Raw genomic sequence first — 230,686 nt, forward strand, 5'->3', positions numbered from 1 at the left:
ACGGCTCGCATGCGCTCCGCGAGGCGGGAGGCCGCGTCCGGGACGCGCTGGAATTGGCCACCGCCGTGAGGGACCAGTACGCGCACCTCGCGCACACCATCATCCTCGGCAACGCCAGCCACGTGCGCTTCCACGACGAGGCGCGGGCCCGCGTGGAGGCGCTCACCCGCAAGCTCCGAGAGCAGGCGCGCGACGCGCAGGAGCAGACCTGGGTCGCGGACATCCAGCAGAACGGCGACGCGCTGAACCGGCTCTACCACGACACGCTCCTCCCGGCCGTGCTTGCGAAGGACCAGGCCGCCATCACCGCCGCGCACGGGCGCGCGCTGGAACTGGTGTCCCAAATCCAGGCGAGGGCGGACTCCCTGGCGCAGCGCTTCGACACCTCCATCGGCTCCTTCGAGGCGCACGTGGGCGCGGTGGAGCACGCGAGCTTCCGCTGGGCCCTGCTGTTCCTCGGCGGGGCCACACTGTTCGCCGTGGGCGTGGGCATCTACATCGGTAACTCGGTGGCGCGGCCGGTGGCGCGGCTCTCCGAGGGCGCGGCGCGACTGGCACGCGGCGACCTGCACACCCGCATCCCCGAGGGCGACCCGGGTGAGCTCGGCCAGCTCGCGGCCCAGTTCAACCGGATGACGGAGGCGCTCCGAGCACACCAGGCGCAGCTCGTCCAGCACGAGAAGCTCGCGGGCATCGGTCGGCTGGCGGCGGGCGTGGCGCACGAAATCAACAACCCGCTGGGCGTCATCCTCGGCTATGTGCGGCTGCTCCAGCGCAAGGCAGAAGGGGCGCTCGCGGAGGACCTCGAGGTGGTGGAGCAAGAGGCGGTGCGCTGCCAGGAAATCGTCGAAGGGTTGCTCGACCTCTCCCGCCCGGGGCGCGGCCCGGTGGAGCGCGTGCCCCTGCGCGAGGTCTGCGAGGAAGTGGTGGAGCGGCTCCGTGAATCCTCGCGGCTGGGCGACGTGGAGGTGCGCGTGGAGGGAGACGCGTCCGCATGGGCGTGGCCTCCGCGCCTGCGGCAGGTGTTGCTCAACCTCATCAAGAACGCGGCGGAAGCCGCGGGGCAGGGTGGCACGGTGGCGCTGCACATCGAAGCGGCGCCGGACGGCGGAGCGAGCGTCGCGGTGTCGGACTCCGGGCCCGGGGTGAAGCCGGAGGACCGGCCCCGTCTCTTCGAGCCGTTCTTCTCCACGAAGCCGACGGGGACGGGGCTGGGGCTCGCGGTGAGCCAGGCCATCGCGGAGGCGCATGGCGGGCGGATTGAAGCGGACACGGGGCCGCTGGGAGGCGCGCGCTTCACGCTGCGGCTGCCGCCCGCGTCGCCCGCGCAGGAGGCCATGGCATGAGCACGCCGCAGAAGCCGGCCGTCCTCGTGGTGGACGACAAGGAGAACATGCGCAAGCTGTTCGCGCGCATCCTCGGAGACGCCTACGCGGTGACGGAGGCGGCGGATGGGACGCAGGCGCTCGCACGGTTGGCGGAGCGCGAGTTCGACGTGGTGGTGACGGACATCCAGATGCCGGGAGCGGACGGCTTCGCGGTGCTGCGCGAGGTGAAGCGGCGCGCGCCCGACACGGAGGTGGTGCTCGTCACCGCGTACGCGAGCATTCCCAAGGCGGTGGAGGCCATCAAGGAGGGCGCGTACGACTACCTCTCCAAGCCGTTCGACCCGGACGAAGTGGCCCTCCTCGTCGCCCGGGCGCTGGAGCAGCGGCGGCAGCGGAAGGATGCGGCGGGGCTGAAGGCGCGGCTCGCGACGGCACCGGACCTCCATGGCCTGCTGGGCGCAAGCGCTGCGATGCGAAGCCTGCACGCGCTGCTGTCCCAGGTGGCGGTGAGGGACCTCACCGTGCTGCTCACGGGGGAGACGGGCACGGGCAAGGAACTGGCGGCGCGCGCGGTGCATGCGGAGAGCCCGCGCAAGGCGAAGCCCTTCGTGGCGGTGAACTGCGGCGCACTCCCTGCTGACCTGGTGGAGAGCGAGCTGTTCGGCCATGCGAAGGGCGCCTTCACCGGCGCCACCATGGCGAAGGCCGGCCTCTTCGAGGAGGCGCACGGCGGGACGCTCTTCCTGGACGAGATTGGAGACTTGCCGCTGCCGGTGCAGGTGAAGCTCAACCGCGCGTTGCAGGAGAAGGAGGTGCGACGCGTGGGCACCACCACGCCGGTGAAGGTGGATGCGCGGGTGGTTGCGGCCACGCATCGAGACCTCGCCGCGGAGGTGGCGGCGGGGCGCTTCCGCGAGGACCTCTACTATCGGCTCAACGTGGTGACGGTGCGGCTGCCAGCCCTGCGCGAGCGGCGTGAGGACATTTCGCTGCTGGCGTTGCACTTCCTCTCACGAGCGGGCCGGCCGGAGCTGGAAGGCTTCGCGCCGGAGGCCCTGCGTGCCTTCACTGCGTACGCGTGGCCCGGCAACGTGCGGCAGTTGGAGAACGCGGTGGCCCGTGCGGTGGCGGTGGCGCAGGGGCCGCGCATCGGCGTGGACGACCTGCCACCGGAGCTGGGCGCGGCTCGGGTGGCGGAGGCCGGCGGTGCCTCGGCCGGAGGCGTCCCGGCCGAGGCGCTGGCGAAGCTGCCCTACCGCGAGGCGGTGGACAGCGCGCGGGACGCGGTGTCGCGCGAGTACCTCTCCGCGCTGATGCAGGAGTTCGGCGGCAACGTCACCCACGCCGCCGAGCGTGCGGGGATGGAGCGCGAGAGCCTGCACCGGTTGCTCAAGCGCTATGGCGTGCGCTCGGACGACTTCAAACGTCCGGACTGATCAGAACGCCGCCACCACCGCGCCGCCGTACTGCGCTTCGATGAACTTCCGCACCTCCTCGGAGTGGAGCGCCCGCACCAGCGCCTGGACCTCGGGCCGCCCCTCGTCGCCCTTCCTCACGGCGAGCACGTTGGCGTACGGGTTGTTTCTCGGTGCCTCGCGGGCCAGGACGTTCGCCTTCAGCTCGAGGTGCTTCTGCGCCTCCAGGAAGTAGTTGCCGTTGATGACGGCGGCAGCCACGTCCTCCAGGGTCCGCGGCTGCTGCTCCGCGTCGATTTCCCGCAGCTCCAGTCGGCGCGGGTTGCCCACCACGTCCTGCACGGTGGCGGTGGCACCCGCGCCCTCTCGCAGCCGGACCAGCCCCTGCGCTTCCAGCAGCCGCAGCGCACGGGCCGCGTTGCTGGGGTCGGAGGGAATCGTCACCAGCGAACCCTCGGGCAGCTCCGCGAGCTGTCGATAATTCGTGGAGTAGAGCGCCAGCGGCTCCAGGTGCACCGGACCCACGCTGCTCAGGGACAGCTTCCGGTCGGCGCTGAAGCGCTCCAGGTAGGGCACGTGCTGGAAGTAGTTCGCGTCGAGCTGGCCATCCGACAGCGCGATGTTCGGCTGCACGTAGTCGGTGAACTCCACCACCTCGAGACGCAGGCCCTCGCGCAGGGCCACGGGAGCGGCGGCGCGCAGGATTTCTCCGTGCGGCACCGGGTTGACGCCCACCCTCAGGATGCGGACGACCTCGGTGGACGTATCGGAAGCGGGGGCCTTGCAGCCGGCCAGCAGCACGGCAGCGGAGAGCAGTAAGGGGACGAAGAAGCGTTTCACGGTTGTGGACTCCAGGAAGAGGTTCAGGAAGACGCGCGTTCGAAGCGCGAGGCCAACCCGTCACCGAGCCACTGGACGAGCTGCACCAGCACCAGCAGCACCACCAGGCAGCCCAGCATGACGTCGGTGCGGAAGCGCATGTAGCCGTACTTCACGGCCAGGTCGCCCAGTCCGCCGCCGCCCACCGCGCCCGCCATGGCGCTGTAGCCGAGCAGGCTGATGACCACGAGCGCCGTGCCGCGCACGAGTGAAGGCAGTGCCTCAGGAATCAGCACGCCGAAGACGACGCGACGGCGGGTGGCGCCCATGGCGACGGCGGCCTCCACCAGCCCGGCGTCCACCTCGCGCAGGCCCTGCTCCACCACGCGACCCATGAAGGGAATCGCCGCCACCACCAGCGGAACGATGGCCGCTGTGGTGCCGATGGTGGTGCCCACCAGCACGCGCGTGAGCGGGACGATGGCTACCATGAGGATGATGAAGGGCACGGAGCGGCCCACGTTGACGAGCGTCCCCAGCACGCGGCTCAGCGCCGGCCGCTCCCACAGCCCACCCCGGTCCGTGATGACCAGCAGCACGCCCAGCGGCAGTCCCGCCAGCAGCACCAGCACCGCGGCCACCGACGTCATGTAGAGCGTCTCGCCGGTGGCCACCCACAGGGAGCGCAGCAGCTCGCTAGACATGGGGCACCCGCGGCGTCAGGCCCTGCTCGCGGAGGAAGCCCAGTGCTCCGTCCACCGCCTCCGGCGGACCCGTGAGCTCGAAGAGGAGCCGGCCCACGCGCGTCTCTCCCACGCGCTCCATCGAGCCCTCCAGCAGCCACGCGTCCACGCCGAAGCGCCGCGCCAGCGTGGTGAGGATGGGCCGCGTGGAGTGCTCACCCACCAGGGACAATTCCACCCTCCGGCCTCCGGGAGCCGCGGCTGCGTCCACCGGCACGGAGCGCGGGTAGCACAGGTCGTGCAGCCGGGTGCCGGGGCGCGCGATGAGGTCCACCACCTTGCCCTGCTCCACCACCCGTCCGCGCTCCAACACGGCGACCGAGTCGCAGATGGACTTCACCACCTCCATCTGGTGGGTGATGAGCAGGATGGTCAGCCCGAGCTGACGGTTGATGTCCCGCAGCAGCCCGAGCACCGAGCGCGTCGTCTCCGGGTCCAGCGCCGACGTGGCTTCGTCGGACAACAGGACGCGTGGACGAGGGGCCAGCGCCCGGGCAATGCCCACCCGCTGCTTCTGCCCGCCCGAGAGCTGCGAGGGGTATGCCCCGGCCTTGTCGGACAGCCCCACCAGCGCGAGCAACTCGTCCACACGCTCGCGGATTTGCGCGTGCGAGCAGCCCGCCACCTCCAGCGGGAAGGCGACGTTGCCCGCCACCGTCCGCGAGGAGAAGAGGTTGAAGTGCTGGAAGATCATCCCGATGCCCTGTCGCGCGGCGCGCAGCTCATCGGGACCGAGCGCCAGCATGTCCCGCCCGTCCACCCGCACTTCGCCCGTCGTGGGGCGCTCCAGGAGGTTGAGGCAGCGGATGAGCGTGGACTTGCCGGCGCCGCTCTGGCCGAGCACGCCGAACACCTCTCCGAACTCCACCCGCAGCGACACGTTCCGCAGGGCCGGCACCTCGTGCGCGCCCTGCCCGTACACCTTGCTGACGCCTCGAAGCTCAATCACGGCGCCGCGACCTCATGGGGACTGCGAGACATCCAGGACTCCTGGGTGACGTGTCGTCACCGCGTGGTGGAAGGCCCCGCCTCCGGCCGGAGCACGGAGGAGGGGAAAAGAAACGGCCCGTTCCCGAGAGGCGGGTAACGGGCCGGTCGACACGAGGTGCGTGAGGGAGGCTCAGCGCGCGCGAACGGACGGACCCGTGGGGGCATGGCAACACATGCCTCCGCAACAGGAACCGGACGTGGCGACGGAAATGAGCATCGGCCCTTCAGGTAATGAATCGCCGCGAGCGTGTCAACTCGACGTGCCGCTCACGCCGCCACACGCAGCGCCTGGCCTAATGCGAGCGCGAGGTCCTCCTGAAGGTCCTCCAGGTCCTCCAGCCCCACCGAGAAGCGGATGAGCCCGTCGGTGATGCCGCGCCGCTGCCGCTCGGCGGCGGGAACGGACGCGTGCGAGTGGCGAGCAGGCACGGTGACGATGCTCTCCACCGCGCCCAGCGACACGCCGAGCAGGGGCAACTGGAGCGCCTCCACGAAGGGCGCCGCCCACGCGTCCTGCTCCAGCCGGAAGGACACCACCGCGCCCGCGCCCGGGTAGAAGACCTCTCGCACCTCGGGCCTGTCCGCGAGCCAGCGAGCGAGCGCCGCAGCCGTGCGCACCTGCCGCTCCATGCGGACCCCCAGCGTCTTGATGCCGCGCTGGAGGAGGAAGCAGTCCTGGGGCCCCAGCACCGCGCCCACCGCGTTCTGGAGGAAGTAGACCTCTTGCGCCAGCGCCGGAGTCTTCACCGCCACCGTCCCCGCGACGACGTCGCTGTGGCCTCCGAGGTACTTCGTGGCCGAGTGCACCACGATGTCCGCGCCCTCGGTGAGCGGCCGCGAGACGTATGGCGACAGGAAGGTGTTGTCGACGATGAGGAGCGCACCGCACGTGCGCGCGATGCTGGACATCGCGGTGATGTCCGTGCGGCGGAGGAACGGGTTGCTGACGCTCTCCACCAGCAATGCCTTCGTGTTCGGCCGGATGGCGGCACGCACCGCGTCCGGGTTGCTCGTGTCCACGAAGGTGGCCTTGAGCCCGAAGCGGCTGAACACGCGGGTCAGCACGCGGTAGGTGCCGCCGTAACAGTCGTCCGTCACGACGAGGTGGTCCCCCGCGCTGAAAAGCATCAGCACCGTGGAGATGGCGGCCATTCCGGAGCCGAAGGCGAAGGCGGCGTGCGCCTCGTCCAACTCGGCGAGCACGCCTTCCAGCGCCTTGCGCGTCGGGTTGCCGGAGCGCGCGTAGTCGAACTCGCCGGGCCTGTCCAAGCCCGGCTGGTCGAACATGGACACCTGGTAGATGGGCACCGTCGCCGCGCCGGTGGCGGGGTCGGTCTCATGACCCGTGTGTAGCAAGCGCGTCGCGAAGCGGGTTCGCACGGCGGGCTCCTTCGAGCGCCTGGGCCAGGTCGGTGATGATGTCATGACAGTCCTCGATTCCCACGGAGAGGCGAAGCAGTCGGTCTGAGATTCCCAGTTGCTCCCGGCGCGCGACGGGGATGTCGGCGTGGGTCTGGGTCGTTGGGTACGTGATGAGCGTCTCGACGCCGCCGAGCGACTCGGCGAAGAGGCACACCTGGACGGAGGCGAGCACCCCGGGCACCAGGGCCGCCTCGGTGACGTTGAAGGACAGCATGCCGCCCACGCCCGGGTAGAAGACCCGCTCCACGAGCGGGTGCGCGCCGAGCCACGCGGCCACCTCGCGCGCGTTGGCCTGGTGCTTCTCCATGCGCAGCGCCAGCGTCTTCAGCCCGCGAATCACGAGGTACGCATCCTGCGGGCCCAGAATCGCGCCGATGCCGTTTTGTAGATACGCGAGGCGCTCGCCCAGTGCCGCGTCCTTCGCCACCAGCGCGCCGGCCACCACGTCGTTGTGCCCGGCGAGGTACTTCGTCGCGCTGTGCACGACGATGTCCGCGCCCAGCTCCAGCGGCCGCTGCAGCCACGGCGTGAGGAAGGTGTTGTCGACGATGAGCAGCGCGCCGGCCTCGTGCGCGATGGCGGCAATCGCCGGGAGGTCCGCCGTCTTCATCAGCGGATTGGTGGGTGACTCCACGACGATGGCCCGCGTGTTGGGACGCAGCGCGGCCCGCACCGCCTCCGGGCGCGTGGTGTCCACGAAGGTGAACGGGACATGGAGGATGCGGTCCACCAGCCGGTAGGTGCCGCCGTAGAGGTCCTCGGTGAGGATGACGTGGTCGTCCGGCCCGAAGAGCTGGAGCGCGCAGTGCAGCGCCGCCATGCCGGAGCTGAAGGCGAGGCCTCGGCTGCCGCCCTCCAGCCCCGCCAGTGCGTCCTCGAGCGCGGAGCGGGTGGGGTTCTTCGTCCGCGAGTAGTCATAGCCGGTGGACTGGCCGAGCGCGGGGTGCTGGTAGGTGGCGGACTGGTAGATGGGGACGGCGATGGCGCCGGTGGCGGGGTCTCTGCGTACGCCCGCGTGGACCAGGGCGGTGGCGAGTTTCATGGAAGGGGCTCTTTCTTTCAGTGGAGACAGGGGAGGCGGTCAGCGGCCTCGCAGCGTCTGGGAGATGCGGAGGATGTCGGCCAGCACGCCCGAGGCCGTCACCGCGCCGCCCGCGCCCGCGCCGCGCACGGTGAGCGGGAAGTCGCTGTGGCGCGTGGTGGTGAAGGACACGAAGGACTCGGAGCCGCGCAGGTCCGCCGCGGGCTGGCCGGCCTCCACGGCGACGAGGCCCACGCGGATGACGGGCGAGCCGGTGCCCACCTTCGACGGGTCGATGCGCGCCAGGTAGCGCAGAACCGTGCCGGCGTGGCGGCAGCGGGTGACGCGGTCCGCGTACGCCGCGTCCTGCGACTTCAGCCCCTGGAGGAACGCGTCGACGGAGGTGCCGGACCGCGGCTCGTCGGGGACGAACGGCTCCAGCGCCACGTCGGAGAGGGAGAGGGGCAGCCCCAGCTCCCGGGCGAGGATGAGCGCCTTGCGCGCCACGTCCGTGCCGCGCAGGTCCTCGCGCGGGTCCGGCTCCGTGAAGCCCCGTTCCTTCGCGGTGCGCACGGCCACCGACAGCGGCACGCCGGCCGTCAGCTCGTTGCAGATGAAGCCCACGCTACCGGACAGCGACGCGGTGATGAGGCGCACCGTGTCGCCCGTGCGGACGAGGTTCGCCAGCGTGTCGATGACTGGCAGGCTGGACGCCACCGTCGTCTCGTAGTGGTAGGCGACGTGGTGGCGCCGGGCCTCGGTGAGGAGTGCCTCGCGGTCATTCCACGGCAGCGCCAGCGGCTTCTTGTTGGCCCCCACCACGTGGATGCCGCGCTGGAACGCCTCGGTGTACAGGGCCTCGATGCCACTCGCGGCGGTGCAGTCCACGAGGATGGGCACCGGCAGCCGGCGCAGCTCGTCCAGCAGCGGCACCAGCGTGCGCGTCTCCGGGTCCACCGGCTCCGCGCGCGCGAGCCGCTCCTCCAGTCCCTCCAGCGGCAGGCCCGCCGCGTCGAACAGGGCGCGCTGGCTGTCCGCGAGGCCGACGACTCGCAGCGCGATGCCGTGCTTGTCCTTGAGCAGGGTCTGCTGCGCGCGCAGCTGCGCCAACAGCTGGCCGCCCACGGTGCCCCGGCCGAGGAGGAACAGGCTCACCTGCTGGTGGGCCAGGTTGAAGGCCGCGTGCGTGGTGCGCACGGCGATGGCGGTGTCCGCCGCGTCCACGACGCAGGAGATGGAGCGCGAGCTGGCGCCCTGGGCGCTCGCCCGCACGTTGACGCCCACCGCGCCCAGCGCGCTGAAGAAGCGTCCGGCGACGTTGACGCCGTGGCCCATGGCCTCGGCCACCAGCGTCAGCAGCGTCACCGGCTCGCGGATGGCGAGGGGCTCCACCTCGTGCCGTGACAGCTCCTGGGCCAGCTCGTGCTCCAGCGCGCCCTGCGCGCGCAGCACGTCGGGCCGGGGAATGACGACGGCAAGCGACTGGCCATTCGCCGACTGCGCGGACAGCCACACCGTCACCTCCGCCTCGCGCAGCGCCGCCAGCACCCGCTCGCCGAGCTGGAACTGGTCCGACAGCTTGCGCACCTCGATGCCGAGCAGCGCGAGCTCCTCGCGCGTGGCGATACACGTGGGCCGCTGACCATCCCGCGAGCCGATGGCGTCGATGAGCGTGCCCGGGTGGTCCGGGTGCATCGTGTTGCGGATGCGCAGGGAGCTGCCCGCCTCGATGAGCGGAATCATCGTGCGCGGGTGCAGCATGCGGACGCCCACGGCGGCCAGCTCCAGTCCCTCTGCGTGCGTGAGGTGCGCGACGGGGTAGGCGTCGCTCACCAGGTCCGGGTCGGCGGTGTGCAGGCCCATCACGTCCGTCCACACCGTGACTTCCGTCGCGTCGATGCCCTGGGCCACCAGCGCCGCCGTGTAGTCGGAGCCGTTGCGCCCCAGCGTGGTGGTGCGTCCGTCGGGCGTCGCGGCAATGAAGCCGGGGAGGACGGGCACGGAGGTCCTCCAGCCCGCCACCGACGCCTGGAGCCGCTCGCGCGTCCGGGCCACGTCCACCCGCGCCGCGCCGAAGCGGTCGTCCGTCACCAGCAACTGCCGTGCGTCGCGGAAGGTGGCCTCGGTGCCCGCGGCCGTCAGCAGCTCCGCGAGGAGCGTGGCGGAGACCAGCTCGCCGAAGGAGAGGACCCGGTCGCGCGAAGGCGCCGAGCACTCGCGGGTGAGGGAGATGCCCTGGAGCAACTGCTGCAAGGGGGACAGCAGCGTGTCCACCCGCGCCGCGAGCACGGTGGAGCGCGCGGGGTCCAGCGCGGCGGCGTTCGTCTTGGCGAGGTGGGCGATGCGCGCCACCACCGTCAGCGCGCCCTCCAGGTCTCCCTTCGTGGCGAGCCCCGCCGCTTCAATCAGCCAGTCCGTGGTGTCGCCCATGGCGGAGACGACGACGGCGAGAGGGCCCTGCTTCGCGTGTCGTCCAATCAGCTCGACGACCTGACGGAGCCGCCGGGGAGAGCCCACGGAGGAGCCTCCGAACTTCATCACCTGGAAGGGAGCGCTGCTCATCTGCGAACCTCGAAAGGGCCGCTCGGGCCCCTGAAGACAGTCAAAGGCAGACACGCCTCGCGCTCCGGGCACACGAAGGCCCGTCGCGGCGCACGCGCGCCTACGGCAAGTGAGAGGAATTGGGGGAGGCGGGGCCCTGGCGGACGCGGACTAGCGGTGGCCGCCGGGCCGGCGCATTCGGGCGCAACACCGACACGCGGCCAGGACACGGCACGACTTGAGGCGGTCAGCGGTGGCGTTCAGGGATGCGGCACGGGTGGACGGAACCACGGGGGTCCTCTCTCACCGAAGCTGAGGGGTGGCCTCTGCTTCGGACTCTTGGATTGCCCGTGGAGGTTCTTCTCCCTGAGCCGCATCGTTTGGACACCTTGGAGGTCCGACCCCAGGTTGTCGGGCCACCGCGTGAAGCGGAGGCCGCTCTGGATGCTGAGACAGCAGATAGACGTGTCTCGGGCGTCTGTCAATCCCTTGTGTGTAGCGGATGTGAAACTGGAACAGTCTTCACGGTGTGGCTGCCACGGCGTCCTCCATCATCTCGGAACGCGGGATGACAGACCGCGCGCGGGCCGGCATCTGGAGGGGCTCCTGGGCTGCCTCCACGTCCTGGCCTCTCGGGACATGGGCCAGGCGGATGAGCTTCAGCCGGGCCAGCAGCCGCATCACCTGCCAGGTCGGGTCGAGCTCGAAGCGCCGGGAGGCGAAGTCCGGGTTGGCCGGCCGGGCGTGGTGGTTGTTCTGGAACAGCTCGCCCATGCACAGCACGTCCATGGGCAGTGAGTTGCGGGACTCGTCGCGGGTGCGGAAGTTGCGGTAGCCGTAGCGGTGGCCGCACCAGTTGACGATGGCGCCGTGCACCGGCCCCATGACGAAGTGCAGGGGCAGCAGCAGGTACTGCCAGCGCCGGGTGGCGAAGCGCCGGTAGAAGAGCGTGTAGAGCGCCCCGAAGGCGACGCGGGACGGCCAGTGCCCGAAGGTGCGCTCCAGGGCGGGCCACTCGGGATATCCACCGAGGAAGCGCGACTCCGGCTGCTTGCGCCGGGTGACGAAGGCGGCATAGCGGCGCGCCGTCGCGAGCATCATCCGGGCCGGGTTGCCGTGGTGGGCGGGGGAGTGCGGGTCCTTCTCCGTGTCGGCGAAGGCATGGTGCTCGCGGTGGAGGATGGCGTAGGCACGGGGCTCGAGGTAGCTCGAACCCTGCACCAGCGCGGTGAGCAGGTGCAGCGAGCGCTCGGTCTTCGGTCCCATCGTGTACATCCGGTGGGCCGCGTAGCGGTGCTGGAAGAGGCTCTGCAAGAGGACCGAGAGGCCCCAGTGTCCGGCGAAGAAGAGAGAAATCTTCATGCTCGGAAAACACGCCGGCATGTCACCCGGGTGTCACCCGTCAGCTGGCGTCCTGCCGGTGTCTAGGGCCTCACGTCCGCCCGCCTGTTGACTCTCCCTCCCGTCGTCCGCGTCGTGGTGGTGGTCGTCGTCGATTCCAGCGGCCGGCGCCACGGGAAGGTGAGCGCGAGCGCCGCTCCCGCCAGCCCCACGACGGAATAGATGAGGCGCGCGATGGCGCTGGTCTGCTCGCGTGAGCCGCCGCCGAAGATTGCGTCCACGAGGTTCCAGTTGAAGAAGCCGATGAGGCCCCAGTTGATTGCGCCAATGATGACCAACACGGCCATCACCTTGGCGAGCGCTCCCTTCAAGCGGTCAGCATCTACGCGTTCCATGGCTCGACTCCTTGGATGGCGGTGGCTCCAGGTTGGAAACCCGGGCCGTCCCCCACCTCAAGATGCGCATCGGTGAGGCTACCTTTGGTCCAGGAGATGACCATGGAACGCGTGTCCCGGAGCCTGACCGACAGGGAAGCGGCCGTCGCGGAGACACGCCCCGTGAGGCCCCGGAGGCGCTGGGCCGGAAGAGCGGCGGAGTGGAGGGGCCTCCTGGCGGGATTGAGAGCCGAGTGGCGGCGCAACAAGCTGAGTGACGCGGCGGCCGCCCTCACGTTCTACGGCGTCCTCGCCCTGTTCCCCTTCCTGCTCCTGGTCGTCGCCATGGCGGGCCTCGCCATCCAACCCTCGGAGGTGGAGGCGCGCATCGGTGCGCTGGGGCGCACGCTTCCACCGGCCTTCACCCAGCTCGTCTATGCGCAGCTCGCGCAGCTCACCTCCGGGCCCGGCAGGGGAATGCTCACGTTCAGCGCGCTGGCCGCGGTGTGGTCGGCGACCGTCGGCGTGGTGAGTCTCATGACGGCCCTCAATACCGCGTATGGCGTGACGGAGAGCCGTCCGCGCTGGAAGGTCTTCGGAATCGCGCTCGGCGTGATGCTGGCGGCGGCCGTCCTGGCGCCACTCGCCGGGATTGTCGCGGTGGCCGCACCCGCCTTCGCGACGCGGCTCGGAGAGCCCTGGGCGACGCTGGCCGACTGGCTGCGGTTTCCCCTCGCGGCACTGCTGATGATGCTGCTCTGGGGGACCCTCTACTCGGTGCTGCCGAATACCCGGCGCGGGTTCAGGTTCATCACGCCCGGCTCAGTGGCGGGGGTGCTCATCTGGCTCGCCGCTTCGTTGTGCTTCGCCGGGTATGTCTCCCGCTTCAACACCTTCGGCGTCACCTATGGCGCCCTGGGGGCCATCATCATCCTGCTGCTGTGGCTGTGGATCTCCTCGCTCGCGCTGATGCTGGGGGCGGAGATCAACGCCGTCCTCGCCCGCCGTCCTTCGGCGGGGCGCACGGCTCGGCGGGGCGCTGAAGCCTCCCGGTGAGCCGCACATGAAGTCGGCAGGCCGCGCCCGTCTCATGCTGGAATTCCGGACGACGCCCCCTCCGCGGCCGGGCTATTTGCCGCGTGGGGATGAGCTGGAGTCCAGCCGGAAGGTGCTCCAGTCGACCAGCACTGTCGGCGTGCGCATCGTCGGAAAACGCACAGCACCGGCTCGAGCCCGGAGGTGCGGAGAAATAGCCCGCATTTCTTCTGCATGATTTCGCCGCTCGCCGTCTCTCCCGCTGTGCGCGAGCTGTGGATTTCGAGGCCGAGAGGCCTTCGAGGGGGGAGAGACACATGTCCGGTAGCGTCTGGATGAAGGCCGCGGTGATGGCTGGGGGGCTGCTCCTGGCGTGGGGGTGCATGCCGCTGTCCGCGGAGCCGGATTCGGAGAGCACTTCCCACCGGGCACCGGAGGCAGTGGGGGCGGGCCCGGCCTCACTGCTCAAGGACATCAACCCCGTGGTGAGGGAGGCGGTGGGCTCGGACCCGCGGGAGCTGGTCCAGCTGGGCAACACCGTGTTCTTCGTGGCCTACAATGGCACCACGGGCGAAGAGCTGTGGAAGACAGACGGCACCGCCGCGGGCACTGTCCTCGTCAAGGACATCAATCCCAACCTGGACGCGTACGGTCCCGACAGCCTCTTCGTCGCCAATGGGGCGCTCTTCTTCTTCGCCGATGATGGCGCCACGGGCCGCGAGCTATGGAAGAGCGATGGCACCGCCGCGGGCACCGTTCTCGTCAAGGACATCTGGCCGGGAGCCGGAGACTCCATGTGGTTCGGCCAGCAATCCCGGTTCACCGTCGTCAATGGGACGCTCTTCTTCGTGGCCAATGATGGCCGCGTGGGTTTCGAGCTGTGGAAGAGCGACGGCACTGCCGCGGGTACCGTCCTGGTCAGGGTCATCCCCAACCGCGGCTCCCCGGAGTCCTTGTCCGACGCGGACCCGACCGAGCTCACCGAGCTGAACGGAGTGCTCTACTTCCTGGCGGACTACCAGCTCTGGAGGAGCGACGGCACCCAGGCCGGCACCTACTTCATCACGGGCAGCTTCTGCCTGCGGCTCAGGAAGGTGGGGAGCACCCTCTTCTTCACCGATGGCGACGACCTCTGGAAGAGCGACGGCACATTGTCTGGCACGGGCCGCCTCAAGAGCTTCGCTTCCGGCGGTGGCGCGGAAGAGCTCACCTCGGTGGGCAACACGCTCTTCTTCAGCGCGAACGACGGCACCACCGGACGCGAGCTGTGGAGGAGCGACGGCACGTCCTCTGGCACCACGCTCGTCAAGGACCTCCTTCCGGGTGCCTCCGGCTCGGCGCCCACCGCACTCGTGGACGTGGGGGGCACGCTCTACTTCTCGGCCGATGACGGCACCCACGGGCGCGAACCGTGGAGGAGCAATGGCACCGAGCCCGGCACGCTCCTCGTCAAGGACCTGCTGGCGGGCCCTGGCAGCTCGAGACCCTCGAGCTTCACCGGCATGGATGGCGCCACCTACTTCGTTGCCAGGACCGACAGCACCGGGGTCGAGCTCTGGAAGACGGACGGCACCGCCCCGGGTACCGGGCTCGTCAAGGACCTCTCGCCAGGGCCCGCCAGCGCGTCCCCGAGCGGGCTGCACAACCTCAACGGCGTGCTCGTCTTCTCCGCCGGGGGCGAGCTGGGCCGGGAGCCATGGAGGAGCGATGGCACCGCCCAGGGCACCGTGCTCGTGAAGGACATCCAGCCCCCCGGGTCGGACGCATGGCCCGACTCCTTCGTGCCCTTCAACGGGGGCGCCCTCTTCGTGGCCAACGACGGCACCTCGGGTCGCGAGTTGTGGAAGACGGATGGCACCGCCCAGGGCACCGTGCTCGTGAAGGACATCTGCCCGGGCGCCGCCGGCTCCTCCCCGCTCAACCTCACCCCTGTCGGTGGCTCCGTGTTCTTCATGGCCAATGACGGCAGCTCGGGGTTCGAGCTGTGGAAGACGGATGGCACCGCTCAGGGCACCGCGCTCGTGAAGGACATCAGTCCGGGAGCTTCCAGCTCCTTTCCCTTCGATATGGTCGCCTTCAAGGGGGCCCTGTTCTTCAAGGCCGGCGACGGCACCTCAGGTCGCGAGTTGTGGAAGACGGACGGCACCGCCGAGGGGACCGTGCGCATGAAGGACATCCGCGAGGGAACCCGCTTCGACTCGGTGGGAGGATTCGCGGTCTTCAACGACAGGCTCTTCTTCTCTGCCTACCGCGATATGCAAAGTGAGTTGTGGACGACGGATGGCACCCCCGAAGGCACCGTCGTCTTCAAGGCCTTCGTCGACAGCATCTCGATCCGCGAGGCGAAGGCCGTGGGCAACAGGCTCTTCATGACCATGGACAGCTCCGACGGCGAAGAGCCATGGGTCTCCGATGGAACCCCCGAGGGCACCATCCTCCTCAAGGATCTCTGCCCCACCAGCGCGAGCTCGAGCCCGACGGGCTACACCGCGTTCAACGGACAGGTCTACTTCACCGCCGATGACTGCATCACGGGCAGGGAGCTGTGGAGGACGGATGGCACCGCCCAGGGCACCGTGCTCGTCAAGGACCTCGCCCCCGGGTTCGCCAGCTCGGGCATCACCCAATTGTCCGTGCTCGGCGACCGGCTTCTGTTCTCGGCGGTCACGGGGACCGAGGGCCGTGAGCTGTGGAAGAGCGATGGCACCGCCCAGGGCACCGTGCTCGTCAAGGATGTCCTGCCCGGAGGTGACTCGGGGCTCGCGAACCAGCCCCTCTTGGCGATTCCCTCCGAGAACATGGTGGTGTTCTCCGCGCGGGATGGTGCCTCGGGCATGGAGCTGTGGCGGTCCGACGGCACGGCCGAGGGCACGGTGCGGCTGCTGGACCTGGCGCCCGGTGCCGCGTCCTCCTACCCGAGTCAATTCTTCACCGTCGGAGATTCGCTCCTCTTCCAGGCCGATGACGGCACCACGGGCCGCGAGCTGTGGAAGCTCCGTCTCTCGTTGTCCGGCATGGACACCACGCCACCGCGGCTCACGTGCCCCGCCGCGATGACGGCCACCGCGGCCGATGCCTCGGGCGCTCCTGTGTCCTTCACCGCCACCGCCCAGGACGAGGGAGGAAGCGTGAGCACCGCCTACAGCCACGCCCCGGGCAGCACCTTCTCCGTGGGCACCACCTCCGTCACCGTCACCGCCACCGACGCGGCCGGCAACACCGCGACCTGCACCTTCACCGTGACGGTGGAGCCGCCGGTGCTGGCAGCCCCCGTCATCACCTCGCCTGGCCAGGGGGCCATCCTCGACGACCCCACGCCCGTCTTCTCCGGCTCCGCCCGGCCGGGCAGCACCGTCGCCCTCGTCGTGGATGGCGTGGACGTCGGTACCGTCACCTCAAGCGAGTCCGGCGCCTGGTCCTTCACCGCCACCTCACCCCTGACGGAGGGCATCCACGGCGTGACCGCCACGGCGCGCCACCTGGGGAGCACCAGCCCGGCCAGCGCCGTCGTGAGCTTCACGGTCGACCTCCAGCCGGACCCACCGGACCCGGAGGAGGGCGGCGGATGCTCGGCGGGCCCGGGGGATTCCTCGTGGCTGCTGGCGAGCCTGGCGGTGCTGGCGGCCGCCGTTCCCCGGCGGCGCCAGCTCGCGAGGTAACTCCACCGCAAGGCTTGCGCCAACGCGGGTGGCGCCGAGGCAGCCCCCAGCAGGAGCCGCGGACGCAGGGGACATCGCGAGTGGACTTGCGCGGTGCACCCTGCTCGGTGCGTTACACCGGCGTCAGGGGCGTTGGACCGGGGAGCGCTCGCCCGCGCGGGGCGTGGTAGGAGGGAGGTCGTCCGCTCGAAGGAAGGTGGTCATCGTGCGTCGTCCCTCCGGGTCGGTGGTCTCGTCCCTGGCGCTGCTCGCGCTGCTGGCCTGCGGCACGTCTTGCACCGGCAACCCCGCTGGCGCGGCGTCGCGAGCAGCCCCGGACACGGCCGCCGCGCGCGGCACGGCCGGCTGCCCCACCCACAAGCTCGCCTTCACGCGGGAGACGGGCTGCCAGAACGACGGGGCGGTCGAGTTCTGCGTGCCGAAGGACGCACCCGCCGCGCACGCCGAGGTGAAGCGGATTGCCCCGTCGGTGTCGGCCATGGCGTCACGCGGGCGGGCGGGCTGCGACACGGCCACGGAGACGCTGTTCCTCTACCCGCTCCACGAGGACGCCTGCACCTCGCGCCACGGCGCGCTGACGGACACCGCGTGGAACGAGCTCTGCCAGCTCGCGGCGCTGCCGGAGGTCCGGCGCATCGTGCCAACCTGGTACGAGTAGCCGACGTGCGGCCGTCCGGGTGCATGTCGCCCACCGCGGCCAGGGGCACATTGCTTCGGGAGTCGAGGACCTTGCGCGGAGCCTGACCGGCGCTACAGGGGGGGGCGACACCCCCCTCCGTCCTCTGCGCTACGCCACGTCAGCCGACCTGGGCCAGGACGTAGCTGAACTCCTTCTGAGGGCCGAGCGCGGCCCAGAAGTTGTTGAAGCGGCCCTGGTCCATCGTCTGGCAGCCGGCGGAGTACGTGTCGTTCGTTCCGCCGCGATGGAAGTAGTAGGCCTGTCCGCCCCAGTCGCCGCTGAACACGTCGTCCTTCGAGTTGATCCGGTGGTCGCGGTTCGTGTCGCGGCGCACGGTCGGGTTCCCGTAGCGCAGGTCCGGCGAGAGGATGTTGCCACCGAAGTTGCCGTTGAAGCTCTTCTTGTAGTGGTAGGTCTGGTTGCCGACGAGGCGGCCGACCGGCTTGGTGCTCTGGCTCGGGTCATCGGCCCAGCGGCGGTTGGGCTCGGTGTTGGCCTTGAACTCCTCGACGTGCGGCTTGCCGCTGCTGTCCTTCCACATGACGACGAGCCGATCGTCGTAGGTGCCGCGGGAGGGCTGGTCCTTGGTGAAGGGCGTGTTCACCCTCAGGCCGACGATGACGCGCTTGCCGGCCGCGAGGTCCTGCTTCGCCTTGGCGTCGCCGTGCTTCTCCACGTACTTCGAGTAGAGCGCGTACTCCTTCGCCTCGGACATGCCCTCGGTGTTCGGGATGCCCTTGGGGAGCACGCTGGTGTTCTTGCCGGGCTGGGGCTTCGGCGCTGGCTTCGACTCAGGCGCGGGCGCGTTCACGACCTTCACGTGCAGCTTCTGGCCCGGCTGGATGACGTTGATGTTCGCGACCTGGGGGTTCAGCTTCTTCAATGCGGCCAGCGAGAGGTCGTGTTTCGCCGCGATGCCCGAAAACGTGTCACCGCTCTTCACGGTGTAGTCGACGAACTTCTTGGAGGCCGGCTTCTCCCCGGTGCTGGACCTGGCAGCGATTCCACTCAGCGTGTCTCCGGACCGGACCTTGGACGTGATCATTCGGGGTACTCCTGAAACCGAAGGTGTTTGACGGGATTGTCGGCGGTGCGGGCTCAGAGTTTCTTGGAAATTGGTTTTTCACCGGACCTGGTGCCAGCAGGGCAGACGGCGAGTCACTGGATTTCTACGCTCAGTGAGGCGCTGCCAATGCTCGAGGTGGGGGCGTGGACGCGGCTGCACGCCCGGCGTGTGCTCATCTCTAGCGCAGCGCCGCGAGGGCCGCGCCGACCTTCGCCACCGTCACCGACACGGGCGTCGTCACCTCCGGAGCGAAGATGGCCACGCGGAGCTCCTCGAAGGTCCACCGCAGCTCCTGCGCCGCATCCTGGTCCCTCACGGTGGCGCGCCTGGCGAGGAAGGCCTCCCACAGGGGAGTGAAGGGCTCGGCCTTCCCTGCGTCCTTGCTGGGGTTCACCACCGCACGCGCCAGCCGTGCCTGGGCCGCGCGGAGGTAGCGCGGGTAGTTCAGTAGACGCCCGAAGGGAATCCACTCGATGAGGTTCGCGGGGAACAGGTGCCCGAGCTGCGAGCGGATGTCCCGCACGGCCGCCGAGCCGCTCGGCCCCTTCTTGAGTGCGGCGAGCGTCGCGGCGAGCTCCGCGGAGGTGACCACGACGGCGTTCGCCCAGTCCCGGGCCGCACCCTCGATGCGCGGTGAGCCCTCATGGACCCGCGCCTCGAAGGCCGCCTTCGTGCGGGGTAGCGGCGCACCCGGTGTGAGCTTGAACGCCTCGTCGACGCCGCGTGCGAGGACGAGCGCTCGGAAGGCGTCGGCCTGGCCCCGCGCGGGCGGCGCGCCGTCCAGGGACGGGAAGGGCGGCGGCATGCGCGCGGCGCTGACGGCCACGTGTCCGCGCGCGGCGAGCATCAGGAGCCGGCGGACCCCCGTGCGCGTGGCCGCGTCGGCGGCGGCGGAGGTCTCGAGCAGCACCAGGTCCACGGCAGCGCCCCGGTCGACGAGCGCGGGGTAGCTGCGGACGTCGAGCCCGCCGATCCGCCGGGTGACCACGGAGGGCAGCTCGCCGAAGGTCCAGGCCGTCAGCCCCTTGCGCTCCCAGTCCGAAGCCGGTGCCGCGCTGCGCAGCGCCGTCCGTGCACGTCCCCCGTACTGCTCGAGCAGCGCGTCGGCGTCGCGGCTCCGCGCGAGCTCCTTTCCCTTCTCGTCGAGCACCCGGAGCGTGATGCGCAGGTACGGCGCCACGGCATCCGCCCGGAGGGATTCCTCGGGCAGGTCCACGCCGCACAGCCGGGACACCGCACGCGCGAGCGCTGGAATCAGCGGCCCGCGGAAGGGCACGAGTTCCTTCTGGAGACGGTCGACCAGGTCCGGCAGCGGCCCCAGCTGCTTGCGCTGTGCGCGGGGGACCTCCTCGAGCAGGGCGGTGAGCTTCTCCCGCTGCCACCCGGGGATGGTCCAGTCGAGCTCACCTGGGACGAGCTGTGCGAGCAGCAGCAGCGGCACGCTCAGGGTGATGCCGTCGTCCTCGGCCGCGGGGTCGAAGGTGTACGTCACCGGCACGGACGCGCCGTGCAGGGTGATGGCGTCCGGGTAGTGCGCCGGGGACAGGCCCGGGTCGTGCGAGAGGGCATCCTCCATCGTGAGGACGAGCACGTCGGGGTCGGCCGCCTCGGCCTTGCGGCGCCAGGCCTCGAAGCCCGCTCCGTCCGTCACGTCCTCCGGGACGCGCTGGTCGAAGAACGTCAGCAGCGCCTCGCTGTCGAGCAGCTCGCTGCGCCGGGCCTTGTCCCGCAAGCGCGCCACGCGCTCGAGCACCTGGCGGTTCTTCTCCTGGAATGCCCCCCGGGTGCGGTACTCGCCGCGCACCAGGGCATGCTCGAGGAACATCAGCCGTGCCCGGGCGGGGTCCATGCTGGCCAGGGCCACGGGGCGCTCCTTGAAGACTTGAAGCCCGAAGAGGGTCGCGTTCTCCTTCACCACGGCGCGCGCGGACTTCTCCGACCAGTGCGGTTCGGAGTAGCTGCGCTTGAGCAGGTGGGGGGCCGCCGCCGCGAGCCACTCCGGGTCGAGCTTCGCCACGGTGCGCGCGAACAGCTGGGACGTCTCCACGAGCTCGAACGCCATCGCCCAGGCAGGGGGCTTCTTCGCGAGCGCCGACGAGGGGTGAACCATGAAGCGCGTCTGCTTCGCGCCCGTAAAGTGGCGCTGCTCCGGATTCCACTGGCCGATGCGGGACAGCAGCCCGGTGAGGAGCGCCTGGTGCAGAGCGTCTCCGCGCGCCGGGACGCCCCGGCCCTTGCTCGGCAGGCGCAGCTCGCGGACGGTCTCCTCGAGCTGGCGCTGGACGTCCCGCCACTCGCGCACCCGCAGGAAGGACAGGAAGTTGTCCCGGCACACGCGCCGCAGATGGGACGTCCCCCGGCCCTCGGCCTCGCGTACGAATGCCCACAGCTTGAGCAGCCCCGTGAAGTCCGAGTGCTCGTCACGGAAGCGCCGGTGCAGCTCGTCCGCCTTCTGCGCCAGCTCCCGTGGCCGCTCGCGCGGGTCCTGCAGGTTGAGCGCCGCGGCGACGATGAGCACCTCGTCCAGGCACCCGTACTCGGCGCCGGCGAGAATCATCCGCGCGATGCGCGGGTCCACCGGGAAGCGCGCGAGCTGGTGCCCGAGCGGCGTCAAGGTGCGCTCCTTGCCCTCGATGGCCCCGAGCTCCTCGAGCACCCGCCAGCCCTCGGCGATGGCCCTCGGCTGAGGCGGGTCGAGGAAGGGGAAGTCCTCGACGTCACCGAGGCCGAGGGACTTCATCCGCAGGATGACCCCCGCGAGCCCGGTGCGCTTGATTTCCGGGTCGGTGAAGGCGGGCCGCGTGGTGAAGCCCGCCTCGTCGTAGAGGCGCACGCAGACCCCGTCGCGCACGCGGCCGCAGCGCCCCTTGCGCTGGTCGGCGCTGGCCTGGGAGACCGGCTCGATGTGCAGGCGCGTGGTGCCAGAGCGCGGGTCGTAGCGCGACAGGCGCGCCACCCCCGTGTCCACGACGTACACGATGCCCGGGATGGTGACCGACGTCTCCGCGACGTTGGTGGCGAGGATGACCCGGCGCTCGGGGATGGTGGCGAAGACGCGCGACTGCTCGGCGGCCGACAGGCGCGCATACAGGGGCTGCACCACCGTGCCGCGGAGCTCGCGTGCGTTCAGGGCACTCTCGGCCTCGCGGATCTCCCGCTCCCCGGGGAGGAACACGAGGACGTCCCCGTCCGGGTCGAGCGAGAGCACGTTGGCCACCGCATCGGCGACGGAGTCGGCGAGCTCGTCGTCCTCGGGGGGCGGCTCGTAGAGCACGTCCACCGGGAAGGTACGGCCTTCCACCTGGATGACCGGCGCCCCCCCGAAGAACTGCGAGAAGCGCTCGGTCTCGATGGTGGCCGAGCTCACCACCACCTTGAGGTCGGGGCGCCTGGGGAGGATGCGCTTGAGCCACCCGAGCAGGAAGTCGATGGTGAGGCTGCGCTCGTGGGCCTCGTCGAGCACGATGGTGTCGTAGCGGCTCAGGAGCGGGTCGCTGTGAATCTGCGCGAGGAGGACGCCGTCGGTCATGAACTTCACGGCCGTCCGCCGGGACGAGCGGTCCTCGAAGCGAATCTGGTAGCCGACGTCCGTGCCCAGCTCCGTGCCGAGCTCGCGTGCCACGCGCGCCGCCACGCTCGTCGCGGCGATACGCCGGGGCTGGGTGACGCCAATCTGGCGCGGGCGGCCGCGCCCCATGGCGAGCAGGACTTTCGGCAGCTGCGTCGTCTTCCCCGAGCCGGTGGCCCCCGCGACGATGACCACCTGATGGGCGGCGATGGCCGCGGTGATGTCCTCCACCCGGGCCGAGATGGGGAGCTCGGGGGGGAAGTGCAGGGTGGGCAAGCCGCCGGGGGTGGGTACGGGGGATTCGCCGGACATGGCAGCATGGCCTAGCACTGAAGCGCGCGCTCCGCCCCTGACGAAGTGTGTGGGCGCCTGCTCGCCCGGCGTTCCTGGAGGGATTCTCCCTGTACGCCCATACGCACCTGCATGCGCACGACAGGCAGGGACTGGAGCGGCGATGCCGCTACGGGGCACGCGGTGCGCTGGCTCTGGAGCGGTTGTCACGAGCGGAGGATGGCCGCATTGCTTGGCGCATGAAGCGCCCGCTGCCGGACGGCACGACGCACCTGCATCAGTGACTTGCAGTTCATCCTCGCGGATCTGGCGACGAAGGCGAACACCGAGGAGTCGTCGCGGCTGGCGAACCAGGAGGGTGCAGAACCCTCACCGCCTCGTACATCAGCGGGCGCGGCAACCTATCACGGAACGCTCCGACCCCTGCGTGAGCCCAAGCCACGTCGAACCGCGCGCTTGCTCGCGAGGCGGCCGCTCACCAGCGGACAGTGCCCGGGCAGGTCGGAGCAGTCACACCGGGAGGGCGCGGTCATGATGAGGGCGTGAACGAGACCGTCGAGAAGCTGGTCGCCGAGGTGAACGCCATCGCGCAGCCGCGCGTTGCACTCGAGCTGCAATGGGAGGTCATCAATGATGAGTCCCGAGAGGGCTACAGCGCGTGGGTGTTGGAGCTGCACGCAATTGTCGAGCAGCCCGGCCTTCATCACAGCCAATACTCGACGCTGCCGCTCCATCGGTTTCCGGTGGAAGCGCTCACGGACCGGCGCGACGCGCAGCGCATCGCGGAGGTCGTTGCTGAGCGAACGCATCTGGCGTTGCATGCGCCGCCGGTCGAAGACAGCGGGGGGACAGGCGGCTCGGGCTGGCTGCGAAGGGCGCCTATCGGTCCGCCGGTTGCGTACGACTGCAGCTGGGAAGCGAGCTGGTGGACCGACGAGGGGCGTAGGGAAGAGGCGCGAGGCCACGAGCCGGTTCACGCCGAGTCGGGCGAGCTCGCGGGTGCGAGGTTGATGAAGCAGCTTGCGAGCAGGTTTCCGCAACGGCCGCTCTCACTCAGCGTCGATGCCGCTGGCGAGAGGCACAATACGAGCCATTCCGTGCCCTACCCGGCCGAGCTTCCCGAGGCCGACGCGATTCGTGCGCTCGCGCTCGCCGAGGCGTGCCGTGCTTCTCGAATCGCGCGCGCGCTTCCTGCAACAAGCGGGCTGTCACTGATGCTCGCGTTCGCGGCGGCCTTCGAAGGTTGGCCAACCGCTATGTCTACATACGCGCCGCTCGCGGCGTGGCGTCGCGGTGAGCTCGATGATGCCGCGCTCGACGACGCGGTCAGCCCGAGAATCGACCGCACCCGGGACGATTGGGACCTTCCGCGCAGGTTGCGCGAGGTCAAGGCGCGCGGCGACAGCGTTGCCGCGTTCATACGCAACGAACAACGCAAGCGCCAGTACAGCAACAACATCCAGCTCGTCCGAGCTCTCTTCCAGACGTTCGGCCTGAGCCTGGGGGAGGCGAAGGTCTTCGTCTCCGACTGTCATGACGCGCGGTTCGACGCCGAGCTCGATCTCCTACTGGAGCAACGGATGAAGCCCTGATGCCAAAGGTGTATCCGGCGAGGCGCTCCCGCCAATAGAAGGGCCTGGAAGTGGGTGCCCACTGAAGTGGAGCAGACCCAGTTGACGGCCTTCTTGTTCACACCGGCCGCGGTGGAGCTGGGGCCCCAGTTGGAGAAGTCGGCGTAGTTGCCGGCCTGCGTTCCACCGGAATTCTTCCCGTGGATCCACAGCGTGTAGTTGGTGGCGAGGGCTTCTGGCGCGGCCAGCAGCGTGAGAGCGAATGAGACGAGGAGCGACGTGCGGATGCGGCGCTGCATGACGGCTCCGGGGGATTGCGAGGGGAACCCCACCTGTGAGGGCGGGGCGCCCTGCGCGCTACCAGAAGGCGCCTACAGGCTGCCCGCGGGGACGCGGCGGATGAACAGCGTCTCGTGGCTGGTGTGAGCCGGACCCTCCCGCGCTTCCACGCGTATGTGATTGAGGCCCTCCTTCAGCGCCACGTCCGTGGAGAACGGGAGCGGCGCGGGCTCGCCCTCGGCGGGGGTGAGGTGCTGGAAGAACACCTTCTGGTCATTCACCCGCACCGACAGGTCCAGCGGGCGGCGGTTCAGTGGGGTGACGGTGCCGGCGAGCGTCATGCGCTCCGTGGCCGTCACGAACCCGCCCCGGGCCGGCTCCGTTCCGCTGAGCGAAATGCGCGGTGGGCTCAGGGCAGGCCGGAGCTCCAGGTCCTTCGCGGGCACCGGGGCCGGCTTGTGCTTCGTCTTCGTGCCTTCCGCGGCCGTGGCCTTCACGAAGGCGAAGCGGTCCGGGGCAAGCTCGACCCGGGCGAACCCGCCCACCTGCGCCACCTGCCGCACCACCGCTCCTGCGCGCAGCCGGCCCAGCAGCCGGGCGCCGTCCTCGGGCGCCACGAAGAGCTCCGTCCCCTTCGCGAGCTGCACCACCGCCTTGCGCGCCTCCACCTCCGGAGCCTCGCGCGATACCGGGAGGGTCAGGTGCTCGAAAGAGGCTTCGTTCAGCGGCTCGTCGACGATGTCCAGCTTCAGCTCGAGGGTTTCCGGTACGAGGTCCTGCTTCACCTCCAGCTCGAAGTACGCCGCCGCCGTCTGGCCCGGGGCCAGCTCCCCCAGCTTTGCCCTGGCCTGGGTGATGACGAGGCCGTCGCCCGAGCGGCTCCGCAGCCGCGCGAGCGTGTCCATCGCCTTCCCGGTGCCGGTGTTGGTGACGTCCACCCGCAGGCCCACCGTCTCACCGCGTTGCATGAGGCCGTCGCCATTGCAGGCCTCGCAGCCGTCCAGCACCTGCCAGTTGAAGGAGAAGGCCGGGCGGGGCCGCGCCAGGAAGGTGAGCCCGGTGGTGATGGGGCCGGGCAGCATCCCCGAGTCGTCCTGCAGCTTCACCGTCACCCCGTCGCGCCGCGAGGCCAGCGCCGCGGGCACGGGGACGGAGACCTTCCAGGACTTCGTCTCGCCCGGCTTCACCATGCCAAACAGGAACTCCCGCCGGTCCAGCACGCCGTTGTCCGGGCAGTCCGTCCACGCGCGCAGCCGGTGCACCGGCTCGTCGCCCTGGTTCTTCACCGTCAGCTCCAGCTCCAGCACGTCCCCGGCCCGCACCGCCGCGTCTCCACCCGGCGCGAGCGTGACGGCCAGGCGGGGCGTCTTCGGCGTGGGGCCCGGGCTCCAGTCGATGCCGAGCGCGGCGATGGCGGCGTGGACGCGCGCCTCCTCCTCGCGGCGGCGCTGCTCCACGAAGTCCCTGCCGAGCTGCAACATCCTGCCGCGCTCGGCGGAAGGGGCCTTCAGCACGAAGTCCCGGGCGAAGCGCACCTCGAAGTCCTCGAGAGGCGCCTCCGGATTCCACTCGGCCGCCTCGGCGCCGGGGGCCCTGCCGCCCTCCAGGAGGTAGCCAATCCGCGCGGCCGGCGCCCGAAGGGCAGGGGACTGCTGGGAGGAGGCCGCTCCGGAGGGGCTCCCCGGGTCCGCGCCGGGCATGGGCTTGCGCGGCGTGAAGAAGCCCACGCCCTCCTTCTGAAGACGGGCGGGTGCCAGCTCGAGGTCCGGAATGATGCCGACCCCCTGGACGGGGACATCGCCCGTGGTCAGGAACCTGGCGATGGTCAACTCCAGCGCCGAGCCGTCCGGGAAGTCGTACAGCACCTGCACCGTGCCCTGGCCGTAGGTCCGCCGGCCGATGATGACGGCCCGGTCCAGGTTCTTGAGCGCGCCAGCGACAATCTCCGCTCCCGAGGCCGTGCTGCCATCGACGAGGACGGCGATGGGCCAGGTGGCGTCGCTGGCCTCGGCCCGGGCCTGCTTCTCCTCGCGCAGCTTGCCGGACTGGCCGACGGTGGTGACGATGGTGCCCTTGGAAAGGAAGAGGTCGGCGGCCTGGATGGCCTGGGTGAGGAGGCCGCCGGTGTTGCCTCGCAGGTCGAGCACCAGGCCCTGGAGGCCGTCCGGCCCGGAGTCCTGGCTCAGTTGCTGGAGGGCGGCCTGCAGATCCCGGAGGGTGATGCCCTGGAAGTTCTCCAGCCGCACATAGCCCACGTTCCCGGCCAGCAGCGCGTGCCGCACGCTTGGAACGGAGACCGTGGCGCGGACGAGTGTCATCACCCGGGGCTTGTCCCAGCCCTTGCGCATCACCGTGAGGGTGGCCTCGCTGTCGACCGGGCCTCGCATCCTGGACACGGCCTCCGCCAGGTCCATGCCTCCGGTGTCCGCCCCGTCGATCTTCTGGATGTGGTCGTCCGCCTGGAGGCCGGCGCGCCGCGCGGGCCCGTTGGGCAGCACGTTGACCACGAGGAGGCGGCCCTCGCGAAACTGGAAGACGGTGCCGAGGCTGCCCAGATCGCCCCTGAAGGACTGCTTCAGCTCCGAGTACAGCTCGGGGCGGATGAGCGCGGACTGCGGGTCCAGCGTGGAGAGCATGCCGTTGACGGCGGCGTACTCCACCTCCCGGGAGTCCTCCAGGGGGCGCGCGTTGGCGTGGATGAACTGGAAGGTATCCTTCAAGGCGAAGGACATCTTCCAGAGTGTGTCGACGTGCGTGATGTCGAATTCCCTCGTCTCGGAGCCGGCCCTGATTTTCACGGTGCCAGCGTCCGCATTGCCTTCGACGATGAGGTCGGGGACCGCCTTCTCCGCCCCATCCAGCGCGGCAATCATCATCTCCCTGGGTTTGACTCGCGTGACGTCGGCGTAGTTCTCCTTCACGTAGAGGATGATCTTGGTGACGATGCGCAGGGAGGTGAGGTCATGGCGGGACTTGTCGTCCAGGGCCGAGGCCGCACCGGGGAGCAGGGGCACAGCGGCGCTGGCGCCCAGCAGCAGGCAGAGGGCGAGGGTCCGGCGAAGCAGGCGCGGCATGGGTGCTCCGAGGGCAGGGGCGGGCGGAAGATGGAGTCCCGCACAAGGATGAGCCCGCCTGGTGGAAAGTCATGCAGGAAATCTGCGATGAGGGGGCGGGGGGCGGACATGCGGCAGGTTTCCAGGTGGATGGCAATCATTGTCCTGTGCGGTGCGCTGGCGGCGGAGGCCGGGGAGGTGCCCCAGGACCCGCGGCTGGCCCAGGCCCAGGCAGCGCATGAGGAGGCAAACACGCTCTTCGTGGCGGGCCGGTATGCCGAGGCCGTCTCACGGCTGGAGCAGGCGCTGGCCCTGCATGAGGCGGCGGCTGGCAAGGGGCATCCTACGCATAGAATCGAGAGAATGGGATGGGTAGGGACGCGCCGGTGGGGGCCAGCGCACCGGAGGGCAGGGCGGCGTCCGCTTCTCCACGTCCGGGCCGGCGATATGTCCTGCGCGCCGCCGCGTTCCCGACCCCGGACGCAGAGACGTGTCCTGCCGTGGGCGCCGGGCCGGGCCTTCTCGTGCCGTGCCCGACATGGCGGACAGGCGGGTGGGGTCCGGCGCCTGGTATGGCGCGGCGCCGCGTCTTCGCCAGTCGGCCCGTGGGGGCGTTCTCTCCAGGGACCCGCTGAGGGGGCACCTCCGACTGGCGTTCCATCGGACGAACGGGGAACCTATGTCCTTACCCCTGGCGGGGCACTCACAGGATGCGTACGTGGCCGTGCGTCGAGGCCGGGCTATTGTGTTGCTGTTGCATTTGCTATTGCCGGAAGTCGGCTGGGCGCGGGAACAGGAAGCTCCCCTGGGCGCGGCTGACGTGGGGCATCACGACATCGTGCAGCGAGAGGGAGCGTTCGTCTCCGTCGGCATGAGGGTAGACGATGTCCGCTGACTACCTGCCGCTGCGGTGGGGGCTGCTGTGGTCATGCGCCGCCATGCTGGTCAACGCATAAGAGGGATGGGGGGCCCTGTTGAGAGGGAGGGAGGGTGCAGAGGGGCCGAGGAGGGCCGCTGACGGGGCCGCCCGAGTGATGCTCCCGTCCGGTGGACAGGCCGCTTGAGCCCCTTGGGGTACACGCCTGCCCGGACCGCGCTCCCATCAGGTGCGTAGCAGGGGCCTGGACCTCTTGGCGCCTCTTGAGCCTCAACACCCCGCGGCCTGGGGTGGCCCTGGTGCCGGGGCCCACCTCGCACATGCCGTGGGCAAGCCCAGGTGCTCCAGAATCGCCCGCACCCCGGGGGCCCCCTTCACGTACGCCAAGACCCTTGAGCCTGCCTCCACACCTCACGCAGGCGAACACGTCGAACGTCGAACGTCCTCCTGAGCAACTCCGCGAAAGTCCACTCGCGGTGTCCTCTCCTTCATCCGCTCCTTCCTGGCCGCTGCCTCAAGCCCCGCGCTCGCCTCCTGCGCACCTGCTTGAGGGAGCCTCCACGTCCGTCCAAAACCAATCTGCCCAGGCGATTACGAGCGCCAGCGGGACTGGGACTCCAACGCCATCGCCCCTGTGCATTCCAGCGCACGCGGGCTGCAATCCCAGACATCGCCCCGGAGGCCGCTTCAGGCGTGCCGGCGGACTGTGATAGGAACGCCGGCATGCAAAGAGCCTGGTGGGGATGCACCCTCGCGGTACTCGTGATGGGCATGGGCTGTGGTGACACGGAGGACCCGGTCGAGGAGCCGCTGCGGGAAACCCACGTGGACCTCTCGGCCATCGACAGGTCCGTCAACCCCTGCGAGGACTTCTATGCCTTCGCCTGTGGAGGATGGGTGAAGAGCCACGCGCTCCCGGACGATGCCTCGTACGACGCGCGCTTCTTCAAGCCCTACCAGGACCAGTACCCCATCCTGCAACGCATCATCGATGACAACCTCGCGGGGAAGCACCAGGCGGATGACCCGGAAGGCGCGCTGGTGGCGGACTACTACCGCAGCTGCATGAATGCGCCGGCGCTCCGGGCATCGCGCGCGGAGCTGCAGACCCTGCTGGGCACCGTGGATACAGTCACGAGCGTCCAGGAGCTGCCTCGGGCGGTGGCGAAGCTGTGGGAGGTGGGCGCGGAGCCGCTCTTCTCCTTCTACGTCGGGGTCGACCCGGCGGATGCGCGCCGCCACCTCGTCACGCTGGACCAGGGCGGGCTGTCGCTGCCGGACCGGCACTACTACCTCGACGCGCAATACGAGCCCGTGCGGACCCGCTACCGGCAGCACGTGTCGCGGCTCGCCGCGCTGCTGGCGCCGGGCCTTCGGGTCGACGCGGACGCGGTGCTGCGCCTGGAGACGGCGCTGGCCCAGGCCTCGCAGGACCGCGCGTCGCAGCGGGACCCGCTGGCCACCTACCACCGCACCCGGCGCGTGGACCTGGTGGCGCGCGTGCCGCGGTTCGGCTGGGACGCCTTCTGGCGGGAGGCGGGGGTGGCCAGCTTCGAGGAGCTGAACGTGCAGGTCCCCTCGTACTTCGACGCGCTGGATTCATTCCTGGCGCAGCAGCCGCTGGAGGACGTGAAGAGCTACCTGCGCTGGAAGCTCCTGGAGGCCGCGGCCAGCGCGCTGGACCAGGAGGTCCTGACGGAGGAGTTCGACTTCCACGGCCGGTTCTTCGCCGGCCAGCAGGAGGCGGCCCCGCGGTGGTGGACCTGCTACAACAGCGCGCTGTCGGACATGGGGCACGCGCTCGCGCGGCCCTACGTGGCGCGCTACTTCAAGGAGGACAGCCGCGCCGAGGCGCGCCGGGTGCTGGAAGCGGTGCGCGCCTCGTTCCGCCAGCGGGTGGAGGCGGCGTCCTGGCTGGATGACGCGACGCGGGCGGAGGCGCTCGCGAAGCTTTCGAAGGTGCGCGACGACGTCGGCTTCCCGGACCGGTGGGTGAGCTACGCGGGGCTGGGCATCGGGCCCACGTCCTACCTGGGCAACCAGCTCGCGCTGACGCGCAAGGCGTACCGGGACAACGCGGCCAGCCTGGATGCGCCGGCGGATGACGGGCTGTGGGCCATGTCGCCCGTCGAGGTGAATGCGTACTACGCGCCCACGCGCAATCAGATGGTGTTCCCGGCGGGCATCCTCCAGCGGCCCTTCTTCGCCGTCAGCGCCTCGCTGGCGTCGAACTTCGGCGCCATCGGGGCGGTGATGGGGCACGAGCTGACGCACGGCTTCGATGACCAGGGGCGGCACTACGACGGCGAGGGCTCGCTGCGCGACTGGTGGGCGGCGCCGGTGGCGGAGCGCTTCGAGGAGCGGGCCCAGTGCCTGGTGGACCAGTATGCCTCCTATGAGGCACTGCCGGGGACGTATGTAAATGGGGAGCTGACGCTCGGGGAGAACATCGCGGACCTCGGGGGCCTGCGGGTGGCGTACGAAGCGCTCCTGGCGCGCGAGGCCGCCGAGGGAACGGTGGCGCCCGGGCTGCGGGAGTACACGCCGCGCCAGGAGCTCTTCCTGAGCTACGTACAACTGTGGTGCGAGGTGTGGCGTCCGGACGTGCAGCGCCAGAACCTGCTGGCGGACCCGCACGCGCCGGGGCGGTTCCGCGCGAATGGCACGCTGAGCAACCTGCCGGCGTTCGCGGAAGCGTTCCAATGCAAGGCGGGCAGCCGCATGGTGCGGCCGAACACCTGCGAGGTCTGGTAGCGGGAGGGGCCCCGCGCTCGCCCCTCCATCGGTTGACGGTGGGGCTGATGGACAACGAGGCCATTCAAAGCCCGGCAATCCTCAGGGGTTGCCGGGCTTTTCCTCAGAAGGGCAAGAGGATGTGATAGCGACACAGAACAACACGAATCATGGGAGCTCGACATGGCCAGGCCTGGACTCTTCTTTTCCGACGGCGTGGCCATCGACGGCGAACAGTTCTTCTTCGGCGCAGGCATGCACGAGCACCGTGACGCGGATTCGTCCGTCATCGGCTGTCTGCTCGACGGCGAATGGGGCTACCACTCGGTCGAAGAGGACTTCATTACTTCAATCACCTATGTGCGAGAGCGGGCTGAGGTGGTGGCGCTCGGCAAGAACGGGCTGGTCAAACATGCAACGCCCCGCAAGGCGCAGCTGGCCGTGGACAACATGGCCGGCCGGTTCCAGGTGAAGCAACTTCAAGGCGCCGAAGAAGCAGGGCCGATGGAGCGCATCCGCGCGATTGGCTCAGCCGTCTTCGCGTGCGGCTGGGCCGGGCAGATCTACCGTCGAAGCAGAGGCGTGTGGGAACAGTTCGACCTCGGCAAGAACCTCAACTTCCTGGCGATTGATGGCTTTTCGGACCATGACGTCTATGCCGTCGGGCTGAAAGGCATCATCTGGCACTTCGATGGCCGGACGTGGCGAGCGATCGCCAGCCCGACCCACCAGAACCTCTACGACGTTCGCTGCTTCGCATCCGGTGACTTGGTGGCTTGCGGCGCGGAAGGTAGCGTCTTCCGGGGCTCGGGACCTCACTTGCAATCCATTGGCGATTCTTCCTTCAAAGGCAATTGCTGGGCCGTGGAGCAATTCAAGGACAAGCTCTACCTGACGCTGTCGGACAACCGCCTGGCGGTCCTTCGCCAAGGCAGCCTACGGGACGTCAAGATTCATTCGAAGGAACCGCGCACCACCTATCGCCTGTCGGCGACGCAGGATGTGCTGTACTCCTTCGGCCCGTCCGACATCGCGATGTTCGACGGCCGCAAGTGGCACGATGTGATCTGCCCGGAGAACACCTGAGGCCCCATTACGATATCACGGCGCGCGGTCTCCTTTTTTCCTGGGCTCGCGCGGGCAACCGGGACACAGTTGCTCATGTCTTCGGACCCGCGCTCCACGTGGACGCCCTCTCCGACCACTCGCGAGAGCAGCGCATCGCCTTCGCCGATGCGCCGAGGCTCCAGGCAATCCCCGATGAAATGGCTCCTTGCGTGCGTCGCGCCGGTCCTGCTCGCAGTATGGATTCTGTTCTTGAGCGCTCACGGGCCGACCTCCTGGCTGGTCGTTGCTGGCGCTCTGATTGGCAGTGCCTGCGTCGCTGGCTTTTCTTTTCTGCGCTCGTTCTCTCGTCCCCTGCGAGCGCTCTCTCTCGCGCTCTATCTGCTGCCACTGGGGCTCTTGTCTACCTATCGTGCGTCGCCGTTCTCCGTATCGAAGACCTTCGAGATCGGCGCGCTCCCGCCGGCTTCCGCGCCTTCCGAGATGTCGATTGCCCGGCTTCCGACCGGCGCCACCTACCGCAGCGCGTCCTTTGGGTATCGCGGTGGCTCTCTCTTCGAGCCGCGAGAGTTCTCAATGACCGCGACCCTGATCAAGCACCCCAAGGGTGACCTCTTGATCGACACCGGGTTCGGCCGGGATATCGAACAGCACCTCGCGAAGCTGCCTCTCTTCTTTCGGCTCCTGACACGCTACTCGCTGAGCAAGACCGTGCGCGAGCAACTCCAAGCGAGCGGGAATGAGCTGACCCGGCTGCGCGCGATCCTTTTGACCCACTCCCACTGGGACCACATCAGCGGCGCTGCGGATTTTCCCGAAGTGCCTGTCTGGATACCTCCCGCGGAACGAAGCTTCGTCCAAGGTGAAGACTTCACCACGGCCTCCGCAAGAAGCATCCAGTCGCTGCATTTCGAAGAGTATCGATTCGAGGCGCACCCCTATCTCGGCTTCTCGGAGAGCCATGATGTCTACGGAGATGGTACGGTGGTGATCGTCCCGGCGCCCGGCCATACGCCGGGCTCTGTGATTGTCTTCGTGACGCTTCCGGACAACAAGCGCTACGCCTTTATCGGAGACCTCGCCTGGCAATTGGAGGGTGTCGCCGAGCAGGAGGAGCGCCCGCTCACGCAGCGCCTCGCGGATGTCGAGCCTCGGCTCGTCCGTGAGAACCTCGCGCATATGGCCGCGATATCAGCGCGATACCCGGAGATGACCATCGTCGTCGCGCATGACCCGCGGAGCTTCGCATCGATTCCGACGCTGGTGCCAAAGCCATGAGATGGGCCGGTGTGTGACCAAAGCCGAGAGGGTGTCAAAGACTTCGTGTGAGGGACTCGGGTCCACCTGCAGAAGTCCTACGAGGCGGTGCTGGCCGAAGTCTTCTCTTCGCCCCTCATCCCAAGGCCCTCAAGTACATGCTGAAGCTGTGGGACGGGCTGACCGTCTTCCTGCGCACCCCCGGGTGCCCCTCGACAACAACCATGTGGAGCGGCAGGTGCGCGGCATGGCGGTGGGCCGGAAGAACCACTACGGCAGCATGGCGTCGGGACGGGGCACGGCGAACACTTACGACCTGCCGAGCGGTGACGACGCATAAGAGGGATGGGGGCCCTGTTGATGGGGAGGGAGGGTGCAGAGCGCCCGAGGAGGGCCGCTGACGGGGCCGCCCGAGTGATGCTCCCGTCCGGTGGACAGGCCGCTTGAGCCCCTTGGGGTACACGCCTGCCCAGACCGCGCTCCCATCAGGTGCGTAGCAGGGGCCTGGAGCTCTTGGCGCCTCTTGAGCCTCAACACCCCGCGGCCTGGGGTGGCCCTCGTGCCGGGGCCCACCTCGCACATGCCGTGGGCAAGCCCAGGTGCTCCAGAATTGCCCGCACCCCGGGGGCCCCCTTCACGTACGCCAAGACCCTTGAGCCTGCCTCCACACCTCACGCAGGCCAACACGTCGAAGTCGAACGTCCTCCTGAGCAACTCTGCGAAAGTCCACTCGCGGTGTCCTCTCCTTCATCCGCTCCTTCCTGGCCGCTGCCTCAAGCCCCGCGCTCGCCTCCTGCGCACCTGCTTGAGGGAGCGCGCGCTCCGCCCCTGACGAAGTGTGTGGGCGCCTGCTGCCCGGCGTTCCTGGAGGGATTCTCCCTGAAGGGGGGAGGTCGCGAGGCGCTTCCGCATCCACACGGCCTTCCTGCACCTGGGGAGCGTGGGGTTCCCCGTCACGGGACCGCTACACGTTCGACACAAGGGAAGCAGTGCGAGCGGCGGAGGCGCTGGGCGCGTGCCGCAGGGTGCCGGCGCACTACGACGGCTGGAGCCACTTCCGGCAGCCGCTCGACGAGGCAAAGCGGGTCTTCAAAGAGGCGGGCCTGGACGCGCGCATGACGTGGCGCGTGCCCGGAGCGCGGACGCCACTCGACGGATGTCGGAGTCTGGAATGAAATGCGCCACACTCGGCGCGACAGGCCGCATGTCTTTTTCCAGTGCTTCTGGCCAGACATGATCAGGACTGCCGAAATCGGCTCAATCAGCCCAATACCTGTTTCAATTCCATGCGCATCCAACGATGATGGCGGCGATTGGCGAAATGCTAATCATTGATGCAAAAGGATAATTATGTCACAGCTTCATAAGTGTCTGCTGACAGCCTCCCTGGCCTTCCTGGGTTTGAGCGCCTGTGGCGACGTGGCCCCTCCGGACGCGGCACAGCCCAGCACCCGCCAGGATGAGATGGTGGCAGAGGCTGTGCCTCTCCCGCTCCCTGTCGGCTGCCTCCTGACCTCACTGGATACAGACCGTGACGGCATCTGTGACATCGTGGAGGTTGTGTTGGGCACCGATCCCAACAAGGCTGACACGGATGGGGACCGCCTCAGCGACTACGTAGAGACGTTCGGCTTCGGCGGCCTGGATCTGAGTGCTCTCGGCGCCAACCCGCGCAAGAAGGACGTCTTCGTGGAGATGGACTACTATCCCACCCTCAGGCCCCCCCAGGCCACGCTGGACAAGGTCGTCACGGCTTTCGCCAGCGCGCCGGTGAGCAACCCGGATGGGTCCACAGGCATCACGCTGCACCTGGTGGTGGATCAGGAGATCGCCGCCGCGGACGCGGACATGGACCTGAACCCCGTGTGGACGGAATTCGACGTCATCAAGGGGAAGTACTTCGCCGCCGCCCGCGCGCCCTACTTTCACTACATGGTGTTCGCGAAACGATACAACGGAGGCTTCTCCAGCGGTATCGCTCGCGGCGTCCCCGCGCATGACTTCCTGGTGACGGTGGCCTCTTTCAATGGCACGGAGCAACAGAATGCCGGCACCCTCATGCACGAACTGGGGCACGACCTGGGCCTGCTCCACGGTGGCAATGACGACGACAACTACAAGCCCAACTACCTGAGCATCATGAACTACGAATACCAGTTCTATGGATTCGAACTTGGCGGCAAGGTCGGCGCGCTCGACTACTCGCGTGTGCGGGTGGCTTCCATCAGCGAGGCGGCCGTCTACGATCTCACCGCGTTCGCGCCCGTCGCCCCGACCACCGAGTCGGACCTGGGCAAGATCTACGGGCTGCGCTTCAACGGCGCCCAGGTGTCTATGTTCTCTGCAACCGACTTCGTCGACTTCAACAACAACCGCCAATACGACTTCAACACCTATGCGCTGGACTTCAACCGCGACGGCGACTTGACGGATGTGTTCCCCACGTCGCAGAACGACTGGGCGGCCCTGTTGTACGACGGCGGCGGCCAGATTGGCTTCGCCACGCCGGGCATCTCCCGGTACCTGGATCGCGAGGAGCCTTTCCTCGTTGCCCCCGAGAAGATGGAGCCCTGCCTCAGCGTGGAGCCGGACCGCGCCCCGTAAGTCCGCCTCCCGTCGCTGAAGAGTCGAATCCCACCGCCGGGGCCGCCTGCACGGGCCCCGGCGGGCGTGTCTGCCCCCTCAAGCAGGTGCGGAGGAGGTGCGCGCGGCCTGGGAAGGCATGTACCCCAAGGGAGCTCAAGCGGCCTGTCCACCGGCCGGGAGCATCGCTCGGGCGAAGAGCCCCGTGGCGCCGCAAGGTGCCACAGGGCCTTGCTTTCACGCGGCGCGGCGATGGACACCTCCGCGCCCTCGTCCGGACGCGCTAGGGCTCGGCGCGCGCCACGTAGACCCCGGCGGTCACCCCGGGCGCGTTGCGGGTGTAGATGAGCAGGCGGCCGTCTGGGCTCGCCAGGAAGTTGGCGTCGACGCCGGTGGCGATGCGCCGCGGCTCCAGGGTCTTCCTGGAGACGTCCACGACCCTCAGGTCGCCCGTGAACGTGCCGAGGTCGAAGTTGTCGAGGTACGAGACCTTGCTCCCCCTGGCCGGCAGGTAGTTCCACGCCTTGTCATCGCTGTATTGCCGCGAGGTCGTGCCGGACTGAGCGAAGAGGGCACCCAGCCCGTTCGCCGCGTCGGTCGAGCGCGCGAACAGGAAATGCTTCGAGTCGGCGGTGAAGCTGGGAACACCGCTCCAGTTGCGAGGCTCGGCGTCGATCACGACCGCCTGGCGCGCACCGCGCACGTCGACCTGGTTCTGATCGAGTCCAGAGCTCGACGCCCGGGTGAAATAAGCGAGCTTCTTGCGGTCCGGCGAGCCCCAGGGCCTGGTGATGAGGTCCGAGCCGGCGAGTGTCGTCAGGAAGCCGCGGATGTTCTCGACCAGCGTGGTCCGCTCGCCGGTGGCCGGGTCGAACCGCTTCAGCGCCGGCCGGGTGCCGACGAGGCCGACATACACGACCCCGTCCCTGGTGATGAAGCCCGTGCGAGTGACATTCTGGTCGACGACGATGGGCGCTCGATGCTCGGAGACCACGACGGCCGTGGACGGAGACGCGAGCGTGGTGAAGAAGGTGGTTCCGCTCTCGTCCGCGGTGAAGAAGGGCGGCGTCGCCACGCCGCTGAGCAGGTCGGCCTTCGTGCTCCCTCTCCAACTGGACAGCGTCGCGGTGCTCTCCCCGGGCCGGCAGTACAGCGCGACCGGGTGCGCGGAGTCGCCGCTGCCCACGAAGCTCGCCCACGGACGGCAATAGCCGAAGGGGAACCCCATCGGGATGCCGGCGGCCATCGTCGTGCGCCACGAGAGGTCGGCCGACGCCAGCTCGAGGTCTCCCGAGGTTCCATCCGCGCTGCCGCGCGTGGGGTACAGGACCGAACGCCCGTCGGGGCTCGCCGCGGTAGAGAAGGTTCCGATCGGCGAACCGTCCGAAGCGAAGTTCGCGCCGGACTCCGCGCTCCAGACCCACAGCGGGCTCACGCCAAACCCGGGTTTCGTACGGTCGGGATTCGTCCAGACGAACGCCACCTTGCCGGAGGCGTAGACGAAGGCGAGGTTTCCCGCCGGGACGGAGGCCACGCGCTGCCGCTGCGCTCCTGGAATGAGGGCCGAGGCGAAGACCTCGGTGCCCTCCTGGTAGAGCACGTAATCGTCGCTCGTCACCGCGAGCAGCTGCTGGGCGCTCCCGGGCTGAACGAGCAGCGGAGCGGAACTGGAGACCTCCTGGGTCTCCTGCAGCGTCTGGAGGTCTTGGGTCGACGGGTCACCACAGCTCGCAAGCGCCAGGACCCACCCGCCAATCAGCAATCGTCTCGTCATCGGTTTCTCCCGTTGGGGTTCGCGGGAAGAAATGACGGGAGGACTTCTGCATATGGGTCCAGTTCCGGAAAACGAAGGGGTCCAGTCGGGCGTGAGCAGCGCGGCGACGCCGTCAGCGCCGACGGGGCGGGAGCGCTGCGCGGCTCATGGCCTCCGCGTACGCCTTGCCGAGACGGCGCGCCGCCTCGACGAGCTGAGCCTCATCGCACGCGGCGAAACCGAGGCGAGCGAAGTCGCGGGGTGCGGCTCCGAGCAAGAAGTGGCTCGCCGCCTGGAACGACACGCCGGCGGCCAGCGCGTGCTGGAGCCAGGCGTCGACGTCCGCGCCCGGCGCCTGTGCCCAGATGGCCAGTCCGCCATTCGGCGCCGTGAAGACGAGGTCGGGGACGTGGCGCGTCAGCGCTTCCGCGAGCGCGTCCCGTCGTGAGCGATAGAGGCGCCGCGCTCGGCGGACGTGTCGCTCGAGCTCTCCGTCCTCGATGAGCTCCGCCACCGCGCGCTCCACGATGTGGTCCCCCTGCTGGTCGACGTACGCGCGATAGCTCGCGATGCGCTCAGCGACCTCGGGGGTGGACGCCACGAAGCCCAACCGGAGGCCGGGAGCGAGAATCTTCGACAGCGTGCCGAAGTAGACGACTACGCCGAAGCGGTCCGAGTGCGCCAGCGGCAACACGGGCGAACCCTCGTACTGGAACTCGTGGTCGTAGTCGTCCTCGAGGATGAGCATGCCTCGCTGGCGTGCCAGCTCCAGCAGCCTCAGTCGCCGGGGCGCGCTCAAGGTCACCGTGGTGGGGAGCTGGTGGTGCGGCGTGAGGTAGACGGCGTTCACCTGCCGGGTGGCGCAGACCGCCTCGAGCGCGGTGACGTCCAGGCCTTCACCGTCCACCGGAATGGGCACCACCTCCACGCCGACGAGCTGGAACACGCCTCGGAAGGCCGGGTGGCTGTACGCCTCGACCGCGACGCAGTCTCCTGGCGCGAGCAGGGTCCGCGCCGCGAGGTACAGCCCCTGCTGGGTGCCGCGGACGATGTTGATGGTGTCGAGCGTCGCGCGCACGCCCCTGCTGCGCGTCAACATCTCGACCACTGCCTCGCGCAGCCGCGGTTCGCCTCGCGGGTCCCCATAGTCGAGCAGCCTTCGGGCGCCGCGGCCGTCGAGAGCGTGGCGGTACGCGCGCGACAACGCGGCGCGGGGGATGAACGAGAGCTCCGGGATTCCGCCCAACAGCAGCAGCTCCGCGCGTCGAGACGCCGCGGACCCGGGGAGCTCGAGCCGTGGCAACCGGAATCCGGCAGCCCTCGCCATCGCCTTCCCCGAGGACTCGGGGGACACCGGCAGCTCGAGCGAGACGTAGGTCCCCTTCGCTCGCTCGCTGGTGATCCAGCCCTCCCGCGCCAGCTCGAAGAACGCAGCGACCACCGTCTTGCGGTGGACGCCCAGCTGCGCCGCCAGCTTGCGCGTGGATGGGAGCCGGTCTCCTGGTGCCAGGCGCCCACGCTGGATCTCCTCGGCGATGGCGCGGGCGATCTGCTGCGCGCGCGGACCTCGCCAGTCCGTACCGACCTTCAGCACAAACTCCCAGCTCATCAGCGCACGTCCTCTCACGCGACATCTTCCCTGATGCTCACCGACTCGCGGAAGTGGCGGCGGTTGCCGAACATCAGGTCGCGGACGACGCTCAGGCTCCAGCGATCCCCCAGCGCCTCGAGCGTCAGATTGATCGGGCAGCCCGAGCGTGGGGCGTTCATGCGCACCCCAAAAACCAGTTGCGATATGAAATCAGTCGACCTGGCTCACAACCACTTGCATAATGCAATCATAACCGTGCGGATGTGTGCGTAAGGAAAGGAAGTGGGTATGGCCAGGCTCGTATTCGGCATGAACCAGTCCCTGGACGGCTACGTCGACCATATGAAGTTTGGGCCAGGCCCCACGCTCTTCCGCCACTTCATCGAGGAGGCTCAGGGGCAGGCGGGCAGTGTGTACGGTCGCAAGATGTATGAGCTCATGCGCTACTGGGACGACGAGCATCCTGAATGGGATGCAGAGAAACGCGCCTTCGCGGCGGCGTGGCGGAAGCAGCCGAAATGGGTCGTCTCGCGCTCGTTGAAGTCGGTCGGCCCCAATGCCACGCTTGTTGGAGATGATCTCGAGGGCGCGATCCGCGAGCTGAAGGCCGAGCGCACCGGGGAGATCGAAGTTGCTGGCCCTGACCTGGCGCGCAGCCTCACCGAACTCGGCCTGATCGATGAGTATCGTATCTACCTGCACCCCGTCGTGCTTGGCCACGGCACACCCTATTTCGCCGGACCCCGGCCGCCGCTCCGCCTCATGACTCATGAGCGGATTGGCGAGGATGTGCTCAGGTTGACCTACGTTCCTGCTCAATCTCGCGACGATGGAGATCGCCGCTGAGGTCTGGTTCTGGGTTGGGCTCGACAGTCCCGTCAATGGTGCTCGCCGCGCCGTTGCGGCAGCACCGGCGAAGGCTGTGACGGCTCCCCATTGATGGTGGTCCCACCGGCGTAGACCCCTGACGCGTGCCGCAGCAACGGGATGGGGAACGGCAACTCCGGCGCGGAGACCGCATCGAGCGCCGCGAGCTGCTCGGCCGTCAGCGTCACCTCGAGCGCCTGCACGTTGTCCTCGAAGTGCTGGAGGGTCCGTCCGCCGATGATGGTCGACCCCACGCCAGGCTGCGAACGCACCCAGGCGAGGGCCACGCGCGGCACGGTGGTGCCCAGCTCCCTGGCGATGCGGGCGAGCACCTCGACGATGTCGTAGTCCTTCTCCTTCACCCGTCCCGCGACCATCGCCGCCCGGCCGCCCGTCACCTTGCCTGCATTCTCGCGCGTGTACTTCCCGCTGAGCCGGCCAGAAGCGAGCGGCGACCACGGCACCACGCCCAGCCCGAGCTCCCGCGCCATGGGAATGAGCTCACCCTCGACGGTGCGCTCGGCGAGCGAGTACTCGATCTGCAACGCGATGAACGGCGCCCACCCGCGGAACTGCGCGAGCAGCTGTGCCTGCGCGACCTTCCAGGCCGGCGCATCCGAGATGCCGAGGTAGCGGACCTTCCCCGACTGCACGAGGTCGTGCATCGCCGCGACAGTCTCTTCGAGGGGCGTGTGCTTGTCCCAGATGTGCAGGTAGTAGAGGTCGATGAAGTCGGTGCGCAGGCGGCGCAGGGACTGCTCGCAGGCCGCGACAATCGCCTTTCGGTTGGAGCCGCCGCCGTTGGGGTCGCCCGGGTAGAGGTTGCCACTGAACTTGGTGGCGATGACCACCCGGTCGCGCTTCTCCCGGTCGTGCGCCAGGTGGTCCCCGATGATCTTCTCGGAGTGCCCGCGCGTGTAGAAGTTGGCGGTGTCGATGAAGTTTCCGCCAAGCTCCAGGTACCGGTCGAGAATCTGCTCGGACTCCTTCACGCTCGAGCCAAAGCCGGGGCCAAGGTCTTCGCCGAAGGTCATCGCGCCCAGGCAGAAGGGGCTCACGCGGAGGCCTGAGCGGCCGAGGGTGACGTAGTGATTCAAGGGCATGGTTCGCTCCCGTGGAGGTGGACACGAAAAGGTATGCCGCGCGCGCGGCACGCCCACCACCTCGCAATCATGCAAGGGCCATGAAACGATGTTTCACAATGGCCAGCCCGCACCAGCTCCAGACCGCACTGCCGCAGCTCTCGGTGTTCCTCGCCGTCGCGCGCCACCGCAGCTTCACGGGCGCCGCACGGGAACTTGGCGTCTCGACCTCGGCGGTGAGCCACTCGGTGCGGCAGCTCGAGGAGCTGCTGCGCGTGGTGCTGCTGCAGCGGACCACGCGCGCGGTGACACCGACCGACGCCGGCGCGCGGCTCCTCGAGAACGCCAGCGCCCCGGTGAAGCTCGCGCTCGAGGCGCTCGCCTCCGCGAACGCGAAGGCGGGAGACATCGTCGGCCGCGTGAAGCTGAGCATCTCGCAGGGGGCCGTGCCGCACGTGCTGGAGCCGGTGGTGCCGGTGTTCCGCCAGCGCTACCCGCAAGTCTCCCTCGAGGTCGTGGTCGAAGAGCGCGCCGCCATCGACTTCGTGGCCGAGGGTTACGACGCCGCCTTCCAGGTCACCGAGGTCATCGCGCGCGACATGGGGCGGGTGCGGCTGACCGAGCCGTTCAAGTTCTTCGTGGTCGGCTCGCCCGCCTACCTCGCGAAGCACGGGACGCCGCGGAAGCCCGAGGACCTGCTCCAGCACGAATGCATCACGTTCCGCTGGCCCACGGGCAATGCCCTCTACGCCTGGGAGCTCGAGCGGGGCCGGCGCAAGTGGCGCGTACCGGTGCGGGGTGGCCTGGTCACCAACCACCTTCAGTCGTACATCTCCATGGCGGAGGCGGGCCTCGGCCTCGCGTACACCGCGGACATGACCATCAAAGACCAGCTCGCGGACGGGCGGCTGGTGGCGGTGCTCCCAGCGTATGCGCCGACCGAGCCGGGCCTCTTCCTCTGCTATCCGAGCCACGCTCAGCGTTCGCCGGCGCTGCGGTTGTTCATCGAGACGACCAAGGAGGTGCTGCGCCTGAAGTAGGCCCGGCGCGGTGCCCTCCGGGCCGCCTTCGCGGGCGCCTCGAACTCCTCAATAAACCTGCCGCAGACAGAAAGAGAGCAACGGGTGCGCACAGCCAATGGGGCCACTGAAAAGATGAACCTTCGTGCACTGCATAAGGAGATATATGCTCCTTCGCACAAGGAATTCAGTGTGGTTGTCGTGCCCAGGATGTCGTTTGTGATGGCTGACGGCGAGGGCAATCCAAATCTCGCTCAAAGCTATAGGGATGCAGTTCAGGCGCTGTACGCGGTTTCATACACCTTGAAGTTTGCCAGCAAGAAGTTGGCAAACAGGGACTATGTGGTCGCGCCGCTCGAGGGATTGTGGAGTGCCGATGATCCCGCTGCATTCGTACAGCGCCGTAAAGACGAGTGGAAGTGGACCATGATGATAATGCAGCCGGAATGGATCACGAAGGAGATGTTTGACGAGGCAGTCGAGGTGGTGCGGACCAAGAAGAATCCGGCGGCTTTGCCTGGCGTGTATTTCGATACCTACGACGAAGGCCTGTCGGTGCAGATCATGCACATTGGCTCATATGACGATGAGGCGCCGACACTGAGGCGTTTGCATGAAGAGTACATGCCGGCGAATGGCTTGGATTTCAATGGGCCTCACCACGAGGTGTACATTGGAGATCCGCGTAAAGCAGAGCCGTCGAAACTCAAAACAATTCTTCGGCAACCGGTCAAGAGAAGGACGTAACAGGCCCAGGCACACCGCCACCGCGCTCCACGAGAAGCACAGCGCGCCGCCCACGGCGTGGACGGGGTCGAGGAAGGCGGGCGCCACGGTCGAGGGAGGACCGTGGCGCCCGCTGGGGACCGCGAGCAGGGGCTAATGCACGACGGGCTGCAGGGTGACGGCCACCCAGGGCGAGGCGCTGGTGTCCACCGCCACCAGCCGGAAGGACGCCTCGTTCTCCCCGTGCGTGGGCGACAGCGCTCCCGCGGCCACCGCGAAGACGCCCCTGCCGATGAAGAGCCCGGTGTCGAGGTCGAAGCGTGCCACCGGCGTGCGGTCGCTCGCGGAGGCGGCGGCCACGCCCACCCGGGCCTGGACCGCAGGCAGCTCCAGGCCCTCGGGCGCGGAGGCCTGCCGGTAGGTCACGTCGTTGAAGGCCGCATGCGTCGGGACGAGCCCGTTCTCCAGCGGCGCCACGTCCACCTCGGGCGCGTCCGGCGAGGCGTGCACCACGCGCAGCCTCATGCTGTCGTTGTCCTGGGCGAAGCTGTCGGCGAAGGCGAGCAGCTCGAAGGTGGACGTCGCCGGGTCCCCCGCGCCGGGCGACAGGAAGCCTGCGGCCACCACGAGATAGCGGCCTCCGGCCTCCAGCGCGGGCGTGCTGTCGGCACCGGCGGGGGGGCCCGCCGGGCGCGAGGCGCCGTGCGCATTCGCGAAGACGTCCAGGGTGTACGTGCCCGGCGGCACCTGGATGGGCTTGGAGAGCTGGCCGAAGGTCAGGTTGTCCACCAGCTCGGTGGTGCCCGCGAAGATGTCCACGGGGGGCGCGTCCGGCGAGGCGTGCAGCGCGTAGACGACGGGGTTCTGCCGGATGAAGCCCACCCCGGCCGCGAGCAGGCCGAAGCCGTTGGTGGCGCCAGGCTTCGCGGAGAGCTGCCCGGTGGCGATGACGAACACCTCGCCGCGAGACGGCAGGGCGGGGAGGGTGAAGGCCGTCACCTTGGTGCCTCCCGCGAGCACGCCCACCTGGAAGGACTGGCCCGCGGGCAGGTCCACCCCGGTGGCGCCGGTGTCCTGGAAGCGCTGCAGGCCCGTCACCTCGGAGGAGCCGTCATCGCCCACGTCCAGCGCCACGGTGGGCGCGTCCGCGCCCGCGTGGACGATGCGCACGCGCGCCCGTCCGTCCGCCGGAGCGCCGAAGCCCTCCGCCAGCGGCAGCACGCGGAAGGCCTGCAGGGTGTTGGTGGAGCCGAGCAGGCCCGAGGCCAGCGCGCTCACGGTGGCGTTGGCACCCAGCGTCAGCGGGCCGGTGGAGTACGCGGGCGCCGAGCTCGCCGCCGCGCCGGCCGCGCGCACCTGCACGTTGTACGTGCCCGCGGGCACGGAGGCGTAGCCCGTCGTGTCGCCGTACTTCACGTTGGTGAACAGCGGCGTCGCCTGGCCCTCGGCATAGATGTCCACCGCTGGGGCGTCGGGCGACCCGTGGATGACGCGCAGCCTCGCGGTCTTGGTGTCCGGCGGGTCGTTCGGGTCCTTGTCGTCGCCTTCACCGCAGCCCGCGGACAGCGTGGACATCGAAGCGGCCAGCGCCGCCACCAGGACGCGGTTCCTCCAGAAGCTCCTCAGCATGTTTCTCTCCCCTGAATGGATGGATTGACTGAAGGCCGCACCTCAGGAGCGAGGTGCGACGCGTCGGCGCCGCCCTGACGGAAAGAACTCACGGAGCGGGTTGATGGGGGCTGCGCCGTCTCTTCAAATTCACGTACGGACGGGCGCAAAAAGCGTTTCCAGGGTTCGGTGCGGGTAGGCTCGCTGCGGGTGGATGGACCGCATTCCTCACGAGACTCTCATGGCACATGGCAACCTGAACCCAGCACGGCTTCGCCCGGGCACACGCGTGGGGCCGTGGCGCGTGCTGGAACGGCGAGGACGCGGCGTCTATGGCGCTGTCTATCGCGCCATCAGGGCGGACGGGCACCCCGGGTTTGTGGCGCTCAAGCTGGCCCTGCGTCCTCGGGATGAACGCTTCACACGAGAAGCGGAGTTGCTCTCACGCATCCGCCATCCCAACGTCCCTCGCCTCGTCGGCCACGGGGAATGGCAGGGCCCGGCTGGCACTGTCTACCCGTACCTCGCCATGGAGTTCTTGGACGGCCTACCTCTCTATGACTGGGCGATGGAGCAACGGCCCACCTCCCGGCAGGTGCTCTCGTGCCTCGCCAGTCTCGCGCGGGCGCTGGAGGCCACGCATGCGGCAGGCGGCGTGCACCGTGATGTGAAGGGCGACAACGTCGTCGTGAGGGATGGAGATGCCCAAGCCTTCCTGACCGACTTCGGCTCCGGCCACTACATTGGCGCCGCGACCATCACCTGGCCGCCATTTCCTCCAGGAACGCCGGCCTACCGTGCGCCGGAGGCGTGGCGCTCCGTCCTGCTTCCCGGTCCCGACCCGTCCGTGCCCTATGCGCCCGGACCGGCGGATGACGTCTTCGCGCTGGGCGTCACCGCCTGGCGGTTGGTGACCGGCGAGTACGCTCGCGAGCTGGGACTGGCGGGTGAGGGGGCTCGCCTGTGGCGACGCGAAGGCCCGCTCCACCTCGCTCCGCGAGTCCTCAATGGGCGCTGCTGCGTGGAGCTGGATGCCCTCGTTTCCCGGATGCTCTCCGTGCATCCGGAGGCGCGCGGCAGCGCAGGCGAGCTGGCCGAAGCGATGGAGGCCGCCGCGCGTGAAGCAGGGCCAGCGGCGGACGTGCCTCTCTTCACACCGGAAGAAGCCTGGCCCGCCCATGTGAACGCATCCGCGCGGCGCATTTCGTCGCGGGAGCGAATCGGGAGCACGAGGCCCTGGAGCGTCGCCGCCGCCGCCGCGGTTTCCGTGGTGGCGGTGGGAATCGCGTGGTTGCTGAGCACGCGGCACGGAGGCGTCCCCACGGAGGCGAGCGTCTCCGTGCGACTGGAGGCAAGGGACGGCGGCTCGGTGGCCGTCGGGGACTCCGCCCTGATGGCGCCTTCGTGCTCCGCCACGCCACCTTCCGCGTGGGCGACCATCACCCAGGACGTTCCCCTCAACCCCTTCCCGGGACAGCGGCGGACAGACTCCAAGGGCCGCTGTCCAAGCCCGGGGCAGGTTCCCATCCAGGGGTACTGCTGGCTGAAGCAGGCCCTGGACCGGAAGGGCTGTGACGACAACGGCTACCTGTACATGGATGGGCAGTGCTACGCGCCCGTGTTCCGGACCGCTCGACCCGCCACGTCGAACCCCCGAGGACGGAAGTGAGTCACCCCTTGTGCGAACCGGTGCGGGTAGCGGCCCTGACTCGACTTTCGCCATTTTGAGCGAGCGCGCCCCACGGGGGAGGTCACGCCCGTGTCCTGGACACCGCTGACCGGGTCGAATCAGGGGGCCCGCGGCGGGTGTGAGGCGTTCCCGACGTTGGCTCGTACCGTGAGCAGCTCGGCAGCGCGGACGGGGGAGGCGGGTTGGCGACGAATGACCCGCTCGGCCACGGCGAGGTTGATGACCCAGCCGGCGCCCAACAGCAGCGCTCTGGCGAGCTCGCCCGGCGTTCCGACGATGAGGAACCAGGGCACGGAGACCAGTACCTGCGTGCCCGCGCCCAGACCGACAGCGTAACCTCGAATCATCCAGGCCCGGTGGCCAACGACGTCCCGCCGCGGGAGCGCGGCCAGCCCCAGGACGAGGGACAGCACCATCACCGAGCCGAAGAGGAGCCGCAGGCCGTCGAGGAGCTCACCGTCGCCTTCGGCGCGGGGATAGAACAGCGTCATCCACAAGCCCGAGAGCCCGGCCACGAGGCCGCACGCGACCAGGAGCCGCCCGGCGACGCGGTGCCAACCGGGCCGCCGACGGCGAAAGTCCGGTGCGAACTGGAAGGCACCCAGGGCGCAGTACACGCTGGCGCAGAGGACGTGCAGCACCACCGGCAGCGGCGATGCGAAGAACCGCGCGTTGTGCGGCGTGAGCTCGGCGCCGCCCGCCAGCTCGGTCAGACGGCCGGCGCCGGCCAGGATGGGCACGAGCGAGAGCGCGACCAGCGCAGCGGACACGCGCCGCTCGGCCTTGGGGGTGGAGGTCATGGTGAGGCTCTTCTCCTGTCGGTGTGGGAACGCCGGGGAACGCGCATGACGACGGCAACGCTTCGTCCCGTGCGAACAGATAGCCCTCCGTGACTCCTGGCGGAATTGACTGAGTTCCTTCTCCTGATATGCGCAAATGCATGGATTGGCGGGCGGTCAAGTTCGACTGGAATCGAGCGCGGGCCTTTCTGGTCACCGCGGAAGAGGGCTCGCTCACGGCGGCGGCGCGTGCGCTCGGCATGGCGCAGCCGACACTCGGGCGTCAGGTGAGCGCGCTCGAGGACGAGCTGGGCGTGGTGCTGTTCGAGCGCGTGGGACGGAGCCTCGCGCTGACGCCGAGCGGGCGCGAGCTGCTCGACCACGTTCGGGCCATGGGCGACGCCGCGGGGCGCGTCTCGCTCGCGGCCGGCGGACAGTCGCAGAGCATCACCGGGCTGGTCCGCATCTCGGCCAATGAGATCTACTCGGCATTCCTGCTGCCGCCCATCGTGGAGAAGCTTCGGCGCGAGGCGCCGGGCATCGAAATCGAGCTCGTCGCAACCAACACCGCGGTCGATCTGCGCCGACGGGAGGCGGATATCGCGATCCGGAACTTCCGCCCCACCCAGCCCGACCTCATCGCCACCAAGGTCCGGGACGACCCGATGCGGCTGTACGCCGCGACCCGCTACCTTGCGAGCATCGGCAACCCACGTACGCCGAAGGCACTGAGCCGCGCCGACTTCATCGGGCTTGGCGGGACGGACGCCATGCTCAACGGGCTGAACGGGCTGGGCTTGAGCCTGACGCAACGGAATTTCCCGGTGCTGACGGGGAACCACCTCGTGCACTGGGAGATGGTCAAGCGGGGCCTCGGCGTGGGCGTCGCTCCCGAGCGCGTGGGAGACGCCGAGCCGCGGGTCCGGCGGGCCCTCCCCAGCCTCACCCCGTTGTTCCTTCCCATCTGGCTGACGACCCACCGCGAGCTGAACACCAGCAAGCGCATCCGGCGGGTGTTCGATCTGCTCGCGACCGAGCTCGGGAGATGAGTGACGGGGCTGCGCCGTCTGGATGCGCACGTCCGAGAACTCCCAACCTGGAAGAAGCGACCGGAAGAGGCCTTCTCGACGCGGGCAGGGCAGGTGCACTTGTGGGGCCTCCCGTCCGCGGCAGCTCCCTATGTCAGCCTCCTGCTCATCCTGCTCCTGCTGGGCTCGCTCTTCGTGCTGGGCGTGGGGGCCTTCTACCTGTTCCTCTCCGGGTTCTCGCTGGGAGGCATTTCGGAGCTGGTGCAAATCGCGATGGTCCTCCTGGTGGGCCTCCTGTGGAAGGCCGCGGGCGCGGACACATCCAATTTCGAGTCACCGGGATACGGGGAGGTGTGGGGGGCCGTGGGGACGGCGCTGGTGCTGACCGGGGTCTCCTGGGTGGGCTTGTCGCGGCTGCGCAAGGGCACGGTCTGGCTCACCCCGGAGCGGCTCGTCTGGCTGCCGCGCTCGGGCGAAGGCACCACCGTGCGCATGGACTCCATCGCCGAGGCGGGCATCCGCCTCAACGGCGGGAAGGGCCCTCTCGTGGTGGTGGGGAATCGGCACCTCGAGCTGCCCCTGAATCGTCCCGACGCGGAGCGGCTGCGGCTCTGGCTGGAGCTGTTCCGTCACGCGGAGCTGCGGGCCCGGACGGCGAAGGTGCAGCGCCCGGTGGAGCGCGTCGTGTTCCCGGCGGTCCTCCAGAAGGGCATGCTGGAGCGGAAAGGGCATGCGGTGCTGTTGCGCCGCAAGCTCTACTTCCTCCCGGATGCGCAGGCCGGCCTCGCGCTGCTGAAGGCCGCGACGGGAAGGACGCTGGACTCCCGGGTCGAGCTGTCGTGGTTGCTGGACATGCTCCGCTGGCAACCCGAGGCCGACCTCGAGGCGTTGCTCGACCGGGCGGTGGAGGCCACGCGAGGCGTCACCTGGCCCACGGGCGAGGGGGGCCTCGCGACGGACATCTCCTGGAGCCATCAGGTCCAGATCCGCCGTGACGCGGAGGTCATCACCGGCCAGCTGCGGGGAGCCCAGGTCCGCGAGGCCGCGCGCATCTTCGCCGCCTGGCGCTGAAGCACCGGGCGCTTCCGCCATCAATAGACGCGATTCCGGACCACGAACGCGGCGAACAGGAACATGGCTCCCATCAGCGTCACGCAGCCAGGCAAGACCCAGAGCTGTCCGAAGTGCCCGTAGCGCGCGGTTCCGGCTGGGTCGAGCTGCTTGTAGAGGACCTTCACCGCTGTCCCCGGCGGATGGCGGCCCGGCTGTCCATAGTAGACGGTGGGGGTGTGCACGATGCCGTTCAGATCCGAGAACTGAACCACCTCCGGGTAGCCCTTGAACAAGCGGTACTGGCCGTCCCCTCGGCTGCTCGCGGTGACCACGACGGCGTTCGCCGGCTCGGCACTCAAGACGAACGACGCGGTGCGGAGCAAACCAACGACCCCAATCACCAGGCATGAAACGGAGACGACGAAGATGATTCGGAAACCAGTCTCGGGAGAGGCCACGGAGACAGCGTAGCAGCCCGTCACTCGCCGAGGAAAGGAAGGAGGACGCCGGGAAAAGGGGGCGTCAGCGGCAGTCGCACTCCTGGCCTCCGGCCGGGTGCGGGGCTCAGGTCACGCCCTTGGAGCAGGTCAGCGGGTTGCGCCCGATGCTGCCGCTCGAAGTCGACGGATAGGCAGGCGCGACGGTGAGCGCGTAGTACCTGAGCCTCGCCGTCGGTGATTGCGAGGGTGCTGGGTTGTTCTCAACCATCGACGACCGCAACCGCATCAACCTCGATAAGATAGTCGGGAGATAGAGTCGCAACTCCCACCAGCGTCCTCGCACCCCTTCTTCTCCCCTGCACCGACAACGGCCCATGTGAGAAGCCGGACGGCTCCACCCTGCGACGCCATCCCGTCCGACGCTTCGAGTAGCATCTTCTCCGCCGTCTGTTCTCCATTCGGTCAACCGCGAAAGGCTCCTATGAAAACAACCCTCCTTGCCGTAGCAGCAGTACTCGTTCTTGCCCTCCCAGGTCGCGCTGTTGCACAAACACGCTGTTACCAAGCCCCAACCAGCCTTCCTCCCCAAGCCGCTACTTTCACCCCGACTCGGACGAGCTGCTCAATCACCCCGCAAGGCGCGTGCTGGCACCAAGTCATCTCAGGGTCGGTTGGCCTGCCTCCCTATGTCTTGTGGCTCGCAGCGCCCTCGTCTTGGAACTTCAAACAGTGCCAGTTCTTTGACTACCGGGGAGCGAACGCGTCGGGCGACCCTATCATTCGGTGGCTCTTTGGCCCCGCTTCTTGCGACCCGATTCCGTGCAATACTCAGCCGCCGACCCCGCCCAACTACACGCTGAGCGTCAATCTTGCTGGCTTTGGTAATGGTGTTATTGTCTCGAGTCCGGCTGGTATTAATTGGGGCGTTAGCGTCCCCACCCCCACCCTCAGCGCATCATTTCCCAGTGGCACGGTTGTTACTCTTACTGCGACACCAAACGCCCTCAATACTTTCGACGGGTGGTCGGGCGCTGGTTGCAGTGGGACGGGTACCTGCACCGTGACGGTGACGGCAAATACCTCCGTTACAGCGACTTTTACGCCTCACTCCGTCTGCGGTGATGGCCTCTGTACCGAACTCGAGACCAGCTATACTTGCCCCTTCGACTGTCGATTCTGCGGTGACGACATCTGCACCGAGGATGAGGCTGGGGGCTCCTGCCCCGAAGACTGCGTAGAGATTTGTGGCGACGGCATCTGCGGCGGCAGGGAAGACCCCTGGTCCTGCTACGAAGACTGCTAAACCGATAATCGGTTGGCGGACTCGTCCTTGTAGGCGCTAGCACGACGGACGGGCGCGCCCTGTGGGGTCGCTGCGGGGCTGCCCGTTGAGGGTAGTCCCTACCGCGCCCGCTTCTTTCCCTCCGCTGTCCTCACCAGTCCTTGCAGCGGCGGCAGGAGGGCCCTCAAGCCCTCTACCTCGCCCTACCGCGCTTGGGCCCTCAGGCGCATGTTGCCCTCGCCTCCCTCAAGCAGGGGCGGAGTCGGGGCCGCAGGAGGAGAGCCCCGCCTTTGCCGCGACGGTGGCGGAGCCGAGGCAGGAGCGCACACCGCGTTTGGACTGGGCCGGGCTGCTCAAGCAGGACGTTCGCCCTGGATGAGAGTCCCCCACCGAAGTGGGTGACGCTCACGCGCGTCAAGTTGTTCAAGGCGGACAAGCCCGCCTTTGACTTCCTCTCTTTCGAGGAAGCCGAGCGCCTGATCACTGGCTGGCGCCTCGGGGGGAGCAGGCCGATGACCTTCCGGGCAGGTCACAGTGTGACGGCGGCGGTCACACCCGGAGGCCGCTTGCGGCGTGCAGGTGCGCGAAATCATTGGGCGCCGGTCAGGTATGCGGCTTGCGTTGTGAAGAGGACATGTTCGCCGTCTCCGCCACGCTGTCCCTCATGCTGGCCGCCGCTCCCACGGAGGCCTGGTCGCTGGAGCGCGTGGTCGCCGAGGCCGTGGAGCGCGCGCCGGAGGTGGCGACGGCGCGGGCCGAGGAGGTAGCTACCGAGGGCGTGCGGGCCGCCGATGGACGGTGGCTCCAGGAGAATCCGCAGCTGGAAGTGGAGGTCACCAGCGACGTGCTCACGGGCGACCAGGGTGAGCAGCGCGTGGAGATGATGCTGAGCCAGTCGGTGGAGGTGGCGGGGCAACGGGGGCTGCGAGTGGCACGGGCGGAAGCGGCGGTGGACGCGGCCCGGGCGCGAAGGCGCGTAGTGGTGCTGGAGGCAGCGGCGGAGGCGGTGAGCGCGGCGACGGAGCTGGAGCGGCGCGAGGCGCGGGCGCGTCTGGCAGAGGAAGCGCTGGAGCTGGCCCGGGCGCTGGAGGAGGCGACAGGGCGCCGCTTCGCGGCCGGAGATGTGCCAGAGCTGGAGCGCAATGGCGCGGCGCTGGAGCGGGCTCGCGCGGAGGCTCGGGCGGCGATGGCTCGCGCGGAGGCGGCGGGCGCGCGCGCGGCGCTGAATCGGAGGCTGGGGCGCCCGGCCGGGGCTCCGCTGAGTGTGTCGGTGCTGGCGGACGCAGGAGCTGAAGCGGAACCGGCGACGGCTGGCTCTGCGCCGACGATGCAGCGGGGAGATGGCAGGGGCGCCAGTGCGACGCAGCCGAAGGGGACGGAGGAGCGGCCGGAGATTCGCGCCACGCGGGCCTCGCTGCCATCACCCCTGCTGAACGAGCGGCCCGAGCTTCAAGCGGCACGCGCGGAGGAAGCCGCGGCGAAGGCGGAGGTGGAGCTGCTGCGCCGAGAGCGCTTCCCGGACCCGACGCTGGGCCTGGGCTACGAGCGGGAGCGGCGCCCCGAGTCCCATGGTGCCGTCACGGACCTGCACACCGAGCACCTGCTGGTCGCTCGGCTGTCCGTGCCGCTCCCGCTGTGGAATCGCAACCAGCGCGAGCTGGCCGAGGCGAGAGCGAGGCGCTCGACGCGCGAGGCGGAGCGGGTGGCCCGCGAGCGACAGGTGGACGCGGAGTCGGCCGTGGCGCGAAGCACGTTCGAAGCCGCGCGAGCCGCATACACCGCGCTGGAAGCGGCCCGGCCCGCCGTGGAGCGCAACCTGGAGCTGATGCGCCGTGCCTACGAGGCGGGAGAGCTGAGCCTGGACGCATTGTTGCTGGCACGAGACAGGGCCTTCTCCGCGAGGGCCGAGGCGGTGGACGCGGCGGCGGAGCTGGCCCGGGCGCGCACCGCGCTGCTGCGCGCAGAGGGACGGCTGCCCACGGGAGGAGTGCTCCGATGAGACGCGCGGCGCGGATGCTGGCGGTGGCGTGCCTGTCCCTGTCGACGCTCGCGGGAGCGCACGAGGGCGAGTCGCACGGCGAGAAGCCTTCAATGCCCACGCCGGGCGAGGGCCTGCACGTGCTGGCGGCGACGGGAGACCTCTTCGAGGTGGTGCTCAAGCACCCGGAGCACGCGGACGGTCCGAAGACTTCGGTCCGCCTGCTGGTGGCGGACAGCGCGACGAACGCGCCTGTGAGCGGGGCACAGGTGGAGCTGACGCTGACCGGAGCGGCCGTGCAGTCGCTGGTGCCGAGGATGGAGTCGCCGGGCATCTACGTGGCGGAAGCGGAGCTGGTGCCCGAGGCGGAGCTGGCCGCCGTCGCGACGGTGACCCGAGGCGACGCCGTGGACGTGCTGGCGCTGGGGACGGTGCATGTGGAAGCGGAGGAGGAGTCCCACGCGGCTGGCAACGGTCTGCGCGGCTGGGGCGTCGCGGGCGGCGTGGCGCTGCTGGTGGCGGCGGGCGCATGGTGGGTGTCGCGTCGCAAGAGGGGGCTGCTGTGAGTGACGCGATGACGCTGTCGAAAGTGCTCTCCGCGCGGCGCGCGCATGACGGCTCGCAGCGGTCCGAGCGCCCCGCGGGGCTACGGATTCAGGGACGCGCGCTCTCCGTGTCCCTGTCCGTGATGTGTCTCGGTCTCCTCGCGAGTTCCCAGGCCCACGCCCACGAGGGCCACGCCCAGGCTCCGTCCGCCCAGCAGCAGCAGCCCATCGTCCCCGGCGTGGGCTTCACCGTGCCCAAGGAGACCCAATTCCTCCTCGAAGTACGCACGCAGCGCGCGGCGGTGCGTCCGCTGGAGTCGCGGCTGGTGGCCCCCGGCAAGGTGGTGCCGCGCACGGACCGCTACGCGCAGGTCTCCGCGCCGGTGCCCGGGCGTGTGCTGGCCTCCGGCGCCTCGGTGCCGCTGGTGGGCCAGCGCGTGAAGCGCGGCGAGGTGCTGGCGCTGGTACAGCAAAGCCTCTCCACCTCGGAGGCCACGGGGCTGTCGACGGGCTACATCCAGGCGGAGGCCGAGGTGTCCCGCGCGCAGGCCGCGCTGGAGCAGGCCCGTAGAGACCTCGCGCGCCTGGAGTCCCTGCAGGGCGTGGTGGCGGAGAAGGAGGTCCAGCAGGCGCGGCTCACCGTGAGCACGGCGGAGCAGGAGTTCGGCCGGGCGAAGGCTTCGCGAGACGTGCTGTCCGGCGCTCGCCAGGGGCAGGGCACGGCGCGCTTCCCGCTGGTGGCTCCCATCGACGGCGTGCTGGTGGAGGCCCGCGCCACCGTGGGCGAGCAGGTGGACCCGGCACGCCCGCTGTTCGCGGTGCTCGACGCCTCCGTCGTCTGGGTGGAGGCGCGCGTCTACGAGGGCGACGTGGCGCGGGTGGAGGGCGCCTCGGGAGCGCTGGTGGACACGCCCGCATACGGGGGCCAGCACTTCGCCGCACGGCTCTACAACGTGGGACAACTTGTGGACGAGTCCACGCGCAGCGTCCGCGTCCTCTTCGAGGTGGACAACCGCGAGGGCCGCCTTCGCCCGGGCATGTTCGTGGACGTGGCCATTGGCGAGGGCGGCAAGCGCGACGCGCTGGCGGTGCCCGTGTCGGCGGTGGTGAAGGAGGAGGGCCGCGCCTTCGTCTTCATCCACACCGCGCCCGAGGCCTTCGAGCTGCGTCCCGTGGTGCTCGGTGGACGCGACGGCGAGTGGCGCGAGGTGCGCCAGGGTCTGAAGGCGGGGGAGCGGGTGGTGGTGGGCGGCGTGCCCGCGCTGCGCATGGCGAGGGGAGGCGGCAGGTGATTGACCGCGTCATCCTCCTCGCGCTGCGGCACCGCCTGTTCGTCGTACTGGCGGCAGTGGCGCTGCTGCTCTACGGCGGCTGGGCCGTCACGCGCCTTCCGGTGGACGTGTTCCCGGACCTCAACCGTCCCACCGTGACGGTGATGACGGAGGCGGGCGGCCTGTCGCCGGAGGAGGTAGAGACGCTCGTCACCACGCCGATCGAGACAGCGATGAACGGCGCGCCGGGCGTGCAGCGCGTGCGCTCGTCGTCGGGCGTGGGCCTGTCCATCGTCTACGTGGAGTTCGACTGGGGCACGGACATCTACCTGGACCGGCAGCTCGTGTCCGAGCGGCTCCAGGTGGCGCGCGAGCGGCTGCCTCGCGACGTGACGCCGCACCTGACGCCGGTGTCCTCCATCATGGGCGAAATCCTCCTGCTCGGCGTGCAGAGCGAGAGTGGGAGCACGTCGCCGCTGGAGCTGCGCTCGCTCGCGGACTGGACGCTCCGCCAGCGGCTGCTGACGATTCCGGGCATCGCCCAGGTGACGGTGCTGGGCGGCGGCGTGAAGCAGTTCCAGGTGCGCGTGGACCCGGAGAAGCTGCTCGCCTTCGGGCTCACCTTCGACGAGGTGGAGCGCGCGGCGGGGCTGTCCCAGGGCAACACCACGGGCGGCTTCGTGGACAAGGGCGGCCGCGAGTACCTGGTCCGCAACCTCGCGCGCAGCGCCTCCGTGGAGGACCTGGCGGGCACGGTGGTGGCGGTGCGGGACGGCGTGCCGGTGCGCCTGTCCCAGGTTGCCGAGGTGGCGGTGGGCCCGGCGGTGAAGCGCGGCGACGGCGGAATGAACGGTCGTTCCGCGGTCATCCTCGCGGTGCAGAAGCAGCCCGGTGCCAGCACGCTGGAGCTCACCGGAAAGGTGGACGATGCGCTGAAGGACCTACGCGCCACGCTGCCCGCGGACGTGCGGGTGGAGATGCTCTTCCGGCAGGCGGACTTCATCCACTCCGCCATCGGCAACGTGGCGGAGGCGCTGCGCGACGGTGCACTGCTCGTGGTGGTGGTGCTGTTCCTCTTCCTCGTCAACCTGCGCACCACGGCGATTACCCTCACCGCGATTCCGCTGTCCCTCGTCATCACCGCGCTGGTGATGAAGGCCTTCGGCCTGTCCATCAACACGCTCACCCTGGGTGGCCTCGCGGTGGCCATCGGCGAGTTGGTGGATGACGCCATCGTCGACGTGGAGAACGTCTACCGCCGCCTCAAGGAGAACCGCGCGAAGGCCGAACCCGAGTCCGCGCTGCGCGTCGTCTTCAAGGCCTCCTCGGAGGTGCGAGGTTCCATCGTCTTCGCCACGCTCATCGTGGTGCTGGTGTTCATCCCGCTGTTCGCGCTGGGCGGAATCGAGGGACGGCTCTTCGCGCCGCTCGGCGTGGCGTACATCGTGTCCATCCTCGCGTCCCTGCTGGTGTCGCTCACGGTGACCCCAGCGCTGTGCGCATACCTGTTGCCGAAGGGGCGCCTGCTGGACCACGGCGACGGCGCGCTGGTGAGCTGGCTGAAGGCGCGGGCCCGGCGGGTGCTGAAGGTAGCGCTGGCGCATCCCCGTCCGGTGATGACGGGCGCGGCGGTGCTGGTGCTCGCCGCGGCGGTGGTGGTGCCCTTCCTGGGCCGCTCCTTCCTCCCGCCCTTCAACGAGGGCACCGCCACGGTGACGCTGATTGCGCCGCCGGGCACGTCGCTGGAGGAGTCCAACCGCTTCGGACTCATCGCCGAGCGCCTCATCGCCGCTGTGCCCGAGGTGAAGACGGTGGGCCGCCGCACCGGCCGCGCCGAGCAGGACGAGCACGCGGAGGGCGTCCACTACTCGGAGCTGGACGTGGACTTCAAGGCAGGGGACGGGCGCGCGCGGGAGGTGGTGCTCGGGGACCTCCGCGAGCGGCTCGCGCAGCTCCCGGGCATGTCCGTCTCCGTAGGGCAGCCCATCTCCCACCGCCTGGACCATCTGCTCTCGGGCATCCGCGCGCAGGTGGCGGTGAAGCTCTTCGGGCAGGACCTGGACGTGCTGCGCGGCAAGGCGGAGGAGGTTCGCGCCGTCATGGCGGGCGTGCCCGGAATCGTCGACCTCCAGGTGGAGCAGCAGACGCTGATTCCGCAGCTCCAGGTGCGGCTCAAGCGCGAGGAGGCGGCGCGGCTGGGCGTGCAGCCCGGCGCCATGGCGGAGCAGCTGGAGAAGGTCTTCAACGGCGTGGTGGTGGGGCAGGTGCTGGAGGGACAGCGCACCTTCGACGTGCTGGTGCGGTACGACGAGCGCTCTCGCGTGGACGCGGAGGCGTTCCGCCGGGCGCTGGTGGACACGCCCTCGGGGGCGCGGGTGCCGGTGGCGGCCATCGCGGAGGTGGTGGAGTCGCAGGGGCCCAACGTCATCTACCATGACCACCTGCAGCGGCGCATCGTGGTGATGGCGAACGTGTCGGGCCGGGACTTGGGCAGCGCGGTGGAGCAGGTCCGCGAGCAGGTGGCCGCGCAGGTGTCGCTGCCTCCCGGGGCCTTCGTCACGTATGAGGGCCAGTTCGAGAGCCAGCAATCCGCCACGAAGCTCATCGCCCTGCTGTCGCTCCTGTCGCTGACGGGCATGTTCCTGGTGCTGTACGCGCACTTCCGCTCGGTGCGGCTGGTGCTCCAGGTGATGCTCAACATCCCGCTGGCGTTGGTGGGCAGCGTGACGGCGGTGGTGCTCACCGGGCAGCCGCTGTCCGTGGCCACGCTGGTGGGCTTCATCACCCTGTGCGGTATCGCCAGCCGCAACACCATCATGCTCATCTCCCACTACCTGCACCTCGTCGAGGTGGAGGGCGAGCACTTCAGCCGGGACCTGGTGCTGCGCGGCTCGCTGGAGCGGCTGGTGCCGGTGCTGATGACGGCGCTGACGGCGGGGCTGGCGCTGGTGCCGTTGGCGCTCGCGTCGGGAGCGCCCGGCAAGGAGATTCTGCACCCGGTGGCGACGGTCATCCTCGGGGGGCTCATCAGCTCCACGCTGTTGGACCTGCTCGTCACGCCGGCCGTGTTCTTCCGCTTCGGGCGTCCGGCCCTGGAGCGCTACCTGGCGCGCAAGGCGGCGGCGCGCGCCGAAGAGGACCCCCAGCTCCCGGAGGCAGCGCCTCCCGAGGAGCGGCTCGCGAGGTCGCTGTGAAGGCGGACCCCGTGAGGAACGTTGGAGGATGTTCGAGATGAGGAAGCAAATCATCGCGGCGTTGATGGCGGTGGGACTGGTGGCCGCATGCAGCAAGAAGGACGCGCCCCCTGAGGCGCAAGCTCCGGCTGCGAAGTCGCACGCTGTCGCGGAGCCCCATGCCCACGCAGCGCCGCATGGCGGAGTCGTTGAGTCCACGTCGCAGGGCCACATGGAGTTGGTGGTCACCCGCGCGGGCGGCTACCGCGTGTTCCTGCTGGACGATGCGCTCGCCGTGCGTCCGGTGGCGGGTGCCAGTGGCACGGTGAAGGTGGCGAAGGGCGGCCATCCGGACGTGAAGCTGGCGCCGGTGGGAGACCATCTGGAAGGGCAGGGGCCGGAGCACTCGGATGACCACCTGACCATGGTGGTGACGGTGGTGCGGGACGGGAAGCCGGAGGTGGCGCGCTTCTCCGCGCACCTGGAGGAGCACGGGCACGACGGCACTTCCGCCGCGCCGATGCAGGCGCACGACCACACGCCCCTGCACGGCGGCATCGTGGCGATGAGCGGGGAGACGCATCTGGAGGTCCTGTCGCTGAAGTCCGGTGAGGTGCGCGTCTGGGTGACGGATGCCTTCCGGCAGCCGGTGCCGCTGGCAGGGAAGAAGGGCACGGTGGAGGCTGCGGGTGCCTCCGTGCCGCTGGTTCCCGGAGCGGCGGGAGAGTTCCTCTCGGGCACGCTGCCTCCCGCCGATGGTGAGCGCGAGGTGACGGTGCGCCTGCCCATGCCGGACGACCCCGAGTACTTCATCGGCTTCCTGCTGACGCCCGTGGACGCGGCGAAGGCGCCCGCAACGAAGGCCGCGGTGGATGGCGCGGTGCAGGAGGTCACCATCACCGTGCAGGGCGGCTACCAGCCGAGCGAGGTGACGCTGAAGCAGGGCGTGCCGGCGCGGCTGCGCTTCGTGCGCAAGGACACCGGCGGGTGCGGGGACGAGCTGCTCATTCCCGACTTCGGCGTGCGCACGCCGCTTCCGGGCCTGAAGGAGACGGTGGTGGACTTCGTGCCGGACAAGGCGGGAACCTTCGCCTTCACCTGTGGCATGCAGATGATGAAGGGCACTCTGGTGGTGAGATGAGCGGCGAACCGCAAGACGCAATCGAGGTGGCCGGTGAGGACGTGCTTCCGGCGCTGGTGGGCAACCACCGCCAGTTCCTCGGCTTCCTGGAGCGGCGCGTGGGGAGCAAGGCGGTGGCGGAGGAAATCCTCCAGGCCGCCTTCGTGAAGACGCTGGAGAAGGGCGGCGCGCTGCGCGATGGCGAAGGCGCGGTGACGTGGTTCTACCGGCTGCTGCGCAACGCGCTGGTGGACCACTACCGCCGTCAGGCCGCGGAGGGGCGCGCGCTGGAGCGCGAGGCCCGCGAGGCCACGGAGGCCTCCGAGGACCCGGAGCTCAAGAGCGCCGTCTGCGCCTGCGTGGGCGAGCTGCTCCCCACCCTCAAGCCCGAGTACGCGGAGCTGGTGCGCAAGGTCGACCTGGAGGAGCGCGGCGTGCCCGACGTGGCGAAGGAGGTGGGCATCACCGCCAACAACGCGGGCGTGCGCCTGCACCGGGCTCGGCAGGCGCTGAAGAAGCAGCTGGAGCGGAGCTGTGGCACCTGCGCCTCGCACGGCTGCCTGGACTGTTCGTGCAAGAAGTCCCGCGTGTGAGTGGAGGGCGCACGCCTTGCCGACGCCCTCGGCCCCTGTTAACTCTCACGCAGGTGCCGAGGGGCGCCTGTGCCCGAAAAAGACGACGTCACCCTCGCTTCTCCCGGCAGTGCGACAGTTCCTGATGAGTTCCTTCCACGGCCCATTCTCGGGTGAGGGCCGGATACGAAGGGCTTGTCCATGGGAACCGCCCCGCCTCTCCCGCTGCACGAGTGCAAGGTCCGCGCATCGCTCCTGCTGAAGGAGCTGTGCTCGCCTGACTCGTCGCGCGCCAGCCGGGCCGCAGAGCGCCTGCGCGCACTTCCCGCCTTCGGCCGTCTGTCATTGGCTGAGCTGCTCGCTCGAAGAGACCAGGTGCAGCGCAAGCACGCGCTGGCGGTCATCGCCCATGAGCAGGGGTATGCCTCCTGGGTGGAGCTGAAGGCCGCGCGGGAGGAGGCACCTCCACCTCCGTCCGCTGTCGACTTCGAGGCGCTGCTCTCGCGCGTCGGTGGTCTCTTCCTCAACCGGTGGTTCACCACCTACGAGGACGCGCTCGCTTCGCTGCGAGCGCAGGGCGGCTACCTCTTTCCCTTCCGACAGCAGTTCTTCGTCTGCGAGGCGAGCCTGCTGACGACGCTCGGCGTGGACCTGACCGACCCCGACTGGGCGCTGGCGGGCCCCGACTGGGTAGCGCCGCGCGACGCGGCCGCCCACGCCCGGCTCGAGCAGCGGCTCGCCCGCCTCGCTGGCTCCACTCCCGTGAAGCGCTCTTCACCTCCAACCCGAAAGAAGGTCCCCATGTCCGCCGATGATGTCTCCCCGCAGCCCGGAAGCCGCATGCAGCGCGCCGAAGTCCGACGCGCGTACAAGGAGAAGCCGCCCGCCATGGGTGTGTTCGCCGTCCGCAACAAGGCGAACGGCAAGGTCCTGGTGGGGTCGAGCCTCAACGTCCAGGGCGCGCTCAACCGCATCCAGTTCGAGCTGAGCACCGGGATGGACCGCATCCCCGGCCTGCTCGCGGACTGGAAGCGCCACGGCGCCGACAGCTTCACCTTCGAGGTGCTCGACGTCCTGCCTCCCGCCGAGGAGCCGGGGGGAGACCCCAAGGAGGAGCTCAAGGTCCTGGAGGCGCTCTGGCTCGACCGGCTCAAGCCCTATGGCGACGCCGGCTACAACGGGCCGGCACCGACGTAGGGACGGGCACCTTCCTTCCGGGGTCACCACCCTCCTGGACGTCTTGGCCTGCGTGAGGTGTGGAGGGCGGCGCCGGGTGCTGGCGTACCTGACGGCACCCGACGGGGTGCGCGCCATTCTGGAGCACCCGGAGTTGCCGACGCGGCCTGCTCAACTGGCTGCAGCGCAGGGGCCACCGCAGAGCGCGTGGTGTTGAGGAGCCGGGCCTGGGTGAGCACCAGGTGCAGCGAGGCGAGGGGCGTGCGCAGCTCGTGCGAGGCGATGTTGGGGAACTCGCTCTTGGTGCGGTCCGCGGCGACGGCGGCGTCCTCGAGCTTCTGCAACTCGGCGGTGCGCTCGCGCACGCGCACCTCCAGCTCCTCGCGCGACTTCTGCAGCGCGGCCTCGGCGCGCTTGCGGTCGGTGATGTCCATGACGATGCCCAACCAGCCCTGCCACCGCCCCGCGCGCGTCGGTGTACGTGGCCTTGTAGAAGATGACGTCGCGCACCTCGCCGGTGCCGAAGCGCACCGAGGACTCGTACGTTCGGATGCCGGGGTGGTCGAGGAGCTCCTGGTCCTTGGCGGCGTAGCGCGCGGCGAGCTCGGGCGGGGACAGCTCCCACACGCTCTTGCCCTCGAGCGCTTCGCGCGGGGTGTTCAGCATCTCCGGGAAGGCGCGGTTGCACCCGCGGTACCGCCCGTCCCGCGTCTTGTGGAAGATGGGGTTGGGGATGCCGTGAACGATGCACCCCTTCGGGTCGAGCACCAGGACGAGCGTCTGGACGGCGTCGAGGAGCGCGGTGGACGCGGCGGCGAGCCCGGTGAGGTGGGTGGTTACATCTGTCTCATGGATGCCCAGCCGCGGCATGCTTCGGGGCCACCCCTGCAGCTCTTTACCTCGTATGCGCACGCGGATGAGGAGCACCTCCAGCGGCTGAAGAAACACCTCGCTCCGCTGGTGAGCCAGGGGGAGCTCGAGCTCTGGCACGACCGGGACACCCCCCTTGGCCAGACGTGGGCGCGGGAGATCGACGAGCACCTGAAGCGCGCGGACCTCGTGCTCCTGCTCATCACCCCCGACTTCCTGCATTCGAGGTACTGCTATGAGGTCGAGCTGCCCGTCGCCCTGAAGCGGCACGAGGCGGGTGAGGCGAGGGTCATTCCCGTCTTCGTCGAGCCGACGTCCTTGCAGGGGGTGCCCTACCAGCACCTCCAAGGCTTCCCCCCGGACATCCAGTCGAGACCCCAGACGATGGCTGGGTGGTCCAGGGACAAGGGGGGACCGGACGCGGCCTGGGCCGCCTTCGTCGAGCAGCTCCGGGGCGTCATCCGCGAGCTGCGGGAGGCCCGCCCCGCGAGCGCCGCTGCGTACTCGCGCAAGGACTACCTCGAGGGCTTCCTGCGGCGGATGGAGACGCTGGACAGGGATGCGGGCTTCGTGCCCGCGAGCTTCATCGAGCCAGAGAAGGACATCGAGGCGCCCTCCTCCCCCGCGGACCTCACCTTCGAGGTGGACCGGGACTGGAGCAAGGCGCCACCCGAGGCCACTGGGAGCCCGGTCCGTCAGACCCACTCCTCCTTGAGCCAGCTCCTGCGCCATCCGCGCACCCACCGGGTGACGGCCCTGCTCGGGGAGCCCGGCTCGGGCAAGAGCGTGGTGCTCCGGCGGCTGGGGCGCGAGCTGGCCCGGGCGGCCCTCGGGGATTCGCGGGCGGCGCTGCCCGCCTGGTTCAGCCTGGGGGCCTATACAGACATCACTGCCGAGGGGAAGCCGGTGTCCCTGGAAGCCTGGCTGTGCGCCAGCCTTGAGCATCGCACGCCCGAGGAGCGGGGGTTGGTCCGCGAATTCAAGGAGATGCTGGCCGAGGGCTCGCTGGTGCTCCTGTTCGACGGGCTCGATGAGATGCCCCGGCACGACTTCGACAAGCGCCTGGAGGCCCTCCGGGCGTTCACTCGCGCCCGCGGCCGGGTCACCATGGTCTTCGCCTGCCGCACCCGGGACTTCCCTTCCCGCTCCCAGTTCGATGTGCAGCAGATCAGGCTCGCCCCCTTCGAAGCGCGGCGGGTGAGGGACTACCTGCGCCAGCGGGGCCTTCCGGAGCCGGCGCGGGTGGCCCGGGAGCTTCTCGCGCCCGGTTCGCCCCTGGCGGAGCTGGCGGGCAATCCCTTCATGCTCGCGCTCGTCTCCCACCACCTGGAGAACTACGGGCGCCTTCCCGAGTCCCAGGCCCAGCTCCTCGAGGCGTTCGTGGAGCGGCAGTTGGGACGGTTGGAGCGGCGTGCGGGCCACCTCGGCAGGTGGAAGTTGGAGTCCGGGCTGGGCCGGTTGAGCTTGGGGCTGCTGGACCATTTCGGAGCGGGGACGGCGGTGCCCGTGGACGCGCTGCTCGGCCTGAGCGGACTGGTTCCGGACGAGGGGGTCCTGCTGGTGGACGCCGCCATCTCCGAGCGCCTGCTCGTGCGCGAGGCGGACACGGGGGCGGTGCGCTTCTTCCACCCGCGCGTGCAGGAAGTGTTCGCGGCCTCCGCTTTGCGCGCCCTGTTCCCCGAGGAGCGCGAGGCGTGGTTGTCGGCCCGGGTGGACCAGGCGTGGCGGCACGAGGTGTTCGTGCTGCTGGCGCGACCGGACGTGGACCTCTCGGGCTTCTTCGCCCGGCAGTTGGAGGGGATTGAAGCGGGGCTGGGCGGGGAGCCCAGGGGCTTCGTCTACGAGGCCCGGCTGATGCTGCTCGGACGGATGATGGAGTCCGCCGCGCTCGCGAGTGACGCACCGGCGGTGAAGCGGATGGGGGAGCTGCTCGCCCGGCGCTACCAGTCGGCAGACGCGAGCGCGATTCCCGTGTTGCAGCGGGTGCGTGCGCTCCGGGCCGCCCGGGGCGCGGTGGTGGAGCAGCCGTCCCTGAAACCGTGTGTGAGGAGCGCGCTCCACTCGCCGAGCCGCTGGGAGCAGGGCGAGGTCTTCCGGGCGATGGCGAGTCTGGCCTCCTCCCGCCCGGCGGTGCGCGACGTGCTGCACAAGCAGGTGTTGCGCGAGGGCCTCTCCTTGGCCTTCGTCTTCGAGTATGGCTACTGGGCGGGGCTCGCGGCGAGTGACGTCCGGCTCCGCTTCCTCGTGAGGAGCCTCCGCCTGGCGCTGGTGCTGTATCTGCTAGCGAGCGCCGCGGTCGCTGGCGTGTGGGGCGCGGCATTCGGGTACGTCTATGGATGGAAGGGCGTGCGGGCGGGCGTCATCCTGAGCGTGGCGCACCAGTTCGTCGTCACCGCGATAGGCCGCCTCCAGCTCGGGCCGGGCACGGGGCTGCTCCAGCAAAGGGTGGCGCTGGGGACAGGGGCCTCGTTCTTCACCGGTTGGCTCCTCTCCGCGGCCGTTGCCGGAATGCCGTACCCGTCCGGTCCGTACGGCCCGCGTCTCGAAGGAGGGCTGTCATTCGCTCTGGCGAGCGCTGTCGGCGCGCTTTGGCTCCAGATGGGGGATCCCAGAGACTTCCCTTGGCTGGGGGTGAGACGCCTGTTCGGCTTGGGGTTGATCCTGGGACTCGTGAGCGGCGCTGGCCTCGCGTGGGTGGGACTCGGCCTGCTGTTGCTGCTGGGCTTGCGCTCCTTGCCGTGGAGACGCCTGCGCAACCCGAAGTGGAAGGACCCGTGGCTCCAGAGGTGGAGGCACCTGCGGAGCCTGGAGTGGAAGGGCCCGTGGCTCCAGAGGTGGAGGCACCTGCGGAGCCTGGAGTGGAAGGACCCGTGGCTCCAGAGGTGGAGGCACCTGCGGAGCCTGGAGTGGAAGGACCCGTGGCTCCAGAGGTGGAGGCACCTGCGGAGCCTGGAGTGGAAGGGCCCGTGGCTCCAGAGGTGGAGGCACCTGCGGAGCCTGGAGTGGACGGGCCCGTGGCTCCAGATGTGGAGGCACCTGCGGCGCCTGAGAATGAAGTGGGGGCTGGTCGTTCTTTCGCTGCTTTCCCTCGCCCTGCTCCTGATCATTGACCGCTTCATAGCTTCGCTCCAGGTGAAGACGTGGCAGGATTACCTTGCCCCCCTCTTCCTCCTCTGCGTCTGTGGTGCCGTCGCCGTACGGCTGTTGCGGAGGGCGCAGCGGTGGACCCTCACGAACTGGTCCGCGCGACGACTGGCCGCTCCACGCGAGCCCCTGTCCATGGAGGACATGCCCGAGGTGCTGAAGTTGGCCCTGGACGAGAGCGTGCCCGAGGTTTCGAGAAGGCGCCTGGTCTTGCGGCTGGGGACGCTCGAGCCCGCGAGTGAGGTGTTGACGCTGGCCTTCCGCGAGATGCTGCGGATGGGTGGCCTGCGCCTGGATGCGGAGGTGTGCGCCCGGGCGGTGGACGAGCTCGAGCAGCGGCTCCTCCGGGAGGAGCCCCGGACACACCAGGAGCGGCTTCTGCGCGAATTGCCCGTGATGCATGCGGTCCTGAAGGCCTTTCCCGTGTGGCGGGCAAGCCAGCTCATCTCGTGGTGGTTGGGGCACGCCAGGGTGTCATCGGGCGAGCTCTCGCGCCTGGAGTCCCATCCCCAGGTGGGGGTGTATGTCCGCGCGCTGTCGTTCCTGTGGGCGACGCCGGAGGAAGCCGCGGACGGGCGGTGAGCCCCCCTGGCCTCACGGGCTTCCCCTGGGGACATCCAGTCGAGGCCCCAGACGATTGCCGGGTGGCTCCCCCAAGTGGGAGCGGAGCCGAAGCCGCAAGAGGCGAGCCCACCGCCTGAGGCAGCGGCGAAGGCGGAAGCGAAGAAGGAGCGGACGCCGCGACTGGATTGGGCCGGGTTGTTGCGCAAGACGTTCGTGCTGAAGAGGTCCCCTGTAAGAGCCGGCCGGGTGCTCCGTTGGCCTGGGTGAAAGGAGCACGGACACACCATGCACCACTCCCATTCGCACCATCACGCCCCCTCGCCGCCTCCCCCCACGAGCGGGGAGGCGCACGCCATCGACCCCGTCTGCGGGATGAAGGTGGACCCGCTCGCCCCCAAGGGGGGCAGCCTGGAGCACGAGGGCCACCACTACTTCTTCTGCAACCCGAAGTGCCGCGAGCGCTTCCGCGCGGACCCGGCGCGCTACCTCGCGCCCTCGTCCACCGAGCCCGAGCCGCCCGCCGCGCCGGGCACGCTGTACATGTGCCCCATGGACCCGGAGGTCCGCCAGGACCACCCGGGCGCGTGCCCCAAGTGCGGCATGGCGCTGGAGCCCGAGTCCCCGCCCGTGCTCGAAGCACGCGTCGAGTACGTGTGCCCCATGCACCCGGAGGTGGTGAGGGATGGGCCGGGAAGCTGCCCCATCTGTGGCATGGCGTTGGAGCCCCGCACCGTGCTGCCCGAGGAGGCGCCGGACCCGGAGCTGCAGTCCATGCGGCGGCGCTTCCGCGTGGGACTGGGGCTCACCGTGCCGCTGCTCGCGCTCGCCATGTCGGACATGATTCCGGGCCAGCCGGTGCAGCACGCGGTGCCCGCGTCGGTGCTGGCGTGGGCGCAGCTCGTCCTGGCCACGCCGGTGGTGCTCTGGGGCGGCTGGCCCTTCTTCGCTCGTGGCTGGACGTCGGTGCGCAACCGGCACCTCAACATGTTCACCCTCATCGCGCTGGGCACGGGTGCGGCGTACCTCTTCAGCGTCTTCGCCACGGTGTTCCCCGGCGCGCTGCCGCACGGGCTGCGCACGGGGCATGGGGGCTCGGCGCCGCTGTACTTCGAGGCCGCCGCCGTCATCGTCACCCTGGTGGCGCTGGGACAGGTGCTGGAGCTGCGCGCGCGTCACGCCACCTCGGGGGCGCTGCGGGCCCTGCTGAGCCTGGCGCCCGCCATCGCCCGGCGCATTCGCGAGGACGGGCACGAGGAGGATGTGCCGCTCGCGCACGTCCACGTGGGCGACAGGCTGCGCGTGCGGCCCGGGGAGAAGGTGCCGGTGGATGGCGCGGTGCTGGAGGGCGCCAGCGCGGTGGACGAGTCCATGGTGACGGGCGAATCCCTCCCGGTGGAGAAGGGGCCGGGCGACAAGGTGACGGGCGGCACGGTGAATGGCACGGGCTCGTTGGTGATGCGCGCGGAGCGGGTGGGAAAGGACACGCTGTTGTCGCGCATCGTCCAGCGCGTGGGCGAGGCACAGCGCACCCGTGCGCCGATTCAGCGACTGGCGGACAAGGTCGCGGCGGTGTTCGTGCCGGTGGTCATCGCGGTGGCGGTGGTGACGGCGGTGGTGTGGGGTGTGTGGGGCCCGGAGCCACGGCTGGCGCATGCGCTCGTGAATGCGGTGGCGGTGCTCATCATCGCCTGCCCGTGCGCGCTGGGCCTGGCCACGCCCATGTCCGTCATGGTGGGCACGGGCCGGGGCGCGCAGGCGGGCGTGCTCATCCGCGACGCGGCGGCGCTGGAGCGACTGGAGGCGGTGGACACGCTGGTGGTGGACAAGACGGGCACGCTCACCGAGGGCAAGCCGCGTCTCGCGTCGGTGGTGCCGGCCCCTGGCTTCGACGAGGCCCGCCTCCTGAAGCTCGCCGCGAGCCTGGAGCGCGGCAGCGAGCACCCGCTGGCCGCCGCCATCGTCGAGGGCGCGAAGGAGCGCGGCGTGTCGCTGTCGGCGGTGGAGGACTTCCGCTCGCACACCGGGCAGGGCGTCACCGGCCGCGTGGACGGGGAGACGGTGGCGCTGGGCAACGCGGCGCTGATGGTGGCGCGGGCCGTGGACGCGGGCGAGCTGAACGCGCGTGCCGAGGCCCTGCGCGGCGAGGGCCAGACGGTGGTGCTCGTCTCCGTGGACGGGCAGCTCGCGGGGCTGCTCGGCGTGGCGGACCCGGTGAAGGCGTCCACGCCGGAGGCGCTGGAGCTGCTGCGCGAAGAAGGGCTGCGCGTGGTGATGCTCACCGGCGACAGCCGCACCACGGCGGAGGCGGTGGCGCGGCGGCTCGGAATCACGGAGGTCATCGCCGGGGTGCTGCCGGACGCCAAGGGGGAGGTCGTGCGCAGGCTCCAGCGGGAGGGACGCGTGGTGGCCATGGCGGGTGACGGCGTCAACGACGCGCCGGCCCTGGCGCAGGCGGACGTGGGCATCGCCATGGGCACGGGCACGGACATCGCGATGGAGAGCGCGGGCGTCACCCTGGTGAAGGGAGACCTGCGGGCCATCGCCCGGGCACGGAAGCTCAGCCAGGGGACGCTGGGCAACATCCGGCAGAACCTCTTCTTCGCCTTCATCTACAACCTGCTGGGTGTGCCGCTGGCGGCGGGAGTGCTGTATCCCTTCTTCGGCCTGCTGCTCAGCCCCATCTTCGCCAGCGCGGCGATGAGCCTCTCGTCGGTGTCGGTCATCGCCAACGCGCTGAGGCTGCGGAAGCTGAAGCTCTAGTCACCGGACGCGGTGGCGCCCGCCGGGACGACTCCCGGTGGGCCGCTTCCTCCCGGCGCGGAGCGGCTCCAGCTTCAGACGCAAAGGGGGGCTGTCCCATGCGCGTTCCACTGCTTGCCGTGTCTCTGTGGCTGCTTGCCGTCCCGCTCGGGGCGGGGGCGCAGGTTCCACCCCAGCCTCCCTTCGGAGAGGACGACACGACACCCGTCACCGGCGACAGTCCCGTGCCCGGAGCGCCCGCGGGCGTCGGAGCGCATGAGCACGCGGGCCACCCCGTCCCGCCCACGGGCGCGGTGGGAATGCCTTCCGGCACGGGGGGCTCGGGAACAACGGCCCAGGCGGCGCCCGACGAGAAGAAGCCGGCCGCCTGTCCGTGCCAGTCCGAGGACGCCACCGGGCCTTGCCCGTGTCCCCACCAACAGGACGCCCAGGCCTGCCCGTGCAAGCCCGAGGGGGCCACTGGCACCTGCCCATGCCCGCACCACGCGGAGCACATGGCCCGGATGCAGCAAGGCCAGATGGGCCCGATGATGTGCCGCCCGGTGGGCAAGTCGAAGGCCCCGACGCCATGATGAAGGCGTGCGCGGACAGATGCCGCCGCCGCCGCGCGGAGTCCTGCCGGAAGAGGAGCGCGGGAATCATCCCGCGGGCGCCCAACCTGGAGGCCGCCAGGCGTGCCGCCGACCTGCCGGCGTGACGCCTGCGTGGACGGGCCCAGTCCTCCCCGGGTGACCCACCTCAGCCGGGAAACGGCGTGGGCAGCGCGTCGGGCGTGCATCGGGCGCCTGTCCCATTAGACTGCCTTCCCATGAGCCCTCGCGAGGAGCCGCGCACCCCCGGCGCGCCCACAGGTCACGTCTCCGTCGTCCACCTGCCGAACGCCTGGTTCATCCTCTGCACTTCGCGCGAGCTGGGGAGCAAGCCGCTGGCCCGCACGCTCCAGGGCACCCCGCTGGTCCTCTTCCGAGGAGAAGGCGGCAAGGCCGCGGCCCTGATGGACCGCTGCCCGCACCGCAACGTGCCGCTGTCCCTGGGCCGCGTGAAGGAAGGCCAGCTCCAGTGCGGCTACCACGGCTGGCGCTTCGACACGGAAGGCCAGTGCCGCGCCATCCCCGGGTTCCTCGGCGAGCCCGGCGCCCGCGCCCGCTGCGCCACCTCCCACGCCACCCGCGAGCAGGACGGCTTCGTCTGGGTCTACTCCACGCCCGGCGTCGTGCCGACGACGGAGCCCTACCGCTTCCCGCTGCTGGACTCGGGCGACTACACCACCGTGCGCCGCACCCTCCGCGCGCCCGGCTCGCTGCACTCCACGCTGGAGAACACGCTGGACGTGCCGCACACCGCGTACCTCCACGGCGGCCTGTTCCGGACCGAGGAGAAGCGCAACGAAATCGACGTGGTGGTGCGGCGCAGCGCCGACAAGGTGGAGGCCGAGTACATCGGCGAGCCGCGCCCCAGCGGTGTCGTCGGCAAGCTGCTGGCCCCCGGCGGCGGCGAGGTGCAGCACTTCGACCGCTTCCTCATGCCGTCCATCGCCCAGGTGGAGTACCGCCTCGGCGCGGGCAGCCACATCATCGTCACCTCGGCGATGACGCCCGTGTCGGACTGGGACACGCTGGTGTACGCGGTGGTGACGTTCCGCCTGCCGCTGCCGCGCTGGCTGACGCGCGCCGTGCTGCCGCTGGCCATGCCGGTGGCGCTCCACATCTTCGGCCAGGACGCGCGCATCCTGAAGCTCCAGACGGACACCATCCGCCGCTTCGGCACGGAGTCGTACGCGTCCACGGAGATTGACGTGCTCGGGCCCGGCATCCTCCGCCTGCTGCGCGCCGCGGAGAAGGAGAAGCCCGGCGCCGTCGGCGACACCGTCCACGAGACGCGGCTGAAGATGCGGACCTGAGCTGCGCGCCTCACCCCCGCCGCGAGCCACCGGGAGCGTCGGGCTCCACGGCGGCGGGTGCCTTCACGTCGATGCCGTCGCGGCGCAGCTCGTCGGTGCTCGCGGCCACCGCCTGCGTGCCGGGCGGGTTCTCGTACCAGCCCGGGTCCTCGTGGCCCTCCAGTCGCTCGCGCACCTTGAGCACGGTGAACATGCCGCCCATGGTGATGTAGTCGTGCGGGCCCCTGCCGCCGACCATGGGGATGGAGTTGTCGGGGACGGGCATGCCCATGTCCCCCATGTCGCCCATGCCCGTCTGGCCCATGGTCATGTAGCCGGGCAGCAGCGTGCGCACCTTCGCGTCCAGCCCGCCCGGCTTCACGCCGACCATGTTCGGGAAGCCGTGCCCCATCTGGTTCATCACGTGATGGGTCATGTGGCAGTGCAGCGCCCAGTCGCCGGGCGCGTCGGCGACGAACTCGATGGTGCGCGTGCTGCCCACCGGCACCAGCACCGTCGTCTCCGGCCACCTCGCGGACTCGGGGATGCGGCCGGCATCCGTCTCGGTGATGTGGAAGTGGTAGCCGTGCAGGTGGATGGGGTGGTGGTCCATCGCGGACAGGTTGCCGAAGCGGATGCGCACCCGCTCGCCCCTGCGCACGACGAGTGGGTCCGTGCCGGGGAATGCCTTCGCGTTCAGGGTGAGCACGTTGAAGTCCGTCATCTCGTTCGGGTCCGGCCGCCGGGTGCCGGCGTCGACGCGCCACTCGTGCAGCATGATGGCGAAGTCGCGGTCGACGCGAGGCCCCACGGGCCGGCGCGGGTGGATGACGAACAGGCCCACCATGCCGAGCGCCATCTGCGTCATCTCGTCATGGTGTGAGTGGTACATGCCCATGCCCGACTGGCGCAGGGTGAACTCGTAGCGGAACGTCTCGCCCGGGGCGATGGCCTTCTGGTTGAGGCCGCCCACGCCGTCCATGCCGTTGGGAAGCAGGATGCCGTGCCAGTGCACCGTGGTGGGCGCGGGCAGCCGGTTGGTGACGTAGAAGCGGACCCGGTCGCCCTCCACCGCTTCGATGGTGGGCCCGTGCACGCGGCCGTTGTAGCCCCAGCAGTGCGCCTTCAGGCCGGGCGCGAACTCGTGCTCCACCTCCTCGGCCACCAGGTGGAAGACCTTCACGCCGTCCACCACCTTCCACGGAAGCTTCGCGCCGTTGGGAACCACCACGGGCTGGTAGTCCCGGCCCGGCATCCCCGGGTTCGCGTACCGCCGGCCCGTGTCCGCGGCGGAGCCCTCGCGCGGCCCCGGAGCGGCCGGTTGCGCTCGGGCCGGAGCACCCCGGAGCAGCAAGGCGCCGCCCGCGAGCGTCGCGCCCGCGGTGGCCAGCATGCTCCGTCGACTCAGGGTCCCCGGGTCGTCGGTGCGCTCCGGGCCGTCAGCCGGCGCGGCACCGGGCGCCTGTCCGGGGTCAGTGTTGTCCGTGCTCATGGGGAGTCTCCGTGCCGCCGTCGCGCGGCTGTCCGTGCTCGGGCTGTGTGGGTTGCGTCGTCTGTCCGGGGGATGGCGGTTGCAGGCTCGCGTCGCCGGTGTCGCCGGGCAGGCGGCCACCGACGAGCCGCTCCAGCTCCGCGCGTGCCATCCAGTAGTCGCGGACGGCTTCGATATAGGAACGGTACGCCTCCACCTGCTCCCGCTTCGCGGTGAGCAGTTGATAGAGGCCCAGCTGCATGCCGTTGTATTGGAGCTGTGACTGCTCGACGACCTTCTCGCGCAGGGGCAGCACGACCTGCCGGTAGCGCTCAGCCACCAGGCGCAGCGACAGCAGCCGTGCGCGCGCGGCGCGGACCTCGGAGCGGGCGTTGACGGACAGCTCCACGAGGCGTTGCTCCCCCTGCCGGTGCTGGGATTCCAGCCGGGCGATGAGGGCCTGACGCTGGTCGAAGATGGGCAGCTCCAGCGACAGGGTGGGCCCGAAGAGCCGGGGCCCGTTCGCGTCGCGGTGCGTGTGGACGCCCACCTCCACGCTCCCGAAGTAGCGCGTGCTCCGTGCCAGCTCCAGCGCATTCCATAGCAGCGACGCCTGCTTCCGTGCCGCGTCGATGTCCAGCCGCTGCCGGATGGCGAGCGACTCCAGCCGCTCCAGGGGCGCTTCCTCGGAAGGCGGCGCCGGGAGCATTTCGGAGACCTTCCACTGCGTGCGGGGCCCCCAGAGTCCGAGCAGGCGGTTGAGGTGCTCCCGGTCCTCCACCAGCGCCAGCTCCTCCTGCGCCAGGACGAGGCGGGCCTCCTCCGCCCCGGCCTGCTCGATGGCTCGCTCCAGCTCGGTGATGTTGCCCGCTTCGCGCTGCCGGGCCGCCAGGTCCGACGCGGACTCCGCCGCCTCCAGCACCCTGCGGCGCAGCTCCACGAGCTGCTGGCGCGCCTGCACCTCGCTGAAGGCCTTGCGCACCTCGGCCGCGGTGCTCAGCGCCTCATGCGCCACGCGCAGCGTGTCGGCGATGAATTGCTCCTGGGCCACGCGCTTGCGAAGCGGCAGCGTGAACAGGTCGACGAACTCCTGCACCAGCGAGAACTCATGCTCGGCGACGCCGATTCCGGAGATGGGGAAGCCGATGCTCCCGCTGAGGGTGGGATTGCTGAGCAGCCCGGCCTGCACCATGTCGGCCTGCGACACGCCGAGGTCCTCGTAGGTGGACTGGAGCGAGGGGTTGTTGAGCAGCGCCACCTCCACCGCGCGGTCCGAGGTGAGGTCTTCCTTCAAGAGTGTGTCGAGGTGCCGCTGCACCTCGGCATCCTCGGGAGTGCCCTGGTTCCAGCGCGTCTTGCGGCCCAGCCGCTCCTCGACGAGCACGGCGACCTCGGCATGGCCGCGCTCCTTCTGGATGGAGGCGCAGCCGCTCGCGAGCAGCGTCAGGCAGATGAGTCCACCTGCTCTCACGGATGGGCTCCGTGGTCATGTCCGGAGGGGGGCTGCCCCGCGTCGGTGGCGCCGCCGGCCCCGGGCTGCTCCGGCACCAGCTTCATGCCGCACTTGGGACAGGTGCCGGGCTTGTCGGAGCGCACCTCCGGGTGCATCACGCACGTGTAGAGGGTAGCGGTGCCCGCATCGCCCCGTGCCGGAGCCGTGGGCTCGGGAGCGACAGGCGCCGCGAGCGCGCTCGGCAGCGAGGCAGGTGGAGCTTCGGGCGCCTCGGGGCTCGACGGGTCCAAGGCAGTGGGGCGCCTGCGCGGCTCGGAAGCACAGGCGGTGAGCGTGAGCAGGCTCGTGAGGACACAGATGAATCGGCGCATGGCAGACCTCGGGAGGGGATGGCGGTCCAGGACCGATGCCCCTTGAGCAAGCCGCGCGCCACGAAGCGCGCCGCCGCAACCGCATGAATCGACGAGCCGTCGAAGCGGCACGACCCGCGACGGACGAGCGCAGTGTGTAACCGGGGTCATCACACTGTGACGGCATGCGTTGCGGCCGGGTGTTCACCCCCTCACGGGACGCGCTTCCGCGGGATGCATGGCCAACAGGGCTCTCGTCGCGACGTGCACGGCCCGCCGCACGAGGGGGGAGGGCGAGTTGGACCCACGGTGGTACGAGGGAAAAGTGGGCCGGCTTCACGACGGCTTCACGGGTGGCTGGTAGCGTTCCCCGCGCCCCGTCCCCCGCCCGGGGTCATCCCTCGCATCCCCCCGGAGTCTCCATGCTGCTCGCTGTCCGCACGGCACTCGCTGCCTCGGTCGCCGTCGTCCTGCTGTCCGCTTCGCAAGCCCACGCCACCAACTACACGCTGTGGATTCACGGGAAGAACTCCGGTGGAACGCAGGCCGGCAACTACGCCGACTTCTCCAACTGGGGCCCCAGCTCCACCGCGGCCGGTGTGAACAAGAAGGCCGTCAACTGGGATGGGCGGCAGAAGATTGGCGGGCAGAACTACCGCGTGCGTGACGCGCTGGACTGCTTCTGCACCGGAACGAACTGGTGCTACATCGCCGTGCACAGCGCGGGTGACCTGCAGATTGGCTACGCGCTGTCGCTGTACGGCGGCTCGGCGCGCTACAAGAAGAACGCGGTCCCCAACTCCAGCGGCGTGTGCGGCAACACGGACGGCACCACGCAGGTGGGCTGGAACATCAAGTGGGTGAACGTGGCGTCCGGCGCGGGCGGCGGCAGCGAGCTGGCGGACAACGGTGAGTGGGCCACCAGCGACGCCATCGTCGGCGACCTGGTCACCACCACGGCGCGCGCCATGTACAACCACAACACCACGCGCAACATCTGGTTCTACATGTTCGCCGGTGCCAAGGGCACGCTGTACTCGGGCATCCTCCCCGGGCAGGACGACGAGGCCGTCTCGTACCACACGACGGGCGGCGTCGCGGGCAGCGCGGGCGGCGCGTACTGCAACCCGTCCGACTGGTTCTGCAATGACTTGACGCTGGGCTCCGGCGCCTGCGAGGGCAGCCACGCCAAGTGGAGCTACCACACCGTGTCGTTCCGCGATGACGCCGAGGCCTTCAGCCACGGCGCCAACGGCAACTGGCAGGGCATCGTCAGCAAGGTGCGCGAGGACGTCGTCACCTACGCGAAGTAACCCGCGTCACTCCGGCACGGGCGTGGAATGAAGCTTCCTTCCACGCCCGTGCGGAAGCCGCATGCCTACGGCGCCGTCCTCCGCGCCGCCAGCCGCTGGCCCAGGCGCTCGCGCAGCCCGTGGACGAAGGCGTAGAAGGTGGGCAGCACCAGCAGGGTGAAGAGCGTGGACGTGACGAGCCCGCCCACCATCACCACCGCGAGGGGCCGCTCCACCTCCGTGCCGTGCAGCGGCAGCACCAGCAGCGGCAGCAGGCCGAGGATGGCGGTGCTCGCCGTCATCAGCTTGGGCCGCACGCGGCTGATGCTCGCCTCGCGAAGAGCGTCCGCGAAGGGCCGGCCTCGCTCCACCAGCAGCTTCGTCTGCGCCACCAGCACCAGCCCGTTCTGCACGGCGATGCCGAACAGGCCGATGAGCCCCACCAGGCTGGACACGTTCCACGTCTCCCCGGCGATGAGCAGCGCGAGGATTCCGCCCACGAAGGCGTCCGGCAGCGTGGCGACGATGACGAGCGCCTCCGACAGCGAGCCCAGCGCAAGGTAGAGCAGGATGAACACCGCCATCAGCGCCACGGCGATGGCCACCGTCAGCGACCGCGCCGCGCGCTCCTGGCTCTCCACCTTGCCGCCCACGTCGACGAAGTAGCCCGTGGGCAGGTTCAGCTCCGCCGCCAGCCGCGCCCGCACCTCTTTCGCGGTGCTGCCCAGATCCCGTCCGGAGACACCTGCCTCCACGGCGATGCGCCGGCTGCCCGCCTCGCGGCGGATGCTGCCCGCGCCGAAGGTCTCTTCAATCTGCGCGAGCTGGCTCAGCGGAATGCGCGTGCCGTCATGCCCGTCCACCAGGAGGCTCCGGATGGCGGTGGCGTCTCCGCGGCGGTGGTCCGCCAATCGCAGCACCAGGTCATAGCGCCGCTGTCCCTTCCAGATTTGGGAGGACTCCTGTCCCACCAGTCCCACGCGCACCGCGCGGATGACGTCTCCGGGCGTGAGGCCCACGCGGGCCACGGCGGCGCGATTCACGGTGATGCGCAGCTGCGGCAGCCCGCTGAGCTGCTCCGCGCGCAGGTCCTCCACGCCGTCCACCTTCGCCATGATGGCGCGGGTGCGCTCGGCCTGCTCGGCGAGCACCTCCAGGTCCGGCCCGAAGATGCGCACGGAGAGGTCGGCGGGACTGCCGCCCAGGCCCTCGTCGATGCGCATGCCCAGCGGCGTGGTGAAGAGGGTGGTGACCCCGGGCACCTTCTCCACTGCCTCGCGCATGTCCGCCTCCAACTTCTCCAGCGAGCGCTCCCGGTCCGGCTTGAGCACCACGAGCACGTCGGAGAGCGTGTGCGGCATCGGGTCCTCCGTGCGCTCGGCGCGGCCGGTGCGGCGCACCACGTCCTCCACCTCGGGGAACTCCAGCAGCACGTCCTCGACCAGGTGGTTGAGCCGGTCCACCTCTTCCAGCGAGGCCTCCGCCGGGAGCACCGTCTGCAACAGCAGCGCGCCCTCGTCGAGCCGGGGCATGAAGTCGCTGCCCACGGCGAAGGCCAGCCCCAGCGCCGGCACGGTGATGGCGAGCGCCACCAGCCGCACCAGCCCCGCCCGGCGCATGCAGCGCTCCAAGAGCGGCGCGTAGAAGGCCTTCACCTTGCGCACCAGCCACACGTCCTCCGGTGTGTCCGGCCGGGGCGCGCGGAGGAACAGGCCCGAGGCCACCGGCACCAGCGTGAGGGCCAGCCCGAGCGACGCCGCGAGGCACGCCACCACGGCCGCCGCGAGCGGCTGGTACATGCGCCCTTCGATGCCCGTCATCGCGAACAGGGGAATGAAGACGGACACGACGATGAGCGTGGCGAAGGCGATGGGCCGGCCCACCTCCAGCGCGGCCGCGAGGGACTCCTCGCGCTGGGACCTCCGCCCCGCGCCCTCGCGTAGGTCGTGGACGATGTTCTCCGTGACGATGATGGCCGCGTCCACCAGCAGGCCCACGGCAATGGCCAGTCCGCCCAGCGTCATGGTGTTGATGCCGACGCCGGCCGCCTTCAGCAGCACGCCCGCGATGCCCAGCGAGAGGGGCAGGGTGAGCGTGACGATGAGCGCCGCGCGCCAGTCTCCCAGCAGCCCGAAGAGGACGAGCACCACCAGGAACGCCCCAAGGAGGATGGCCCGGCTGACGCCGCCCAGCGCGGAGTCCACCAGCACTGACTGGTCATACACGATGCGCAGCTGCACGCCCGGAGGCAGGGCCTTGCTCAGCTCGGTGATGGCGTCGCGCACGCCCGCCGCCACCCGCTCCGTGTCCGCGCCGAACTGCTTGATGACCCGGCAGCTCACCACCTCGCCCTTGAGCCGGTGCGCGATGCCGCGTCGCACGGCGGGGGCCTCGCGGATATCCGCCACGTCGCCGAGCAGCACAGGTGTCCCGTCGCGCAGGGCCACCACGGTGCCGCTCAGGTCCTCCACCGTCTGCGCGCGGCCCACCGCGCGCACCGTCCACTCGATGGGCCCCTGCACCACGAAGCCGCCGGAGGCGTTGAGGTTGGCGCCCTCCAGCGCGTGCTCCACCGCGTCCAGGCTGATGCCTCGCGCCACCATCTGGTCCGGGTCCAGCTGCACCTGGAACTGCCGCAGGTAGCCGCCCAGCCGCTCCACGCCCGCGACGCCGGGCACGGCGAGCAGCCGGTTCTTCACCTCGAACTCGGCCAGGTCGCGCAGCGTCATCAGGTCGGCCGCGCCGGGCTCGGCCTCGAGGGTGAACTCGAAGACCTCGTTGAGCCGGCCGGTGAGGCTGGAGACGAGCGGTGCGTCCGTGCCGGCGGGCAGCTCCGCCTGGGCCTGGGCCACGCGCTCCGCGACGTACTGGCGGCTGCGGAAGTAGTCCGCGTCGGGCTCGAACTCCACCGTCACCTGCGTCACGCCGAGCTGCGAGTTGGAACGGATGCGGCGCACGTCCGGCAGGCCCGCGAGCGCCACCTCCATGGGGATGGCCACGGCCGTCTCCAGCTCCTCGGCGCCCATGGCCGCGTTCTGCACGATGACGTTGAAGATGGGCGCGGACAGGTCCGGGAACACGTCGCGGCGCAGGCCGTGGAGCGCCACGGCCCCGAAGGCGGAGAGCGCCAGCGCCAGCACCACCGTCAGTCCCGGCCGCGAGAAGGACGCGCGCAGCACGCGGTCCACCACCGAGGAGGACACCTGTCCCTCAGTGCGCATGGGGGTCTCCTCCGCCGCTCGACTTCTCCACCTCGGCCTTGAGGAGGAACGCGCCTTCCACCACCACCAGCTCCCCGGCCTTCAGCCCGGAGAGCACCTCCACCTCGCCGCCCAACGTGCGGCCTCGCCCCACCTCGCGCCGCTCGAACACGCCCTTCGTGTCCGTGGGCAGGAAGGCGACCCAGCCGCCCTCCAGTCGCTGGAGCGCCGCCGCCGGGACGGTGGTGATGGTGGCGCCCTCATCGCCCAGGGGAAGGAAGGCGGACGCGGACATGCCCGGACGCAGGAGCCCGTCGCGGTTGTCCAGCTCCAGCCGCACGGGGATGGTGCGCGAGGCCGCGTCCACCCGCTGCCCCACGTGGCCCACCTTCGCCGTGACTTCCTGTCCCGGGAAGGCCGCGAAGGTGACGCGTGCCTGGGCACCGCGCTGGATGCGCACGGCGTCACGCTCGAAGGCGTGGACGATGAGCCACAGCGACGACAGGTCTCCGATGCGGAAGAGGGGCCGCGAGGGGTCCGCCATCTGCCCCATCCGCGCATCCCGCTCGATGACGGTGCCGGACAGCGGCGCGCGCAGCACGAAGCCCGGTGCGCCCTGGGCGCCGCGCAGTTCGTCCTCGCTCGCGCCCAGCGATGTCAGCTCCGCCCGGGCCGAGGCGACCTCCGCTTCGGCGGACGCCGCCTCCGCTTCCGCGGCCTGCACGTCCTTCTGCGCGACGATGCGCTCGGCGGCGAGGGCGCGCTTGCGCTCGGCGGCCTGCCTCGCGGCGGTGGCGCGGGCCTGGGCGGCCTGGAGCGCGGCGCGGGCCTTGCCCAGCTCGGGGCTGCGCAGCTCCGCGAGCTTGTCGCCCTGCTTCACCTCCTGGCCGGTGGTGACGAAGACGGTGCCCACGCGCGCGGCGATGGGAGAGGCCACCTCCGCGTACGCGTCCTCGCTGAACGTCAGCTCGCCCAGGGCGGTGACGCTCTCTCCTCCGGGACGCTCGCCCACGCGGGCGGTGGTGACGCGCAAGTCGCGCATCATCTCGGAGGCGATGTGGACGCTGGACTCGTCATGGCCCTCGCCGTGCGGCTCGGTGCCCTGGGCTTCCTCGTGCCCGTGCTCGTCCTCGTGCTTCGGTGACTCCGACTTGCACGCCGTGAAGAGGAGCAGGGCGGCCAGCAATGGGAAGGTGGGCTTCATGGCAGGGCTCCTGTCTCGACGGCGAGCTGCACGCGCGCGAGCGCGGCCTCGAGGAGGCTGTCGACGTAGGCAACGCGGGTTTCGAGCGTGTCTCGGCGGACGAGGAGGAACTCCGCGAGCCCCATCTCCCCCGCCTCGTAGGACCGGGCGGCGAGCGAGGCGTTGTCGGCCAGCAGCGGCAGGGCCTCGCGCTCCAGCAACTCCACCGCGTCCTGTCGCTTGCGGTGCCGCACGCGCGCGGCCTCCACCTGGACCTCCCGCGCGGAGCGGGCCGCGTCCAGCGCGGTGCGCAGGCGGCGCACGCGGGCCTCGCCCGTCACGCGCGCCTCCTGTCCTCGTGAGAAGAGGGGCAGCGGCACGCCGAGGGTGCCGAGGACGGCGGTCTCATCCACCTCGCGCTGGTAGCGCACGCCCACCTGCACGTCGGGCCAGGCGCCGCTCCTGCCCAGACGAAGCTCCGCCTCGGCCTGCGCGACTTCGGCCTCCAGCGCGACGAGGTCCGGACGCTCTCCGGTGGAGGCCACCGGTGTGGCGGCGGTGGCCAGGGCCCGCAACTCGCCCCGCACGCCCAGGGGCCGCGCGAGCCCCATTCCCAGCAGCGCGCGCAGCAGGTGGAGCAGGGACGCTTCGTCTCCCTCCGCACCGGCCACGTCCGCACGGGCCCGCGCGAGCGCCACGCGCACCACGTTGACGTCCACCACCGGCACGTCTCCTGCCTCGAAGCGCCGCTGCGTGGACCGCGCCATGCTCGCGGCGGCCTCCTCGGCCTCGCGCGCCAGCTTCAGCCGCTCACGCGCATGCAGGACGCGGAGGAAGGTGGAGGCCACCTCGCCCAGTACGAGGCGCTCGGCGTCGCGTTGGTTCGCCGTCTCCCGGTCCAGCCCGGCGCGCGCGGACTCGCGGCGGGCGCCCTGCTTGCCGCCCAGCTCGAAGGGCTGGACGAGCCCCACGCCCACCTCCAACCCCCGGGTGCCGTCGCCCAGGGTGCGCGGCCCGGCTTCCACTTCGACGGTGGGGTTGTCACGCAACAGGGGCGCGGCGCCGGCCACGGGGCCCTGCGCTTCGGCGACACGGCCCGTGGCTTCCAGCAACGCGGGAGCACGCTGGCGGGCCAGGGCCAGGGCTTCCTCCAGGGTGAGCTCGACAGGAGGGGATTCAGGAGACTGCGCCACGCCGGGGCGTGGCAGGAGCAGTGCGACGGCGAGCCCGAGGGCGGCCGTCGCGAGACGATGGGACAACACGGGGAAGACCTCGCGAAGAGTCGGCGAGCGTCAGGCGCGAGCATGCCGCATGGGCACACCCGCCCTGATGGACGCGTGCGAATGGAGACGACGGACTCGGGTTACGCGAGGACGGCTATGGGGACGTGCAGGATGTCGCCCAGGTCGGCGGAGGGCGGCGCGCGCTCTTCGTACGCGAAGCGCGGCGGCCGCTCCACGTGCGGCAGGAGGATGGGCGCGAAGTCGGCCGCGGCCACGGAGCGCACATGGCCACAGCAGGTGCAGTCGGCGCAGTCGGGAGCGCACTGTCCGCGCTCGTCGTCATCCGCGCAGCGCTCCGAGCACACCTCGCCCGCCGCGCCCGACAGGGTGGGCAGCAGCCCTCCCACGCTCGGGGCGAACAGCAGCAGGCTGAGGCAGAGCCAGATGCGCAGCACGAGTCCGTACCTACCACGCTTCCGGACAGAACGCGCGGGGAGGCGTCACGGACGGTGTGGACACCGGGGCCGCCCTCGCCGCACGAAGGGGCGTCATCCCGTGCCGCCGGAGGTGAGGCGGTTCTTGAAGAGCCTGCCGTCCTTCATGATGACCAGCAGGTGCGTGTCCGGGTCCTCGAACAACGTGAGGTCCTTCAGCGGGTCCCCATCGAGGACCAGGAGGTCGGCGAGCGCGCCCTCTTCGATGACGCCCAGTTTGCCTGGGTAGGGATTGCGCGGCCCGGACAGCGCCAGCAGCGCGGCGTTGTCCCCCGTCGCCATCTTCAGCGCCTGCGCGGGCGTGAACCAGCGCGCCAGCTTCGCCAGCTGCGCGCCCTGCCGCTCGGTGAGCCTGGGGGTGAAGAGCACGTCGGTGCCGAAGGCCAGCCGGACGCCGTGCTTCTTCGCCAGCTGGTATGCCCTGTCCGTTCCTTCGATGATTTGCAGCTGCTTCGCCCGCCGGGCCTCGTCCGGCATCGGGATGGCGTCCTCGTCATCGAGGAAGGGCTGCAGGCTCCACCAGACGTCCCGCTCCTTCATCAGCTTCGCCGCGGGCTCGTCCGCCAGTTGCCCGTGGTCGATGCACTTCACTCCAGCCGCGATGGCCTGCTGGATGGCCTTCGACGTGTAGGCGTGCACGGCGACATAGGTGCCCCAGTTCTCCGCGGCCTCGACGGCGGCGCGCAGCTCCGGCTCGGTGTACTGCGTGGCGTCGAGCGGGTCGTACTCCGAGGAGGCGCCTCCCCCCGCCATCAGCTTGAGCTGGCTGGCGCCCTGCATCAGTTGTTCGCGGGCGCGCAGGCGGACCTCGTCCGGGCTGTCGGCGATGGCGGCGGCTCCCACGCGCTCCGTGTAGCTCAGGGGCCCGGAGGCGTTGCGGGGCAGCTCGTTGAGCAGGCGGAAGTCACCGTGTCCCCCCGTCTGCGAGATGAACGCGCCCGACGGGTAGATGCGCGGCCCCATGATGAGGCCCTCGTCGATGGCCCGCTTGAGGCCGAACACCGGGCCGCCCAGGTCCCTCACGCTCGTGAAGCCGCGCAGCAGGGTCCGCTCGGCGCTCCTCCCCGCCACCAGGTTCAGGTAGCCGACGTCCGCGGTGACGGCGACGGCTGCGGGCATCGTCGCGAACATCGAGTGCCAGTGCGCGTCGATGAGCCCCGGCATCAGCACGTGGCCCCCACAGTCGATGACCGTCGTCTTCGCGCCGCTCTCCACGGGAATGGGCGCGGTCGAAATCTTCTCGATGCGCCCGTCCCTCACCAGGACGTTCGAGGACGCGGAGAGTGCGCCACCCCTACCGTCGAAGATGCGGGCGTTCTCGAGCAGAAGCCCCTCCATGAGTCCCATGTGCCGCCTCCCAGTGCGAGGCGACGTTGGAACGGGGACTCCCCGCCTGCCATCCGGCCGGAGGCTCAGCCCGCTGTCAGGTGCTCGAACAGTGTCCGGGCTCCCAGGACGATGAGTACCAGCCCGCCAATGGCGTCCAGCTTGCGCCCGAAGCGGTCTCCAAAGCGCCGGCCGGCCTCCACGCCCGCGAAGGAGAGCACGAAGGTGGTGACGCCGATGAAGGCCGCCGCCAGCAGCGGGCGCACATCGAGCGTCGGCAGGGTGAGGCCCGCCACCAGGGCGTCGATGCTGGTGGCGATTGCGAGCACCAGCAGCACCCGGAGGCTGAACGGATTGGCGCGCGGCGTCCCGGCCCCCTCCTCATGGGTGAAGGCCTCATGCAGCATCTTCGCGCCAATGCCGCCCAGCAGCACGAAGGCGAGCCAGTGGTCCCACGCGGCGATGGCGTCCGCGAAGCGCGCGCCCGCCGCCCAGCCGATGAGGGGCATCAGCGCCTGGAAGCCGCCGAAGAAGAGCGCGAGCAGCAGCGCGTCGCGCACCCGCACGCGGGGCGCCGAGAAGCCGCTCGTCATCGCCACGGCCGTGGCGTCCATGGACAGGCCGAGCGACAGCATCACCAGGGGCAGGGAGAGCATGGGCGCTCCCTATCGCATCTGGTGCCGGCCGCCTACCGCACCGCGGCCGGCCCCTGAGGGAGCCACCAGACTCAGGAGATGCCCTTGCGCAGCCGGTTCCAGTCGAAGTTGGGCGCCGGGTCGTTCTTGCGGCCCTTGGGCACCGCGACGTCGGCGTGGCCGACGATGTTCTTCATCGGCACCTTGTACTCCTGCTTCAGGTAGCCGGTGAGCTGGGTGAGCGACTTGTACTGCGCGTCCGTGAAGGGCGTCTTGCCGTCGCCGAGGTTGACGATTTCGATGCCGATGGAGCGGCCGTTGATGTCGCTGGGCACGCCGTGCAGCTCGCCCTTGCCCGCGTGCCACGCGCGCTTCTGGTCGTTGACGAGCTGGTACACCTTCCCGTCGCGGTCGATCATGTAGTGCGCGGACACCTCGCTCTTCGGGTTGCGCATCCACGCCAGGTCCGCCGCGCCGTTGTTGGAGGCGGTGTGGTGCAGGACGATGGTGTCGATGTCCTTGCCGCCGCGCTCGTTGTAGTTGGGCGAGGGCGCGCTGACGACGGGCGGCTTCTTGAACGTGCCCGGCGTGGACGGAGGGGGCTTGGTCGGCCCGTCCACGGGCGGCTTGCTCCCGGCCAGCGCCTTCTTCAGCGCCGCGTGCGTCAAATCTCCGTAGTAGCCGGTGGTGGGCAGCTTCTTGTCGGCCTGGAACTTCTTCACGGCCGCCTCGGTCTTCATGCCGAAGGTGCCGGGGCCGGTGGCCACCTGGGCCTTGGTCATGTAGCCCAGCTTCACCAGCGCGTCCTGGAGCTGCTTCACCTTGGGGCCTTCATCGCCCTTGCGCAGGCCGGCGGGAGGGGCCGTCACCGTGGCCGCGGCCGCGGCGGTGCGGGTCAGCGCCGCGGGAGCGGTGCGGGACGTCGTGGCGGTGGAGACGGGGGGAAGGCGGACACTCATGGGGGGCACTCTCAAAATGTGGGAAAGCTTGCCCCATTATCGAGCGGTGCCCTGGGAAGTTGCGTCATCAAGGAAAGCCGGAGCTTTCACGGCTCTCCCAAGGACCGCCCTTCAGGCCGCGCCGCGCGGGGCGGGCTTCGGCTGGATGAGCTCGGTGGAGAAGTAGCGCTCCATGCGGTCCGGGAACACCGTCACCACCTGGGCGCCGGGGCCCAGTCGCTTCGCGGCGTCGACGGCGGCGGCGTAGTTGAGTCCGGAGGAGGGGCCCACCGGGAAGCCGCGGCGGATGAGCGCGCGCGCGGTGCGCATGGCCAGCTCGTCCGACACGTCCAGCTCCACACGCCCCGGCATGTCCGCCTCGCGGTACAGCTTGGAGATGCCGTCCACCACGCCGGGCACGCGGGGGCTGAAGCTGCAGCACTCGATGTCGCAGCCCAGCCCGGCGATGGGCCGCGCCACGAAGGCCGTCACCGCACAGCCGGCCTCCGCGAAGGCCTGGTACAGCCCCACCACCGTGCCGCCCGTGCCCACCCCGCTCACCACGCCGTGCACCAGCCCGCCCGGCACCTGCGACAGGATTTCCTGCCCCGTCCACACGCGGTGCGCCTCGGCGTTGTCCGGGTTCTCGAACTGGCGCGGGGCAAAGGCCTTGCGCTCGCGTGCCAGCTCTTCGGCCCGAGCAATCGCGCCGCGCACGCCCGTCTCGCGCGGCACCAGCACCACGTCGCCGCCATAGGCGCGGATGGTGAGGAGGCGCTCGTCGGTGACACCCTCGGGCATCACCGCCGTGAAGCGCAGCCCCATCTGTGCGCAGGCCAGCGCCAGGGCGATGCTCGTCGAGCCGCTGGACGCCTCGATGACCTCGCCGCCCGGGCACAGCTCGCCCAGGCGCCACGCCTTCTCCAGCATGTAGCGGGCGATGCGGTCCTTCGTGGAGCCGCTGGGGTTGAGGAACTCCAGCTTGCACCAGATGGTGGGGCCTTCCTCTTCCAGACGGACGGGGACGAGCGGAGTGGGGCCCACGGCCTGGAGGAAGCGGCCATCCGCGGGGAGCGGGCGACAGGGAGGACGCATATGGCCCTCACTACCCCGAAACCGCCCCCGGCGGGAGCGTCTCGGAACGATTTGCTGGCTGGATGACCGCTGTAAGCACGCCTGCCGGGGAAGCGGACACTCACCGGGCGGTATCTCTTGGCGTGCGGTGGGGAGCACGGATACGAAAGAGTCCCGGCCACCGAATGACTTCCACGCCCGCGGTCATCCTCAACGTCAACGACGACGTCGCCAGCCGGTACGTGACTTCACGCGTGCTGGGGCTGGCTGGCTTCCGCGTGATGGAGGCCGCCTCCGGCCGCGAGGCGCTGGCGCTGGCGGACGAGCACACGGACCTGGCCATCCTCGACGTGCGGCTGCCGGACATCAGCGGGCTGGAGGTGTGCAGGCTGCTGAAGACGGCGCCACGCACCCACAACGTGCTGGTGCTGCACCTGTCCGCGCAGGCCGTGGGGCCGGGCGACCGGGCGCTGGGCCTGGAGCACGGCGCGGACGGCTACCTCGTGGCGCCGGTGGACCCGGAGGAGCTGGTCGCCCAGGTCCACGCGCTGCTGCGGCTGCGCAAGGCGGAGCGCGAGGTCCGCGCGCTGTCCCAGGAGGTGGAGCACCAGCGCCGGCTGCTGGAGATGGCCATCTCCAGCGCCGCGGACCCCATCGTCCTCTATGACGGCGCCGGGCGCATGGTGTTCGCCAACCCGGCCCTCTACACGGCGCGCGGCAGTCACGCCGTGCACGCCCCGGGGCTGACACCGGCGGAGCTGCTCGCGAAGGACGCCTCGCTGGAGCCCTACCTCCGCCTCGTGGAGGACGCGCTGCGCACGGGGCAGGTGCAGCGGGGCTCCGTCTGCCTGTCCTCGGACAGGGGCCCGCGGTACTTCGACTTCGTCATCTCGCCCGCGGCGGGCCCGGACGGCCAGGTGCAGGCGGTGATGACCTCCCTGCGCGACGTCACCGAGCAGCGCAGCGCAGAGGAGTTCCGCGAGCAGTTCATCGGCATGCTCGGGCACGACCTGCGCAACCCGCTCAACGCCCTGTCCATGTCCGCGCAGCAGCTGCAGCGGCGCGGCGGGCTGGACGAGCGCCAGGCCAACCTCACCGGCCGCATCCTCACCAGCGCGGAGCGGATGGACCGGATGATCCGCCAGCTGCTGGACTTCGCCCGCGCGCGGCTGGGCGGCGGCATCCCCGTGACGCGCGCGCCGTGTGACGTGTTCGACGTGGTGCGCCGCAGCGTGGAAGAGCTGCGCGCCAGCCATCCCGGGCGCCTGGTTCAGCTCGAGGTGCTGGGGGATGGCCGGGGAGCCTGGGACGCGGACCGGCTGGAGCAGGCCCTGGGCAACCTGCTGGGCAACGCGCTGAAGTACAGCCCCCCGGACAGCCCGGTGACGGTACACGCCGAGGGCGGCCCGGAGGGCGCGGTGGTGCGCGTGCACAACCTGGGCGCGCCCATCCCCGCCGAGGAATTGCCGCACGTCTTCAGCGCCTGGCGCCGGGGCCGGAAGTCCCGGCCGGATGGCGGCTCCGCCGGGGGACTGGGGCTGGGGCTCTACATCACCTCGCAAATCGTCCGGGGCCATGGCGGCGACCTGGAGGTTGCCTCCAGCGCTCCGGGTGGCACGACCTTCACGGTGCGTCTGCCCCGATGATGACAAGCGGACGGATGCGGTGCGTTGAGCCTCGCCGTCGGATGGAGTTGTTGCCACCTTTCGGTCATGCCGTCCGAGAAGCTCATCTTCGCTCAGTCCGTGGAAGCCCTCTTCGTGCGAGCCCTGGGCCCGCACCTCACCCGTGAAGGCCGCCAGCGCCTGAAGGCGGTGGGCCTGGACCTGTCGGAGTCGCTGCGTCCGCACTACACCGTGGAGCAGTGGCGGGGCTTCCTCCGGGTGGCCGCGAAGGACATCTACCCCGCGTTGCCTCCGCACGAGGCGCTCTTCGAGCTGGGCGCGCGCTACCTCCAGGGCTTCCGGCAGACGTCCGTGGGCCGGGCCAGCATGGCGCTCGTCACCCACCTGGGCCCACGCCGCACGCTGGAGCGGGTGCCCTACAACGTCCGCGCCGGCAACAACTTCAACGAGGTGCGCGTGGAGGAGTCCACGCAGGACTCGGCCACGCTGTGGATGAAGGACGTGACGGCGGACAACCCGTACTTCGCCGCGGGCTTCCTCGCGGAGACGCTGCGGTGCGCGGGCGCGGGGCAGGTGAAGGTGGAGCCCATCGCCTTCGACGGCACCGCCGCCACCTTCCGCCTCACCTGGGCGAAGGGCGTGGCCCGCGCTCCCCTCACCCTGGCCAGCCCGCACGCCTGAGCCTCCGGGAGAGGCGCTTCAGCGAGGATTCTCCTCTTCGCCCTCCGCGAAGGGGTCCCATGCGTGTTGCAGCCCCGTGCGTACGTTGGTGAGGCGGGCCAGGGGCGTCGAAGGACCTGAGAGCCGTTGGGCTATCAGCTCGACCACGATGTCCGCGAAGTCCACGGCATACGGCTCGGGTTGGCTCGTCTCCATGATGCGAGTGCGAGAGAATGCGCTGGCGGTGCTTACGGCTCTACGGACTGACTCTGGTTGCTCCAGTTGCCGGAGTAGGGTCGTCTCGAAGAGCACGACAGGAATGCGGGCCTGCCGCATCAGGGCCGTGATGACCGCGATGGCTCGCCGGAGTCCCTCGGGGTCCCAGAAGCTGCGAAGCGAACGCAGGTCACCTACAAGGACTTTCTCGATAACGATTCCGTCGCGCCTGTGTCTGTCGATGCTATCGCGCACCATGGCGAGCAACCGGTGGCCGCTCAGGTAGGGATTGCCTGCGCTGATGGTCCACGTCCCCTCTTCGTAGTAGGTCTCCTCACTGTGCCTGTTCACCTGGTGCAGGAAGTCGATGAAGAGGGTGACACCGGGATAAGGCTTACCTTCGGAGGTCTCGCTGCCCAATCTCCCCGACACCTGATGGACGATGTGGGCCTCCGGCCCATGAACCGCGATGACGCATTCGCGGATGTGCGGCCAGTTCTGCTGGCCGTCGTCCCCCGCCACCGCCCAGCTTTGCGGCACCAGTTCTTCCTGAAGAGCATCCATCTGCAGGAGTGGCGCTGCCCAGGATGCCAGGTACGCGGTAGGGCGTGGGAAGAGGCGCAACCCCGAGCCAAAAAACTCGAAGCGATGGGGCCCTGCATCGGACGGACCGAAGCGGTTCTTGGTGACGGTCATCCGGCGCTCGAAGGGCGCGGATAAGGCGGGAGAGCGGTCCTCCTCCCCACTCGCCAGCTCCAGCACCACATCCGACGTGAAGCTCCAGGTCGAAGGCCGGGAGTCGATGGTCTCTTCCAGGAGCACGAGTATCAAGCCCAGCTCCGCGGCGAGCTTGGGGAGTGCATCGGCAAGCGGACGCGGCGCCGAACCGCCAAGCCCATATCCCTCCGAGAGCGAGTCGATGACCAGCACACGTGGGCGCCCACCGGCTCGTGAGACCTCATCCAGGAGCGCATGGATGGCGGGCCCGAGCCGTGTCTGCTCCTGCCCGGAAGCGCCCAGGTCCAACAGGCCCGCGAAGATGCGGCATCCCCTGCCTTCAGCCGACTCCTCCTTCTGGAAGGGAGGAATCAGGACCTTCGCGCGGGCACCGGAGGTCTGGAGATTGGCGTACTGGGCCTGGAGTTCGACGGGCAGCAGCTCCACACACCCGTAGGCAACGTCTCCCTTGAGCGCGAGCCCCAGCGCCACCGCGAGCTGCGTTCCGAATGCCGTCTTGCCGGAGCCAGGAGGGCCGCGGATGAGCAACGTCGCGCTGGCGTGCGCCTCCGGCAAGCGGCGGACGGCCCAGATGCCTCCGCCGAGCGCGAGGTCCAGCCCGGGAATGTCGACGGTGATGAGCTGGGAGTTCATCGTGCCTGGATGAGTCCGGCCATATGGCGGACCCTGTCTCGCGTGAGGGTCAGCGCTGCGTAGGGCTGGGGCGGGACGACGCCCTGGCCCACTGTCTCATCCGCACGTGCGGAGAGCCTTGTTTCGGCATCAAGGAACAGAAGTTGCTCCGCCATGCGCTTCTGCAGTTCCTCTGGCGCGGGAGTCGTTTCCAGCATGGCCTGCAACATGGCTTCGGCATGGGGTGAGCCCGCATGCTTCAGGCAGGCTGCGGCAAGGTAGAGGTCATCAGCCGAGAGTGCCGCGCGTGAGAGCCACCACGCCGCTTCTTCCAGCAGTTGCGGATTCCCCCCGAAGGACTGGAGCGCCGCGAGCCTCGCCTCCCGGAGGATGGACAGCCAGAGTGAATGGGCATCCGCATCGGGGCAGTACCACGCCACCAATCCCTCCAGTTGCGCGGTCATCTCCGGCGCAGGCGCGGGTCGGTCCTGGGCCAACCACTGGATGAACCGCGTCGGGCCGGACTCATCCGCGGGGGTGTGAGCCGCGAGCCTCGCCGCGGCGCGAAGCTCGGTCTGGCCGAGCAGCACCACCGTGTAGCCCAGTCGGGCCGGCCACGGGCCGAGCCGTGTACCGACTCCCGGAAGAGGACCCTCGGAACTGACGTGAAGCTGGCCGCGCTCGAGCTGGACCTTCACCGGCCGCTCCGAGCCCGGGGCTCCTTCCGGTGCGTCGCTGGAGGGAAGGAGCCGCACGAGCCAACCTTCCTCGTCCACCAGGATGGCCGCCCGCCGAGCAGGCGTGTCCGCCGCGTCCACCTCGCCATGGAAGCCGATGACCCGCACTCCCGGAATCTCGCCTCTGGGAGACAGTGTCACCTGCCGCAGCTTGTGGGGTGAGGGCTTGCTCATGGTCCTATCAACTCGCGAAGAACGCGGCCGGAGTCCGCGTAGAGAGTATCAGCGGAGGCGTCTTGCCCCCAGGGCAGTGCCTTGATGGCGATGGATGGCCGGGATGAGAACCGCAACCGGCTCACTTCCAGGAGCGCGGCACGGACCCGGTCCCGGGCCAGGTGCAGTGCCTGGATACGGACAAAAGGCACGGGTTGCTCGAAGCGGGCCTCCCACGTCCAGGCGCGCCGGTCTCCGCACTGCCCCTCGCCATGGGTGACGCGCCCGTGAGGGCCGTTGTGCTGGAGGAGCGTGGGAGGGCGCAACCGATCCGGAAGACCGGCCGTGTAGCGGTCCGCAGACGAGTCCAGGTAACGGTCCGGTGTGGTGTAGCAGTGGAGGAGCCACTTCTCGAACCTGGCGCGCCATCCCACGAGGGACAGCGAGTGCTTCTGCAGGAGCTGCCAGCGGACCCGGCGTGTCCGGCCGGCCCAGGGCTGGAGCTTCGGGTGGGGATCTTCGAGAGAGCCCGAGTCGAACGGCGCGACGGCCCCGGACTGCACGGTGTCGAGCGATGGCAGGAAGTAGATAACCGCGTCTCCAATGCTGTCGTTGCTGCGATAACAGCAGGGACCTGCGTACGCGAAGACGTGCCCCCAGCGCAGTTGCTCGAAGTCCCCCGCAGGTTGCGCCTCACCCAAAGCCTTTCGGCTGACGAGCCTCTGCCAGTGCAGGAAGGTGGGGAAGCGGGTCCGCGATGGGAAGTGGACGAACGGAATGGACTCCGCGATGCGCCGGGCGAGCCTGACGGCGTCCGGGGAGACTCCTCGACGCCGGGAAGTCGTCCGCCGCTTGGACGAAGGACGCTTCGCTTTCGAAGCAGGAGGACGGGTTGACCGGGTCGGACGTTTCTTGGCCACGGTCCGGACTCTACCCAGCCGGAAGCCGCAATGCTCAAGAATATGACGTGTCAGGTAGGGTCTCTATCTGGCGACGTGGCCGGCCCGGACGGACGGGCGCCTCACTCCGCTGTCACGAGCCCCAGCCGGGGAGGTGGCGCGCCACCCGGGCGCGCGCGTGAAGCTCAAGCGGCCTGGATGACGCCGTTGGCGCCGGGCTGCCGGTGGGTGATGTCCGCCAGCACGCCGAGCACGCGGCCAATGCGTCCGTCCTCCGCGCGCGAGCGGGCGCGCAGTGCCTGCCGCCGCACCTGTCCGTCCGTCATCATCACGCGGTAGTCCAGCACCACCTCGCCCGGGGCCTCGGCGCAGCGGGCCAGCCGCTCAGCCACGCCCAGTCTGTCTTCGGGGTGGACGCGAGACAGGAAGGTGCCCAGCGCCTCCTCCACGGGAAGCTCCGCCTGTCCGAAGAGGGAGGCCGCGTTGCGCTCCCAGTGCAGCGTGCCCTCCGGCAGCCGCAAGTCGAAGAGCGTCAGCGACGCGGCGGACAGCGCCTGGAGCATCCGCGCCTCGTTGCGCCGCAGCGCTTCCTCCATGGCCTTGCGGTCGGTGATGTCGCGGCTGATGCCGAACAGGCCGAACACCGTGCCCGTGTCGTCCTTGAGCACGCCCTTGGTGGACAGCCACACGCGTGACCTGGAGCCGCGCTGCGCTTCCTCGTAGGTGAAGGTGTGGCGGAAGGCCAGCACCTCGCGGTCATGCGAGGCGGTGGTGCGCGCCTCGTCCGGCCACAGCTCCGCGTCGGTGTGGCCCAGCACCTCGTCCACCGTCTTCCCCATCAGCCGCGCGCCGGCCGGGTTGATGCGCGTGTAGCGGCCCGCCAGGTCCTTCGTGAAGATGGCGTCCGTGCAGCCCTGGAGCACGGCGGTGAAGAGGGCGCTGGTGCGGCGCAGCGAGTCCTCGGTGCGCCGGCGCAGGGTGATGTCCGCCACGTACACCAGCAGCCCGCCCGGCGCGGGCACCGCCGTGACGCGGACGTGGAGCTGCGGCGTGGAGAGGCACTCCTCGAACTCCACCGTGCGCCCGGTGCTCATCGCGCGCTGCAGCTGGCGGCGCAGCGTGGACTCGGGCTCCTCCGCGTACGCGTCCCACAGCACGCGTCCCAGCAACTCGTCGCGGCTCTGGCCGAAGAGCTTCTCCGCGGCGCGGTTGGCGTGGCGCACCCGGAAGCTGCCGTCCAGCGCGAGGAAGGCGTCCGGCATGCACTCCACGTAGGCGCTCATCCGCTCCTCGAAGGACTCCGCGTCCATGACGAAGCGGGCCTCCTCGGTGATGTCCGCCAGCCACACGGCCAGGCGGCCGTCCTCCATGCGCACCGCGCGGGCCCGCACCTGTCGCGTCGCCTCGCCCTCGCCCCAGCCGAAGGCGTGCTCGGTGCGCTCGCCGGTGGCGAGGGTGGCCGTCCACGGTGCGAGCATGCCGCTCAGCGCGGGCCGGCTCGCGAGCAGCGGCGGGCCCACCAGGCCGGGGCCCAGCAGCGCCTCCGCGGCGGGGTTGGCGTAGTCACAGAGGAAGTCCTCGGGCGCCTCGGCGACGCCTCCGTGGGGACGGAGGGCGAGGAAGCCATCCGGGTTGAGCGCTTCGAGCGCGTAGCGACTGGGAGAGGCCATGGGGGTGGGAAAAGAGGTAGCACGCAAGGTGCAAGGACTCCCTCGTACCGCCGCGCCGCGTCGCCGCTCATGGAGAGTAGGTGACACCGCCGCTCGCGCACCCGTCCACGAGGAGACTCGCGTTCAGGGTTTGCTCAATGCATGTCGGAGGCCACTGCGCGGGAATGCGGCGAGTACGTAGCCCTGGAGTGCGGCAAGCACGTCTCCCAGGTGCGTGAAGCACTACGGCATGACGGTCAGCCCGTAGGGCCCCGGGACACTGGCGGCGCGTTGACGCCGGGCTGCACCTGTGTTCAGGCTGTTTCCAGAGAGGTGCGCATGGCCCCGCAGATCAGCCTCGACTTCGCCGCCGAGTGCGCGGCGCATCCCGCGCTGGCGTCGTTCCATCCCGTGGTACGCCGCTGGTTCGCCGAGCGGCTGGGCGAGCCCACCCGCCCCCAGGTGGAGGGCTGGCCGCTCATCCAGGCCGGCCAGGACGTGCTCATCGCCGCGCCCACGGGCAGCGGCAAGACGCTCACCGCCTTCCTCGCCGCGCTGGACTCCCTCTTCCGCCTCGCGCTGGAGGGCACGCTGCCGGACGCCACGCAGGTGCTCTACGTGTCGCCGCTCAAGGCGCTGGGCAACGACGTGCAGAAGAACCTCCTCCAGCCGCTGGAGGAGCTGCTCGCCCGCGCGCGTGGAGAGGGCTTCACGCCCCAGGACCTCCGCGTGCAGGTGAGGAGCGGGGACACCCCGGCCTCCGAGCGCGCGCAGATGGTGCGCCGCCCGCCGCACATCCTCATCACCACGCCGGAGTCGCTCTACCTCTACCTCACCGCCGAGCGCGCCCGCGCCACGCTGCGCAAGGTGCGCACCGTCATCGTGGACGAAATCCACGCCCTGGCGCGCGACAAGCGGGGCAGTCACTTCGCCCTCTCCATGGAGCGGCTCAAGGCGCTCACGGAGGTGCGCCCGCAGCTCATCGGTCTGTCCGCGACGCAGAAGCCGCTGGACGCCATCTCCGGCTTCCTCACCGGCGCCTCCCACCGCGAGTGCCGGCGCGTGGAGGTGGGCCACCTGCGCCCGTGGGACTTGACGCTGGAGATTCCGGACGCGGAGCTGTCCTCGCTCGCCACGCACGAGATGTGGGGCCAGGTCTATGACCGGCTGGTGGAGCTGACGGGGCAGCACCGCACCACGCTCATCTTCGTCAACACGCGGAAGATGGCGGAGCGCGTGGCGCATGACCTGGGCGAGCGGCTGGGTGAGGGCACCGTCGCGGCCCACCACGGCAGCATGTCGCGCGAAATCCGGCTGGCGGCGGAGGAGAAGCTGAAGGCCGGGCAGCTGCGCGCCATGGTGGCCACCGCGTCGCTGGAACTGGGCATCGACGTGGGCAACGTGGACCTGGTGGTGCAGCTGGGCAGCACGCGCGCCATCTCCGTGCTCCTCCAGCGCGTGGGACGCGCGGGCCACCACAAGGCCGCCATCTCCAAGGGCATCGTCTTCGCGATGACGCGCGACGAATTGATGGAGTGCGCCGCGCTCCTCAACGCCGTGCACGAGGGCGACCTGGACGCGGTGCGCATTCCGCAGAAGCCGCTGGACGTGCTGGCGCAGCAGATTGTCGCCGCATGCGCCTGCGAGGAGTGGGACGAGCGCGCTCTCTTCAGCCTCTTCCAGCGCGCGTACCCCTACCGCGACCTCACCTGGGAGGAGTACCAGGGCGTGCTGGAGGTGCTCTCGGAGGGCATCGCCGCCGCGCGGGGCCGGGCCGGCATCCACCTGCACAGGGACCGCGTCAACCAGCGCCTCAAGGGCCGGAGGGGCGTGCGGATTACGGCGCTCACCAACGGCGGCGCCATCCCGGACACCTTCACCTTCAGCGTCACCGCCGAGCCCGAGGGCAAGGTGGTGGGCACGCTGGACGAGGACTTCGCGGTGGAGTCCTCGCCCGGAGACATCTTCCTGCTGGGCAGCACCGCGTGGCGGATTCAGCGGGTCATGGGCAGCACGGTGGTGGTGGAGGACGCGCGAGGCGCGCCGCCCAACGTGCCCTTCTGGCGCGGCGAGGCGCCGGGCCGCACGGACGAGCTGTCCTCCCAGGTGGGCCGGCTGCGCAAGGAGTTGCTCGAGCGCGAGGACGCGCAGTCCTTCCTGGAGAAGCAGTTGCGCATGCCGCCGCCCGCGGTGGACGCGCTCATGGGCTACCTGCGGCTGGGCAAGAAGATGCTCGACGCGGTGCCCAGCCACACCACGATTGTGGCCGAGCGCTTCTTCGACGAAGCGGGCGGCATGCAGCTCATCATCCACGCGCCCTTCGGCAGTCGCATCAACCGCGCGTGGGGCCTGGCGCTGCGCAAGCGCTTCTGCCGCTCGTTCGACTTCGAGTTGCAGGCGGCGGCCACCGAGGACGGCATCCTCCTGTCGCTGGGTGAGCAGCACTCCTTCCCGCTGGCGGACATCTTCGACTTCCTCCACCCGGACCACGTGGAGGAGGTGCTGGTGCAGGCGGTGTTGCAGGCGCCGATTTTTGGCACGCGCTTCCGCTGGGTGGCCACGCGCGCGCTGGCGCTGCACCGGATGATGGGTGGCAAGCGCGTGGCGCCCAACCTCCAGCGCGCGCGCAGCGAGGATTTGCTCGCCGCCGTCTTCCCCGCGCAGGTGGGCTGCCAGGACAACCACGGGGGCGGCGACATCGAGCTGCCGGACCACCCGCTGGTGAAGCAGACGATGGACGACTGCCTGCGCGAGGCGATGGACATCGACGGCTTGCGCGAGGTGCTGCGGCGCATGCGCGACGGCAGCATCAAGCTGGAGGCGCGCGACGTGCCGGAGCCGAGCGTCTTCGCGCACGCGATGATTCACAGCCAGCCGTACACCTTCCTCGACGACGCACCGGCCGAGGAGCGCCGCGTGCGCAACGTGGCCCTGCGCCGCGCCATGCCCGCCGAGGACGCGGCGGCCTTCGGCGCGCTGGACGCCGCGGCCATCGCCACGGTGGTGGAGGACGCCGCGCCGCCCATGCGCGACGAGGACGAGCTGCACGACGCGCTGTTGCAACTGATTCTCGTCCACGCGCACGAGGTGCCGCGCGGGCTGGAGGTGCCCCTGTTCAAGCAGGGGCGGGTGGCGTGGCTGGAGCTGCCGGCGGGGCGCTTCCTCGTGTCGGCGGAGCGGGGCAACGCGGTGCGCGCGCTCTTCCCGGACGCAGTGACACAGCCGCCGCTGCCGGTGCTGGAGTACGACCGGCCCGTGGAGCGAGACGCCGCCATCTTCCAGGTGGTGCGCGGACGCATGGAGATGCTGGGGCCCACCACCGTCGCGGAGCTGGCCCGGCTCACCGTGCTCTCCGAGGACGAGGTGAATGTGGCCCTGCACGCACTGGAGGCCCAGGGCTCCGTGCTGCGCGGCCGCTTCCGCGCACTGGAGTCCCCGCTCGCTCCGGGCGAGACGCCGCCGCTGGAGTGGTGCGACAGGCGTCTGCTCCAGCGCATCCACCGGATGACGGTGGGACGGCTGCGGAAGGAAATCGAGCCGCTGAGCGCGCAGGACTTCATGCGCTTCCTCTTCCGGTGGCACCACCTGGAGGACGTGGACGCGCTGCGCGGCTCCACCGGCCTGCTCAAGGCGGTGCGCCTGCTGCAAGGGTATGAGGCACCGGCCTCCGCGTGGGAGCGCTTCCTCTTGCCCGCGCGCATGCGCGGGTACACGCCGGACATGCTGGAGCGGGCCTGCTACGCGGGCGAGGTGGCCTGGGGCCGGCTGACGATGAAGGACGCGAAGCCGCCGCCGGGCCCGCGCCGGGGCGCTCCGGTGGACCCCGAGCCCGCGCCGCCGCCGCGCTCTCGGGCCTCGCCCACGCGCAACGCGCCGCTGACCTTCACCCTGCGCGAGGACCTGGAGTGGATGCTCACCGCCGCGCGCCCGCATGCCGTGCTGGCCGACGGCGACGTGTGGACGCCGCCCGACTTGAGCGTGCCCGCGAAGGACGTGGTGTCGGTGCTGGAGCGCCGGGGCGCGTGCTTCTTCCAGGACCTGGTGTCGCGCGCGCGGCGGCTGCCCGCGGAAATCGAAGACGCGCTGTGGGAGCTGGTGGCGCGCGGGCTGGTGACGGCGGACGCCGTGCAGAACCTGCGCATCCTCCAGAGCCCGGCGCACCGCAAGCGGCAGAAGCTGTTGCAGCGCGGCGGCCCGGGGCGCTGGAGCCTGCTGGCCCCGGCCGAGCCGAAGCCCCAGGACGAGGTGATGGACCAGCTCGCGCGGCTGTTCCTCCAGCGCTACGGCATCGTCTGGAGGGACCTGGTGATGCGCGAGGCGCTGGCGCCCACGTGGCGCGAGCTGCTCTTCGTCTACCGGCGCATGGAGGCGCGCGGCGAGGTGCGCGGCGGCCGCTTCGTGGCGGGCTTCGTGGGTGAGCAGTTCGCATTGCCGGAGGCGGTGGACGCGGCGCGCGCGGTGCGCCGTCAGGCTCCGTCGGGCGTGCGGGTGCAGCTGTCCGGTGTGGACCCGCTCAACCTCACTGGCGTGGTGACGCCGGGTCCTCGCGTGCCCGCGATGCCGGGCAATGTCGTCACGTATGTGGACGGCGTGCCTCGCGGCGTTGACGAACTGGAAGACGAGGCCGAGGGCAACGTTGGGGAGGACACGGAGGGCGGAAGCGGCGAGGCCATGGCGAGCTGAGAAGCGGTTTTCGCTCGCACAGGCGATGTTAGGGTGCCCCCACTGACCGTGTTCCGAGGGGGTCTGTCCGTATGCGCCGCCTGCTGTTGCTGGGTCTCCTGTTGCTCACCGCCACCGCCTGCCCGGGCGAGGACGACGATGACGATGATGACGACCGTCCGGATGCAGGCAATCCGAACGCGACGGCCACCATCCAGGGTGAGCTGACGCCGTTCCGCAGCAATGACGAGTCCTCCGAGGGTGGCGTCTCCCGCGTCGTCCACTCGCCGCTGAGCAAGGCCGAGCTGACGAAGCTGAAGGCGAAGCTGCGCGGCATGCACCTGCGCAAGGACGGCCCGGTGGTGACGGACCCGGACCTGCCCATCGTTCCGCCGCCGACGGGGGCGCCGCCGCTGGCGCGCATTCCGCAGACGGACCCCACCATTCCCGGGGACGTCATCCTGCGCTTCGAGGAGGCGGGGCTGTCTCCCGAGCACGTGCTGGAGGCCGCGAAGCTCCCCGGCTACCGCGCGGTGCACAAGGGCTACGCCAGCGAGTACCTGCACCTGGTGGGCTTCGAGGCGGTGGACGGCCACGCGGTGACGGCGGACGAGACGCGCGGGCTGGTGGCGCAGCTCGCGAAGCTGCCGGGCGTTCGCTACTCGGACCGGAACATCCGCATGTACAAGCTGAAGGTTCCGAACGACAAGGGCTACAGCGTCCAGTGGCACTACCCCACCATCAACCTGCCGGCCGCGTGGGACATCGAGTCGGACGCGACGGGCGTCGTGGTGGCGGTCCTCGACACGGGCATCGTCCCGCACCCGGACCTGGATAACCGCAGGGTCCCCGGCTACGACATGATTCAGGACTCGGCCAACGCGGGCGATGCCAACGGCCGTGACGCCAACCCGCTGGACGAGGGCGGCGACGAGCCGAGCGGTGGCTCCTCGTGGCACGGCTCGCACGTGGCGGGCACCGTGGCCGCGCAGACCGACAACACCAGCGGCGTGGCGGGCGTGGCGTGGAATGCCCGCATCCTCCCGGTGCGCGTGCTGGGCAAGAAGGGCGGCACCAGCTTCGACATCGCCGCGGCGATGACGTGGGCCACGGGCGGCGACGTGACAGGCGTGCCGCCCAACGCCAACCCCGCGAAGGTGGTCAACCTGAGCCTGGGCGGCAGCGCACCGCCGCAGCAGGTCTACCAGGAGGCCATCAACGGCGGCGTCGGGCGCGGCTCCATCTTCGTCATCGCCGCGGGCAACGAGAATGTGGACGCCACCAACAGCACGCCGTGCAACCAGGAGAACATCATCTGCGTGGGCTCCACCGGCTTCTCGGGCCGGCGCAGCAGCTTCTCCAACTTCGGGGCGAGGGTGGATGTCATGGCCTCGGGCGGAGAGATGACCGAGGACCTCAACGGCGACGACTACCCGGACGGCGTGCTGTCCACCGCGCGGGACGAGAGCAACCAGCCCGCGTACATCTTCCTGCAAGGAACCAGCATGGCCGCGCCGCACGTGGCGGGCGTGGTGGCGCTGATGGCGGCGGCCGCGCAGAAGGCGGGCAATACCCTCACGCCCGCGCAGGCGGAGCTCACGCTGAAGGCCACGGCCACCGCCATTCCCGCATCGCAGTGCTCAGGTGGGTGTGGCTCGGGCCTCATCAACGCGCGCTCCGCGCTCGCCCGCGTCGCCGACCTGAAGCCGGGTGATTTTCCGCCGCAGCTCAGCGTCACCACCAGCTCGCTCTTCTTCCGGGGCAGCGGCGTACAGCAGCTCACGGTGAGCAACGTGGGCGGTAACCAGGGCGGGGATTTGTCGGTGACGGCCACCGTCACGGGGACGCAGGCCGGAGCGGTGACGTTCCCCGGCGGCGCGACGGTGCCGGTGCCGGCGTTCGGCTCGTCCACGCTGACCGTGGCGGTGAACACGGCGGGCCTGGCGGACGGGGACTACACGGTGACGCTGAACCTCACGGGCTCCACGCTGGGGGGCCCGGCGGGCTCGGCCACGGTGGCGGTGAAGATCAGCGTCGGTTCCACGCAGGACCTGGACGCCATCGTCGCCTTCGTCTGGCTGGACGCGTCGGGTGAGTGGCAGGCGGCGGAGGAGGCCATCACCTTCGCGCGCGCCGCGAACAACTACGCGTACTCCATCAAGCTGGTGCCACGTACGTACTACTCGCTGGCCACCATCGACGACGACCAGGACGGCGAAATCTTCGAGGAAGGAGAGCGCACCGGCTTCTGGCGCAACCTGGACTCCTTCGAGCCGCTGAAGCTGGAGGACGACGAGACGCTCAGCGACGTGAGCTACGACCTGGTGCCGCTGGCGCCTGTGGAGGACGACCCGGCGCTGAGCGTGGGCGACGCGTGCACGAGCAACGCCGCCTGCCCGGGTGGGGCCTGCCTGACGACCTACCCTGGCGGGTACTGCACGCGGGACTGCTCCAACACGGCGTGCCCGGCGGGCTCCAAGTGCTACACGGTGAACGCCTCGGGCACGAAGGCGTGTCTGGCCACGTGCACGCAGGAGGTGGGCACGGGGCAGGGTGACTGCCGCGCTGAGTACCGCTGCTACAGCGACGGGACGGGCGTGGGCGCGTGTCAGCCGAGCTGCCTCGCCGCGGGCCTGGGCTGTGCCTCGGGCCTGACGTGCAGGGCGGACGGCTTCTGCCGCTGAGACGTTGCTTCATGGGGCTCCCGGTCCTCAGGGGCCGGGGCCCACTTCTCGGGAGTGCAGGCAGCTCAGCTCGCGCGCTGGAGCAGCACCGCGCGGCTGTCCACGTTGAGCACCTGCGTGCCGCCGTGCAGCGTGGCGAGCGGCTCCTCCCAGTGCGCGTGGCCGCACACCACCAGCGGCCCCTCGCGTTGCTCCAGCACCTCGCGGATGGGAGCACTGCCGCGCACGCGCAAGCCAGGGACATCCGGCCCCGCGTGCAGCACGAGCAGGTCCGGCTCCGCTCGCAGCACCTCGCGCAGCAGGCGCAGGTGGTCCTCCTCCTCGCGCCGTCCTGGCTTGTCGGGCCGGCCGATGATGCCGCCCACTCCGCTCACGCGCAGGCCGTCCAGCTCCACCGTCTCCGCATCCAGCAGGTGTACGCCGGGCTGCTGTTTGAAGCGCGCCTCGTCGCGGGGACTCCCGAAGGAGTCGTGGTTGCCCGCGACTCCGGCCACCCAGCGGTAGTGCGCGGCGAAGGCGTTCCACACCTCGCGCACGTCGCCGGAGGCTCCGCGGATGGTGGCACTGTCGTCCGAGTACAGGTCACCCGCGAGCACCACGCCGGTGTGCGCCGGGAGCGGCAGTTCCCCCAGGTCGCCGAGCGACGCCAGCGTGTCGGCCAGTACTTCGCCCAGCAGTGCCACGGCGCCGTCATGCAGCGCGTGCGGCGCCACGCCTTGCAGGTCCGACAGCACCAGCAGGGCCTCCACGCCTTCGGGCAGCGTGTCCACCGTGCCGCGCAGCAGTGGGAAGTGGCGTATCTCGGCCCCGCCGCGCGGTGCCGCGGACTGATAGGGCCAGGTCTGTGACGGCACCGTGTCGAGTGTCAGGATTCGCATGCGCCCGAGGGTCGGATGGCCGCCTGCATTCCTGACGGGCGCACTCTGGGCTGACATTCGTGCCGTCAGTTGTGGGGAAGCGACTCAGACCCCTGGAGTGCCAACTTCCACCGCCACACGGTGAACCCGAGGCCCCCCGTCACGCAGCGTCCGTCCACCCACTGTCGTGAGGTGCATACAGGGGTAACAAGGTGGACATTCGGCGGAAGAACCCGGTTCCCACCGCGCGGCGTTGAAGCCATCTTCCGGGCACTTTGTCATTGCTGCTGCGATTGAAGACGGAGACGCGCCCGCACCACGAGCGCACCGAGGCCGCGGTCCGACTGATGGACCCGGGCCTCACGCCTGGCGATTACCGCCGCCACCTGGAAGCCCTGTACGGCTTCTATGTCCCGCTGGAGGCACAGCTCGCCGCCCGGCTGGAGGACGCCGTGCCCGCCCTGCGCCCGCACGAGCGCTGGAAGGTGCCGCTGCTGGAAGAGGACCTGCGCACGCTCGGCCATGACGACGACTCCCTGGCAAAACTTCCGCGCTGCGCCCTGCTGCCAGCACTGCCCGGCGTGCCGGAGGCGCTCGGCTGCTTCTACGTGCTGGAGGGCTCCACCCTGGGAGGCCAGCTCATCCTCCGTCACCTGAAGCGCCACTTCACGAACGTCCCCGTGGGCGACTTCGCCTTCTTCCAGGCCTACGGCGACGAGGTGGGCCCCATGTGGCGCGCCTTCGGCCAGTCCGTCACGGAGGCTGCCGCCCAGGCGTCGTCGAGCGACTTTGACGCACGAGTGGTGAAGGGCGCTCAGGACACCTTTGACGCCTTCGGGGCGTGGCTGCTGCGGGAGACGGCCCATGCCCCCTCCCGCGCCTGAGCTGGACCTCACCCACTGCGACCGGGAGCCCATCCACCTGCTCGGTGGAGTGCAGCCGCACGGCGTGCTGCTGGCCTTCCGGGAGCCCGACCTCTCCGTCGCGGTGGTGAGCGCCAACGTGGAGGCGCTGCTCGGCCTTTCACCCGCCGCGCTGCGGGGCCAGCCCGTCACGCGCGTGCTGGACGCGGACTCGCTGCGGCGCGTGCGGGCCGGCACCGCCGCCGGGCCCGTGCGCGTGACGGCGGGAGGCCGCGCCTGCTCCGCGCTGCTGCACGACAGTGACGGCTTCACGGTGCTGGAATTGGAGCCCCTCACGGCCGAGGACGCGAGGGCGGAGGAGGACGCGCTCGACGCCGTGCACCGGCTGGTGTCGCCCCTGGCGCTCGCGCGGGGCACGTCCTCGCTCCTCCAGTCCACCGCGGACGCGGTGCGCGCGCTCATCGGCTTCGACCGCGTCATGGTGTACCGCTTCCACTCCGACTGGCACGGCGAGGTGGTGGCCGAGAGCCGCGGCGAGGGCGTGGACAGCTTCATGGGGTTGCACTTCCCCGCGAGCGACATCCCCGTCCAGGCCCGCGCCCTCTACACGCGCAACCCGCTGCGCCTCATCGCGGACGTGGACGCGCGCCCGGTGCCGATGGTGCCGCCCATGCTGCCGGACACGCAGCGCCCGCTGGACTTGTCCGGCGCCGCCCTGCGCAGCGTGTCCGAGGTGCACCTGGAGTACCTGCGCAACATGGGCGTGCACGCGTCTTTCTCCGTGTCGCTGCTGAAGGACGGCGCGCTGTGGGGCCTCATCGCCTGCCATCACCTCTCGCCGCGCCTCGTGTCCGCCGCCCGGCGACAGGCGTGCGAGGTGCTCGCGCGACTGCTGGCCCTCCAGCTCGGCGCCGAGGAGCGTGGCGCGGAGGCCGCCTCGCGCGCCCGCCGCGCGGGCCTCCTGGGCCAGCTCGTCACCCGCCTGGGCGAGGGCCCGTCGCTGCCCGTCGCGCTGGAGGCGAACGGCGCGCTGCTGCTGGAGCTCACCGGCGCCACCGGCGCGGCGCTGCTGCTCGGCGACGTCCTCGAGTCGGGGCCGCACGCGGACAGGGACGCGGGCGAGGCGCCCCTCCTCTTCGGGAAGACGCCCGGCGAGGCCGAGGTGCGGGCCCTGGCCGCGTGGCTCGCGAAGGACTCCGGCATGGGCGCCACCTTCCACACCGAGCGGCTGGGGGCCCACTACGCGCCGCTGGCCGCGAGCGCGGACGTGGCCGCGGGCCTGCTCGCGGTGCGGCTGGACCCCGAGGCCCCGCGCTTCGTCCTCTGGTTCCGCCCGGAAGTGGCGCGCACCGTCACCTGGGCGGGCAACCCGCGCAAGCCCGCGGAGCCCGAGCCCGGCCATGCGCGACTGCACCCGCGCGGCTCCTTCGCCGCGTGGCGCGAGGAGGTGCGCGGCGCGAGCACTCCGTGGACGGCCGCGGACGTGGAGGCGGCGGAGTCCTTCCGCGGCGCGCTCGCGGGCGTGGTGCTGCGCTACGCGGCGGAGCTGTCCCGCCTGTCGCGCGCCCTGGCCCGCTCCAACGAGGAGCTGGAGTCCTTCAGCGGCACAGTGGGGCACGACCTCAAGGAGCCGTTGCGCGGCATCCAGCAGTACACCGCCTTCTTCCTGGAGGACCACGAGGCCACGCTGGACGCGGAGGGCCGCGAGCACCTCCAGGCGGTGGGGTGGCTCGCCCGCCGCGCCCAGGTGATGCTGGACGACCTCTTCGAGTTCAGCCGCCTCGGTCGCCTGGAGCTGGCCTGGGGCGACACGGACATGCAGGAGCTGGTGGACGAGGTGCTCATCACCCTCACCGCGCGCCTGCGGGAGGGGCGTGTGGAGGTGCGCCTGCCGCGCCGCCTGCCTGGCGTGGCCTGCGACGCCGTGCGCATCCGCCAGGTGTGGGCCAACCTCGTGTCCAACGCGGCCAAGTACCAGGCAGCCGAGCCGCACTGGGTAGAGCTGGGCTTCTTCGGGCCAGGGGAATCCATGCCCGGCCCGGCCGACCGCCCGGGTGCGCCCTACGTTTTCTATGTGAGAGACCCGGGCATCGGCATCGCACCGCAGTTCCACGAGGCCATCTTCGAGATGTTCCGGCGGCTGCACCCCGCGCAGGCGTATGGCGGGGGCTCCGGCGCGGGGCTCGCGATTGCGCGCCGCCTGGTGCGCCTGCACGGCGGCGAGCTGTGGGTGGACTCCGCGCCGGGGCAGGGCTCCACCTTCTACTTCACGCTGGGCCGGGGGGCGGAATGATGGACCGCAGGCCCCTCCTCCTCGTGGAGGACAGCGACGCGGACGCGGTGGCGCTCGAGCGCATCGCCCGGCGGCTCCCCCTGCCGCTGCCCCTGGTGCGCGTGCGGGACGGTGAGAGCGCGCTGGAGTTCCTCTACCAACGCGGTGACTACGCGGGGGCCGCGCGGCCGGCGCTGGTCCTGCTGGACCTGCACATGCCGGGCATGGGCGGCCGCGAGGTGCTGTCCCGCCTCAAGGCGGACCCGGTGCTGCGCTGCATTCCCGTCATCATCTTCTCCAGCTCGACGGAGAAGCAGGACGTGGAGGGCGCCTACGCGGACGGCGCCAACAGCTACCTCTTCAAGCCGGAGCCCGGCGAGCAGCTGGAAGCCGCCGCGCGTGCGCTCCAGGCCTTCTGGCTCGCCGCGGCGCGGCTGCCCGGCTCGGAGGGCTCACCGGCATGAACCTCCGCGTGCTGCTGGTGGATGACAGCCCCGCGGACCGGCTGGCCGTGCGCCGCGCCCTGGAGCGAGACGTGGACTCGGTCTGGGTGATGGAGTCCGTCACGTCCGCGGAGGAGGCCCTGGGGCGCATCGCCGCCGCGCCGCCGGACGTGATGCTGGTGGACTACCACCTGCCGGGCATGACGGGCCTGGGCCTGCTGCGCGAGCTGCACGCGCGCCACCCGGGCTCCGCCCCCGCGGTGGTGATGCTCACCGGCAGCGGCAGCGAGCGCGTCGCGGTGGACGCGATGAAGGCGGGCGCCCAGGACTACCTCATCAAGGATGCCTACAGCGCGGAGCGCCTGCGCCGCAGCCTCCGAGGCGCGGTGGACACGGTGCGCATGACGCGCGAGCTGGAGGACCGCCGCGTACGCGCCGAGCGCGCGGAGCGGGCCGCCCAGGAGGCGCTGGCCGTGCGCGACGAGCTGTTCGCCCTGGCCACGCACGACCTCAAGGGGCCGATTCAAATCATCGCCCTCAATGCCCAGGTGCTGCGTCGCCAGTTCCCCGAGGGCGCCCTCAAGCCCTCACAGGAGTCCCGATTGGAGCACATCGTCCGCGCCGCGTACCGCATGGGCGAGCTCATCGACCACTTCCTGGAGGCGACGCGCGGCCAGGAGCAGCCGCTGCGCCGCGAGCGCCTGGACCTGCGCGCGCTGGTGGGCACCAAGGTGCACGCGCTGGAGGCCTCCGCCAGGCACCGCTTCATCCTGCACGAGGAAGGCGAGGACCTCACCGGCCACTGGGACGCCCGCGCCCTGGAGCGCGTGCTGGAGAACCTGCTGGGCAACGCGGTGAAGTACAGCGCCCCCGGCACCACCGTCACGGTGATGCTGGCCGAGGAGCGGAGCAGCCCGTCGGACGGGGTGCGGCTGGAGGTGTCCGACGAGGGCATCGGCATTCCCGCCGAGGACCTGCCCCACGTCTTCGAGCGCTTCCGGCGTGGGCGCAACGTGTCCCGGGACGTCTCCGGCAGCGGCGTGGGGCTGGCCAGCGCGCGCCGCATGGTGGAGCTGCACGGGGGCACCATCCAGGTGGAGAGCCAGGAGGGCCGCGGCACCACCTTCACCGTGCGCCTGCCGCGCGGCGCGCCCGACAGCGCGGATCCGGCGCGAGCGCAGGGGACGGACTCCGAAGCCGGTGAGGCCTCCTCGTCCGCGAGCTCCCAGTGAGCGCGCGTCCTACGGCACCGCGGGCACGCTGCCGCGAAGCATGAAGAAGACGACGACGCCCGTTACCGACACGTACACCCAGATGGGCGCCAGCCACCGCGTCACCTTTCGGTGCCGGGTGAACTCCTTGCGCCACGCGAAGTAGAAGGACACCAGCGCCATGGGCACCACCGGCATGGACAGCAGCACGTGGCTCGCCAGGATGGCCAGGTACAGCCCGCGCCAGTCCCCCACGTAGCGCGTGTCGCCGTGCACGTAGTGGTAGGCCAGGTAGCACACCAGGAACAGTGACGACGCCACGAAGGCGGACACCATCAGGTACTGGTGCACCCGCTTCGCCCCGCGCTTCACCGCCACCCACCCGGCGATGAGCAGCGCCGCCGCCGTCGCGTTGAGGCCCGCGTTGACCGCCGGCAGGAAGCGCAGATCCACGCCCCCCGCGCCCCCGCGGCGCACCAGCAGCAGCCAGGCGAGGAACGACAGCGCGGCCACGGACACCACCGCCGTGAAGGCGAAGAAGTTCCTGTCACTGACGCGCGAGGAGAGGGCGGCGGGGGCGGCGTTCGACATGAATCCCCTATCTCTCGCGGCACCCACTCCGTTGCAACCGCCACCGCCTTGCAGAAACGACCTGCTCATACATGTCGCATGAGGAATTGTTGCACCGTCGTTTGATCTTCAACAGGGAAAGCCAGCATACTCGGAAGTGGTCACCCCCGACCCCCCCTCTCGGAGGTCCCTCTTGGACCGTGTGCGTTGCCTCGCCGCCCTGGCCGGCGCCGCCTTCCTTCTGGCCCTGCCGGCTTCTGCTGAAGAAGCGGTCTGCGCGCCAGTCGCGAAGGTGCCCCTGGAGCGGCACCTCCGTCAGCTGTCGCTGGACCTGCTCGGCCGCCCCCCCACCTACGACGAGTACAAGGCCGCCCAGACCAAGGGCTCCGTCGACGTGGAGGACATCCGCGCGATGATGGGCAAGGACGAGTTCTACGCCCGCATCCGCAACTACCACCGGGCGCTGCTCCGCTCGAACCTCTCCGGGAGCGTCTTCGACAACGGCAACTCGCGCCTGAGCGGCTCGGGCGCCGCCGACAGCATCCTCGTCTTCAGCAACAACAGCTCCGCCGGGCTGCGCGGCACCAACGGCGCCGGGTGTGACTCCGCGATTGAACAGGACGCCTGCCTCACCGCGACGCAGCCGGACGCGCACGCGGCGCCCCTGCGCGAGAAGGTGCTCAAGTGCCGGGACGACATGGGCGTGCCCATGCCCGTGTCCTTCGACTACGACACCAACTTCTACAAGTGCACCGCGCTGGCCACCGCGACGAACAACGCGGTGAGCACGTGCGCTGACCTGGCCGCCAACGCCACCTGGAAGAAGTACACGTACTTCTGTGACAGGCGCGGGGCCACCATGGACTCGTTCCTCTGCCTGCCGGACCCGGGCAAGAGCACCACCGCCGCGCTGACGGTGGAGGTGACGGACGCCAACGGACGCATCACCGCCTTCGAGCATCCGAACATCCCCTCCAAGCCCACGCTGACGGACCTCAAGCGCTGCACGTTGGATTTGGACCTGAAGGACAACGTGAAGGGCAACTACGCCCCACGCCGCGGCTGCATCCAGCGCGAGGGCTATGTGATGACCGCCAAGGCGCCGTACTGGGCCACGGCCACCACGCCCGCGTCCGTCAAGGTGTGTGCGATTGAAGCGCAGGACCGTGCGCAGAACCCGTGGACCATGGCCTCGTGCGAGGCGGCGCGCTTCACCAGCGACCGCAGCTGCGGCTGTGGTGACCGCCTGCGCCGCTGCGAGGTGAACGCGATTACGGCCCAGAACGTCCGCGCCGTGCACGACATGCGCGTGGCCGCCTTCAACGAGGAGCCGCTGCGCATCGCCGAGTCGGTGGTGAAGCGCGACGAGCCCTACTTCAACATCCTCACCACCCGCCGCTCCTTCGTGAACGGCACCCTGGCCGAGTACTACCGGCAGAAGCAGGGCGTGGGCGTCTTCAGCGTGACGTCCCCCGCGGATGCGCAGACCATCCCCGCCATCCCCTACGAGGAGAACGGCGCCTGGGTGGAGTACACGCGCGACGCGCAGCACGCGGGCGTCCTCACCACCCCCGCCTTCCTCTACCGCTTCCCCACCCAGCGCGCCCGCGTGAACGAGTTCTACGAGGCCTTCCTCTGCAAGACCTTCTCCCCGCCGGCGGACGCCTCGCTGCCGCCCCCCGAGGACTCCTGCAACCGGCAGAACAACCTCGCGGTGCGCTGCGGCTGCAACTACTGCCACGCCACCATTGAGCCCACCGGCGCGCACTGGGGCCGCTACGCCGAGCGCGGCGCCCAGTTCCTCACGGCGGACCAGTTCCCCCGCTTCGACCCCAAGTGCCGCGACTGCGCCCTCAACGGCGACACCAACTGCGGCGGCGAGTGCAGCCAGTACGTCATGCAGGCCTACGACGGCGACGGCGCCAACAGCCTGGGCATGCTCAAGACGTACCTGTACCGCACGGCCGACGAGGAGCAGAACATCGAGGCCGGCCCCCAGTTGCTCGTCCAGCGCATGCTGCAGACGGGCGACCTGGAGCGCTGCACGGTGAAGCGCATCTGGAACGAGTTCCTCGGCCGGCCGATGACCACCGAGGAGCAGCGCATGTACCTGACGCCGCTGTCGCAGGACTTCGCGAAGAGCGGCCACAAGCTCAAGTCGCTCATCGAGCGGGTGGTGACGACGGACGCCTACCGGAGGATTGATTAAATGCGCCGCCTTGTCCTGACCGCCGCGCTGCTCGCGCTGGCCTCCGGCTGCCAGAAGTCGGAGGAGAAGGCCACGCCTCCGCCCCTGGATGGCCAGCTCGAGCCCGTTCCCAATCCCCACACCAACGACAACTATGAGCCGCTGCCGGACCCCGAGGCCCAGGGCGGCAGCGTGGGCCGTGCCCCGCGCCGGCTCACCGTGTCCCAGTTGGACGCAGCCATCCTCAACGCGGTGGGCCGCCGCTGGGTGACGCCGGATGGCCGTGACGGCATCGACGTGCGCGCCTCGTCGCTGGGCCGCGCGGACTTCGCGCTCGTCTCCAGTGAGAACACCGAGCCCAACCTCGTCTTCGCCAAGTTCCTCGAGGACGGCGCGCGCTACGTCTGCCTGGAGCAGTCCAAGGCGGAAATCGCGCAGGCGGACCCCGCGCTGCGCACGCTCAGCCGCACGCTGCCCGGCAAGTGGGACGACCTGCGCAAGCTCACCGACGCGCAGGTGCGCGAGTTCCTCGTCTACAACTCCACGCGCTTCTGGGGTTCGCCGCTGACGGGTGACGAGCTGACGAAGTGGGTGGGCCTCTTCACCCAGGCGGCGACGCGGGTGGAGACGCTGGCGGGAACCACCAAGAAGCGGGACCAGGTGCTGGCGTTGGTGTGTATCGCCATGCTGACCGACCCGCGCTTCATCACCTACTGAGCTTGGGAGAGCCTGCGATGAAGAAGAACAACCGCGACGAGAACTTCCTCCCCGAGCGCCGCACCTTCCTCAAGGCCGCCGCCGGTTTCATGGGCTCCACGCTGCTGGGCGGGATTCCCTTCCGTGCCTTCGCCCAGGCCGCGGAGCTGGCTCCGGCGGACCGGTGCTTCGTCTTCGTGTACTTCAGCGGCGGCTGGGACCAGCTCCTCGCCTTCGACCCGAGAGACCCGGACGAGTTCACCGCCGACCGCGCGTCGGAGACGAAAATCCTCCCCGGCTACAACCTCATCAACGACTCGCGCTTCTCCTCGCGCCCCATCCTCCCGGATGAGCGCTCCGGCGCGGGCCGGCCCAACATCGACTTCGGGCCCGCGGTGGGTGAGCGGCTGGCGTCGCACTACGATTTGATGACGGTGGTGCGCGGCATCAACATGAACACGCTGGGCCACGAGGTGGGCTACCGGTACTTCCTCACCGGCAAGCTCCCCATCGGCAGCGCCGCGCGCGGCTCCTCCACGGCCACGGAAATCGTGGGCCAGATGAAGCCGCGGGTGCCCATCGCCTCCATCTCCTACAACGTGGAGTCGTACAACGACCGCTACGGGGGCTACGCCAACGCGTTGCGCGTCAGCCGCCGCGACGATTTGCTCCTCACGCTGCGGCCCAGCGCGGCCAGCCAGCAACTGGACAGCGAAATCGAGAAGCAGCTCGTGGACTTTCGCGGCCAGCCCATCAACTGCGAGCAGGCGGCGTACGGCACGCGCGGCGTGGGCACCACCTACTCCAACAGCCGGGACCAGATGCAGCAGGTGCTGTCACAGGGGCTGGAGAAGTCCTTCCAGTTCCAGGACACCACCAACCCGGAGATGGAGGCGGTGCGCACGCGCTACGGCCTGGCCACCACGGGCTCCATCGACAACGAGGCGGGCCGCGCTGCGACGGTGGCCACCGCGCTGAAGAAGGGCATCGCCCAGTGCGTCACCATCAACCTCACGGGCGGCCTGGACACGCACTTCGGCACCCAGCTCACCCACGCCAGCAACCAGCGCCGTGGCTTCGACGCGCTCGCCAGCCTGGTGGACGACCTGCGCGCCAGCCCGCACCCGTCGGGTGGTAACTTCATGGACCACACCACCATCATGGTGTTCTCCGAGTTCGCCCGCACGCCGCTCATCAACGCCTCCGGCGGCAGAGACCACCACCTGTGCAGCTCCGCCCTCCTCATGGGCGCGGGCATCAAGCACAACTACGTCTTCGGGAAGAGCGGCGACATCGGCATGTCGCCGGGCACGTTCGACCTGCGCACCGGCGCCGCGGACCCGAACGGCTCCAACATCTTCCCCGAGCACGTCATCGCCACGGTGCTCGCCTCGGCGGGCCTCGACTACAGCATCACCCGCGTGGACCCGTTGCGTCCCATCCTCGCCTGAGCCGTCATCCGCATGAGTCCACATCCGAGGGCTTCCTCCTCCGTCGTCTCCCTCCTCCTCGCCGCCGCGCTGCTGAGTGCGTGCGGGGAGGACTCCCTCCCGCTGGACAGGCCGAAGCCCACACCCTTCCGTCCGGCGGAAGTCCCGGCGAAGGCGGAGCTGGCCTCCACGCCGGGCTTCGCCGACCAGGCGGGCGGAGGCGTCTTCGCCAGTGCTTCGGGCTCGCTCGTGCGGCTGCGGCTGGACGGCTCGCTCGGGGCGCTGGAGCCGCACCCGGGCAACACGGTGTCCGCGGGCGCCGTGAGCGGCGTCTTCCGGATGGGCCCGCACAGCGCGGTGGTGGAGGCGCAGAACGGCCTCTTCGTCGCGGAGTCCGGCTGGCTCATCGCCCCGTCGTGGCGCGACGCGCTGGGCGCGGGTGTCACCGCCACCGCGCAGTCCGCGGACGGTGCGGGCTGGCTGGCGCACACCAGCGGCCTGTACCGCCTGCAGGAAGGCACGCTGGCCGCGCTGAAGGTGGGCGGTAGCTCCATCACCGGCATCACCGCGCTGGCGGCGGCACCGACGACGGACGGCTCGCCCGGCGTCTGGTTCCTGAAGGACGGCACGCTGCACGTGGCGGTGGCCACCGGCGCCACCACGTACCAGGTGCGCGAGGCCAGCGCGCCGCTCGACGAGGGTGAGGTGGTGGAGTCGCTCGTGGGCCTCGGCCCGGCGGTGGGCTCTTCCGGTGAGTTGTGGCTGCTCACCAACCAGGGCCTGCTGCGCCGGGCGAGTTCGGGCTGGCGCCGCGTGGACCTGGGTGAGCGACCGGTGCAGCTGCTCGCCTCGGGCCGCTTCCTCTGGGTGAAGTCCAGCGACGCGCTGCTCGTCTACGACGCGGATGCGAACACCTGGGGCGTGGCCACGGACCTGGACACGCGCGAGTTCCGCTTCCTCGCCGCGGACGAGGCCGGCACCGCGTGGGTGCAGCTGGGCGGCCAGTCAGTGGCGGTGAGCCGCGCGCCGGTGCCGCGCGTGTCCGGTCTGTACCAGGGCATGCAGGTGGTGGAGGACGGGTTGGTGGCGCACGCGGTGCTCCCGCCGGGCCCGCCGCCGGAGAGCCTCCTCTTCCAGCTCGACGGCAATGACGTGCCGACGTCGGGCCCGCAGTACAGCCTGGGTGGCTCGGAGTCGGACGGCACGCCCAAGGCGTACTCGCTGGCGGGGCTGGAGGCCGGGCGTCACGCGCTGGCCGTCGTCGCGCGCTTCGCGGACGGCACGGAGTCGAAGCGCACCGTGCCCTTCGAGTACCAGCCCGTCGCCACGGCGGCGCTGGGCTGGGAGGCGGACATCCGCCCCATCCACGAGTCGCGCTGCGCGAAGTGCCACACCACCAGCCCGGGCCGGCCGCTCAACACCTACCAACTGTGGAAGGCGAACGCGGCCCTCATCACCGCCGCCGTGCGCGACAAGCGCATGCCCGCCGACGGGCCCCTGGACCCGCAGCTCATCACCCGCATCCAGCGCTGGGCCGCGTCCGGCGCGCTGCCCTGAAGTACCGGCCGCATCCCCCTCCGAGGCACCTGAACATGATTCGATTGACCCGCGCGGCCCCCCTCCTCGCGCTCCTCGCCTCCGCGTGCTCGGATGACCTGGACCCCGCGCGCGTGATTCCGCTGCCGCCCACGGTGGACCTGTGCACGGGCCTGCCGGCGCTCACCCTCACCGCGGAGCCGGCGCGCGTGCGCGTGTCCGGCCCGGTGTCGCTGGTGGCCTCCGGCGGCAGCGGCCACTACCGCTACCTGCTGGAGCCGGGCGGCTCGTCCGGAGCGCTCATCGGCAACCGCTTCGTCGCGGGGCGCACGCCCGCCACCGACACGCTGGTGGTGGAGGACGCGAAGTGCCCCGGCGACGCGCGCACCCGGGTGTCGGTGGTGGCCGCCTTCGACGTGGCCCCCGCGCGCGCCGAGCTGCCGCCGGCCACCTCGTTCCAGATTGCCGTGGCCGGGGCGCTGGGCGCGCCCACGTACACGCTGACGCGCAGCGACTCCGGCGCCACCCTCACGCCCGAGGGCGTCTACACGGCCGGCCCGCGCGACGGGAGCGACCTGCTCACCGTGCGCGACTCGCAGACGGGGGACGAGGCGCTGCTCCAGTACCAGGTCCGCGCGGGCGCGAAGCTCTCCGGAGACCCGGCGTTCCTCGCGGTGCCCGCTGGTGCCTCCGTGCCGCTGGCCACGCGCGGCGGCACGGACCGGGTGACCTGGGCGAAGGTGTCCGGTCCGGGCACACTCGCGAATGGACGGCTCGCCGTGGAGGCGGGTGCCACCGGCGCGACGCTGCTCACGGCGACGGACCCCTTCACGAAGCAGACGGCGCAGGTGTCCGTGCGCGTGCTGGATGAGCTGACGCGCCCGGGTGTGGCGCACGGCCGCCTGTCGGACGTGGCCAGCATGGTGACGGCGGACTTCGACGGGGACGGGACGCAGGACCTCGCGGTGGGCCAGCGTGAGAGCGACCTGGCCCGGCCCGCCGGTGGCGCCGTCTTCATCTTCAAGGGTGCGACGGGAGGGCTGCCGTCGGCGCCCACGTGGGTGCTCACCGGCAGCTCGGACACCGCGGCCTTCGGTGATGCGCTCGCCGCGGGCGACCTGGATGGGGACGGGCTCGCGGAATTGGTGGTGTCCTCGCCGGGCGCGGATGTCGCCGTGAGCAACGCGGGCGCGGTGTACTTCTATACCTTCAAGGGCGGCACGCCGGCCCCGCTGCGCGAGGGGCTCACCGGCCTGCTCAAGGATGCCGCGTTCGGCGCGGGCATGTCCGTCGCGGACATGGATGGGGATGGAGACCTGGACCTGGTGGCGGGCGCGCCGCTGGGAGACCTGGCGCCCACGCAGGCCATCAACCGGCGCGGCACGGTGGACCTGTACCTCTCCGACAGCAAGAGCCCGGTGCCGGACCTGCCGGCGATTCGGCTGGGCGGCGCGGACCTGACGCGCGAGGGCGCGCTGGTGGCGCGCAGCAACTCGGACCTGGGGCGCGCGGTGGTGGCGGCGGACCTCAACGGGGACGGCCGCGTGGACCTGGCGGCGCTCGGCAGGGTGTCGCGCTACTCGGCCACGGATGGCTCCGTGTCGGGCTCGCAGGTGGCCATCTCCGTCTTCTTCGCGCGGCCGGAGGGCAATCGCTTCCGGGCCTCGCCGGACGTGTACCTGCTGCCCGCCAATACGGCGGACAGCAACGAGGGCACGTGGCGGCTGAGCGTCATTCCCGGAACGGGCTCGGCAGATGGCTCGCGGCCGACGCTGCTGATGGCGGTGGCGGACCTGCTGGACTCGCCGGACCTGAGCACGAGCGGCGGCGTGAAGTCCGGCGGCGACTCGGGCGGCGCGCTGCTGTTCGACTTGAGCGACCGGAGGCCCGCGGGCGACCCGCCGGCCACGCCCCCGCAGGTGAAGCGCGAGGAGGCCTTCGCCCGCATCTACGGCGACGCGGGCGGCATCAACGCGGGCCGCAGCCAGGCGGTGCTGGACGTGGACGGCGTGGCCGGGCCGGAGCTGCTGCTGGGCGCGCCGAAGTCGTCGGGGCCGGCGGCCAACAACGCGCAGCGCTGGATTGGCAAGGTCCTGGTGTATCCGCTGGCCACGCTCGCGAAGGGCAGCGTCATCAACAAGCCGCTGGCCACGCTCAACGGCACGGCGAAGTCGGACACGCTGGGCTCGGGGCTCGCGGCGTGGACGCTGCCGGACGGCCCGGTGCTGGTGGCCTTCTCGGGCCGCGCCTCGTCGGACCAGGGCGCCTTCACCGGCCGCGTGGAACTGTACCGGCCCTCGGGCGCGTCGCTCGCCGAGTGGCCGCGCACCGGCGTCATGGTGCCCTCGAAGCCGAGCGTGGAGCGCTACGGCGAGGGAGTGGCCGTGGCGCGGGGGCCGCAGAACCGCGCCCTGACGGTGGTGGGTGCACCGGGCTGGTCGGGCGCCGGCTCCAACACGGACGGTGATGCGCTGTCCATTGGCCGCGCCTACGTGCACGACGCGGCGCAGCCGGCCACGGCCCGCGTGGCGGAAGAGGGCGCGCCCTCGCCGCACAAGGCGGGCCGCGCCGTGGGCACCGACGTGGCCTTCACCGACTTCAACGGCGACGGGCGGCCGGACCTGGTGGTGGGCGCGCCGAGCTTCTTCGTCCCGGGCACGGGCACGACGGCCGGCAACACGGAGCTGACCAGCACCTACGCCACCGTCAACGCCGCGTGCGTCACCAGCGGCACTCTGTCCGTCGGCGGCGTGCTGGTGTCGCTGGGCCAGGCGGACGGCACCTTCAAGCCGGCCTACCGGCTGTGGGCGCCTTCGCTGATTGCGGGCTGCACGCCGGACACGGATGCGAAGTGCAAGCGCACCGTCATCGGCCGCGGGCTGGTGGGCGGCTTCGACTTCAACGGCGACGGCAGGGAGGACCTCGGCGTGCTGCGCGACAAGGGCATGGAGGTATTCCTGGGCCGCGCGCCGGAGGACGCGTCGCTGGCGAAGCTGACCATGGGGTGTGACCCCGTCTACTCGTGGCCGTCGATGAACATCCAGACGTCCGCGCCCGCCACGCTGGAAGACCTCAACGGCGACGGCTGCGACGAGCTGGCCTGGCGCTACGCGGAGGGCACCCGCTCCGGCGTGGCCATCCTCTTCGGCTACGACACGGGTGGCACGCGCTGCGGCGCCCGCACCACGGCCACCGTGCTGCGGCTGGCCGGCGACAATGAATTGCAGCTCAACAACCTGGGCCTGGGCGTGGCCATCACCCGCGCGGGGAAGTTCCTCAACGACGCGCGCGACTTCGTGGCCGTCAGCGCCTCCAGCATCCCCTTCGACGGCGTGACGCAGCCGGTGGTGCTCCTCTACGACAAGGCGGTGCTGCTGTCGGAGATGAGTGCCCGCCAGTCCGCCGGACAGCCGCTGGTGATTGGCGCGCTGGGCGACGGCGTGGAGCCGGTGACGCTGGTGCACCGCACGCGCGCGGTGAGCTTCGGCACCTCGCTGGCGGGCGGCCGTGACTTGACGGGCGACGGCGTGCCGGACCTGCTGGTGGGCGCGCCGGGCGCGTCGGATGCCTCGGACGGCGGCGGCGCCGTGTTCCTCTACGCGGGCGGAAAGACGCAGGTCGGCGCGCTTTCCCCGTTCCTCATGGTGGTGGGAGATGGAGCGGAGCGCAGTGCTCTCGGACAAGACGTGGGACTGATTCCGGGTTCCACCGGAGTTTCGCCCCTGCTCGTCATCGGCGCGCCTCGCAGCTACCGCACCGGCACGCAGAACGGCACGGCCTTCGCCCTTCCGCTCGCCTTCTGACGGGGCGGCCGCGACACCGTTGGTCTCCGCGTCGGAACGGGCCTATCATTGTTCCGTTCCAATCGTAGGAGTTCCATGTCACGGCAATCTGAGTGGGCGTTTGGGGAACAGCGGGCGTGGGTCGAGGCTCCGGACATCCTCTGGGCGAAGTTCCGTGGCGCCATCACCCTGGAGACGTCGCAGTGGTCCTGCGCCGTGTACCGGGAGATGGCCACGTCGGGGCGCTTCTACCTCGCCGCGGACATCACCGGCTCGCACCTGAGCCCGGAGTCGCGCGGCTACCTCGTGGACCACGCGAAGCCGGACTGGTTCCGCGGCATCGTCTACGTCGGCGCGGGGCTGGACCAGAAGGCCACCACGAAGAGCCTCATGGTGCGCTCCATGCTGAGCGGCGGCGAGCCGCTGGATGTGCAGTACGTGGACACGCTGGAGCAGGCGCGCGCGTGGATTGAGCAGCACCGCGCGGCGAAGGCGCGGCACGCGGGCTGAGCCCGGGGCCGCTCCGGCCTCAGGCGACCGGCCGCTCGGGGAAGTCGCTCTGCTCCCCAGGTGGCCGGTCATGATGGCGCGCTGCTCGTCGGCCGCGAGCAGTGTGAGGGACCGCCCTTCAATCCCTACCGCCCAGCATGACATGCCGATGCTGCCGGTCTATTCCTGAGATCGATTGTCTTCGGACTGCTCCATCCCAGACATGCAGGGGAGCAGCCGGGCCGCATGTCTGTGTAAGCGTCTTTACGTGCAGTTCATAGCTTGTCGGCCATGAAACAGCCATCACGCCGTCTGCTTTGGATTGTGCTGCTCTTTTCCGCCACCGCCGTTGCGGAACCCGCCCCACGGGTCTGGGGCGAGACCGCGATGACAAAGATAAGGCCCGACGCCGAGCCAGGCCCCCAAGCAGCACTGCAATTGATTGCGGCGCGCAATGAGTTTGTCTCCTTCCAGGTGGGGCTCCACGGAGGACGGGCGGGGCTGACAGGGGTGCGCGCAAGCCTGGACGCCCTGGAGGGGCCCGGCCGCATCGAGGGCCACGCCATCACGCTCTATCAGGAGACCTTTCTCGATATCTCCACGTGCTCCACCCCGGACTCCGAGGTGGGGCGCTGGCCGGACGGGCTGATTCCGGACAGGGACGAGAGCGTGGGAGAGAAGCGCCAGGCCTTCCCCTTCGACGTCCCCGCGGGCGAGGCCCGCGCCATCTGGGTGGATGTCCTCGTCCCGAAGGATGCCCCTCCGGGCCACTACAAGGGCACCGTCCGGGTGACGGCGGACAATGGCCTTCAGGCGAAGGTGCAGGTCCACCTCACCGTCGTTGACGCGCTCATGCCGAGCACGGCCTCGTTGAGGACCGCCTTCCTCCTGTGGCCGCCGCATGTGTGTCGCGCCTATACCGGCACCCCGGAATGCAGCGAGGAAACGCTGGTGCCGCTGCTCCAGATGTTCCACCGGATTGCCCTCGAGCATCGCATCTCCCTGGCCAGTGCCTTCCCTCGGCTGCCGGGCGAGGCGACCTGGAACCTGCCGGACTGGGAGACCTTCGAGCAGAACTGGGGCCCGTTCCTGGACGGCACCGCGCCCTCGCGGCTGGAGGGGGCGCGGATGACGAGCTGGCAGTACCTGGGCCCGGCTACGGCCGAGGGCCTCGCGCAGTTCCAGGAGGAAGCCCGCAGGCGCGACTGGCTGTCGCGGGCCTTCGACTACGTCGGTGACGAGCCGCCCTACGGCATTTCCTTCGACGCCGTGAAGAAGCGCGCCACCCTCTCACGGCAGGCGGCGCCCGAGGTCCGCACGCTCCTCACCTCCACGGTGCAGGACCTGGAGAAGTACCAGCTGGTCGACCTCATCGACACCATCGTTGTCCTCGTCAACTACCTGGACGGGACGAAGCCGCCCTACGTGGGAAACCAGGTGGAGCACTACCAGGACTTCCTGTCGCTGCCCCACCGGGAGCTTTGGACCTATCAGAGCTGCATGTCCCATGGCTGCGCGGCCGACGACGCCCCGCCCGAGAACCAACCGGGACAGGGGTGGCCCTCGTATATGGTGGACCGGCCGGCCACGAAGGCGCGCGCCCAGGAGTGGGTGTCCTTCCTGGCGGGTGCCACGGGCGAGCTCTACTACCAGACGGTGGGGATGCTCTCCACGGCCTGGACGAACCAGTACCGGTTCCGTGGCAACGGGGATGGCACGCTCTTCTATCCGGGGACACCTGCGCGCATCGGAGGGACCACGAACGTGCCGGTGCCCTCCATCCGGCTCAAGCTCATCCGGCTCGGCATCCAGGACTTCGAGTGGCTCAAGGCCGTGAGCGACGCGGGAGACCCCGCTTTCGCCCGGGGCGTGGCCCAGAGGCTCATCCCCACGGCCTGGCACGTGCCTGATGATGGAGCCGCGTTCGACGAGGCTCGCCTGTGCCTCATCCGGCGCTACCTCGAACTCGAGGGCAAGCGGGACGTCGACCCGGAGCTCTCCGCCCGGTGTCTGGGCTCCGCCGATTCCGCGTCCCAGCCCGGGCCGTGACTCCCGCGCCCCTCAGGCCGGCGGTGTGTCTCCGGGACGCGCGGGCTCTTCGGCGGGGATGAGGTTGGCGAGCGCGGCCCCGCCGAGGATGAGCGCGCCGCCGACGAGCAGTGACAGGGTGAGCGGCTCGTCGAGGAACACCACGCCGAGCACCACGGCCACCAGCGTGTCCAGCAATGCCATGGCTCCGAGCGCCGCGAGGGAGATGCGCGGCAACAGCCAGTAGAGGCACTGGTACGTGAGCACCGTGCCGCACAGCGCGAGGTACAGCACCGCGAGCACCGAGCGTGGGCTCCAGTTCGAGGGCTGACCCGCCTCCAGCAGGAACGACAGCACGATCAGCGGGAGCGCGCTGCTGAACGTCTGGCCGAACACCAGCACGTGCGCGGGCACGTGGCCCATGTGCTTCTTGGCCAGCACGTTGGCCACGGAGATGGCGGCCACCGAGCCCAGGCACAGCAGGCACCCGAGCAGCATGTGTCCCGACACCTCCAGCGTCCCCAGTCCGGAGTGCTGGAGCACCACGACGCCCGCCACGCCGAGTCCCGCGGCCAGCAGCTTGCGGCCCGTGAGGTGCTGGTCCGGCAGCATCACCCGGCCCACCAGCAGCAGCCACATGGGGAAGGTGGAGAAGAGGAGCGCCGCCCAGCTCGAGGGAATCCACTGCTGCCCGACGAAGAGCAGGCCGAAGGGAATGCCAATCTGCAACAGCCCCAGTCCCGCGATGCGCCACCCCATGCCCGGCCCGAGCGGTGCGCCGCGCGAGCGGGCGAAGGGCAGCAGCGCCAGCCCCGCCACCAGCATGCGGATGCCCACGAAGCGCAGCGGCGGCAAGTCCTGGAGGCCCACCTTCACCACCGACCACGTGGAGCCCCACAGCAGGAAGCAGGTGCAGTAGGCGAGGGCGACCTTCAGCGGGCCACCCGGCTTCACCGGACCTGTGACGGAGGCGGAGGACATGGGCGCGACGCAGTAGCACGGCCGGATGCGGCCGTGTCACTTCGGGAGCGTTTGCTTGTCCTTCATGGCCTCGGCGAAGAGGTCACCCACGGCATCGAGGCGCTTGCGCAGCGTCTTCAGGTTGAAGCGCGAGGGGTCCAGCTTCTTCGTCACCTCGCTCCACTTCACCGGTGCGGAGAAGGGGGCGCGGTCCTTCGCGCGGAGCGAGTAGGGCGCCACCACCGTCTTGCCGCGCGCGTTCTGCCCCGCGTCCAGGTAGAGCCGCCCGCCGCGCTTGCCGATGGAGCGCTGCGTGGTGGCGATGTCGCCCAGGTCGGCCTCCAGCTCGGAGACGAGCCGGTTCGCGAAGGCCTGCGTCCGCGCGTACGTGTGCCCCGGCGCCAGCGGCACCACCACGTGCAGGCCGCGCTTGCCGGACGTCTTCGGGTAGCCCCTCAGCCCGTACGCCTCCAGCTTCTCGCGCAGCGACATGGCCACCGTCACCACGTCAGCCCAGCCGCCCTTGCCCGGGTCCAGGTCGAGCACCAGCATGTCCGGCTGCGCCAGCTTCGGTGCTCGGCTCAGCCACATGTGGAGCGTCAGCGCGGACTGGTTCGCCAGCCACAGCAGCGCCTCCTCGTTCTTCACGTTGACGTGGCGGAGCGTCTTCTCCTCGTGGCGCACGCGCAGCGTGGGCAGCCACGCGGGCATGCCGGACATCTCGTGCCGGAAGAAGCCCGGCGCTTGGATTCCCGCCGGCCACTGCTGCACGGAGATGGGGCGGTCCGCGAGCACGGGCACCAGCAGCGGCGCCACCTCGCGGTAGTACGCGAAGACGTCCTCCTTCGTGAGGCCGCTGTCCGGGAAGAGGACGCGGTCGCCGTGCGTCAGCTTCGCGTGCTCCACGCCCGTCTCCGGCTCCACGTTCTTCTCGCGTACCGCCGCGGTGCGCGCCGCCAGTGCGGTCGGCGCGCGCCGGGTGCCGGTAGTGGCGCGCTTCTGTTCGGCCCGCCGTGCCTTGCGCGCGACGGGCGCGGGCTGCTCACGCACCACCTCCACCGGCTGCTTGTCGGTGCGCAGGCCCTGGTACACGGGGTGGCGCAGCCGCCCATCCTCCGTCCACTCGGTGAACTTCACCTGCGCCACGTGCTTCGGCTTCACCCACACCGCGTCCCTGCGAGGCTCCGCGTCCGCCGCCATCGGCTGTCTCACGCAGTCCTTGTCGAGCAGCTTGCGCAGCGCGCGCCGGTCCTTCGTCGAGAAGCCCGTGCCCACCTTGCCCACGTCGTGGAAGCCCTCCTCGTCGTGGACGCCCACCAGCAGCGCGCCAATCTCCGTCTTCGCGCGCTCGTTCTGGATGGGCAGGTAGCCCAGGATGACCACCTCCTGGCCCGCCAGCACCTTCAGCTTCAGCCAGTTGTCGGAGCGGGTGCCCACGTACGCGGAGCCCTTCCGCTTCGCGATGAGTCCCTCCCACCCGCGCCGCTGCGCCGTGGCCAGCGCGCGCGTCAGCGACACGTCCACCTGCTCCGAGAGCTGGAGCGGCAGCTTCACCTTCTTCAGCAGCCGCTCCAGCCGCGCGCGCCGCTCCTCCAGCGGAAGCGCGCGCAGGTCCTCACCGTCCAGCCAGAGCAGGTCGAAGATGACGTAGCGCTGCTCCACCCCGGACTGGTTCTGCAGGAGCTGGAAGCGCGAGCGGCCCTTCGCGTCCAGCGCGACGATTTCCCCGTCCACCACCGCGTCCTGCACGTCCAGCCCGCGCAGGGCCTCCGCGAGCACGGGGAAGCGCGCCGACAGGTCATTGCCCCGCCGGCTGTGGAAGGCCAGCTTGCCGCCCACCAGCGCGGCCACCGCGCGGAAGCCGTCGTACTTCACCTCGTACAGGTGCGTGGCGTCGCTGGCCTCCTCCGGCACGGAGAGCCTCGCGAGCATGGGAGGCCAGACGCGCTCCAGCAGCTCCTCTGGAGTCCGCACCGCCGCCCGCTTACGGCCCTTCGCGGCGGGCTGCTTCTTCGCGCTCGGGCTCACGGCGGGAGCGACCTTCCTCGCGCCGCGCTTCACCGGCCCGCGCGTCTCCACCTGGCCGCTCTTCACCGACTCCGGGCGCGCCTCGGTGACGTCGTAGTCCGGGTCCGCCGTCTCGTCCTTCGCCTTGAAGCACAGCCACTGCGTCTTCTTCCCGGTGCCGCGCAGGTGCGTGCGGATGAGGTGCCAGCGCCCCTTCAGCTTCTCGCCCTGGAACTCCACGTGGAGCCGGCCCTGTTCGCGCTGCGCCTCGGCCTGTCCCGGCGGCACCGTGTCGAAGGTGCCGCGGTCCCACAGCAGCGAGTCCCCGCCGCCATACGCGTCATCCGGGATGTGTCCCTCGAAGCCGGCGTAGGAGAGCGGATGGTCCTCGGTCTCCACCGCGAGTCGCTTCTCGCCCGGGTCATAGCTGGGGCCCTTGGGAATCGCCCAGCTCGCGAGTACCCCGTCGATTTCGAGCCGCAAGTCGTAGTGCAGCCGGGTGGCGTCGTGCTTGTGCACCACGAAGATGCGAGCTCCATCCTTACGGGCCTGGGCGTCGATGTCGGGGGCCGGCTCGGGCGTGAGGGCGAAGTCGCGCTTGCTCCGGTAGGTCTTGAGGCGTGCGTTTGGGCGGCTCACGCCTCAACGTTTGGCATCCAGCCTGCCAGCGGCAAATCACGCGACGGAAGGAAAGGAGGAGTGGCACGCGCCCCGGGCCCCCACCCACTGTCCGGAGAGCCGCCAGCCGACCGGGCCCCACTGAGACCGGGCTCGGAGCGCGTGTCCGTGCGTACTGCACACCCCTCACTTCTCAGGGTAGGGGCTCCAGCGCGAGTTGCACGCGGCGCCTCGCGGCATGCCCGGAGGGGAAGCGGCCCCGGAGGATGCCCTCGTGGGAGGGCGTGCGCATCCTCTGTGCCCGGAGGGTGCATGGGGCCCGAAGCCATTGGCTGGTTCAGCTCGTTCGTCCTGGTGCTGACCATCGGCAAGCAGGTCTACAAGCAGTGGAAGTCCGGCTCCAGCGAAGGTGTCTCCAAGTGGCTCTTCGTGGGGCAGATCACCGCCTCCACGGGCTTCACCCTCTACAGCCTCATGGTGCGCAACTGGGTGTTCGTGGTGACCAACGCCCTGCTGCTGTTGAGCGCCATCGTGGGTGTCATCATCGTCTTCAAGCACCGCCGCGCGGAGCGCCGACGCGGAGCGACGCGGACTGGCGCGGAGGGCCGGGAGCCCACCCGGCCCGTCCATGCCTGACGGCGCTCAGCGCAGGGGGTGGAGCGGCTCCTGCCGGCGCAGCTCCTCCGCCGACTTGATGAGCGACGCGTTGTCGCCGTGCTTCAGGCGCTGGTCCTCGTCGTAGGGGGCGGAGAAGGTCTTCACAATCTTGTTGTAGACGGCGAAGGCGAGCACCGTCGGTGCCCACTGGCCGACGAAGAGCGCCGCCTGCTTGCGGCCCAGCGCCATCAGCGTCGCGCTGGCGACAACGGAGCCCACCGCGAAGCCCAGCAGGCCGATGGACGGAATGTGCCTGGTCGCCTCCTCGACGCGGGTGGTGGCGAGGTCCTCGTTCTTCATGGCTTCCTCCGGCGGAAGGGTGTGCGGGACAAAGTGCGCATGCCCCGTCCATGCACCCTCGCGTGCCTGCCCGCCTGCCCTCGGGCCGGGCGGAGGCCGGGCCCTGGGGACGGGTTGGCCGTCGGGAAGAGCCATCTCACATTGCCCGAGGTCCCCGTTCGAGGAGGTCGACATGGCCGAGAATTCCGCAGTCGCGAAGCTTCGCAGCCTGGCCCAGCTCGACGCGGACGCGGTGGGGGCGTACGACGCCGCGCTGTCCCGCATCCCGGAGACCCTGGTGCGCGAGCGACTCAACGCGTACCGCATCGACCACATGCGGCACGTGCAGGACCTCAACGCCCTCATCACCCAGCACGGCGGCCAGCCCGTGGACCTGCGCCCGGACCTCAAGGGCGCCGCCATGAAGAGCCTGACGGCGATGACCAGCATGATGGGCACCGAGGCCGCGCTGGTGGCGATGATGGGCAACGAGGAGTTCACCAACCGCGCCTACGAAGTCGCCCTGCGGTTCGAGTGGACCCCGGAGGTCCGCGCCCTCATCGAGAAGCACCGCGAGGACGAGCGGCGCCACGTCATCTGGATTCGCGAGGCCGTCCGCAGCCGCCCCTGGGAGAAGGACCGCGCGGTCATCACCCACGGCTCCGAAGCCCAGGCCTGAGGCCACCTCCAAGGTCCGGGCTCTGAGCTCGGGGCTCCGATATGCCAGGGCCATGCCTGCGTTCCCTCACGAAAGCCTGCTCTCGTGAGGGATGGAATGCGCTTTGCGGCACACGCGGTGGTGGCACTGGCGTTGATGATGGTGGGCTGCGCGGCACACCGGAGTGAGCTGGACATCCCGGACCGGGAGGCCATCTATGACCGGCCCCTGGAGGAGATGTGGCCAGAGGTGCGCACCTTCTTCACGGAGAACAAGCTGCCCTACCGTGAGGACAAGGGCAGCATGGTGCTCCAGACGGATTGGCGGCAGGAGTTCGGTGGCTCGAAGATCGTGGGCTACTGGCACCGCTACATGGTGCTGGGCAAGCGCGAGTCGCCCACCCAGAGCAAGCTCTGGGTCATCCGCATCACCAAGAGCGCGAACAAGGCACTGTCCAAGCCCGGCAAGGAAATCGACTGGGGCGTCAGCCGGGCCCTTGGGGGCGCTGGTGAACATGGCTACCTGAGTCCCGAGGACCTGGAGGCCTACTTCGACGCGCCGGTGGGGGATAACTCCTTCTTCGCGGAGTCGGGCCAGGGCACCCGAGACCTGGCGATGGAGTGGAAGGTGTTCCGCGGCATCTCCCCCAAGCTGGCGAAGGAGGAGAACGTCCCGAAGCCGGTGCGCGTGGCCAAGGCGCCGAATGCGAAGGAAGCGCCCAATGCCATGGACGTTGAATGCGGGCTGCCCATCATCGGCCTGGCGAAGCAGGTGAAGAAGGGTGGGGTGTTGCTGCTCGGAGAGATGCACGGCACGCAGGAGGTGCCGCGCTTCCTGGCGCAGACGGTGTGTCAGGCGACGGTGGCGGGCACTCCGGTGACGGTGGGCCTGGAGCTGCCGCTGGAGAACCAGACGCGCGTGGATGCGTTCCTGGAGAGCGCCGGCACCGAGGACGACTGGCTGAAGCTGATGGAGGCTCCGTTCTGGCGCAGCCCGTACCCGGATGGCCGCAGCAGCGAGGCGGTGGCCAACATGCTGGAGCAGCTCCGCCAGCTGCGCTCGAGCGGGCTGGACGTGGAGGCCTTCGTCTTCGACCACCCGAAGGGGCAGGGGCAGGAGCGTGAGAAGGCCATGGCCGCCACGGTGAAGCAGCAGGTGGAGTCGTCCAATGACCGCTTCTACGTGGTGCTGTCCGGCAACATCCACGCGCGCACGAAGGCGGGACTGCCGTGGGACAAGCAGTACCGCCCCATGGGCCTGCTGCTGAAGGACGAGCTGGACGAAGTCGCGGCGCTGGACATGGCGTACGACAGCGGCTCGGCGTGGATCTGCGCCGTGGACAGCAAGGGCGTGAAGGACAAGCTGGACTGCGGCATCCGCAACGCGAAGGGCAAGGACAACGGGGACCGCTTCTTCATGCACCGGTGGGATGGCACGAGCGACGCGGGCTACGACGGCGTCTTCTACGTGGGCCCGGTGAGTGCGTCCGCCCCCGCCGTGCACAAGGGGCTGGGCCGTCCCGGCGCGGATGACAACTCGGCGCATCCGCTGAAGGACGAGGGCGCGTCGTTCGCCTCTGTCCACTGAGGACCTCTCCCTGGGCCACGCGGGCGGGTGTTCCCGCGTGGCCGATATACCGTTGGTACGCTCCCGGTACCTCCCAGGTCGGGAATTGGAAGGAGATGAATCGATGCGCCTCTCGGCATACGCGGCTGTGGCACTGGCATGGATGATGGTGGGCTGCGCGGCCCACCGCAGTGGCAGTGAGCTGGAAATCCCGGACCGGGAGGCCATCTATGAGCGGCCCCTGGAGGAGATGTGGCCGGAGGTCCGCACCTTCTTCACGGAGAACAACCTGCCCTTCCGCGAGGACAAGGGCAGCATGGTGCTCCAGACCGAGTGGCGGCAGGAGTTCGGCGGCTCGAAGATTGCCGGCTACTGGCATCGCTACCTGGTGCTGGGCAAGCGCGAGTCGCCCACCCAGAGCAAGCTCTGGGTCATCCGCATCACCAAGAGCGCGAACAAGGCGCTGTCCAGGCCCGGGAAGGAGATCGACTGGGGCGTCAGCCGGGCCCTTGGGGGACCCGATGGTGACGGCGGCTTCCTGAGCCCCGAGGACATGGAGGCCTACTTCGACGCGCCGCAGGGGGATAACTCCTACTTCGCGGAGTCGGGCCAGGGCACGCGAGACCTGGTGATGGAGTGGAAGGTGTTCCGCGGCATCAGCCCCAAGCTGGCGAAGAGTGAGAACGTCCCGAAGCCGGTGCGCGTGGCCAAGGCACCGAATGCGAAGGAAGCGCCCAATGCCATGGACGTTGAATGCGGGCTGCCCATCATCGGCCTGGCGAAGCAGGTGAAGAAGGGCGGGGTGCTGCTGCTCGGAGAGATGCACGGCACGCAGGAGGTGCCGCGCTTCCTGGCGCAGACGGTGTGCCAGACGACGGTGGCGGGCACGCCGGTGACGGTGGGGCTGGAGCTGCCGCTGGAGAACCAGACGCGCGTGGACACGTTCCTGGAGAGCGCTGGCACCGAGGACGACTGGCTGAAGCTGATGGAGGCCCCCTTCTGGCGCAGCCCGTATCCGGACGGCCGCAGCAGCGAGGCGGTGGCCAACATGCTGGAGCAGCTGCGCCAGCTGCGCTCGCGCGGGCTGGACGTGGAGGTCTTCGTCTTCGACCATCCGAAGGGGCAGGGGCAGGAGCGTGAGAAGGCGATGGCCGCCACGGTGAAGCAGCAGGTGGAGTCGTCCAATGACCGCTTCTACGTGGTGCTCTCGGGCAACATCCACGCACGCACGAAGGCGGGACTGCCGTGGGACAAGAAGTACCGCCCCATGGGCCTGCTGCTGAAGGATGAGCTGGATGAAGTCGCGGCGCTGGACATGGCGTACGACAGCGGCTCGGCGTGGATTTGCGCGGTGGACAGCAAGGGCGTGAAGGACAGGCTGGACTGCGGCATCCGCAACGCGAAGGGCAAGGACAACGGGGACCGCTTCTTCATGCACCAGTGGGATGGCACGAGCGACGCGGGCTACGACGGCGTCTTCTACGTGGGCCCGGTGAATGCGTCCGCACCCGCGGTGCAGAAGGGGATGGGGCGCCCGGGGAGCAATGACAACTCGGCGCATCCGCTGAAGGACGAGGGCTCCTCGTTCGCGTCCACGCGTTGACGGTGGCATGCGGCGGGTGGCCTCGCCGCTGCTGCGGCTCCCGGTCGGCTGGCATACGCTGACCGGGTGAGCGAAACCATCGTCTACCAGCCGGACCTCCTCTACACCGGAGGCCGGTTCCACGAAGGGCGCGCCCTGGGCGTGAGCGCGGACGGCCTCGTCCTTCATGAGGGCCCCGTGCCCGCCGGGGCGCGCACCGTCCGGCTGCCGGGGCGCGCGCTGCTGCCGGGGCTCGTCAACGGCCACTCGCACGCCTTCCAGCGCCTCATCCGCGGCCGCACGGAGTACGTGGCCTCCGGCCGCGAGGCGGACGACTTCTGGAGCTGGCGCGAGGCCATGTACCGCGCCGCCGAGTCACTGGGCCCGGAGGACGTGTACACCGCCTCGCGGCAGGCCTTCGTGGAGATGGCCCTGGCCGGCATCACCACCGTGGGCGAGTTCCACTACCTCCACCACCAGGCGGACGGCACTCCGTACGCGGACCGCAACACGCTGGCGCACGCCGTCATCCGCGCCGCGAGGGACGTGGGCCTGCGCATCTGCCTGCTGCGCGTGGGCTACGCGCGCGCCGGCTTCAACGTCCCGGCCAACCCCCGCCAGCGGCGCTTCATCGACAGGGACGTGGACGGCTTCCTCGCCTCGGCGGAGTCGCTCGCGCACGAGACGCGGGACGACGCGGCGGTCAGCGTGGGCCTCGCCCCGCACAGCGTGCGCGCGGTGACGCGCGAATGGCTGGCCTCGGTCGCCAGCGCGTCCTCCCGGAGTTTCCCCGTGCACATGCACGTGGCGGAGCAGCCGAAGGAAATCGAGGCGTGTCTCGCCGAGCATGGCCGGCGTCCGGTGGAGTTGCTGGCGGACCTGGGGCTGCTCGGCCCGCGCTTCACCGCCGTGCACGGCGTGCACCTGACGGACGCGGAGGTGGCGCTGCTGGGCGGGGCGAAGGCGACGGTGTGCGCGTGTCCCTCCACCGAGCGCAACCTGGGCGACGGCATCGTCCCCGCGGACGCACTGGTGCGGGCGGGGGCGCGCATCAGCCTCGGCTCGGACAGCCAGGCCACGGTGGACCTGCTGGACGAGGCAAGGCAGCTGGAGGGCCACCTGCGGCTGGCACGGCTGCGGCGCGCGGTGCTGGACCCGGGCCGTGGCGCGATGGACGGGCTGGCGGCGCGGCTGCTGGACATGGCCACCGCCCAGGGCGCGCACAGCCTGGGCCTGTCCACGGGCACCCTGGAGCCGGGGAAGCCCGCTGACTTCTTCACGGTGGACCTGCACCACCCGTCCCTCACCGGCGCGAGCCTGGAGTCGCTGCTCGCCGCCATCGTCTTCGGCGCGGACAAGGCGGCGGTACGCGAGGTGGCGGTGGCTGGGCGCGTGGTGGTGAGCGATGGCCGTCACCCGCTCGCGGAGGAGAGCGGCCGCGCCTTCCACGCGCTGTCCCGCTCGCTGTACCCGTAGGCTCCCGCCGCCCCCGATATGTCCCGTGGAGCGCTGCGTTTGTTGCGCGGGGTCGTCAGAAGCGGAGGGGCGAATGCGCTCGACGGTGTATGCGGCGGTGACGCTGTTGTGTGTCCTGGCGGGGTGTGCGGCCCGCCAGGGAGACCTGGACCTGCCGGACCGGGAGGCCATCTATGACAGGCCCCTGGAAGAGGTCTGGCCGGAGGTCCGCCAGTTCTTCACCGACAACAACCTCCCCTTCCGTGAGGACAAGGGCAGCAACGTGCTCCAGACGGAGTGGCGCGAGGAGTTCGGCGGCTCGAAGGTGTCGGGCTACTGGCACCGCTACCTCGTGCTGGGCAAGCGCGAGTCGCCCACGAAGAGCAAGCTGTGGGTCATCCGCATCACCAAGAGCGCGAACAAAGCGCTGTCCCAGGCGGGCAAGGAGCTGGACTGGGGGCCCAGCCGCACCCTGGGGCTGGGCGGCGGGGGCACGCCGGGGGATGGGGCCAGCAGCGACTCGAGCGGTGAGCCCCTCCTGAGCGTCGAGGACTTCGAGGAACGCTTCGACGCGCCGAAAGGAGAGAACTCCCACTTCGCGGAGTCCGGCCAGGGCACGCGAGACCTGACCATGGAGTGGAAGGTGTTCCGCGTCGTGGCGCCGAAGCTGGCGAAGGCGGAGAACGCACCCAAGCCGGTGCAGGTGGTGGCGAAGGCGCCGGAGGCGAAGCAGGCGCCCGATGCCATGGCCATGGAGTGCGGGCTGCCCATCATCGGCCTGGGCAAGCAGGTGAAGAAGGGCGGGGTGCTGCTGCTGGGAGAGCTGCACGGCACGCAGGAGGTGCCGCGCTTCCTGGCGCAGGCGTCCTGCCAATCGGTGGTGGCGGGCACGCCGGTGACGGTGGGGCTGGAGCTGCCGGTGGAGAGCCAGGAGCGCGTGGCGGACTTCCTCACCAGCGAGGGCACGGACGCGGACTGGCTGAAGCTGATGGACGCGCCCTTCTGGCGCAGCCCGTACCCGGACGGGCGCAACAGCGAGGCGATGGCGAACATGCTGGAGCAGCTCCGCCAGCTCCGCGCCCGCGGTCTGGATGTGGAGGTCTTCGTCTTCGACCACCCACAGCTGCGGGCGCAGGTGCGCGAGGAGGCCATGGCGGCCACGGTGCTGGCGCGCGTGCAGCACGCGCCGGACCGCTTCTTCCTCGTGGTCAGCGGCAACATCCACCCGCGCACGAAGCCCGGGCTGCCGTGGGACGGGAAGTACCAGCCCATGGGCCTGCTGCTGTCCAAGCACGTGAAGGACGTGGTGGCGCTGGACATGGCGTACGACAGCGGCTCGGCGTGGATTTGCGCCGTGGACGGCAAGGGCACGAAGAGCCAGCTGGACTGCGGCGTGCGCGAGGCGAAGGGCAAGGACAACGGCGACCGCTTCTTCGTCCACGTGTGGGGCGGGGCGAACGACGCGGGCTACCACGGCGTCTTCTACGTGGGGCCGGTGAGCGCGTCGGCGCCCGCGGTCTTCAAGGGCCTGGGCCGTCCGGGGGCGGACGAGGACTCCCTGCACCCGATGCCGGCGCCCATGAATCCGGTGGCATCCGTCCGCTGAAGGGCAGGGGGCCTCCAGGGGCTGGCGCGCGGTGCCGGGCGGTGGCATGACGCGGCTCCTGGAGGTCGTCCCCATGAGCGACACGCTGCCCGCGCTGCGAGCCACCCTGACGGAGCTGGTGGCCATGGACACCACGTCCGCCCGCCCCAACGCCCCGCTGGTGGACTACGCGCAGGCGAAGCTGGAGGCCGCGGGCTTCACCGCCGAGCGCCAGCGCTACACCGACGACGCGGGCGTGGAGAAGGTGAACCTCGTCGCGGTGAAGGGCGGCTCTGGCTCCGGCCGCGCCGAGCTGGCGCTGGTGGGGCACACCGACTGCGTTCCGTTCGACCCGGCGTGGACGGACGCGCTGCGGCTGACGGAGAAGGAGGGCAAGCTCTACGCGCGCGGCGCATGTGACACCAAGGGCTTCATCGCCTGCGCGCTGCACGCGGCCCTCGAGGCCGAGCGCGTGCGGGCCCCGCTGATGGTGGTGCTCACCGCTGACGAGGAGGTGGGCCTCGTCGGTGCGAAGAAGCTGGTGGAGGCCGGACTGGGCCGCGCGCGCCACGCGATTGTCGGCGAGCCCACGCGGCTCACCCCGGTGCGCGCCAACAAGGGCTACTGCCTGGCGGAGGTGGAGGTGCTGGGCAAGGAGGGCCACAGCGCGTACCCGGAGTCGGGCGCGTCGGCCATCTTCCGCGCCGGGCGCTTCCTCCAGCGGCTGGAGCACCTGGCCACCACGGTGCTGCGCGACGACCGCGACGAGGGCTTCCAGCCCCCCTTCACCACGGTGAATGTCGGCGTCATCCAGGGCGGCAAGGCGAAGAACATCATCCCCGGCGCGTGCCGCTTCATCGTCGAGTGGCGCCCCATCCCCGGCCAGTCGACGGACCGGGTGCCGCAAATGCTGGAGTCCATCCGCCAGGAATTGGTTCGGGACGAGCCCGCCTTCGAGGCCCACATCCGCGTGGTGCGCACGGACCGGGGCGTGAATACGCGGGCGGACGCGGAGGTGGTGCGCTTCCTGGCCGAGGCCAGCGGCAACGCGCCCACCACGGTGTCCTTCGGCACGGAGGCCCCGCAGATGACGGAGCTGGGCGCCGAGGCCGTGGTGTTCGGCCCCGGCGACATCCGCGTGGCGCACCAGACGGGGGAGTACGTCCCCATGGAAGACCTGGTGCGCTGCGAGGCCGCGCTGTCACGCGCCGTGGCGCACTTCTGCGGCGGGCGCTGAGCCCGCGTGCTCAGGGCTCCTGGCCGGGACGGTCGTCGAAGAGCTGCACCCAGCGACCGTCGAAGCCGCCGTACGCCGGCAGGTACCATGGCCCCGGCAGCCAGAAGCCGGCCTCCACGCCGTCCGTCGAGTCGACGGTGCCGGCGTGGACGAAGTAGTCGTGCTGCCACCAGAAGGAGTTGGGTGACGTGGGGTAGCCGCTGGCGCTCGCGCGCGTCTGGCCGCGCGAGTCCACCGCCGTGCTGGCATACGAGTTGTCCTTGAAGGCACCCGAGCCGCCGCCGCCCGTGTCCGACGCATTGGCGTTCAGCTCGTAGGTGCCGAAGAACCAGCTCTTGGCGGGGTAGCCCTCGCGGTCATCCTCGTTCTCGATGTCGCGCGTCTTCGCGAAGAAGCGATTCATCCCGCTGCTGACTTCCGACACGCCGGACTCGTTGGAGATGGGGCTCTCCATCCAGACATCCACCACCGGGTCGGTGTTCAGCCAGTGCGTCGCGTAGCCGCCGTACTGCCAATGCGTGGGGAGGATGTCCGCGAGGTCCTGCAGCTCGTAGGTGATGCGCTTCACGTTGGGCCACGTCACCGAGCTGCCGTTGTCGGAGCGGCTCGCGAGCGAGTCCGCCGTCGCGTAGGTGATGCCGCGCGCGCCGAAGGCGGAGACCGCCGCGGGCGAGCCCTGCGGCACGAAGGCGTAGTGGACCTTCTTCCGGCCGTCGTCGTTGTTCACGTCGACCTCCGCCTTCGCGGTGGACGAGGCCATCTGCGTGGCAATCCACGCATACGTGTCGCCGACGAAGCGCAGCTCCTGCCCATGCGGGGCCAGCAGCTTGTCGGACCACTCGGCCTGCCAGATGAGCAGGTGCTTGCCCGTGGACGCATGCATGAAGTTGAGCTCCGCGCTGCCCTGCGCGCGGATGACGTTGCGCTTGTGCTGCGTCACCACGGCGTACGCGACGGACTCGCCGCTGCCCGGCGCGCCGACCACGTTCTTCACCAGTATCTCCACGCGCTCCCAGTCGTGGAGCTGCCAGTCGCCGGCCGCGTTCTTGTCGAGCGCATGGTAGATGTGGAACGTGAGGACGAGGTTCTTCGCTCCGCCGTCCATGAACTCGATGAGCGACGTGTAGAGCGTGGGGCGGATGCGCCAACGGTCATACGTGCTCGGCCCGGTGCGCGAGGCATCCACGTACTGGTTGATGCTCTTCCAGTGCAGCTTGTTGTTGGAGAAGTCCCCGTCCTGGTCGAAGTCGAAGTTCGTAATCCAGTCGTAGCCATGCCGGCTGTCGTTGCCGTTGGCGCGCTTGAAGACGATGGGCGCGTAGTACTGGAGGAACGCCTGCCGCTGCGCGGTGCTCAGCGTCCACGCCTGCGCGTGCGCGGGAGATGCGGACCCCACCAGACAGGCGAGGGTGACGGCGAGGGTGCCAAGGACTCCAAGTCTTCTGGGTGTTCTGGTCTGTCGTGTATTCAGGGTCATGGCCCGGGTAAACGATGGAGGGCTCGTCCGTGTCAACGGGTGTCTGCGCCCGGGAGTGGGCCCTGTTAAGAGAGCGGCCACCTTCGCTTCGGGCCCGCCATGAGCACGACCTCTCGCAACGTCCTCTTCCTTCTCTCCAGCTCCCGCGAGGGCGGCAACGCCGAGCAGCTCGCGCGCCAGGCCGCGCTGTCGCTTCCGCCCGGCACGGTGGTGGACTGGCTGCGGCTGGAGGAGCACCTGCGCCAGCCCTTCAGGGATTTGCGCCACGCACCGGGCGGCTATCCGAAGCCGGGGCCGGAGCTGCTCGCGCTGGCGGAGCGCACGCTGGCGGCGGACGAGCTGGTCATCGTGTCGCCGGTGTACTGGTACAACCTGTCCTCCACGGCGCAGCACTACCTGGAGCACTGGTCCTGGTGGCTGCGCGTGCCGGAGCTGCGCTTCCGCGAGCGGATGCGCGGCAGGGTGCTGTCCTTCGTCACCGCGCACTCCTCCGAGGAGGATGACGCCGTCGCGCAGCCGCCCATCCAGAGCCTGCGCCTGTCCGCGGACTACCTGGGCCTGCGCTGGCGCGGCGCGCTCATCGGTCATGGCTCCGCGCCGGGGCAGGTGCTCACGGACAGCCGCGCGCTCGACGCGGCCCGCGAGTTCCTGGTGCGTCCGCTGGAGGCGGCGGACACCCGGGCGGCGTGAGTCGACCTCACACGTCCCGTGCGATTTGACGCACGCGGACGGCCCCCACTACGGTCCGCCGAATCCGGCCCAGGAGAGGGATTGAGGCACGCCGCCGTCAGGCGCGAGGTGCTCCCACGTCCCCTCGGGCGGTCCGGTTTCAACGCTCCTGAGGGGGAGTCACATGCAGCGTCGTTGGTGGATGTCCGTGGTGATGTCGTTGGTGGCGGTGACCACGTGGGCCCAGGCGCCCGCGCCCGAGGCGGCCCCGGCCGCCGAGCAGGAAGCCGCGGAGGACGCGGCGCCGCCCCTGCCCGAGCTCCACCCCCGCAAGGGCGAGGTGCTGCTGGGTGACGGGCTGGCGAAGATGAACGTCCCGGAGAACTTCGAGTACCTCTCGCCCGAGGACGCGCAGAAGGTGCTCGTGGAGGTGTGGGGCAACCCTCCGGGCACGAAGACGCTGGGCATGCTGGTGCCCGCGGGCGTGCCCGTGGACGCGGACGACGGCTGGGGCGTGGTCATCGAGTACAGCGATGACGGCCACGTCGAGGACGAGGACGCGGCGGACATCGACTACGCGGACCTGCTGAAGGACATGAAGGAGGGCACCGAGGAGGAGAATGCCGAGCGCACCAAGGCCGGCTACCCCGCCGTGCATCTCGTGGGCTGGGCCGCCACGCCCCACTATGACCAGGCCTCGCGCAAGCTCTATTGGGCGCAGGAGCTGGCCTTCGGCGAGTCGCCGGAGCACACGCTCAACTACAAGATTCGCCTGCTGGGCAAGGAGGGCGTGCTGGTGCTCAACGCCGTCTCCGGCATGAGCGCGCTGCCCCAGGTGGAGAAGGACATGAAGCAGGTGCTGGCCTTCACCGACTTCCAGCCCGGCCACCGCTACGCGGACTTCAACCCGTCCACCGGCCGCGTCGCCACCTACGGCATCGCGGGCCTCGTGGCCGGAAAGGTCGCCGCCAAGGCGGGCCTCTTCAAGGGGCTGATTGCCGTGCTCCTGGCCGGGAAGAAGGCCATCTTCGCCGGCATCGCGGTGCTCGTCGCCGCCCTGGGCAAGCTCTTCAAGCGCGGCGGCAACGAGGGCGGCACGCCCTGAGTTGAACGCGCATTCGAGATGACAGAGGCCCGGGGCCATGAGGTCCCGGGCCTCTGCGCGTTTCACGGCCGCGCTACGCCCCGTGGCTCAGGGCGTGGGCGTGTAGAGCTCGCAGGTCCCGTCGGGGGAGCCGTAGCCGTTGCTCCCGGCGACCAGCACCCGGCCGTCGGCAAGCAGCGTCGCCGTGTGTCCCCTGCGGGTCTCGAACATCGGTGACGTCGTCGTCCAGGTGTTGGTGACCGGGTCGAACAGCTCGGCGTCGCGGAGCAGCCCGTTCGGCCCCTCCCCTCCCGTGAGCAACACCCGGCCGTCGAGCAGGAGTGTCGCCGTGTGGTAGCCGTTGGTCGTCCACTGACCCGCGACGAAGGTCCAGCTCCCGCTGTCGGGCGAGTAGAGCCAGGAGTGTCCCGAGCCTCCGCCCACCAACACCCGTCCCTCCAGGTCGTCGAGGCGCGTCGCCGTATGGAGCATGAGCGGCTCCCCCGGAGGGGTAATCGAGCTCAGGGTGTTCGTCGTGGGGTCGAAGAGGAAGGCCAACGCGGTATTCGTGTTGCCGCCCACCAACAGCACCTTGCCGTTCTTCAGCAGCGTCGCCGTGTGGTCCGCCTGCGGCTGGCGACCCGCCAGGATGGACCACGCGTTGGTGGCCGGGTCGTACACCTCCACCTTGCCATACCCGTTGGTGCCATAGCCGCCGACCAGGAGCACCCGCCCATCCTGCAGGAGCGTCGCCGTATGGCCATGGCGGCCTTCGTCCAGTGAGCCGTTCACGGTCCACGTGCCGGTGGCCGGGTCATACAGCTCCGTCTCGACGGGCTTGACCGTCCCCACCGCGCCTCCCGCGACCAGCACCTTGCCGTTCATCAGCCGCGTCGCCGTGTACCAGGTGCGGTAATGCTTCGCGGCGCCGGTGGTGTAGCTCCACTGCCCCGTGGTCGGGTCGTACAGCTCCGTCTTGGAGGCACCCCAGGTGGGGCCCATCAACACCTTCCCACTGCCCAGCAGGACGGCGCAGTGGTTCATGCGGCCCTCCTTCAGCGAGCCCGTCCTCGCCCAGTGGCCGTCCACCTGGATGCGGAGGAAGAGGGGGACGCCGCCCAGGCCGCTTCCGTCGCTGCCGCTGTAGGGCGTGGCCATCAGCGTGTGCGAGCCGGGCGTCAGGGCGGCCGGGTCCACCGTGTAGGGCGCGCTGTTGTCGTGCCACGTGCCGCCGTCGATGACGGTCCTCACGCTGCCCACGGTGGCCGGGAAGGTGTTTACCCGGAGCTTCCAGCCCGCGGGCAGCTCGCCCAGCCGGAGCACCATGCCGTTCTTCAGCTCCTCGTAGCCGGGCACCGGCTGGCCGTTGGCGTCCACGATGCAGAAGCCGGTGACGGAGCTGACGTGGTTGGGCAGCTCGGGCGTGGTGGCGCCAATCGTGAGGACGTTGCCGCCGAAGGTCCGCACCTGGAAGCCGGCGAAGTCCTCGTTGTACGTGCGCGCCAGGTCCTGGAGCACGCGCAGCGAGATGAGCTCGCCCAGTCGCACCGCGTGTTCGTGGTCGCTGCGCCAGTGGACGCCGCCGAACAGCCGCCCGACGCCGACGTTCATGGCCAGCTTGTCCAGCTCGTTCTCAATCGTCAGCGCCGCCCCGGAGTAGGGCACGAGCGACAGCCCGTCCGCGCTCGGCACCACCGGGTTCTTCACCGGCAGGTCGGTCTTGAAGAATGCCTTGAGCATCGTCACGCCCGCGCCCATGTAGGTGGAGTGGCCGGAGCCGTACGCGGGATGGACGGGTGAGCCCTCGGGGAAGGCCTGCGCCAGCAGGTACGTGCCTCCCGTGCCGCCGTTGAGCGCCTGGTTGCGGTCGAACATCTTCTGGAGCACGGGCGAGCCGAGCAGCTCCGCGTTGACGGGGTAGGCGCGCGTCCCGGCCTTCGTGTTGTGGACGCGGCCGCCGAACTCCTCCGGGCGCTGACGCCGGTGCACCGACCACTTCTGGAACCAGATGCCCTGCAGGGCCAGCTTCATGATGCGGCCGATGAGGTCCTGCCCGTCGGCGTTGCCGAAGGTCGCGAAGGCGTCCTGCTTCAGATACTGGCGGTAGGGATTGTTCTCGTCGTGGACCGGCGGTGAGGACTTGCCGTCCGTGTCATTGTCGTTCTGCGAGGCGATGAGGAGCGCGGCGTTGAGGCTCGACTGCAGCGGGAAGTCGTGGTGGACGAACTCGGCGAGGTCGCGCCCGTTGCGGATGTACCGGGGCGTCGAGTCGTTCGTCTCCGGCTGCGACGGGAGCTGGCCGTTCTGGATGCGCAGCCACTCGGCGAAGGTGGAGACGCGGTCATCCCCGGCCACCCGCGTGCGGATGCGCTGGGAGACGGTCTGCGCGCCGTAGGGGACGTCCAGGAGCAGGAACTGTGAGATGAAGGGGCCCACCGTGCTGCCGGGCAGGGTGTCCCGGAAGAGCGTGGCCGCCGTCACCTGGCCACTGGCCCGAGCGCCCCGGTAGACGCCGAGCTGGTTGAGGCGCTGGAGCGCCTCGGTGATGACCGGAGGCAGCGAGGCCGCGGTGTAGTCCTGGAAGGCCACGTCGCGGGCCAGCGCCATCCAGTACAGTTCATCCATCTCCCCGGAGACCTCCAGGCTCGCGAAGGCCGGCGCGGGAGCGATGGCGAGCGACTGCGGGTCCGCGCCCTCGAGCTGATAGGCATACCCCGACTGCGGGTCGACGAGCTTGCGCGTCCCGCCCAGGGTGATGGCCTCGAAGTCGGCGGGATTGCCGCTCGCGACGGCGGCCAGCAGCTTGTCGTACTCCGCCGTGTCGACGTCCCCGGCGGCGTCGTGCGGCAGCCCCTTGGAGTTGTTGGCGAAGCGGCTGGGGTAGCGCGCCTCGTCGCCGTTGTCGGGGTGCGCGGGCAGGGGCGTGCCCCGCTGGAAGGTGGCGGCGTCCACGCGGACCTGCAGGGCGGCGTCCGCGCGGGCGGTGCCGGGCGAGGGGACGGCGCGCGCGTCTTCGGGTGCCTCCCGCGTGTCTGGGTTTTGCAGCGGTGCGGCGGAATCTCGGAATGACATGCACGGCTCCGTGTCAGGGTTGCGCGTGCACTCTGTGGGGATGGTCTGACGTCTGATGTATATGTTTGCTGGCCGACTCCGGCTCCGTGTCACGGAGCCGGGCGCGGGTTCCGGGCGGCCTGAGAGGGATTGGGGCCGCCCGGTGCAACCCGTTGCATTGTTTTCGCGGACGAAGCGCCCCTATCAGGCCGCGCTACGCCTGTGGCAGGGCACAGTGGCCGAGGTCACGCAGGACCTTCTTCGCCTCGGCGATGAGGTCATGTCCGCTGGCGCCCTGGGGCATGCGGACGATGAGCTTCATGTCCGGGGTGAGCCGGTAGACGCCCTTCGAGCGCTGCACCAGCCCGGCCACCTTCGCGCCGTCCAGCAGCGCGTCCGCGCCCAGCGTCACCACCAGCCGCCCGGTGCCCACCTCGAGCGCGCGCAGCCGCAAATCCCGCATGTCGATTTTGAGCAGCGTCAGCTCGGACAGCGAGTCCACCTCGTCCGGCGCCTCGCCGTAGCGGTCCACCAGCTCGGCGCGCAGGTCCGTCACCTCGTCCGGGTGGCTGGCCTGGCTGAAGCGCTTGTAGAAGAGCAGCCGCTGGTGCACGTCGCTCACGTAGTCGTCCGGGATGAGCGCCGGCATGGGCAGCGTCACGTCCGGCTCCACCTGGGCGCGCGGCGGCTGGCCCTGCATCTCCGCCACCGCCTCCTCCAGCAGCTGCGCGTACATGTCGAAGCCAATCTCGGCGATGGCGCCCGACTGCTTGTCGCCCAGCAGGTTGCCCGCGCCGCGAATCTCCAAGTCATGCGAGGCAATGGAGAAGCCCGCGCCCAGCTCGGTGAAGTTCTGGAGCACTTCCAGGCGGCGCTGCGCGTCCTTCGTCACCGCGCGCCGCGACGGCACCAGCAGGTACGCGTACGCGCGCTCCTTGCTGCGGCCCACGCGCCCGCGGAGCTGGTAGAGCTGCGCCAGGCCGAACTGGTCCGCGCGGTTCACAATCATCGTGTTGGCGCTCGAGATGTCGATGCCGCTCTCGATGATGGAGGTGCACAGGAGCACGTGGTGCTTGCGCTCGGTGAAGGCCAGCATGACCTGCTCGAGCTGGCCCTCGCCCATCTGCCCGTGCGCCACGCCGATGCTCAGCTGGGGCACCAGCGTCTTCAACTGCTGCTCGATGGACGGGAGCGACTCCACGCGGTTGTGGACGAAGAACACCTGACCGCCGCGGCCCACCTCGCGCTCGATGGCCTCCTTGATGACCGCGTCGTCATGCTTCATCACGAAGGTGCGGATGGCGCGGCGGTCCTCCGGCGGGGTGGCGATGATGCTCATGTCGCGCACGCCCGACATGCTCATGTGCAGCGTGCGGGGGATGGGCGTCGCCGTCAGCGTCAGCACGTCAATCTGGGAGCGCCACTTCTTGAGCGACTCCTTCTGCTTCACGCCGAAGCGCTGCTCTTCGTCGACAATCATCAGGCCCAGTTCCTTGAAGGCCACGTCGCCGCCCAGCAGCTTGTGCGTGCCGATGAGGATGTCGACCTTGCCCTCCTTGGCCCGCTTGAGGATTTCCCGCACCTCCGGCGCCTTCTTCATGCCGGAGATGACCTCCACCGTGACGGGGTAGTCCTTGAAGCGCTTCTTGAAGGACAGGTAGTGCTGCTGCGCGAGCACCGTGGTGGGTACCAGCACCGCCACCTGCTTGCGGTCCAGCGCCGCCTTGAAGGCGGCGCGCATGGCCACCTCCGTCTTGCCATAGCCCACGTCGCCGCAGACGAGCCGGTCCATGGGCTGCGGCTTCTGCATGTCCGCCAGCACGTCCTCAATCGCCTTGGCCTGGTCCGGCGTCTCCTCGAACTCGAAGTCCGCCTCGAACTGGGCGAAGTACCGGTCCGGCGCGCTGAAGGCATGGCCCGGGTGCGCCTTGCGCGCGGCTGCGATTTGCAGCAGCTCCGCCGCCATCTTGAGCAGCTGCTCCTTGACGCGCTTCTTCGTCTTCTCCCAGCTCGTGGTGCCCAGCTTGTCCAGCTGCACCTTGTCCGGGTCACCGCCGGAGAACTTCTGGATGAGCCGCATGCGGCCCACCGGCAGGTAGATCTTGTCCCGCCCCGCGTACTCCAGGACGAGGAAGTCCCCGGGCACGCCGTTCACCTCCATCTTCGTCAGGCCCGCGTAGCGGCCGATGCCGAAGTCGGTGTGGACGATGAGGTCCCCTTCCTTCAGGTCCCCGAAGCCGGAGGCGAACGCGTCCAGCTTCTTGCTGCGCTTGGGGCGCCTGCGCGCGCGGACGCCGAAGATTTCCTCGTCCGCCAGCACGGCCAGCCCGCCCGCGCCGTCCACGAAGCCGTGGCTCACCTCGCCGGTGAAGAGGTGCACCCAGATGGACGGCTCGTACAGCTTCGACGCGTCCTCCAGGGCTTCCGTGTGCAGCTTCACCATGACGTTGCGGTCCAGCAACAGCCGCTTGAGCCGGTCTGCCTGGCTCAGCGTGCCGCACGCCACCGCGCACGCCACGCCCATGTCGCGCCAGCGCTGCAGCCGCTCCACCAGCGGGCTGAGCGCGCCCTCCTCGCCGTGGTGCGCCAGAATCGCCTCGCGCAAATCCTGGGTGCCTCCGAAGTTGAAGAGGACCGGAGGCCGCTCCGTCTGCGCCAGCGACAGGCCGCCGCCCTCCACCACACGGAAGGCGCCCAGCCGCTCCGCCACCGCGTCGCGCGTGAGGAAGTGCTCGCCGGGCGGGCACACCAGGTCCTGCCGCTCCTCCGCCGCCGTGAAGGAGCGCTCCAGCTCCGACCACAGCTCGTCCACCGCGCGGTCCACGCCCAGCGGGTCGTCCACGTAGAAGACGGGGGACTCCTTGCTCCACGTGCGCAGGAAGTCGAACACCGTGGACAGGCCGCCCTCGAAGAGGCCGGGCAACAGCCCCTCCAGGCCGAAGCCGGGCAGCCCCTCGCGCAGCGCCTCCAGCCGCTCTCGCAACTGGATGGTGGGAAGGTTGATGCGGTCCGCCACCGCGCGGGCGGCGGCCTCGGCGCGCGGGCGCGTCTCGTCCGTGAGGATGACCTCACGCGCCGGCACCAGCGACACTTCCTTCAGCGAGTCCACCGTGCGCTGCGACTGCGGGTCGAAGGCGCGGATGGACTCAATCGTGTCCCCGAAGAACTCCAGGCGCACCGGCTTGTCGTAGAGCGGGCTGAAGACGTCCAGCAGGCCGCCGCGCACGGAGAACGTCCCCACGTCCTCCACCAGCGGGCTGTTCTGGTAGCCCATGCGCGCCAGCTTCAGCGCCAGCGAGTCGCGGTCGAAGTCCTGCCCCACCACCACGCGCTCCGACAGCGACGTCATCACCTCCAGCGGCAGCACGCGGCGCGACAGCGCGCGCACCGACAGCACCAGCGCGGGGAAGCGCGTGCCCTGGCCCAGGTGGAACAGCGCGCCCAGCCGCTCGGTGACGGTGCGCGTGTCGGGGGACAATTCATCGAAAGGCAGCAGCTCGTCCGCGGGCAGCCGCAGCACGCGCGGCTCCAGCAGGCTGCCATTGCCGCCCAGGAAGAAGGCCAGGTCGGCGGCCAGGGCATCGGCCGCCTCCTCGTCTACAGCCAGGCAGACGAGCGGCGCCTTCGTCGCCTGGTGAAGGCGGGCGAGCACGTGGCCGCGCGCGGCGCCCTTCAGCCCCTGCGTCCGCACGCGGCGGCCGGGTTGGAGTGCATCCAGGAGTTGGGCGAGCGGGTCGCCTGCCACCGGAGGCACACGCGCCGCCTCGGCATTGAGCATCTGAGAGAAGGGAGGAGTGTCCATGAGTGGACCCCAGAGGGCCCCGGGGTAATTAGGGGCCAGCCTGAACCAAAGCAACGACAGAGCGCGGCGCCTGTCGTATCCGCGGGGGGTACACCGCCCGCCAGGTTCGGTCCGGCACGCTTCAGCCACCCCGGGGGCCGGTTGGCCGCCCGCCCTCGGGAGGGGCTAGGCTTTCCCTCCAACGGGCATCACTGGGGGGTGCCGTTCCATCCATGCAATCCGTTCGTGGCAGCAACAAGCGCCCGGTAGGCGTGGCGGAGATATCTCCGTCCGAGGCCGTCGTCGTGCTGCGCAGCGTCCGCTCCGCGGTGGGGGGCATCCTCGACTTCGAGTGTGTCTCCGCCAATGGCTACGCGGAGCGCTGGCTGGGCCGCGAGGAGCGCCCGCTGGTGCGCCAGCGCCTCCTGGAGGAGGCCCCGTGGGTGGGCGAGTGCGGCCTGTTCGCCGTGTGCGTCCGCGTGGCGGTGCGCCGCGAGCCCGAGGTGACGCGGCTGTCGCGCCAGTCCCCCGTGGGCACCGTGTGGCTGCAGGCGCGCGTGTCCCCCTGGGAGGACGGCACCGTCGTCTTCCTGGAGGACCTCACCGAGCGCATGGCCGCGGAAGAGGCGCTGCGCAGAGACCATGACCTGCTGCACGCCGTCATCGAGAGCGCCACCGACGCCGTCTACGTGAAGGACCTGGACGGGCGCTACGTGCTCCTCAACCCCGCCACCGCGAGCGCCTTCAACCGCGAGCCGCATGAAATCCTCGGGCGCTCGGACGCGGAGCTGCTGGGGCCGGACGCCGCCGTGGCCACGCTGGCGCATGACCGCGCGGTGGCCGAGTCCGGGCAGACGGCCACCTACGAGGACTCCGAGGGCGGCCCCGGCACGGACTGCATCTGGCAGACGACGAAGGGCGTGCTGCGCCGCGGGGACGGCACCATCTACGCCCTCTTCGGCATCAGCCGGGACGTCACCGCCAGGCACCGCGTGGAGCAGGAGCGCCAGGAGGAGGCGCGCTTCCAGGAGCGCTTCATCGGCGTGCTGGGGCACGATTTGGGCAACCCGCTGGCCGCGGTGCGCCTGTCCTCGGCGGCCCTGCTCGCGCGGGACACGCTGACGCCGGACGTGCGCCGCGTGGTGGAGCGCATCGACGGGAGCGCCGGGCGCATGGCCCGGCTGGTGAAACAGCTCTTGGACTTCACCCGCGCGCGCATGGCCGGCGGCATTCCGCTGCGCCCGCGCGAGGTGTCCCTGGAAGAGGTGTGCCGCCGCATCATCTCCGAGCTGGAGCCCGCCCACCCGCAGCGCGGCGTCTGCCTGGAGGTGCAGGGCGACTCGCAGGGCATCTGGGACGAGGAGCGGCTGGGGCAGGTGCTGTCCAACCTCGTCGGCAACGCGCTCCAGCACAGCCCGGAGGGGACGCAGGTGCGGGTGCGGCTGGCCGCCGCGGACGCGCACTTCCAGCGGCTGGAGGTGCACAACGGGGGGCCGCCGATTCCGGACTCACTGCGCCCGCGCCTCTTCGCGCCCTTCCACCGCGCGGCGCCCGAGCCGGGCCAGCCCAAGCCCCAGCACCACGGGCTGGGCCTGGGGCTCTACATCGTGTCTCAAATCGTCACCGCCCACGGAGGCTGGGTGGACGTGGCGTCGTCGTCGGACGCCGGCACCTGCTTCTCGGTGACGCTGCCCCGCGTCGCCCGGCCTCCAGGCCCGCGCTAGCGGGAGCCGAACTTCAGGCCCGCGCGGACGCGGAGCACGTCTTCCAGTCCGCCCGGGTCCACCATCTCCAGGGCGGCGCGCTGGGACAGGCCGGAGTAGCGGGCGCGGTACTCCTCCTCGTCCTCCTCGTCGTCGTCCTTGCCGCCCTTCTTGTCGTCATCCCCGCCGCCCTTGCCCCCGCCCTTGCCGTCGCCCTTGTGCAGCACGGACAGCGGCTCGGGCCGGGACAGCCCCTGCTCGATGCGCACGGAGGACAGCGCGTCCGCGCGCAGCGAGGTGAAGAGGCTGGCCATGGATGCGCAGAACACGAGGGCAACGGTGAGGTTCTTCATGGGCGGCTCCAATTCTCACCTCCCATGACGCGCGGCCTCACGGGGAAATTCAAGCCAGCTACTTCGCCTTCATTGTGCGGATGTATCCCACCAGGGCGTCAATCTGCTCGGGGGTGAGCTTGTCCTTGAAGGCCTTCATCTTGGCGTTCCGGGACGAGCCCTCGGCGATGACCTGGCGGATTTCGGCGTCCGACTCGGCCTTCTGCCAGGCAGGCGAGGAGAAGTCGTCGATGGACTCCTTCTGGCCCATCTTCGTCTTCGCCTTGCCGTCCTCGCCATGGCAGGACTTGCACTTCGCCTTCCACACGTCGGCGACTTCCTCCGCGTGGGCACTCGTGGCCAGGCTGAGGGCCATCACCAGGGCGAACCGCTTCATCATCGTTGCTGTCTCCTCGAAGGGAACGGCGGGGCTGGGGAGTCAAGGCGGTCCGGGCTCGCGAGGCAAGCCCGGGCGCTCAGGTGCAGCCGGGCGCCGTGGGCGTCTTGCCGCAGTCCACCGAGCGGACGGCGCCCGTGAGCCCGTCGACCACCATCACCGTGTCCTTGTGCCACTGGGGAGACTGGATGGAGCCCCGGTTGCGCTTCAGCACGAGCTGTCCCTCGGTGGGACGGGGGCTGGTGGTCAGGCAGGCCCGCCCGCCCGTGCGGACGACGGCGGGCGGCGTGGTGCCGCCGGGCTCCTGGGTGCCCAGCCAGCACAGGCCGTCCAGGGGGGTGACGTCCAGGCCCCGGGGGACGACCACGGGTGTCCCCGTCTCCGTGCAGGTGCACCCGCTCGCGCCGCAGGCGTTGCTCTCGCAGGCCGCCATGGGACACTGCTCGCCCCACGCGTTCGAGCAGGCCAGCGCCTCCCAGCGCAGGCGCGTCACGCTCCCGCCCGTCTCGAGGGTGGTGGTCACGGACAGCCGCACCGGCTGGAGCGTGGAGCGCGCCTTCTGGCGTGCCTCCTGCGCCACCAGGAGCAGTTCCCGCTGCGCGCTGCTGACGCGCTGCCGGTCCATCATCCCCTGCATGCCCGCCACGGCCATGGTGGCGAAGATGCTGATGATGGCCACCACCACCATGATTTCCAGCAGCGTCATGCCCGACTGAATCCGACGCGTTCGCATCTCAGAACCCCGAGTAGCCGAAGTTGCGCGGCGCCAGGCGGATGACGGTGTGCCGCCGCTTGTAGCCGTCCATCAGGTTGCCGTCCGAATCCACGCCGCCGTCCGCCGACGTCTGTCCGGCCACGTCCATGCGCTGGGAGCGCGCGGTGATATCCACCTCCACCATCCGGACGCGCTTCATCAGCTCGTCGCGCGCGCTGCCCGGCCCGTCGTTGCCGGCCAGGGCGACGCCGGCGTCCCAGGTGACGAGGGGCGCGCAGAGCGCGTGCGTGCACTGGTCCAGCGCCGGGCGGGCGGCCGCGGGGTCGGGGAAGTAGAGCACGCCCCCGTCCGTCGACTCGGGGTTCATCACGCCCATGCGGACCTTGAGCTGCTCGATTTCCCGCGACACGGTGGCGTAGCCCTGGTTGCCGGTGAAGCCGTCCGGGTCCAGCTCCAGCGCCGGCTGGCCGCCCGTCCAATTCACCCGGAAGGAGCGGGCCGTCAGCGGCATGAGGTAGATGTCCGCGGCCCCCCAGACGGTGCCGTTGGTGCTCGCGGGATAGCTGGAGCAGGGGTGGCCACCGGGAAGGGCGTTGCCCGGCAGGCCCGGCGTCCACAAGAGGCCGTAGTCGCGGTCACCGGGCGGATTGACGGCCTGGTCCAGCGTGCCGATGACGCCCAGGCAGACCGCGGTGCGCGACGACGGCTCCGGAGCCACCACCGCCGCCACCCGTCCCAGCATCGAGTTGGGGGGCGCCACCGAGGTGCACAGCTTGTTTCCCACCCAGGGCGAAGAGGTGCCATCACACGTCTTCAGGGGAATCAGCACCCCGGGGTCCGTCTCCCAGAGCTCCAGCGCGTCCGAGGTGAGCCCCGCGTACTGGCCCGTCGGCTGCGCGAAGCCTCCGTCGGTGAACTGCGCGTTGGTGACGGGCCACACGGCATAGCGCAGGTCCGTCGAGCCCGCCCCGTTGGTGCCCACCGCCAGCGGCAGGCTGCCCGCGCCCGCGCCCGCGCGCTGGACGCTGGACGCAATCAGGTCGCGCGCGGCCCGCGCCGCGTTCTGCGTCTCCACCGTGCGCTCTTCCATGTAGCCACGGCGCTGCAGCTGCACGCCCACCACCACGGCCATGCTGAGGACTATCAGCGAGATGGTCGCGGCGATGAGCACTTCGATGAGGGTGAAGCCGCGCGGGGCGGACTGGCGTTTCTTCGTCATCGGGACATCCGGGTCTGCAGGGCCACGGCGCGGCGCGGGACCGAGGGTTCCTTCCAGCTCACCGTGACGCGCACGTTGACAATCATGCCCGTCGGCAGGCTCTGGCCGGCGACCAGGCGGGTGAGGCTCGGCGAGCCCTCCTCGCCGCCCTCGACGGGCGGGTCCACGTCCACCGCGACGGTGTACTGCATCCGCGGCGTCGAGCCGGCCGCGGGCGCCACCTCGGCCATCTCGCTGTTGGCGGACCACCACACCTGGCGCACGCTGTCATCCAGGGCCTGGATGTTGGAGCAGGGCGCCGCGTCGCTGCCCATGCAGCGCAGCGCGACGATGCGCTCCAGCTCCTGCTCTGCGATGAGCGTGGCCTGCGTCTGGTTGTTGTTCCGGCGGTTCTGCCGGGAGGTCGCCACCAGCACGGTGAGGACCCCGAGGATTCCCACCATGAGCACCGCGGCGGTCGCGATGGTCTCCAGCAGGGTGATGCCGCGCGCGTGCCGGCGGGAGCGGGGAGCAGCGTGCATTACGGCACCGCCTCCTGGATGCGCGTGCCGGAGCGCACGTCCCAGATGAGGATGTTGGATTTGCGCCCGGCGCCGCCGTTGCCCGTGCTGCCGTAGTTCTCGCTGCCCTTCGACACCACCCTGCCGTCCGCCGTGAGGAAGACGAGGTGGCGGTCGTGCACCACCGGCGCGTGCGTGCCGTGGCCCCCCAGGTCCGTGCCGTTGCCGGCGGAGGCCTGGCCCCCGGTGGTGAAGGCGTAGGCCTTGCCGCTCTCGGTGCTGCTCAGGCCGCAGACGTTGGCGGACTTGCCCACCGCCGTGGTGGTGAAGACGCCCGAGTCGGTCGCCGCCACGCCGCCCCACACCACCTGGCCGTCACCCAGCTCCTTGCTCCAGGCGTGGGTGGCGAGGCAGTTGCCGCCCGCGGGGCGGGCGGTGGGCGTCGGGTCGCGGTCGTCGTAGGCCATCACGTAGTAGTGCGGGCGCGGCGACGCCGTGTCGGCCGGCTCGTTGGCGATGTCCGGGTTGTTGCCGGTGCCGAAGTACAGCCGCACCGAGTTGCCGCCCGAGCCCGTCACCACCTGCGCGGAGATGCTGGAGAAGATGCGCTGGTGGGCGACGGAGTTCGCGAGGACGCCGGGCGCCGTCTGGGCATCGGCGACGACGCACGAGGAGAGCACCTTGCCCAGCTTGTTCACGTTGCCGGTGTCGGTGAGCGTGGGGTTGATGCGGTAGATCTTCCCGGACGTGGACGGGACGTAGATGACGTCATCGATGCCGTCCTGGTTGATGTCCACCGCCACCGGCTCGCCGCCGATGCCCTGGTTGAGGTCCGCCGCCACGTTCTTGCCCAGCGTCACCACGCCCGCCATCTTCGCCTCCGCGCCGGAGCCCGGCACCTGCGCCGGCAGGCCCGTCTTCATGTCCATGATGTAGACGGTGCCCACCGTGCCGGCTGCCGGCACGTAGTCCGTGGCGAAGATGGACACCCACTTCTTCCCGCCGGGACCGAAGTCCATGCGGGTGATGGCCGGGGCGTGCCGCGCACCCTGGGTGTCCGGCTTCACGGTGGCGCCGGCGGTCGCGAAGCCGGACGGCAGCGTCACGCAGCCGATGTCCGTGGGGCCGCAGGGGTCGCCGTTGGTCTTGAAGGTGTCGTTCTTCATGTCGAACTCCCACAGCGCCCGTGGGTAGTTGTTGTCGTTGGGGTCGGTGACGTCGAGGGCGAAGAAGACGCTCTCGTTGGGGCCGGTGGCGCTGGCCAGCGCCGTCTTCGCGCCGCGGTTCCACACGGAGGAGTTCATCACCCAGGCGTTGCCGTTGGTCGGCGTGTAGCCCGTCGTGGCGCTGTATTCGGAGCCCTGGCCCAGGTCGATGTCCGCCACGTTGGGCGTGGCATCCATGCTGGCGCGCAGCTTCGCCCGTGCGTCGGCGGTGGGGTTGCCGGGCACGCCGCTGGTGCGGCGGTAGTTCTCCACGTAGTAGGGCAGCAGCTTGTAGGGCAGGTACGCGAACAGCTCCGTCCCGTCACCGTAGTCGCGGGTGGTACCGCACGCACCCGCGCGGGCGAAGTAGCCCTGGCCTTCGGGGCGGGGGGTGCACGCGTCGTCCGCGGGCTTGTAGGAGCCGGTCTTCACCGCGTGCAGGTAGCCCTGCGTGGTCCCCACGTACGTCACCGTGGGCCGGTTGGCCACGGTGTTCTGGCGCATGAAGCGGTTGAGGTACTGGTCCTGCTCGGTCCGGTTCTGAGTCCGCAGCACCCAGCCGGGGACGCCCGCGGGGCCGATGACGGCCGGCGTGGAGAGCATGATGCCGCCCATGGGCCAGGTGCGCAGCCGGTCGTTGACGCTCGCCGCGTTCCGGTTCTCCCAGCCGTAGAGCCAGTCGCGCAGGAAGACGCGGTCGGCCGAGTTGCACGTGCCGTTCTGGTCCAGGTCGTACAGGTACGTCGTCCCGCTCCGGTACGTGGAGCCGCAGAGCGTGCTCGGGAAGGCGGGGCTGCTGTTGTCGGAGGACAGGAGGTAGTTCGACACCTCGCGAGTCTGCCCGTTCGGGTCCCGGGTGAGCAGCTTGCGCCGGGTGGCCGGGTCCGTCACCGTGCTCGGCCCCTCCAGGGTGTCCATCAGGTTGCGCAGCCACTCGCCGGAGTCCCACACCGGGGCGGCGGGGTCATACGGCTGCAGGTTGGTGGTGTCCGGGTTGTAGAGCTTCTTGAGGTGCAGGTGGCCGCGGTCCACGGTGTCCGCGAAGCCGTCGAAGACACGCGTGGACACCTCATCCACGCCGCCATCGAACCAGGTGCGGCCCGGCGTCTCGCGCACGCCGTAGACGACGACGTTGGCCATGGGGATGACGGAGGCCCGGCCGTACTGGCCGCTGCGCTGCGCCTTGTAGGACACGTTGACGTTGTGGATGGTGGGCTGGCAGGCCTCACCCGGGCTCTCCAGGATGGCGCGCCAGCACAGCTGCGTTCCCACGCGGCCGCGCTCCATCAGGTCCGTCACCACCGTCCCCGAGTCGCGGATGCCGCCGTCATTGCCGTTCAGGTTGACCTCCAGCCAGTTCGGCTCCGGGTTGGGCACGAGCCCGCCGTCGGCGCCGTGAACCTGGCAGTCCAGTGCCACCTCGTAGCGGATCTCCGGCCTGAGCGTGCCGGTGCCGCCGTCCGACAGGGGCACCGACTTCGAGCAGTTGGTGGCGATGCTGCCGCCGTCCGGCACGAAGTAGGGCTGGTCCACCACGTCGAACGCAATCTCGGTGATGGTGAAGTCGTCGGCCACGTTGATGGGGATGTCGGAGACGACGTCCGAGCGGAACGAGCCGTTGTTCTGCTTGTTGATGAGGGCGACGATGTCAGCGTACGTGCGGTCACCGCCGCCGACCTGGTCCTCCCAGCCGAGCAGCCACACCAGCGGGTTGTTGGTGGGCGCTCCCACCAGCGTGTGCGCCGCGCGGCGGTTGTACGAGTTCACGGTCTGGGTCTGTCCCACGGGGAACGTGATGCCGCCGTAGGCCGGGTCGGTCTGGAGCCGGCCGTAGCCCAGGGGCCCCAGCCAGCCCGGCGAGCGCAGCGTCTTCGTGACCACCGCCGAGGTGGTGCTCTGGTGGAGGTCCATGTTGAGCAGCGTCTTGGAGAAGAAGGTGTTGATGTCGCCGTGCAGCCACAGGTCGCACTGGAGCAGGCGCGTGTCGCCGACGGCGGTGGGCCGCGTGATGAGGCACGAGTCGGTGCCGCCGTAGATCTGCTCCACGTAGGTGTTGAGGAAGAAGACGATTTCGCGGTTGCCCTGAATCTTGCCGAGCTGCACGCGCTGGTCATCCGACTTGGTGACGCCCGCCGTCACGTCCTCGTCACCGATGACCTGGCCGGACGGGTCGATGGCGCTCGCCTTGTAGTCGGGGATGCCGTCGGCGTTGCCGGAGGTGTCCCAGATGGGGCCCACGAAGGCCGTGCCACCGTCATCCAGCCGCTTCCAGGCCATGCGCGGCGAGAGGCACTCGGAGGTGTTGGACTCGCGGCAGTAGTTGTCGTCGTCGTCCGTGGACATGAAGACGAAGTGACCGATGCCGCGGTTGGCGTTCAGCTCGTGCTTGGGCTCCAGCAGGTTGGGAACGTGGGGGAACAGGCCCTGGTCGCTGAAGTACGAGTCGACGGTCGTGGGGATGGCGCTCGACTTCAGGTCATCGTTGCCGTCGAGCAGGTCGCCGACGAAGTCGCGGACGCGCTGGCCCACCACGCCACCCTTGCCGGTAGGCTGGGCCGGATACGTGGGACCGGTGCTCCAGCGCTTGGGGCCGTAGTTGGCGACGTAGCTGGTGGTGCCGTTGCCGCTGCAGGGGCCGGTGAGCAGGTCCGGGTCCCTCAAGGTGACGGTACCGCCGCCGTCCCACAGGTTGTGGGTGAACGTGCGGCTGGGGCAGCGCGGCCCCACGCCGACGTACGGGCGCGCGCCGGCGCCCGCGGAGACGTTGTACAGGTCCTCGTGGAAGTCGGGGACGCGGTTGTTGTTCGTGTCCTTGAGGATGTCGTCGTTCGGGTCACCCGCGTCGCGGAGGTCGATGTACCCGGCGTCGATGAGCTCGTCGTAATAGAACCAGCCCAACGTGTGGGACGCGCCGTTGCCGGCCCGGTCGTCCACGATGAGGGCGTCCAGGTTCTGGTCGAACGGCAGGATGATGCGCTCGGGGTCCAACCGGTTGAGGTTGGTGTTCAACCGCAGCTTGGGCGGGTTGTCCGTCGTGACGATGATGGCGGCGGGGATGCCGGCATCCGCGCTGAAGTTGGGCTGCTTGTCCTCACCCGTGGTGTCGATGCAGAGGCTCTGGAGGCTGCCTCCGTCGGCCGTGGCGGGAGGCGTCCCTCCATCGGTCTGTGCCTGGGCGATTACGCCGCCGGCCGAAGCCAGGGCCACCGCGACCATCATGATTCGCTTCAAGCGCATGGTGTCTCCCCTTTCGGGGCAAGGAGATGAAGAGAGTTCAGTTCAGGGGGTCCAGGTGGGCATGGTGCCCGCGTAGGTGGACCCGTTGCTGCCGCCGCCGAGCTTGGTGCCGTACCCGCCGCCACCACCGACGCCGTTCTCGTTGGTGACGAGCGAGCGGACGATGGTGCGGTAGGGCTGGCCACCGCTCGAGCTCACCTCACCGACGGACACAATCCAGACCTGGTTGTTGGTGTCGGCCGTGCGGCTGACGTCTCCGTCCGCGTCATCCACGATGAAGACGCGGTAGCGGACGTTGTTGGGGGCCGGGTAGTCGGCGATGGCCACGCCGTCCGGACCGATGAGCTCCTGGTTCGCGCCGGAGACGCCCGGGTCGATTCCGGCGCCCACGGTGCCCCGGGTCATCTTGTAGTCGGTCCAGGGGATGACCTGGAACCACGGCGTGGCCGGCCGCGAAGGCAGGCCATCTTCCGTGACGTACCCGGCGAGGCCCGTGCCGTTGAACTGGTTGCCCAGCTCCGTGAAGACCCCATTGTACTGCTGGTTGTCTCCCACGATGGCTTGGACGATGACCCGGGCCTCGGCCATGCCCGCCTCGGCGGCGAAGAAGGCCTCGCGGGCGCGGCGCTCGTGGGCCTGCAGGTTGCTCTCCGTGGTCACCGCACGCAGCGCCACCAGCACCGCGACGGTGGTCATGGCGATGAGCCCCATGGCCAGCAGCAGCGTGAAGCCACGCCGGGAGCGCTGGCGCGTGGGCACACACGAAGGGGACGGGAGACGGTTCACCTGAGGCTCCTTGCCGGACAGGCAACGGGGAAGAGCGGTGTCACACGCTCAGCAATCCCCGGGCCCACCGAGAAGGCGCGCGGACTCCAATTTTTTCAGCCCTTTGGCACGCACCCTGGGTGGAAGGTGACACGTGTTGGACTGACAACCTTTTGCATGGTCCGCAAAAGTTGCGAGGCAGGATGGACGGAGTGCGACCCTTGCAACTGAGTTTCTCTTGAAGTGTGAGATACCGGAATCTCTGCAAGAGGCGGAATCCCGGTGCCCTTCAGGCGCCGGGGCGGGGCCAGAAGGGGACGTGGCGCCCGGGCGGGGAGAGCCACACGGACTGGAGGAAGCGCACGGCGTTGCGGTCCGCGTCGTCGTGCTCGGTGGTGAGGGCGTGGAGGGTGGCCACGAGCGCCAGCGTGGCGAGGCCCGCGCCGAGGGCCGCCGGGAGGGGCCACCGCCGCGAGGGGCCCCGCGCCACCTCGCGGTACACCCACACGGCCACGGCCAGCAGCGCGGCGAGCAGCACCAGGCCCGCGGCGGGCTGGGGCAGCCCGAGGAAGGACAGCACCCCCGCGGGGAAGTAGCCCGCGTCCATGAGCGGCAGCGCCAGCCCACCCACGGCGTTGGAGACGTCGTCGGGGATGTAGTTGACGAAGGTGGCCGCTCCGGTGGTGAGGATGGACGCCGCGCACAGCATGGCGGCGGCGCCGAGCACCCACGTCCGTCCGGAGGAGCGCAGCCGCTCCAGCCAGAGGCCGGCGGGCAGCAGGAGGAAGGGGACCAGGCCGGTGAGGTGGCGCGGCCCCGTCGTCCAACCCCATGAGTCATACGAGAAGGACGAGGTGAAGTACGTGTAGCCCACCAGCAGCGCCACGCCCATCCACGCCACCGCGCGCTGCTCGGGTGCGGCCGGGGGGCGCCGCTGCATCCGCGCGAGCCCGGGCAGCGCCAGCAGGAGGAAGGGGGACAGGGTGAACAGGCCGCGCAGCGGTGAGAAGAAGGACAGGGCGAAGGCGCGCGGGTCTGGCGTGCGGATGCCGAGGAAGCCGCCCAGGTGCCACGGCTGGTAGGCCGCGTCGTTGAGGTACTTGTAGCCCGTCGTCAGCGGGTGGCCGAAGGCGGCCTGGTGGTAGAGCGCCAGCGCCACCACGAAGGGCAGCGCGCCCAGCGTGGCGAGCCCCGCGGCACGGCCCAGGCGCACGAGGCGCTCGCGCAGGGGGGCCGGCTGGAAGAGGACGGTGAGCGCCGCGTACAGGACGAGGCCCAGCACGCCGAGCGCGCCGGTGTACTCGGCGGCCACGGTGGCCCCGGCGCAGGCGCCCGCCACCAGGTAGCCGCGCTCGCGCCAGTCTCCGCGCGCGCAGCGCCACAGCGCGTAGAAGCCGGCGAAGAGGAGCACCGCCGTCGTCTGGTGGCTCATGAAGAGCAGCGAGTAGCTGAAGGCCAGCGAGCCCAGCCCGTACGTCACCGTGAGGGCGTCCGCCACGGGCGCCTCCAGGTGCGCGCGCAGGTAGCGCCGCACCAGCCACAGCATGCCCAGCGTGGGCAGCACGGTGAGCCACAGGCGCGAGAAGAAGACGAGCGGCACCTCCGGCACGGCGTGGCGGTGGCCTCCGCCCACGGCGCGCAGGGTGGCGTACAGCGGCACGGCGGCGAACGACAGCAGCGGCGCCTTGCTGGGGTAGTACTTCCCGTCCTTCACGGACAAGTCACCCACGTAGCCGTAGTCGCGCAGCGCGCCGTTGATGTCGAGCGTGCCGTACTCCACCAGCGCGCGCGTCTGCCACAGCCGGCACAGCTCGTTCGGCGAGCGCAGGCCCGGGTGGTAGGGGAACAGCAGCACGTACAGAGCCACCAGGGCGACCCAGACGGCACGTGGTGCGCCCGCCGCCGGGGACACGGGGCGCTCGACGGGGGCGGATGAGGTCTCCGTGGACGAGGGCTCCCCGGGGGACGTGGACTGGGACGCGGCGCTCATGGACGCGACTCCCTCACGCATCGCTCCCGGTGACGCGGGCCACGGCGAAGAGGCTCATGCCCACCGGCAGCTTCACGCGGGACTCCGCCTGGGCGAAGAGGGGCGCCAGCGTGTCGTACAGCTTGAGCTGGAGCTTGGGCACCGAGCGGCGGCGCAACAGGCGGCTGTTGACGAACCAGCCGGGCATGCCGACCAGATTCATCCACTCCAGCTTCTCCACCGCGAAGCCGTTCTCCTCCAGCACCGCGCGCAGCGTGGCGGGCGTGTAGCGGCGGTGGTGGCCCACCGCCTCGTCGATGGCGCCGAACAACTGCGGCAGCGCGGGGACGAGGATGACCACCCGGCCGCCGGGGGACAGAATCTGCCGGAAGCGCCGCACCGCCGAGGCGTCGTCGGGGATGTGCTCCAGCACGTTGGAGAGGACGATGGTGTCCAGGTGCTCGTCCTTGAGGGACTCCCAGTCCGCCAGCGCCACATCGGACAGGTAGGGCCGCACGTGGGGCTTGCCGCGGAAGAGGTTCTTCAGGCGGTCCACGTAGAAGCGGTCCACCTCCAGCGCGATGAGCAGCTCCAGGCCCGACTCCAGCTCGCGCGTAATCGTGCCGATGCCCGAGCCAATCTCCAGCACGCGGCGGCCCAGGTGCTCGCGGAAGCGGCGGGCCAGCCACTGGTTGTAGTGGGTGGCGCCGTCCATGCGCTCCAGCGTGGTGTAGCCCTCGTGCTGGTTGTCCGCGTCGTCGCGCACGGTGGCGTAGCGCAAGAGCGTGCGCAGCCGGGACAGGTGTTGCGTGGCGCGCGGGCGGCGCGGCACCACCGGCGTGGGCGGCAGGTCCACCTCGGTGAGGCGGAAGAGCTGCGCGGCCAGCTTCACCACCAACTCCGCGTCCACCGCGTCGTCGTCGCTGGTGAGGGTGACGGAGCGCAGCGCCTCGGTGCGGAAGGCACGCAGGCCGGTGAGCGGGTCCGCCAGCGCCACGTCGGTGACGAAGCGGGTGACGTGCCCCAGGGCCCGGTCCGCGAGCTGCGCGGGCGCGAGGCCCTGGCCCAGGCTCGGGAAGGTGCGGCGGCCGAACACGGCGTCCGCGGTGTCCGCGCGGATGGGGCCCACCAGCGTGTCGTACACGTCCGGAGACCAGGCGGTGTCCGGGTCCTGCAGCACCGTCACCGCGCCCGTCACGTGGGCCAGCGCGGCGCGGATGGCCGCTCCCTTGCCTCCCTGCACGGCGAGCACATGCAGGCGCGGGTGGGCGTCCACCTCCACGGGGCCCTCGCCCGCCAGCACCACCTCGGCATTGCGTGACAGCTCCCGCGCGAAGCGTGCGGCGGTGTCGGCGTTGCGAGGTGAGTAGGGCAGGACGAAGGAGAGCGAGGAATTCACGCGGCGGTGAGTAGCACAGGGCGCCAGGACGCGCGCGTCTTGGGACGTGCGGGCCTGGAAGATGAATGGATGGAGGGCGTCCAGGCGACGGTGGAACGATGGACAACCCGGCGTGGAAACGGCACGCTCGACGGCGCTTTTTTCGTGTGGGTGAAGGTCGGGCGGAGGTCCCTCGGACCGGGCCGCTGCAGAGGCATTCCAGGAGAGACGAGACGTGGACGGAACCGTGTTCGACCCGGCCGGCGGTGGCGCCGGTGCCCTGACGCCCGCGGGCATGATGCAGCACGTGCGCGCGCTGTGGCGGCGCAAATGGGTCGTGCTCGGCGTGACGGTGGTGGTGGCGGCGCTGGCGGCCGCGTACACGCTGCGTCAGCCCAAGGTCTACTCGGCCAGCACCTCGCTCATCATCGACGTGATGGCGCCGCGCTTCCTCGACGGGGACGTGAAGGAGGTCATGGGCGAGGAGCGCAGCAACTACTGGTTCAACAAGGAGTACTACGCCACGCAGAGCGAAATCATCACCTCGCGCGCGGTGGCGAGCCGGGTGGTGGACAAGCTGGGCCTGGCGATGGACGCGGACTTCCTGGGCCTGGCGAAGGTGCAGGACGAGAAGCTGCGCGTGCAGGCCATGCAGTCCACGGACGCGGTGGCCGCGCTCCAGTCGCGCATCCGCGTGGTGCCGGCGAAGGACTCGCGCGTCATGGACATCGCGGTGGATGACCTGGACCCGAAGCGCGCGGCGCTCCTGGCCAACGAGGTCGCCTCCGCGTACATGGCGGAGAACCTGGCCCTCAAGCTGCGCATCACCGAGGACGCGCGGACCTGGCTGGAAGGCCGGCTGGGCGAGCTGGAGTCCAAGTCCAAGTCCAGCGAGCTGGCCGTCTACGACTTCAAGAAGGACGCGGACATGCTGTCCACGTCGCTCGAGTCGCGGATGAGCATCGTCAGCGAGCGCATCAACTCGTACAACCTCAAGCTGACCGAGGTGCGCATCCAGATTGCCGCGCAGCAGGCGCGCGTGGAGGCCATCAACAAGCTGCGCAAGGCGTCACCCGAGGACGAGACGTGGGCGGAGGCCCTCACGGGGATGAACGAGGGCCCCATCCAGGACCTCCGGCGCAGCTACACCGAGCTGCGCGTCAGCTGCGCGGAGCTGGGCGAGCGCTACCTCCCCGAGCACCCGAAGCTGCTGGAGTGCAACCGCAAGCTGTCGGTGGTGCGCGAGGACTTCCTCAAGAGCCTGAGCAACATCGTGCGCGCGGCGGAGACGTCGCTCACGGAGGCGGTGGCCCAGGAGAAGAACCTGGTGCGCCTGCTGGACACGGCCAAGGTGGAGGCCTTCGCGGTGAACAAGAAGGCCATCGAGTTCGACCGGCTCAAGCGCGACTCGGACAGCAACCAGCGCCTGTACGAGCTGGTCGCCAAGCGCCTCAAGGACATCGAGCTGTCGGGCCTGCTGCGCACCAGCAACGTGCGCGTGCTGGACCCGGCCCGGCCCATCTTCGGGCCGGTGAAGCCCAACGTGCACCGCAACCTGGCCATGGGCCTGGTGATGGGCCTGCTCGCGGGCCTGGGCCTGGCCTTCCTGCTGGAGCTGCTGGAGAACAGCGTGGCCACGCAGGCGGACGTGGAGGAGCGGCTGGGGCTGGCCTTCCTGGGCGTGGTGCCGCGCATCGAGGGCAACAAGGCGCCGCGCGACAGGGATTTGCACGTGCACCGCGAGCCGAAGTCGTCGGTGGCGGAGTGCTGCCGGGCCATCCGGACGAACCTGCTCTTCATGTCGCCGGACAAGCCCTTCAAGACGCTGGTGGTGACGTCCAGCGGCCCTCAGGAGGGCAAGTCCACCACGTGCATCAACCTGGGCGTGGCCATGGCGCAGAGTGGCAACCGGGTGCTGCTGCTGGACACGGACATGCGCCGGCCGCGGCTGCACCGCGCCTTCGGGGTGCCCAATGAGATGGGCATCTCCTCGCTGGTGGTGGGCGAGGGCACGCTGGAGAAGGCGGTGAAGAGCACGGAGGTGCCCGGCCTCTTCGTGCTGCCGTGCGGCCCGCTGCCGCCCAACCCGGCGGAGCTCCTGCACACGAAGGCCTTCGCGGACCTGCTCAAGTCGATGGCCGAGCGCTTCGACCGCGTCATCCTGGACAGCCCGCCCATCAACGCGGTGGCGGACGCGGCGGTGCTGGCCACGCAGGCGGACGGCGTGGTGCTGGTGCTGAAGGCGGGGAAGACGAACCGCGAGTCCGCGCGTCGCGCGCTGCGCTCGCTGGCGGACGTGCAGGCGCGCATGTACGGCGCCGTCCTCAACGACGTGGACCTGAAGGCGCCGCGCTACGGGGACTCGTACCTGGCCTACCAGGGCTACGGGCAGTACGCCGAGGAGTCCAAGGACGGGGTGGCGCAGTCGTGAGCGGGCCGTCAGCCGGCGCGGGGCTCCGGGTGTTGCATCTGGGCAAGTTCTATCCGCCCGCCTCCGGCGGTATGGAGGGCCACGTGCAGACGCTGGCCCGCGCCCAGGCGGAACTGGGCGCGCAGGTGGAGGTGCTGTGCGCCAACCACTCGGCGGACGGCGCGGGCACCAGCCACGAGTTCCACGGGAAGAGCCCTACGCGCGAGGACTGGGACGGACCGGTGCGCGTGGTGCGCCTGGGCCGCGCGGCCTCCGTGGCGCGCATGGACGTGATGCCGGACCTGCCGGGTGTGCTGCGGCGCGCGCTGGCGCGGGGCGTGGACGTGCTGCACCTGCACACGCCCAACCCCAGCATGCTGCTGGCGCTGGACGTGGCGCCCCGACTGCCGCCCCTCTTCATCACCCACCACAGTGACGTCATCCGGCAGCGGGTGGCGGGCGCGCTCTTCCGCCCCTTCGAGGCGCTGCTGTACGCGCGCGCCCGGCGGGTGCTGGCCACCAGCGAGGCGTACGTGCCGGGCTCGCCGCTGCTGCGCGCCTTCCGGAGCCGTGTGCGCGCGCTGCCGCTGGGCATCGACCTGACGCCGTACCTGCAGCCGTCCGCCGAGGCGCTGGCGGCGGAGGCGCGCTGGCGAGCGGAGGCCGCGGGCGGGCCGCTGTGGCTGATGGTGGGGCGGCTCGTCTACTACAAGGGTTTGTTCACCGCGCTGGAGGCACTGGCGCGGGTGCCGGGCCGGCTGGTGGTGGTGGGGCAGGGGCCTCTGCAGGCGGAAGGCCGGGAGCGGGCGCGGGCGCTGGGCGTGGAGGACCGGGTGACGTGGGCGGGCTACCTGCCGCCGGACGCGCTCACCGGCGCCTACCTCGCGGCCACCGCGCTGTGGTTCCCGAGCAACGCGCGCAGCGAGGCGTATGGCCTGTCGCAGGTGGAGGCCATGGCCAGCGGGCTGCCGGTGCTCAACACCGCGATTCCGCACTCGGGCGTGCCGTGGGTGAGCCGTCACGAGGAGACGGGACTGACGGTGCCGGTGGGCGACGCGCCGGCGCTGGCCATCGCCGCGCGGCGGCTGGTGGAGGACCCGGGCTTCGCGAAGCGGCTGGGCCACGCGGCGCGCGAGCGGGCGGTGGCCGAGTTCGGGCATGACGTCATGGCCACGCGCAGCCTGTCGCTGTACGCGGAGGCGCTCGGCCGGCCCGCGCCGGTGGTGGAGGCGGAAGCCCCCGTCACACAGCGCGCCGCCGCGGGCAGGGCGTGAGGCATCCCATGCGCGTGCTGCACGTCTACAGCGGCAACCTCTACGGAGGCGTGGAGACCTTCCTCCACACGGTGGCGCGGGAGCAGGCGCGCCAGCCCGGGCTGACGCACGCCTTCGCGCTCTGCTTCGAGGGCCGGCTGGCCGACGAGCTGCGCGCGACGGGCACCGAGCTGCACCTGCTGGGCGAGGCGCGAGTGGGCCGCCCGTGGACGGTGTGGCGCGCGCGGGTGGCGCTGCGAGAGTTGCTCAAGCGCGAGCGCTACGACGCCGTCCTCTGCCATGCCATCTGGCCGCAGGCGCTGTTCGGTCCGGTGGTGCGTGCGGCCGGTGTGCCGCTCGTCTTCTACCAGCACGACGCGCTGAACGGCCGGCACTGGCTGGAGCGCTGGGCGCGTGTCACCGCGCCGGACCTGGTCATCACCAACAGCCGCTACTCGGCGGGGACGCTGGCAGCCGTCTATCCCCATGCGCGCTCGCGACTGGCCTACTGCCCGGTGCTCGCGCCTGCGCGGGCGGGCGCCGAGGACAGGGCGCGCCTGCGCGCGGAGCTGGGCGCGGGCGACGGTGAAGTCGTCATCGTCCAGACCAGTCGCATGCAGGAGTGGAAGGGACAGCGACTGCTGCTGGAGGCACTCGGGCGGCTGCGCCAGGTGCCGGGCTGGCGGGCCTGGGTGGCCGGTGGCGCGCAGCGGCCGGAGGAGGAGACCTACCTCGCCGGGCTGAAGGCCCAGGCCGAAGGGCTGGGGCTGACCGAGCGGGTGAGCTTCCTCGGGCAGCGCTCGGACGTGCCCCAGCTGCTGCGGGCCGCGGACATCCACTGCCAGCCCAACGTCTCCGCGGAGCCGTTCGGCATCGCCTTCGTGGAGGCCCTGCAGGCCGGGCTGCCCGTCGTCACCACGGCCATGGGCGGGCCCCTGGAAATCGTCGACTACTCGTGTGGCGTGCTCGTGCCGCCCCGGCCGGCGCCCCTGGCCACGGAGCTGCGCAAGCTCATCGAGCATCCGGAGGTGCGTCAGCGGCTGGGCGCGGCGGGGCCGGCTCGCGCGGCGAAGCTGTGTGACCCGTCCGTCTACCTGCGCAACCTGGACGAGGCCCTGCGCGACGTCGTCACGGGAGGGCTGCGCGCATCATGAGGAGCCCGCGTCCGCCGACTGTGCCCGGGGTGGTGAGGCCGCAGCTCCAGGGCCCGGGCGTGCTGCGTCGCCGGTACGTGCGCCGCGCGCCGGGTGCTCCGCTGGAGGCCCTGGCGCCAGGTGCTCGGGTGGAGCCCGTCTCCACGGAGACGGCGGCGGCGCCGGCTCCCACTCGCGGGGGACTGCTCGCGTCGGGGCGGCTGGTGCCGCTCTTCATCGGCCTGCTCATGGCCTGCCAGTTGGCGCTGCTGGTGCCGGCGATTGCTCCGCTGCGCGTGGTGGTGCGCATCCTGGCCTTCGGCGTCAGCCTGTTGCTGCTGGCGCTCGTCCGAGGCCGGAGCCTCAAGCACCCGGCGCGGCCCTTCATCCTGGGCGCCATGGCCGTCACCGCGCTCAACTTCTTCCACCCCGGCACGTCCAGTCCGCTGGCGGGCCTGGTGCAGCTGGGCATCCAGCTCTCCATCATCGCGCCGCTCTTGTGGGTGACGCGGCTGTCCATCGACGGGAAGACGTTCCGCAGCACGCTGGCGCTGCTCTTCCTCTTCAACGTGGCGAGCGCGACGGTGGGCGTGCTCCAGGTGTACTTCCCCGGCCGCTTCCAGCCGCCGGTGTCGCAGGTGGTGCAGGGCCTGGGCGAGGGCTACGTGCGCAGCCTCGAGTTCGAGACGGCGAGCGGCGAGCGCGTGTTCCGTCCCATGGGCCTGACGGACACGCCGGGTGGCGCGGCCACGGGTGGCTTCTATGCGGTGCTGCTGGGCGGCGGCTTCCTGCTGTCGTCCCGGCGCGGGCTGGTGCGCGTGCTGGCCGCGGGCGGCATCCTGATAGGGCTGCTCTGCGTCTACCTCTGTCAGGTGCGCGCCACCTTCGTCACGCTGGGGGTGTGCCTGCTGGCGATGGCGGGCGTGCTCGCGCTCAGCGGCCGGCTGATGCGGATGGTGGCGCTGCTGGCGGTGGTGGGCGGCGCGGCGGTGGGCGCCTTCGGGTGGGCGGTGACGGTGGGCGGGAGCGCGGTGACGGCGCGCTGGAGCACCCTGCTCGAGGGCCGGCCCGAGGACGTCTACCAGCAGAACCGCGGCGGCTTCGTGACGCGGACGTTCGAGCACCTGCTGCCGGAGTTTCCCCTGGGCGCGGGCCTGGGCCGCTACGGCATGGCCAACGCGTACTTCGGTGACAACAGCGACCGGGAGTACCCGGCGCTGTGGGCCGAGGTGCAGTGGACGGCCTGGGTCTACGACGGCGGCTTCCTGGTGGTGGCGCTCTACCCGCTGGCGATGCTGGCCACGCTGTGGTGGGTGTTCCGCGTCGCGCGGCGGAAGGACGACACGGGCGATGAGTTCTGGCTGTGGGGCAGCGTCATCTTCGCGTACAACCTGGGCGCCCTGGCGCTGACCTTCAGCTACGCCTTCTTCCTGAGCCAGACGGGCATGGAGTTCTGGCTGCTCAACGCGGCGCTCTTCGGCGCCATGGCACATGCGAAGACCGTACACGCTCATCGCCGGTGACTTCGTCGCCACCGGAGGCATGGACCGCGCCAACCTGGCGCTGGCGCTCTGGCTTGCGAAGCAGGGCGGCCCGGTGCGGCTGGTGGCGCACCGGGTGGCGGACGAGCTGCTCGGCTATCCCAACGTGCGCTTCGTGCGCGTGCCCAAGCCGGGCAATGCGTACCTCCTGGGCGAGCCGCTGCTGGACGCGGTGGGCCGTGCGTGGGCGCTGCGCACTCGCGCCGAGGGTGGACGCGTGCTGGCCAACGGCGGCAACTGTCCGGTGCCCGGGGCCAACTGGGTGCACTACGTCCACGGGGCCTATGTCTCCGAGCCCGTGGGCGGCGCGCTGCGCCAGCTCAAGGGGCGGGTGAGTCACCGGCTCTACCTGCGTGGTGAGCGCGAGGCGCTGCGGCGCGCGCGGGTCATCATCGCCAACTCGGAGCGCACCCGCGCGGACCTGGTGGCGGCCACGGGCGTGCCGGAGTCGAAGGTGCGCGTCGTCTACTACGGCGGGGACCCGGAGCGCTTCCGGCCCGCCTCGCCCGAGGAGCGGCGCGCGGCACGGGCGGCGCTGGGCTGGCCGGAGTCCCGGCGGGTGGCGCTGTTCGTGGGGGCGCTGGGAGACCGGCGCAAGGGCTTCGACACGCTCTTCCATGCGTGGGCGCGGCTGTGCGCGCGCGGGGACTGGGGCGTGGACCTCAAGGCGGTGGGCGTGGGCGCGCAGCGCGAGGCGTGGGAGCTCGAGGCTCAGGCGAAGGGGCTGGGCGAGCGCATCCAGTTCCTGGGGTTCCGCAAGGACGTGCCAGTGCTGCTGTCCGCGGCGGACCTGCTGGTGGCGCCCACGCGGTACGAGGCCTACGGGCTGGGCGTGCACGAGGCGCTGTGCGCGGGGCTGCCCGCGCTGGTGAGCCGCACCGCGGGCGTGGCGGAGCGCTACCCGGCCGTGCTGCAAGGGCTGCTGCTGGACGACCCGGACGACGTGGACGGGCTGGTGCGGCGGTTGGAGGCGTGGCGGGAGAACGAGGCGACCTGGGCGCCTCACGTGGCCGCGCTGTCCGAGTCGCTGCGCGCGCAGACGTGGGACGGCATGGCCGCGGCGATCGTGGATGTGGTGGACCGCGAGGGCTGAATCGCCGCGTGACTACCGCGCGTCCATCGCCTCCGTGAAGAAGTCGAGGTGCGCGCGCGCCACCACCGGCCAGGCGAAGCGGGTGACGGCGCGCTCCCTTCCTCGTGCGGACCATTCACGGCGGCGCTCCGGGCTCTCCAGCAGCCCGGCCAGCGCATCGGTCCACGCGGGCGGGGCTGCTTCGGGCAGCACGAGGCCGGCGTCGCCCACGGTGCGCGGCACCTCACCGGAGTCACTGCCGAGCACGGGCACGCCGCAGGCGAAGCCCTCCGCGAGCATGCGGCCGAACTGCTCCTTCCACTTGGGCGCCGTCTGGCTGGGCGCGCACAGCACGTCCATGGCGTTGAGCACGCGCGGCACACCGGTATGCGGCACGCCGGTGACGATGCGCACCTTGTCTCCGTGACGCGCGCCCCAGGCCCGCAGCGCTGCTTCCATCGGACCGCCGCCCGCGAAGAGTGCGCGCCACGGCGTGGTCAGCCGCTCCAGCGCCTCCATCAGCAGCGGCACGCCCTTCTCCGGAACGAAGCGCCCCAGGTAACCCACCACGGGCGGCCCCGAGGTCTCCCACCCGAGCTCACGCAGGAGTGTCTCCCCCGAAGCGCGGTCCGGGCGGAACAGCTCGGTGTCCACGCCCATGGGGATGTAGCGCGCGGGCCGCTGCGCATAGCCGGGACGGGAGAGGAGGTTGTCCTTCACCGTCTCGCCCCAGGCCACCCAGCCCGCGGAGCGCTGGACGACGAAGCGCTCCATCTGCGCGAAGGGCGGCGGGTAGCGCTTGGAGAGGTTCTGCGCGGTGCAGAAGACGAGCGGCACCTTGCGCGGCGTGAGCAGTGCCACCTCCAGGCCCGCCAGCACGTAGGGCTCTTCCCACGAGTGCACCAGGTCCACGTCGCCAGACAGCCGCGCCCGCAGCTCCGGCCCGTACACGAAGCCGTGCAGTGAGCGGCTGAAGAGGGCGCGCACGTCCTCCACGCGCGCGGGCTCGCCCGGCTCGCGCTGGAGGGTGAGGGGGCTCAGGTCGCCGTGGAAGAAGCGGGGTGCGACGGCGGTGATGTCCCAGTCGCCTCCGCCCACGCGCGCCATCTCGTTGGCGAGGCGCCGGTTGAGGGTGACGACGTAGGAATGCGAGACGGTGACGAGCCTGCGTGGCCGCTTCACGTGGGAGCCCTCGGGTGCGCGTGTGACCGAACCAGAGCCGTCGGGGCGGGTCAAGGCATGGCATCGGGAGGGGGCCTGCGCCGGACATCCCGCGCGGAAGGGGCCGGATGCTCTCGTCGAGCGCCAGCCCCGAAGCTGAAGAGTGATTCAGTCCCCAGGAACGAGCGAGCGGTACACCGCGAGCACCTCACGCGCGTACCGCTCGCGGGAGAACCGCTCCACCGCCGTGCGCCGCGCCGCCTCGCCCAGCCGCGTCCTCCGCGCGCCGTCCTCCAGCAGCGACTCCAGCGCCGTCACCAGCGCGCCCATATCTCCCGGAGGCACGGTCAGCGCGTCCACGCCATCCGTGAGCCCCTCCGCCGCGCCGCTCGCGCGTGAGACGACCGCCGCCCGCCCGCAGGCCAGCGCCTCCGCGATGGTGAGCCCGAACGGCTCGCGACGGGTGCTGGCGTGCACGAATACATCCAATGCGCGGTACACGCGGGCCGGCTCCGGCTGGAAGGGCACCAACCCCGCGCGGCCCCCAAGCCCGCTCGACGCGATGAGCCCGCGCAACTCCTCTTCGGAGAACTGCGAGCCGGGCGTCCGGTACAGCGGCGCCCCCACCAGGTAGAAGCGCGCGGGCAGGGCGGGGTGCCGCCGCATCAGCTTCGCCGCCGCCTCCAGGAAGACGTCATGCCCCTTCCAGCGCGCGTACGTCGCCACCAGCCCCACGCGCAGCGTGCCCTCGGGCGCCGGAGGCAGGCCGGCCAGCGCGTCCAGCCGCGCGCCATCCCCGGGGCCTGGGGAGAAGCGCTCCACGTCCACGCCGTTGTGCACCACGTGCACGGGCACTCCGCTCAGCACCTCGCGCGTGTCCTCGCCCACCGCGCCCGAGTTGGCGATGGCCGCGTCCGCCAGCGGCGCCAGCGTCCCCATCGCCCGGCGCACCAGCGGCCGCTCGCCCAGGAAGTCGTGGATGTGCCACACCCGCTTCAGCGGCAGGCCCACCGTCACCGGGCTCAGCAGGTGCGTCTTGATGCCATTGGAGTGCAGCAGCTGCGGCCCCACCGCCGCCACCTCACGGCGCAGCGCCCGGCCATAGTCCGCGAGCAGCAACGGCGTCGGCGCCAGTCCCCATGCGAAGCGCAAGACCTCTCGCGGCCCCCGCCCGCGCAGCGCGCTGTCCCCCAGCGCGGACAGCCGCTCCGGCAATGGCAGCGCGCGCGCCTCCACCCCCAGCGCGCGCGCCTCGTCCACCAGCGGCCCCTCCGTGCCCGCGAGCAGGTGGAGCGACAGCCCCGCGTCCAGCCGCTTCAGGCACGCCATCAAGTCCAACAGCGCGCGCTCGGCTCCGCCGAGGATTCCCACCGGGTTGAGGAAGAGGATTCGCACGGCGAGTCGGACCGAATCAGACCCCTCCAGATCGGTCAAGGCATCGCCGCGCGGCTCGGAGCGAAGACCTCCCCGCTCTCCTGTCTGCTCGCACTGAGAAGAGTGACGCTCCGTGAAGCAACCCTGTGATGCATGTGAAACAGGGAATTCATTTGGGCGCTTCCAGAGGGGCGACGTCATTCTGGAGAATTCCGTGCGACTTGCCGCGCCGGCCTTCGTTGCATTGGGAAGGCGTGTGGTTCGCCCAGAGGGGGAAGGGTCTGGTGAGACCCTTCAAGCCGGGATGGCCGCGCGCATCGGGACGGGCGATGATGACCGAGACGATGAGCAATATCCGTAAGTGCCCCCGCTGCGGGTCGGCCCACCCAGCGAGTGTCACGCGCTGCCCTCGGGACACCTCCGATCCCCTGCCCCCCAGTTCCTACGACTTCGACGAAAACGAGGTCACCTTCACGCGCAAGCCGGACTCGGCTCCCGCTTCCGCGCGGCCGCTCGTGGTGGGCGCTCCCGCGGCCTTCACGGAGGACGTCGAGGGCGATGGCACGTGGGAGAAGTCCGTCGCGCGCGACGTGCTCGTGGGCAAGCAGCTCGGCGACTACGTGGTGAAGCGCCGCATCGGCGCGGGCGGCATGGGCATCGTCTACGAGGGCGAGCACCCCGTCATCGGCCGCAAGGTGGCCATCAAGATCCTCCGCCCGGACTTCGCCGAGGGCTCGCGCTCGCGGGACCTGGCCTCGGAGGCGCGCGCGGCGGCGGCCATCCGCCACCGCGGCATCATCGACATCTTCGGCTTCGGCAGCATCCCCGGCCTCGGGCAGTACCTCGTCATGGAGTACCTGGACGGCGCGCCGCTGGACGAAATCATCGCCCAGCGCGCGCCCATGCTGGAGGTGGAGGTCGTCACGGTGCTGGACGACCTGCTGGGCGCGCTGGGCGCGGCCCACGCGGCGGGCGTCATCCACCGCGACCTCAAGCCGGGCAACGTCTTCATCGTGCGCGACGGCAGCGGCAACGAGTACGTGAAGGTGCTGGACTTCGGCCTGGCCAAGCGCGCCGAGGCGCCCAACAGCACCACGCCGCAGACGCGCGCCAGCATGATGGTGGGCACGCCCGAGTACATGGCTCCGGAGCAGGCCTGCGGACAGCAGGTCGGGCCGCACACGGACCTGTACGCGGTGGGCGTCATCGCCTTCGAGATGCTCACGCGGCGGCTGCCCTTCGAGGGCACCACGCCCATGGCCATCGCCGTGCACCACGTGCGCACGCCGCCGCCCCTGCCCTCGCAGTACGTGGACCTGAATCCGGAGCTGGAGTCGCTGGTGATGCGGCTGCTGGCGAAGACGCCGGAGGAGCGCCCGGCGTCCGCGGAGGCCGTGCGCCGCGAGCTGAAGGTCATCCTCAAGCAGCTCTCCGGTGATGCCACGCAATTGTCGCAGCAGCCCCGGGGCGGGGCGCCCTCCACCGTCTCCCAGGAGGCCGTGGCCGTCCCGGCTCCGCGTGTGCGCACCGAGCGCCTCGGGCAGCCGCCGGGCCGCCGCCCGGGGTCGGCCCCGGGGCCCCGGCGCGCCACGCCGGACCCAACGTCCCCCACGGCCCCGGACCTGCTGGCGGTGGATGCGACGGACCTGGACCTGTCGGCCGTCGGCTCGGGCCGCATGCGCGCGGTGATGTTCGGCGCGGGTGGTGCCGCGCTGCTCGCCCTGCTCGCGGTGGGCGGGGTCTGGATGTCCCGCGACACGCAGCCGCCCATGCCCCGCCCGCTCACCGAGGGGGCCGTGGCCGCGACGCCGCCGCTGCGTGGAATGGCGCCCGCCGCGACGCCGGTGGAGGCGCAGCGTGACACGCGCCCCGCGATGCCCGCGTCCGATTCACGGCCGTCCGTGGGCGCTCCGGCCGATGGCACCCTGGGCGACGTCCAGGTGGCGGGCGCGCAGAAGCCGGTGCTGGCCGCCACCCTCCTGGCGAAGGACACGCAGCCGTCGCGCGCTTCCGATGAAGAGGTCGTCCGCCCCACGCGCCGCCCGGCCCGCACGGTGGGAGCGACGCGCGAAGGCCGCGCCCCGGCCCGCACCGGCTCCGGCGCGGAGACCCGTCCCGCGCCCGTGCCCGCCGTCCCCGGCGTGCTGATGCTCAAGGTGAAGGGCTACGTGAAGGAAATCCTCGTGGACGGCCAGAGCCAGGGGCGCACGTACCAGCTGGAGCTGTCCCCGGGCGTCCACAAGCTGGAGGTGCGCGGCAACGCCTTCACCCAGCCCTACAGCAGCCCCGTCACCATCCTGTCCGGTGAGCGGACCGAGCACCACGTGGTGCTCGAGCCCATCACGTGAACCCCGCATCGAGATCCAGATGAGGCCGAGCATCCTGTTGTGCGTCCTGTGGCTGCTGCCGTCGGTGGCCCTTGCGCAATCCCGAGGTGTCGCGCTGTACGAGCGGGGCGAGTACGCCCAGGCCCGCCGCGCGTTGGAGGCGGAGCTGAAGACTCCGGGCCTCGCCGAGCGCGAGCGTGCCACCGCGCGCCTGTACCTCGCGGCGTCCCTGCACGAGCTCGGCGAGCTGGCCGCGACTCGCGCCGAGCTGGAGGAATTGGCGCGCAGCCACCCGGACCAGCCGGTGGACCCCGCCCTCTTCCCGCCCGAGTTCGTGGTGCTGGCCGCCGAGGCCCGCAAGCACGTGGTGGCCGAGCGCCGGCCGCCTCCGGAGCCGAAGGAGCGCCAGGCGGACACCCCGGCGACTCCCGGGGAGCCGCCCGAGGTGGCGGAGGAGCCCGCGCCGTCGTCGGGCCGCTCGCGGCTGCTGCCCGAGGTGTTCGGCTTCATGGACCCCGCGGGCAGGTCGGTGGGCGTGGGTGGCGGGCTGACGTACGGCAGCGGCGCATTCGAGGTGGGCGCGCGCGCGCTGATGGGCACCCAGATGGCGGCGGGGCTCCAGGTGGGGCTCGTGCTGGGGGATGGTGCCTTCCGGCCGCACGTGGCGCTGCGAGCCACGGCCATCCCCGGGCTGTCCGCGTACGGCGGCGGGCCGGTGGTGGGCGCGCGCTTCGGGCTCGGGCCGAGCTTCACCGCGCTGGTGGACGTGGGCGCCGAGCTCTTCAAGGTCTCCGACGAGAACTACCGCACGTTCGCGCTGAGCGCGTCCGCGGGTCTCGGCTTCGATGTGTTGTCTCCGTGAAGGAAGGGATGTCCGTGCACCCGCGCTCGCTCCGTGGCGCCCTCGTGGCCGCCGTGTCCTCTTCATTCGCGCTCGTCCTGCTGCTGCCGGCCCTGGCCCTGGCGCAGGCCTGGCAGCCCTCCGTCACCTGGAACACGTACCTGGGCGGCGGGACGCTTCCGGACGGCGGCGTCGAGTCGAACAGGGACGACCAGATTGAGTCCGTGGCGCTCGCGCTCGACGGCGACGTGGTGGTGACGGGCTGGACGAACGCCCGCACCTTCCCGGCGGACCAGGGGCTGCCGACCGCCTCCGCGAGCAAGAAGGATGTGTTCGTCGCCCGCTACTCGGCGGATGGCCAGACGCTGCGGTGGACCCGCGTCTTCGGCGGCGCCGAGGACGACATCGGCACGCGCGTGGTGGTGGACTCCGACGGCGCGGCGTTCGTCGTGGGCACGACGCGCTCGGACACCATCAACATCGCCCCGGGCACGCCGGCTCCGCTCTCCATGCAGTACAGCTTCGAGGGGCGGGTGGATGCCTTCCTCGCGCGTGTGAACCCGGACGGCACGCTGGAATGGTTCATGTTCCTGGGCAGCATGCTCGATGACGAGGCCCGCGACATCGCTCTGGGGCCGCCGGGGTCGAACCTGGTCTACATCGTCGGGAAGACAGGCAAGGACGATGGCATCGGCAACAGGTCCGACGACACGCCCGTCCCCTTTCCTCCGGACAATGCGCTGAGCAATGAGCGGCTCCGCGCCTTCGAGGCCTTCGTCTCCCAGGTGGATGTCGCCGCTTCCGGGGATCCCACCGTCCGCTGGACCCGCATGATCAAGAGTGACGAGAACGACATCGCGTACTCGGTGACGACCCAGGGGGACGTGGTGTTCGTGGGCGGCATCATCGGGTCGACGTACTCGGGCGGCTCCATCGGCATCCTCAACTCCTTCGGCTCGGGCGACAACGACGGCTTCGCCGCGCGGGTGGAAGTGGATGGCCGCATCTCCTGGTTCCGCTACGTGGGCGGCAGCGGGGATGACGAAGTGCGGTCGGTGCTGGCGCGGCCGGCCGGCGGCGTCACTGTCGTGGGCAATACCGACTCCACCAGCGCCCCGGTGTCCGGCAGCGGCACGGACGTCTTCGTGCGCAACCTGAGCGCGGACGGTGTCCCCGTTGGAGTCGGTCTTCGCGTGGGCGATGGGAGCAGCGGCACCGAGCGGACCGAGGGCCATGCTGCCGTGGACCCGTACGGCAACATCTACGTTGGCGGCAAGACGACCACGCAGTCGGGCTTCGCCTTCAATGCCTTCGACTCCAGCTTCGTCGGAAACGTCAACAACAACTCTGACGGGTTCGCCGCCATGGTGAACCCGGCGGCGGAGGACGTCATCTGGAAGTCCTACGTGGGCGGGCTCGCCACGAGTGACGAGTGGGTGAGGAGCCTCGCCGCGGGCGGGCAGGGCCGGCTGACGTTGGGTGGCCATTCCAACGCGCCCGACGTGCTCATCGCGAATACGGGAGTAGACCGCACGGCCAACGGCGGCACGGACGGCTTCCTCTTCAGCGTGGCAGTGGACTCCACTCCGCCCACTCCGGGCACGGTGTCCGCTCAAGTCTCCCCGCAGGGGACGCTCACCGCGACATGGTCGGGCTTCAATGACCCCGAGCTGTCACTCACCTACGAGTGGGGCATCGACATCTCTCAGGGGACCGACGGGGTGCGGCGCTTCGAGTCCGTGGGCAGCGAGCTCACCGCCATGCTGCCCCTGTTCCAGCCGGCCCAGGCGGGACCCTTCTACGTCACCGTGCGCGCCACCAACGCCGTGGGCCTCTCCGTCACCGCGACCTCGAATTCCTTCACGGCGACGCTCAAGCCGGATGCCGGTTCGGACGCGGGTACGGATGCGGGCACCTCCGATGGGGGCACTGCTTCGGATGGTGGAACGTCCGACGGTGGCACTGGCACGGATGCAGGCGTCGCGGATGGTGGCACCGATGGTGGCGAGGGCGACGGAGACACCCGCTCTCCGCTGGGCTGGTCCTGCGCGTCGGGTGGGAGCTCCGGCACGCTGGCGCTCACCATGCTGGGGGTGGTGGGCGTGCTGCTCGCGATGCGTCGCGAGCGGCCGGCCGTGGCCCGGGAGCGGGCGCGTGGCTCACGGCGTTGAGCGCGTGTTGCGCCTGGGCGGCTTCGGCTCCCGGGGCTCCCTGAACGGAGGCCCGCACCGACGCTGACGGCTCACCCGTGAGTGCCACCGCGCAGCAGTCGCAGGTACGCGTCCAGCACGGTGCGCGCGTGCGCGGCCCAGGTGAAGCGCGCGGCACGGGCGAGGCGGGCCTCGCGCGGCGGGGGAGGGTGGCTTCCGGAGAGGAGCGCGTCCACGGTGTCCACCCACGCCGGCACTTCACCCACGGGGCAGTAGGCGCAGGTCTCCGCGCCCACCTCGCGCAGCACGGGCAGGTCGCTGGCCACCACGGGTGCACCGCACGCGAGCGCTTCGATGACGGGCAGGCCGAAGCCCTCCGCCTCGCTCGTCACCAGCACGGCCCGGGCGCGCCGGTAGAGTCCCGCTAGCGTGGGCCGCTCTTGTCGCGGAGGCTGGAGCAGCGCATCCCCGATGCCGAGCGCCTCCACCTGCGCGCGCTGCGTGGGGTTCAGCGTGCCACCCTGCTGCACCAGCCGCAGCTCCGGGTGGCGGGCGCGGAGCGCGGCGAAGACGGCGAAGAGCACGTCCAGCCGCTTGCGGGGAATCGCGCTGCCCACGTGCAGCAGGTAGGGCCGGCCGCCGAGGGGCGCGAGCACTTCCTCGCTCCGGTCGCCCGGCACGGGCTCGGGGCGGTACTCCGGGGACACGCCGTAGGGCGCCCAGACGAGCCGCGAAGCCTCCACCACGCCACGCGCGAGCAGCTCCGAGCGCACCGCCTGGGTGCTGTGGAAGACGAGCGCGGCGCGCTCCAGCCCCGCGAGCTGGGCGCGGGCCATGAGGCGGAACCAGGCCGGGCGCGGCTCGCGGTGGGGCTCCAGCACGGAGCGGAACGCGTCCAGGTCATGGCAGAAGACACCCGTGCGCGCGGCCGGCAGCGCGTGCACGAGCTGCGCGTAGGTGTGGTCCACCACGTGGAAGGCGTCGAACCGGGTGCGCGAGCGCAGCGCGTGGCCCGGGTACAGGCCGAAGCGGGTGAGGAGGCGGTCCACGTTGAAGGCCGCGTTGCGTGCGCCCAGGCGTGGCACCCGGCGCGCGACGGAGGGCATGGACGGGCGCACGCTGACGGCGGAGACCTCGGTGGGGTGCGCGGAGAGTCCCTCCAGGAGCGCCTCGCCCACCAGGTCCATGCTGGGCCAGCCCTCTTCGCGCGGGTCCATCAGCAGCGCGAGCCGGGGCGGCGAAGTGTGCGCCGGGCCCTGGCTCATGGGGCGTCCTCGCATGAGCCCATCCGCGCGCGTTGGCGCGGCGGGGCTGGCGTGGAGCTCCGGCTCATGGCGTGTCCTCGCACCAGTCCAACAGCAGCGCGAGTCGCGGCGGCATGAATGGCGCTTCGGCTCATTGCGCCTTTCCGCGACAGGGCATCCGTGCCGCGTGCAGAAGAGCCCTGGCGCGTCGCCTGCACTCCTCGCACGTCGCTCTGGCTCACGAGAACGTCCCCTCCGCTCCGGGACGCAGCAGCGCCTCCACCGTGCGCTCCAGCGCGAAGCGCTCGCGGTACACCCGCGCGGCGCGCTCGCCCAGCGCGGTGCGCGCCGCCACGTCGGACAGCAGCCGCTCCGTCGCCGCCACCAGCGGCTCCGGCGCAGTGCCCTCCACCAGCTCCACCGCGCCCAGCCCGCGCCACATCGGCTCCGTGAGGTGCCCCGTGTTGGTGACGAGCGGCTGGCCCAGCGCCAGTCCCGCCATGGTGGTGGTGCGCCGCGCGCTCACGCCATCCGGATACGGCTGCACCAGCACGTCACACGCCGCCAGGTGCGCCACCACGTCCTCCGGCGCGAGCGAATCCCGCGTCACCCACCGTCCCGCCAGCTCCGGGTGGCGCGCGCCCAGTGCTTCACCAAACGCTCGACTTCCGCGCCCCAGGAGCAGCGCCTTCCGCTCCGCGCCCGCGCGCAGCAGCGGCACCAGCACGGCCTCCAGAGGCCCGGCGGTGAGCGCGCCATAGGTGCCGAAGTGTCCCAGCCACGGCCCCGGCCCCAGCGCCGAGCGCACCGTCGCCACCGCGCCCTCGGAGACCTCCGGAGGCAGGGTGCTGGGCACCGGCCGCCACTCCGCGCGGCGTCGCACGCGGGCGGGCAGGTGCTCCGCCCAGGTGGGAATGGAGACGAAGACGCGGTCCGCGGCCCCGGCCACCAGCCGCAGCATCACCCGCGTGGTGCCCGCGAGCACCTGGTGCCGCAGCGGCGCGCGCGGGCTCCACGGGTACACCACCTCGTGGAAGAACACCCAGCGCTCGTCCTTCCTGCGCGCGGCGAACCACGCGCAGAAGGGCACGTTCATCGCCTTCATGCCGAACGCATGCGGCACGTACTGGAGCAGCAGCCGTCGAGGCCCCCCGCACGCATCCAGCCCGCGCGCCAGCTTCGTCAGGCCCAGGGGCGTGAAGAGGCCGGGGACGCGGTGCACGGTGACGCCGTCCTCCACGTGCACGCCCGCGTCACCCGGCGCCCAGACGTGGACCTGTTGCCCGGCGCGGACGAGCGCGGTGGCCACCTGGCGCGTGTAGTCGCTGACGCCGCCCGGCTGGGGCGGGTACTCGCCCGTGAGGACGTGCCACGCGGGGGCGGTGGAGGAGGAGGGCATGGGGCCACGGCTCCAGCCACCGGGCAGGAGCTAGGACGCCTCCATGTCGCGAATGGCGAGCAGCTGGAAGGCGTACTGCGGGAAGCGCGTGGCGAAGGGCTCGGTGAGGATGGACAGCCGGCTGCCCAGCCGGAAGGGACGGATGGTCGGCAGCGCGTAGTCACCGCGCAGCGGCTTCCACCCGCTCATGCCGGTGACGCGGTAGCCGCGCAGCTCGAAGTCGTAGACCTCCCAGCCGGAGCGGTGCACCTGGTGCACGTTGCTGTCCCACTCGTCCTGCGGGAGGAAGCCGTTGGGCGTGAAGATGATGACGCGCTTGCGGGCCATCGACTCCATCATCTCCAGCAGCCGGAAGCCGTCCGGCTTCTCGAAGTGCTCGATGACGTCCAGCGCGACGACGGCGTCGAAGCTCTTGGGGCCGAAGCGCTGGCCCGCTTCCATCAGCTCCATCTGGTGGTACTCGCGGTGGATGCCCGCGGCGCGGCTGCGCTCGATGCTCGTCGCGTGGCCGTCGATGCCCACCGTGTGGGGAATCAGCTTCGAGAAGCTGTGCAGCGGCGAGCGCGAACCACAGCCGATGTCCAGCACGCTGTCGCACGTGCCCACCAACGCCTCCTTCAGCGTACGGTGGAGGACCTCGTGCTCGCCGACGAGCACCTCGCGCTTCAGGAACTGGAAGAGATTGCCGCCAGGGAGCATGCGGCGAGGACCGTAGCCCCGCCGCTCCATCCCTCGCAACAAGCGCGCGAGCATCCAGGCAGGCGTCCGCGTCCCGCCCACGCGACTGTCCGGCGGTGCGTCCACGCAGGGCAGGCGAGCCTCCGGCCACCACATGAGCGCCTCGCGTTGCTTGTAGGGCTGGAGCGCCACCGGTAGCATTTCGCCCCCTGCTCGTGCCGCGCGCTTTCGGAGGCATGTCGATTCGGACAGGCCCTCCTGTATGAAGGACGCCCGGCGCGGGCCGCCCAGGACCATGACAGAGACAGCAGTACCCGAGGTCAGCACTGGAGAGGTGAAGGCGCGTGCCCTGAAGGGCATGTTCGTGCTGGCCGCCCGCACCGCGGCCTCGCAGGGGCTGCGGGTGGTGAGCGCGCTGTTCCTGTCGCGGCTCCTCTTCCCCTCGGACTACGGCCTGTTCGGCATCGTGTCCTACGCGGCGTCGCTGGGCGTGTTCCTCGGGGACCTGGGCCTGAGCGCCGCGCTGGTGCGCCAGCCGCACGAGCCCACCCGCGACGAGACGTTCACCATCTTCTGGTGCCACCAGGCGCTCACCGCCGTCATCGTCGCCGCCGTGTGCGCGCTCGCACCCCAGCTCACGGAGGGCTACGCCCTGGGCGAGGGCGCGGTGCCCATGGTGTGCGCCCTGGCGCTGGGGCTGTTCCTGTCCTCGCTGCGGGTGATTCCGCTGATGGCGCTGGAGCGCAAGCTCGCGTTCCCCGTCATCGCCCGCGCGGAGCTGATTGAAAACGTGGTGCAGGTCATCACCACCATCTCCCTGGCGGCGCTCGGCTTCGGCGCGTGGGCGCTCGCGCTGGGCGGCCTGGTGCGCGGGGCGGTGGGGCTGGTGCTGGTCTGGTGGGCCTCGCCGTGGCGGCCGCACGGCGCCTTCCGGCTGGACGTGCTCAAGCGGCTGCTCAGCTTCGGGCTGGCCTTCCAGCTCCCGCCGCTGGTGGGGGCGATGGTGGCCGGCTGGGTGCCGCTGGTGGTGGGCGGCATCCTCGGCAAGGAGGCGGTGGGCCTGGTGAACTGGGCCTGGGCGCTGGCCTCCACGCCGATGATGCTCAGCATCGTCCTCAACCGCGTGGCCTTCCCCGCCTACTGCCGCCTGCAGGAGGACCCGGCCGGCTTCGCGGAGTACCTGCGCACGTCGCTGCGCCGGCTGTCCGCGGTGCTGCTGGTGGCCATTCCGTGCGTGGTGCTGGTGCTGCCGGTGGCGGTGCCACTCTTCTTCGGCGAGCGCTGGGTGCCGGCCGTGGCGCTGGTGCAGTGGTTCAGCCTGGAGTGCGTGCTCACCACGCTGACGGGCCTGCTGGCCACGGCGCAGAACGCGGGCGGGCGCCCGTGGGAGCGGCTGGCCGTCGTGGTGGGCGTGGGCGCGGTGAAGTGGGGCGTGGGCACGTGGGCCATCCAGCGCTTCGGGCTGGCGGCCATTGGCCCCATGGGCGTGCTGGTGGGACTGGCGGAGCTGTGGGTGACGGCGTGGCTGGTGGCGCGCCTCAACCCGGCCCTGCGCGGACTGGTATCGCAGGTGGTGGAGCCCTTCGTCACGGTGGGGCTGCTGCTGGCGGGCGCGTGCGCGGCGGTGTTGTCGCTGCCGGGCGCTGGCAACGTGGTGCGGGCGCTGGTGGGGGCGGTGCTGTTCGCGGGGCTGGTGCTGGCGCGCGAGCGGTTGCCGGGGACGCTGTCGCTCCTCGGCGAGTTGAAGAGCATCCTGGGCTTCGTCCGGGCACGGCGGGCCGAGCGGTCCGCTGCTCCGGTGAGCCCGGCTTCGTGATGAAGGACGCGAGCGATTCGATGAAGAAGGTCGACCTGGTCATCTCCATCGTCAACCACTCCAATCCGGAGTTGCTGCACGACTGCCTGCGCACGCTCTACGCGACGACGCGCGACATCACCTTCGAGGTGTGGATCGTCGACAACGCCACCGACGGGCGCGGCGTGGAGGCCATGCGGCGCGACTTCCCGCAGGTGCGCTGGCTCTTCAACACCGAGCGCAAGGGCTTCTCCGCCAACCACAACCAGGTGCTGCGCGCCGCGCGGGGCCGCTACATCTGCATCTTCAACGACGACACCATCGTCCACGAAGGGGCCTTCGACGCGCTGGTGCGCTTCATGGACGAGCACCCGCGCGTGGGCATGGCGGGCGCGCGGCTGCTCAACGCCGACGGCACCATCCAGAACTGCACCTTCCGGCCCATGTCACTGTCCGGGCAGCTCTTCGACCTCGTCTTCCTGCCGCGCCCGCTGCACTTCCTGAAGCGGATGGAAATCGACCCGGCGCAGTACGGGCACGAGGAGGCCCGGGTGAATTGGGTGCTCGGCGCGTGCATCGTGGTGCGCGAGGAGACGCTGGCGGAGGTGGGCCTGCTGGACGAGGCGATGTCCCCGCTGGGCAACACCGAGGACACCGACTGGTGCGTGCGGGCGTGGAAGGCGGGCTGGGAGGTGGCCTTCTGCCCGGAGGCGGTGATTACGCACCTGGCGAGCCGCTCGTTCCGGCCGTCCGCGACGGGGCCGGACAAGGTGCGGATTGAACTGTGGCGCACGCGGCTGGCGTACTTCCGCAAGCACCACGGCCGGCTGCACGAGGTGGCGATGCGGGCCATCCTGGTGGGCACGCTGCCGTACAACGCGGCGGTGCTGACGCAGACGCTGCTGCGCGGGCGCACCAACCTGACGGAGTACCGCCGGCAGCTCTCCACCTTCCTGCGCATCTCCGAGATGGGCCTGCGCGCCCGGGTGTGAGGCCGTCCCGGCATGCCGTTCTTCTCCATCGTCATTCCCACGTACAACCGGGCGCGGCTCCTGGAGGACACGCTCGCGTCGGTGTTCGCGCAGGAGGAGACGGACTACGAGGTGCTCGTGGTGGACGACGGGTCCACCGACGACACGTTGGAGACGCTGGCCCGGTACGGCGAGCGGGTGCGCGTGTTCCAGCAGCGCAACGCGGGCCCGGGCGCGGCGCGCAACCTGGGCATCCAGGAGGCTCGGGGCGAGTACGTCGTCTTCCTCGACAGTGACGACTTGTGGTTCCCGTGGACGCTCGCCACGTACCGGCAGGTGCTGCGCGAGCAGGGCGGGCCCTCGGTGGTGATGGGCACGGCGGCGTCCTTCGCGCAGCGAGAGGAATTGGCCGGCGTGACGCGCGAGCCCGCGCGGGTGGTGCGCTTCGCGGACTACCTGGCGAGCGCGGAGGACCGGACGCCGCGCACCGCGTGCGTGGTGGCGGTGCGCACGGAGGCGCTGCGGCGGGTGGGCGGCTTCACCCCGCTGCGCATCAACGGCGAGGACTATGACCTGCTCTACCGGCTGGGCACGGAGCCGGGCTTCGCGTGGGTGCGCGCGCCGGTGACGGTGGGCTACCGCCAGCACGGGGGCTCGTCGTCCAGCGCGCTGGAGCTGAGCTACCAGGGCACGCTGTACCAACTGGAACAGGAGCGGCAGGGGCGCTACCCGGGAGGTGCCGCCCGCAGGCGCGAGCGGCTGGAGATGCTCCTCTACAACCTGCGCCACGTGTCGCAGTGGCTGCTGTCGCTGCGACGGGTGGACCTGGCGCTGGCGCTGTACCGGCGCGGGCTGCCCTTCCACCTGGCCGCGCCGCGCTGGCGCTATGTGCTGGGCTTCCCGCCGTGGGCGGTGGCCACCACCGTGCGCCAGCGCGTATCGAAGCGCTGAAGTGCGCGGGCCGCTTCTGGCGGCCTCAGCCCAGCAGTCCGCCGAGCATTCCGCCCAGGCCACCGCCGCCCGGCGTGTTGCCGCCAGCACCGCCCGCGCCGGCCAGCATGGGCACCACCGCGAGAATCTTCCCGACGAGCCCCGGGTCCAGCCGCGACTTGAGGAAGTTGAGGAGCAGCGGGGCCACGAGCGAGGCCTTGCTCGCGTCGATGTTGAAGCGGCCCAGCAGCGAGACGACGGCGGCCACCTCACCGGCCTGCGTCGCTACGCCGCCGATAGCGCCCAGCATGGCGCCCATGCCGCCGCCACCACCTCCGCCACCGCCACCGTCGTTCCCGGCCACGAGCCCACCGAGGGCGCCCATCAGCCCGCCGCCGCCCTGCGAGGGCGCCGCCGCGCCCGCGGCCTGCTGCCACGAGTCCATCTCCGGAATGGCGCTGCCCAGCTGGTTCGCGGCGTCCGGGCCCAGCTTCTCCTTCACCGTGCCCTGCACCAGCTTCAGCAGCGAGCCCGCCACTCCCTGCGCCTGCGTACCGTTCACTCCGAGCTGCTGCGAGAGCTGTCCGATGAGGTCCATCCCGTGCTCCTTCCGTGTGACGAGGCCTGCGTCCGCCTGGAAGGTGCCTTTTAGCGAGAATCGACCCGGGCCACGCAATGACTGACGCGGAAGCGTTCAGAAAGGGCGGGAGGAGGTCCTGGCTCCCGCGTCCCGGGACGGCTGCCTCCCTGCCTGGCGGGCGCTCCCGTCCGGCCCGGCATGGGACTGCGCATCTTCGTGTGAAGCAGTCAGCCGAAGGCGGAGGCGAGAGATGGACGAGGCAACTTCGGTGGGCGCCGAGGCGGCGAAGGAGCCGTCCCACGCCACGTCGAGCGCCTGGGGAGGCATCGACCTGGGGGGGACGAAGATAGAGGCCGTGGTCACCGACACGGCGGGCGCCGTCCTCGGCCGGGCCCGGCACCCGACGCCGGGGGACGGCAGCGTGGAGGACGTGGTGCAGGCGATGTACGGCGCGCTGGTGGACGCGGCGCGCGCGGCGGGCACCACCCCGCAGCAGCTCGCGGGCATAGGCGTGGGAGCGCCCGGCTCCGTGGACACCAACGAGGGCACGCTGGGGCACGTCGGCAACGTGGGCAAGGGCTGGACGGAGCCGTACCCCGTGGCCGCCGACCTGGGAGAGCTGGTGGAGGGCCGGGTGGTGCTCGGCAATGACGTGCAGGTGGCCGTGGCGGCGGAGTACCGCCTGGGCGCGGGCCGTCCGTACCGCTCGGTGCTGGGCGTGTGGTGGGGCACGGGCGTGGGCGGCGGGCTGGTGCTGGATGGCGTCCCCTGGCGGGGGCGCGGCGCGGCGGGAGAGATTGGCCACATGGTGGTGAAGCCGGGCGGCGCGCGGTGCGGCTGTGGCCGGCGTGGCTGCATGGAGGCCTACGCGGGCCGCGCCTCCATGGAGCGCAGGGCGCGCAAGGCCGAGCGCGGGGGCGAGAAGACGATGCTCTTCGACCTGATGCGCAAGAAGGGACGCCCGCGCCTGACGAGCAGCATCTGGGACAAGGCGCTGGCGGAGGAGGACAAGGTGGCGACGTGGATCATCGACCGGGCCGTGCGGATGCTCGGCGCGGGCCTGGCTTCCGCCATCAACCTGCTGGACGTGGAGGCCGTCATCCTCGGCGGAGGGCTGGGCACGCGGCTGGGGCCCGCCTACGCCGGGCGCATCCACGACGCCATGCGCCCGCACATCTTCGTCCCCGAGCGGCAACCTCCGGTGCTGGTGGCCGAGCTGGGAGAGCTGTCCGGAGCCATTGGCGCCGCGCTGATTTCCCAGCCTGCGATGAAGTGAGGACGTGAAGCGCGCAATCGCTCCCCCGGCCGGACGCCCGTCTGGTCGCTGTTGACCGCGAGAAGCCGTGGACGACAATGGCGCGCCCGCTGCCTGCGGGCCCCCACTCATGTCCTCACCGGCTCAACCGACAGCTCCGCGCAGGGACGGCCTGGATGTGATGCGGGCCCTGGCCATCCTGGCGGTGCTCGCCTTCCATGCGCCGGCCGTCGTCCACGACGCGCTTCCCCTGGGCCTGCGGGCGGCCTTCGCGCACGGGTGGATGGGGGTGGACCTGTTCTTCGTCCTCTCCGGCTACCTCGTGGGACGGCAGGTGTTCAGCCGGCACGCGGAGCAGGGCGGGGTGGCGGAGCTGCGCACCTTCTGGCTCAAGCGCTGGGGCCGCACGCTGCCGCTCTACTACGTGGTGCTCGCGCTCTACGCGCTCAAGCCGTGGACCTTCGGCACGCCCTTCCTCGGCGGGGGCTGGCACTACGCGCTCTTCCTCCAGAACTTCACCGGGCTGAGCGACTTCGTGCAGAGCTGGTCGCTCTGCGTGGAGGAGCACTTCTACCTGGTGCTGCCCCTGCTGGCCTTCGGATTGCGGGGACGGCGGTGGCCCGCCTGGGTGTGGTGCCTTCCCATCGCCGTGAGCTTCACCGCCCGCTGGCTGACCTGGAGGGAACTCCCCCAGGGCCTGCCGCTTCCGCAGCTCCCCGCGCTCCTCTCCTGGCCCACGCTGCACCACCTGGACGGGCTCGCGGTGGGCGTGTTCCTGGCGAAGACCGCGCCCGTCTGGCAGCGGTGGGCGGCTTCCTGGCGCGCGGCCTGCGGCGTCCTGGGCGCCGTCGTGCTCGCCGTCACCGTGGGCGTATGTGGTCCCCTGCTGGCGGGAGTGGGCGCGCTGTGGGTCTTCACCGGACTGTCGGTGGGCTTCGGGCTGCTGCTGGTGGGCACCGAGTCGATACAGCTTCCCGCCGGGCCGCGCTGGGGCATCTACCAGGTGGCGGTGCTCTCCTATGGGGCGTACCTGTGGCACGGCTTCGTGGTGCGAGGCCTCGAGCGCACGCACCTCTCCCTGGGCGCGTGGCCCCTGGACCTGCTCGTCTACCTGGGCGCCACGCTGGCGGTGGCCTGGGTGACGTATGTCGCGGTGGAGCAGCCCGGCCTGAGGTGGAGAGACTGGTTGCTGGCACGCTTCGAGGCCCGCGCTCGGGCTGAAAGACTGTCACCCGTGCCGGCCGGTGAAGGCCGCCAGCCGTGACGGCAGTCAGGCGACGGGGGGCCCGGTGAAAGTCATTGCCGCTGCTTTTGCTTTGTGAAGCAACAGCCATATGAGGATATAGGCTCGCGTTCTGGCGGGATTTCGCCTGATTGTCGCTTGGAGCTGCCGGAGTTGACCCGCCGTCCACACAGTCCTGAAGCGCTCTTCTTCGCGAAGAAGCCGCAGTCCGTCTTCTGGCCCTGCGTCGCCGTCATCCTGTCCGCCGCCGGGCTCGTGGCCGCGACGGAGCTGGCCATCGCGGCGTTCTCCCCCGCGGGCTTTCAGGGCCTCCATGAGCGGAACCCGTGGTCGATGGCCATCAGCGTGGGCGTCATCACCGCCGTGGCGGGCCTGCTGTGGACGGCGACGAACCGGCTCGGCGTCGCGCTGGCCCTGGTGGCCGCGGGACTCCTCTTCACGTCCTCGCTCCACATCCGGAAGCTCCAACTCATCGGCCGGCCGCTGCTGCCGTGGGACTTCCTCGAGTGGCGGCAGGTGACGTCGCTCGCGCCCACGCTCCTGCCCGGAGCCGGGACGTTCCTCGCCATCCTCGCTGGCCTGCTCGTGCTGGCCGCCCTCGTGGCCGGAGTTCGTGCCGTGCGGCGCGGTCGGCCCCGCTTCCCACTGCCCGGGCTCGCGCGTGCGGGTCTCGCCGTGGCATCGCTGGTGTACCTGCTCGCCATCACCTTCTACGCGCACGTGCCGCTGCTGCCGAAGGCGTTCATGCGCTTCGGCGTCATGCACCAGGTGTGGGACCAGCGCTCCAACTTCCAGGTCAACGGGCTGCCGCTCATGCTGCTCTGGAACTGGGAGGGCCTGCGCCTGGAGTCGGGTGGCGCGTACTCGGCGGACGGCGTGCGCACCGCCCTGGGCCGTGACGCGGAGCCCCCCGCCGCCACGCCCCCGGAGCCGGTGGACGTCATCATCTACATGGCCGAGTCGCTCTGGGACCCGACGCAGCTCGGCGTGCCCCTGAGCACGGACCCGCTGCCGTTCCTGCGCGGCCTCATGACCACGCACAGCTCGGGCCACCTCATCAGCCCGACGTTCGGTGGAGGCACGGCCAACGCGGAGTTCGAGCTGCTGACGGGCATGTCGGCGTCATTCGCGCCTGACGGCTCCTTCCCCTACCAGCACTACGTGATGAAGCCCGTGGAGGCGCTGCCCTCGCTGTTCCGCGATGCCGGCTACCACACGGCCGCCATCCATCCCTTCCATGCCTGGTACTGGAGCCGCGACGTGGTGTACCCGCTGCTCGGCTTCGAAGAGTTCCAGTCCCTCACCGACTTCGCGGACGCGAAGCTGGAGGGGCCCTGGGTGTCGGACGAGGCGCTCGTGGACCACATCCTCGCGCAGCTCTCGGACGAGCGCCGGTCGCGGTTCATCATGGCCATCACCATGTCGACGCACGGCCCCTACAGCCTCCCGCTCACCGGCAAGGAAGAGGTGCGGGTGGTGGGGAAGCTGTCGCCCGACAACACGCTGCTGCTGACGAACTACGCGCACAAGCTTCGCCAGACGGACCGCGCCCTGGAGCGGCTGGTGCGGGCGCTGGAGGCGAGGCCGCGCAAGACGCTGCTGGTCGTCTTCGGTGACCACCTGCCCATGCTCGGGCCCAACTACTCCCTCTACCGCGAGACGGGGTTCCTGAAGGAGCCGTGGACGGACGCCCAGCGCGAGCGCATGGCCGAGGTGCCAGTGCTCCTCTGGTCGAACTTCACGCTGCCGAAGCAGGACGTGCACCTGAGCATGGGCCAGCTCGCGCCGCGCATCCTCGAGGCGGCCGGGATGAAGCCCCACGGCTTCTTCGCCTTCCTGGAGGGGCTGTCCCGCGCCGTTCCGGTGGTGCGGGGCGACCTGCTCAAGAGCGCGGCGGGTGAGTACCTGCCGCTGACGGAGCGGGACGCCGAGTCACCGGCACCGGGCTCGTCGGCGGAGTGGCTGCGGCGCTACCGCCTGCTCACGTATGACCGGCTGGTGGGTGAGCGCTTCAGCGTCGCCCCGGCGGCGCATGGGGAGCACGTGGCCGGCGGGAAGTGAGTCTCAGCGCGAGCCCGGCTGAAGCCTTGCGAACCGGAGCCGCTGGAGCAGCGCGGGCGGCCGGTCCTTGAGCTTCAGCGCGGGCTTCTCCACCAGGTGCCAGGACAGCGCGGACAGCGCCACGACCAAGGGGAGGGACACCGCCGCGTTCAGCCACCACGGCATGCTCGCGCCGTACAGCGCGCTCACGGCCTGCTGCACGGGGAAGGCGTAGACGTAGACGCCGTACGAGAAGTCACCCCAGCGGCCGAAGCCCGCCAGCGCGCCCGCTGGCAGGTAGGCGAGGTACAGCACGACGTATGCGCCGAACAGGCCGGTGCCGATGCGGCCGTACCCGAGCCGCGCCAGGACGAGCCATCCCGCCGTGCACGCCAGCGCCAGCCACGGGCTCATCCGCACCTTGTCGCGCCACAGGTACAGCGCCACGCCGCCGCCGAAGTACAGGTAGAGCTCCGGCCAGAAGCCCAGCCGCCCGGTGACGAACGGCGCCACCGCCGCGCCCACCCAGCCGAAGGCCACCATGCCCTTGCGCAGCAGGCCCGCCAGCCCCAGGGCGAGCGTCAGCAGGTAGAAGCCCACCTCGTACTTCAGCGTCCACAGCGAGCCGTTGACGGCGTTCGAGTACACGTTGGTCTCGAAGACGCCGGGCAGGTTCCACTGCGGGAAGGCGAGGGTGAAGTTGCGCAGCCAGTACAGGTGCGTGTCCGCCGCCGTGAAGTAGTCGCGCAGCGGCAGCGTAGTGAAGGCCGGGCCGAGCACCAGGGTGGTCAGCACCAGCATCACGCCCAGGCCCGGGAAGATGCGCAGCACGCGCGCCCAGGTGAAGCGCGCCAGGTCCGGCGTGCGCTCCCAGCTCCGGGTGATGAGCACGCCGCTGATGACCAGGAACACCGCCACGCACAGTCGTCCCAGCGAGAGCTGGCCGCGGCTGAAGGCCTCCAGGGGCTCCTCCGTGCCGCGGCCCTCGCCCAGCGGGAAGGCGTGGCTGAGGATGACGCCCGCCGCCGCCGCGAAGCGGAGGAAGTCGAGGTTGTTGCGGCGGCCCTCGAGGCACGCCTGCAGCGTCGGTCGGGAGGAAGGGGGCATGGAGGGGCGGGCCGCCCATTGTCGTCCGGGGGGCCAGCGCGTCAATAGCGACCAGGGAGGCGGCCGTCCGCAGGGAAGGAGGGAACGAAGAGGTCCCCATTCCCCGGCGCGATGGCCTAGAAGGCACGCCTTCGCATGCGAGTCCTCCTCGGCATCCACCATCCGCTGGACCCGAACCTGGGCGCCCCGGGCGTGACGCTCGCGCTGGGACAGGCGCTCGCGGCGCTGGGCTGCGAGGTGGACTACTACAGCTACCACGAGGCGTTTCCCGGCACGCGCGAGCACGGCTCGCTGCACGGCGTGCGCTTCCCGTGGAAGGTCGCCGCGCACCTGGCGCGCGAGGCCCGCAAGTACGACGTCCTCGACATCACCACCGGGGACGCGTGGGCCTGGGCGCGGCTGGGCCGGCCCGGTGCGCGCGAGAGACATGCGCTGGTGACGCGCAGTCATGGCCTGGAGCACACGTTCTCCGAGCGGTTGCGCGCGTCCGCTCGCGAGGGCCACCTGCGCTTGAGCTGGAAGTACCCGCTCTACCATGGGGGCTTTCGCCTCTGGGAGGTGCGCCAGTCGCTGCTGCTGGCGGACCACGCGGTGCTCCTCAACACGCTCGACGCCGCGTACGCGCGCGAGCACCTGGGCGTGCCCGCGGACCACCTCAGCGTCATCCCGCACGGGCTGGATGCGCCCTTCCACGGGCTGCCGTCGCCTCGGCCTTCCGCTCCCGGCGCGCCGCTGCGCGTGGCCTGCGTGGGCAGCTGGCTGCCGCTGAAGGGCCGCGACGAGATGGTGGCCGTCGCCACGCGGCTGCACGCGGAGGGCGTCGCCTTCTCGCTGTCGCTGTACGGCACGGGCGCGAAGGAGGACGAGGTGCTCGCGGCCTTCCCCGCGCAGGTACGGGAGCGGCTGCGCGTGGTGCCTCGCTATCCGCGCACCGAGCTGCCGCGGTTGCTGGAGTCCGAAGAAGTGCTCCTCTTCCCCAGCCACTCGGAAGGCTTCGGCATGGCGCTGGTGGAGGCCATGGCCTGCGGGCTGGCACCGGTGTCGTCACCGGTGGGCGTGGCCCCGCAGGTGGTGAGGAATGGGCAGACAGGCCTGCTCATTCCCATTGGAGACGTGTCGGGTCTGGTGGGTGCGCTGCGCGCGTTCGCGGAGAACCGTGAACAATTGCAGTCACTGCGTCAGGCGGCGCAGTCCGAGGTGCGAAGTCTCACGTGGCGAGACATCGCCGCTCGCACCCTCTCGCTCTACGAGACGCTTCTCCGCAACCAAAGAAAGCCATGAATTTCGCTCGGTTGGTGGCTGGAGGAGCAACCGCGGGGTCCATTCGTTATCACACACTCGCGTGCATTGACGCGCCAGGCCAGTGGCCGTCACAGTGGTGAGTGGCTCAACCGAATGATCACCTTCTTCGTCGCGTTCCTCGTCTCGCTCATGGTGGCCCTGGTGCTCACGTTGCTCGTGCGCAACCGGGCCGTGGCATGGGGGTGGCTGGACCAGGCCAATTCCAGTCGGAAGGTGCACGTCCGTCCCATTCCTCGGCTGGGAGGCATTGGCATCGTCGGCGGCTTCTTCGCGCCGCTGTGCGCGCTGTTCCTGGTGGACTCGGGCGTGGGGCACAACTTCCGCTCGCACCGCGAGCTGGTGGCGGGCCTCTTCATCGGCGGCGCGGTGATTGCGGCGTTGGGCCTGTATGACGACCTGAAGGGCGCGAATGCTCGCCTGAAGTTCGGGGTGCAGTTCGCGGTGGCGCTGGGCCTGTACGCGCTGGGCTTCCGCATCGACGTCATCGCCAACCCGTTCGGCCCGGAGCTGTCGCTGGGAGCGCTGAGCCTGCCCTTCACGGTGCTGTGGATGGTGGGCGTGGTGAACGCGCTCAACCTCATCGACGGGTTGGATGGGCTGGCGGGCGGGGTGGCCTTCTTCGGCGTGAGCACCAACTTCATCCTCGCGCTGTCGCGAGGGGACATCCTGCTGTGCCTGCTGATGGCGGCGCTGGCGGGCGCCATCCTCGGGTTCCTGGTGTTCAACTTCAACCCGGCCTCCATCTTCATGGGGGACACGGGGAGCATGTTCCTGGGCTTCGTGCTGGCGGCGGTGGCCATCAAGACGAGCACGAAGAGCGGGACGACGGTGGCCATGCTGGTGCCGGTGATGGCGCTGGGGCTGCCCATCATGGACACGCTGCTGGCCATGGTGCGGCGCTCGATGCTGGGCCGGCCGATGTTCAGCGCGGACAGGGAACACATCCACCACCGGGTGATGAGCCGTATGGTGCTCAGCCACCGCTCCACGGTGCTGGTGCTCTACGGGCTGTGCGGCCTGTTCACCCTGACGGCGCTGGGGCTGAACTTCGCCAACAGCGCGCAGAGCGCCATGCTGCTGTGTGGCATGGGCGTGGTCATCTTCGCGTTGATGCGCAAGCTGGGCTACCTGGACCTGCGGCGCGCGTCGGACGTGCAGCAGGTGCGGCAGCGCAACATCCGGCTGCGCACGCTGGTGAAGGGCGTCACCCGCGGGGTACGCCAGGCGCCGTCGCTGCAGGACGTATGGAATGCGCTGCGGCCGCTGGCGGAGGCGATGGACGTGGCGCGGCAGGAGTTGCGCTTCCAGCGCGTGTCTGGCGGGCAGACGGACGGCATCGTCTTCGAGACGCAGCGCCCTTCGGGGACCGCGGTGCCGCTCGAGGTGCGCATCGACGTGAAGGACGACGAGGAGGTGCTCGGGGCGCTGCTGCTGGTGTGGCGTGACGGGCGGTCGGCCATCAACCGAGATGAGGAATTGGCGCTGGAGGTGGTGGCGGACGCGGTGGCGGAGCGCGCCGTGCGGCTGCATGCGCCGGTGGAAGTGGAGCCCGCGCGCGTCATCGCGCTGCGGCGGTGACGGCGGTGGACGCGCGCGCCCTGGGGGCGCTGCTGCGGTCCTGGCCCCAGGCCCCTTCACGTGAGGCCCCGGTAGGAGCGGAGGCCGACGGGCTGGTGCGCGCTGCGGTGCACCATGGGCTGGCGGGCTTCGTGGAGCACGCGGTGGCGCGGGCCGGGTGGGTGCTGCCCACGGAGGCTCATGCGCTGCTGCGGCGCGAGTCGCTGCTGGGTGCGGCGCGGGTGATGCGGGTGAAGGCGCTGCTCACGCGGAGCCTGGAGGCGCTGGCTTCAGTGGGCTGCGTGCCGGTGCTGCTCAAGGGGTACGGCCTGGCGCAGCGGCTGTACCCGGACCCGCTGCAGCGGGCGACGACGGACGTGGACCTGCTGGTTGCTCGCGGCGAGGTGGACGCGGCGGTGCGGGCGCTCACCGGGCTGGGGTTGACGGTGCGGGCGGGGGACGTCGCTCGGCATGGCGAGGAGGACTCGCACCATCTGGAGTTGGTGGGGCCGGCGGGGCTGGTGGAATTGCACTTCCGTGCGCTGGCGGGGTGGGGCGAGGCGCTGGAGGGAGACGCGCTACTGGCGCGGGCGGTGGAGGGCGAGGTGGAGGGCCGGCGCGTGCGGTGGCTGCGGCCGGAGGACGAGGCGGTGTACCTGGCGCTGCACGCGAGCAACCACTTGTTGCAGCGGCTGGCGTGGGTCTTCGATTTGAAGTTGCTCGCGCTGAAGGGGTTGGACTGGCGGAGCGTGGTGGAGGGGGCGCGAGGGACGGCGTTTCCGCACGTGGCCTGGTACGGCTGGGAGGCGGCGCGGAGGCTGCTGGACGCGCCGGTGCCGGTGGAGGTGCTGGAGGAATTGGCGCCGCCCCGCTGGCAGCGGGTGCTGGCGGGGCGGTTCTTCTCGGACGAGCGGTTGTTGGGCTCGGACCTGGCGCGCAGCAAGCCGGCGTGGGTGGCGGCGAAGCTGCTGCTGGCGCCTCGGGCCGGGGCCATGGCGCGGTATGCGCTGCGGCGGGTGGAGAACGCGGTGCGGGCCGCGCGCTGAAGGCTCGGTCGAGGAGGCTGCGCTCGCGCTGAGGGTCGAGCACTCCGGAGGCTCACGGCCGCAGCCGTGAGCCCCCCAGCGTTACCGGCTCACGGACACAGGTAGCTGCCACCCGTGCCGTACGGGCACCCTTGTCCCACGCAGTACTGCGGCCCGCTGTTCTGCGGCGGCTGCTGTCCATACGTGTCACGCGGCACGCCCACGGTGCAGCTGCCTTCCGCCTTGTTGCCGGACGGGTCCTCCACCACGTAGTGCACCGTGTACACACGACCATCGCCCGTGTCGTCGCGCTCGGCGCGCAGCTGCACCGACGTCGTGTTCACGCGCACCGCCATGTCGTCGCACGTGTCGCCGTCACACGTCCCTCCTGCGTCCTCCGACTCATCCGACGTCACGCGGACAATCCGGCCGTACTGCTCCAGTGGCAGGTCGCCCATGCACGCGTCCTTCGCCGGGCCCGCGCACTCGGCCAGCGTCACCGTGCGGTACTGGTGGTCCACCGGCCACAGCTTCATCCCCAGCGAGCCCCCCAGCACCGGAGGCCGCGTGTCCCGCACCGACACCGTGAAGCCACACCCGCACGCGTTGCCCGCGCCATCCACCGCGTTGCAGTCCACCACCGTCCGTCCCAGCGGGAAGGTGGCGCCCGTCGGCGGCGTGCACGTCACCGACACCGGGCCGCAGTTGTCCTCCGCATGCGCTGCATACGTGGCCTTCGCTCCGCCCGACACACACTCCAGCACCTGCGGCGACGGACACACGATGCTCGGCAGCGTCGTGTCCACCACCGTCACCGTGCCCGTACACACCGCGTTCTCCTCACCGTCCGACGCCGTCAGCGTCACCTCGTGGCTCCCCAACCCGAAGGGCCCCGGCGCCACCTGCGTCACCGTGAAGGGGCCCGGCTGCCCATCCGGGTCATGGCTCCCATCGTCCACACTGGCCGAGGCCCGGCACATGGCATCCGCGCTCACCGTCACGTCGCGGCACACCGCCACCGGAGGCACGTTCGCCCCCCCGCCGCACTCCAGCCCCACCAGCGCCGAGCCGGTGTTGTTGTCCTCGCGGCACTCCAGCTCGCGCCCCGTCCCGGTGCCGTCGTCATCCACCACCGCGAACACCTCGCCCCGCCCTCCAGGCGCGGTGCCCAGCTCCAGCTCCGCCCACGCCTCGCCGCCCGCGTCCACCTTGTCCGTCAGCGTGGCCACGCCCAGCAGCGTGCCGCTCCCGCTGGCCGGCCCCCGGAAGAAGGCCACCCGCACTCCCGTCGAGGCCGGCGCATCTCCCGCGTTCTTCACCCGCGCGCCCAGCTTCACGACGCCCTCGCTGTCACACGTGGCGCTCACCGCCTCCACCACCAGGTCCGGCGCGGCGAAGGGCTCCACCGAGCCCGCCCCCTGACTGTTCGTCTGGAACGTGTTGAGTCCCGGCGTGAGCCAGTTGGGCACCGGGTGCGCGGGGATGGAGCCGTCGTCCCCCACGTTGGTGACGGAGTACGCATGCTGGTTCCAGATGCGCCGCGTGTTCACCCAGCCATCCTTCTTGTCCCTGTACACGCGGATGCCGTGGAACGGGCCGAAGTCACACGCGGTGTTCTGCGCCACCACGATTTCGGCGTTGCCGTCGCCATCCACGTCCGCGACCACCGGGTTCTCATACGCGGTGCACGAGCTGTGCGGCGCCTCGAAGCGCACCGTGCCGGTGGCGCCGTCGTAGATGCGCAGGGCCGTCTCGTCCGCGTAGACCACTTCCGTGTGGCCGTCCCCCTCGAAGTCGAAGGTGGTCGAGCCCGTGCGGTTGGAGCTGGTGTCCTGAATCGGCATCAGCCACTTCACCGTCCCGTCCGCCTCGAAGAGGGAGTACCAGGCCATGCCGGCCACGCCGATTTCCGGCTGCCCGTCCGCGTCGAAGTCCGCGATGTTGGGCGGCCCGCCCGTGCCGAGTCCCAGGTGCTCCACCGTCCAGCGCACCGTGCAGTCGGCCTCCATCAGCGACACGTGGGTGCTCCACACCACCACCACCTCGCCCGCGGCGTCGGCGTCGAAGTTGCCCACGCCCGCGAAGCCGTGGCCCAGCGATTCGGCCCGGCACTTCAGCGTGCCGTCGTGCCGGTAGATGCTGCGGCCGTTCACCACCTCCTGCTTCCCGTCCCCGTCCAGGTCCACCGCGAAGGCCACCGGGCCCGTGTCGTTCGGCGGGCCTCCCACGCCGTCGCTGCCCACCCACTTCAGCACTCCCGTGCTGTCATAGACGTGGTTGCCGGCGATGATTTCCACCGTCCCGTCCCCCTCCAAATCCGCCAGCGACACACCGCCCCAGTCCAGCCGGGGCCCGGCCGCACGGAACTTGAAGGCGCCGGTGTTCTCGAAGCAGATGATGCCCTCCGCACTCTCCGGCACGGTGCACAGCTCCACCGTCCCGTCGCCGTCGATGTCGCCCGCCGCGACGCTCGCCGCGCCCCGTGTCCGGAGCGCCGGGTCCGTCACCGCCCACAAGTCCGAGCCGTCCGCCCCGCTGATGGCGCGCAGCACGCCATTCGTCTTGAAGTTCCAGCCCTCGAAGCTGTTGAACACCACGTCCGGCACGCCGTCGCCGCTGACGTCCACCACCACGGGCGTGCTCTCCACGTTGGTGTGCGTGGGCATCACCGGACTGTCCGTCCAGGCCCATTCGACCTCCGGCTCGAAGTGCGGGTCGAACGGGGGGCGCACCTCGCATCGGCCCTCGGTCTCCACCTCCACCACCGCCGTGGAGCCCTGCGCCGCGGGCGCCTCCGAGGACGTGCCGCTGCACGCCACCAGTCCGAGCGCTCCCAGCACACACCACCGGCCCGCCCGTCTGTCCGTCCAGCCCTGCTGCCTCATGTAACGACCTCCCTCGGCTGCCTGCCCGGCCCGCGACGTACCGAGGGGCCCAGGTATTCATTCAGTCCGGCTCCCGGACCCACCCCGGAGGGCCGCGCCCTGTCTCCCGGGCACCACTCGCGCCGGTTTGTGTCCGGCCACCAACAGAAGGCGGGCGTTGCGGCCCACGCGTCCGGCCCGTTAAAGGGGGACCCCCATGCCGCCCAGCCTCCTCGACACCTTCCGCGTCCTTGCTTCCTTCGACCCGCCGCGCGTCTCGCTGCGGGGGGCGCCGTGGGAGGCGTACGTGGACTGGGCCATCTCCCAGGGCCTGGCGCCACTGGCCGCGTACAACCTCCAGTACCGGCTGGGAGGCGCGGCCGTGCCGGAGTGGGTGCGCGACAGGCTGCTGGCCATCTACCAGGGCTCGGCCAACGACAACGTGATGAAGCTCGTCAACTTCAAGCAGATGGTGGACGACCTTCAGGGCCGCAAGCTGGTGCTGTTCGGCGGCGCCGCCTTCGCCGACTCGCTCTACCCCCACGTCGCCTTCCGCCCGGTGACGGAATTGCAGCTGCTGATGCGGCGGCTGGACGTGGACGGCTTCGCGGGCTTCCTCTCCAACCACGAGTTCAAGCCCGAGGACGCCGCCGGCTCCGGCGCCACCAAGGTGGTGTCCGACGGGCGCACCCTCATCCTCCTCTACTCGGACATCCTGGGCTCGCAGCGCAAGGAGCAGGCCGCGGGCATCCTCGAGCGGGCGAAGCCCATGAAGATGTACGGCCCGTCCGTGTTCCGCGCCGACCTGGAGGACGCGCTGCTCCTGGCCGTCCTGGAGCAGGCGCGTCAGGGCTACGAGGTACCCTGGCTGTCCTTCCTGGACGTGCGCGAGCTCATCACCGGCGCGAAGGCCATGGGCGGCCCGTACTCGCGCCCGGTGGACGTGCCCGCGCTGCTGGCCCGGGCCGCGGAGTGGCGCCTGGAGCGCGCCCTGTACACGTCCCTGGCCCTCGTCGCGCGCCTCTTCCCGGAGGCCGCCGCGGACGCCACCGCCGCCTTCCCCCCGCTGCGCCGGGCCACGCGCGAATTGCTGGACCGGACGGTGGTGGGTCCTGTGAGCACCCCCGGCCGGGCCACGGCCCTCAAGGGGCTGGAGCGGGTGCGCCGGCTTCTCACAGGCCAGTAAGTCCGCTCGCCTGCCCTCCTGCCCTGGGGGACGGGCTTTCTTTCGGTGCGCCTCCCGGCGTATGAGTCCTGCTCCGGACATTCCCCAACTGGGACTCTTTCAATGCGTATTGCCATCATCGGAACGGGCTACGTCGGCCTCGTCGCGGGCACCTGCTTCGCGGACTCGGGAAACGACGTCACGTGCGTGGACATCGACGAGCGGAAGATCCGCATGCTCCAGGCGGGCGAGGTGCCCATCTACGAGCCGGGTCTCGAGGAGCTCATCAAGAAGAACGTGCGTGAGAAGCGCCTGTTCTTCACGCGCGACCTGGCCGAGGCCGTGGCCCCCGCGCAGGTGGTCTTCATCGCCGTGGGCACGCCCGAGGGCGAGAGCGGCGACGCCGACCTCCAGTACGTGCTGGCCGCCGCCGAGCAGGTCGGCAAGGCGATGAAGCAGTACACGGTGGTGGTGGACAAGAGCACCGTGCCGGTGGGCACGGCGGACAAGGTGCGCGACGCCATCCGCAAGGTGACGAGCATCGAGTTCGACGTCGTCTCCAACCCCGAGTTCCTCAAGGAAGGCGCCGCGCTGGACGACTTCCTCAAGCCGGACCGCGTCGTCATCGGCGTGGACTCCGAGCGCGGCCGCAAGGTGATGGGCGAGCTGTACGCCCCCTTCGTGCGCACCGAGAACCCCATCATCTACATGGACACGCGCTCGGCGGAGCTGACGAAGTACGCCGCCAACGCGATGCTGGCCACGCGCATCTCGTTCATGAACGACATCTCCGCGCTCTGCGAGAAGGTCGGCGCGGACGTGGACTTCGTGCGCAAGGGCCTGGGCTCGGACAAGCGCATCGGCTACCCGTTCCTCTTCCCGGGCGTGGGCTACGGCGGCTCCTGCTTCCCCAAGGACGTGAAGGCGCTGGTGGCCACCGCGCGTGACTACGGCCTGGAGCTGGATTTGCTCCGCGCCGTGGAGCGCACCAACGAGCGCCAGAAGAAGCTGCTGGTGAACAAGGCCGTGAAGCACTACGGCACGCTCGAGGGGAAGAAGTTCGGCGTGTGGGGCCTGGCCTTCAAGCCGAAGACGGACGACATGCGCGAGGCGCCCTCCATCGAGGTCATCGAGGGGCTCATCGGCAAGGGCGCGCAGGTGGTGGCGCACGACCCCGTGTCCGCGCACACCGCGAAGCGCGTCTTCGGTGACCGCATCCGCTACGCCACGGTGCCCTACGAGGCGCTGGAGGGCGTGGACGGCCTCTTCGTCGTGACGGAGTGGAACGAGTTCCGCCACCCGGACTTCGAGCGCATGAAGGGCCTGATGAAGTCGCCCGTCGTGTTCGACGGCCGCAACGTGTACGACCCGGTGCGCATGCGCGAGCTGGGCTTCACGTACTACGGCATCGGCCGCCGATGAGCCGGGGCGGGGCGCTCGACTCCCTCACGGGGCTGCGCTTCTTCGCGGCCCTCCACGTGGTGCTGTTCCACTTCTCGTGGCCGTACCTGGGTACGGCGCCGGAGGGGTTTCGCAACTGGGTGGCGGCGGGCTACTCCGCCGTGGGCGTCTTCTTCGTGCTGTCGGGCTTCGTCCTCGCCTGGAACTACCTGGACCGGGACGGCCACATGGAGACGAGGCCGCGCGCCTTCCTCGCCGCGCGCGTGGCCCGGGTGTACCCCGTCTATCTGCTGACGTTCCTCCTGTCGGCGCCCCCCACCATCGCCATGTCCGTGGCCGCCAACGGGTGGGTGGTGGCCGCCGGGAAGCTGACGGTGGGTGGCCTGAGCACGCTGGCGCTGGTGCAGGCGTGGGTGCCCCGGCTGGCGCTGTACTGGAATCCGCCGGCCTGGTCCGTGGCGGTGGAGGCCGTCTTCTACGTCCTCTTCCCCGGGCTCGCGCTCGGGGTGCTGCCGCGCCTGCGCCCCTCGCGGCTGCCGGTGGTGATGGGCGTGGTGTGGGTGCTCGGGCTGCTGCCGCCGCTGCTGTTCCTGGCGCTGCGCCCGGACGGGGCCGGCCCGGTCACCGCGGCCACCGGGTCGACGGTGCTGATGGTCATCAAGTTCAACCCGCTGATGCGCCTGCCGGAGTTCCTCTTCGGCGTGCTGCTCGGTTGGGGCTTCGTGCGCGAGCGCGCGGACGGGGCGAAGAAGGGCAGCGGCGCGGTGCTGGCCTTCACCGGCGCGGCGTTGCTGGTGGCGGCGGGCGTGGCGGGCCCGCTGATTCCATACCCGCTGATGCACAACGCGCTGCTGGCGCCCGCGTCGGGGCTGCTGGTGTACGGGCTGGCGCGCGGAGGCGGGCCCCTGGGCTGGCTGTTGTCGCGCCCGCTGCTGGTGCACCTGGGTGGGGCCAGCTACGCGCTCTACCTCCTCCAGTACCCGCTGTCGGAGGGCTTCAAGGCGCTGAGGCAGTGGGTGGACCTGCAGTCGCCCGTGCTGGTGCTGGCGCTGAGCGTGCTGGCCTCGGTGGCGGTGCACCGCTACGTGGAGACGCCCTTCCGCTCGCGGGTGCGCAAGGCGCTGCAGCCGTGGGTGGACGGGGAGTCGCGCGTGTCAGCGCGGCCGGTGGTGCCGGGGGCCTGAGCCTCGGGCTCGCGGGCCCCGGCCTCGCGGAGGAACGTCAGCGCGACAGGCCGCAGGCGCGCTTGCCGGCCTCGGTCTCGATTTCGCGGCAGTTGCAGCCGTCGACGAGCTCCTCGCAGACGGCCTCGTCCTCCTCGGTGGGCTCTACGCGGCTCTCTTCCTGGGCGGCGCGCTGGAGGCACAGCTCCTTCTCCACGGAGTTGGTGGAGCAGTCGCAGAGCTTCTCCGACAGCTCGCGGCAGGCGCCCTTGCAGCCGGCGAGGCCGGTCAGGGTGGAGCACAGGAGGGCGGCGGTGATGAGGAGGCGGCGCATGTGTGCGGCGAAGATGCCAGAAGAACCTCCGGATGCAAGCAGCCCGCGAGGTCAGGCGTGCCGGGGCGGATGCTAGGGTTGCCCGCCTGCTCCACACCCCGGGGGGACCCGCCTCATGTTGTCACTCGTCGCCACCGTCCTGCTGGCCGCTTCGCCTGCTTCTCAACGGCCGTCCCTGCTGGCCCCGGAGGCCCCGGCTTCCGGCCGGCACCTGTCCGCGCGGCTGCTGGTGGCCCAGGCCCCCCAGGATGCCGCTTCCCAGGATGCGGCTCCTCCGGACGTCGCGCCCGCGCGGCCTTCCGCGCCGCCCGTCTCGCTGCCCGGGGACGCGGAGCTGGACGCGCGCATCCGCGAGCTGACCACCCAGGTGGGCCTGCTCCAGAGCGAGATTCGCTCCATCGACGTGAACTTCCCCATCGGCTCGCTGGTGATGGCGTACTTCGGCTACGTGCTGACGCCGCTGGCGCTGATTGGCATCCCGCTCATCATCATCGGCGCGGACGCGGACAACGTCGATGACCGGGACACGCTGGTGCATCTGGGCACGGGGCTGACCGTGGCGGGCGCGGTGGGCGTGGGGCTGCTCATCGTGGGCCTCGTCACCGGCTACCAGGAGTCCAACGTCAACCGGGCCCGGCGCGAGGAGCTCGTCCGCGAGCGCATCCGCCTGGAGGACGACCTGCGCGACTTGAAGGCCCGCCGCGACGCGCGCAGCGCGCTGCAGGCACGCCGGTGGCAGCCCCGGCCCACGCTGCCCCTGGTGGCCCTGAGCTTCTGACGCGCCGTCCCACGCACGCCCGTCCCCTTTGCGGCCGGGGGTGGGGGCTGGAAGCGGGCGGGGGTGAAGGGCCGTGACATACTCCGCCGGCCCCCCGCCCCTGCATGTCCTCCTCCCACCGCGGCACGTCCCGATTCACCCTGCTCGCCGAAGCGGCGCTGGCGTCGCTCGTGGTGCTCGGCCCCGTGGCGCTCGGTGGCGCGGCGCGCTGGGTGCTGTGGCCGCTGGTGGCGCTCTCTGGCGCGGCGGCGGTGCTGGCGGCCGTGGGCGCGAGGCGGCAGGGCCAGTCCCTGCGCTTCCCGCTGCTGGCGGTGCCCCTGGCCGCGGGCGCGGTGCTGTGCGCGGTGCAGCTGCTGCCGCTGCCGGCGGCCGTGCTCGACGTGCTGAGCCCGGAGGCCGCGGCGCTGCGTGACTTCGCCCTGGCTCCCATGGGGCTGGACGGCGCGCGGCCCGTGTCGCTGGACCCGCCGGCCACCTGGCGCGAGCTGGCGAAGCACGTGGCGTACCTCCTCTGCTTCCTCGCGGCGGTGCAGGTGTGCCGCGCGCGCCCCAGCCGCGAGCGGCTGCTGGCGGTGCTGGCCTTCACCGGCGCGGCGCTGGTGGTGGTGGGGCTGGGGCACGCGCTGCTGGGCGTGCAGTCCCTCTTCGGCGTGCTGCCGTGGGTCGACGCGCGGCCCACGCTGGTGACGCCCTTCGGCAACCCCAACCACCTCGCGGGCTTCCTCGGGCTGGCCTCCACGGTGGCGCTGGGGTTGGCGCTCACCACGCGGCCCCGCTCGCGCGCGCTGCCGTACGCGCTGGCGGCGGGGGCGGGCGGCCTGGGTGTGGTGCTGACGCTGTCGCGCGGCGGCATCGCCTTCTTCGTCTTCGGCCAGGCGCTGCTGGCGGTGCTGCTGCTGCGCCGGCGTCGCGAGACGACGGGGCGCGCGCCTCCGGTGTGGGCCCGCAGCGCCGCCGCGCTGTTGGGGCTGCTCGCCGTGCTGGCGGTGGGCGCGTACACCGCGGCGGACCGGCTGTGGGCGGAGGCGCGCAGCGCGGACAGCGTGGAGGAGCTGCGCCACTCCAAGGTGGGCCTGTGGCCGATGATGGCCCGCACGGCGCGCGCCTTCCCGGTGCTGGGCATGGGGCGCGGCGCCTTCGAGGCGGCCTTCCCGCGCTACCAGTCCGAGCCCAACCCCAACACCTTCACGCACCCGGAGAACGCGGTGCTGCAAGGCGCGGTGGAGCTGGGCGTGCCGGGCCTGCTGCTGCTGGCGGTGGCCGCGTGGGGCTTCGCGCGCCTGCTGCGCCGCCAGGGGCTGGACGCGCTGGAGCTGGCCGCGCTGTCGGGCGTGGCGGCGCTGGCGCTGCATGACCTCTTCGACTTCAGCCTGGAGCTGCCGGCGTGCGCGGTGGCGGCGCTGGTGGTGCTGGGCGCGGTGGCCCGGCCTCGCGAGCGCGGGCGCGCCGGTGCCGCGAAGCCGGGGTGCGTGAAGCCCTCCGCCTGGGTGCTGGGCACGGGCGTGGCGCTGACGGGGCTGGCCCTGGTGGCGCTGGTGCCCGGCCGGCACCACCTGTCCGACGCGGAGGCGGAATTGGCGGGGCTCGTCACCGCGCGAGCGCCGGAGTCCGACGTGCGCGCGCGCGGGCTGACGCTCATCGACCGGCACCCCTCGGACTACCTGCTCTACCGGTTGGTGGCCTCGGCCTACGCGGCCAGGGGCCCCGAGGTCGCGGGCGAGGCGCTGGCCTTCATCAACCGCGCGCTGTACCTGTCGCCCCATGACGCCGTCGCGCACCGGGTGGCCGCGCGGGCGCTGCTGGAGCTGGGACGCCGCTCGCAGGGCTTCCTGGAGTACCGGCTGGCGTACGAAGCCGGAGACCTGTCCGTGCTCCAGGGCGAGGCCCTGCGCCGGGTGCGCTCGCTGGAGGACCTGGCCGCGCTGACGCCGGACGCGCCGGAAGTCGCGGTGCGGCTGCTGGACTCGCTGGGCAACACGCCGGGGCGGCTGGGCGCGGCGCTGGCCTACTCGGGCTGGGCGCGCGAGCACTTCGAGGGCCGCGCGGGCCAGGCGGCGCTGTGGGCGCGCGAGGCGCGGCTGCGGCTGCGCAAGAGCGAGCTCCCGGCCGCGGAGGCGGCGTGCGCCGAGGTGGAGCGCCTGGAGCCGGAGGCCCTGGACACGCACCTGCTGCGCGCGGAGGTGCTGCGGGCCCAGGGCAGGCGCGACGATGCACTCCAAACGCTGGAGCGACTGCTGGCGCGCTTCCCGGGCCACGTGGAGCTGTCCTTCACGCTGGCCTCGCAGCAGCTGGACGCGGGGCTGACGCGGCGGGCGAAGGACACGCTGCAGGCGGTGTCTCCGTTCCTCACCGACTACGCGCAGCGCGCGCGGCTCTTGTCCATGGAGGCATCGTGCCTGGAGCGCGAGGGCCTGCTGTCCCGCGCCGTGGAGCTGCGGCAGACCGCCGCGCGGCTCGTACCCGGACCGGACGCCTGGTTCGCCGTGGCCCGCACGCAGGAGGCGCTGCGCCGGTATGACGCCGCGGCCCGCTCGGTCCACGAGGGCCTGCGCCTGTTGCCCGCCGGCTCACGCAAGGAGGCCGAGGCCTGGGCGGCCCGGCTGGAGGCCGAGGAGCGCACCCGGGTGGACACGCGCCGCAAGGAGCTCGCGGACGACCCGCATGCCCAGGAACTGCAGCACCTGCTGGGCAACACCGGCGGCGCGAGCGAAGCGGCCGAGACTCCGTAGCCGCTTCGGCCAGGGGGGCGTTCACGCGGGAGCGTGGGACTCAGCGCCGGACTCCAGGATGACCGCTTCGCGGATGCCCACCGCCTGCCGCTGCTGGCGCTGGATGAACGACGCCACCAGGGGCCACTCCAGCGTGGCGAAGTCCTGGAAGCGCATCTCCAGGGCCTCCTCGTGCGAGCCCGCCCGGAAGAGCAGGCGCTCCGTCAGGCTGAGCGACTCGTCCACCGCCACCGGCAGGCCGTACAGCTCGCCGAAGGGGGGCTCCGCGCCCACCTCGCAGTCGGGGAAGTGGTTGGAGAACTCCGCCTCCGTGGCCAACCGCACGCTGCGCGCGCCGATGACGTCGCGGACCTGCTGCAGGTCCACCGTGCCCGCCGCGGGCACGACGACAATCCACGGCTGGCGGTCCGCCAGCACGATGACGGACTTGGCGACGCGCCAGCCTGACACATGCAGTGCTTCCGCCAGCTCCTGGGCGCTGACCGCGTGCGGATGCCAGTAGCGCTCGAAGCGCACGCGGTTGCGCCGGAGGTAATGCTGGATGGATTCCGGAATCATGGGGAATGTCACCTCCTTGTCAGAGGAAGGTGGGGACCCCGGCCGGGTAAGACCATCGCCCACCGCCGCCGTCTGGCTCCACCGTGAGCATTCCCGCCCTCCGAGGGCCTGGAGGCCCGCCGGTAGGGCAGGGGAGCGGGGGAGCCAGATTTCAGCGCTGGAAGTCGTAGACGTTGCCGAGCTTGAGCAGGCGCGTCAGGTCGTCCAGCGCGTTCATCGTCTCGCGCACCAGCTGCGGGTCCTGGAGGTCCTTGGGCCGCAGCACCTCGCGGTAGTGGCGCCGCACCCAGGCGGCCAGCGAGTCGTGCAGCGCGGGCGTGTAGAAGACGTCCGCGGTAATCGCCTTGCGCTCCGCGTCCGTCAGCCACACCCGCTGGCGCAGGCAGGCCGGGCCGCCGCCGTTGTTCATCGACTGGCGCACGTCCAGGTAGTGCACCGCCTTCACCGGGGTGTCCTCGGCCACCACGCGCTCCAGGAACTGGCGCGCCGCGGGCGTCTCGCGGCTCTCCATGGGCGCGACAATCGCCATGGTGCCGTCCGGCAGCGTCAGCACCTGCGAGTTGAACGGGTAGGACTTCACCGCGTCCTTCGGCGGCAGCTCCGCGCTGCTCGCCACCACCGCGCGGAAGTCCGGGCCCAGCTTCTCGCGCAGCACCTGGAGCAGCCCCGGGTGGTCCACGAAGGCCAGCTCGTGCAGCATCAGGAAGCGCTCATTGCCCACCGCGAGCACGTCCGTGTGGAACGCGCCCGCGTCGATGCCGGCCGGGTGCTGCTGCGGGAAGAGCACCGACTTCGGGTCCAGCTTGTGGAGCCGCGCCAGCGCCTGGCTCGCCTCCAGCGTCTGCCGCGCGGGGAAGCGCTTGGGCCCCGTCACGTCCTGCCACGCGCTGCGGCCCCAGGCGAGCAGATGGACGCCGGGGTGCCCCGGGGTGGCCAGCCGCGTGTGGTTGGCCGCGCCCTCGTCCGCGAAGTGGCCGCTGCCCGGCAGGGGCGGGTGCACCGTGAAGTAGCGCTCGTCCGAGAAGATGGAGCTCAGCACCGCGTGCGTCGTCTCCGCCTCGATTGCGCGGTGGTACATCTGCGACAGGTTGGCGGGCGTCAGGTGGACGCGGCCGTCCGCCGTGTCCGCGCTCGGCGCAATCGTGGCCGCGTTGGCCGTCCACATGGCGGACGCGCTGGAGGTCAGCCGCAGCAGGTGCTCGGCTTCGCGCGCGGCGCGGGTGATGATTTCCTCGTCGGTGCCGGTGAAGCCCAGCGCCCTCAGGGCGCGCAGGGACGGGCGCGGCTGGGGCGGCAGCACGGCCTGCCCCACGCCCAGGCCGGACACGAAGCGCATCTTCTCCAGGCCCTGGAGCGCCGCCTCCCGGGGGTGGCTCGGCTCCCCGACGTGGCTCTGCGACGCCAGGTTGCCGGGCGAGAGGCCGCCGTAATTGTGGGTGGGGCCGACGAGCCCGTCGAAGTTGTATTCGCGCATGGGATATTGAACGCCTCGTGGAGCGTCCACCCTTAGCAAAGCGCCTCAAACGTTTCCTCCGCTACCTGCTCATCCGCGGAGTGCTGTTGCTCCTTCAACCCCTGCCCCTGGGCGTCGCCCGGGCCCTGGGCGCACGTCTGGGGGCACTGGCCTACACGCTCGTCGGCGGCGAGCGGCGCAAGGCCCTGAAGTCCCTGGCCGTGGCCTTCCCGGAGAAGTCCGACGCGGAGCGGCAGGCCGTGGCCCGCGACGCCTTCCGCCACCTGGGCGCCGCCGCCCTGGAGGTGGCCTGCACCGGCGCGCTGGACCGGGGGCTGGAGCGCCTCGTCGCCTGGCCGGAGGAGGACCGTCGCGTGCTGGAGACGGCCCTGGCGCGCGGGCGCGGCGTCGTCTTCGTCTCCGGGCATGTGGGCAACTGGGAACTGCTCGCCCGCCGCGTGGCGCGCGCGGGCTACCCCAGCCAGAGCATCGCCAAGGAGACCACCGACCCACGCCTGACGGAATTGGTGGGGCGCTTCCGCGAGCGCGGCGGCGTGCGGAGCATCTGGCGCGGCCAGGAGGGCGCGGCGCGGGCCATGCTGCGCGCGCTGCGCAGCGGAGAAATCCTCGGCATCCTCATCGACCAGGACACGCGGGTGCAGTCGCTCTTCGTTCCCTTCTTCGGGCAATTGGCGGCCACGCCCCGCGCCGCGGCGGACCTCGCCATCCGCACCGGTGCCGCGGTGGTGACGGGCTTCTGCCACCGCGTGGAGGGTGGGTACCACCTGTCCATGGAAGAGGTGCCGGTGCCCCAGACTGACGACCGCGAGGCCGCGGCCCTCGAGCTGACCGCGGCGCTGTCCGCGCGAATCGAGGCGGCCATCCGCCGCACGCCCGAACAGTGGGTGTGGATGCACCAGCGCTGGAAGACGCGTCCGTCCCCCGCCGCACCTTCGCCGCTTCCCGAGGCGGCGCCGGCCCCGGCCCGGTGATAAGGAGGGGCCCGTGCCGCGTCTGCCCGCCGCCAGCCTCGCCGTCCTGATGCTCGCCGCCTGCACGCCCCGTCCCCGCGAGGAAGGGCCCCAGGAGCAGCCTCCGCCCCAGGTGGTGCTCCTCGGCGCGCGCCTGGAGTCCTACCAGGGCGAGCAGCTCACCCTGTCCGGCACCGCAGAGCGCCTCACGTACCAGCGCTCCGGGGGCGACGTGCAGGGGACGAACGCGGTGCTGAAGGTGCCTCCGGGTCAGGGGGCGGTGAAGGGCCCGGCCGGCACCTCGGGGGGCATGGTGGTGCGCGCCCCGAATATGGAAGGCAACCTCACGTCCAAGCAGTTGGTGGCCTCCGGCGGCGTCGTCATCCGCACGGGGGAGGGCATGGTGGTGGAGACGCCCCGGTTGACGTACGACGCCACCACCGGGCAGGCGCGAGGAAACGAGGGCGTGACGGTGAAGGGGCCGGACTACCGCCTGCGCTCGGACCGCTTCGAGCTGTCCACGCAGGACGAGACGTTCATCTTCGATGGCTCGGTGGAAACCGTGCTGGGAGCGGCAGAGTGATTGAGTTCCTCGTGATGGCCTTCTTCGTCGCCCAACCGGTGCCCGCCGCCGCGGCGGCCTCCGCCGACGGGGGCGTGCCGCCCGCCGCCGACGCGGGCTCGCGCCCGGGCAGCTCGCTGGCGCCGACGAACCTGAAGGAGCCGGTGCAGATTTCGGCCGACCGCATCGAGGGCGAGCGCACCCAGGCGACCTTGACGGGCAACGTGAAGGCGACGCACCGGACGATGAACCTGCGCTGCGACCGGATGATTGCCTACTACACCCAGCCCCGCGTGGTGACGCGCGTGGTGTGCACCGGCGGCGTGCAGGCCGAGGACGGCGACCGCATGGCCCGCGGCGAGCGCGCCGAGTACGACGTGGCCAGCGGCGCGCTCGTCGTGACGGGCTCCCCGGAGGCCCGGCAGGGGACCACGTACATGCGGGGGACGAAGGTTCGCCTCACCCTGGGTAGTGAGCGGCTCGAAGTGGAGAACGCCGTCATCATCTTCGAGCCCCCGCCCTCGACGGCCCCCACGCCGCCCCGGCGCAAGGGCGCTGGCACTCCCGCCCGCCCGTCCCCGGCGGCACCGGCACCGGCTACGCCGCCCGCGGCGCAGGGAGGCACGGCGAAGTGAGCGCGAAGCTTTCCGCGGAAGGGCTGGAGAAGACCTACCGGAAGCGCAAGGTGGTGGGGGGCGTGTCCTTCACCGTCGCGCCCGGGGAAGTCGTGGGCCTCTTGGGCCCCAACGGCGCCGGCAAGACGACGAGCTTCAACATGGTGGTGGGCCTGGTGACGCCCGACGCCGGCCGCGTCCGCGTGGGCGACGAGGACCTCACCCACCTGCCCATGCACCGCCGCGCGCGCAGGGGCGTGGGCTACCTGCCCCAGGAAGCCTCCGTGTTCCGCAAGCTCACCGTGCGCGACAACTTCCTGTCCGTGCTGGAGCTCCAGAAGGGCCTGGACAAGCGCACCCGCGAGCAGCGCGCCGACGCCCTCATGGAGGAGTTCGGCCTCGCGCACGTCGCCGAGTCCCTGGGCGAGACGCTCTCCGGGGGCGAGCGCCGCCGCGCGGAGATTGCCCGCAGCCTGATTCCCCAGCCCCGCTTCATCCTCTTCGACGAGCCCTTCGCCGGCGTGGACCCCATCAACGTGGGCGACCTCCAGCGGCAGATCTTCCTCCTGCGCGAGCGCGGGCTCGGTGTCCTCATCACCGACCACAACGTCCAGGACACCCTCGGCATCTGCGACCGCGCGTACATCATCGCACAGGGGCAGATTCTCGAAGAGGGCACGCCCGCCCAGATTGCCGCCTCCCCCAAGGCGCGCGCCGTCTACCTGGGGGAGCGGTTCCGCCTGCAACAGGCGCTCTGAACACGACTCCCCACCAGCCAACCGAGTGACTAAGATGGGTTGGCCCCGCTTTTGCGTCGGCCGGTGAACACCCGCGCCTCACGCGGAGTGTGTGTAACATGTTGGTTTCCTTGCAGAATTTGAACTATGCAAGCAAGGGACCAGCTTTTGGCCACTAGACGAACCCGGGGCATCTTGTTACGTTGGCACGGTCTTTGATTGTGGTCCCAGATTGTAAGGGACTGAGTCAACTCGGGAGCCCCGTCTCATGGCGATGGAACTGAAACAAAGCCTGAAGCTTGCGCAGCAGCTGGTGATGACACCGCAGCTGCAGCAGGCCATCAAGCTCCTCCAGCTTTCGCGCATGGAGCTGCTCGAGCAGGTGCGCGAGGAGATGGAGCAGAACCCCCTGCTCGAGCAGCCGGACGAGCAGGCGGTGGGCGACGTGGGGGACAAGGAGCCGGGCGAGGCCTCGCTGGAGGCGGACAACGCCGAGGTGCCCCGCGACATGGAGATGCCGGCCGCCACGGCCGACACCGCCCCCGAGTTCAAGGCCGACGGCGAGGGCCCGCCGGAAATCGACTGGGAGCAGTACCTCAACAGCTACCAGTTCAACGAGCCGACCACCGCCTCCAACAAGGGCAACGTGGCCACGGACGACCTGCCGTCGTTCGAGGCCAACCTGGTGAAGAAGGAGGACCTGGTCGACCACCTCCAGGAGCAGCTGGGCACGCTGCGCCTGAACGAGGCCGAGCGCCGCGTCGCCATGCTCATCCTCGGCAACCTGGATGACGACGGCTACCTCAAGCTGCCGGACGTGGATGGCGACCCGCTCATCCGCCTGACGAACGAGGCGGACGTGCCCATGCACGTGGCGGAGCGCACGCTGCGCCGCATCCAGACGCTGGAGCCCCGCGGCTGCGGCGCCCGTGACTTGCAGGAGTGCCTGCTCATCCAGCTCCAGGGGATGAAGGAGAAGGGCGCGGCGCTGCTGGGCCTCATCGTCAAGCGCCACATGAAGTACCTGGAGTCGAAGAACCTGCCCGCCATCGCCAAGGACCTGAAGGTCCCCATGGAGGAGGTGGTGGAGGCGGTGAAGTTGCTGCCCAAGCTGGACCCGAAGCCGGGCCGCAACTTCAGCGGCGACGACGCGCAGTACATCACCCCCGATGTCTTCGTCTACAAGATGGGGGAAGACTACACGGTGGTGCTCAACGACGACGGCCTGTCCAAGCTGCGCATCTCCGGCACCTACCGGAACGCGCTGAAGACGGGCGCAGTGGGCCCCGGCCAGACGAAGGACTTCATCCAGGACAAGCTGCGCAGCGCGATGTGGCTCATCCGCTCCATCCACCAGCGCCAGCGGACCATCTACAAAGTCACCGAGAGCATCATCAAGTTCCAGCGGGACTTCCTGGACAAGGGCATCGCCCACCTGAAGCCGCTCATCCTGCGCGACGTGGCCGAGGACATCGGCATGCACGAGTCCACGGTGAGCCGCGTCACCACCAGCAAGTACGTGCACACGCCGCAGGGCATCTTCGAGCTGAAGTACTTCTTCAACTCGTCCATCGCCCGCGTCTCCGGTGAGGACACCGCGAGCGAGGCGGTGAAGCACCACATCAAGCAGCTGGTGTCGCAGGAAGACCCGCGCAATCCGTACTCGGACCAGAAGATTGTCGAGCTGCTGCGCGCCCAGGGCACCGAGATTGCCCGCCGCACGGTGGCCAAGTACCGCGAGGTGCTGGGCATCCTCCCCAGCAGCAAGCGCAAGCGGTACTACTGAGTCTCTCGCAGCATGGCCCGGTGACTGTGATGGTCTCCCCCTCGGGAGACTGTCCCTGGCCACCGGGCCCGCGCGGGGGCACAGTGCCGTGCCATGAGCGCTTCCCCGTCTGATACCGCTGATGCGCCCCGCCGCGAGCCCGTGCCGCTCGTCGTCCCGCCCGTCGTCCTGGAGGGGCAGGCCGTCCGCCTGGAGCCGCTGCGGCTGGAGCATGCGCCGGCGCTGGCGGCGCTGTGCGAGCCCGAAATCTTCACCTGGTTCTCGCGCGTGCTGAGCACCCGGGCGGACGTGGAGGCCTTCATCTCCGGCGCGCTCGAAGGGGCGGAGCGCGGCACGGACCGGGCCTTCGTCATCCTCGAGCGCGAGACGGGCCAGCCGGTGGGCAGCACGCGCTACCTGGACATCCAGCGGGACAACCGGACGCTGGAGATTGGCTACACGTGGCTGGCCCGGCGCGTCTGGCGCACGCGCATCAACACCGAGTGCAAGTACCTGCTCCTGCGCCACGCCTTCGAGACGCTCGGGTGCATGCGTGTCCAGCTCAAGACGGACCGGCGCAACGCGCGCTCCCGCGCGGCCATTGAACGCATGGGCGCGAAGTTCGAGGGAATCCTTCGCAACCACATGCTGGTGCGGGGCGGCTTCGTGCGCGACAGCGCGTACTACAGCGTCATCGACACGGAGTGGCCCGAGGTGAAGTCCCGACTGGAGGGCTTCCTCGCCCGCTGAAACCCGACACCTGCCCCGCCGTTCGCTCCCGGTTCCGGGGCCCGGTGGGTATAGGTTGCGGCACGTATGCACCTCCTCTCCTTTCTTCGCAGTGCGGCCGTCACGGGCGCGCTCATGACGGCCGGCCTGCTGGCGGGCTGCGGTGACGACACCGAGTCCGAGACGCTCTCCCTCGCCGCGCTCTCGGACCGCACGCTCACCTGGGCCATCAGCGACGTGGACGTCTTCGAGGGCGTGGAGCCGCCCGGCGCCCACCGCGTCACCATCGACTTCTCCCTGGCGGACGGCGGGCGCTGCACCCGCTTGAACGACGGCGCCACGGCCACCTTCAACGGCCAGCCGATGAAGCTGGAGCTCGGGGGCATCAACGGCACCGCGGGCCGCGACGTGTGCGAGCCCACCCGTGCCTTCCTCGACGTGGACCCCAACGTCTGGGCGCAGCAGCCCGTCGAGGACGCCCGCTTCGTCGTCCAGGACGGCAGCGGCACCGTGTCCCTCGTCCTCCAGCGCGGCAAGGCCAAGCGCAGCTTCTCTTTCGAGGGCGCCGGCGCCCCGGACCGGCTGTCGCGCGGGCAGGCCTACTCGTACCGCTGGCAGCCGAGCGACGAAGTCCCGGGCCCCATCACCGTCACCCTGCTGCGCGAGGGTGGCACGGCCACCGCCACCGTGCCCTCCACGCAGGACGCGGGGCTCGTCACCTTCACCGTGCCCGCCAACACGCCGGTGGCCAACCACCTGCTGACGCTCAGCGGGAGCGCGGGCGCCACGGTGCTGGAGTGTGCGGGCGTGGCCTCGTGCAACGGAGCGGTCTTCCACTCGGAAGAGCTGCTCGTCACCATCCAGTAGCTGGAGCTGACGCGGCGCGTGATTCTAGCAGGCTCGCGGGCCCGGGTCTCAATGCGGGCCGAGGCCAGCGACGCCGGGTGGCTGCCGGATGTCCGGCCTCGGACGGGTGGTGCGCTCGGGAAGAGGGAACCTGGGGGGGCGGGTTGCTTTCGCGGGGGCAGACCGTTTCTGATCGGTCACGGAGCTCCCCTCTCTCCCTAGGAGGCAGCCGCGCATGCAGTTCAACATCACCTTCCGTCAATTCGGCACGTCGGATTCCCTCAAGGAGTACGCCCGAGAGAAGGTCGAACGGGTGAACCGACTGCTGGACAGGGCCGGGGAAGCCCACGTGGTGCTCTCGCTGGAGCGGCACCTCCACCACGCGGACATCACCATCCATTCGGGCGCGTGGGTCTTGAGAGGGCGTGAGAAGAGCGACGACATGTACGCGTCCATCGACCTGGCGATGGACAAGATCGAGCGGCAGCTGCGGCGCTACCGCGACAAGCTGAAGACGCATCACGGCAAGGAGCGCGTCCACCACCGGCAGGACCTGGTGAATCACCTCAAGGTCCGCCACGCGGTGTTCGAGATGCCTCCGGACTCCGACGAGGTGGCCACGTACGCCGAGGAGGCTCAGGGCGGCGCGGCCTCCGAGCCGAGGCCGGTCTCCGTGGCGCCCATGGCGACGAACTCGGTGCCGCCCTCCGCGCGCGTCGTCCGGGCCACCCACCTGGCCGTCAAGCCGCTGTCGGTGGACGACGCGGTGATGCAGATGAACCTGATGAACAACGACTTCTACGTCTTCCACAACGTGGAGTCGGATGCGCTGTGCATCGTCTACCGGCGCAAGGATGGCCAGTACGGCCTCATCGAGCCCCACGAGCCCGCGACGCCCGCCGCCGCCACGGGCACCTGAGCCGCAGGGCAAAAAAAGCGCGCCCCGTCACCCCCCTCAAGGTGACGGAGCGCGCGAGCCCTGGCCCGGTGTGTGGCCAGGGCATGTCTCAAAACCTTCCTCCAGCAGAACGCCCGCCCGCCGGGCGCATATCTGCCGGACTGCCGCGGCGCCCCTTCAGAAGCTGGCGTAGCGGCAGTCGCTGAACTTGTTGTCGCGCTCGACGCCGCCCCTGGGCATCATGCCCAGCCGGGGCGCCACCGGCTTCGCCTTGGTGTTCACCAGCATCAGCGTCATCAGCGCGGCCCGCTCGCCCACCGGCCGGGTCGCGAGCGCCTGGGGGAAGGACACGGCGATGTCCTTCTCCAGCACCTGGCCGCACTCCCGCATGCCCTTGAACCCGTCCCCCTCTCGTTTGAGGGCGTAGGCGCACTGGCCCACGCGGCCGTGCAGCCACGTCCCATCCTCGGTGAGGTCCACCGCCAGGCCGCCGAAGACGCCCCAGACGCGGGTGTCATCGCCTTCCGCCAGCTGCAGGTTGGTGGCGAGGTCTCCTACCGAGCCGGTCATCTGCTGGTAGTCCCACTTGAGGGAGACGTTCCGGGTCCGGAAGCGGCCGCGCATGCCGTCCTCCTCGATGACGAGGGAGGAGCTGGGGCCGGTGATGGCCGGGCCTTCGATGCGCAGGGGCTCGCCGGACGCGTCACCCAGGGCGACGCTGCCAGAGGAGGCATGGGCGCCCGAGGTGGCGGCGCAGCCCGTGCCGAGCAGGGAGAGGGCAGTGGCGGTCGACAGCAGCAGGCGCTTCATGGCGGCTCCTTCGCGTCCGGTGGTGCGTGGTGGACTCGCTCCGGAAAACGCCGCGCCGTGAATCGCATATCGCCCCTCAGTACGGGGAGGGCTGCCGCGTCGTGTGGCGCTCCCTTGGCCCGTCCGCCATGATGCGCAGTGAGCGCAGAGTGTCCCGGGAAGACAGGCGACCCTTGCGCTATGGAAGGGTGAGGAGTAATTGCGGCCATCAGGAGCGCCAGCGCGGGAGCGTCAGTGAGAATCGCCGAGTTCCTCAGCCCCCAAGCCGTCATCGCCGACATGCAGTCGCGGACGAAGCCGGAGGTGTTGCGCGAGCTGAGCGCCACGCTGGTGCGCGCCCACCCGGCGCTCCCCGCGGACCGCCTGGTGGAGGTGCTGCGCGAGCGGGAGAAGCTGGGCAGCACCGGCATCGGCGAGGGGGTGGCCATCCCGCACGGCAAGCTGCCGGGCATGGCGCAGCTGCAGGCGGCCTTCGGCGTGTCCCGCGCGGGGGTGGACTTCGAGGCCATCGACGGCCGGCCCACCCACCTGTTCTTCGCGCTGGTGGCACCGGAGAACAGCGCGGGCGTGCACCTCAAGGCGCTGGCCCGCATCTCCCGGCTCTTCAAGAACCCGCGCTTCCGGACCGCCATCCTCGAGGCGCCCACGGCCGCGGACATCCACGCCCTCATCATCCAGGAAGACGCACGGCCCTGAGGCTGTCTCCGGGGGGAGCAACATGGACGTCGTCCTGAGGCCGATCAACGATCGGTTCTTCCACGAGCAGGTGCTGCCGTTCCTCACCCGCGCCATGGCGGATGCCTCGGGTGCGCTGGAGTCCCTGCTCGACGGGCTGGGGGACGCCCAGGCCCGCGTGCTCTGCGAGCGCATGCTGGCCACGGCGGTGCCCGGAGGCCTGGGCTCGGTGGACGCGGAGCCCTGGGCGGAGCTGATGGACCGGCTCATCTTCCTGCTCTGGCAGGAGGGCCCCGCCGGCTGGGAGGTGGGCGGCGTGCAGGCCGGCTACGCGGACGCCTGGGACGAGGCGCTGCACCTGGCGCTGATGCTGGAGGAGCCGGGCTATCCGTACTGGGACGCGCGCGGGGCGCGCGAGGTGCGGGACGGCTTCCGCTTCCGGCCCATGGCCGACATGGGGCTGGCCTCGCTGCTGGCGGGACAGTGGGAGCCCTTCCCGGAGTTCCCCCCGGACCGCGTCTTCAGCACCCAGGGGCGCGGGGAGTACTTCCCGGGCGGGCGCTTCGCCTTCGCGGACTGGGCGTGGCGCCCGTCGCGGATGGTGGCGCACTGGCAGGTGAACCTGCCGCGCAAGCTGGAGCGGTTGCTCGCGCGCGAGCAGGAGCGGATGCGGCTGCCCTCGCTGCCGGAGAAGGACGAGGTGCTGGGCTACTGGCTGGGGAAGGTGGCGGTGCCGCCGCCCCTGACGGTGGCCTTCTCCGGGCTGGGGCCACGCGCGGCCAACTGGATTCTCGAATTGGGCGCGCTCACGGCGCACGTGCGGAACGCCGCGCTGGCGAAGCAGGGCCTGGCCGCGATGGTGACGAAGGGCTCCGGCGTCCGCATCTAGGCGGACTTCGGCGGGGTGGGGCCGGGGCTCTCCAGGAGGATGGTGACGGGCCCGTCGTTGACGAGCGCCACCTTCATGTCGGCGGCGAAGATGCCGGTGCCCACGGTGAGGCCGCGCTGGCGGAGCAACTCACAGGCGCGCTCGTAGAGGGCCTTCGCGACAGCGGGCTCCATGGCGTCGATGAAGCTGGGGCGCCGGCCCTTCTGGGCGTTGCCGTAGAGGGTGAACTGGCTGACGACGATGAGCTGCTTGGAGGTGTCTTCGAGGGAGAGGTTCATCTTCCCGGCGGCGTCCTCGAAGATGCGCAGGGTGGCGAGCTTCTCCGCCATCCACGTCACGTCCGCCTCGGTATCGCCCTTGCCCACGCCCAGCAGCACGAGCAGGCCCGGGCCGATTTCACTGACGCGCTGGCCCTCCACCGTGACTGACGCCTCCAGCACCCGCTGCACCACGGCTCGCATCGACGTGTCCTCCCGGGCCGGGCGACATGACCGGCCGTTGCGCTCCTTCCGTTATCGCTCCAGGTGGCGCGGGTCCAGCGCATCCCTCAGCGCGTCCCCGAGCAGGTTGAAGCCCAGCACGGTGAGGGCCAGGGCCGCGCCGGGGAAGAGGGCCACGTGCGGGGCGACGAGGAGGTACTGCGTGCCCTGGTCCACCAGCGCGCCCCAGGACGGAGTGCCGGGTGGGACGCCGAGGCCGAGGAAGCTCAGCGAGGCCTCGGCCAGAATCGCGCCCGGCAGCGCGAAGGTGGCCTGCACCAGGAGCGGCCCCGCGGCGTTGGGCAGCAGGTGGTGGAAGAGGATGCGTCCGGGCCCGCTGCCGAGGGCGCGCGCGGCCTGCACATACTCGCGCTCGCGCAGGGTGAGGACCTGTCCGCGTGCCAGCCGCGCGTAGCCCGTCCACCCGGTGAAGGAGAGGGCGAAGACGACGTTGGCGAGGCTGGGGCCGAGCACCGCGGTGATGAACAGCGCCAGCAGCATGCCGGGGAAGGCGAGGAGCACGTCGACGATGCGCATCAGCACCTCGTCCACCCAGCCGCCCGCGTAGCCGGCGATGCCTCCCAGCGTGATGCCCACGAGTCCGGACAGCGCCACCGCGAACACGGAGACGAGCAGCGACACGCGGGCGCCGTAGAGCACGTGGGTGAGCACGTCGATGCCGTTCTCCCCCGCGCCCAGCACGTGCGCGGCGCCGGGAGATGCGAGCTCGGAGGGCAGGTCCACCCGGTCCGGTGGGTACGGCGCGAGCAGGGGTGCGAAGAGCGCGGTGAGCACCCACAGCGCGGCCACGGCGAGCCCGAAGCGTCCGCCCCAGGAGGACAGGCGGAAGCGGCTCACGAGCGCCTCCGCACGCGAGGGTCCACCCGGGCATAGGCCGCGTCCGTGAGCGTGTTGACGGCCACGTAGCAGAGCGTGAACACGAGCACCGTGGCGCGCACGGTGTTGTAGTCGCGCTTCTCAATCGCGGTGAGCAGCAGGGTGCCCATGCCCGGCCACGCGAAGACCTTCTCGGTGACGATGGCGCCGCCCAGCAGCGTGCCGAACTCCAGGCCCAGCACGGTGAGCAGGGGCAGCAGTGCGTTGCGGAAGGCGTGCTTCCACAGCACCACGCGTGGGGACAGACCCTTCGCACGGGCCACGGTGACGTAGTCCTCGCGCAGCGCTTCGAGCATGGAGGCGCGAGTCATCCGCGCGAGGAACGCGGCCAGCGCGGTGCCCAGCGTGAGGGCGGGAAGCACCAGGTGCCGCCACGACTCCGCGCCCGAGACGGGCAGCCAGTCCAGCTTCAGCGCGAAGACGATGATGAGCACGGGGCCGAGCCAGAACCGAGGCAGCGCCACCCCCGCCACCGAGGTGCCCATGGCGACCGCATCCACCGCCGTGCCCCGTCGTGCCGCTGCCGCCACGCCCAGCGGAAGGGCCAGTGCCAGCGCGATGAGCATGGACGCGACGGTGAGCACCAGCGTGTACGGCAGCGCCGTGCCAATCGCTGGCAGCACCTTGCGCTGGAAGGGAGGCAGCGACGTGCGCAGCTCCCCGGTGACGAGCTGCCGCGAGAAGACACCGAGCTGCGAGTACCACGGCAAATCCAGACCCACGGCGCGTCGCAGGGCCTCGCGGTCTACCTCCGTGGCCTGCTCGCCGAGCATGACGTCCACCGGGTCTCCTGGAACGAGGTGCAGGAAGAGCGACACGAGGAGCAGCGCGCCCACCAGCGCCACCGCCGCGGACCCGATGCGCCGCCTCACTGTGCGCGCTCCTTCGCGCCCGATGCCATCCGCGCACGGGCCAGCGGAGTGAGCAGGCCATGCGCACTGGGCTCGAAGCCCTCCAGCCGCGTGGACACCACGGCCACGCTGTCCTCATGCCACAGTGGAAGAATCGGCATCAGCGCGTCCAGGCGCTGCTGAGCTTCCGCATAGAGCGCCGTGCGCTCCTCACGAGGCGCGCGAGCCGCCGCCTCCAGCACCGAGTCCAGCGCCGCATCGCGCAGGCCACCCCGATTGAACCCGCCCCAGTTGTTCTCCGCCGTGGGGATGTTCATCGAATGGAACGCACCCCGCAGCAGGTCCGGCTCCATCACGGATGCCCACTTGAGGGTGAACAGCTCGAACCGTCCCCGGCGCACGTCGTCGAAGAACGTGCCGAACTCCAGCGCCCGCACCTCCACCTGCACGCCACCTCGCGCGAGCTGCTCCTTCAGCACCAGCCCTACCGCGCGGCGCAGGCGGTCCGTGCTCGTCTTCAGTGACAGCGTGAGCCGTGGCCTGCCGCCTGGCCCATCCGGGTCCGGATACCCGGCTTCATCGAGCAGCCGCGCGGCCTCCTCGGGCGAGTACGGGCATCCGGCCGACGGTGCCCACGCCCAGTTCGCGCGAGGCAGCAGTCCCTGTGACGGCCGCGCCAGCCCGTGCAGCTTGTGCTCCACCACCGGCCCCACCTCCACCAGGTGGCACAGCGCCCGTCGCACCCGCACGTCCGCCAGCGGCCCCTCGCGCAGGTTGAGGCCCACGTACGCGAAGCCCGTCCCCGGACGCGACAGTACGCGCAGGTGGGGCTCGCGCCGCAGCACCGGCAGCACCGCCGGAGACACCACGTTGACCGCCAGATCCGCCCGCCCCTTGAGCAGCTCCAGCACCCGCGTCGTCTCGTCGCGCACCACGCGGAAGCGCAGCCGGGGCAGGGCGGGCGCTCCCGCGTACCAGCCCTCGAAGGGCACCAGCGTCAGGTGCTCCTCGTCCGGATGCGACTCGAAACGGAAAGGGCCCGCGCCCACCGGGTGCTCGCCCTGCGCCGCCACATCGTCCGCGCCCGTCCGCTCCGAGGGGATGATTCCAGCGGACAGCTCCGCCAGCAGCGGCGCGTAGGGACGCTCGAGGTGGAAGCGCACGGTGCGCGCGTCCACCGCCTCCACCCACTTCAGTGCCGCGTACCGCTCCGCCCTCGGGCTGCGCACCCGCGCGTCCCTCAGCCCGTCGAAGGTGGCCTTCACGTCCTCCGCCGTCAGCGCGGTGCCGTCGTGGAAGGTGAGTCCCGGGCGGAGGGTGAACTCCATGAGGGTGGGGGACACCTCGCGGAAGGACTCGGCCAGCACCGGCACCGGCTGGCTCGCGTCGTCGAAGGCCAGCAGCCCCGGGGTGATGAGCGCCGCCAGCCGCTGACCATTGGCCGTCAAAGCGAAGCGGTCGTCCAGGCTGTCCGGTGGCGACTCCAGCAGCACCGTGATGCCCTCCGCCGGAGGCTCCGCCCTGCAGCCCACCATCCCGAAGAGGCCAGGCAGGCACAGCACGAAGCGACCGCGGAGGCCCCGCATGAGGGCCCGGGTGGGGAGAGGGGGCATCCTTCGGAACCTGTCCGTCACACGGTTACAGGTCGGTTGTCAGGGGGAAAGGGCATTCTACGCCCGTGCAGTCTCGGACTCTCAGATAGAGGCAGTGAAAAGAAGTCCACATGCCAGGCACTCGCTTGCCGTCTGGTGGTAGGGCGAGCGCCCAACCGTGGACTCCCGCTGCCTCTCTCCCTTGCCGGGCTTTCACCCCCTTCCGCATAATGGCCAGCGACTTCCCCGGAGAGAGTGTGCAGGTCCATCGAGCCAGCCCCTACTTGGCCGCAGCAGCCATCATTTTCCTGACACTCCCGAGCGCCGCGTGGTCGGCGCCTCCATCCGCAGAGAAGCGCGCGGACCGTGAGGCGTTGAAGCAGGCGTTGATGGAGGTGCTCCAGCGCTCGCCACTCAAGGCGAGTCGCGTGGGCGTCCAGATGCAGAGCCTGGACGACGGCGCCATCGTGTTCAGCCACAACGCCGACGAATTGCTCAACCCGGCGTCCAACGTGAAGCTCGTCACGTCCGCGGCGGCGCTCGCGTCGCTCGGGCCCGAGTTCCGCTACGACACCGAGTTCCTCGTGGACCCGGAGCTGGGCGCGGACGGCAAGGTGAAGACGCTCTACGTGCGCGGCAAGGGCGATCCCTCCATGACGTCCGAGCGCCTCTGGGGCATCGTCGCCGAGCTGTGGCACGCCGGCGTGCGCGAGGTGGGCGAGATTATCGTGGACGACTCCTGGTTCGACGCCGAGCGCACGCCGCCCGGCTATGACCAGGAGGACTCGGACCGCGCGTACATGGCGCCGACCGGCGCGCTGAGCCTCAACTGGAACGCGGCCGCCATCTACCTGCGCCCTGGCAATGCCCCCGGCGCCAAGGGCACGGTGGAGATGGAGCCGCCCAGCGACTACTTCGTCGTGGAGAACCAGCTCAGCACGGGCTCGGCGCGCGCGCGCCGCGTGTCCGTGACGTCCGACCCGGCCGGCCCGGTGCAGAAGATTGTCGTGCGCGGCCAGCTGCCCAGCGAGCGCGGCGGCGCCGTCAGCGTGTGGAAGAAGATCGACAACCCGCCCATGTACTACGGGCAGACGCTCAAGCAGATGCTGACCACCCGGGGCGTGAAGATGAAGGGCAGGGTCAAGGTCGGCCTGACGCCCTCCAAGGCGAAGATGCTGCACGTGTCCCAGTCGGACACGTTCGACGTCATCCTCAAGCGCCTCAACAAGCTCTCCAGCAACTTCGTCGCCGAGCAGCTTCTCAAGACGATGGGCGCGGAGGTCAAGGGCACGCCGGGCTCCTTCACCAAGGGCGTGGAGGTGGTGGAGCAGTTCCTCGAGCGTGAGGTGGGCATCCCCCGCGGCACCTACGTGATGAAGAACGGCAGCGGCCTCAACGACGCCAACCGCTTCTCCACGGCGCAGCTCAACCGGCTGCTTCGCTACATGTACGAGCGCTTCCCCTTCGCGCCCGAGTACATGTCCTCCGTGCCCATTGCCGGCAAGGACGGCACGCTGAAGTACCGCTTCGAGGGCAGCGACGCGGTGGGCAAGCTGCGCGCGAAGACGGGCACGCTGGAGAGCGTCTCCGCGCTCAGCGGCTACGTGACGAGCGCGGGCGGTGAGCGCTTCACCTTCTCCATCATCGCCAACGACTTCGCGGGCCGCGCCGGTCCGATTGTCGCCGGCCTGGACGCGCTGGGCGCGGCGGTGGCCGCCACCGGCTCCAGCCTGGGGCCGTCCAACGCGGTGGCCGCGCTGGCCGACAACGGTCGTCCGGCCGGGGCCATCAACGACGTGGCCGCCCGCATCAAGACGTACCTGGACCTGGGCAAGCAGCGCGATCAGCGCAACATCGGCTTCCTGCGCACCGCATGGCGCAGCGAGAGGGACCCGGCGGTGCGCGCGGTGCTGGCGGAGAGCCTCTACCAGTCCAACCCGCATGACTACCTGGGCGCGCGCACGCTGCTGGACAGCTACGCCGCCACCGGCGAGGTGTACGGCCGCCTGAGGGAGGTGGCTCGCGTCCTCTCCGTCGACGTGCCGGGCGTCAGCAGCATGGTGGAGCTGGCCGCCGGCGGTAACACCGAGGCGCTGGCCCGTGTGCTGGAGCTGGCGGGCGCCACCGGGACGGACGTGCAGTCGCAGCAGGAGATGTCCGAGGCGCTGGGTGAGGTGGCCCGCACCGCTCCCGAGGAGCTGGTGGTGGCCCTGCGCGGCGCCGACGCCGGGGACCGCGAGGCCTCCACCACGCTGCTGGCCCGAGCGCTGGTGCAGGCCGGCCAGGCGGACCATCCCTTCTGGAAGTCCCTGCGCCGCACGCTGGGCGCCTCGGACCCGCAGCTCGCCTCCTTCGCAAAGGGGCTGGACTCCGCCCTGTCGCAGAAGGTGGCCGAGGCCAAGGCCCCGCCGAAGGACGGCCTGGTCCCCGTGAATGTGGTGGCCCCGGCCGGCAACGCGCCGCGCCCCGGCAACCCGCCCGAGTCGCGCACCGCCGAGACGCGTCCCGGCGGGTAGACCCGCGTTCCCTGGCTCCTCCTACCCCGGGCGTGGGCCTCCCCGCCCGGGGAGCAAGCAGGCTGACAGGCCCCCCGGAACATTTCTGGCGCGGAGCCGAATGTCGGTGTGCACTGCTATAGGTGGAAGCCAACCTGCCAGGAGCTGTCCTGGTGGTGTGCAACCGGCCCGTGGTGGGTCGGTTCTCGTGAAAGGAACGCAGTCATGGCTGGAGGCGTGAACAAGGTCATTCTCATCGGCAACCTGGGGGCGGACCCCGAGGTTCGCTTCACTCCGGGCGGTCAGGCGGTGGCGAACTTCCGTATCGCCACCAGCGAGAGCTGGACGGACAAGAATGGCCAGAAGCAGGAGCGGACCGAGTGGCACCGCATCGTCGTCTGGGGAAAGCTCGCGGAGCTCTGCGGCGAGTACCTGAAGAAGGGACGGCAGTGCTACGTCGAGGGCCGCCTGCAGACGCGCGAGTGGACCGACAAGGAGAACCGGAAGAACTACACCACGGAGGTCGTCGCCAACGCGGTGACGTTCCTCGGCGGTCGTGACGCCGGAGAGGGCATGAGCGCCGGCGGTGGGAGTGGCGGCGGACGTCGGTCGTCCGGTGGCCCCCAGCGCGGCAACGGCATGGACTCCGACTTCGGCCAGCCGCCCCCCCCGGATGACAACAACATGGGCGGCGGCCACGCCGGTGGTGACGACGACATCCCGTTCTGAAGCCGTTTCGGGGAGCCCGCTCCCCGCTTCGAGCCCTGGAAATGAAACCGGCCGCTCCCCGAAACTGGGGGGCGGCCGGTTGTTTTTCGCGGCACGGGAGGGCCCGTGTGCTCGGGCCCGGGCCTACGTCACCGAATGAGGGAGGCGTGCTCGGGGCTCATGCCCGCGCCCGCGGTGTAGAGCGCGTAGATGACGCCCCAGCTCATCGCCGTCAGGAGCAGGAACAGGCCGATGGCGACCGGCTCGAAGCGGCGCATGGAGCGCTCGCTGGCGAAGATGCCCCACGACATGGCGAAGCCCTGGAGGCCGTTGGCCAGGTGGTACGCGGTGCCCAGCGTGCCCAGCAGGTACACGAGGAGCGTGGGCAGGTGGTGGTGCATCTCCCGGGAGATGTCGGAGAACGGCTCCGCGTGCCCTTCCACCAGGCGCGGGTGCAGGAAGGCCAGCCAGATGTGGGCGCCGAGGAAGAAGAGCACGCCCACCGCGCTGATGCGCTGCACGAGGTACTTCAGGTTGCCGTAGTTGTTGTAGCTCGCGTTGTTGGGCTTGAAGCTGAACAGCCGCGCGATGCCCCACACGGTGTGGATGAGCAGCGGCAGCATGACGATGACGAAGGTGAAGGCCTGGCCGAACGGGTTGGAGTACGTCGTCACCGACGCCTCCCATGCCGTCGCGCCGTTGAAGGCGGAGAGGTTGTCCCAGAGGTGGTTGATGACCCAGATGGACAGGGGCACCACTGCCAGGAACGAGCCCAGGCGGGACTTGAGGAGCGGTGTCTTCGTCGGAACGGCTACGGCGGCTTGGCTGCTCATCGGGTCTCCAGCGACGGCGCGCGGGCGGGTACCGCGTCCAAGTCAAAGTCGGGTGACAGTCGGTCGGCGGTTTATAACCGTTCCCGCCAGGGGGCTGGATTTCTTCCACATCCCCGGATGCCAGCCGCCCCACACGGAGGCATAAGGCTGACCTTATGCGTCACCCCGGGGATGGCTGCTGCTCCCCCGGCGGGCGGAGGGGCGCCCGCCTTCTGTCGTTGGCGGGCAATGCGGGCTCGGGCACGCTAGTCGCTTGCCTATGTCCGATGAGCTCGTCAGTGGATTGCTGAAGAAGACGGACCTGCGCGTGGTGCTGGCCACCACCCCGGAGCTGTCCCGCCAGGCGCGCGCCACCCATGGCACCGCGCCCGCCGCCGCGGCCCTCCTGTCGCAGGCCCTCACCGCCGCGGCCCTCCTGGGCGCCCTCCAGAAACACGATGCGCGCATCAACCTCCAGGTGGAGTGTGACGGCCCCCTGCGCGGCCTCTTCGTGGACGGCGACGCCTCCGGGCTCGTGCGCGGCTACGTGAAGAACCCGCAGGTGGAGTATGTGGGCGGCGAGGGCCAGTACCACTGGCGTCCCGTGTTCGGAAACAAGGGCTTCTTGTCCGTGCTGCGCGATCAGGGCGGCGGCGAGTTCTACCGCTCCTCGGTGGACCTGGTGCACTTCGACCTGGCGGCCGACCTGGAGCGCTACCTCCACCAGTCCGACCAGCTCCCCTCGCACCTGCTGCTCGCCCAGCTGCCCACCGGTGGCGACGGCGCGGCGGAGTCGCTGGGCATCGTCGCGGGCCTGCTCGTCCAGCCGCTCCCCAGCGGGGACATGGACGCCTTCAAGGAACTGGGCCTGCGCCTGCGCCGCGACTTCGTGCCCGTGCTCCAGGCGCATGGGGCGGCCGGCGCGTCGGCGGTGCTGCGCGCGCTGCTGCCCGAGTCGGACTTCGAGGTGATGTCGCGTTATCCGCTGCGCTTTGGCTGTTCGTGCAGCAAGGACCGCGTGATGCGCGCGCTGCTGGCCATGGGGCGCGAGGAACTGACGGACCTGCTGGAGAAGGAAGGGCAGGCGGAGGCAACGTGCCAGTTCTGCACGACGCGCTACGTCATTCCAGGAGAGGAAATTCGGGCCATGTTGGAGACCGGCTCGATTTGACTTGAGAGGGGCTCAACGGTACTTGCCGCCGCGCCATGAGCTACTTCACTCAACTGCTCGAGGGCGGCTACGAGGCCGTCCACCTTCTCAGTGATTCCAAGACGGGGCTGCGCGCCATCGTCGGCATGCACAACACGCGGCTGGGGCCGGGCCTGGGCGGCACGCGCGCGTTGTCGACGTACACGAGCGAGGAGGAAGCCGTCGCCGACGCGCTCCGGCTCGCGCGGGGCATGACGTACAAGGCGGCGCTGGCCGGGCTGCCGCACGGCGGTGGCAAGGCCGTCATCATGCTGCCCCGCGGCAACTTCGACCGGGCGAAGCTCTTCGAGTCCTTCGGCCGCGCGGTGGAGTCGCTCGGCGGCCGCTACATCACCACCGAGGACAGCGGCACCAGCCCGGACGACATGGAGTACGTGCGCAAGCACACGAAGTACGTCGTGGGCCTGAAGGAGCGCAGCGGAGACCCGTCGCCGGTGACGGCGTACGGCGTGGCGCGCGCCATGGAGGCCACGGCGAAGCACCTCTTCGGCCGGCCGGACCTCAAGGGGCTGCGCGTCACGGTGCTGGGCGTGGGCCACGTGGGCATGTACCTCGTGAAGGAGCTGCACGAGCGCGGCGCCAGGGTGTGGGTGAGCGACATCAACACCGCGAGCGTGGAGCACGCCGTGAAGCAGTACGGCGCCACCTCGGTGAGCGCGGACGAGCTGCACCGCATGGAGGCGGACATCTACGCCCCCTGCGCGCTGGGCGGCGCCATCAACGACACCACCCTGCCGATGCTGCGCGTGAAGGCGGTGTGTGGCGCGGCCAACAACCAGCTCCTCACCACGCGCCACGGCGAGCAGCTGGCGAAGCGCGGCATCCTGTACGTGCCGGACTACGCGGCCAATGCCGGTGGCCTCATCAACGTGGCCCAGGAGTGGGCGGGGTACAACCGGGAGAAGGCCTATGCCCGCGCCGCGCTCATCTTCGAGACCATCGACACGGTGCTGGCCCGCGCGAAGGACTCCGGCCTTCGCCCCGAGCAGGTGGCCGACCGCATGGTGGAAGAGAAGCTGACCGCCTGAGGGCGCCGGGCCGCGCGCCGCCTCTTCGGCATCTGACGACGAAGAGGCGGTGGAATGCGGCCGGATGTGGCCAGGGCGTGGGCCCCGGGGTATGACGGGGCCCGCACGCACCGCACCCCATCCGGAGTCAACGCCGTGGCCACCAAGCGGGCAGCGCCCGGGCCCAAGGCCCAGGGCAAGCGCAAGCCCACCGCGAAGTCCTCTCCGAAGAAGTCCTCCACTCCGTCCCCTGCCGCGTCGAAGGCGGACCGGCGGCAGGCGGAGAAGCTCGTCTCCATTCCCGCGGACATGGTGTTGGCGCCGCAGGTGGAGGCCCCCCGCCAGCCCACGGGCAAGGACCAGTCGCGCAAGAAGTCCAAGGGCGTGCGCGAGCTGACCTGGGCGGAGTTCGACCGGGCCGTGCAGGAGCTGGCCGGCGCCATCCGCGAGTCCTTCGCGCCGCAGGCGGTGGTGGGAGTGGCCCACGGCGGCGTCTTCGTGGGCGGGGCGCTGTCGTCGGCGCTCGGCTGCGAGTTCTTCCCGGTGCGCATCAGCCGCCGCAGCCGCGACCGGGGCGAGGGCGCGCGCGCCCGGGGCAAGCCGAAGGTCGCCGGGGAGATGCCGCGCGAGCTGAAGGGGCGCCGCGTGCTGATTGTGGATGACGTGGCCTCCAGCGGCGACACGCTGGAGCTGGCGTCCCAGCTGGCGCGCGAGGTGGGCGCGAAGAAGGTGGAGACGGCGTGCCTGGTGGCGCGGCCGGAGGGCTTCGCGCCGGACTACTGCGCGCTGGCCACCGCCTCGCTGGTGGTCTTCCCGTGGGACTACGAGCCGTCCACCGGCGACGCACGCTTCGACGAGGACCCGGACAAGGCGGGGGCGTGAACCCCGGCGCGGTGGGGCGATGATTGTCGGGACGGCGGGGCACATCGACCACGGCAAGACGTCCCTGGTGAAGGCGCTCACCGGTATCGACACCGACCGGCTCAAGGAAGAGAAGCGGCGCGGCATCACCCTGGAGCTGGGCTTCGCACACCTGACGCTGGACGACGGCACGGTGGCCGGCGTGGTGGACGTGCCCGGCCACGAGCGCTTCGTGAAGGCCATGGCCGCGGGCGCCGGCGGCGTGGACCTGGCGGTGCTGGTGGTGGCCGCGGACGAGGGCGTCATGCCCCAGACACGCGAGCACCTGGACATCTGCCGGCTGCTCGGCGTGAGGTCCGGCGTCATCGCGCTCACCAAGTCGGACCTGCTGGCGGAGCTGGGCCCGGAGTGGCGCGCGCTGGTGGAGGCGGACCTGGTTGCGCTCACCGCGGGCACCTTCCTGGAGGGCGCGCCCGTGGTGCCCTGCTCGTCGAAGACGGGCGAGGGACTGGACGCGCTGAAGTCCGCGCTCACCCGCGCCGCGAGCGCCCTGCCGAAGCGCCCGGCGGAGGGGCCCGCCTTCCTGCCGGTGGACCGGGTCTTCACCATCAAAGGCTTCGGCACGGTGGTGACGGGCACGCTGCTGTCGGGCGCGGTGGCGGTGGAGGACGCGGTGGCGCTGCTGCCCGGGCTGCCCGGGCCTTTTCGCGTGCGCGGCGTGCAGGTGCACGGGCAGGCGGTGCCGAAGGTGGAGGCGGGCCAGCGCGCGGCGGTGAATGTCACCGGCGTGGAGCCGGAGGCGCTGCACCGGGGCATGGTGCTGGTGCGCTCGGGGGAGCTGCCGGAGACGCGCATGCTGGACGTGGAGCTGTCGCTGCTGCCCGCGGCGGAAGTGGCGCTGCCACGCCGCCGGAAGCTGCTGCTGCACCTGGGCACCGCGCAGGTAGAGGCCACGGTGGCGCTGCTGGACGTGGAGCGGCTGGAGCCCGGCGAGACGGCGCTCGCGCAGCTGCGCCTGGACGGGCCCGTGGGGGCGCTGGTGGGTCAGCGCTTCATCCTGCGTGGCTCGCGCGCGCTGCCCGGCCGCGGGGCCACGGTGGCGGGTGGCCGCATCCTGTCGATTACGCCGCCCCGGCGCCGCAAGGGGGGCTCGGCGGTGGTGGCGCCGCTCTTGGAGGCGGACCCGTCGGGGCAGGTCGCGTGGCTGCTGCGCCAGGCCGGCTACCGGGGGCTGACGCAGCCGGAGCTGTTCGGCCGCTCCGGGCTGGGGCCGAAAGTCCTGACGCGCGCGCTGGAGTTGCTGGGCGCGCGGGGCGGGGCGCTGCTGGTGGACCGCGAGCGGCGGCTGTACCTCTCCGGCGAGGTCTTCGAGGGACTGCAGGGGCGGGCGCTGGCCCTGCTGGCCGCCTTCCATGAGCGCGAGCCCCTGCGTGAGGGCCTGCCGCGCGAGGAGCTGCGCCAGCGCCTGTCCGCCGAGTTGGACCCACGCACCTTCCAGCGGGTGACGCAGGCGCTGGTGGACGCGGGGAAGGTGGAGCTGGACAAGGAGGTGGTGCGCCTCAAGGGGCGGGGCCGCACGCTGTCGCTGGGGGACGAGGCGGCCCGCACGAAGCTGGCCGCGGAGCTGTCCGCGGCGGGGCTGGCGCCTCCCACCCTCAATGAGCTGGCGCAGAAGCTCCAGCTGCCAATGCCCCGGCTCCAGGAGTTGTTGAAGGTGATGGTGGCGGGGGGCATGGCGGTGCGCGTCAGCGACGAGCTGTGCTTCGACGCGGGGGCGCTCACGGGCCTGCGGGAGCGCCTGGTTGCCCACCTTCGCGAGAAGAAGGAGATTACCACCCAGGCCTTCAAGGAAATGGTCGGTCAGAGCCGCAAGTTCGTCATCCCGCTGTCGGAGTACTTCGACCGGGAGAAGGTCACACTCAGGGTGGGCGAGAAGCGGGTGCTGCGTCGCGGATGAGCACGAAGCGTTACAGCGAGGCCGACCTGCGCGCCCTCATCGAACCCTTCGGCAACCCCATGGTGGCGGTCGTCGACGGACGCGTGTCCGCCGTCAACGTGGCCTACCTCGCCATGCTGGGGTTTCCCCGCGAGCAGGTGGAGGGCCGCTCCGTCATGGACTTCGTCCAGCCGGAGGAGCGCAGCCGCCTGTCCGAGCGCTACCGCCTGCTGGAGTCCGGCGACGCGCCGATGGTCCCCCAGACGCAGATCTACCAGGTGCCCTGCGCGGGCGGCGTCACCCGCGAGGTGGCCCTCTTCTCCACGCGCGTGCAACTGGAGGGCGGGGGCAGCGCGCTGCTGCTCAACTGCCTGCTCTTGCAGGACCGGCCGCCGGAGATGACCGTCGCCGAGCGCCTGGTGGACACGTCCGCGAGCCTGGTGTCCGCGCACTCCGAGGACGCGGTGCGCCGCGTGGCGCTGAAGGGGCTGCAGGACGCGGGCTTCCGCGTCCGCCTGCTGCGCTGGGACGGTGAGCGACTGCTGGCGCGCGACGGCGAGCCCCTGCCGGAGGACGTGCGCCTGGGCCTGGAGTCGCTGTCCGACGCGCGCCCCGTGTTCGGCGGCGCGGACCGCGCCTCGCCCACGCACGTGTACATTCCGGTGGGCGGCCCGCAGGCCGAGGTGCTGTGGGTGCAGGGTGCGTGGGTGGCGCCCCGCCATGGCTCGGTGCTGACGCTCTTCGCGAAGGTGGTGGGCGCCGCGCTGACGGACGCGCGTGTGCAGGCGGACGGCGCGCGCAGCCGCTGGGAGATGGAGGCCGTGGCCCAGGTGGCGCGCTTCGTCGCGCAGCCCGTCCCGCCCTCGCTGGAGGACTTCCTGGCGCGCGTCGCGGACCTGCTGCAGGGGAGCGCCGCGGCGCTGCACCTGACGCCCCCGCCGGGCGGCGCGCTGGCGCTGGCCACCCACGTGGGGCTGGCGGATCTGGTGCGCGACGGCGAGCACGCCGCGCGGCTCACCGGTCTGCTGGCGGTGGCGGCCTCGGGGGAGGGTGGGCTGTCCACCGAGGCCCAGGGCGCGAAGCTGGGAGACTTGTCCGGCGGGCGGCTGGGGTGTGGCGCGGTGGCGCGGCTCACCCGCGGCGGTGAGGTGTGCGGCACCCTCCAGGTGCTGCGCGCGGCCGGCCACGCCTTCGACTCGCGGGACGTGCGGCTCTTGGGGACGCTGGCGGAGTTGCTGGTGACGCTGCTGGAGCAGCGCCGGCTGCGCGCGGAGTCCTCGCGCCAGCTCGCGGAGACGCGGCTGCTCCTGGACCTGGCGCGCACCACCTCGGGCGTGCTGGAGACCTCCAGCATCCTCGACGTGGCGTCCGACTTCCTCGTCCACCTGCTGGACGTGTCCAACTGCTACATCATGCTGTACGACGAGGGGGCGAAGCTGCTGCGCGGCGCCGCCGCCTCCACGGCCCACCGCGACTTCTTCCGCACGGTGGTGCTGCCGCTGCACGGGGACAGCCTAGCCACGCGGGTGGCCCGTGAGCGTCGGCCCATCGCCCTCGAGGATGTAGCTGCCTCGGGCGGCGGCTTCGACTCGCACCTGGCCCAGCGCTTCGGAGAGAAGGCGCTGCTCGCCCTGCCGCTCACCTCGCGCGAGGAGCTCATCGGCGTGGTGGTGGTGGACGACACGCGCCGGCCGCGCGCCTTCGGGCCGGAGCTCATCGAGCTGGCCGAGGCCACCTGCGGCCAGCTGGCGCTCTCCATCGCCAACGCGCGCCTGTACGAGTCGCTGTGGGCCAGCTACGCGGAGCTGGCCGCCACCCGCGCGGAGATGGTGAAGCGCGAGCGGCTGGCCGCGCTGGGCGAGCTGTCCGCGATTGTCGCCCACGAGGTGCGCAACCCCCTGGGCGTCATCTTCAACGCGGTGGCCTCGCTGCGCCGGCTGCTGGACCCGGGCGGCGACGCGGCCATGCTGCTGGACATCCTGGGCGAGGAGAGCGACCGGCTCAACCGCATCGTCGGGGACCTGCTGGACTACACGCGCCCGAGAGACCCGGTGCTCCAGCACGAGGACCTGGGGCGCGTGCTGCAGGACTCGCTGGAGGCCGCGCGGGTGCAGGGTGGGGGAGCGGACCGGCCCGTCCACATCCACTCGGACGTGGAGCCGGGGCTGCCGCCGGTGCCCATGGACCGGCGGCTCATCCGCCAGGCGCTGGTCAACGTGGCCGTCAACGCGATTCAGTCCATGCCACAGGGAGGCATGGTGCAGGTGCGCGCCCGCCGCGAGGCCTACGCGGGCAAGGACCAGCTGCGCATCGACGTGGCGGACCAGGGGCCGGGCATTCCCGCGGAGCTGCTCCACCGCGTCTTCGAGCCCTTCTTCACCACCAAGGCCCAGGGCACCGGACTGGGGCTGGCCGTCGTCAAGCGCATCCTCGAGGAGCATCGGGGAGAAATCGCCGTGGAGAGCACGCCCGGCCGCGGTACCACCTTCACCTTCCGGCTGCCCCTGTCGCAGCCCCCGTCCTTCCCATGACCGACGCGAACACCCCGCCCTTCCGTGGACGCATCCTCGTCGTGGACGACCAGCGCAACATGCGCGCCACCACGGCGCTGCTCCTGCGCGCGGAGCACTACACCGTCTTCGAGGCCGCCACCGGCGAGGAGGCCCTGGCCCAGCTGGCCGGCGGCAGCATCGACCTCCTCCTGACCGACTTGAAGATGGAGCCAATGGACGGGCTCACGCTGCTCCGGCGCGCGCTGGAGGTGGCCCCGCGCCTCCAGGTCATCATGATGACGGCCTTCGGCTCCATCGAGAGCGCGGTGGAGGCCATGCGCCTGGGCGCCTACGACTACGTCACCAAGCCCTTCAAGGAGAGCGAGCTGCGCTACCGCGTCGAGCGCGCCCTGGAGCGCGCCCGCCTGCTGCGCGACGTGGACAACCTCGCCACCGACTTCAACCAGCGCCACGGCCTGTCCGCGCTGGTGGGCCGCAGCGCCGCCATGAGGGACCTCACCTCGCGCCTCATGCGCGTGGCCCAGAGCGACGCCACCGTCCTCATCCAGGGCGAGAGCGGCACCGGCAAGGAGCTGGTGGCCCGCGCGCTCCACGCGCACAGCCGCCGCAAGGTGCGCTCGTTCGTTCCCGTCAACTGCGCCGCCATCAGCGAGTCGCTGCTGGAGAGCGAGCTGTTCGGCCACGCCAAGGGCGCCTTCACCGGCGCGGTGAAGGCCCGCCGCGGCCTCTTCGAGGAGGCGGACGGCGGCACGCTCTTCATCGACGAGGTGACGGAGACCAGCCCCACCTTCCAGTCCAAGCTGCTGCGCGCGCTGCAGGAGGGCGAGGTGCGCCGGGTGGGCGAGTCCACCGCGCTGCGCGTGGACGTGCGCACCGTGGCCGCCACCAACCGCGACATCGAGCTGGAGGTGCGCGAGAAGCGCTTCCGCCAGGACCTCTTCTACCGCCTCAACGTGGTGGCCCTGCGCGTGCCGCCCTTGCGTGAGCGCCTGGAGGACGTGCCCTCCCTGGCCGAGCACTTCCTGGAGCGCGCCAACGCCCGCAGCCCCAAGCCCAAGCGCCTGTCCGCCTCCGCCGTGGCCCACCTGATGGGCTACAACTTCCCCGGCAACGTGCGCGAACTGGAGAACCTGGTGGAGCAGGCCGCCGCCCTCGCGGAGGGCGACGAGCTGCTGCCCGAGGACTTCCCCCTGCGCCAGGGCCGCCTCACGCCGTCCCACGGCACCCCCAGCGTGGCCTTCCTGGACGGGCAGGGCGGCAGCCGCCCCGCCGGCACCGGGCCCACCCTGGCCCAGGTGGTGGAGGAGGCCGAGCGCCACGCGATTACCCAGGCCCTGGAGCGGCACGGCGTGGACCTCGCCCGCGTCGCGGATGAGCTGGGCGTCTCTTCCACCACCCTCTGGAGGAAGATGAAGCGGCTCAATCTCCGCCCGCCCGCAGATCTGGCCCGCGAATAGCGACGGGGTGGGGCCTGGGCATACCGGTGTAACTTTTCCGCACTCATGGATTCAGATCCGAAATGGGCGGGGTTCATCGGTGAAAAGCCCAAAGGCTTGAAATTGCTCGGACTTTTCACATCTGCAACTCCATTTCAGGGCTGAAATGCAAAGGGCCGGTGCCAGCAACGTCAGGTGATGGGCTAAGCCCTTGAGAAAATTAGACTTTGCTCCCAAAAGGGCGCTGGCACGAGGGCTGCTAAAGGAATGCGCGGGACACATCGAAGCGAGGCTGAAGGCGGTTCCCCCCCACCCCTTCAGCACTTCCGGTGAGTCACCTTGAGAAGACCCGCGGCCTGGCACCCTTCTGGGGTGCCGGGCCGCCTTCTTTTCTACGTCCAGAAAGTTTTCGGGTATCCGTCGGTGCTCTTCCAATGCGCAGGGAGGGGTGACTGATGGCAGTGCAAGTGGGACAAGAGGCGCCGCCGTGGGTGTTGAGACCCGGGCGGCCCGAGGACCATGCGGTCTTCACCCGGCTGTTTCGGGAGCTGGGGGTGGATGACCCGCCGCCTCCTCCGCCGCTGTGGGCGGCCGAGCTCATGCCGCTCACCGTCTTCGCAGAAGGCCCGGGTGGGGTGGTGGCCTACGGGGTGACGGAGGCGCTGGGCGAGGTGGGCTACGTGGGGCAGCTGGTGGTGGACGCGTCCGCCCGCGGGCAGGGGCTGGGACGGTGGATGATGGCGCGGCTGGCGGAGCGCCTCCGGGCGCAGGGCTGTCAGCGGTGGGCGCTGTACGTGAAGCGAGACAACACGCCCGCGCTGCGCCTCTACGCCTCGGTGGGGCTGCGGCCCGCGCGCCAGGCGGCCAACCTCAAGCTGACGCGGGCCCACGTGGCGGCGCTGCCCGCCGCGCCGCCGGGACTGCGGGTGGTGCCGGTGGCGCCGACGGAGGAGGACGCGCTGACGGCCGCCTTCGGGCTGATGCCGGGCAAGCTGTCGCGCTTCGCCACGAAGGAGTCGCACCGGTTGCTGCGGCTGGAGGAACCGGGCCGGGCCACGGAAGGCCCGCCGGGGCTGATGGACGTGCGCGCCTCCTCCGGGCTCCTCTTCCCCTTCTTCGCGGCATCGCCCGGCCATGCGCGGGCGCTGCTGGAGGACGCCTTCGCCGGGTGCGGGGACGCGGTGGAGTCGCTCAACGTGGTGGTGACGGACGACGCGCCGCTGGACGCGCTGCTGCGCGCGGCGGGCGCCGACGTGCGCAACGAGACGCTGGAGCTGCGCGGCCCGCTGCCCTGAAACGACGACGCCCGCCCGGGCACGAGGCCGGGGCGGGCGTTGGACGGGCAGGGGACAGGCCCTGCGCGAGGCTACTGGCCGAAGATGGTGCTGGCCTGCACGAGCCAGCCCATGACGGGGCCGGGGATGATGCCCAGCACCACCACCGCCGCGGTGGACAGCACCAGCGCCAGCTCGGTGGACCAGCTGCGCTCGAGGACTTGCGCGCCCTCGGGCACCGGCCGCATGAACATGTAGACCACCACGCGCAGGTAGTAATAGACGCCCGCGGCGCTGGAGAGCACGCCGACGATGGTGAGGCCGATGAGGCCCGCGTCCACCGCCGCCTGGAAGATGAGCAGCTTGCTCATGAAGCCGATGGTGGGAGGAATGCCGCCCAGCGACAGCATGAAGGCCGCCATGGCGAAGGCCCAGCCCGGCCGGCGCTGCGCCAGCCCGCTGAAGCGCTCCAAATCCCACGCGGTGCCCTTCTCCTCGTCCTCGCGGCGCTCCAGGGCGGAGACCATGGCGAAGGCGCCCACCGCGCTGAAGGTGTAGGCCAGCAGGTAGTAGAGGATGCCGCGCAGTGCCTCGGCGCGGGCCACGTCCAGCGCGGTGCCGCCCGTCAGCGCGGAGGCGCCCAGCAGGCGGAAGCTCTCACCCGGCGCGGTGACGAAGAGGGCCGCCACGCCCACCAGGAGATAGCCGGCGTGGGCGATGGACGAGTACGCCAGCATGCGCTTCACGTTGCGCTGCGGAATGGCCAGCAGGTTGCCCGCCACCATGGTGAGGAAGGCCAGGGTGGAGAACAGCGCCAGCAGCATCTGCGGGTCGATGCCCTTGCCCACGGTGATGAACACGCGAACCATGGAGGCGAAGGCCGCCGCCTTCACGCCCGCGCTCATCAGCGCGGTGACGGGAGTGGGGGCGCCCTCGTAGACGTCCGGCGTCCACATGTGGAAGGGCACCGCGGCCACCTTGAAGGCGAAGCCCGCGCCCACCAGCACGACGCCCGTGTACACCAGCCCAGGCTGGCTCTGCATCGCCGCGCCCAGCGGACCCACCATGGCCGTCAGCTGGGTGGTGCCAGTGGCGCCGTACAGGAGCGCCGCGCCGTACAGCAGCACCGCCGAGGAGAAGGCGCCGAGGATGAAGTACTTGAAGCCCGCCTCGCTGGGCCGCGTGCCGCGGCGCAGGTACGCCGTCAGCGCGTAGGTGGCGATGGAGAGCACCTCCACGTTGACGAAGACGGTGATGAGCTCGTTGGACATGGCCAGCAGGCTCATGCCCGCGGATGCGAAGAGCATCAGCGCGTAGAACTCACCGCGCTCCGCGCCGCGCTTGCGCAGGAAGCTCACCGCGCTGAGCGCCGCCAGGCCCAGGCCCACGCACACCACGAGGGTGAGGAAGCTGGAGAACGGGTCCAGCACGCCGAAGCCGAGCAGCACCTCCTGCGGCGGCTCGAACATCAGCGCCACGGCCACCGCGCCGGCCGCTACCGCCGTCACCACCGTCAGCACGGCCTGGTAGGCGCGCGACGAGGTGGCGGAGAGGAAGACCTCGGACAAGAGCAGGATGGAGGCGCCCGCGACCATGATGATGGCGGGCAGCAGCGGGAGGAAGTCTGCCAGGACGAGATTGGGCAGGTTCATGGTGGAAGCTCTTTCGGCCTATTGCCGCTGCGAGGGGACGGCGGCCAGCGGAACGGGCGCGGACGGCGCGGCGGCGGTGATGCTCGAAGGCAGCGACATCACCTCCACGCGGACCTGGTCGTCCTGCACCGGGGCCCCGGGGGTGCCCACGCGGGCGCGGGCGAGGAAGCGGTCCGTGGACGGGGCGAGCCGGTCCAGGAAGGGCTGCGGCATCAGGCCCATCACCCCGACGAGGATGATGAAGGGCAGCACGGTGAGCCCCTCGCGCAGGTTCATGTCGCGCAGGTGCTGGTTCTCCCGGTGGGTGAGCCCGCCGAAGAACACCTTCTGCACCATCCACAGCATGTACGCCGCGCCCAGGATGACGCCCAGCGTGGCGAAGGCGCCGAACACCACCGTCAGGTGCGGGTTGCCGGCGGCCACGCCCAAATCACTCTTGAAGGTACCCAGCAGCACCAGGAACTCACCGATGAAGCCGTTGGTGCCCGGCACCGCCACCGACGAGAAGGTGATGATGAGGAAGGCCGCGGTGAACACCGGCATCACCTTCGCGATGCCGCCGAAGTCCGCCATGAGCCGCGAGTGGCGCCGCTCGTAGAGGAAGCCGAAGAGGAGGAACAGCGCGCCCGTGGACACGCCGTGGTTGAGCATCTGGTACGCGCTGCCGGTGGCGCCCTCGGCCGTCACGGCCAGGATGCCCAGCATGCAGTAGCCCAGGTGGCTCACCGACGAGTACGCAATCAGCTTCTTGATGTCCCGCTGCGCCAGGCACATCAGCGCGCCGTAGACGATGCCGATGACGGACAGCACCGCCAGGAACGGCCGCGCGTTCTGCGCGGCCGCGGGGAAGAGGGGAATCGCGAAGCGCCAGAAGCCGAAGGTGCCCATCTTCAGCATCACGCCGGCCAGAATCATGGAGCCGGCCACCGGCGCCTGCACGTGCGCGTCCGGCAACCACGTGTGCACCGGCCACATCGGCACCTTGATGGCGAACGCCAGCGCGAAGGCGGCGAACAGCCACGGGCCCCAGGTGTGCATCGTCCTGGCGAGCCCGCTCAGCGAGTCACACGCGCCCTGAGGCCCGCCCATGCACGCCGTCACCTGGCGGTTGGCGTCCAGCAGGCCGTTGTAGAGGGCGGCGTAGTCGAACGAGCGGCTGCCCGCGGGCGCGCTGATGAAGTACACGGCGATGATGGCCACCAGCATCAGCAGCGAGCCGGCCAGCGTGTAGAGGAAGAACTTCACCGCCGCCATCTGCCGGTCCTCGGCACCCCACACACCCACCATCAGGTACATGGGGATGAGCATGGCCTCGAAGAAGACGTAGAAGAGCAGCACGTCCAGCGACACCAGCGCGCCCAGCATCGTCGTCTGGAGCACCAGCAGCGCCAGGTGGAACTCCTTGATGCGGTGGCTGATGTACGTGGTGGAGGCCAGCACTACCAGGGGGCCCAGGAACACGGTGAGCAGCAGCAGGCTCACCGCCAGGCCGTCCACGCCGATGTGGTAGCTGGTGCCGAACATCTCGAACCAGGGCACCCGGTACTCAAGCTGGAACTCCGGCCCGCCCGGCACGTAGCGCAGGTAGGCCCAGACCCCGAAGACGGCGTCCACCAGCATGGCGATGAAGGTGACGGTGCGAATCTGCCCGGGCTCGCTTCCGGGCAGCACCAGCACCAGCGCCGCGAAGACGAGCGGCAGGAAGACGACGAGGTTGAGCAGGTGGGTGTCGAAGAAGCTCATTGCATCACCTGGATGAGGGCGTAGGCCACGCCGCCCAGCAGGGCGAGGGCCATCACTGCGGCGTAGGCCTGGGCGTCGCCCGTCTGCACGTAGCGCAGCGCGCTGCCCACGCGGGCCGTCACCCACGCCGTGCCGCGCACCGCGACGGTGTCGATGAGGAGCGCGTCCACCACGCGGAAGAGGATGAAGCTCATGAACTTCACGGGCCGGATGACGATGAACTCGTACAGCTCATCCACGTAGAACTTGTTCTGCGCCGTGCGGCGCACCGCCCGGGCGAAGGCCGGAGCCGGCTGGCCCGCCCGCGCCGGGAAGAAGCGCAGGTACAGGAAGGCCGCCGCACCGCCGCCCGACAGCGCCACCAGCCAGGCGAAGACGTAGTCGGCCAGGTGGGGAACGCTGGTGTCCAGCTCCACCGTCTTCGCCCCGTTGGCGATGCGGTTCATGGCGCTGAACACCGGGCTGAGGAAGTTCTCGAACACCGCCTGCGGCTGGCCGGAGGACGAGCGCATCAGCGGGAAGGCGTACACCGCGGCCACCACGCTGAGCACCGCCAGCACCACCAGCGGCAGCGTCATCTGCCAGGCGCTCTCGTGCGCGTGCGCCACCCGGGCCTCCTTCGAGCGGGGACCCTCGAAGGTGAGCAGGTACAGGCGCGTCATGTAGAAGGCCGTGCTCGCGGCGATGACCAGGCCCAGGTAGTAGACGGCGCTGGAGACCCAGTGCAGGCCCTCCAGGTGGTTGTGGTGCACGCCGTGGAGGATGGCATCCTTCGAGAAGAAGCCGGACAGCGGGATGATGCCGGTGATGGCGAGCGTGGCCACCAGGAAGGTGCCCCACGTCCACTTCATCTCGTGGCGCAGGCCGCCCAGCTTCTTGATGTCCGTCTCGTCGCCGTTGCCGTGCATCACGCTGCCGGCGCCGAGGAAGAGGCAGGCCTTGAAGAACGCGTGCGTCACCAGGTGCAGCACCGCCGCCCAGAAGATGCCCATGCCCACGCCCATGAACATGATGCCCAGCTGGGACACGGTGGAGTAGGCGAGCACCTTCTTGATGTCGTCCTGCGCGAAGGCGATGAGCGCCGCCAGCAGCGAGGTGAGCGCGCCGATGATGGCCACCGTGGCCATGGCGGTGGGGCTCAGCACCAGCAGCGCGGCCATGCGGCTGAAGAGGTAGACGCCCGCGGTCACCATCGTCGCCGCGTGGATGAGGGCGGAGACCGGCGTCGGGCCGGCCATGGCGTCCGGCAGCCAGACGTAGAGCGGCAGCTGCGCGCTCTTGCCCGCCGCGCCCAACAGGAACAGCAGCAACGCGGCCGTCATCACCCCGCCGAAGGTGTAGCCCTCCAGCGGGCCCGCCTCGATGGGGGTGGTGAGGTCCACCTTGTCGCTGTTGGAGTCCATCAGGCCCTCGGCCATCTTCTCCAGGCCCTTGAAGGTGAGGGGGCCCTTCTCCTGCAGCGCGGCCTGGTAGCGCTGGCTGTTGC

At 70.6% G+C, this 230,686-nt stretch carries 166 protein-coding genes, 2 pseudogenes and 1 riboswitch (2 of these 169 cut by a window edge); of the genes and pseudogenes, 96 read left to right on the forward strand and 72 right to left on the reverse strand.

What is annotated here, in order from left to right:
* Together G4D86_RS05655 and G4D86_RS05660 are read left to right on the forward strand one after the other, a co-directional pair.
* A protein-coding gene (locus G4D86_RS05655; RefSeq protein ID WP_163990263.1) for a sensor histidine kinase crosses the window boundary here: on the forward strand, positions 1 to 1,346 show its 3' portion. 115 nt of this gene lie to the left of the window's left edge; 1,346 of the gene's 1,461 nt are visible here — the last part of the coding sequence; its start codon lies off the left edge, out of view; it ends in the stop codon at positions 1,344 to 1,346.
* Positions 1,343 to 2,764: a sigma-54-dependent transcriptional regulator gene (locus G4D86_RS05660; RefSeq protein WP_163990265.1), complete on the forward strand. Its 1,422-nt coding sequence runs from the start codon at positions 1,343 to 1,345 to the stop codon at positions 2,762 to 2,764. Before G4D86_RS05655 ends, G4D86_RS05660 begins: the two co-directional genes overlap by 4 nt.
* Here the strand turns inward: G4D86_RS05660 and G4D86_RS05665 are convergent, their stop codons facing one another.
* From G4D86_RS05665 to G4D86_RS05700, 8 genes are all read right to left on the reverse strand, one after another.
* Positions 2,765 to 3,583, reverse strand: coding sequence for a MetQ/NlpA family ABC transporter substrate-binding protein (locus G4D86_RS05665; RefSeq protein WP_163990267.1), 819 nt, complete (start codon positions 3,581 to 3,583; stop codon positions 2,765 to 2,767).
* 23 nt (positions 3,584 to 3,606) lie between these two features.
* Positions 3,607 to 4,266, reverse strand: a complete 660-nt coding sequence (locus G4D86_RS05670; RefSeq protein WP_163990269.1) for a methionine ABC transporter permease — start codon at positions 4,264 to 4,266, stop codon at positions 3,607 to 3,609.
* The gene (locus G4D86_RS05675) at positions 4,259 to 5,254 is read right to left on the reverse strand and encodes a methionine ABC transporter ATP-binding protein (protein WP_163990271.1); all 996 of its coding nucleotides are present in this window, start codon (positions 5,252 to 5,254) and stop codon (positions 4,259 to 4,261) included. Before G4D86_RS05675 ends, G4D86_RS05670 begins: the two co-directional genes overlap by 8 nt.
* Positions 5,255 to 5,562: 308 nt before the next feature.
* Complete coding sequence (locus G4D86_RS05680; protein WP_163990273.1) at positions 5,563 to 6,720, reverse strand: trans-sulfuration enzyme family protein; 1,158 nt, start codon at positions 6,718 to 6,720, stop codon at positions 5,563 to 5,565.
* Positions 6,632 to 7,759: an aminotransferase class I/II-fold pyridoxal phosphate-dependent enzyme gene (locus G4D86_RS05685; RefSeq protein ID WP_163990275.1), complete on the reverse strand. Its 1,128-nt coding sequence runs from the start codon at positions 7,757 to 7,759 to the stop codon at positions 6,632 to 6,634. Before G4D86_RS05685 ends, G4D86_RS05680 begins: the two co-directional genes overlap by 89 nt.
* Before the next feature lie 39 nt (positions 7,760 to 7,798).
* Complete coding sequence (thrA, locus tag G4D86_RS05690) at positions 7,799 to 10,300, reverse strand: bifunctional aspartate kinase/homoserine dehydrogenase I (protein ID WP_163990277.1); 2,502 nt, start codon at positions 10,298 to 10,300, stop codon at positions 7,799 to 7,801.
* A gap of 309 nt (positions 10,301 to 10,609) precedes the next feature.
* Positions 10,610 to 10,732, reverse strand: a riboswitch (SAM-I-IV-variant riboswitch).
* A gap of 69 nt (positions 10,733 to 10,801) precedes the next feature.
* Positions 10,802 to 11,641, reverse strand: coding sequence for an acyl-CoA desaturase (locus G4D86_RS05695; RefSeq protein WP_240360059.1), 840 nt, complete (start codon positions 11,639 to 11,641; stop codon positions 10,802 to 10,804).
* A gap of 62 nt (positions 11,642 to 11,703) precedes the next feature.
* On the reverse strand, positions 11,704 to 12,015 hold the full coding sequence (locus tag G4D86_RS05700; RefSeq protein WP_163990279.1) for a DUF378 domain-containing protein: 312 nt from the start codon (positions 12,013 to 12,015) through the stop codon (positions 11,704 to 11,706).
* A 102-nt stretch (positions 12,016 to 12,117) separates the two neighbouring features.
* Between G4D86_RS05700 and G4D86_RS05705 the strand changes: the two genes are divergently transcribed.
* The 3 genes from G4D86_RS05705 (at position 12,118) to G4D86_RS05715 (ending at position 17,346) form a co-directional block, all read left to right on the forward strand.
* Positions 12,118 to 13,050 carry a YihY/virulence factor BrkB family protein gene (locus tag G4D86_RS05705; protein ID WP_163990281.1) on the forward strand — a complete coding sequence of 311 codons (933 nt, stop codon included), beginning with the start codon at positions 12,118 to 12,120 and terminating at the stop codon, positions 13,048 to 13,050.
* A gap of 296 nt (positions 13,051 to 13,346) precedes the next feature.
* Complete coding sequence (locus tag G4D86_RS05710) at positions 13,347 to 16,688, forward strand: ELWxxDGT repeat protein (protein WP_163990283.1); 3,342 nt, start codon at positions 13,347 to 13,349, stop codon at positions 16,686 to 16,688.
* A gap of 205 nt (positions 16,689 to 16,893) precedes the next feature.
* Positions 16,894 to 17,346, forward strand: a complete 453-nt coding sequence (locus G4D86_RS05715) for a hypothetical protein (RefSeq protein ID WP_240360060.1) — start codon at positions 16,894 to 16,896, stop codon at positions 17,344 to 17,346.
* A gap of 139 nt (positions 17,347 to 17,485) precedes the next feature.
* On the opposite strand, the gene G4D86_RS05720 is transcribed toward G4D86_RS05715, so the two are convergent.
* Both G4D86_RS05720 and hrpA read right to left on the reverse strand, forming a co-directional pair.
* Positions 17,486 to 18,412 (reverse strand): LysM peptidoglycan-binding domain-containing protein, encoded by a 927-nt coding sequence (locus G4D86_RS05720; RefSeq protein WP_163990285.1) that lies wholly within the window; start codon positions 18,410 to 18,412, stop codon positions 17,486 to 17,488.
* A 199-nt stretch (positions 18,413 to 18,611) separates the two neighbouring features.
* Positions 18,612 to 22,313 carry an ATP-dependent RNA helicase HrpA gene (hrpA, locus tag G4D86_RS05725; protein WP_163990287.1) on the reverse strand — a complete coding sequence of 1,234 codons (3,702 nt, stop codon included), beginning with the start codon at positions 22,311 to 22,313 and terminating at the stop codon, positions 18,612 to 18,614.
* Positions 22,314 to 22,360: 47 nt separating this feature from the next.
* Between hrpA and G4D86_RS05730 the strand changes: the two genes are divergently transcribed.
* Positions 22,361 to 22,576, forward strand: a complete 216-nt coding sequence (locus tag G4D86_RS05730) for a transposase (RefSeq protein WP_240360061.1) — start codon at positions 22,361 to 22,363, stop codon at positions 22,574 to 22,576.
* 258 nt (positions 22,577 to 22,834) lie between these two features.
* A complete protein-coding gene (locus G4D86_RS05735) occupies positions 22,835 to 23,884 on the forward strand; it encodes a hypothetical protein (protein WP_163990289.1) in 1,050 nt (349 codons plus the stop codon).
* A gap of 53 nt (positions 23,885 to 23,937) precedes the next feature.
* Here G4D86_RS05735 and G4D86_RS52585 read toward each other — a convergent pair.
* Together G4D86_RS52585 and G4D86_RS05745 are read right to left on the reverse strand one after the other, a co-directional pair.
* Positions 23,938 to 24,162, reverse strand: a pseudogene (locus G4D86_RS52585) (hypothetical protein); the annotation flags it as partial.
* A 72-nt stretch (positions 24,163 to 24,234) separates the two neighbouring features.
* Complete coding sequence (locus G4D86_RS05745) at positions 24,235 to 27,216, reverse strand: MXAN_5808 family serine peptidase (protein WP_163990291.1); 2,982 nt, start codon at positions 27,214 to 27,216, stop codon at positions 24,235 to 24,237.
* A 1,579-nt stretch (positions 27,217 to 28,795) separates the two neighbouring features.
* Here G4D86_RS05745 and G4D86_RS05755 point away from each other — a divergent pair.
* From G4D86_RS05755 to G4D86_RS05780, 5 genes are all read left to right on the forward strand, one after another.
* Complete coding sequence (locus G4D86_RS05755) at positions 28,796 to 30,826, forward strand: M13 family metallopeptidase (protein ID WP_163990295.1); 2,031 nt, start codon at positions 28,796 to 28,798, stop codon at positions 30,824 to 30,826.
* A gap of 162 nt (positions 30,827 to 30,988) precedes the next feature.
* A complete protein-coding gene (locus G4D86_RS05760) occupies positions 30,989 to 31,891 on the forward strand; it encodes a beta propeller repeat protein (RefSeq protein ID WP_163990296.1) in 903 nt (300 codons plus the stop codon).
* Between the two features lie 174 nt (positions 31,892 to 32,065).
* The gene (locus tag G4D86_RS52590) at positions 32,066 to 33,148 is read left to right on the forward strand and encodes an MBL fold metallo-hydrolase (protein ID WP_240360062.1); all 1,083 of its coding nucleotides are present in this window, start codon (positions 32,066 to 32,068) and stop codon (positions 33,146 to 33,148) included.
* Positions 33,149 to 33,332: 184 nt separating this feature from the next.
* Complete coding sequence (locus tag G4D86_RS05770; RefSeq protein WP_163990298.1) at positions 33,333 to 33,467, forward strand: IS66 family transposase; 135 nt, start codon at positions 33,333 to 33,335, stop codon at positions 33,465 to 33,467.
* A gap of 1,124 nt (positions 33,468 to 34,591) precedes the next feature.
* On the forward strand, positions 34,592 to 35,731 hold the full coding sequence (locus G4D86_RS05780) for a hypothetical protein (RefSeq protein WP_240360085.1): 1,140 nt from the start codon (positions 34,592 to 34,594) through the stop codon (positions 35,729 to 35,731).
* 262 nt (positions 35,732 to 35,993) lie between these two features.
* Here G4D86_RS05780 and G4D86_RS05785 read toward each other — a convergent pair whose 3' ends face one another.
* The 3 genes from G4D86_RS05785 to G4D86_RS05795 all read right to left on the reverse strand — a co-directional run bounded on the left by G4D86_RS05785 (position 35,994) and on the right by G4D86_RS05795 (position 39,233).
* Positions 35,994 to 37,310, reverse strand: coding sequence for a TolB-like translocation protein (locus G4D86_RS05785; RefSeq protein WP_163990305.1), 1,317 nt, complete (start codon positions 37,308 to 37,310; stop codon positions 35,994 to 35,996).
* A 286-nt stretch (positions 37,311 to 37,596) separates the two neighbouring features.
* Positions 37,597 to 39,072 (reverse strand): MocR-like pyridoxine biosynthesis transcription factor PdxR, encoded by a 1,476-nt coding sequence (pdxR, locus tag G4D86_RS05790; protein WP_163990306.1) that lies wholly within the window; start codon positions 39,070 to 39,072, stop codon positions 37,597 to 37,599.
* A 14-nt stretch (positions 39,073 to 39,086) separates the two neighbouring features.
* Complete coding sequence (locus G4D86_RS05795; protein WP_205519488.1) at positions 39,087 to 39,233, reverse strand: winged helix-turn-helix transcriptional regulator; 147 nt, start codon at positions 39,231 to 39,233, stop codon at positions 39,087 to 39,089.
* 109 nt (positions 39,234 to 39,342) lie between these two features.
* On the opposite strand from G4D86_RS05795, the gene G4D86_RS05800 reads away from it, so the two are divergent.
* Positions 39,343 to 39,900: a dihydrofolate reductase family protein gene (locus G4D86_RS05800; RefSeq protein WP_163990308.1), complete on the forward strand. Its 558-nt coding sequence runs from the start codon at positions 39,343 to 39,345 to the stop codon at positions 39,898 to 39,900.
* Between the two features lie 32 nt (positions 39,901 to 39,932).
* On the opposite strand, the gene G4D86_RS05805 is transcribed toward G4D86_RS05800, so the two are convergent.
* Positions 39,933 to 41,024 (reverse strand): aldo/keto reductase, encoded by a 1,092-nt coding sequence (locus G4D86_RS05805; protein WP_163990310.1) that lies wholly within the window; start codon positions 41,022 to 41,024, stop codon positions 39,933 to 39,935.
* 98 nt (positions 41,025 to 41,122) lie between these two features.
* Between G4D86_RS05805 and G4D86_RS05810 the strand changes: the two genes are divergently transcribed.
* On the forward strand, positions 41,123 to 42,043 hold the full coding sequence (locus tag G4D86_RS05810) for a LysR family transcriptional regulator (protein WP_163990313.1): 921 nt from the start codon (positions 41,123 to 41,125) through the stop codon (positions 42,041 to 42,043).
* A gap of 84 nt (positions 42,044 to 42,127) precedes the next feature.
* Positions 42,128 to 42,769: a GyrI-like domain-containing protein gene (locus tag G4D86_RS05815; protein WP_205519473.1), complete on the forward strand. Its 642-nt coding sequence runs from the start codon at positions 42,128 to 42,130 to the stop codon at positions 42,767 to 42,769.
* A 132-nt stretch (positions 42,770 to 42,901) separates the two neighbouring features.
* Here G4D86_RS05815 and G4D86_RS05820 read toward each other — a convergent pair whose 3' ends face one another.
* Positions 42,902 to 44,377 carry a DUF4397 domain-containing protein gene (locus G4D86_RS05820; RefSeq protein WP_163990315.1) on the reverse strand — a complete coding sequence of 492 codons (1,476 nt, stop codon included), beginning with the start codon at positions 44,375 to 44,377 and terminating at the stop codon, positions 42,902 to 42,904.
* 220 nt (positions 44,378 to 44,597) lie between these two features.
* Here G4D86_RS05820 and G4D86_RS05825 point away from each other — a divergent pair, with 220 nt between their 5' ends.
* Entirely contained in the window at positions 44,598 to 46,025 is a 1,428-nt protein-coding gene (locus tag G4D86_RS05825) for a serine/threonine-protein kinase (RefSeq protein WP_240360063.1), read from the forward strand.
* A gap of 119 nt (positions 46,026 to 46,144) precedes the next feature.
* Here the strand turns inward: G4D86_RS05825 and G4D86_RS05830 are convergent, their stop codons facing one another.
* Positions 46,145 to 46,846: a DUF2306 domain-containing protein gene (locus tag G4D86_RS05830; protein WP_163990317.1), complete on the reverse strand. Its 702-nt coding sequence runs from the start codon at positions 46,844 to 46,846 to the stop codon at positions 46,145 to 46,147.
* A 140-nt stretch (positions 46,847 to 46,986) separates the two neighbouring features.
* Between G4D86_RS05830 and G4D86_RS05835 the strand changes: the two genes are divergently transcribed.
* The gene (locus tag G4D86_RS05835; protein WP_163990319.1) at positions 46,987 to 47,874 is read left to right on the forward strand and encodes a LysR family transcriptional regulator; all 888 of its coding nucleotides are present in this window, start codon (positions 46,987 to 46,989) and stop codon (positions 47,872 to 47,874) included.
* 99 nt (positions 47,875 to 47,973) lie between these two features.
* The gene (locus G4D86_RS05840) at positions 47,974 to 48,924 is read left to right on the forward strand and encodes a hypothetical protein (protein WP_163990322.1); all 951 of its coding nucleotides are present in this window, start codon (positions 47,974 to 47,976) and stop codon (positions 48,922 to 48,924) included.
* Between the two features lie 20 nt (positions 48,925 to 48,944).
* On the opposite strand, the gene G4D86_RS05845 is transcribed toward G4D86_RS05840, so the two are convergent.
* Positions 48,945 to 49,364, reverse strand: coding sequence for a DUF3592 domain-containing protein (locus tag G4D86_RS05845; protein ID WP_163990324.1), 420 nt, complete (start codon positions 49,362 to 49,364; stop codon positions 48,945 to 48,947).
* A 463-nt stretch (positions 49,365 to 49,827) separates the two neighbouring features.
* Between G4D86_RS05845 and G4D86_RS54260 the strand changes: the two genes are divergently transcribed.
* The 8 genes from G4D86_RS54260 (at position 49,828) to G4D86_RS05880 (ending at position 60,484) form a co-directional block, all read left to right on the forward strand.
* On the forward strand, positions 49,828 to 50,649 hold the full coding sequence (locus G4D86_RS54260) for an InlB B-repeat-containing protein (RefSeq protein WP_420821840.1): 822 nt from the start codon (positions 49,828 to 49,830) through the stop codon (positions 50,647 to 50,649).
* A 613-nt stretch (positions 50,650 to 51,262) separates the two neighbouring features.
* Positions 51,263 to 52,627, forward strand: coding sequence for a TolC family protein (locus tag G4D86_RS05850; protein ID WP_163990326.1), 1,365 nt, complete (start codon positions 51,263 to 51,265; stop codon positions 52,625 to 52,627).
* Entirely contained in the window at positions 52,624 to 53,172 is a 549-nt protein-coding gene (locus G4D86_RS05855) for a hypothetical protein (RefSeq protein WP_163990328.1), read from the forward strand. Before G4D86_RS05850 ends, G4D86_RS05855 begins: the two co-directional genes overlap by 4 nt.
* 8 nt (positions 53,173 to 53,180) lie before the next feature.
* On the forward strand, positions 53,181 to 54,443 hold the full coding sequence (locus tag G4D86_RS05860) for an efflux RND transporter periplasmic adaptor subunit (protein WP_163990329.1): 1,263 nt from the start codon (positions 53,181 to 53,183) through the stop codon (positions 54,441 to 54,443).
* On the forward strand, positions 54,440 to 57,616 hold the full coding sequence (locus G4D86_RS05865) for an efflux RND transporter permease subunit (RefSeq protein ID WP_163990331.1): 3,177 nt from the start codon (positions 54,440 to 54,442) through the stop codon (positions 57,614 to 57,616). Before G4D86_RS05860 ends, G4D86_RS05865 begins: the two co-directional genes overlap by 4 nt.
* Positions 57,617 to 57,653: 37 nt before the next feature.
* A complete protein-coding gene (locus tag G4D86_RS05870) occupies positions 57,654 to 58,736 on the forward strand; it encodes a cupredoxin domain-containing protein (RefSeq protein ID WP_163990333.1) in 1,083 nt (360 codons plus the stop codon).
* Complete coding sequence (locus G4D86_RS05875; RefSeq protein ID WP_163990335.1) at positions 58,733 to 59,308, forward strand: RNA polymerase sigma factor; 576 nt, start codon at positions 58,733 to 58,735, stop codon at positions 59,306 to 59,308. The genes G4D86_RS05870 and G4D86_RS05875 overlap by 4 nt, the downstream gene beginning before the upstream one ends.
* Positions 59,309 to 59,488: 180 nt before the next feature.
* On the forward strand, positions 59,489 to 60,484 hold the full coding sequence (locus G4D86_RS05880) for a GIY-YIG nuclease family protein (protein ID WP_163990337.1): 996 nt from the start codon (positions 59,489 to 59,491) through the stop codon (positions 60,482 to 60,484).
* Between the two features lie 23 nt (positions 60,485 to 60,507).
* Here G4D86_RS05880 and G4D86_RS52595 read toward each other — a convergent pair whose 3' ends face one another.
* Together G4D86_RS52595 and G4D86_RS54265 are read right to left on the reverse strand one after the other, a co-directional pair.
* Positions 60,508 to 60,897, reverse strand: coding sequence for a hypothetical protein (locus tag G4D86_RS52595; RefSeq protein ID WP_240360064.1), 390 nt, complete (start codon positions 60,895 to 60,897; stop codon positions 60,508 to 60,510).
* 16 nt (positions 60,898 to 60,913) lie between these two features.
* A pseudogene (locus G4D86_RS54265) lies at positions 60,914 to 61,231 on the reverse strand (PAS domain-containing protein); the annotation flags it as partial.
* On the opposite strand from G4D86_RS54265, the gene G4D86_RS05895 reads away from it, so the two are divergent.
* The 3 genes from G4D86_RS05895 to G4D86_RS05905 all read left to right on the forward strand — a co-directional run bounded on the left by G4D86_RS05895 (position 61,202) and on the right by G4D86_RS05905 (position 69,701).
* On the forward strand, positions 61,202 to 65,059 hold the full coding sequence (locus G4D86_RS05895; RefSeq protein WP_240360065.1) for a TIR domain-containing protein: 3,858 nt from the start codon (positions 61,202 to 61,204) through the stop codon (positions 65,057 to 65,059). The pseudogene G4D86_RS54265 and the gene G4D86_RS05895 overlap by 30 nt on opposite strands.
* A gap of 267 nt (positions 65,060 to 65,326) precedes the next feature.
* A complete protein-coding gene (locus G4D86_RS05900; protein WP_163990343.1) occupies positions 65,327 to 67,801 on the forward strand; it encodes a heavy metal translocating P-type ATPase in 2,475 nt (824 codons plus the stop codon).
* 808 nt (positions 67,802 to 68,609) lie between these two features.
* Complete coding sequence (locus G4D86_RS05905; RefSeq protein WP_163990345.1) at positions 68,610 to 69,701, forward strand: aromatic ring-hydroxylating oxygenase subunit alpha; 1,092 nt, start codon at positions 68,610 to 68,612, stop codon at positions 69,699 to 69,701.
* A gap of 10 nt (positions 69,702 to 69,711) precedes the next feature.
* On the opposite strand, the gene G4D86_RS05910 is transcribed toward G4D86_RS05905, so the two are convergent.
* The 3 genes from G4D86_RS05910 to G4D86_RS54130 form a co-directional block, all read right to left on the reverse strand.
* Complete coding sequence (locus G4D86_RS05910; RefSeq protein WP_420821844.1) at positions 69,712 to 71,088, reverse strand: multicopper oxidase family protein; 1,377 nt, start codon at positions 71,086 to 71,088, stop codon at positions 69,712 to 69,714.
* A 64-nt stretch (positions 71,089 to 71,152) separates the two neighbouring features.
* Positions 71,153 to 72,622 (reverse strand): TolC family protein, encoded by a 1,470-nt coding sequence (locus G4D86_RS05915; protein ID WP_163990347.1) that lies wholly within the window; start codon positions 72,620 to 72,622, stop codon positions 71,153 to 71,155.
* Positions 72,619 to 72,975 carry a heavy metal-binding domain-containing protein gene (locus tag G4D86_RS54130; protein WP_163989414.1) on the reverse strand — a complete coding sequence of 119 codons (357 nt, stop codon included), beginning with the start codon at positions 72,973 to 72,975 and terminating at the stop codon, positions 72,619 to 72,621. The genes G4D86_RS05915 and G4D86_RS54130 overlap by 4 nt, the downstream gene beginning before the upstream one ends.
* Before the next feature lie 401 nt (positions 72,976 to 73,376).
* On the opposite strand from G4D86_RS54130, the gene G4D86_RS05925 reads away from it, so the two are divergent.
* Positions 73,377 to 74,267: a hypothetical protein gene (locus tag G4D86_RS05925; protein WP_163990349.1), complete on the forward strand. Its 891-nt coding sequence runs from the start codon at positions 73,377 to 73,379 to the stop codon at positions 74,265 to 74,267.
* 65 nt (positions 74,268 to 74,332) lie between these two features.
* Here the strand turns inward: G4D86_RS05925 and G4D86_RS05930 are convergent, their stop codons facing one another.
* The 8 genes from G4D86_RS05930 to G4D86_RS05965 form a co-directional block, all read right to left on the reverse strand.
* Complete coding sequence (locus tag G4D86_RS05930; RefSeq protein ID WP_163990351.1) at positions 74,333 to 77,467, reverse strand: efflux RND transporter permease subunit; 3,135 nt, start codon at positions 77,465 to 77,467, stop codon at positions 74,333 to 74,335.
* Positions 77,457 to 78,650, reverse strand: coding sequence for an efflux RND transporter periplasmic adaptor subunit (locus G4D86_RS05935; protein ID WP_163990353.1), 1,194 nt, complete (start codon positions 78,648 to 78,650; stop codon positions 77,457 to 77,459). Before G4D86_RS05935 ends, G4D86_RS05930 begins: the two co-directional genes overlap by 11 nt.
* Positions 78,647 to 79,891, reverse strand: a complete 1,245-nt coding sequence (locus G4D86_RS05940) for a TolC family protein (protein WP_240360066.1) — start codon at positions 79,889 to 79,891, stop codon at positions 78,647 to 78,649. Before G4D86_RS05940 ends, G4D86_RS05935 begins: the two co-directional genes overlap by 4 nt.
* 101 nt (positions 79,892 to 79,992) lie before the next feature.
* Complete coding sequence (locus tag G4D86_RS05945; protein WP_163990355.1) at positions 79,993 to 80,307, reverse strand: hypothetical protein; 315 nt, start codon at positions 80,305 to 80,307, stop codon at positions 79,993 to 79,995.
* A gap of 93 nt (positions 80,308 to 80,400) precedes the next feature.
* Complete coding sequence (locus G4D86_RS05950) at positions 80,401 to 81,693, reverse strand: metal-dependent hydrolase family protein (RefSeq protein ID WP_163990357.1); 1,293 nt, start codon at positions 81,691 to 81,693, stop codon at positions 80,401 to 80,403.
* Between the two features lie 65 nt (positions 81,694 to 81,758).
* Positions 81,759 to 82,328, reverse strand: a complete 570-nt coding sequence (locus G4D86_RS05955; RefSeq protein WP_163990359.1) for a manganese efflux pump MntP — start codon at positions 82,326 to 82,328, stop codon at positions 81,759 to 81,761.
* 71 nt (positions 82,329 to 82,399) lie between these two features.
* Positions 82,400 to 83,266, reverse strand: coding sequence for a peptidoglycan recognition protein family protein (locus G4D86_RS05960; RefSeq protein WP_163990361.1), 867 nt, complete (start codon positions 83,264 to 83,266; stop codon positions 82,400 to 82,402).
* Between the two features lie 111 nt (positions 83,267 to 83,377).
* Positions 83,378 to 84,340, reverse strand: coding sequence for a PLP-dependent cysteine synthase family protein (locus G4D86_RS05965; protein ID WP_163990363.1), 963 nt, complete (start codon positions 84,338 to 84,340; stop codon positions 83,378 to 83,380).
* A 164-nt stretch (positions 84,341 to 84,504) separates the two neighbouring features.
* Between G4D86_RS05965 and G4D86_RS05970 the strand changes: the two genes are divergently transcribed.
* Both G4D86_RS05970 and G4D86_RS05975 read left to right on the forward strand, forming a co-directional pair.
* Positions 84,505 to 85,965 carry a hybrid sensor histidine kinase/response regulator gene (locus G4D86_RS05970; protein ID WP_163990365.1) on the forward strand — a complete coding sequence of 487 codons (1,461 nt, stop codon included), beginning with the start codon at positions 84,505 to 84,507 and terminating at the stop codon, positions 85,963 to 85,965.
* Positions 85,966 to 86,031: 66 nt separating this feature from the next.
* Positions 86,032 to 86,625: a DUF2378 family protein gene (locus G4D86_RS05975; protein WP_163990366.1), complete on the forward strand. Its 594-nt coding sequence runs from the start codon at positions 86,032 to 86,034 to the stop codon at positions 86,623 to 86,625.
* 18 nt (positions 86,626 to 86,643) lie between these two features.
* Here G4D86_RS05975 and G4D86_RS05980 read toward each other — a convergent pair whose 3' ends face one another.
* The 3 genes from G4D86_RS05980 to G4D86_RS05990 form a co-directional block, all read right to left on the reverse strand.
* Complete coding sequence (locus G4D86_RS05980; RefSeq protein ID WP_163990368.1) at positions 86,644 to 88,191, reverse strand: RAD55 family ATPase; 1,548 nt, start codon at positions 88,189 to 88,191, stop codon at positions 86,644 to 86,646.
* Positions 88,188 to 89,081 carry a hypothetical protein gene (locus tag G4D86_RS05985; protein ID WP_163990371.1) on the reverse strand — a complete coding sequence of 298 codons (894 nt, stop codon included), beginning with the start codon at positions 89,079 to 89,081 and terminating at the stop codon, positions 88,188 to 88,190. Before G4D86_RS05985 ends, G4D86_RS05980 begins: the two co-directional genes overlap by 4 nt.
* Positions 89,082 to 90,144: 1,063 nt before the next feature.
* Positions 90,145 to 91,629, reverse strand: a complete 1,485-nt coding sequence (locus G4D86_RS05990; RefSeq protein WP_163990373.1) for a PAS domain-containing protein — start codon at positions 91,627 to 91,629, stop codon at positions 90,145 to 90,147.
* 318 nt (positions 91,630 to 91,947) lie between these two features.
* Here G4D86_RS05990 and G4D86_RS05995 point away from each other — a divergent pair, with 318 nt between their 5' ends.
* Positions 91,948 to 96,291, forward strand: a complete 4,344-nt coding sequence (locus G4D86_RS05995) for a DEAD/DEAH box helicase (protein WP_163990375.1) — start codon at positions 91,948 to 91,950, stop codon at positions 96,289 to 96,291.
* Between the two features lie 71 nt (positions 96,292 to 96,362).
* Positions 96,363 to 98,954 carry a S8 family peptidase gene (locus G4D86_RS06000; protein ID WP_163990377.1) on the forward strand — a complete coding sequence of 864 codons (2,592 nt, stop codon included), beginning with the start codon at positions 96,363 to 96,365 and terminating at the stop codon, positions 98,952 to 98,954.
* Between the two features lie 65 nt (positions 98,955 to 99,019).
* On the opposite strand, the gene G4D86_RS06005 is transcribed toward G4D86_RS06000, so the two are convergent.
* Complete coding sequence (locus G4D86_RS06005; RefSeq protein ID WP_163990379.1) at positions 99,020 to 99,832, reverse strand: metallophosphoesterase family protein; 813 nt, start codon at positions 99,830 to 99,832, stop codon at positions 99,020 to 99,022.
* Positions 99,833 to 100,104: 272 nt separating this feature from the next.
* On the opposite strand from G4D86_RS06005, the gene G4D86_RS06010 reads away from it, so the two are divergent.
* Genes G4D86_RS06010 through G4D86_RS06025 form a run of 4 tightly spaced genes read left to right on the forward strand, consistent with a single transcriptional unit; the run spans position 100,105 to position 104,621 of the window.
* Positions 100,105 to 100,695, forward strand: coding sequence for a biliverdin-producing heme oxygenase (locus tag G4D86_RS06010; protein WP_240360067.1), 591 nt, complete (start codon positions 100,105 to 100,107; stop codon positions 100,693 to 100,695).
* Positions 100,676 to 102,967, forward strand: coding sequence for an ATP-binding protein (locus tag G4D86_RS06015; protein ID WP_163990380.1), 2,292 nt, complete (start codon positions 100,676 to 100,678; stop codon positions 102,965 to 102,967). Before G4D86_RS06010 ends, G4D86_RS06015 begins: the two co-directional genes overlap by 20 nt.
* Positions 102,964 to 103,410: a response regulator gene (locus G4D86_RS06020; protein ID WP_240360068.1), complete on the forward strand. Its 447-nt coding sequence runs from the start codon at positions 102,964 to 102,966 to the stop codon at positions 103,408 to 103,410. The genes G4D86_RS06015 and G4D86_RS06020 overlap by 4 nt, the downstream gene beginning before the upstream one ends.
* Positions 103,407 to 104,621, forward strand: a complete 1,215-nt coding sequence (locus G4D86_RS06025) for a hybrid sensor histidine kinase/response regulator (RefSeq protein WP_163990381.1) — start codon at positions 103,407 to 103,409, stop codon at positions 104,619 to 104,621. The genes G4D86_RS06020 and G4D86_RS06025 overlap by 4 nt, the downstream gene beginning before the upstream one ends.
* A gap of 9 nt (positions 104,622 to 104,630) precedes the next feature.
* Here G4D86_RS06025 and G4D86_RS06030 read toward each other — a convergent pair whose 3' ends face one another.
* Positions 104,631 to 105,191: a DUF420 domain-containing protein gene (locus tag G4D86_RS06030; RefSeq protein ID WP_163990382.1), complete on the reverse strand. Its 561-nt coding sequence runs from the start codon at positions 105,189 to 105,191 to the stop codon at positions 104,631 to 104,633.
* A 172-nt stretch (positions 105,192 to 105,363) separates the two neighbouring features.
* On the opposite strand from G4D86_RS06030, the gene G4D86_RS06035 reads away from it, so the two are divergent.
* The 7 genes from G4D86_RS06035 to G4D86_RS06065 all read left to right on the forward strand — a co-directional run bounded on the left by G4D86_RS06035 (position 105,364) and on the right by G4D86_RS06065 (position 117,340).
* On the forward strand, positions 105,364 to 107,379 hold the full coding sequence (locus G4D86_RS06035) for a DUF1585 domain-containing protein (RefSeq protein ID WP_163990383.1): 2,016 nt from the start codon (positions 105,364 to 105,366) through the stop codon (positions 107,377 to 107,379).
* On the forward strand, positions 107,380 to 108,075 hold the full coding sequence (locus tag G4D86_RS06040) for a hypothetical protein (protein ID WP_163990384.1): 696 nt from the start codon (positions 107,380 to 107,382) through the stop codon (positions 108,073 to 108,075).
* Between the two features lie 17 nt (positions 108,076 to 108,092).
* Positions 108,093 to 109,505 (forward strand): DUF1501 domain-containing protein, encoded by a 1,413-nt coding sequence (locus tag G4D86_RS06045; RefSeq protein WP_163990385.1) that lies wholly within the window; start codon positions 108,093 to 108,095, stop codon positions 109,503 to 109,505.
* A gap of 12 nt (positions 109,506 to 109,517) precedes the next feature.
* On the forward strand, positions 109,518 to 111,041 hold the full coding sequence (locus G4D86_RS06050; protein WP_163990387.1) for a hypothetical protein: 1,524 nt from the start codon (positions 109,518 to 109,520) through the stop codon (positions 111,039 to 111,041).
* Between the two features lie 35 nt (positions 111,042 to 111,076).
* A complete protein-coding gene (locus G4D86_RS06055; RefSeq protein ID WP_163990388.1) occupies positions 111,077 to 114,823 on the forward strand; it encodes an FG-GAP-like repeat-containing protein in 3,747 nt (1,248 codons plus the stop codon).
* A gap of 75 nt (positions 114,824 to 114,898) precedes the next feature.
* Complete coding sequence (locus G4D86_RS06060; RefSeq protein ID WP_163990391.1) at positions 114,899 to 115,312, forward strand: hypothetical protein; 414 nt, start codon at positions 114,899 to 114,901, stop codon at positions 115,310 to 115,312.
* Between the two features lie 270 nt (positions 115,313 to 115,582).
* Positions 115,583 to 117,340 carry a DUF4091 domain-containing protein gene (locus G4D86_RS06065; RefSeq protein ID WP_163990393.1) on the forward strand — a complete coding sequence of 586 codons (1,758 nt, stop codon included), beginning with the start codon at positions 115,583 to 115,585 and terminating at the stop codon, positions 117,338 to 117,340.
* 12 nt (positions 117,341 to 117,352) lie between these two features.
* Here the strand turns inward: G4D86_RS06065 and G4D86_RS06070 are convergent, their stop codons facing one another.
* Both G4D86_RS06070 and ligD read right to left on the reverse strand, forming a co-directional pair.
* Positions 117,353 to 118,300: a DMT family transporter gene (locus G4D86_RS06070; protein ID WP_163990395.1), complete on the reverse strand. Its 948-nt coding sequence runs from the start codon at positions 118,298 to 118,300 to the stop codon at positions 117,353 to 117,355.
* A gap of 36 nt (positions 118,301 to 118,336) precedes the next feature.
* Positions 118,337 to 120,925 (reverse strand): DNA ligase D, encoded by a 2,589-nt coding sequence (ligD, locus tag G4D86_RS06075; protein WP_163990397.1) that lies wholly within the window; start codon positions 120,923 to 120,925, stop codon positions 118,337 to 118,339.
* A gap of 291 nt (positions 120,926 to 121,216) precedes the next feature.
* Here ligD and G4D86_RS06080 point away from each other — a divergent pair, with 291 nt between their 5' ends.
* Complete coding sequence (locus tag G4D86_RS06080) at positions 121,217 to 121,540, forward strand: PQ-loop repeat-containing protein (protein ID WP_163990399.1); 324 nt, start codon at positions 121,217 to 121,219, stop codon at positions 121,538 to 121,540.
* Positions 121,541 to 121,546: 6 nt separating this feature from the next.
* Here G4D86_RS06080 and G4D86_RS06085 read toward each other — a convergent pair whose 3' ends face one another.
* Entirely contained in the window at positions 121,547 to 121,861 is a 315-nt protein-coding gene (locus G4D86_RS06085) for a hypothetical protein (RefSeq protein ID WP_163990401.1), read from the reverse strand.
* Between the two features lie 172 nt (positions 121,862 to 122,033).
* On the opposite strand from G4D86_RS06085, the gene G4D86_RS06090 reads away from it, so the two are divergent.
* The 6 genes from G4D86_RS06090 to argE all read left to right on the forward strand — a co-directional run bounded on the left by G4D86_RS06090 (position 122,034) and on the right by argE (position 129,923).
* Complete coding sequence (locus tag G4D86_RS06090) at positions 122,034 to 122,519, forward strand: demethoxyubiquinone hydroxylase family protein (protein WP_163990403.1); 486 nt, start codon at positions 122,034 to 122,036, stop codon at positions 122,517 to 122,519.
* Positions 122,520 to 122,615: 96 nt separating this feature from the next.
* Positions 122,616 to 124,085: a hypothetical protein gene (locus G4D86_RS06095; RefSeq protein ID WP_163990406.1), complete on the forward strand. Its 1,470-nt coding sequence runs from the start codon at positions 122,616 to 122,618 to the stop codon at positions 124,083 to 124,085.
* Between the two features lie 103 nt (positions 124,086 to 124,188).
* Complete coding sequence (locus G4D86_RS06100; RefSeq protein ID WP_163990408.1) at positions 124,189 to 125,667, forward strand: TraB/GumN family protein; 1,479 nt, start codon at positions 124,189 to 124,191, stop codon at positions 125,665 to 125,667.
* Positions 125,668 to 125,733: 66 nt separating this feature from the next.
* Positions 125,734 to 127,122, forward strand: a complete 1,389-nt coding sequence (hutF, locus tag G4D86_RS06105) for a formimidoylglutamate deiminase (protein ID WP_163990410.1) — start codon at positions 125,734 to 125,736, stop codon at positions 127,120 to 127,122.
* A gap of 73 nt (positions 127,123 to 127,195) precedes the next feature.
* Positions 127,196 to 128,707: a hypothetical protein gene (locus G4D86_RS06110; protein ID WP_163990412.1), complete on the forward strand. Its 1,512-nt coding sequence runs from the start codon at positions 127,196 to 127,198 to the stop codon at positions 128,705 to 128,707.
* A gap of 73 nt (positions 128,708 to 128,780) precedes the next feature.
* Complete coding sequence (argE, locus tag G4D86_RS06115) at positions 128,781 to 129,923, forward strand: acetylornithine deacetylase (protein ID WP_163990414.1); 1,143 nt, start codon at positions 128,781 to 128,783, stop codon at positions 129,921 to 129,923.
* Positions 129,924 to 129,933: 10 nt separating this feature from the next.
* On the opposite strand, the gene G4D86_RS06120 is transcribed toward argE, so the two are convergent.
* Positions 129,934 to 131,319 (reverse strand): hypothetical protein, encoded by a 1,386-nt coding sequence (locus G4D86_RS06120; RefSeq protein ID WP_240360070.1) that lies wholly within the window; start codon positions 131,317 to 131,319, stop codon positions 129,934 to 129,936.
* A gap of 180 nt (positions 131,320 to 131,499) precedes the next feature.
* Here G4D86_RS06120 and G4D86_RS06125 point away from each other — a divergent pair, with 180 nt between their 5' ends.
* Together G4D86_RS06125 and G4D86_RS06130 are read left to right on the forward strand one after the other, a co-directional pair.
* The gene (locus G4D86_RS06125; protein WP_163990418.1) at positions 131,500 to 132,090 is read left to right on the forward strand and encodes a flavodoxin family protein; all 591 of its coding nucleotides are present in this window, start codon (positions 131,500 to 131,502) and stop codon (positions 132,088 to 132,090) included.
* A 163-nt stretch (positions 132,091 to 132,253) separates the two neighbouring features.
* Entirely contained in the window at positions 132,254 to 133,174 is a 921-nt protein-coding gene (locus G4D86_RS06130) for a DUF2167 domain-containing protein (protein WP_163990420.1), read from the forward strand.
* 87 nt (positions 133,175 to 133,261) lie between these two features.
* Here the strand turns inward: G4D86_RS06130 and G4D86_RS06135 are convergent, their stop codons facing one another.
* Together G4D86_RS06135 and mfd are read right to left on the reverse strand one after the other, a co-directional pair.
* Positions 133,262 to 136,225 carry a tRNA wybutosine-synthesizing protein 4 beta-propeller domain-containing protein gene (locus tag G4D86_RS06135; protein ID WP_163990423.1) on the reverse strand — a complete coding sequence of 988 codons (2,964 nt, stop codon included), beginning with the start codon at positions 136,223 to 136,225 and terminating at the stop codon, positions 133,262 to 133,264.
* A 193-nt stretch (positions 136,226 to 136,418) separates the two neighbouring features.
* A complete protein-coding gene (mfd, locus tag G4D86_RS06140) occupies positions 136,419 to 140,006 on the reverse strand; it encodes a transcription-repair coupling factor (RefSeq protein ID WP_205519474.1) in 3,588 nt (1,195 codons plus the stop codon).
* A 212-nt stretch (positions 140,007 to 140,218) separates the two neighbouring features.
* On the opposite strand from mfd, the gene G4D86_RS06145 reads away from it, so the two are divergent.
* Positions 140,219 to 141,709: a PAS domain-containing sensor histidine kinase gene (locus tag G4D86_RS06145; protein WP_163990425.1), complete on the forward strand. Its 1,491-nt coding sequence runs from the start codon at positions 140,219 to 140,221 to the stop codon at positions 141,707 to 141,709.
* Here the strand turns inward: G4D86_RS06145 and G4D86_RS06150 are convergent.
* From G4D86_RS06150 to G4D86_RS06190, 9 genes are all read right to left on the reverse strand, one after another.
* Positions 141,706 to 142,041, reverse strand: coding sequence for a hypothetical protein (locus G4D86_RS06150; protein ID WP_163990428.1), 336 nt, complete (start codon positions 142,039 to 142,041; stop codon positions 141,706 to 141,708). The genes G4D86_RS06145 and G4D86_RS06150 overlap by 4 nt on opposite strands.
* A gap of 58 nt (positions 142,042 to 142,099) precedes the next feature.
* Positions 142,100 to 142,420 (reverse strand): c-type cytochrome, encoded by a 321-nt coding sequence (locus G4D86_RS06155; RefSeq protein WP_163990430.1) that lies wholly within the window; start codon positions 142,418 to 142,420, stop codon positions 142,100 to 142,102.
* Positions 142,421 to 142,496: 76 nt separating this feature from the next.
* Complete coding sequence (locus G4D86_RS06160; RefSeq protein ID WP_163990433.1) at positions 142,497 to 143,150, reverse strand: pilus assembly FimT family protein; 654 nt, start codon at positions 143,148 to 143,150, stop codon at positions 142,497 to 142,499.
* Position 143,151: 1 nt separating this feature from the next.
* The gene (locus tag G4D86_RS06165) at positions 143,152 to 144,351 is read right to left on the reverse strand and encodes a PilW family protein (RefSeq protein ID WP_163990435.1); all 1,200 of its coding nucleotides are present in this window, start codon (positions 144,349 to 144,351) and stop codon (positions 143,152 to 143,154) included.
* Positions 144,348 to 144,872, reverse strand: coding sequence for a type IV pilus modification PilV family protein (locus G4D86_RS06170; RefSeq protein ID WP_163990437.1), 525 nt, complete (start codon positions 144,870 to 144,872; stop codon positions 144,348 to 144,350). Before G4D86_RS06170 ends, G4D86_RS06165 begins: the two co-directional genes overlap by 4 nt.
* Complete coding sequence (locus tag G4D86_RS06175; RefSeq protein ID WP_163990439.1) at positions 144,872 to 149,293, reverse strand: pilus assembly protein; 4,422 nt, start codon at positions 149,291 to 149,293, stop codon at positions 144,872 to 144,874. Before G4D86_RS06175 ends, G4D86_RS06170 begins: the two co-directional genes overlap by 1 nt.
* A 42-nt stretch (positions 149,294 to 149,335) precedes the next feature.
* On the reverse strand, positions 149,336 to 150,079 hold the full coding sequence (locus G4D86_RS06180) for a hypothetical protein (RefSeq protein ID WP_240360071.1): 744 nt from the start codon (positions 150,077 to 150,079) through the stop codon (positions 149,336 to 149,338).
* Between the two features lie 268 nt (positions 150,080 to 150,347).
* The gene (locus G4D86_RS06185) at positions 150,348 to 152,048 is read right to left on the reverse strand and encodes a hypothetical protein (protein WP_163990441.1); all 1,701 of its coding nucleotides are present in this window, start codon (positions 152,046 to 152,048) and stop codon (positions 150,348 to 150,350) included.
* A 13-nt stretch (positions 152,049 to 152,061) separates the two neighbouring features.
* Positions 152,062 to 153,426 carry a bifunctional glycosyltransferase/class I SAM-dependent methyltransferase gene (locus tag G4D86_RS06190; protein ID WP_163990443.1) on the reverse strand — a complete coding sequence of 455 codons (1,365 nt, stop codon included), beginning with the start codon at positions 153,424 to 153,426 and terminating at the stop codon, positions 152,062 to 152,064.
* A gap of 214 nt (positions 153,427 to 153,640) precedes the next feature.
* Between G4D86_RS06190 and G4D86_RS06195 the strand changes: the two genes are divergently transcribed.
* The 5 genes from G4D86_RS06195 to G4D86_RS06215 are packed head-to-tail and all read left to right on the forward strand — an operon-like array spanning position 153,641 to position 160,835.
* Positions 153,641 to 155,836, forward strand: coding sequence for a GumC family protein (locus G4D86_RS06195; RefSeq protein ID WP_163990445.1), 2,196 nt, complete (start codon positions 153,641 to 153,643; stop codon positions 155,834 to 155,836).
* Complete coding sequence (locus tag G4D86_RS06200; protein ID WP_163990447.1) at positions 155,833 to 157,089, forward strand: glycosyltransferase; 1,257 nt, start codon at positions 155,833 to 155,835, stop codon at positions 157,087 to 157,089. The genes G4D86_RS06195 and G4D86_RS06200 overlap by 4 nt, the downstream gene beginning before the upstream one ends.
* An 8-nt stretch (positions 157,090 to 157,097) precedes the next feature.
* A complete protein-coding gene (locus G4D86_RS06205) occupies positions 157,098 to 158,222 on the forward strand; it encodes a glycosyltransferase (RefSeq protein ID WP_205519475.1) in 1,125 nt (374 codons plus the stop codon).
* Positions 158,219 to 159,724, forward strand: a complete 1,506-nt coding sequence (locus G4D86_RS06210; RefSeq protein WP_163990450.1) for a hypothetical protein — start codon at positions 158,219 to 158,221, stop codon at positions 159,722 to 159,724. The genes G4D86_RS06205 and G4D86_RS06210 overlap by 4 nt, the downstream gene beginning before the upstream one ends.
* Positions 159,693 to 160,835, forward strand: coding sequence for a glycosyltransferase family 4 protein (locus G4D86_RS06215; protein ID WP_163990452.1), 1,143 nt, complete (start codon positions 159,693 to 159,695; stop codon positions 160,833 to 160,835). The genes G4D86_RS06210 and G4D86_RS06215 overlap by 32 nt, the downstream gene beginning before the upstream one ends.
* Before the next feature lie 12 nt (positions 160,836 to 160,847).
* On the opposite strand, the gene G4D86_RS06220 is transcribed toward G4D86_RS06215, so the two are convergent.
* Together G4D86_RS06220 and G4D86_RS06225 are read right to left on the reverse strand one after the other, a co-directional pair.
* Positions 160,848 to 161,996 (reverse strand): glycosyltransferase family 4 protein, encoded by a 1,149-nt coding sequence (locus G4D86_RS06220; RefSeq protein WP_163990454.1) that lies wholly within the window; start codon positions 161,994 to 161,996, stop codon positions 160,848 to 160,850.
* Positions 161,997 to 162,143: 147 nt separating this feature from the next.
* Positions 162,144 to 163,370 carry a glycosyltransferase family 4 protein gene (locus tag G4D86_RS06225; RefSeq protein ID WP_163990455.1) on the reverse strand — a complete coding sequence of 409 codons (1,227 nt, stop codon included), beginning with the start codon at positions 163,368 to 163,370 and terminating at the stop codon, positions 162,144 to 162,146.
* Positions 163,371 to 163,693: 323 nt separating this feature from the next.
* Between G4D86_RS06225 and G4D86_RS06230 the strand changes: the two genes are divergently transcribed.
* Genes G4D86_RS06230 through G4D86_RS06240 form a run of 3 tightly spaced genes read left to right on the forward strand, consistent with a single transcriptional unit; the run spans position 163,694 to position 168,688 of the window.
* Entirely contained in the window at positions 163,694 to 165,697 is a 2,004-nt protein-coding gene (locus G4D86_RS06230) for a serine/threonine protein kinase (RefSeq protein ID WP_163990457.1), read from the forward strand.
* 19 nt (positions 165,698 to 165,716) lie between these two features.
* Positions 165,717 to 166,538 (forward strand): outer membrane protein assembly factor BamD, encoded by an 822-nt coding sequence (locus tag G4D86_RS06235; RefSeq protein ID WP_163990460.1) that lies wholly within the window; start codon positions 165,717 to 165,719, stop codon positions 166,536 to 166,538.
* An 8-nt stretch (positions 166,539 to 166,546) separates the two neighbouring features.
* Complete coding sequence (locus G4D86_RS06240) at positions 166,547 to 168,688, forward strand: hypothetical protein (RefSeq protein ID WP_163990462.1); 2,142 nt, start codon at positions 166,547 to 166,549, stop codon at positions 168,686 to 168,688.
* A gap of 71 nt (positions 168,689 to 168,759) precedes the next feature.
* Here G4D86_RS06240 and G4D86_RS06245 read toward each other — a convergent pair whose 3' ends face one another.
* The 3 genes from G4D86_RS06245 to G4D86_RS06255 form a co-directional block, all read right to left on the reverse strand.
* A complete protein-coding gene (locus tag G4D86_RS06245) occupies positions 168,760 to 169,932 on the reverse strand; it encodes a glycosyltransferase (RefSeq protein WP_163990464.1) in 1,173 nt (390 codons plus the stop codon).
* 217 nt (positions 169,933 to 170,149) lie between these two features.
* Complete coding sequence (locus G4D86_RS06250; RefSeq protein WP_163990466.1) at positions 170,150 to 171,310, reverse strand: glycosyltransferase family 4 protein; 1,161 nt, start codon at positions 171,308 to 171,310, stop codon at positions 170,150 to 170,152.
* Positions 171,311 to 171,340: 30 nt separating this feature from the next.
* The gene (locus G4D86_RS06255) at positions 171,341 to 172,189 is read right to left on the reverse strand and encodes a class I SAM-dependent methyltransferase (RefSeq protein WP_240360072.1); all 849 of its coding nucleotides are present in this window, start codon (positions 172,187 to 172,189) and stop codon (positions 171,341 to 171,343) included.
* A gap of 94 nt (positions 172,190 to 172,283) precedes the next feature.
* Between G4D86_RS06255 and G4D86_RS06260 the strand changes: the two genes are divergently transcribed.
* The 3 genes from G4D86_RS06260 to G4D86_RS06270 are packed head-to-tail and all read left to right on the forward strand — an operon-like array spanning position 172,284 to position 175,705.
* Positions 172,284 to 173,804: an oligosaccharide flippase family protein gene (locus G4D86_RS06260; protein ID WP_163990468.1), complete on the forward strand. Its 1,521-nt coding sequence runs from the start codon at positions 172,284 to 172,286 to the stop codon at positions 173,802 to 173,804.
* A 20-nt stretch (positions 173,805 to 173,824) separates the two neighbouring features.
* On the forward strand, positions 173,825 to 174,775 hold the full coding sequence (locus tag G4D86_RS06265; RefSeq protein WP_163990470.1) for a glycosyltransferase family 2 protein: 951 nt from the start codon (positions 173,825 to 173,827) through the stop codon (positions 174,773 to 174,775).
* Between the two features lie 12 nt (positions 174,776 to 174,787).
* Positions 174,788 to 175,705: a glycosyltransferase family 2 protein gene (locus G4D86_RS06270; RefSeq protein WP_163990472.1), complete on the forward strand. Its 918-nt coding sequence runs from the start codon at positions 174,788 to 174,790 to the stop codon at positions 175,703 to 175,705.
* Between the two features lie 25 nt (positions 175,706 to 175,730).
* Here G4D86_RS06270 and G4D86_RS06275 read toward each other — a convergent pair whose 3' ends face one another.
* Entirely contained in the window at positions 175,731 to 176,360 is a 630-nt protein-coding gene (locus tag G4D86_RS06275) for a DUF2780 domain-containing protein (protein ID WP_275899097.1), read from the reverse strand.
* A 154-nt stretch (positions 176,361 to 176,514) separates the two neighbouring features.
* Between G4D86_RS06275 and G4D86_RS06280 the strand changes: the two genes are divergently transcribed.
* The 3 genes from G4D86_RS06280 (at position 176,515) to G4D86_RS06290 (ending at position 180,823) form a co-directional block, all read left to right on the forward strand.
* A complete protein-coding gene (locus G4D86_RS06280; RefSeq protein WP_163990475.1) occupies positions 176,515 to 177,540 on the forward strand; it encodes an ROK family protein in 1,026 nt (341 codons plus the stop codon).
* 109 nt (positions 177,541 to 177,649) lie between these two features.
* Positions 177,650 to 178,783: an acyltransferase family protein gene (locus G4D86_RS06285; protein ID WP_163990477.1), complete on the forward strand. Its 1,134-nt coding sequence runs from the start codon at positions 177,650 to 177,652 to the stop codon at positions 178,781 to 178,783.
* Positions 178,784 to 178,915: 132 nt separating this feature from the next.
* Positions 178,916 to 180,823 (forward strand): LTA synthase family protein, encoded by a 1,908-nt coding sequence (locus tag G4D86_RS06290; protein ID WP_163990480.1) that lies wholly within the window; start codon positions 178,916 to 178,918, stop codon positions 180,821 to 180,823.
* A 3-nt stretch (positions 180,824 to 180,826) separates the two neighbouring features.
* Here the strand turns inward: G4D86_RS06290 and G4D86_RS06295 are convergent, their stop codons facing one another.
* Entirely contained in the window at positions 180,827 to 181,909 is a 1,083-nt protein-coding gene (locus G4D86_RS06295; protein WP_163990482.1) for an acyltransferase family protein, read from the reverse strand.
* A gap of 135 nt (positions 181,910 to 182,044) precedes the next feature.
* Between G4D86_RS06295 and G4D86_RS06300 the strand changes: the two genes are divergently transcribed.
* From G4D86_RS06300 to G4D86_RS06310, 3 genes are all read left to right on the forward strand, one after another.
* Positions 182,045 to 183,190 carry a glycosyltransferase family 4 protein gene (locus G4D86_RS06300; RefSeq protein ID WP_163990484.1) on the forward strand — a complete coding sequence of 382 codons (1,146 nt, stop codon included), beginning with the start codon at positions 182,045 to 182,047 and terminating at the stop codon, positions 183,188 to 183,190.
* A 114-nt stretch (positions 183,191 to 183,304) separates the two neighbouring features.
* Positions 183,305 to 184,789: an MraY family glycosyltransferase gene (locus tag G4D86_RS06305; protein WP_163990486.1), complete on the forward strand. Its 1,485-nt coding sequence runs from the start codon at positions 183,305 to 183,307 to the stop codon at positions 184,787 to 184,789.
* 5 nt (positions 184,790 to 184,794) lie between these two features.
* Entirely contained in the window at positions 184,795 to 185,814 is a 1,020-nt protein-coding gene (locus G4D86_RS06310; protein ID WP_163990488.1) for a nucleotidyltransferase family protein, read from the forward strand.
* Between the two features lie 89 nt (positions 185,815 to 185,903).
* Here the strand turns inward: G4D86_RS06310 and G4D86_RS06315 are convergent, their stop codons facing one another.
* The gene (locus G4D86_RS06315) at positions 185,904 to 188,678 is read right to left on the reverse strand and encodes an FG-GAP-like repeat-containing protein (RefSeq protein WP_163990490.1); all 2,775 of its coding nucleotides are present in this window, start codon (positions 188,676 to 188,678) and stop codon (positions 185,904 to 185,906) included.
* A gap of 196 nt (positions 188,679 to 188,874) precedes the next feature.
* Here G4D86_RS06315 and G4D86_RS06320 point away from each other — a divergent pair, with 196 nt between their 5' ends.
* The 3 genes from G4D86_RS06320 (at position 188,875) to G4D86_RS06330 (ending at position 192,407) form a co-directional block, all read left to right on the forward strand.
* Complete coding sequence (locus tag G4D86_RS06320) at positions 188,875 to 189,843, forward strand: nucleotidyltransferase family protein (protein WP_163990492.1); 969 nt, start codon at positions 188,875 to 188,877, stop codon at positions 189,841 to 189,843.
* Between the two features lie 102 nt (positions 189,844 to 189,945).
* Positions 189,946 to 191,244, forward strand: a complete 1,299-nt coding sequence (locus G4D86_RS06325; RefSeq protein WP_163990494.1) for a UDP-glucose dehydrogenase family protein — start codon at positions 189,946 to 189,948, stop codon at positions 191,242 to 191,244.
* Positions 191,241 to 192,407, forward strand: coding sequence for an acyltransferase family protein (locus G4D86_RS06330; RefSeq protein WP_163990496.1), 1,167 nt, complete (start codon positions 191,241 to 191,243; stop codon positions 192,405 to 192,407). Before G4D86_RS06325 ends, G4D86_RS06330 begins: the two co-directional genes overlap by 4 nt.
* Positions 192,408 to 192,444: 37 nt before the next feature.
* Here the strand turns inward: G4D86_RS06330 and G4D86_RS06335 are convergent, their stop codons facing one another.
* Complete coding sequence (locus G4D86_RS06335; protein WP_163990871.1) at positions 192,445 to 192,735, reverse strand: hypothetical protein; 291 nt, start codon at positions 192,733 to 192,735, stop codon at positions 192,445 to 192,447.
* Between the two features lie 100 nt (positions 192,736 to 192,835).
* On the opposite strand from G4D86_RS06335, the gene G4D86_RS06340 reads away from it, so the two are divergent.
* Together G4D86_RS06340 and G4D86_RS06345 are read left to right on the forward strand one after the other, a co-directional pair.
* Positions 192,836 to 193,498, forward strand: a complete 663-nt coding sequence (locus tag G4D86_RS06340) for a hypothetical protein (protein ID WP_163990498.1) — start codon at positions 192,836 to 192,838, stop codon at positions 193,496 to 193,498.
* A 104-nt stretch (positions 193,499 to 193,602) separates the two neighbouring features.
* Positions 193,603 to 196,227 carry an O-antigen ligase family protein gene (locus tag G4D86_RS06345; RefSeq protein WP_163990500.1) on the forward strand — a complete coding sequence of 875 codons (2,625 nt, stop codon included), beginning with the start codon at positions 193,603 to 193,605 and terminating at the stop codon, positions 196,225 to 196,227.
* 21 nt (positions 196,228 to 196,248) lie between these two features.
* Here G4D86_RS06345 and G4D86_RS06350 read toward each other — a convergent pair whose 3' ends face one another.
* Together G4D86_RS06350 and astB are read right to left on the reverse strand one after the other, a co-directional pair.
* Positions 196,249 to 196,785, reverse strand: a complete 537-nt coding sequence (locus G4D86_RS06350; protein WP_205519476.1) for an aminoacyl-tRNA deacylase — start codon at positions 196,783 to 196,785, stop codon at positions 196,249 to 196,251.
* 151 nt (positions 196,786 to 196,936) lie between these two features.
* Positions 196,937 to 198,259, reverse strand: a complete 1,323-nt coding sequence (gene astB / locus G4D86_RS06355) for an N-succinylarginine dihydrolase (protein WP_163990504.1) — start codon at positions 198,257 to 198,259, stop codon at positions 196,937 to 196,939.
* A gap of 17 nt (positions 198,260 to 198,276) precedes the next feature.
* Here astB and G4D86_RS06360 point away from each other — a divergent pair, with 17 nt between their 5' ends.
* The 8 genes from G4D86_RS06360 to hpf all read left to right on the forward strand — a co-directional run bounded on the left by G4D86_RS06360 (position 198,277) and on the right by hpf (position 205,381).
* Positions 198,277 to 199,230, forward strand: a complete 954-nt coding sequence (locus G4D86_RS06360) for a lysophospholipid acyltransferase family protein (protein WP_163990505.1) — start codon at positions 198,277 to 198,279, stop codon at positions 199,228 to 199,230.
* A 13-nt stretch (positions 199,231 to 199,243) separates the two neighbouring features.
* Complete coding sequence (locus tag G4D86_RS06365) at positions 199,244 to 199,792, forward strand: LPS-assembly protein LptD (RefSeq protein WP_163990507.1); 549 nt, start codon at positions 199,244 to 199,246, stop codon at positions 199,790 to 199,792.
* Positions 199,789 to 200,406 carry an LptA/OstA family protein gene (locus G4D86_RS06370; protein ID WP_163990509.1) on the forward strand — a complete coding sequence of 206 codons (618 nt, stop codon included), beginning with the start codon at positions 199,789 to 199,791 and terminating at the stop codon, positions 200,404 to 200,406. The genes G4D86_RS06365 and G4D86_RS06370 overlap by 4 nt, the downstream gene beginning before the upstream one ends.
* On the forward strand, positions 200,403 to 201,143 hold the full coding sequence (lptB, locus tag G4D86_RS06375; RefSeq protein ID WP_163990512.1) for an LPS export ABC transporter ATP-binding protein: 741 nt from the start codon (positions 200,403 to 200,405) through the stop codon (positions 201,141 to 201,143). Before G4D86_RS06370 ends, lptB begins: the two co-directional genes overlap by 4 nt.
* Positions 201,144 to 201,390: 247 nt before the next feature.
* Positions 201,391 to 202,908: an RNA polymerase factor sigma-54 gene (rpoN, locus tag G4D86_RS06380; RefSeq protein WP_163990514.1), complete on the forward strand. Its 1,518-nt coding sequence runs from the start codon at positions 201,391 to 201,393 to the stop codon at positions 202,906 to 202,908.
* 93 nt (positions 202,909 to 203,001) lie between these two features.
* The gene (locus G4D86_RS06385; RefSeq protein WP_163990516.1) at positions 203,002 to 203,637 is read left to right on the forward strand and encodes a GNAT family N-acetyltransferase; all 636 of its coding nucleotides are present in this window, start codon (positions 203,002 to 203,004) and stop codon (positions 203,635 to 203,637) included.
* 66 nt (positions 203,638 to 203,703) lie between these two features.
* Positions 203,704 to 204,483 (forward strand): hypothetical protein, encoded by a 780-nt coding sequence (locus tag G4D86_RS06390; RefSeq protein WP_163990518.1) that lies wholly within the window; start codon positions 203,704 to 203,706, stop codon positions 204,481 to 204,483.
* Between the two features lie 214 nt (positions 204,484 to 204,697).
* Complete coding sequence (gene hpf, locus G4D86_RS06395) at positions 204,698 to 205,381, forward strand: ribosome hibernation-promoting factor, HPF/YfiA family (protein ID WP_163990519.1); 684 nt, start codon at positions 204,698 to 204,700, stop codon at positions 205,379 to 205,381.
* Positions 205,382 to 205,537: 156 nt separating this feature from the next.
* On the opposite strand, the gene G4D86_RS06400 is transcribed toward hpf, so the two are convergent.
* On the reverse strand, positions 205,538 to 206,170 hold the full coding sequence (locus tag G4D86_RS06400) for a hypothetical protein (protein ID WP_163990521.1): 633 nt from the start codon (positions 206,168 to 206,170) through the stop codon (positions 205,538 to 205,540).
* Positions 206,171 to 206,404: 234 nt separating this feature from the next.
* Between G4D86_RS06400 and G4D86_RS06405 the strand changes: the two genes are divergently transcribed.
* Together G4D86_RS06405 and G4D86_RS06410 are read left to right on the forward strand one after the other, a co-directional pair.
* Complete coding sequence (locus G4D86_RS06405) at positions 206,405 to 206,866, forward strand: PTS sugar transporter subunit IIA (RefSeq protein ID WP_163990524.1); 462 nt, start codon at positions 206,405 to 206,407, stop codon at positions 206,864 to 206,866.
* A 22-nt stretch (positions 206,867 to 206,888) separates the two neighbouring features.
* Entirely contained in the window at positions 206,889 to 207,734 is an 846-nt protein-coding gene (locus G4D86_RS06410) for a hypothetical protein (RefSeq protein ID WP_163990525.1), read from the forward strand.
* Here the strand turns inward: G4D86_RS06410 and dtd are convergent.
* Genes dtd through G4D86_RS06430 form a run of 4 tightly spaced genes read right to left on the reverse strand, consistent with a single transcriptional unit; the run spans position 207,731 to position 211,574 of the window.
* A complete protein-coding gene (gene dtd / locus G4D86_RS06415) occupies positions 207,731 to 208,195 on the reverse strand; it encodes a D-aminoacyl-tRNA deacylase (protein WP_163990528.1) in 465 nt (154 codons plus the stop codon). The two genes, G4D86_RS06410 and dtd, sit on opposite strands and share 4 nt — an antisense overlap.
* 51 nt (positions 208,196 to 208,246) lie before the next feature.
* Complete coding sequence (locus tag G4D86_RS06420) at positions 208,247 to 209,071, reverse strand: ABC transporter permease (RefSeq protein WP_163990530.1); 825 nt, start codon at positions 209,069 to 209,071, stop codon at positions 208,247 to 208,249.
* A complete protein-coding gene (locus tag G4D86_RS06425; protein ID WP_163990532.1) occupies positions 209,068 to 209,982 on the reverse strand; it encodes an ABC transporter permease in 915 nt (304 codons plus the stop codon). The genes G4D86_RS06420 and G4D86_RS06425 overlap by 4 nt, the downstream gene beginning before the upstream one ends.
* Positions 209,979 to 211,574 carry an ABC transporter substrate-binding protein gene (locus G4D86_RS06430; protein ID WP_163990534.1) on the reverse strand — a complete coding sequence of 532 codons (1,596 nt, stop codon included), beginning with the start codon at positions 211,572 to 211,574 and terminating at the stop codon, positions 209,979 to 209,981. The genes G4D86_RS06425 and G4D86_RS06430 overlap by 4 nt, the downstream gene beginning before the upstream one ends.
* A 236-nt stretch (positions 211,575 to 211,810) precedes the next feature.
* Here G4D86_RS06430 and dacB point away from each other — a divergent pair, with 236 nt between their 5' ends.
* Complete coding sequence (gene dacB, locus G4D86_RS06435) at positions 211,811 to 214,069, forward strand: D-alanyl-D-alanine carboxypeptidase/D-alanyl-D-alanine endopeptidase (RefSeq protein ID WP_163990536.1); 2,259 nt, start codon at positions 211,811 to 211,813, stop codon at positions 214,067 to 214,069.
* Positions 214,070 to 214,273: 204 nt separating this feature from the next.
* The gene (locus G4D86_RS06440; protein WP_163990538.1) at positions 214,274 to 214,777 is read left to right on the forward strand and encodes a single-stranded DNA-binding protein; all 504 of its coding nucleotides are present in this window, start codon (positions 214,274 to 214,276) and stop codon (positions 214,775 to 214,777) included.
* A gap of 128 nt (positions 214,778 to 214,905) precedes the next feature.
* Here the strand turns inward: G4D86_RS06440 and G4D86_RS06445 are convergent, their stop codons facing one another.
* Complete coding sequence (locus G4D86_RS06445; RefSeq protein WP_163990540.1) at positions 214,906 to 215,589, reverse strand: succinate dehydrogenase/fumarate reductase transmembrane subunit; 684 nt, start codon at positions 215,587 to 215,589, stop codon at positions 214,906 to 214,908.
* 259 nt (positions 215,590 to 215,848) lie between these two features.
* On the opposite strand from G4D86_RS06445, the gene hslO reads away from it, so the two are divergent.
* The 7 genes from hslO (at position 215,849) to G4D86_RS06480 (ending at position 225,826) form a co-directional block, all read left to right on the forward strand.
* The gene (gene hslO / locus G4D86_RS06450; protein WP_163990542.1) at positions 215,849 to 216,739 is read left to right on the forward strand and encodes an Hsp33 family molecular chaperone HslO; all 891 of its coding nucleotides are present in this window, start codon (positions 215,849 to 215,851) and stop codon (positions 216,737 to 216,739) included.
* 35 nt (positions 216,740 to 216,774) lie between these two features.
* A complete protein-coding gene (locus G4D86_RS06455; protein WP_163990544.1) occupies positions 216,775 to 217,806 on the forward strand; it encodes a Leu/Phe/Val dehydrogenase in 1,032 nt (343 codons plus the stop codon).
* A 135-nt stretch (positions 217,807 to 217,941) separates the two neighbouring features.
* Entirely contained in the window at positions 217,942 to 218,667 is a 726-nt protein-coding gene (locus G4D86_RS06460) for a phosphoribosyltransferase (protein ID WP_240360076.1), read from the forward strand.
* A gap of 19 nt (positions 218,668 to 218,686) precedes the next feature.
* Positions 218,687 to 220,603 (forward strand): selenocysteine-specific translation elongation factor, encoded by a 1,917-nt coding sequence (gene selB / locus G4D86_RS06465; RefSeq protein WP_163990548.1) that lies wholly within the window; start codon positions 218,687 to 218,689, stop codon positions 220,601 to 220,603.
* The gene (locus G4D86_RS06470) at positions 220,600 to 223,113 is read left to right on the forward strand and encodes an ATP-binding protein (protein WP_163990550.1); all 2,514 of its coding nucleotides are present in this window, start codon (positions 220,600 to 220,602) and stop codon (positions 223,111 to 223,113) included. The genes selB and G4D86_RS06470 overlap by 4 nt, the downstream gene beginning before the upstream one ends.
* Positions 223,110 to 224,552 carry a sigma-54-dependent transcriptional regulator gene (locus G4D86_RS06475; RefSeq protein WP_163990552.1) on the forward strand — a complete coding sequence of 481 codons (1,443 nt, stop codon included), beginning with the start codon at positions 223,110 to 223,112 and terminating at the stop codon, positions 224,550 to 224,552. Before G4D86_RS06470 ends, G4D86_RS06475 begins: the two co-directional genes overlap by 4 nt.
* A gap of 434 nt (positions 224,553 to 224,986) precedes the next feature.
* The gene (locus G4D86_RS06480) at positions 224,987 to 225,826 is read left to right on the forward strand and encodes a GNAT family N-acetyltransferase (protein WP_163990554.1); all 840 of its coding nucleotides are present in this window, start codon (positions 224,987 to 224,989) and stop codon (positions 225,824 to 225,826) included.
* Positions 225,827 to 225,897: 71 nt separating this feature from the next.
* Here G4D86_RS06480 and G4D86_RS06485 read toward each other — a convergent pair whose 3' ends face one another.
* The 3 genes in view from G4D86_RS06485 to nuoL are tightly spaced (at most 18 nt apart) and all read right to left on the reverse strand, a layout consistent with a single transcriptional unit that may run on beyond the window.
* Positions 225,898 to 227,457, reverse strand: a complete 1,560-nt coding sequence (locus G4D86_RS06485) for an NADH-quinone oxidoreductase subunit N (RefSeq protein ID WP_163990556.1) — start codon at positions 227,455 to 227,457, stop codon at positions 225,898 to 225,900.
* 18 nt (positions 227,458 to 227,475) lie between these two features.
* On the reverse strand, positions 227,476 to 229,200 hold the full coding sequence (locus tag G4D86_RS06490) for a complex I subunit 4 family protein (RefSeq protein WP_163990558.1): 1,725 nt from the start codon (positions 229,198 to 229,200) through the stop codon (positions 227,476 to 227,478).
* A protein-coding gene (gene nuoL / locus G4D86_RS06495; RefSeq protein ID WP_163990560.1) for an NADH-quinone oxidoreductase subunit L crosses the window boundary here: on the reverse strand, positions 229,197 to 230,686 show its 3' portion. 751 nt of this gene lie beyond the right edge of the window; 1,490 of the gene's 2,241 nt are visible here — the last part of the coding sequence; the start codon falls outside the window, past its right edge — the gene reads right to left on this strand; it ends in the stop codon at positions 229,197 to 229,199. Before nuoL ends, G4D86_RS06490 begins: the two co-directional genes overlap by 4 nt.

It is taken from the genome of Pyxidicoccus caerfyrddinensis (assembly GCF_010894405.1).
GTDB lineage: Bacteria > Myxococcota > Myxococcia > Myxococcales > Myxococcaceae > Myxococcus > Myxococcus caerfyrddinensis.

Excerpts from the sequence above, each read along its gene's own strand:
- G4D86_RS05660 (WP_163990265.1), top strand. The coding sequence starts at position 1,343 with ATGAGCACGCCGCAGAAGCCGGCCGTCCTCGTGGTGGACGACAAGGAG.
- G4D86_RS05670 (WP_163990269.1), bottom strand. The coding sequence starts at position 4,266 with ATGTCTAGCGAGCTGCTGCGCTCCCTGTGGGTGGCCACCGGCGAGACG.
- G4D86_RS05680 (WP_163990273.1), bottom strand. The coding sequence starts at position 6,720 with ATGACATCATCACCGACCTGGCCCAGGCGCTCGAAGGAGCCCGCCGTG.
- G4D86_RS05685 (WP_163990275.1), bottom strand. The coding sequence starts at position 7,759 with ATGAAACTCGCCACCGCCCTGGTCCACGCGGGCGTACGCAGAGACCCC.
- thrA (WP_163990277.1), bottom strand. The coding sequence starts at position 10,300 with ATGAGCAGCGCTCCCTTCCAGGTGATGAAGTTCGGAGGCTCCTCCGTG.
- G4D86_RS05695 (WP_240360059.1), bottom strand. The coding sequence starts at position 11,641 with ATGAAGATTTCTCTCTTCTTCGCCGGACACTGGGGCCTCTCGGTCCTC.
- G4D86_RS05700 (WP_163990279.1), bottom strand. The coding sequence starts at position 12,015 with ATGGAACGCGTAGATGCTGACCGCTTGAAGGGAGCGCTCGCCAAGGTG.
- G4D86_RS05705 (WP_163990281.1), top strand. The coding sequence starts at position 12,118 with ATGGAACGCGTGTCCCGGAGCCTGACCGACAGGGAAGCGGCCGTCGCG.
- G4D86_RS05710 (WP_163990283.1), top strand. The coding sequence starts at position 13,347 with ATGTCCGGTAGCGTCTGGATGAAGGCCGCGGTGATGGCTGGGGGGCTG.
- G4D86_RS05720 (WP_163990285.1), bottom strand. The coding sequence starts at position 18,412 with ATGATCACGTCCAAGGTCCGGTCCGGAGACACGCTGAGTGGAATCGCT.
- hrpA (WP_163990287.1), bottom strand. The coding sequence starts at position 22,313 with ATGTCCGGCGAATCCCCCGTACCCACCCCCGGCGGCTTGCCCACCCTG.
- G4D86_RS05745 (WP_163990291.1), bottom strand. The coding sequence starts at position 27,216 with ATGCCGCGCCTGCTTCGCCGGACCCTCGCCCTCTGCCTGCTGCTGGGC.
- G4D86_RS05755 (WP_163990295.1), top strand. The coding sequence starts at position 28,796 with ATGCAAAGAGCCTGGTGGGGATGCACCCTCGCGGTACTCGTGATGGGC.
- G4D86_RS05760 (WP_163990296.1), top strand. The coding sequence starts at position 30,989 with ATGGCCAGGCCTGGACTCTTCTTTTCCGACGGCGTGGCCATCGACGGC.
- G4D86_RS52590 (WP_240360062.1), top strand. The coding sequence starts at position 32,066 with ATGAAATGGCTCCTTGCGTGCGTCGCGCCGGTCCTGCTCGCAGTATGG.
- G4D86_RS05780 (WP_240360085.1), top strand. The coding sequence starts at position 34,592 with ATGGTGGCAGAGGCTGTGCCTCTCCCGCTCCCTGTCGGCTGCCTCCTG.
- pdxR (WP_163990306.1), bottom strand. The coding sequence starts at position 39,072 with ATGAGCTGGGAGTTTGTGCTGAAGGTCGGTACGGACTGGCGAGGTCCG.
- G4D86_RS05795 (WP_205519488.1), bottom strand. The coding sequence starts at position 39,233 with ATGAACGCCCCACGCTCGGGCTGCCCGATCAATCTGACGCTCGAGGCG.
- G4D86_RS05800 (WP_163990308.1), top strand. The coding sequence starts at position 39,343 with ATGGCCAGGCTCGTATTCGGCATGAACCAGTCCCTGGACGGCTACGTC.
- G4D86_RS05805 (WP_163990310.1), bottom strand. The coding sequence starts at position 41,024 with ATGCCCTTGAATCACTACGTCACCCTCGGCCGCTCAGGCCTCCGCGTG.
- G4D86_RS05810 (WP_163990313.1), top strand. The coding sequence starts at position 41,123 with ATGGCCAGCCCGCACCAGCTCCAGACCGCACTGCCGCAGCTCTCGGTG.
- G4D86_RS05820 (WP_163990315.1), bottom strand. The coding sequence starts at position 44,377 with ATGCTGAGGAGCTTCTGGAGGAACCGCGTCCTGGTGGCGGCGCTGGCC.
- G4D86_RS05825 (WP_240360063.1), top strand. The coding sequence starts at position 44,598 with ATGGCACATGGCAACCTGAACCCAGCACGGCTTCGCCCGGGCACACGC.
- G4D86_RS05830 (WP_163990317.1), bottom strand. The coding sequence starts at position 46,846 with ATGACCTCCACCCCCAAGGCCGAGCGGCGCGTGTCCGCTGCGCTGGTC.
- G4D86_RS05835 (WP_163990319.1), top strand. The coding sequence starts at position 46,987 with ATGGATTGGCGGGCGGTCAAGTTCGACTGGAATCGAGCGCGGGCCTTT.
- G4D86_RS54260 (WP_420821840.1), top strand. The coding sequence starts at position 49,828 with ATGAAAACAACCCTCCTTGCCGTAGCAGCAGTACTCGTTCTTGCCCTC.
- G4D86_RS05850 (WP_163990326.1), top strand. The coding sequence starts at position 51,263 with ATGTTCGCCGTCTCCGCCACGCTGTCCCTCATGCTGGCCGCCGCTCCC.
- G4D86_RS05855 (WP_163990328.1), top strand. The coding sequence starts at position 52,624 with ATGAGACGCGCGGCGCGGATGCTGGCGGTGGCGTGCCTGTCCCTGTCG.
- G4D86_RS05860 (WP_163990329.1), top strand. The coding sequence starts at position 53,181 with ATGACGCTGTCGAAAGTGCTCTCCGCGCGGCGCGCGCATGACGGCTCG.
- G4D86_RS05870 (WP_163990333.1), top strand. The coding sequence starts at position 57,654 with ATGAGGAAGCAAATCATCGCGGCGTTGATGGCGGTGGGACTGGTGGCC.
- G4D86_RS05875 (WP_163990335.1), top strand. The coding sequence starts at position 58,733 with ATGAGCGGCGAACCGCAAGACGCAATCGAGGTGGCCGGTGAGGACGTG.
- G4D86_RS05880 (WP_163990337.1), top strand. The coding sequence starts at position 59,489 with ATGGGAACCGCCCCGCCTCTCCCGCTGCACGAGTGCAAGGTCCGCGCA.
- G4D86_RS52595 (WP_240360064.1), bottom strand. The coding sequence starts at position 60,897 with ATGGACATCACCGACCGCAAGCGCGCCGAGGCCGCGCTGCAGAAGTCG.
- G4D86_RS05900 (WP_163990343.1), top strand. The coding sequence starts at position 65,327 with ATGCACCACTCCCATTCGCACCATCACGCCCCCTCGCCGCCTCCCCCC.
- G4D86_RS05905 (WP_163990345.1), top strand. The coding sequence starts at position 68,610 with ATGAGCCCTCGCGAGGAGCCGCGCACCCCCGGCGCGCCCACAGGTCAC.
- G4D86_RS54130 (WP_163989414.1), bottom strand. The coding sequence starts at position 72,975 with ATGCGCCGATTCATCTGTGTCCTCACGAGCCTGCTCACGCTCACCGCC.
- G4D86_RS05925 (WP_163990349.1), top strand. The coding sequence starts at position 73,377 with ATGCTGCTCGCTGTCCGCACGGCACTCGCTGCCTCGGTCGCCGTCGTC.
- G4D86_RS05930 (WP_163990351.1), bottom strand. The coding sequence starts at position 77,467 with ATGCGCACTGAGGGACAGGTGTCCTCCTCGGTGGTGGACCGCGTGCTG.
- G4D86_RS05935 (WP_163990353.1), bottom strand. The coding sequence starts at position 78,650 with ATGAAGCCCACCTTCCCATTGCTGGCCGCCCTGCTCCTCTTCACGGCG.
- G4D86_RS05950 (WP_163990357.1), bottom strand. The coding sequence starts at position 81,693 with ATGGGACTCATGGAGGGGCTTCTGCTCGAGAACGCCCGCATCTTCGAC.
- G4D86_RS05955 (WP_163990359.1), bottom strand. The coding sequence starts at position 82,328 with ATGCTCTCCCTGCCCCTGGTGATGCTGTCGCTCGGCCTGTCCATGGAC.
- G4D86_RS05960 (WP_163990361.1), bottom strand. The coding sequence starts at position 83,266 with ATGAGTGTCCGCCTTCCCCCCGTCTCCACCGCCACGACGTCCCGCACC.
- G4D86_RS05965 (WP_163990363.1), bottom strand. The coding sequence starts at position 84,340 with ATGCGTCCTCCCTGTCGCCCGCTCCCCGCGGATGGCCGCTTCCTCCAG.
- G4D86_RS05970 (WP_163990365.1), top strand. The coding sequence starts at position 84,505 with ATGACTTCCACGCCCGCGGTCATCCTCAACGTCAACGACGACGTCGCC.
- G4D86_RS05975 (WP_163990366.1), top strand. The coding sequence starts at position 86,032 with ATGCCGTCCGAGAAGCTCATCTTCGCTCAGTCCGTGGAAGCCCTCTTC.
- G4D86_RS05980 (WP_163990368.1), bottom strand. The coding sequence starts at position 88,191 with ATGAACTCCCAGCTCATCACCGTCGACATTCCCGGGCTGGACCTCGCG.
- G4D86_RS05985 (WP_163990371.1), bottom strand. The coding sequence starts at position 89,081 with ATGAGCAAGCCCTCACCCCACAAGCTGCGGCAGGTGACACTGTCTCCC.
- G4D86_RS05990 (WP_163990373.1), bottom strand. The coding sequence starts at position 91,629 with ATGGCCTCTCCCAGTCGCTACGCGCTCGAAGCGCTCAACCCGGATGGC.
- G4D86_RS05995 (WP_163990375.1), top strand. The coding sequence starts at position 91,948 with ATGGCCCCGCAGATCAGCCTCGACTTCGCCGCCGAGTGCGCGGCGCAT.
- G4D86_RS06000 (WP_163990377.1), top strand. The coding sequence starts at position 96,363 with ATGCGCCGCCTGCTGTTGCTGGGTCTCCTGTTGCTCACCGCCACCGCC.
- G4D86_RS06005 (WP_163990379.1), bottom strand. The coding sequence starts at position 99,832 with ATGCGAATCCTGACACTCGACACGGTGCCGTCACAGACCTGGCCCTAT.
- G4D86_RS06015 (WP_163990380.1), top strand. The coding sequence starts at position 100,676 with ATGCCCCCTCCCGCGCCTGAGCTGGACCTCACCCACTGCGACCGGGAG.
- G4D86_RS06020 (WP_240360068.1), top strand. The coding sequence starts at position 102,964 with ATGATGGACCGCAGGCCCCTCCTCCTCGTGGAGGACAGCGACGCGGAC.
- G4D86_RS06025 (WP_163990381.1), top strand. The coding sequence starts at position 103,407 with ATGAACCTCCGCGTGCTGCTGGTGGATGACAGCCCCGCGGACCGGCTG.
- G4D86_RS06030 (WP_163990382.1), bottom strand. The coding sequence starts at position 105,191 with ATGTCGAACGCCGCCCCCGCCGCCCTCTCCTCGCGCGTCAGTGACAGG.
- G4D86_RS06040 (WP_163990384.1), top strand. The coding sequence starts at position 107,380 with ATGCGCCGCCTTGTCCTGACCGCCGCGCTGCTCGCGCTGGCCTCCGGC.
- G4D86_RS06045 (WP_163990385.1), top strand. The coding sequence starts at position 108,093 with ATGAAGAAGAACAACCGCGACGAGAACTTCCTCCCCGAGCGCCGCACC.
- G4D86_RS06050 (WP_163990387.1), top strand. The coding sequence starts at position 109,518 with ATGAGTCCACATCCGAGGGCTTCCTCCTCCGTCGTCTCCCTCCTCCTC.
- G4D86_RS06055 (WP_163990388.1), top strand. The coding sequence starts at position 111,077 with ATGATTCGATTGACCCGCGCGGCCCCCCTCCTCGCGCTCCTCGCCTCC.
- G4D86_RS06060 (WP_163990391.1), top strand. The coding sequence starts at position 114,899 with ATGTCACGGCAATCTGAGTGGGCGTTTGGGGAACAGCGGGCGTGGGTC.
- G4D86_RS06065 (WP_163990393.1), top strand. The coding sequence starts at position 115,583 with ATGAAACAGCCATCACGCCGTCTGCTTTGGATTGTGCTGCTCTTTTCC.
- G4D86_RS06070 (WP_163990395.1), bottom strand. The coding sequence starts at position 118,300 with ATGTCCTCCGCCTCCGTCACAGGTCCGGTGAAGCCGGGTGGCCCGCTG.
- G4D86_RS06080 (WP_163990399.1), top strand. The coding sequence starts at position 121,217 with ATGGGGCCCGAAGCCATTGGCTGGTTCAGCTCGTTCGTCCTGGTGCTG.
- G4D86_RS06085 (WP_163990401.1), bottom strand. The coding sequence starts at position 121,861 with ATGAAGAACGAGGACCTCGCCACCACCCGCGTCGAGGAGGCGACCAGG.
- G4D86_RS06090 (WP_163990403.1), top strand. The coding sequence starts at position 122,034 with ATGGCCGAGAATTCCGCAGTCGCGAAGCTTCGCAGCCTGGCCCAGCTC.
- G4D86_RS06095 (WP_163990406.1), top strand. The coding sequence starts at position 122,616 with ATGCGCTTTGCGGCACACGCGGTGGTGGCACTGGCGTTGATGATGGTG.
- G4D86_RS06100 (WP_163990408.1), top strand. The coding sequence starts at position 124,189 with ATGCGCCTCTCGGCATACGCGGCTGTGGCACTGGCATGGATGATGGTG.
- G4D86_RS06110 (WP_163990412.1), top strand. The coding sequence starts at position 127,196 with ATGCGCTCGACGGTGTATGCGGCGGTGACGCTGTTGTGTGTCCTGGCG.
- argE (WP_163990414.1), top strand. The coding sequence starts at position 128,781 with ATGAGCGACACGCTGCCCGCGCTGCGAGCCACCCTGACGGAGCTGGTG.
- G4D86_RS06125 (WP_163990418.1), top strand. The coding sequence starts at position 131,500 with ATGAGCACGACCTCTCGCAACGTCCTCTTCCTTCTCTCCAGCTCCCGC.
- G4D86_RS06130 (WP_163990420.1), top strand. The coding sequence starts at position 132,254 with ATGCAGCGTCGTTGGTGGATGTCCGTGGTGATGTCGTTGGTGGCGGTG.
- G4D86_RS06135 (WP_163990423.1), bottom strand. The coding sequence starts at position 136,225 with ATGTCATTCCGAGATTCCGCCGCACCGCTGCAAAACCCAGACACGCGG.
- mfd (WP_205519474.1), bottom strand. The coding sequence starts at position 140,006 with ATGGACACTCCTCCCTTCTCTCAGATGCTCAATGCCGAGGCGGCGCGT.
- G4D86_RS06145 (WP_163990425.1), top strand. The coding sequence starts at position 140,219 with ATGCAATCCGTTCGTGGCAGCAACAAGCGCCCGGTAGGCGTGGCGGAG.
- G4D86_RS06150 (WP_163990428.1), bottom strand. The coding sequence starts at position 142,041 with ATGAAGAACCTCACCGTTGCCCTCGTGTTCTGCGCATCCATGGCCAGC.
- G4D86_RS06155 (WP_163990430.1), bottom strand. The coding sequence starts at position 142,420 with ATGATGAAGCGGTTCGCCCTGGTGATGGCCCTCAGCCTGGCCACGAGT.
- G4D86_RS06160 (WP_163990433.1), bottom strand. The coding sequence starts at position 143,150 with ATGCGAACGCGTCGGATTCAGTCGGGCATGACGCTGCTGGAAATCATG.
- G4D86_RS06165 (WP_163990435.1), bottom strand. The coding sequence starts at position 144,351 with ATGACGAAGAAACGCCAGTCCGCCCCGCGCGGCTTCACCCTCATCGAA.
- G4D86_RS06170 (WP_163990437.1), bottom strand. The coding sequence starts at position 144,872 with ATGCACGCTGCTCCCCGCTCCCGCCGGCACGCGCGCGGCATCACCCTG.
- G4D86_RS06175 (WP_163990439.1), bottom strand. The coding sequence starts at position 149,293 with ATGCGCTTGAAGCGAATCATGATGGTCGCGGTGGCCCTGGCTTCGGCC.
- G4D86_RS06185 (WP_163990441.1), bottom strand. The coding sequence starts at position 152,048 with ATGAGCGCCGCGTCCCAGTCCACGTCCCCCGGGGAGCCCTCGTCCACG.
- G4D86_RS06205 (WP_205519475.1), top strand. The coding sequence starts at position 157,098 with ATGCGCGTGCTGCACGTCTACAGCGGCAACCTCTACGGAGGCGTGGAG.
- G4D86_RS06210 (WP_163990450.1), top strand. The coding sequence starts at position 158,219 with ATGAGGAGCCCGCGTCCGCCGACTGTGCCCGGGGTGGTGAGGCCGCAG.
- G4D86_RS06215 (WP_163990452.1), top strand. The coding sequence starts at position 159,693 with ATGCGAAGACCGTACACGCTCATCGCCGGTGACTTCGTCGCCACCGGA.
- G4D86_RS06230 (WP_163990457.1), top strand. The coding sequence starts at position 163,694 with ATGAGCAATATCCGTAAGTGCCCCCGCTGCGGGTCGGCCCACCCAGCG.
- G4D86_RS06235 (WP_163990460.1), top strand. The coding sequence starts at position 165,717 with ATGAGGCCGAGCATCCTGTTGTGCGTCCTGTGGCTGCTGCCGTCGGTG.
- G4D86_RS06240 (WP_163990462.1), top strand. The coding sequence starts at position 166,547 with ATGTCCGTGCACCCGCGCTCGCTCCGTGGCGCCCTCGTGGCCGCCGTG.
- G4D86_RS06245 (WP_163990464.1), bottom strand. The coding sequence starts at position 169,932 with ATGAGCCAGGGCCCGGCGCACACTTCGCCGCCCCGGCTCGCGCTGCTG.
- G4D86_RS06250 (WP_163990466.1), bottom strand. The coding sequence starts at position 171,310 with ATGCCCTCCTCCTCCACCGCCCCCGCGTGGCACGTCCTCACGGGCGAG.
- G4D86_RS06255 (WP_240360072.1), bottom strand. The coding sequence starts at position 172,189 with ATGCTACCGGTGGCGCTCCAGCCCTACAAGCAACGCGAGGCGCTCATG.
- G4D86_RS06260 (WP_163990468.1), top strand. The coding sequence starts at position 172,284 with ATGACAGAGACAGCAGTACCCGAGGTCAGCACTGGAGAGGTGAAGGCG.
- G4D86_RS06265 (WP_163990470.1), top strand. The coding sequence starts at position 173,825 with ATGAAGAAGGTCGACCTGGTCATCTCCATCGTCAACCACTCCAATCCG.
- G4D86_RS06270 (WP_163990472.1), top strand. The coding sequence starts at position 174,788 with ATGCCGTTCTTCTCCATCGTCATTCCCACGTACAACCGGGCGCGGCTC.
- G4D86_RS06280 (WP_163990475.1), top strand. The coding sequence starts at position 176,515 with ATGGACGAGGCAACTTCGGTGGGCGCCGAGGCGGCGAAGGAGCCGTCC.
- G4D86_RS06285 (WP_163990477.1), top strand. The coding sequence starts at position 177,650 with ATGTCCTCACCGGCTCAACCGACAGCTCCGCGCAGGGACGGCCTGGAT.
- G4D86_RS06295 (WP_163990482.1), bottom strand. The coding sequence starts at position 181,909 with ATGCCCCCTTCCTCCCGACCGACGCTGCAGGCGTGCCTCGAGGGCCGC.
- G4D86_RS06300 (WP_163990484.1), top strand. The coding sequence starts at position 182,045 with ATGCGAGTCCTCCTCGGCATCCACCATCCGCTGGACCCGAACCTGGGC.
- G4D86_RS06305 (WP_163990486.1), top strand. The coding sequence starts at position 183,305 with ATGATCACCTTCTTCGTCGCGTTCCTCGTCTCGCTCATGGTGGCCCTG.
- G4D86_RS06315 (WP_163990490.1), bottom strand. The coding sequence starts at position 188,678 with ATGAGGCAGCAGGGCTGGACGGACAGACGGGCGGGCCGGTGGTGTGTG.
- G4D86_RS06320 (WP_163990492.1), top strand. The coding sequence starts at position 188,875 with ATGCCGCCCAGCCTCCTCGACACCTTCCGCGTCCTTGCTTCCTTCGAC.
- G4D86_RS06325 (WP_163990494.1), top strand. The coding sequence starts at position 189,946 with ATGCGTATTGCCATCATCGGAACGGGCTACGTCGGCCTCGTCGCGGGC.
- G4D86_RS06330 (WP_163990496.1), top strand. The coding sequence starts at position 191,241 with ATGAGCCGGGGCGGGGCGCTCGACTCCCTCACGGGGCTGCGCTTCTTC.
- G4D86_RS06340 (WP_163990498.1), top strand. The coding sequence starts at position 192,836 with ATGTTGTCACTCGTCGCCACCGTCCTGCTGGCCGCTTCGCCTGCTTCT.
- G4D86_RS06345 (WP_163990500.1), top strand. The coding sequence starts at position 193,603 with ATGTCCTCCTCCCACCGCGGCACGTCCCGATTCACCCTGCTCGCCGAA.
- G4D86_RS06350 (WP_205519476.1), bottom strand. The coding sequence starts at position 196,785 with ATGATTCCGGAATCCATCCAGCATTACCTCCGGCGCAACCGCGTGCGC.
- astB (WP_163990504.1), bottom strand. The coding sequence starts at position 198,259 with ATGCGCGAATACAACTTCGACGGGCTCGTCGGCCCCACCCACAATTAC.
- rpoN (WP_163990514.1), top strand. The coding sequence starts at position 201,391 with ATGGCGATGGAACTGAAACAAAGCCTGAAGCTTGCGCAGCAGCTGGTG.
- G4D86_RS06385 (WP_163990516.1), top strand. The coding sequence starts at position 203,002 with ATGAGCGCTTCCCCGTCTGATACCGCTGATGCGCCCCGCCGCGAGCCC.
- G4D86_RS06390 (WP_163990518.1), top strand. The coding sequence starts at position 203,704 with ATGCACCTCCTCTCCTTTCTTCGCAGTGCGGCCGTCACGGGCGCGCTC.
- hpf (WP_163990519.1), top strand. The coding sequence starts at position 204,698 with ATGCAGTTCAACATCACCTTCCGTCAATTCGGCACGTCGGATTCCCTC.
- G4D86_RS06400 (WP_163990521.1), bottom strand. The coding sequence starts at position 206,170 with ATGAAGCGCCTGCTGCTGTCGACCGCCACTGCCCTCTCCCTGCTCGGC.
- G4D86_RS06410 (WP_163990525.1), top strand. The coding sequence starts at position 206,889 with ATGGACGTCGTCCTGAGGCCGATCAACGATCGGTTCTTCCACGAGCAG.
- dtd (WP_163990528.1), bottom strand. The coding sequence starts at position 208,195 with ATGCGAGCCGTGGTGCAGCGGGTGCTGGAGGCGTCAGTCACGGTGGAG.
- G4D86_RS06430 (WP_163990534.1), bottom strand. The coding sequence starts at position 211,574 with ATGCCCCCTCTCCCCACCCGGGCCCTCATGCGGGGCCTCCGCGGTCGC.
- G4D86_RS06440 (WP_163990538.1), top strand. The coding sequence starts at position 214,274 with ATGGCTGGAGGCGTGAACAAGGTCATTCTCATCGGCAACCTGGGGGCG.
- G4D86_RS06445 (WP_163990540.1), bottom strand. The coding sequence starts at position 215,589 with ATGAGCAGCCAAGCCGCCGTAGCCGTTCCGACGAAGACACCGCTCCTC.
- hslO (WP_163990542.1), top strand. The coding sequence starts at position 215,849 with ATGTCCGATGAGCTCGTCAGTGGATTGCTGAAGAAGACGGACCTGCGC.
- G4D86_RS06455 (WP_163990544.1), top strand. The coding sequence starts at position 216,775 with ATGAGCTACTTCACTCAACTGCTCGAGGGCGGCTACGAGGCCGTCCAC.
- selB (WP_163990548.1), top strand. The coding sequence starts at position 218,687 with ATGATTGTCGGGACGGCGGGGCACATCGACCACGGCAAGACGTCCCTG.
- G4D86_RS06470 (WP_163990550.1), top strand. The coding sequence starts at position 220,600 with ATGAGCACGAAGCGTTACAGCGAGGCCGACCTGCGCGCCCTCATCGAA.
- G4D86_RS06475 (WP_163990552.1), top strand. The coding sequence starts at position 223,110 with ATGACCGACGCGAACACCCCGCCCTTCCGTGGACGCATCCTCGTCGTG.
- G4D86_RS06480 (WP_163990554.1), top strand. The coding sequence starts at position 224,987 with ATGGCAGTGCAAGTGGGACAAGAGGCGCCGCCGTGGGTGTTGAGACCC.
- G4D86_RS06485 (WP_163990556.1), bottom strand. The coding sequence starts at position 227,457 with ATGAACCTGCCCAATCTCGTCCTGGCAGACTTCCTCCCGCTGCTGCCC.
- G4D86_RS06490 (WP_163990558.1), bottom strand. The coding sequence starts at position 229,200 with ATGAGCTTCTTCGACACCCACCTGCTCAACCTCGTCGTCTTCCTGCCG.